We start from the raw sequence: 221401 nt of genomic DNA, 5'->3' as shown, positions 1-221401 counted from the left end.
CGCTCGCGCGACGGAGCGGTGATCGAAACCGAAGGCGCGCCGTTCGCCCAGGCAGACCCCGCCAGCTGGATGGGCCATGTCGCGTTCGCGACCCACGACCTAAAACGGCTCGTCGGGTTCTACGCCGCACTGCTCGGCGTCGAGCCACAGTTCAGCCCGCGTCTGCGCAGCAGCGAACGCTACGACCGGGTGACCGGCCTGACGGGAGTCGACGTGCTCGCGGCCTGGGTCCGCGGCAGCAATCTGGCGCTCGAGTTCTGGCAGTATCTCAGCCCGGAAACGGTCGCACGCTCCGATGACCGGCCGGTCTCGGACCTCGGCTATTCGCACGTGGCGTTCGAGGTCGATGATCTGGAGACCGCCTTCGCCCGGGCCGTGGAGCTGGGCGCCCGACCGCATGGGCCGCCGGAGGATCTGGGTCGCGCGCGGGCCGCCTATCTGCGCGATCCGGACGGCAACGTCCTTGAGCTGATTACCTGGGCGCCCGGGGCGGAAGCGCTGTCCGTCAGCGCGCTGTCTCACCCGCGTATGCTCGAGGCGGTCAGTCGCGACCACCAGACGCTCAACCAGAAACAGGAAATCTGACATGACCCATTCGGGACTGGAAGGGCGCGTCGCACTGGTCACGGGCGCGGCGAAGGGGATCGGTCTGGCTGCTTCAGATGCGCTCGCCCGGGCCGGTGCTGACGTGGCGCTGTTTGACCTTCCAGGCGCGGACATGACCGCTGCCATCGCTGCTGTCGCAGCCCATGGGAGGCGCTCCATTGCCGTCAGCGGCGACGTCTCGGTCGAGAGCGACTGGGCCAGCGCGCTCGGGGCCGCCCTGGAGGCGTTCGGGCGGCTGGATGTGCTCGTCAACAACGCTGGCATCACGGGTCCGGTCGGACCGCTCGTCGACTGCAGTGTTGAAGCGTTCGATCAGGTTCACGCGGTGAACACCCGTGGCGTCTTTCTTGGAATCCGCACCTGCGCCGAAGCGCTCGCCGCGACGCGAGGCGCCATCGTCAACGTGTCCTCGATCTCGGGGATCGGCGGCGGCCGCAACACCGTGGCCTACACCGCCAGCAAGCACGCGGTCATCGGCATGACCAAGCTCGCCGCAATGGAATTTTCGGACCGAGGCGTGCGGGTCAACGCCGTCTGCCCCGCTCCTATCGTAACCGACATGACCGCCGCCCTGGCCAATCAGTATCGCCCGGAAGACCCGGAGGGCTTCTCGCGGGATTTCGCCAAGGGCATTCCGCTCGGCCGCTACGGCCAGCCCGCCGAAGTCGCCGACGCCATCGTCTTCCTGGCCGGTGATACGGCCAGCTTCATCACTGGCGCGGCCCTGCCCGTCGACGGCGGCATACGCGCCCGATAGATCCGGAGAGACATCATGGACCTGAACCTCAAGGGCAAGCGCGCCCTCGTTACCGGCGGAAGCCGCGGCATCGGCCGCGAAATTGTCCGCGCCCTGTTGGCGGAAGGCTGCGCAGTCGCGACATGCGCACGCGGCGCGGACGGTCTTGCAGCGATCGAAGCTGAGGCCGCCGCGATGGGCGGCGAAGTTCATGGCGCGGCCCTCGACGTCCGGGACAAGTCGGCCTTTGAGGCCTGGTTCGCCGCAGCCGTCGAACAACTCGGCGGCCTGGATATTGTTGTCAGCAACGTCTCCACACGGGTGACGATCACTGGCGAGGAAATGTGGCGCGAGACGTTTGAAACGGACCTGCTACAGCATGTCCGCCTCGCCGAACTGGCCGTTCCCGCGCTGCTCAAGGGAGAGGCGCCGGCCCTGGTGTTCATCTCCTCGATCGCCGGGGTGCTGACGAACCTGCCGCCAGGCGAGGAGGCCTACGGCACGATGAAGGCCGCGCTGGTCAACTACGCCGGCCAGCTATCGGCCCGCTTCGGCGGCAAGGGCCTTCGGGTGAACACCGTCTCGCCCGGACCGATCTTCTTCGAAGGCGGCGTCTGGGATCAGATCCGCACGCACCAGCCGGCGCTGTTCGAGTCCGCGGCGCGGCTGTCAGTCCTCGGCCGGCATGGCACGGCGCGGGAAGTCGGCGACGCCGTCGCCTTCCTGGCCAGTCCGCTGGCAGGCTACATAACCGGCGCCAACCTTCGGGTGGATGGCGGGATGGTGAAGACGGCTAACTTCTAGACACCATTCTATGTTCCCGCCTCGACACAGTCCGGGGCGGGGGCAAACTGGAGACGGGTTGGCGTTAGACTGACAGCACCGCCACTCCCCTCGCCACAAATCTCTCTGTGGGCCGGGCGGTGCCAGAAAATCCCGTTGTATTACAGGGTTTCCCCGAACCGGCTCCGCACTGCGCTTGCCAGGAAACGGCCGCTTTTCTCTCCTAATGCCCGGATAGTCTCCAGACCTCCGCACCGTGGCGATTTGGTGCGGAGCCAAAAACTACAAGTCTTTTCAGTTAGATAAAAGGCTGCCGAGCTGAGTGGTCTTTTGGGGCACCTCGGCAACCGGGGCCAACCCATAGCGAACTGGCGACCGGCAACACCCAGTCAGCCTAACGGTCCTGACCGGTCAGGACATCAACCTGCCGCAACTTGGCGACGATCTCTTCGGGCTTGTGGCGCTTCCTTGCCATCGTTCCACCCATCCAAAATGGTCCTGCGACCAACATAAGGGGTGGACCACTTCAAGGGGGTCAGAACACCCGGACGTTGGCGCGCAGCCAGCCTGCGCCGGAAAGCTACTCTACGGGCTGCTCGTTAGCGTCGGCAGCTACTCTGCCGCCGCAAACTAACTGCGTCAGTCAAGGTGCAGCAACACCTGCCGCCTTTTGCACAGCATTCACCAGCCTACGATAGGCGTCCTGGTTGTTGGTGACGCCGGCGACCGCAATCCCGGTGTCAGGCACGTAATAGGCGACGGTGCCCCAATAGCCGCTGTGCCAATAGTAATCGCGGCCGTTTGCCCGCCCGACGAAGACGCCAAGGCGATAGCCGTCAGCGCCCTTATGCGGACCCTGCCACAACATCTCCTGCAAGGTCCCGGGGCGCTCGAACAGGCGCCCCTCGAACAGCGCTGCCGTCAGTATCGCGAGATCCTTGGCAGACATAACGAGGCCACCTCCGCCATGCAGGTCGACACTGGCGTCAAGGTCCGTGACCTCTGCATCACCGATGAACTGGCGAGCGCGCCACGGCGCACGGCGGGGCTTGTCCTCCAATACCTCCCACCAGGTCGACTGCAAGTTCAGGCGATCCAGTTGCAGTTGCGTGCGCACCGCCTTGCCCAGAGACTGGCCTGTGATCCGCTCGATGATGTCGCCAACAAGGATGTAGCCCGTGTCGGAATAGTGGAAAACCGTGCCAGGCGGACCCAGCGGCTTGCCCCACGTCACCGCCAGGCGAACCTGGTCCTCACGGGTCCAGCGCTTGGCCGGCTGCGAGAGCACCAATGTCAGATAACGCTCGTCCTGGGCATGATCATAGATCCCGGCACTGTGACTGAGCAGGTGCCGCAACGTAATCCGGGCGGTGTCATAGCCGCCGCTCCGCATCAGCTCGTCCAGTCTTGGCGACATGAGCGGCCCGATCGCAGCGTCGAGATCGATGCGACCCTGTTCCCAGAGCCGCAAGACTGTCGCAGCCACGAACGTCTTCGTATTGCTGGCAACACGCACTGGCGTGTCGGGTCCAAGGGCTGGAGTAGCAGCCACGCCGTCCTTCCCGGCTATCGACACGGCGAACGGCGAAGCCACCCCCCTGCCCGTCACGAACAGGGCCATGGGCCGCGGGTCGGACGCAACCTCTGCCTGCAACGCGGCTCGACTAATGACTTGCGCAAACGCTGGCGCAATCAGCTGCATCGACACGCACAGGGTGATTGGGATGGCCAAAAAAAGCCGACCGATCGAGGCGCTGAACATCTTTGCCGTCAGGTGCATAGCGCCGTCATAGGCGTCGCAGGACACCACTGTCACTAGAGGACCCTTCTGCTCTCGGCGCTTTGGCGGTTTTTTCCTGGTCTGCCCATTCGGCCCACAATCTGCCGTTCAAGGATCCCAAACAGGACGCCTCATGAATGAGGAGATGAAACAAACGCCAGAGACGGCGCGCATTTGGCCTGCCCCGATGGGCAACGCAGTTTCGATGTTAGCGCACGGCGGACTCTGATGCAGAGGTTGGCGCACGCTCGCCCATGGCACCATGCCACGCCCACAGCGCTACCTACTGCTCGGCCAAAACGACCGGCGACGGAAATCGCCGACGGTTCGGTTTGAATGTAGCCTGATCAACTATCCCGAGGTCCAGTCTGATGAACCGACGAAGCCACCTTATGGGCTTGGGCGTCTCACTCGTTGGCCTTGCCGCAGGGAGCGCCGCACAGGGAAGACCGGCTCAATCGCCCGGACGGATGCCTCCCCTAACACCGCTTGAGTGGGTGACGCCGAGGGTCGAAGGTCCCGGCCTGTCCTTCCACACATTCCAGAGCCAGGCTGCGGGCACCGTGGTCAGCTTTCACGTATATGCGCCTCCAGCCTATGTCGCCGATCCGGACCGCCGGTTCCCCGTAGTCTACTGGCTGCACGGCTCCGGAGGCGGAGCCTCCGGCATCTCCCGCCTGTCTTCACTGGTTGACGAGGCCGTCGCGACCGGCCGGGTGCAGCCCTTCCTCCTCGTGTTCGTCAACGGCCTGCGGATGGGGATGTACGTTGACTGGGCCAATGGTCGGGCACCCCTTGAGACCGTCATCGTCCAGGAACTCCGTCCCCACGTCGATGCAAACTGGCGCACGATAGCAACCCGCGATGGACGATTGCTCGATGGCTTCAGCATGGGCGGCTACGGGGCCGGGCGCTTCGGGTTCCGTTACCCCGAACTGTTCCGCAGTGTGTCCATGATGGGCGCCGGGCCTATGCAGGAGACGCTGGAAAGGACGCCACGCGCCAGTAGGGTTCAGGCGGAAGACCTCCTCAGGGACGTCTATGGCGGCGGCCAGGAACGCTTTCGGGCGGTAAGCCCGCGCCGGTATGCGGAACAGAACGCAGCCACCCTTGCCCGGGACTCTCGCCTGCGTCTGGTCATTGGAGACCGGGACGAAACCCTGGAGAATAACCGGGACTTCCACGAGCAACTGACCCGGCTAGGCATCCCCCACGACTGGATCGTCCTGCCCGGCGTCGGTCACGACCCGATGGGCGTTTTGACCGCCCTCGGCGACCGGCATTGGGCCTTCTACCGGGACGCCTTTGCAGCGGCGGGCGGCTGACGCAAGCTCAGCTCCAAGTCTGATCAGACGCCCGCATCCCTTCGATCCGCAACAAACCCATAGTCCCCGTCCAGCAAGGAATCTGACATGCTTCTCGCTCGCGCTCTGTTGCTGCTGTGGGCGTTCGTATTGCTGAGCCCTTCCGCCCGGGCCCAGGACGCGCGGGATATTCAGATAGTCGTCGACGGGACCCCTCGACGCGCGTTGCTGGTCAACGACTTTGGGCCAGGTCAGGCGGTGCCGGTCGTCATCGTCCTGCATGGCGGTATGGGCAGTGCAGAGGCTCAACGAGAGAGAACGGGTTTTGATAGGCTCGCCGTCACTGAGGGCTTCACCGTGGTTTACGCGGAAGGCACCGAAATTGTGCCGGGCCGACACGCTTGGAACACCGGCTTCCTCATGCGCCGACAGGTCGGACTGGCGAACGACATTGCCTACCTGGACACACTGATTGACCTCCTGATCCGCGATCACAGCGCCGACCCCCGCAGGATTTTCATGACCGGGGGTTCCAACGGGGCCATGATGACCCTCGTCTATGCAACCCAGCGCGCCGAGCGCCTCGCAGCTATCGCGCCCGTAGTCGGCGCCATGTTCAGTTTCGAGATGAAACCCAGCGGACCGCTTCCGATCATGCTCATCAATGGTGCGCAGGACAATGAGGTGCCGATCGAAGGCGGTTTCAGCAGAAACCCTCTGGTGTCCCGCGCACAGTCAGCGCCTTACATGCCGCTGGAAGATACCGTCGAGTTTTGGGTCGAGGCCAATCGTTCACAAACGCCGCCGTTCATTACGACAACAGGAACCGTGACAACCTCCGTCTACGCCCCGACGCCCAATGGCGCCGTCACGATCTCTGTGGTTGACCAGATTGGCGGACACGGCTGGCCAGGCACGAGCCCAGTGCGCGGGACCAGCAACCCCATCCAGTCCTTTGACGGCGCAGAGCGTGTCTGGGAGTTTTTCAAAACACAGTCTCGGGCCCCCTGATCGACGGTGACGACAGGTTGACCGGACCAGGTCGTTTGCCGCGCCGGACTTACGAAATCAGTCAACCGCCGCCTCCCAAACGGAAGGCGCGTCGGCTCGGAAGCGCCGAATTGTAGATCCGTCGCTGACCGACGCGAACCCTACGCCCCCAGCACGGCCCGCTGCTCGGCCCACACCACCGGGAACCCCGTAAGCAGCCCGGCCATCGTCATGCCGGCCGGCTGCCGCCTCTCCATGATCGCAGGCACCAGCCGGCGCTGCTCGAGTCCGCGGCGCGGCTGTCAGTCCTCGGCCGGCATGGCACGGCGCGGGAAGTCGGCGATGCCGTCGCCTTCCTGGCCAGTCCGCTGGCAGGCTACATAACCGGCGCCAACCTTCGGGTGGATGGCGGGATGGTGAAGACGGCTCACTTCTAGACACCATTCTATGTTCCCGCCTCGACACAGTCCGGGGCGGGGGCAAGCTGGAGACGGGTTGGCGTTAGACTGACAGCACCGCCACCGACCCGCGCCCTGGTCTCCGGCCTGCGCCGGCGCCCACATCCCTCGCTGAAGTCCCGGCTATAGCGGAGGCTGACGCGCGTCATTCGCGCGAAGCTCCCTTGTCGGAAATCGCACCGCACCTTCGCTGACGGCCTCCACCCCTTAGCCAGCCTGTCGCCGCAGCGCCTGGGAGACACCGACATTTCGCCGACTGTGAGCGGCCGACAGCAAAGAAAAGGCCGCCGAGCAGCACGGCGTGATGGACGCCAGTGTTGCTCGACGGCTGATCCCGGTGACCGGGAGCGCGGCGGCGCGGAGGAGGAGCCGCGCCGCCGGTCTCGACGTCTGGATCTAGAAGGTCACCCGCAGGCCGGTGCGAATGGTGCGGCCGAGCGGGTCGGAGGTCATCGCGTCATAGCCTTCGGCGAGACGGGCCAGGGGCGGTTCCTCGTCGAACACGTTGGACACGGCGAGCGAGAAGGTCACGTTCCGCGGCAGGTCGAGGACCAGGGCGAAGTCGTGCAGCACAGTGGCGTCGATGGTGCGGCCGATCGCCGTCGTCGCCTGTCGCTGATCGATGTACTCGGAGTTGTAGCGGACAGACCAGCGCAGGTTCAGGGGGCCGCGGTCGTAGTTCATGAACCCCTGCCATTTCCATTCCGGCAGGGTGTGCGCGAGCGTGCCGGCATTCAGCTTCCCGACGGCGTCGAAGCCCGCGACCTTCAGGCCGGCGACGGTAAACGGCGCGAACTCGTAGCTTACCGTGCGGTTGCCGACGCCCCCGATCGTCAGGGATCCGCCGAGAACATCGTCGAAGCGGTAACTGGCGCGGAAGTCGACGCCGCTGAAGGTAGCCTCCGGACCGTTGATCCGCAGCAGCTGCACCTTGGCCAGATTGGCCGCGCTGCAGGCGCCATTGAACACGAAGTGGTCGGCCAGGAACGTCGGATCGACCGTGGCGCAGTTGTTCGCTCCGCCCGCGCCATTCGGGAAGACGGCGTTGACGATGGCGTTCTGCGGCTCGGACGTCAGAATGTTTGCGACGTCGTAGGTGTAGTAGTCGAGGCTGGCGTCCAGCCCGCCGGACTGCAGGATCAGGCCGAAGCTGTAGGTGGTGGCCGTTTCGGGCTCGAGGTCGGGGTTGCCGATCAGGTCGAGCGCCGTGGGACGGCCCAGGATGGTCGGAATGGACGCCAGCGGATTGGGCGTCAGCGCGGTCTGCGGCGGCGCCCTGAAGGTGGTGCTGGCCGAGCCGCGGAGCGCCAGCCAGTCGGTCAGCTGGAACTTGGCCCGGATCTGCGGATCGAAGGTCGAGCCGCCGTCGGACCCGTAGTCCTCGTAGCGGGCGCCGAGCGTGATGTCGCTGCGGTCCGACAGCGGCAGCACGACTTCGCCGAAGGCGGCGAGGATGTCGGTGGTGATGTCGGTCGGCGCAAAGGCGGCGGCCAGGCCCAGCGGCGTGTAAGGCGTCGGCGTGCAGACGTCCGCGCCGGGGATATCCAGCGGCGAGTTCAGGCACGGCACCCGGGTGCGGTCGGCATACTCGGAGTCATGCTCGTTGAAGGAAATCCGGCGCCACTGGACTCCGGCGGCCCAGCGGACTTCACCGCCGCCCAAAGACAAGCCTCCAAGCCCGCCATCCATGCCGAAGTTGGCCTCTGACGTCTCGCTGGTCAGGTAGCGGATCTGCGGGATCATCAGCCAGTCGGCCAGCTCGCGGGTGTTGGCCACGGCGGCGTTGTAGCCGGGGTTGGTGGCGACGCCGTTGATCGGGGCGCCGGCGATAGCGTTGGACATCGGGTTCAGCCAAAGGCAGCCGGGGCTGCCCGGCGCGGCCGTCTGCCAGTTGCAGCTCGGGCCGCCCAGGCCGCGGAGCGCCAGCTCGATCATCACGCCGCTCGAGTCGAAGCCCTTCAGCTCATGCTCGTTGCGGCCGAAGGTGAAGTCGGCGTTCCAGTTGAGCGTGTCGCCGACCGATCCGGTCAGGCCGGCAGACAGGCGGAACTGCTGCTGGTCGCGGGTCTGGTAGGCCGAGTTCGCCGGATTGGCGCCGAAGAACGGGTTGCCGCCGACGAGGTAGGGTCGCCACTGGCCGATGGGGATGAAGATGCCGGTCGTGCCGGCGGGAAACTGGGCCGGGTTGGTCGCGGCATAGGCGGCCAGACCCGGGTTGGTCATCGGCACGAACCAGTTGTTGAACAGCCGCGGCGTTGTTCCGGCGATCCAGCTGGCCGGGTTGATGTTGGACGGCAGGACCGTCTCGGTGATCGGCTTGGGCTGGTTGAACGATGGCGGATAGTGAACCAGCGCCTCGGACTCCGCATAGAGCGCCTCGAGATGCAGGGTCGTGGTGTCCGACAGGTCGTAGTTGAACTCGGCGTACAGTTGCCAGGTGGTCGCCGGCGCGACCAGGTCCTGCCACTTCTGGACGTTGTTGACGCAGAAGCCGGCGAAGGGCTGGATGCCGCCCAGCACCGAACAGCCGACGTCGACCTGGCGCGCGCCGTTCGTGGCCAGAGAGCCGCCCGGGCCGGTATTGGCGACCGGCGTGAACTGCGCGGGATTGCTGGAGAAGTTCCAGCCGGCGTCCGGATTGATCGTGTAGTCCGGCGTGGACCACGGGCGATCCAGCACCTTCAGCCGCGCACGCGACTGGTAGCCGCCCGACACCAGCAGGTTCCAGCCCTCGCCGACCTTGCCCCAGGTCCCGTCCAGGCCGTAGTCGCCATCGGTGTCGGCGATCCAGGTGTAGGCGCCGCCGAGTTCCAGACCCTCGAAATCGCGCCGGGTGATGAAGTTGACCACGCCGGTCATGGCGTCCGAGCCATAGGTGGTCGAGGCCGCGTCCTTGAGGATCTCGATACGGGCGACCGCGGACATCGGAATGTTGCGGGTGTTGACGAAGAAGCCTGACACCAGCGGCAGCCGGCGGCCGTTCAACAGCACCAGGTTCCGGTCGGGGCCAAGACCCCGCAGGTTGACGCTCTCCGCCGCCTCGAAGCCCTGCCCCTTGCCGGCCTGGGAGGAGTTGGAGTTGCCGATCGAACCGGCCGTCTCCGGCATCGCGCGGATGATGTCGAGCAGGTTTGGCGAGCCCTGTTTCTCGAGGTCCTCGGCCGTCACGATCCGCAGCGGCAGCGCCTCGGCCTGCTCGCTGGTCAACAGGCGCGAGCCCGTGACCACGAACTCCTGGACCTCCGCCGCCGGCGGCGCATCGGCTCTCGCAAGGGCCGGACCGGCCCAGACGCTCGCCGCGATCACCGCGGCGATGGCCGTGGATCCGCTCAGATAGGACGCTCTCATCTTGGTTCCTCCCCCCGGCCTGATACGCAGTCTGTGCTGCTCGGCCACATCCTCATGCTTCGGTCGGCGCGCGGCGATGATCAAGCCACCCGACCAACGGGTCGAAATACCTTAATTCTTTGATTTATTTATATTTTTCAAAGTTTGATCAGGTCGTTTTCGGAATCGATTAGCCGTCGAATTTCCGCGCAGGCCGGCGTCTTGCCCGGGCTCGGCAACGCCTTCAGGACAGATGCAGACAGACGCTCGCGCGCATCACCCGGACGGTCGCACAGCGCGGTCCGCGCCGGGGGCCATCGCACCTTCGCCAGCCAGCCCGGACCCCGCCATGACACATGCTGAAGACAACTGGCCCGGAAAGATCGGCCGCACCTACGCGGACTCGGAAGCCTGGTTCGAGCCGGTGACCCTGCCAGCGCAGGGATCGCCCAATGTCGTGGTGATCGTTCTGGACGATGTCGGCTTCGCCCATCTCGGCTGCTACGGCTCGACCATCGAGACGCCGCACATCGACGCCCTGGCGGCCGGCGGCCGGCGCTACACGGGCTTCCACACCACCGCCATGTGCTCGCCGACGCGCGCCTCTCTCCTGACAGGCCGCAATCACCACGCCGTCGGCATGGGTATGATCGCCGACATGTGCACCGGCTTCCCCGGCTACCTCGGCCAGGTGACGCAGCACGCCGCGACGATCCCGGAGATGCTCAGGCCGTCGGGCTACAGCACCTTCGCCACCGGCAAATGGCACCTGACGCGCGCCCGCGAAATGACGGCGGCCGGCCCGTTCGGCCAGTGGCCGCTGGGTCGCGGCTTCGACCGCTTTCACGGCTTCCTCTATTCCCTGGTCGACCAGTGGCACCCCGAACTTGTCAGCGACAATCACTTCATCCCGGCGCCGAGCCGGCCCGGCTATCACCTGAGCGAGGATCTGGTCGACCAGACCATCGGGATGATCCGTGACCAGCAGGCCGGCGTTCCCGGCAGACCCTTCTTCGCCTACCTCGCCTTCGGGGCCTGCCACTCGCCGCACCAGGCTCCGAAGGACTACATCGAGAAGTATCGCGGCCGGTTCGACGCGGGTTGGGACGTGATGCGCGAGCGCTGGCATGCGCGGCAGATCGAACTCGGGATCATCCCGCCCGACACCGTGCTGACCGACATCAACGCCGGCGTGCGGCCGTGGGCCTCTATGACCGCGGACGAGCGCCGGCTGTGCGCGCGCCAGCAGGAGGTGTTCGCCGGGTTCCTCGACCACACGGACGCCCAGATCGGGCGGCTGACCGCCTGGCTGAAGGCGCGCGGGATGCTCGACAACACCCTGATCATGCTGTTGTCCGACAACGGCGCAAGCGCCGAGGGGGGCCATTTCGGCGACGTGAACCTGCGCCGCTATATCCAGTTCCAGGAGGAGACCTTCGCCGAGAAGCTGGCGGCGATCGATGAGCTGGGCAGCGACCGGCACTGGAACAACTATCCGGCCGGCTGGGGCCATGCCGGCAACACCCCGCTCAAATGGTTCAAGATGCAGACCCATGGCGGCGGCGTGCGCGACCCCCTGATCGTCCATTGGCCGGATCGCATTCCGAACGGCGGGGAGATCAGCCACCAGTTCTGTCACTGCGCCGACATCGCTCCGACCATCCTGGAGGCGTGCGGCGTGACGGCGCCGGAGGTGCTGAACGGCGTCGAGCAGATGCCGATCCATGGGACCAGCCTCGCCTACACCTTCGACCAGGCCGATGCGCCCGGCCGAAAGCGCGTCCAGTATTTCGAGCTGATGGGCAATCGCGGGATCTGGGCCGATGGCTGGAAGGCCGTCACCCGGCACTTTCAGGGCGACGACTACGAGACCGACCGCTGGGAGCTCTATCACCTCGACACGGACTTCTCGGAGTCGAAGGACCTGGCGGAGGTCTACCCCGACAAGGTGCGCGAGCTGGTGGCGTTGTGGTGGGAGGAGGCCGGACGGAACAAGGTCCTGCCGCTTGATGACCGCAACCGCGAGCGCGTGCTGCTGACCTACTGGGGCGCCGCCCGCAAACGCTGGCGATTCGAGCAGGGCATGAACCGGGTCTCGGGTTACGCCGCGCCGTCGGTGTCCAACCGGTCCTACCGCATCGCCGCGGACGTCGAGCTCGCGGCGGGCAGCGAAGGCGTGATCCTATCCGTCGGCGGCCAGGCCGGCGGCTATGTCCTGTTCATTCAGAACGGCAGGCTGGTTCACGAGTACGTCGGGCCGGACCGGCGCCAGGTGCTGGAATCAGACATCGTCCTGCCGACAGGGCGCCATCAGCTCGCATTCGAGTTCCGCAAGACAGCGCCCAGGACGGGCGTGGCGTCGCTGCTCTGCGACGGCGTGGTGATCGCCACGGGCTCGCTCGACCGCATGTGGCCGGGCAGTCCGACCGCCGGCGGCGTCTGCTGCGGCTTCAACGAGGCCAGCCCGGTGAGCGACCGCTACGTGCGTCCGTTCACCTTCACCGGCTTGATCCACGAGGTCGTGGTCGAGGCGTCCGATGACTATGTCGACGACCCAGGCCTGGCCATACACATCGCCCTGGCCGAAGACTGACCGACACCCGGCCTGGCGATCAGGTCCCGCCGGCCTCGTCCGGAACTTCAGCGTCGCCACTGCCGAGCGCGCGGGTGCGGAACTCGGTCGGCGTCAGGCCGGTCTCGCGCTTGAAGGCCCGATTGAACGGCGCCAGCGACTGAAAGCCGCTGTCGATGGCGATGGTCGAGATCGGCACCAGCAGCTGTTCAGGGTCGGCCAGCGCTGACCGCGCTTCATCGATGCGCCATTGCCCGATGAAGGCGTTGAAGTTGCGGAAACCCAGGCCCTGGTTCAGCAGGTGCCGCAACCGGTGCTCGGGCACGCGCAACTGTTGCGCCAGAGTCGAAATCCGCAGGTCCGGCGTCCGGTAGAGACGCTCCACCTTCATCAGGCGATCAAGTTCGGTCGCCAGCGTCTTTTCCGCGGCCGACAGCCGGATTGCCGGCTCACGGGCATGGGCGCCCGGCTCGACGGGCTTGTTCTGACGGAACAGCTCCGGACCCGCCTGGCCGAAGACGAAAGCGCCAAGGGCGCTGCTCGCCAGCAGGGTGAAGGCCGCGAATATCGACGGCTGGCGCGCTGCGAAGGTGAACAGCTCCATGGTCTGCACGAAGGCGACGCTGATCGAATACAGGCTGGTGAAGACATAGAGCGGCGTGACCACCAGCCGGCGGCGCTCGACCAGATCGCTGCTCCAGCTGCGAACGACGATGATCAGCACGTGGGACATCAGCCCGACCGTGATGAAGTTGTGCAGCAGCCAGAGGCCCCGGGCGACGTCCGGCGGCGACATCTTGGCGATGATCGCATTGACCAGCACGACGGCGAGCGGGATCAGCTTGCGGCGGTCGAACCGCTTCGATTCCTCGAAGAACTCGGTGACGAAGATCCATGCCAGGCTGGCGCCTACGACCGACGGCAGGTCGAGGAGCAGGTACAAGGCGCCGAGCGGAGCCATGGCGGGCGGGAACTGGGCCAGCACATGGGCCGCCTTGGAGACGTAGCTGAGCGAGCCCGACAGGCCGCTCGGCGTGCGCATGTAGCGGCCGATCACGATGGCGGTCGCCAGATACAGGCCCGCAGCAACGCCCCGCACGATGCCTTCGAAGAGAATGCCGTCGGTCATCGCGGTCGCCGTGCGGTGGACAAGTTCAACTCCTGAAACGGGCGACCCGGGCCATTGGCAGGCCCCCAGGACTGTCGCCGCGAGCGATCGCGAGCTGCAGAGACGGGGACCGTAGCCTGCTTGCATCGATGGCCCAAACATCCCCGGCAGGCCGGTTCGGAGCAAGGCGGAAGCGCCGCGGCGAATTGTCCCTACAATACTGTTTTCATTTCTGTTTTCCATTTCTGATCAGTCCGATTTGAACCTGATCAGCCCCGTCCGCAATCACCCCCGCTTTCGGCTTGCAACACCCCCGGCCGGCCAAGCATCTGAAAGAGCGGAAAGACCGGAGCAACCGTTCGGCGCCGCACTGGGGGAGTGAAACATGCGTCCCGAAGTCGCCTTGGCGAGCGCGACAGGGCTATGGGTGACGCCCGGGCCGGAGGGCTTCGGCGCCGGGATCGGCGGCGTCGACCTCGCAAAGGGCCTGTCGCCCGATGATCTCGCGGCGGTGCAGGCGGCGTTCGCCAGATACTCCGTCGTCTGGTTTCGCGACCAGCCCCTGAGCCACACGGCGCTGGAAGCCATCTCCCGGCAGCTCGGCGAGTTCGGCGATGAGCCGTATGCGGCGCCGCTTCCGGGCCATCCGCACATTCTTGAAGTGCGGCGCGAGCCGGAAGAAACCGTGGCGGTCTTCGGCGGCGGCTGGCACTCGGACTGGAGCTTCCTGGAAACCCCGCCGGCGGCGACCCTGCTGCACGCCAAGATCATTCCGCCGGTCGGGGGTGACACGCTCTTCGCTGACGGCAGCCGGGCCTATGAGGCCCTGGACGGCGCGACCAGGCAGGCCATCAGCGGTCTGCGCGGCTGGCATTCCGCGACAGGTCCGTATGGTCCGGAAGGGTACTTCGCCAAGGAGACCGGCCGGGTCGGCATGACGATTTATTCGAGCCCCGAGGCCGACAAGCGCTTCAGCCACCCCCTAGTCCGGACCCATCCCGTCACCGGCCGGCGGTCGCTCTTCATCAGCCCCGGGTACACGGTCGGGATCGAGGGCATGGACCCCGCCGAGAGCGGCCCCCTGCTGGCCCGCCTGTTCGCCCACATGACCGAGGACCGGTTCGTCATCCGCCACAGTTGGGCGCCGGACACCCTGACCCTCTGGGACAACCGCTGCGTCCTCCACCATGCGACAGGCGGCTACGACGGCCATCGCCGCGTGTTGCATCGCACGACCCTCGTCGGCGAACGCCCCGTCTGATCCCGCCCTCCAACCCTCACACCGCGGCCCCCGGCCGTTCCCCGATGCGCGAAGACCAAAGAGCCATGTCAGACGAATTCGATTTCATCATTGTCGGCGCCGGTTCAGCGGGATGCGTTCTGGCTGATCGCCTGACCGCCGACGGCAAGCATCGGGTGCTGCTGCTGGAGGCCGGCGGGTCGCACAAGCGGCTGATGGTCGACATGCCCGCCGGCCTTGGCCACGTCTTCTACGATCCGAAGGTCAACTGGTGCTACGTCGCCGAGCCGGATCAGCAGCTGGGCGGCCGGACCGACTTCTGGCCGCGCGGCCGGGTCCTCGGCGGCTCCAGCTCGATCAACGGCATGGTCTATATCCGGGGTCAAAAGGAAGACTTCGACGACTGGGCGAAGCTGGGCAACACCGGCTGGGGCTACGAGGACGTCCTGCCCTATTTCCGCAGGTCCGAGGACAACGACCTCGGCGAGTCCCGGGAGCACGCCGTCGGCGGCCCGTGGAAGATCTCGAGCATCAAGGGCCGGCAATCCCCGGTCGTGGATCTGGCGATGCAGAGCGCGCGGTCGCTCGGCTATCGCGACAACCCCGACTTCAACGGCCCCGAACAGGAGGGTGTCGGCCTCTACCAGTTCAGCATCCGCAACGGCCGCCGGACCAACACCGCCCGCGCCTTCCTCGACCCGGCGACGGGCCGTCGCAATCTGACCGTCGTCACCCACGCCCACGCCAACCGGATCCTGTTCGAAGGCAAGCGGGCGGTCGGGATCGAGTACCGTCGCAAGGGCAAGGTCGTGACCGCGCGTTGCCGCCGCGAGGTGCTGGTCGCGGCAGGGTCGGTGAACTCGCCGATGCTGCTGCAACACTCCGGCGTCGGCCCCGGCGCCCTGCTGCAGCTACACGGCATCGAGGTCGTGCACGACAGTCCCGCCGTCGGCGAGAACCTGCAGGACCACGTCTTCACCGGCTTCTCCTACAAGACCCGGCTGCCGACCCTGAACGACCGGTACAACACGCGCCTTCGCCAGATCATGGCCGGCATTCAGTGGGTGCTGACCAAGACGGGCCCGCTGGGACTGGGCATCAACCAGGGCGGCGCCTTCGTGCGGACCCGGCCCGAAGAGACCCGGCCCGACACCCAGCTCTACTTCTACCCGCTCAGCTTCGGCGCCTCTCCGGACGGAACGCCGCCCAAGTCGCTCCATCCCCACCCGTTCAGCGGCATGACCATGAACGCCAGCCCCTGCCGACCGGAAAGCCGCGGCCAGATCAAGATTCGCTCGGCCGACCCCGAGGCGCCGCCGGTGATCTACCGCAACTACCTGAGCACGCCCGGCGACGTACGGGTGATGGTCGACAGCCTGCGGATCATCGACACCATCGCCCGAACCGGGCCGCTGGCCGACGCCATCATCGCCCCGGTCTATGACGTCGGAAATCCGCCGACCGACGACCAGCTCGAAGCCTGGGCCCGCAACACCGGCCGCACGACCTACCACCCGACCAGCACCTGCATGATGGGCGTCGACCCGAAGACCTCGGTGGTCGATCCGACACTCAAGGTTCACGGCCTGCTCGGCCTGCGGGTGATCGACGCCTCGATCATGCCACTGATCGTCTCCGGCAACACCGCCGCCGCCGCCACCATGATCGGCGAAAAGGGCGCGGACCTCGTCCTCGCCGACTGCGCCTGACCCCTCAAGGAAACGCCATGCCCGCCAACCCGAAGATCACCAACATCGAGACCCTGGCCTGCGACGCAGGCTGGCGGAACTACACCTTCGTCAAGATCAGCACCGACGAAGGCGTCGTCGGCTGGTCCGAATACGACGAAGGATTCGGCAACCCGGGCATCGCCTCGATCATCGAACAGGTGAAGCCGCGCCTGATCGGCCTCGGCGTGATGGATCACGAGCGTATCTTCGCCCTGCTGCAGAGCGCCATGCGGCCCGCGCTCGGCGGCCTCATCGGCCAGGCGATGGGAGCGATCGAGAACGCCCTGCTCGACGCCAAGGGCAAGACGCTCGGCGTCTCCTGCGCGCAGCTTCTGGGCGGCAAGATCCGCGACCGGGTGCCCCTGTACTGGTCTCACTGCACGACCTGGCGGATCAGCCGCAAACCCTACTACCAGCCCGAAATCGAGACGATCGACGATGTCGTGTCGCTCGGCCGGGAAGTGCGTGACAGGGGCTTCAAGGCGCTGAAGACCAACGTCTACACCTACGTCGATCGCAAGCCGCGCGGCTGGGCGACCGGCTTCGGCGTGCCGTTCGAGCCGGGCCTCAATGTCGACCGCCGTCTGCTGCACGGCTTCCGCGAGCACCTCGAGGCGCTGCGCGACGGCGCGGGGCCCGACGTCGACATCCTGATCGACCTGAACTTCAACACCCGAACCGAGGGCTACCTCAGCCTGGTGCGGTCGCTGGCCGACATGGACCTGTTCTGGATCGAGCTGGACACGCTCAATCCAAAGGCGCTCGCCTACATCCGCGAGCAGAGCAAACACCCTATCGCCTCCTGCGAGACGCTGGTCGGGCCGGCGGCGTTCAACCCGTTCTTCGCCGAACAGGCGATGGACGTGGCCATCATCGACCTGCTGTGGAACGGCGCCTGGCAGTCGATGAAGATCGCCGCCATGGCCGACGCCCACGACGTCAACGTCGCGCCGCACAACTTCTATGGCCATCTGGCGACGATGATGAACGCGCAGTTCGCCGCCGCCACGCCCAACCTGCGGATCATGGAAACCGACATCGACCGGCTGGCCTGGGACGACGAGCTGTTCACCCACGCGCCGGACATCCAGGACGGCCACATCGTCATCTCCGACCGGCCCGGCTGGGGCACCGAGCCCAATGAAGAGGCGTTGCGGAAGTATCCGCCGAACACGCACCTCAACCCCGCCGGCCTGATCACCTACGGCCGCAAGGCGCCCTGACCCTCTCCACCAGCGTACGACGCCGCCTCCGGTCCGGTGAGGCGGCGTCGCCAGGAATGCCCATGTCCGACTCTGTCGCCGTCACCACCGCGCCGCCGCTCAAGCGCTCGACCCGTTACTTCTACGGTCTGGGCGGCGTCGCGCTTGGTCTGAAGGACAACGGCTTTTCGTATCTGCTGCTGATTTTCTACAATCAGGTGGTGGGACTGCCGGCCGCGACGGTCGGCCTGGCCGTCATGATCGCGCTGGTGATCGACGCGATGATCGACCCGATCATCGGGCAGATGTCGGACAACTTCCGCTCCCGCTGGGGACGGCGGCACCCGTTTATGTACGCCTCGGCCCTGCCGATCGCGCTCAGCTATCTGCTGATCTGGAATCCGCCGCTGGGCTGGTCGCACGAGGCCCTGTTCGTCTACCTCATCGTTGTGGCGGTGCTGATCCGGACGTTCCTGGCGCTGTTCGAGATCCCCAGCGCCGCGCTCGCCCCCGAGCTGACGACCGACTACCACGGCCGCACGAACCTGCTGGCGTTCCGGGCCCTGTTCATCTGGTACGGCGCGCTGATCATGACGCTGCTGACCTTCCGGGTGTTCCTGAAGGCCGACGAGACCCATCCGGTCGCACAGCTCAACCCGGCGGGCTATTCGACCTACGGGCTGGTTTCAGCCGTGGTCATGTTCGTGGTGATCCTCGCTTCGGCGATCGGCACCCACCGCCAGATCCCCTTCCTGCGCACGCCGGACGTCCGCAAGGTCAGTGTCTGGCAGACACTGAAGGAGATGGTCAGCTCGATCACCGACCTGACCTTCCTGCCTCTGCTGATGGCCGGGATCTTCAACGCCATGGGTTATGGTCTGTCGGTCGCGCTGAACCTCTACTTCAACACCTTCTTCTGGGGTCTGACGGCGACCCAGATCTCGTTCTTCGTCTTCGCCCAGTTTATTTCGTCCGCGGCGGCGGTGATGCTGGCGACGCCCATGTCACGTTGGCTGGGCAAGCGAAACGCGGCCATCCTGGCCAAGACCCTGGCCTTCACGATCGGCGTCGCCCCCATCGTCCTGCGCCTGCTGGGACTGTTCCCGGACAATGGACATCCGGCGCTGCTGCCGATCCTGTTCGTGCAGGCGATGATCTCGGTGACCTTCGCCAGCATCGCCGCCGTGCTGCATTCCTCGATGATCGCTGACGTGGTCGAGGAGACCGAACTGCGCAACGGACGCCGGTCGGAAGGCCTGTTCTTCGCCGCCAGCATCTTTGTCGCCAAAGCCGTCTCGGGCGTGGGGATCTTCGCCTCGAGCATGGTCCTGCTGGCGATCGGCTTCCCCGACCACGCCCAGCCCGGCGAAGTCAGCGAGCAGGTCGTCCGCAACCTCGGCCTCGTCTACATCCCGGCCCTGGCGCTCACCTACCTCGCGGCCATCGGCGCCATGGCGTTCTTCCGCATCACCCGTGAGCGGCACGAAGCGAATCTGGCGCGGCTCGCCGAGATTGCGGGGCGGTCGTCCTAGCAGCCTGGACCGCACACCAGCGGGCTGGCGCCTTTCAGAGAAACGGCGTGAGGCGATCATCCCGGTGCCGTCCCGACCGCGAAGTCCAACGCCGGGGATTGATCCGCCGTGCTATAGCCGCGTCGAAAGGGCGGCTCCGCCCCCCAACCCCGTATCAGGGAAGCTCCGTTGACCGCACCGACGCTGATCATGGGCGCCGTCGCCTACGCCCCCAAGGTGGTCACCATCTGGGAGGGTTTCAAAGCCTGGTTCGGCCAGCAGGGTTTCGCCTTCGACTACGTCCTCTACTCCAACTACGAGGCCCAGGTGGAGGCGCAGTTCGACGGGACTCTGCACCTGGCGTGGAACTCGCCGCTGGCGTGGGTGCGGGCGGACCGGATCGCGCGCAGCCGCGGTCAGTCGGTGCAGGCCGTGGCGATGCGCAACACCGACTGCAATCTGCGTTCGGTCATCGTTGTCCGCGCCGACGGCCCGCTGCAGTGCGCCGCCGACCTGCGCGGCCTGACGCTGGGCGTGGGTGCGATTGACTCGCCCCAGGCCACGCTCCTGCCCTTGCATCACCTGCGGCGGGCCGGGCTGGTCGGCGGGGAGGACTTCACCGTGCGCCGCTTCGACGTGCTGTCCGGCAAGCACGGCGACCACATCGGCGGGGAGCGCGACGCCGCGAAGGCCCTGATGGCCGGCGAGGTGGACGCCTGCTGCATGATCGACGGCAACCACCTGGGCTTTGGCCTGGACGGCACGCTGCCATCGGGCGCGACGCGCATCATTGAGCGCACCGAGCCCTATGATCACTGCAACTTCACGACCAGCCCGGACGCACCGCGGGACGCCATCGACCGGTTCGTCGCGCTGCTGCTGTCCATGCAGTGGGACGATCCACAGGTGCGCCCCCTGCTGGAGCTGGAAGGCCTGAAGAAGTGGAAGCCGGGGCGCACCGAGTTCTATCCGGCCCTGGCCGAGGCGGTGGACGAGCAGGGCTTCTACGGCCGCGATGGAAGCATTCTCCGTGCCGACTATCGATATTGAAGGGCTCGGCCTGGACGAAGGCGGCCTGCTGCTCGTCCGGCGCGCCCTGGCGGCGTTGTCCGCCGGAGAGAGTCTGCGTGTGCGCGGGGGACCGCCAGGGTGGGACCTGCACCTGACCGCCTGGTGCCGGCAGGAGGGTCATGACGTGGAAACCCGTCGCCTGGCGAGCGGCGATATCGAAGCGGTTCTGACGCGCAGCTCCTGGGCCGAGGGCCGCTGGCGAGACGCACTTGGCAGTGGCCATTCCCGGCTGGCGGACGATGAACTGCCGGCCGAGCACGCCGACCCGGCCTGGGGCCTGGCCGCCCGTGGCGCGACCGTGGAGGCGGGCGGGCCGTCCATCGGCTTTAGCCTGAGCCGGCGCGATGATCTCTGGGCCACGACGGCCGGGGAGCTCTACCGACAGGCCGCCGCCGGGCAGTGGGACCCGCAGACGGCAATAGACTGGGACGCGCCGTTCGACCTGCACCCCGCCATCGAGGCGGCAGTGGTTCAGGTCATGACCTACCTGGTCGAGAACGAGAACGCCGCGCTGGTGGTCCCGGCCCGGCATCTGGGCCAGGTCCATCCGCACTTCCGCGAAGTGCAGCAGTTTCTGGCCCTGCAGTGCGCCGACGAGGCGCGGCACATCGAGGTCTTCACCCGGCGTCTTGGCCTGCGGGGGCATGAGCCGATGCTGTCCACCGCCGGCGGACAGGCATCGCTGGACACCCTCTTGCGGGCGCCGGACTTCTCATCGGCGACCTTTCTGCTCTCGGTCCTCGGCGAAGGCAGCTTCATCACGCTGCTGAACTTCCTGCACGCCCATGCGCCTGACCCCGTGACGGGCCAGATCTGCAGACTCGCCGCCCGGGACGAAGCCCGACACGTCGCCTTCGCCATGGCCCATCTGGAACATCGGCTGGCTGCCCAGCCTGACTATCAGGCCCGCCTTCAGAATGCGGTCGAGCAGCGGCACGAGGAGCTGGCCCCTACGGCCGGGCTGAACGAAGAGGTGTTCGACTCCCTCGTTCTCCTGGCCGCCGGCGACCTGACCCCGAGCGCCGTGGCGCGGGGTCATGCGGCCGTGCAGCAGCTCAAGCTGGATATGGCCGCCGGGCGAAAGGCGCGCCTCTTGCGGCTGGGCTTCGGGCCGGTCGAGGCGCAGCGTCTCGCCGATATGCACACGCGCAACTTCATGTAGCCGCAGCGGTCAGGGTTTGGCGGTCACCGGCCAGTCCGCGAGTTCAGCCAGAACGTCGTCCGTATCCTGACCAATCCGGGGCGGATCGCGCAGGATGGCGGCCGGGGTCTTCGAGAACCGCAGACCGGGTTTCATCGCCCGATAGGTCCCCTCGCCCTCCAGCGTCCGGTTCTCGAACAGGGTCTGGCTGAGCTGGGCGTCCTCGAAGATCATCGTCGGCGTGTTCGCCCGCATGACCGGGATGGAATTGGCGGCGCCCAGCGCCATCCATTCGTCGGTCGTATGGCTGGCGGCCGCCTCGCCCATCATGGCGTAGTATTCCGCGACCTTTTCCTTGCCGCTGGTCTTTGAGGTGAAACGCTCACTCTCGTAGGCGCCTGGCAGGCCGCCCAGTTCCATGAACTTCGCTGACTGGCCGGCATTCGCCGGCATGACTGTCAGATAGCCGTCCTTCGTCTTCATCGGCTTGCGATGGGGCGTGACCGCGGTGGTGAAGCCAAAGCTGCTGGTCGGCGGGATGAAGGTCTCACCGTAGAGATGCTCGGCCATCAGGAAGCCCGTGAAGGTCTCCAGCATAGGCACCGCCACATACTGACCTTCGCCGGTCTGCTCCTTGTGGCGCAGGGCGGCCATCGTGGCGATCACGGCGAAGAGGCCACAGGTCTTGTCGGCCAGGAACGACGGCAGGGGCCGCAGCTCGGTCTCCGGATCCACCAGTTGCCCAAGACCACAGGCGCCGCTGGCCGACTGGATGAGGTCATCGAACGCCTGCAATCCGGCGTAGGGGCCCGCCTCGTCGTAGCCCATCGCCTCGACGTAGACGATGTCAGGCTTGATGGCCGCGACCTGCTCATAGGAAAAGCCCAGCCGGGCCACGGCGGCGGGGCGCATGTTGTGGATAAAGACGTCGCCCGTCGCCACCAGCTTGCGAAGGGTCTCGCGCCCCTCGTCCGTTTTCAGATCGAGGCCGACCGACCGCTTGTTGCGATTGAAGGCCACATAGCCCGGCCCCATCTCCTTCGAGTTCGGAGCCTTGCCAGAATTGCGCTGGCGATCGCCCGAGGGCTCCTCGACCTTGATGATGTCCGCGCCCAGATCGCCCAGGGTCTGCGTGGCGTAGGGGCCCAGGATGAACTGGGTCAGGTCGATAACCCGGACCCCCGCGAGCGGCCCGGGCCGGATGCCCGGGGGCGAGGCTTGATCGGTCATGGTCGTGTCCAGTCGCTCGTGTTGGCCCAAGGCTGACGCCTCGTCCACCACTCCTGCAATGCCCCTCGGGAGGCAAGACCTTCCGACATCTCGATCACCGCCGGGTCCGCAATGCAAAGCACGCACGCCGCGGCCGCCGACAGGCGTCGACGGCGAACAGGCGGGTGATCGGAGACCAGTTCAGAGGCGGCTCAGCCCTCCGCCACCCGGTCGCGCGCTGAATCCCCCTTCACGGAGACGGGCTAGCCTTCGCCTGACGGCGCCTGCTCCGCCCGTTTCGTCGACGCCGTGAGGTCAACGATCAGGATATCGATCATCTGCGATGCAAGCGTGGACGGCTCCGCGAAGTCCAGGCGGTCGAAATTGACCGGCAACGCCAGGCAACCATGGACGCCGGCCCAGGCCATCTGCGCCAGTTCCCCGGGAGCGCCGTCCCGCATGATCCCCCGGGCCTGGCCTTCCCGGATCGCCGAGGCCAGCAAGGCCGCGAACGGCGTGCCTTCCAGCGGTTCGCGCTCCGGCTTCGGCAGGGTTTCAGGACGAACGAAGAGAAACGCGCCGCGGAACAGTTCGGGCCGTTTCAGGGCCACCTCGACGTAGGCGTTCAGCAGGGCCCGCAGCCGACCGACAGGATCTTCGATCCCGGCGGCCAGCTCGGCCAGCTGTTGGTTGATGACCTCGACGGGCTCCCTCCACAGGGACTGCATCAGGCCCTGCAGGCTTCCGAAATAGGCGTAGATCGTTCCGACGCTGACCCCGGCCCGCTGGGCTATGGCGCGCGCCGAAACTCCTGCCGCTCCGGCTTCGGCGTAGAGGCCGGCCGCCGCCTTCTGAAGCGTGCGGCGCGCGGCCTGCCGTTGAGCATCGGTCGCGGGTTTCCGGGCCATGGCCTGCCTTAGGCGGCGAGGCTGCTCCGGTTCAAGTTCATTCGCGTCCGCAGGACGTCGAGCGGGGTGTCCAGCTCGTCTTCCCAGCGTTCGAAGTTGAGGTTGCGCGCGCTGCGCCCGTAGCTCCAGCCGTCGACGAAGGCGTCCATGGCGTCGACGATGAGCCCCGGCCTCACGAAGGCCATGTGCGCGGCGGTCACCGCCACCCGCATGGCGTGATAGGGAAAGCGGAGCTGCGCGAGATAGAAGGCCGCCAGGGCCAGCTCGCCCCAGTTGGTCGCCTCGTAGCCTGTCAGAACGTGCAGGAAGTCGTGGATCTGGAACCCGCGGACCATCATGTAGCTGAGGTCCGGCGGCAGGCGGTCCAGCTTGCCCGAACTCGTCAGTTCCTCGTTGAATTTCCGGTAGTTGCGGCCGAGGTTCTGTTCCAGCTTGTTGTCGAGGATGAAGCGCCTGTAGGCGTGCCCGAGGGTGCCCGGCGCGCAGTCCGCGAGGCGCTCCAGCGACAGCGGCTCGGAGATGAAGCGGCTGGCGAGCAGAGGCGCGGCCTCCGGAATCGACGCCAGCTCCCGGCTGTAGGCGTCGATCGCATTCTGCGGCGCTTCGGCCCACCATTCGTGGAAGAGCAGATAGACGCCGTAGTCGAGCGGGGCGTCTGCCGCGACAAGGAACTTCGCCGCGAACGCCCGATCGATAATCTCGCCGCCAGCCATGGTCTTCTCCCTGAGTTGGAGACCAAGGCTAACAGGATCCACATTAAATGAACAGGTTCATTTTATTGACTGCGCCCGGGCTGTTTCCGGGCGGCTGACAGGCGATCAATGCAGCGGTTGATCTCGCCGCTCAGCACCTCGATCTGCCGGTTGTCGAGCACCCCGGCGAGCGAGAGGCGTGTCATGTTCACAAGCGGCTCAAAGCAACGCGGCAGCCAGAGCGTGCTCAGGGAGACGGCGTCGGCGAGCTGGCAGATCTTCAGGAAGCACTCGGACAGTCCGGTCCGCTCCACCCCCGCGCAATAGCCCATACATTCGTCGGCGATGCCGTGGATCTGGTCGAGGCCGTCATCGGTCGGCCGGTCGCTGTAGGGCTCTACAAGCGCCACAAGCGCGTCGAGCCGCTCGGCCATCAGGGCAAGATGGGTATCGGCCAGGCCCGCGAGGTTCTCGCGGGCGTCGGTGACCGCGCTGGCGATGGACTTGCCGCCCGCCTTGCGGATCTTCGTCTCGAGCGACGTCTTCACCTTGTGAAACGTGACAGCCATCAGAGACTCACGCGCTGGGGTCGGAACACGGTGTCGATCTCCGATTGGGTCAGGTTTGATTCAGAGGCGTCGCCCAGCGCTTCAACCGCGTCAGACGCCCGGCGTCCGACACCGTTGGGCAGGCCTTCGTGTTTGAAGCGCCGGTCGGGACCGACGAAGTTGTCGGACTCCACAAACATCCGGCCGCCGCGCGCCACCCACTGAATCCGCTGCAGCAGGACGATCGGCGAGGTCGGCTTGGCGACAACGAAATTGGCGCCAGAGTCCCGGGCGTCCTGAATCTGGCTTTCCCGCGTATGACCCGTGACCAGGATCACCGGCACAAAGCGGTTCTGGTCGAACGAACTGCGACGCAGCCAGCGCAGAAGGTCGTAGCCGCTTTCGTCGCTCAGCCGAGCATCGGCCAGGACGATGTCGAAGCGCTCCTGACGAAGCGCCTTGCGCGCCTCTTCCGCCGTATGGGCCCTGACCAGCTTGTCGACCCCGAAGCCCGTGAGCGTCTGGGTCAGGATTTCGAGACCCTGGGAGTTGGAGTCCACGCACAGCGCCTTCACGGCGGTCAGGTTCAGGCGGCCTTCCGGCAAGGATTCGGCCATCACCAGAGCTCACAGTCGCCGGGGCGGGCCGCAGCGACGGCCTCCCCGCGAAGACGTTGGGCGAGGGCGTCCAGATTGAGCACCTGCGTCGCGGCGGCGACGCAGACGGTCCCCTCCGCCGCGTCGGACAGTCCGGCGACGTAGCGCTGCAACTGTTCCAGATGCTGACGCAGGGCGTCGATCTCCTGCAGGGCCGCCGGAGACGGCCGACCGCCGGTCAGGCCATCCTCGATGCGGCGGGCGGCCTGGGCCCAACGGCCGAGTTCGTCCGAAAGCGCCCCGAGCGCCGCCGGGAGCTGATGAACGTCCTTGCGGGCCATCAGCCGAACAGCTCCACGTCGCCGGGCACGACGGCCTGAACCGTGGCCTGCCGCTCGACTTCCTCCAGCCGGCTCGACGGCGCGACGAACTGTTGCTGCGCGCGTCCGAGCGCGGGCCAGTACTTGATCTTGCGGGCGCGGTCTCCGCCGACGCTCTCGCTGATTATCGGGATCTGTTCGTCAGCAAGGAAGCGGTGGGCGAACGCGATGTTCCGTGCGCCGATATCGGCGAGTCCCGCCGTCATGCGGGCGCCGCCGAAGATCTTGGCCTCGAGGCGATGGCGGCCGGCGCCCATCGCCAGCAGACGGTTGATGAGCAGCTCCATCGCCTGGACGCCGTAGCGCCGGTCCGCGGCGCCCGACCCGGGCGCTTCGGGCAGGAGGAAGTGGTTCATCCCGCCCACGCCGGTCGACGGGTCGCGCAGGCAGGCCGCCACGCAGCTGCCGAGGATAGTCGACAGAACGACGTTGCAGTCGTCCGTCGCCTCGAACGTTCCCTGAATGACGTGCCGGCGAACCAGGTCCGGCGCCAGGACAGCCGTCAATGCAGCGCTCCGTAGACGTCTTCGAGCTTCTGCCGCAGCGACGCGACCGTGAACGGCTTCACGAGATAGTTGTTCACGCCGAACTGCTGGGCGCGCTTGATGAGCTCTGCGTCTGACCGGCCGGTCAGCATGACAAACCCGATGCTGCGAAACTGCGGCGCGGCGCGCACGGCGCGCAGCAGGCCCAGGCCGTCCAGCCGCGGCATGTTGTAGTCGGAGATGATCAGGTTGAATCGCGCCTTGAGCAGGTGCTCCAGCGCATCCTCGCCATCAAAGGCGTCCTCGATGACCTGCACGCCGATCTCGCGCAGACCGGTGCGGACGAGACTGCGGATCGTCTGCTGATCGTCGACGATGAGGGCGCGGATATCGGCGGCGGCGGGCATCAGGCGGCTTCCATGGTCGGTCGGGAGGCGGCGCGCAGGATCGCGCCGCCCAGTTGTTCAAGCGGGAGCTGGTTTTCGATCGCCCCGATTTCGTACGCGGCCCGGGGCATGCCGTAGACGATGCAGCTGGCCTCATCCTGACCGAAGGTCCGGGCGCCGGCCTCGCGCAGCGCCAGCAGCCCTTGCGCGCCGTCGCGGCCCATCCCGGTCAGGATCGCCCCGACGGCCCGGCGGAAGCCGGCCCGGGCGATCGAGTAGAACAGGGCGTCCACGGACGGTCGGTGTCCGCTGACGGTGTCGCCCTCCTCAAGGCGGCAAATGAGCCGCCCGCCAAGGCGCACCAGGCGCAGATGCGTCAGGCCGCCGGGCGCCAGGTAGACCTGCCCGGTGCGGAGCTCTGCGCCGTCGAACGCCTCGCTCACGCCGGGGGCGCAGGAGCGGTCCAGGCGCGCGGCGAAGCTGGTGGTGAAATTGGCCGGCATGTGCTGGGTGACGACGGTCGGCGGACAGTTTGCCGGGAACGCCCCGAGCAGGGTCATCAGGGCCTCGACCCCGCCCGTCGAGGCGCCCAGGGCGACCACATCGGCGTCGGCGGCATAGTCGGGCGCGGCCCGGACCGCCGGCGTCCGCTCGGACGACCGCAACCGCGCACTCGCGGCGACACGAACTTTCTCGACGAGGGATCCGAAGTCTCCGGCGCGGCCGCCGGCCGGCTTGCCGACACAATCGACGGCGCCCAGTTCCAGCGCGGTCAGCGTGGCGTCCGCGCCCCTCTGGGTCAGGGTCGAGACCATCACCACCGGGGTTGGCCGCAAGCGCATCAGGCGCTCAAGGAAATCGAGGCCGTTCATGTTCGGCATCTCGATATCGAGCGTCACGACATCGGGGTTGAGCGCCTTGATCGCCTCACGGGCCTCGAGCGGGTCGCCCGCCTCGCCGACCACGACAATATCAGCGGCGCCGCCGAGCTCGCGCGCGATAAGGGCGCGCATGGTCGGCGAGTCATCAACCACCAGAACGCGGATGGGTCCGGCCATCAGCGGCCCTCCCGGCGATAGGCGGTCAGGCCGTCGGGCTTCAGTCCGGCGATGTCCGCGCGTTCGGAGTGGCCGATGTAGAGCCTGCCCCCGTCGTTGAGCGAGTCGCGGAACCGGCTGAACAGGGCCGCCTGCGTCGGCTCGTCGAAGTAGATGGCGACGTTGCGGCAGAAGATGACGTCGAAACGCCCCTTCATCGGCCAGTCGCCGAGCAGGTTCAGGGGCCGGAAGGCGATCAGCTCGCGCACCTCCCGCGCCACGGACCAGCCATCTTCGACGCGGTTCAGCCAGCGGCTCTTGAAGGCGGACGGGACGGGATCGACGTCGGCGTCGCTGTAGAGACCCTCGCTGGCCCTCTGGATCACCTGGGTGTCGATATCGGTGGCCAGGATCCGCACATCGTAGCGGGCGGCGTCCGGAAACACCGACAGCAACGCCATCGCCGCCGAATAGGGTTCGTGCCCCGCGGAGCAGCCGGCCGACCAGAGACGAACCCGTCCGCCGGACGTCGCGACCTGCCGCAGCTTCTCCGCCTCGCCGTCCGCGAGGTCCCTGAAGTGATGCGGCTCGCGGAAGAAGGCGGTGACATTGGTCGTCAGGGCATTGAGCAGTTCACGACGCTCATCGGCGCCGGCGCCGCCCAGAACGTGGTCGCAGTAGGCCGAAAAGTCGCTCAGCTGAAGCGCCCGGACGCGCTTGGCCAGCCGGGAATAGACCAGCGAGGCCTTCGCCTCCGTCAGGCGGATTCCGGACATCTCGAACAGAAGCTGCGCCACGGTGTTGAAGTCACGCCAGGTCAGCGCGAATTCACCGCCGACGGCGATTTCGTCAGCCCGGCCTCTGGCGAGTGCAGCGGCCATCAGGCTGCTTCCGCCGTCTGGGCTTCGGGCAGGATACCGTCCAGCGCGATCAGGCTGGTCATGCCGTCTTCCTCGGCGATGAGGCCGCAGACGAAGCCGCGGACAACGTCGCAGCCCACGTCGGGCGCCGGCTGGATGTCCTCTTCGTTCAGGTTGAGAATGTCGGAAACCGACTCCACCAGCAGGCCGACCGTCTTGCCGCCGATGCGGGCGACGATGATCACATGCCGCGGCGTGGCATCGGTCGCGCCCAGCCCGAGCCGGGCGCCGAGGTCGATGATCGGCAGGACCGCCCCGCGCAGGTTTATCACGCCCTGAACATAGGCCGGGGCCTGCGGCAGCGGGGTCGCCTGGGCCCACCCGCGGATCTCGCGCACCGAGCGGATGTCGACACAGAACCGCTGGCCGGCGATGCGGAAGGCGATCAGTTCGCGGCGATTGGTGGAAGGTGCGTTCATTGGATCAGCTTGCCAGCGCGAAGGGGGCGACACGGGCGGGAGCCCGGCGCCGCATGGAAATGAGGGCCTCGACATCGACAATGAGCGCCACGCGCCCGTCGCCCAGGATGGTTGCGGCGCCGATCCCCGGGACCTGCGCGTAGTTCTGCTCGAGGCTCTTGATGACCACCTGGCGCTGCCCCTGGATGCCGTCGACATTCAGGGCGGCCAGACCGCCGAACTCGCTCTCCACCAGCAGGGAAACACCCGGCTCCTCGGCGGGAGCCGCGGCGAAGCCGAGGGTGGTCGCCACATCGATGACGGGGACATGGCTGCCGCGGACCGCGAGCACGTGGCCGTGCGGGCCAAGGGGCCGGATGTCGCCCTCGCGCGGCCTCAGGGTCTCGACGATGACGCTAATCGGGACCACCAGCGTCTGGGCCCCGACCGTCACGACCATGCCGTCCAGAACAGCCAGCGTAAGCGGGAGGCTCAGGCTGAACTTCGATCCCCGCCCGGGGGTCGAGGTGATGGTGATGCGCCCGCCCAGGGCCTGGATGGAGCGCTTGACCACGTCCATGCCGACGCCGCGGCCCGAAATGTCCGACACGGTCGCGGCGGTCGAAAAGCCGGGCGCGAAAATCAGGTTGTCGGTCTCTTCCTCGGACAGGATGGCGTCCGCGTCGATCAGCCCGCGCGAGACGGCGATCTCGCGGACGCGACCCCGGTCGATACCCTTCCCGTCGTCGGAAATCTCGATGACGATCCGGCCGGAGCGATGCTGGGCCGACAGGCGGATCAGGCCCTCTTCCGGCTTGCCCGACGCCAGGCGAGTGGCCGGATCCTCGAGGCCATGATCGATGGCGTTGCGGATCATGTGGGTCAGGGGATCGGCCAGCCGCTCGATCACCGTCTTGTCGACCTCCGTGCCCTCCCCGTCCATGACCAGGCGGACCGACTTGCCGGTCATGGCCGCCACCTCGCGCACGAGGCGCGGCATGCGCTGGAAGACGGACTTCACCGGCTGGGCGCGGATGGCCATCACGCTGTCCTGGATATCCCGGGTCAGGAGCTCGAGATCGTCCAGGGCGAGGGAGACGGACTCGGTCTGCGACGCCCCGGCCTCCATAACCTTCTGGGCCAGCATCGCCTGGTTGATCACCAGTTCGCCGACCAGATCGATGAGCCGGTCGACGCGGTCGAGATCAACGCGGATGGTCGCCTTGGGTGGTGCGTCGGTCCGACCGGCGGCGGGTTCGACCTCAGCGGCCTTCGAGGGTTCCAGCGGGACCAGAGGTGCAGGATCGGGATCGGCCGCCGCGCGGAGCGGCGTGATCTCGTCGGCGGGCGCCCCGGCCAGGGCGAGCAGGTCCGCCAGCGAGGGCATGTCGCCCGGCTCACCGGGGGCTTCGTCCGCAATAGCCGACGGCCACGGATCGTTGCGTTCGATCACGAGCTCGCACTGACCCTCGACGAACTCGAAGGCCTCGCGGATGTCGGATTCGCTGCAGGCAGCCTCAAGCCCGATCGTCCAGGACAGGTACGAGGCCTCGACATCGAAGCTGTCGAAAGACGGAACCGCCGAACGGTCGACCTCGACCGAGAGGGTCCCAAGGCGCTCCAGCTCCCGCAACAGCAGGACGGGGTCGTTGCCGTTCCGGTACAGCACCGCCTGCGGCGTAAAGCGGATGGTCCAGGAAGTCGGGGCTTCCGCGGGCAGATCGAGCGTCAGGGCCAGCGGCGCGGCCATGGGCTCGTCACCGCCGAGCGAGAGAGTCAGCGGGGTGAAGACGACATCGGGTTCGGCGTCCTCATCCGGAAGCGGAGCCCCCAGCAGACCTTCCAGGGCTTCGACCAGCTCGCCGTCGTCGGCGACGCAGGAGTCGCCGGCCCGGGCCGCCGCCACATGGTCAGCCAGACGGTCCGCCGAGCGCAGCAGAACGGAAACGACGGCGGAATCGGGCGACAGCTCGCCCCGGCGGACCGCATCAAGCGTGGTCTCGAACACGTGGGCGAACCGGACGAGCGCCTCCATGCCGAAGGCCCCGGCGCCGCCCTTCACGGAGTGAACCGCGCGGAACACGGCGTTTACCGTCTCGGAGTCGGTCACGCCGCCCTGCATGGCGAGCAGGCCCGTCTCCAGGTCTGCGAGCAACTCCTCGCATTCCTGGAAGAACGTGACCTTGATTGACTCCATCGGATCCATCGACAGTCCTCAGGCGGCCACGCGCCGGACGGCGTCGACCAGCTTCACCGGGTCGAAGGGCTTGACGATCCAGCCGGAAGCGCCCGCGTCACGGGCGCGCTGCTTCTTCTCGGCGTCGCTCTCGGTGGTCAGGACCAGGATGGGCGTGGCGCGCCGCCGGGTGTCGCCGCGAACAGCCTCGATGAACCCGAAGCCGTCCAGGTTGGGCATGTTGATGTCGGTGATGATGACATCCGGCGCGTGCGACTCGAGGACCTCCAGACCATGCAGGCCATCGACCGCCTGGACGACCCGAAAGCCGGCGCCGTCGAGCGCCATCTTCAGCATGTCGCGCATGGTCCGGGAGTCGTCGACGGTCAGGACAAGCTTGCTCAAGCCGGTCGCTCCTGTTGGAAGGCAAGGATGTCGCCGAGCCCGAGCCGGGAGAGCCCCGCCTTCAGGCCTTCGGACGGATTGACGAGCGACAGGCGCAGGCCGTCATCGCTCCAGGTGCGCAGGGCGGAGACCAGCAGCTGGGCGCCCAGCCCTCCGATCCGGTCCGTCTGTGAAGCGTCGAGCTCCACATCCCGCCCCCGGGCCTGACGCAGCGCCCCGAACACCTCGCCGAGCGTGGAAAGGTCCAGACGCGGCGGCAGGACGAGCCGCTCCGGCATCAGAACTCCTCCCAGCCGTCATCCGCCTGCGACGGTCCGTTCACAACGCGCTTGGGCGCGGCATAGCGGTTGGCGAAATCGGCGATGCGCGAGTGCGCCTGGCGCACCATGTTGCCGGCAGGGGCTGAGGTTTGCCGATGGGCCGGCGCCGGGGCGGCGGTAGCCATCCTGGGGGCCACACCGGCGGTCTTGAAGCGGCCCACCAGATGCGTCAGCTCGATGGCCTCCTGCTTGAGGCTGTGGCTGGCGGCGGTCGACTGCTCGACCATGGCCGCGTTCTGTTGGGTGGTCTGGTCCATCTGGTGCACGGCCGTGTTGACCTGGCCCAGCGCCGTCGCCTGCTCCTGCGCGGAGGCGCTGATCTCGTGCATCAGGCTGTTGATCTCGGAAACGCTCTGGGCGATCGCCGACAGCGCCTCGCCGGTGCGGCCGACCAGATTGACGCCGTCCTTCACCTGACTGGTCGAGGCGCTGATCAGGGCCTTGATCTCCTTGGCGGCTCCCGCCGAACGCTGGGCGAGGGCGCGAACCTCGGAGGCCACGACGGCGAAGCCCTTGCCGGCGTCGCCCGCGCGCGCCGCCTCGACCCCGGCGTTGAGGGCCAGCAGGTTGGTCTGGAAGGCGATCTCGTCGATCACGCCGATGATCTGACTGATCTGGCTGGCGGACGACTCGATCTGGCCCATCGCGGAAACGGCCGACTGGACGATCTCGCCGCTGGCCTCCGCATCGCGCCGGGCTTCAGTCACCACGACGCTGGCGCGCTGGGCGCCGTCGGCGGTGCGCCGCACCGTGGCGGTAATCTGGTCCAGCGCCGCTGCGGTCTCTTCCAGGGTCGCGGCCTGCTGCTCGGTCCGCCGCGAGAGATCGTCAGCCGCCATGCTGATTTCGCCGGCGCCGGTCTGCATCGCCAGGGCGTTGGTGGCGATGACGCCCATGGCTTCTTCGAGCTTGTCCATGGCGACGTTGAAATCGGTCCGCAGCTTTGCGTACTCGTCCGGGAAGGCCGCCTCGATGCGGAAGGTCAGCCGCCCTTCGGACAGCGCCTCCAGGCCCCGGGCCGTCTCGGTCACGACCATCTGCTGGGTCGCCGCGCCGGCCGCCAGCCGCTCCTGGCCGATCAGCGTTTCGGCGGACGCTCTTTCGAGCGCGACAGCGTTTTCGCGGAAGGTCTCGAGCGCCCGGGCGAGGGCGCCGATCTCATCCTTGCGGTCGCGGTCGGGGACGACGATATCGAGCTTGCCACCGGCCAGCTGACCCATAGCCGCGGTGATTTCGCCCAGCGGCGAGAAGACCCGGCGCAGGATGAGCGCCGACGCGAGCGCCAGGAGAGCGACGATGATCAACCCGCCGAGGAGCGTGGCCATCATGGACGTGTCGCTGAGGCTGAGCGCCTGCCCCTCGAACTTCTCCTCGCGGGCCGACGCGATCTTGACGAGCTCAGCGACGGCGGCCTCGTGCTGCTGATAGAAGACATCGGCGCGGGCGAAGGCCGCCCTGGCTGCGGCTTCATCGCCCCGCGCGGCCGCCGGGATCACTTCGTTGTCGACAATATTGAAGAAGCTGTTCGCGCTCGACGCGATCGGACCTTCGATGATCTCGACCAGCGACCTGTCGAGGCCGGACGCCTTCCAATAGGCCTGGCGCTGGTTGAATTCGGCGTGGTGCCGCCGGATTTCGGGCAGCAGTTCCTGCACCTTCGACGGCTGTTCAGCGATGTGCAGGACATCGAGGTAGGCCTCCACGATATAGAGCGGAGGCGGCAGGATGTCGGCGATCAGCTCGTTGTCCTGCGCGATGTGTTCATAGCGCGGACCCCCGACGCGAACCTCGCGCATCGACAGCGCGGTCCCCGCGACCACGGCCACGACGAGAAGGGTGACAATGGTCGCCCCGGCGAGAAACAGTTTCTTGAGCATGGACATCCGCTTCGCTGCAGCGCCGACGACACGATCGCCTGCCTCTGATTGAGCGCCGTATGCGGAAAAGAAGGTTCGAAAAGAGTAAACCGACGAACGCCGTTTACTGTATCCCAGCCACAATTCTCAGTAGAAACACCCGCAGAATGATAAACCGGGACGGGAAAGTAGACTACCCCAATTTGGGTATAAATGTATATTGGTTCTGCAGTGGCGATTGCATCGGACCATTGACCAGCGGACTCGCAATTCCCCGTGAATTTGCACCATTATGTTGGTAAATTTGATAATAATGATAGAGAAAACGCGCGCACCTTATTGATAGGAAACTATGCTCAGACTGAGGAGGGGCCCTCCAATCTGAGAGCCTTCGCGCAGCGAACGGCGCGATTGCTCTTCGCCCCAGGGCGCCCAAATCGGGGGCGTCCGCCGTCGAGCACCAGAGTGAAACACCGGGCCCGCCTGCCATGCGCCCGTGCGGCCACTCCTCGACTGGAATGGTCATTGGCGTGGGATGGGCGACGGCGGGGTCCCTGACGGGCGGCGCCCGTTCAGGCGCTTCCGGCGCCCGGACCGGCCTCGACCTGACCGCCGCCGAGGTCCCTGCGGAGCTGGGCGATCAGCGCCTCTCGCGCCGCGTCGTCGGGGGCCCGTTCCAGGACTTCACCCAGCTTCAGAAGGAGCTGGGCGCGGGCGTTGTGCCAGTCGAGCTTCGCGGTCGCCTCAGGCGCCATTCGCGGCGTCGCGCCCGCCTGCGCCTCGGCGCGACCCTTGCGCAGGCGGAACGACTCATCGAGCCGCGGCGCAATCAGCTGATCGGCGGGGAAGCCCGCCGCCGCCAGCCGCTCGCGCAGGCCCTCCACGGCGCCGGGTTCGCCATGCGCCATGAACACCGAGCCAGCGATCGGCCTGCGCGCCAGGGCCCAGGCCTCAAGACCGGGGCCGTCGGCGTGGCCGGAATAGACGTCGAGCATCCGGATGCCGGCCCGGACCCGGATCTCCTCCCCCTGGATCGTGACCCGCTCCGCCCCCTCCGCCAGCAACCGTCCGAGGGTGCCGACGGCCTGGAACCCGGACAGCAGCACGGTCGTCTCCTTGCGCCACAGCAGACGCTTGAGGTGTTTGCGGATGCGGCCCGCGTCGCACATGCCGCTGGCGGCCAGGATGATGTGCCAGCCCTTGAGCCGGTCCAGGCCGTCGCTGTCCTGGGGCTTGTCGAGAAAGCGGAGGCGTTCGGATGGCCGAACCGTCTCGAACGGATTTCGTCCGGCTGACGGATTCCAGCCGCGTTGCTGGAACACTTCGGTCGCTTCGATCGCCATCGGCGAATCCAGGAAGATGTCGCCGGCCGGCGCCTCGCCGCTGTCCATAATGGCCAGCAGGTCAGCCAGCAGCTCCTGGGTGCGTTCCACGGCGAAGGCCGGGATCAGAAGCGGACCGCCGGCGGCGTGGGCGTCGTGCATCTCGCGCGCCAGCATCTTCCGGCGGGTGGCCGCGTCGACGACGATCCGCTCGCGGTCGCCGTAGGTCGATTCAATGATCAGGTGGTCGATGCCGGCTGGCCCTTGGGGATCGCCAACGAATTCGCTGCCGCCGGGTCCGATATCGCCGGAGAAGAACAGGCGCATCGGCCCGGCCTCGCCGGCCACGGTCACCTCGATCGACGCGGCGCCGAGGATGTGGCCGGCTTCCCAGTAGACGGCGCTGACCCCTGGCGCGACCTCGACCGTTTCGCCGAGCTTCACGCGCTCGAACTGGCGCATGACCTCTCTCGCATCGCGCTCGGTATAGATCGGTTCGATCGTCGGACGGCCGCGCTGCTCGTTGCGCCGGTTGAGGTGGCGCACCTCGCTCTCCTGGATGCCGCCGGCGTCGGCCAGCATTACGGCGCAGAGGTCACGAGTGGCCGCGGTGCTGAAGATCGGCCCCTGGAAGCCGGCCAGCATGAGCTTGGGCAGGAGGCCGGAGTGGTCGATATGGGCGTGGGTCAGCAGCACCGCGTCGATGCTCGCCGCATCGAAGGGAAAGTCCCCGTAGTTGAGGGCCTTCAGCGTCTTGGAACCCTGAAACATGCCGCAGTCGACGAGGATCCTCGCGCCCTCGAGCTGAAGCTCGGCGCAGAAGCCCGTGACGCAGCCAGCCGCGCCGTGAAAGGTGATGGAGGGGGTCACGCGGTGATCTCCTCGCGAAGAGCGGTGGCGAGAACGTCCGCCAGCTCCATCGCGTTGGTCGGATTGGGAACGGAATCGCTGGACAGGATCCGGCGGGCGCCGGCGGCGCGCAGGCGGGCCTCGACGTCGGAGTCGAACAGGGCGTGGGCGACCGCCACATCCACCGATGCTGCGCCGACCTGCCGCAGCAGGGTGATGGCCTGTTCCATCGTGCCGCCGCTCGAGCAGACGTCGTCCAGAAGAAGGACAGCGCGACCGGCCACCTTGTCCGGGGCCTTCAGCGAGAGACGCACCTGTCGATCACCCAGTCTCGTCTTGTCGAAGACGACCCAGTCCGTCCCGAGGCGGTTCGCCGCGTCTTCGGCCAGGGGCCAGGACTCGATGTCCGGTCCGACGATCAGCGGGCGGTCGCCGCCGGCGGCCAGGACCGCGAGATCGCCGGCGATGCTCAGGCTCTCGGAACGCGCGCCGAACACGTCCGTCAGATCGGCCGTGCGATGCAGGTGGGCCTGCACCGTGATGATGCGATCGAACGCCCCGCCCAGCCAGCGGCCCACCACGTCGCGGCTGAGCGGCTGGCCCGGCCGGAAGACCGCGTCCTGTCGCAGGTAGCAGAGGTAAGGCGCGACCAGCACAAGGCGCGCAACGCCGGCGCGGCGGTAGGCGTCTGCCGCCAACAGCAACGAAACGAGCCGGTCGTTGGCGTGATGCAGCGACCGGTAGAGGATCACCGTCGCGGCGCTGGTCAGCGGGACTGTCGGCAGGGTCTCCCCGTCCGGAAACGCATGCAGATCGACCAGGCCCTGGGGAACAGCGAGGCGACTGGCCAGTCGCCCGACCTCGGCGGCGTCCCCGGCGAAGCCATGAACCTCCGCGCGGGTCACGATCGGCCGATCCTGAAGCCGGCGTCCACGCCCGCCGCCTCGACGGCGAAGCCGAAGTCCGGGAGATCGGAGCCGTAGATCCGGTAGAGCGGATCTCCACGCTCGACCCTGTCGCCGATGCGGTGGAGGATCTCGATCCCGGCGCCCGCGTCGGTGGGCGCCCCTGCCAGCCTGGCGATGCCGGCGATGCGCAGGCAGTCGACCGCCGTGACATGACCGGCCGCCTCCGCCACGACCTCATGCTGCAGCGCGCCCAGAACGCCGCTCAGCGGAGAGGGACCCTGGGCCTCGATGATGGCGTCCATGGTCCGGCGGGCGGCGCCCGACTCCAGCAGGTCCCGGGCGCGAGCCTCGGCCTTGCCGCCGGGCAAATCTGGATCGGCGTCCAGCACCCGGGCCGCCAGTCGGAGGGCCTTTTCCCTGAGATCCTCCGGTGCGCCGGGCGCGTTTGCGAGGACCGCCATGACGTCCCGGGCTTCCAGGACCGGCCCCACGCCGCGCCCGATCGGCTGGGCGCCGTCAGTGAAAACCACCTCGATCTCGAGGCCCAGATTGGTGGCGACGAACTCGAACAGCTTCTTCAGGCGCAGCGCGGCCCGGCTGTCGCGCAGCTTGGCCGACGGTCCGACGGGCAGGTCGAGCACCAGTCGGCCGACCCCCGCGGCGATCTTCTTCGACAGGATCGAGGCGACCATCTGTTCTGGCGTGTCGATGGAAAGCGGGCGTTCCACGGAAATCAGCACGTCATCCGCCGGCGACAGGTTCACCCGCCCGCCCCAGATGATGCAGCCGCCGCAGGTTTCGACGACCTTCCGCATTTCCTCTTCGGACAGATCCACGCGGGCGAGGACCTCCATCGTATCGGCCGTTCCCGCCGGCGAGGTGATCGCCCGCGACGAGGTCTTTGGAATGGTCAGCCCGTGGGCGGCGACGATCGGCGCGACGATCAACGAGGTTCTGTTTCCGGGAATGCCGCCGATGCAATGCTTGTCCACCACAAGATGGCCGCCCCAGTCGAGCCTCGAGCCCGCCGCGATCATCCCGCGCGTGAGGCCGAGCGTCTCCTCCGGAGACATGAAACGGGCGCAGGCGACAAGGAAGGCCGTAACCTCCATATCGGTCCATCGATGAGCGGCCAGATCGCGGGCGACGGCCGCGAAGGAGTCGTCGTCGAGCGCCAGGCCGTCGACCTTGGCCCGAATGGCCGCGAGGCTGGCCGGCGGACGCGCGGGCGCCACCTGGACAAGGTCGCCGGCCTGGACGCCGAGGCGGCGGAAGAGCGGCTGGGGCAGTCCGATCTCGTCCGGAAGGAGCAGGTCGGGGTCACCGATCATCGTCGAGGCCAGCAGCGTTCGATCTCCGGCCCGCAGCTCGACCTTGCGCGAACCGCGGAGGCGCTCGGGACGCAGCACCTGGCTGCAGCGGGCCAGGACGACGACGTTCTCGCGAAAGCTGTCCAGACCGAGCGGCCGGGCCTTCAGGAACTCCGCCTGGCCGGACCCGGCCGCCGACTCCGCTTCGCTGTCGCTCCTGATCAAGGCTCCCAGGCTCCATCTCCAAGTCCTGCAGCATGGGCCCTCGCCGCAGGGCGGCCTTGAGCGAAATCAAGGCGCCGGTCTCCCGGGTCAGACGATCATGCGGGCAATTGGGCCGGCCCTTCCCGGCGGCGCCAGGGATTCGACCGCCATGACGAGACTCACAGGCGAGGTCGCCGCCGTCTCCGCAGCCGCCAATGCCCCTGCCGCGCGCGTCATCGACGCCGCCGACGGGGCGCGGTGACCTGATGGCGCCCGCAAAACGCATCCTGGTGATCAACGGCCATCCGGACCCGTCATCGGAGCACCTGTGCGCCGCGCTGGCGCAGGCCTACGTCTGCGGCGCGACGGCCGCGGGCTACGAGGTCGCGACGCTCGACGTCGGCGCGCTCGATTTTCCGCTGATCCGGTCGCTGAAGGACTACAAGTCCGGCGAGGTGACCGAGGACATGGCTCGCGCCCAGGAAGCCGTAAAGCACGCCCGGCATCTGGTGTTCGTCTTCCCCATCTGGTTCGGCTCGCCGCCGGCGCTGCTGAAGGGCTTCTTCGAACAGCTTCTGCGCTATGGCTTCTCCTGGAGCTCGCCACAGGCCGCCCTGTCGAGCGTGCTGACCGGCAAGTCGGTCCGGCTAATCGTCACCATGGGGATGCCCACGCCGGTCTTCCGCTATCTCCTCGGCGGGCACGGTCTTGCGGGTCTCGAGAAGGGCCTGCTGCTGGTCGCCGGCGCCGGGCCGGTGCGCCGGACGCTGCTGGGCGGCTCCGAAGGGCATACGCCTAATCGCCGGGCGAAATGGCTGGCGCAGGTTGAGGACCTCGGCCGGCGCGGCGCGTGACCGGAGCGGGCTGACGGCCGCGAGCCCGACTCACGGCTGAACGGGATCAGACGGTCCGGAGATTCCGGCGCCGTTGGTCGCCAGGCCGGCGGCGCAAGGCATTCAGAAATCGACAGTTGAGCCACGGGCCGCGCCGCAGCAGGATCGTCGCCCGGAATGGAGGCGGTCGGCATGAGTCTGCGCGGCGCGATGCTTGGGCTGCTGATCGTCGTCGTCTGTCATGTCGGGCAGGACGTTCAGGCGCAACCGGCTCCGACCTCGGCTCAGACCGCCAGCCTCAGGGCCCAGGCCAACCAGGCGATCGCCGACTATGACGCGGGCCGGTACGAGCTCGCCGAGGCGGGCGTGCGCAAGGTCTGGCTCGAACTACGGCGCACGCTCGGCGACGAGCATCAGCAAACCCTGTCCGCCGCCGGCTACCTTGCCAACACCCTGGAGGCGCTCGGCCGGATCGCTGAAGCGGAAGCCCTGAACCGGCAGGTCTGGACCATTCGCAAGCGGGTGATGGGCGAGACCGATCCTCGCACGCTGACCTCGGCGAACAATCTGGCGTCCAACCTGCTGGCCCTCGGCAGGCCTGCGGAGGCCGAAGATCTGTATCGAAAGGTATGGACGGCCCGCCGCGTGACGCTGGGCGAAGAGCATCGCGACACGCTGCTCGCGGCCGGCAATCTCGCCTCCAGTCTCGGCGCCCTGGGCCGCCTCGGCGAGGCCGAAGTCCTGAAGCGGCAGGTCTGGGAAGCGCGCCGGCGTGCGCTGGGCGAGGCGCATCCCGACACATTGAGATCGGCGAGCAATCTCGCGTTCAGCCTCGGCGAACTGGGTCGGGCGGCGGAGGCCGAGCGCCTGAACCGCGAGGTCTGGACAATCAGCCGCCGGGTGCTCGGCGACGATCACCCCGACACCCTGGCGTCGGCCGGCAACCTGGCCTTCAGTCTGGGCGCGCTCGGCCGGACGGCGGAGGCCGAGGGCCTTGAGCGCGCGGTCTGGACGGCGCGTCGCCGCGTGCTGGGCGAGGAGCATCCCGATACGCTGACCGCGGCGAGCAATCTCGCCGGCACGCTCGGCGATCTGGGCCGAACGGCCGAGGCCATGACGCTGCATCAGCAGGTGTGGACCGTCCGCCGGAGGACGCTCGGCGAGGACCACCCGGCGACGCTCATCGCCGCCAACAACCTGGCTGAAAGTCTGCGCGAACTGGACCGTCTGGCGGAGGCCGAGGCCCTGCAGCGCCGAACCCTGACCGCCATGCGCAAGATCCTGGGCGAGGCGCATCCCAGCACCCTGGTCGCGGCCAACAACCTGGCCTTCATCCTCAAGGCCCTGGAGCGGACAGCCGAGGCGGAGCCCCTCTACCGCCAGGTCTGGACGACGAGCCGCCGGGTGCTTGGCGAGGACCACCCGACCACGCTGACGTCCGCGAACAATCTCGCCGAGACCCTGTTCGCCCTCGGTCGCCGGCAGGACGCCGAGGCGTTGCATCGGCAGGTCTGGGCGGCCCGCAGTCGTGGGCTGGGGCCCGACCATCCGGATACGCTCAGCTCGGCGAACAACCTCGCTGTGCTGCTGGGCGCCCTCGGCAGGCTTGAGGAGGAGGAGGCCCTGCTGGCCGCGATCACCGACACCGCGACGGTGCGGGAACAGACCCGGGGCTCACCGCAATGGATGATCACCGCCTACGCCAATCTCGGCGACGCCCGTTTCGCCCTGCGCCGCTACGAAGGCAGCTACGAAGCGTTCGCCCAGGCCGGCGGGGTGACGCGACGCCGCTACGCCGACCGCCGCATGAGCGGCGACAGCGATCAGGCGCGTCAGGAACTCGTGCGCGGCCGCGATGTCTTCTTCGGCCAGATCCGCGCCGGCTGGGCCTGGGCGAACGAGCCCTGATACAGGCCTCGCCCTAGAGCGCCGCCTCGATAAACCTCGGGCCCTTCGACGTCATCGCCCGCGCGATGGCTGCGTCGAACTCTTCCACCGTCGAGCAGCGCTCCGCCGGCAGGCCGAGGCCGCTCGCCAGGCTGACCCAGTCGATGCGCGGCGAGCCCAGATCCAGCAGCTTCTTCGCCGCCGGCCCGGGGTTGCCGGCGCCGGTGCGGCCCATCTCGATGTTGAGGATCCGGTAGGCGTGGTTGGCGAACACGACCACGGTCACGTCCAGCTGCTCGCGGGCGATCGTCCACAGGCCCTGCACCGTGTACATGGCCGCGCCGTCGCCGTTCAGGCTCAGCACCTTGCGATCGGGGCAGGCCACGGCCGCGCCGATGGCCAGCGGGATCCCCTGGCCGATGGCGCCGCCGGTCAGGCACAGCCAGTCGTGCGGACGGGCCGTCTTTGTTGACTGCCAGACCGGCAGGCCGGCGGTCACCGCGTCATCGCTGATGATCGCGTTGTCGGGCATGTGTCGGGCCAGCGAGGCGCCGATGGTGTAGGGGTTCTGCGCCCCGACGGGCATGTCCGGCAGCTTTAGCGGCTCGACCGGCGCCGCCTCGGGGGCGCCCAGCGCATCGGCCAGGGCCTGCAGGGCGGCGATGCCGTCCGCCTCGCGACCACACAGGCTGACCGGCTCGCAGCCCTCCGGCGTCAGCAGGCTCGGTCGGTCGGGATAGGCGAAGAAGGCCACCGGCTCGACGGTCTCGACCAGCACCATCAGGTCGACGCCCTCCAGATCGGCCAGCGCCATTTCGCCGAAATACATCATCTTGTCCGGGGCGAACCGCCCGGCGCCGCGGGCGATGCGGCTGACGAAGGTGTCGACCAGGGTCCGTACGCCGGTGGCGGTGATCCGCCCGGCCTGGCGCACCCCGCCCTCGAGGCAGGCCGTGCCGCCCATCAGGATCACGGGCTTCTTCGCCGCCTTGACCCGCGCGGCGATGGCGGCGACGTCGGCCGACGTCGGAACAGGCCGGGGCGCCGGCGTCAGCACCGGGCCGGTCACGGCCGTTTCGGTCCAGGCGCTGTCGGCCGGCAGGATCAGGCTGGCGCAGCCGCCCGGCGCGCCGAAGCTGGCCTGCACCGCCTCGGCGGCCAGCGGCCCGACTTCGTCCGCCGTCTCGGCCGACTTGACCCACAGCGAGTTGGGCGCGGCCCAGCCGGCGATGTCGGAATTCAGCGGCGCATCGTACTGGCGGTGATAGGTGGCGTGCTCGCCGATCACGTTGACCAGCGGCGTTCCCGCGCGCCGGGCGTTGTGCAGATTGGCCCCGCCGTTGGCGTAGCCGGCGCCCAGATGCAGCAGGGTGCAGGCCGGCTTGCCCGCCATACGGCCGTAGCCGTCCGCCGCCCCCGTCGCCACGCCCTCGAACAGGCACAGCACCGACCGCATGCGCGGCTCGCGGTCCAGCGCCGAGACGAACTGCATCTCGCTGGTGCCCGGATTGGCGAAACAGGCGGTCACGCCGTTGTCGGCGAGGGTGGTGATCAGGGCGTCGGCGCCGTTCATGGTCTTCTCCTGTCGCGACAGTCTCCCATCCAACATTTCGGGCGCCGCGCCAACCGCGCGTGCATCAGCGGGCCGGCGGCGCGAGGATTTTTCCGGGGTTGAGCACCCCCGCCGGATCGAGCGCCTGCTTCAGCCGGGCCATCAGCGCGATCTCCTCCGCCGATCGCGACAGCGGCAACCAGTCGCGCTTGGCGAGGCCGACTCCATGCTCGGCGGAGATCGAGCCGCCGATGGCCTGCAGCGGGCCGTAGACGATCTCCTCCAGCGCATGACGGTCCGCGAGGTCGGCGCCCGGCGCGATCCGCGCCAGGATGTGCAGGTTGCCGTCGCCGAGGTGGCCGAACACCCAGGGCGGGGTCAGGTCCGGCCAGCGAGCGACACAGGCGGCGCGAACCGTGTCGACATAGGCCTCCATCGTCGCGATCGGCAGGCTGACGTCGAAAGCGATGATCGGACCGTCGCGGCTCGTCTGGCCGACATCGTCGCGCAGGGCCCACAGCGCCGCGCGCTCGGCGCCGGACCGGGCGATGGCCGCGTCCTCGATGTCGCCGTCCTCGAGCGCCTCGGCCAGGGCGGCTTCGAAGCGCGCGGCGTCCGCCGCCTCGTCACCGCCGAGACTTTCGATCAGCACGTAGAAGGGATGGCGGCCGGCGAGCGGCGGCCGGCCCCGCGCGGGCGCGCTGGTCACCAGGTCGTGGAAATCAGACCACATCACCTCGAACGCCGACATCGCGCCGCCCAGCCGCCGTTCCAGCCGGCGCAGCAGCCGCGCCACACCGTCGAACGAGCCCACGCCGACGAAGGCGGTGTCCTGGCTGACAGGCGCGGGCCGCAGCCGCAGGATCGCCCGGGTGACGATGCCCAGCGTGCCCTCCGAGCCGATGAACAGCTGCCGCAGGTCGTAGCCGGTGTTGTTCTTCATCAGCGGCCGCATCGCCGAGATGACGGTCCCGTCCGCCAGAACCGCCTCGATCCCGATGACCAGATCGCGGGTCATGCCGTAGCGCAGGACCCGGTTGCCGCCGGCGTTGGTCGAGATGTTGCCGCCGATCGTCGCCGAACCCCGGGCGCCGAGGTCGAGCGGCAGGAACAACCCCGCCGCCTCTGCCGCCTCGCAGGCGGTCTGCAGGATGCAGCCGGCTTGCACGGTCATGGTCCCGGCGGTGGCGTCGATGCTCTCGATCGCCGCCATCCGCTCCAGCGACAGGGCCAGCGTTCCATCGGCCAGGCAGCCGTCGACCAGGCCCGTGCAGCCGCCCCAGGGCGTCACCGCCGCGCCGGCCGCGCTGACCAGCTTCAGGATCGTCGACACCTCCTGCGTCGAGACCGGCCGCAGGATCGCCAGCGGTTCGCCCAGCCGCGTCCAGGGGCCGCGCGGCCGTTCAGCCGCCGCGGCGCCGGTCAGCACGCCGCCGGGCGCCAACGCCGCCTGCAATTCGGCGATCAGGTCTTCCATGCCCGTTCCCCCAAAGGTTTGACCGAAAGGGTAGCGGTGACGGCGGCGCCCGGGATTGATCCAGACCAATTCACCCGCGACCCGCCGACCGGCCGGGCTTTTTTCGGCGCGGGAAACCGGGCATTCAGGGGCGGGGACGGGGGAGACGACCATGACACTTCGCGACAAGGCCGCCCGCTGGGCGCTGATCGCCTCGATCATCGGCGGCGTCAGCTATATCGCCAGCTGGCCGATGGACCTGTCGCAGGCGGCCAGCCTGGCCTGGAAGGGCTCGGGCGTCGGGCTGCTGGCCGTCTATGCGGCGCTCAAGGCGCGCGACCGCGACGGCTGGCTGCTGGCGGCGGTAATGGCGCTGGGGACGGCCGGCGACGTGCTGCTGGGGATCCAGTTCATCGTCGGCGCTGTGGCCTTCCTGCTCGGGCACGTCGTGGCGATAGGGCTCTATCTGCGCAATCGGCGGCCGGCCCTGAGCCGCAGCCAGCAGGCGCTTGCCCTGTTGCTGGTCCCGGCTGCCGTGTTCATCGCCTTCATGCTGCCCGCCGACCGCACCGGCGCGCCGGGCGTGGCGTTCTATAGCCTGGGTCTCTCGCTGATGGCGGCGACCGCGTGGACGAGCCGCTTCCCGCGCTTCACGGTCGGGATCGGCGCGCTGCTGTTCCTGATCAGCGACCTGGTGATCTTCGCCAAGATGGGCCCGCTGCTGGACAGCTTCCTCACCGGCCTGGCGGTGTGGGTTCCCTACTATGGCGGGCAGCTGCTGATCTGTGTGGGGGTGGTGCGGGCATTGAAGCCTGAGAAATGAGATCCTCCCCAGCTTGCTGGGGAGGGGGACCGCCGGAGGCGGTGGAGGGGAGTCAGTGCACCGACTCCCCTCAGTCACGCTCCGCGCGACAGCTCCCCACAAGGGTGGGGAGCAGTGAGGACGTTCAGAACACCATCACCCCGTCATCCGGCGTCTCGGCAAACAGCCGCGCCACCTCCGCCGGCCGCCGGTCGCGCGCCATGGCCTGGTTGATGTAGCCCTTGTCGGTCAGCTCGCCGCTGGCCGCGTCCGGGGCGCCGTCGAGGATCAGCGCACGCCAGATCCTGCCGCCGCCGCCCTTCGCCGCCGCGTTCATCTTCGCCAGCCCGCTTCGGATCGCCTCGCGCACCTGCGCCGGGTCCGGATGGCGGGCGTTGAAGGACGGGTCGAGGAACAGCATCAGGCCGACGCCCTCCTGCCCCTCGCCGCAGACCACCGCGTCCAGCGCCGCGCCGCCGATGGCCGAGACCGCCGCCACGCGCAGGGCGCCGGCCGCCACGAACGTGCCGCTGGCCAGCTTGAAGTTCTCCACCAGCCGGCCGTCGAACATCAGGCCCGCCTCGGGATCGGCCGGATCGATCGCCCGCGCCGCGTCGCCCAGGCGATAGAAGCCCTCGACGTCGAACGCCTCCGCCGACAGTTGCGGCTCGCCCAGGTAGCCCGGCGAGATCTGCGGGCCCTTCACGCGGATCTCGAACTTCTCGCCGGCCGGAACCAGCTTCACCGCCGTGCCCGGCACCGGCAGGCCGATCATGCCCGACCGCGCGTTCAGCCAGTGGATGTTGCAGGCCGTCGGCCCGGTCTCGGTCGAGCCGTAGCCGGTGGCGAACGTCACCCGCTCGCCGATGGTGCGGATCGCCACCGCCTGCACCCGGTCGAGGATGCTCTGGGCCATCGAGGCGCCGCCGTACTGCAGCACGCGCACCCGGGCGAAGAAGGTCCGCGCCAGAGCGTCGTCCTTCTCCAGCGCGCTGGCGAACAGCCCCCAGCCGGCCGGGACCATGTTGTGATAGGTCGGCGAAACCTCCGACAGGTTGCGGATCGTCTCGGCGAACCGCGCGGCCGTCGGCTGACCGGCGTCGATGTAAAGCGTCCCGCCCCGGTGCAGGACCATGTGCAGGATGGCGTTGGCGCCGAGGCTGTGGCTCCAGGGCGCGGCGTTGACCACCACCGGCGGGTCGGGGTCGTCGAAGCAGGCGGCGATCTGGGCGGCGTTGATGGCGATGTTGCGGTGCAGGCCGATGACCGCCTTGGGCCGGCCCGTCGAGCCGGAGGTCAGCAGCAGCTTGGCCGTGTCGTCCGGCCGCGCGACGAAGGCGGCCGGCGCCGAGGTCAGCAGGCTGTCGAGGGTGATGTCGGAGGCGCGGGGGTTGGCGCTGGCCACCACGGGCAGGCCCTTCAGAAACTCAGCCTCCAGCGCGCCCGCGAAGGCGGCGGCGTCATCGGCGTAGACCGCGTCCGGACTCAGTACGCCGCAGGCATAGGCCAGACGGGACAGGTCTGCGCCGGCCAGGCCGTATTGCGGCGACACCGGCGCCACCGCCACGCCCAGCGCCATGGCCGCGTAGCAGATCAGGGCATGGTCGACGGTGTTGCGCGCCAGGATCAGCAGGCAGTCGCCGCGCTTCAGGCCCAGCCCCTTGAGGCCGCCGGCCAGGGCCGAGACCTGGGTCAGCGCCGTGGCGTAGTCGACCGTCCGCCACCCCTCCCCGGCCCGCTCGGCCAGCCAGACCCGCTCCGGCGCCCGGGCCGCCCAGTGGACCAGCGCATCGAGCGTGGTGGTGAAGTCGGTCCCGAACGGCGTCGGATTGGCCAGCACGAGCGACCCGTCCTCGCGACGTTCGATCTCAAGCCGGCGCGGCGCATAGCGGGCGTCACGGAACGGTGCGGTGGCGAGTGAGGCGTCATCCATGGGCCGGTTATCGGGCGCCGAAGTCCTGCGTTCAATCCTCTCCGCGAAGCGGGGAGGCGGACCATGCGGAGCATGGTGGAGGGGTGGCTCAGGATCGTCCGGAAGCACCGGAATTCAGAATTGGGCCGCTCGCACTGGCGCCGCCCCTCCACCAGCCTTCGGCTGGTCCCCCTCCCCGCTTCGCGGAGAGGAATTTCCTAGCCCAGCCTCCGCCGCGCTCCCTCCAGGAACAGCCGCTCGGCCGGCGGGGGTGAGAGCGCCAGGGCGGCGTCGAGGGCGGCGAGGGCCGCCTCCGCGTCTCCCGCCTGCTCGCAGAGCCACGCCCGTGCGGCCTGCCAGGGCAGCCAGCCCTCCAGCCGCCGGTCGGCCGGCACGGCCGCCAGCGCGGCGAGGCCCGCCGCCGGCCCCTGGGCCGCGCCCACCGCCACCGCGCGGTTCACCGCCGTCACCGCGCCGGGCCGCATCGCCAGCAGGCCGTCATAGAGCGCAACGATCACGGCCCACGGCGTCTCGCCGGTCTCGCGCCGCGACAGATGCGCCCCGTGGATCGCCGCCAGCATTTGATACGGACCTGTCTTTTTCAGGTCCGCGGCGCGGTCGAGGAGGCCGGCGCCCTGCGCGATCATCGCGGCGTTCCATTGCCGCATGTCCTGTTCGCCGACCGGAACCATCGCGCCGCCGTCGTCGAGGCGCGCCGGCCGTCGCGCCTCGGCGAACCGCACCAGCGCGGCCAGGGCCAGCACCTCGGGATCGTCCGGAACCAGCTCGGCCAGCAGGCCCGACAGCCGCACCACCTCGTCCGCGAAGTCCGCCGCGTCTCCCGCCAGCGCCGCGTCCTCATAGGCCTGCGCATAGGCGATCTCGAGCGTCGCCAGCACGGCCCCCAGCCGCTCCGGCCAGGCCGCCCGGGCGGGGATCTCGAACGGCACGCCGGCGCCGGCGATCTTGGCCTTGGCCCGGGTGATCCGCTGCAGCAGGGCGGGCTCACTGACCAGAAACGCCCGCGCCAGCCGCGCGGTCGGCAGGCCGCAAACCACCTTCAGCGACAGCGCGGCCCGGCTCTCCGGCGCCAGCGCCGGATGGCAGCAGACGAAGATCAGCCGCAGGCGTTCGTCGGGAATCGGCGCCTCGGCCAGCATCGCGAGGTCCTCAGGGCTGGGCTCGGGCTCCGGGTCGTCATGCAGGGCGGACTCGCGGGTGCGCCGCCGGCGAAACGCGTCCAGCGCCTTGCGCAGCGCCGCGCGCCACAGCCAGGCGGCCGGGTCGCGCGGCGGATCGGCGGGCCACACCGCCAGCGCCGTCAGGCTGGCGTCGGAAAACGCGTCCTCTGCAAGGTCCAGGTCGCGAAACCGCGCGGCCAGCGCGGCGACAACCCGTCCCCGCGCCGCCTGGATGGCCGCGCCTGTGTCCGCGCGGCTCAGTAGATCATCACCGGCCGGACCTCGACCTTTCCGCCGGGAACGACGGGCACCTGTCGCGCCCAATGCAGGGCCGCGTCGAGATCGGCGACTTCAATCAGGTAGTAGCCGCCCAGCTGCTCCCGCGTTTCCGCGAACGGTCCGTCGTGCAGGCTCTGGGCGCCGTCGCCGCCGGTGACCACCGTGGTGGCGGTCTCGACACCCTGAAGGCCATCCCCGCTGACCAGCACCTGCTGCTCACGCATCGTCGCCGAGAGCGCCATGTGCTTGCCGACGATCTCCATCAGGGTCGCCTCCCCGGCGCCGGCATAGGCCGCCTCGGGTTCGTAGATCAGAAGCATGTACTGCATCGGTGTCTCCCTTCGGCGCGCCATTCGCGCCATCAGGTCAGAGACGGGCGGGGCGGAGGGAATTCGACAGGGGCCGAAGAAAAAAGTCGAGAGGCGACACGCATCCGATCCTCCCCAGCTTCGCTGGGGAGGGGGACCGCCGGAGGCGGTGGAGGGGGCTGCGCAGGACTGACCGGAAAGTCCGGAATTCTGGATGGGGCCGCTCCCGTTCGCGCCGGCCCCTCCACCATGCTCCGCATGGTCCCCCTCCCCGCTTCGCAGAGAGGACTAGTGAGAGAGCGTCTCCCCGAACCGCACCGGTTTGCCCTGGCCGTGGGTCACGATCTCGTCGTCGCGCATGACGGTGATCCCGCGGACGATGGTGGCGACGGGCCAGCCCTTCGCCTCGAAGCCGTCGAACGGGGTCCAGCCGACGCGGCTGGCCTGGTCAGCGTGGCGGATGGTGCGGCGGGCCTTCAGGTCGACGATGGTCAGGTCGGCGTCGAAGCCCTCGGCGATGCGGCCCTTTTCGGCCAGGCCGAAGATGCGGTTGGGGCCATGGCTGGTCAGGTCGACAAACCGTTCCAGCGTCAGCTTTCCGTCCGCCACATGGGTCAGCATGATCGGCACCAGGGTCTGGACCCCCGGCATGCCAGACGGCGAGGCCGGATAGGGCCGCGCCTTTTCTTCGGCTGTGTGCGGCGCGTGGTCCGAGCCCAGAACGTCGGCGACGCCGGTCGCCAGGCCCGCCCACAGGGCCGCGCGGTGGTGCGCGTCGCGGATCGGCGGGTTCATCTGGGCGTAGCCCTTCAGGCGCTCATAGGCCTCTGGTCCGGCCAGCGTCAGATGCTGCGGCGTCACCTCGACGCTGGCGACATCCTTGTTCAGCGCGAGGAATTCCATCTCCTCGGCGGTCGTCACATGCAGCACGTGGATACGCTTGCCGACCTTGCGCGCCAGGCCGACCAGCCGCCGCGTCGAGCGGATCGCGCTCTCGGCGTCGCGCACCTCGGGGTGGCTGGTCCAGTCGCCCGTGCGGGCCAGCGGCCGGCGGTCCTCGAGCCTGTACTCGTCCTCGGAGTGGAACGCGGCGCGGCGGTTGATGTGCTTGAGCACCTCCTCGACCCCGGCGTCGTCCTTGATCAGCAGGGTGCCGGTCGAGGCGCCCATGAACACCTTGATTCCGCAGCAACCGGGCAGCCGTTCCAGCTCGCCGAGGAACCGCGCGTTCTCGTGCGTGCCGCCGACATAGAAGGCGTGGTCGCAGCTCATCCGCCCGCTCGCCCGCGCCAGCTTGTCGGCCAGTGCGTCCGGGTCGGTGGTGGTCGGCTCGGTGTTGGGCATCTCGAACACGGCGGTGACCCCGCCCAGCACGGCGGCGTTGGCGCCCGTCTCGAGGTCTTCCTTCCACTCCAGCCCCGGCTCGCGGAAGTGCACCTGGCTGTCGATGACGCCCGGCAGCACGGTCAGGCCGGTCGCGTTGATGACTTCGCCGGCCGAGGCCTGCGACAGGTCGCCGACATGGGCGAACTTGCCGTTCCGGATGCCGATGTCGGCGATCCCGCGCCCGGCATGGCTGACGACCTCGCCGCCGCGGATGATCAGGTCATAGGTGTTGGTCATCTCGAAGTTCCGCTCATCCCGACGGGCGGGCCGCATCTGTTTCCGCAAGCAACGCCCGCGCCGCCTCGACCACCATGTCGACCGGCAGGTCCATCATGTGGCCGATGGTCTGGGTCAGGGTCGGGTCGACGTCCTTGAACTGCTCGAAGGTGCGCGGGCCGCGCACGACGCGGGCGTTCGGCCCCCAGGGCGCATAGAGCCGGTCGTCGGACGGGCCGAACAGGCCGATCGTCGGCGCGCCGGCGGCGGCGGCCAGGTGCATCAGGCCGGAGTCATTGCCGACGAACAGCCGCGCCTTTTTCAGCGCCGCATAGGCGGTCAGCAGGTCCACCTGCCCGGTCAGGTCGATCACGCGATCGCGCGGAAGGGTGCGGACAAGCGGCTCGACGTAGCGCGTGTCGCCGGGCCCGCCCAGCACCATCAGCCGCCCGCCGGCCATCGGCCCTTCGGCGTCGAGCAGCTCGATCGCCACCCGGGCGAAGCGCTCGATCGGCCAGGTCTTGCCCAGCCAGTTGGCGGCCGGCCCCATGGCCAGGATCGGACCGCCCTCGCCGACCAGCTCGGCGGCGCGGGTCTCGATCTCGTCCGACGTGAAGAGGAACGGCGCGGGCGGATCGTCCTCGAGCGTCAGCAGGCTCGCCGCCTCGACGACCTTGTGCACCGGTTCGCCGACGATCTTGCGGTGAACGGACCGCCGGTCGGTGCGAAGAAAGCGCGCCGTGGCCGAGCCGCGCATGTCGATCACCAGGCTCCAGCGCATGTGGCGAACCTGGTTCCACAGCGCGAACCAGTGGCCCGAGCGCTTCTTCTTCTCCATCACGATCAGGGCGTCGAGCCCCGGGACCTCGGCGAACAGCGGGGCGGCGTCGGGGCCGACCGCGATGGTGAACCGCGCGCCCGGCGCCTCGTCGGCGAGCTTCTTGATCAGCCCGGACGCCAGCACAGCGTCGCCGATACGGGTCGGACCAATGAAGAGAATCGGGAAGGGTTTTGCCGCCATTTCCGCACCTTAGACTGGCGAGCACTGGCATTACAGCGCGCGAAAGGCCACATCGGGTCCATGAGTGACGCACCGACCTACGCCCTGCTCCGCGACCGGGCCCTGATCGCGGTCACCGGCCCTGACTGGCGCAGCTTTCTCCAGGGCCAGCTGACACAGGATGTCGAAACGCTGGCGCCGGGCGAACTGCGCTTCGGCGCCCTGCTCTCGCCGCAGGGCCGGCTGCTGTTCGACCTGTTCATCCAGGACCGCGGCGACAGCGGCCTGCTCGATGTGCCTGCGGACGGGCGCGACGCCCTGATCGCGCGGCTGACCCTCTACCGGCTCCGGGCGAAGGTCGAGTTCACGCCGGCCAGCGAGCCGGTGGTCGCCCTCTGGGGCACGCGACAGGCCGAGGAGGGCTTTGCGGTCGATCCGCGCCTGCCCGCGCTCGGCTTCCGCGGCTACGGCGCCCAGCCGCCCGGCGTGCGCGGCGACGCCGCCGCCTACGACCTGCACCGCCTGACCCTCGGCATCCCCGCAACGGCCGACTTCGGCGACGACGCCACCTACCCCATCGAGGCCAACTTCGACCTGCTGAACGGGATCGATTTTCGCAAGGGCTGCTTCGTCGGCCAGGAGACGACCAGCCGGATGAAACGGCGGGGGCAGATCAAGAGCCGCATGCTGCCGATCACCTTCGACGGCCCGCCGCCGACCTACGGCGCGGAGGTGCTGGCCGGAGACCTGCGGGCCGGCCAGGTGAAGTCCGGCGCCGGCGGCCGGGCTATCGCGCTGCTGCGGCTGGACCGGATCGAGGGCGCCGACCTGACCGTCGACGGCCGCGCGGTCACCGTTGAACAGCCGTCCTGGCTCGAAGCCTGATCCCGACAGGAGAATCCCTTGGTCTGATCAGGACAACGGCGATATGGTTTCCAAGGGGGCGTGAAGATCATCGAGAGGTAGGCCATGCTATTGCTGTTGTTGGCCCTGCTGGCCGACGCACCGGCCGCCCCGGAAGCGCAGGCCACCCTGCAATCCTGCGAGATGACGCCCAACGGCTGGGTCTGCCACTACGCCATGCCGTCGGTGACCCTGCTTGTGTCGCCCGACAAGACGATCCCGATCTCTCCGACACCGCCGACCCTGGCTGTCCCGGCTCCGGCGAGCGAGGTCGACAAGGCCGAGGCCGCCCGTCAGGCGCGGCTGATCGCCCGCTGCGCGGAGGCGACCTGGAAGTCGTTGTGCCTGCCGGGGGATCGGCGCGAGGCCAAACGCCTGAAGGAAGAGGCGGCCAAACGCGACGCGCTGCGCGGTCAGGTCACCACCCTGCTCAGCGAGAAGAAGTGCGAGGAAGCGGTGAAGGTCGCGTTGGCCGCCGGCGACCTGCCCCTGGCCCGCGAAGCCCGGACCTTCTGCGCGAACTGAAACCGGGCCGCGTCAAAGCCTGAGCCACAGCCACAAACAAATTCGGCCGGGCGTGAGCCCGGCCGATCTGTAGTCGTATCGATCGCGAGTGAAGCGACGCGACGGCATGGCCGGCGCATCGCTCCTCCGTCGCTCCGGTCCCTTACGGACGCGGGGCGGGCTCGCAGCGCTCGCCTTCGGCGCAACCGGTGAAGTGGATTTCCGGCGGCGCGACCGTGACGGTCGAGGGACGGACGAACACTTCAGGACGGTGCAGATAGATCTGCGGCGCCTGGATGTGGATCGGGGGCGCGTCGACGTAGACGGGCGGGCCCTGGATGTCGATGCGGCCGGTCGGCACCACGACAGGCGTGCCATAGACGCGGACGCCCGGCGCGCGGACGCGGATGTTGCCCCAGGGCGCGGTCGGGCCGTAGAACACCACGGCGCGCGTGCAGAGGCAGTCGATCGAGGAACCGCCACCGTAGCCACCACCCGGAGGCGGCGGCGGCGGCGGGCCGTAGGGGTCGCGAGCGCTGGCAATACCGGCGGTCCCGACTGTGGCGATGAGTACGATCATGCCGGCGAGAAGATTGCGTTTCACTTCAGCTCCCCCAAAAAGGTCTTCGACCCTGGTGTCTAGCGTCGCCCAACAGAGAGACACGGACACAGGTCCGGCCCAATGCAACGAGTGTTAACCCTAATTCATAGGTTACACGGCGCGAAGGCGCTTTCAACCGTCGGGGGAATCTAGCGGAGCAGAAAGAACCTCGTTACGCGAATGACTCCCCAAAGTGGTGAGCGGCGAAGCAAAAGCCCCTGATCTGGGCGCCTTCCCGGGCCGACAACGGCCCCTTCGCGCGACCTGCGGGTCCGGGGCGCCGACCGCCGGGACGGCCATTCGAACGCTCCCCTTATACGCGACGGCGTTTGACAACCCCACGCTCTGGCCTGCGAATGCCGCATCAGGGGGTGGGATATCATGACGCTGGATCGCCGCAGGATACTGCAGGGCATGGGCGCCGCCGGTCTCCTGGCGGGCGCGGCCGCGCCGACCGTAGGGGCCGCCCAGACGATCCGGCTGCGCAAGCCGATCTCGACCCTCTCGACCAGCGATCCCGATGTCGAGGCGATGCGCCGGGCCATCCCGCTGATGCGCCAGTCGGGCGCCTGGGCGGACCAGGTCGCCCTGCACGCCGACATGCGCCACCGCCACCATTCCTCCTGGCGCTTCATGCCCTGGCACCGGCTGCAGCTGGTCTGGTTCGAGCGGCACGTCGCCCGCCTGAGCGGCAAGGCCGATTTCGCCATTCCCTACTGGGACTGGGACGATGACCGCATCCCGGACCTCTTTCTCTACGACGAGACCTTCTATGTCCCCGGCCGCGAGGCCCAGCAGTACGACACGATCAGCGACTTCCTGCGGCGCAACGGCCAGGTTCTGACCGGCCGGCTGACGGACGACTTCCCGACCTTCTTCGGCCGTCCGCGCGGAGGCAACGACCCGACCGACGGCGCGCTGGGTCGCCGTTACTACTCCGGCTCGGGCGAGTGGGGCGGCCACAACCTGATCCACGGCTTCGTCGGCGGCGACATGGGCGACCTCAGCCGGTCGCCGAACGACCCGCTGTTCTGGCTGCACCACGCCAACATCGACCGCATCTACGCGCTCTGGCGTGACCGACACTACAGCGTGGTCCCACCGAAGGCCTGGCGAAACGAGTCCCTCGGCGGGTTCATCGACCCCTGGGGCCGCACGGTTTCACCGGTTGCGGCGGCGACCACCCTCGACACCACGACTTTCGGCTATGCCTACCCGCAGGACCCGACGCCGCCGATCGTGTTCTTCGCCGCCGCCCCGCCGCCGCCGGTCAAGCGCCGCAAGTCCTACAGCTGGCGCATGCAGCGCATGGGCCCCGCGTCGGCCTTCATCGAGATCTCGCCGGCCCTGGCCAGCGCCACGGCGACGCAGGCGACCGGCTATCTGGAGATCCAGCCCGATCCGCACCGCCCCTCGATGGTCACCCTGACCGGTCGCGCGCTGAAGGGCGGCGCCGAGGTGTTCCGCGACGCCGTTTTCCTTGTCCCGATGGGCCATTCCATGGGGCCGCAGGGCTATCGCATTCCGATGCAGCGACTGTGGAGCCCGGCGAGCGCCGGCGGCGTGCGTCTGGAAATCGAGGCCGCGCCGCTGGCCGGCCGAAAGGCGAGCGCCATGCCGACCACCCTGGTGGATTTTGTGCTCGATGCGGACCTGGCCTTCCTGGCCTGAGGCTCTGCCGGATCAGGGAAGCTCGACGCCCAGCGCCTGCAGCGTGCCGACGGTCCAGCCGGCGGGCAGACGGCGGTCATGCTGGAAGCGCGCGAGGCTGTATTCGGTCTGTGACGTCAGCACCCCGTCGCACGGCCCGTCGTAATAGCCCCCACGTCCGAGCGCCGTCTGCACGGCCAGAACCACCTGCTCATTGGTGGCGACGCGCACCTCCGGCGACCGATAGGTCTCGGCGGGCGGCGCATAGGCCACGGGCTTTCGTGATGCTGCGGCCTCAAAGGCCGGGGTATCCCCGTAGCCGCAGGCCACGACCCGCCATTCGAACACCTGCGGGACCCGACGAGTCATCGTGCGGCCATAGCCGCCAGGCTCGACCGAGGTCTCGACATGCTCCGGGACCAGCACCTTCTCGTAGCACTTGCCGGGCTCGGGATTGGGCGGGCAGTCATCAGCGCTGTTGGCCAGGGCCACGCCAGCGCAGACCAGCGCGGTCAGAAGACCCGCCGCCGCACCAAATACCGGCCTGAACCCGCTCATCTGGACGCCCCGTCCCCAATCCGCGCTAAGCATAGTCGATTGAACACGGTTTTCGAGACGCTTTGTCTCCCATTCGGCTGGCAGGCGAAATCGGCGGCCGCGCCGCGCGGCGAATGCGCAGCCGGGCGTCCCGCGCTACAACCCTCACATGACCGATACGCCGACTCGCTGCGCCTGGCCCGGGACCACCGACGCCCTCTATCTCGCCTACCATGACGAGGAGTGGGGCGTGCCGGAGTACGACTCCCGCGCCCTGTGGGAAAAGCTGGTGCTGGACGGATTCCAGGCCGGGCTCGCCTGGATCACCATCCTGCGCAAGCGCGAAGCCTTCCGCGCGGCGTTCGACAATTTCGATCCGGAGAAGGTCGCCCTATACGGCGAGGCGGACCGGGCGCGGCTGATGGCCGACGCCGGCATCGTCCGCTCCAACGCCAAGATCGATGCGGCCATCGGCGGGGCGAAGATCTGGCTGGAGATGCGCGACAACGGCGAGGACTTCTCGCAATTCCTCTGGGACTTCGTCGGCGGCGAGCCGATCCAGAACCACTGGCCGGACATGAAGTCAGTGCCGGTGAAGACGCCCGAGGCCGAAGCCATGGCGAAGGCGCTCAAGAAGAAGGGCTTCAAGTTCGTCGGGCCGGTGATCGTCTACGCCTTCATGCAGGCGACCGGCATGGTCAACGACCACATCGGCGACTGCTTCCGGCGCGAGCCCGTGAGCCGTCTCACGCGGCCATGAGCGCCCTGCCCGACCTGAGGCTCGAACTGACCTGCCCCTCGCCCGTCTGCGGCGTGGACGAGGCCGGGCGCGGGCCGCTGGCCGGGCCGGTCTGCGCCGCGGCCGTGATCCTCGACCATGACCGGATCCCATCGGGGCTCAACGACTCCAAGAAGCTGACCGCGAAGGTTCGCGAGGCGCTGGACGCCGAGATCCGCCAGTCGGCGGTGGCCTTCTGCGTCGCCTTCGCCAGCGTGGAGGAGATCGCCGAGCTCAACATCCTGCACGCCACGGGCCTGGCCATGCGCCGGGCGGTCGAGGGCCTCGGCGTCGCGCCGGCCTTCGCCCTGATCGACGGCAACTACAAATTCAAGCTGCCCTGCGAGATCCGGGCCGTGGTCGGCGGCGACGGGCTCAGCCTGTCGATCGCCGCCGCCTCGATCCTCGCCAAGACGGCGCGGGACCGCCTGATGGTCGAGATGGACGCGGTCTATCCGGGCTACGGCTTTGCCGGCCACAAGGGCTATGGCGCGCCGACCCATATGGCGGCGCTGAAACGGCTGGGCCCCACGCCGATCCACCGCATGAGCTGGGGCGCCCTGAAGTCGATGTTCGAGGACGCGTAACGCGGGGGTGGCCAGCCTTCCCGGTTCCTCACGGCGGACTCGCCCTGATGTCCTGAGGGCCAAAGGGCAGGTGTCAGCGGAGCGGCGCGAGGGCAGGCGCTGAAGCGCGCGCCCACGCCGCCGCCCTAGATTCCCATCTGCCTTGCCGCGAGGTCCCGCATGATCTCCTCGCTGCCGCCGCCGATCGCGTTGACGCGCACCTCGCGATAGATCCGTTCCACGCGGCTGCCGCGCATGTAGCCCGCGCCGCCCATGATCTGCATCGCCTCGCGGGCGCAGTATTCCATGGTCTCTGTGGCCTGGACCTTGAGCAGGGCGATCTCGGCGATCGGCGACTCGCCGTTCTGGATCCGCCAGGCCAGGGTCTCGAGCCAGGCTTGGGTCGCGTTGATGCGCTTGTACATGTCGGCCAGCTTGTGGCGGATCACCTGGTGGTCGGCGAGCCGCTTGCCGAACGTCTTGCGCTCGCGGGCCCAGTCGATGGCGTCCTCAAGGCAGACCCGCGAGAAGCCGATCGCCCCGGCGGTCATGCCGATCCGCTCGCCGTTGAAGTTCTGCATGATGCCGGAGAAGCCCATGTTCTCCTGGCCGATCAGATTGTCCGCCGGAACGCGGACGTCGTCGAAAAACAGCTGCGCCGTATCGGACGCCCACCAGCCCTGCTTCTTCAGCGGCTGGCGGCTGAAGCCCTCCCGCTCGCGCTCGATCAGCAACAGGGAGACGCCGCCGGCGCCCTCCCCGCCGGTGCGGACGGCGACGGTGTAGAAGTCCGCCCGCATGCCGCTGGTGATGTACATCTTGCTGCCGTTGACGACGTACTCGTCGCCCTCGCGCCGGGCGGTGGTCTTCAGGTTGGCGACGTCCGAGCCGCCGGTCGGTTCGGTGATCGCCAGGGCCGAGATCTTCTCGCCGGAGAGGACCTGCGGGATGATCCGGTCCTTCATCTCCTGGCTGCCGAGACGCCGGATCGGCGGCAGGCCGATGCCGTGGCTCATCAGGCTGGCGTTGACCCCGCCGGCGCCGTGGCGGGACATCTCCTGGCTGGTGACGATGGACATGAAGGGATCGGTGGCCACCCCGCCGTACTCCTCCGGCCAGCCCAGCCGCAGCAGCCCGACATCGGAGGCCTTTTTGTACAGCTCGCGCGGAAACTCGCCGGCCTCGTCCCAGTCGTTGACGAACGGCATGATCTCCGCCTCGACCCAGCGCCGGAGCGTGTCGCGCCAGGCCTTGTGGTGCGGCTCGTAGAACGGGCTGGTGCGGCTGTCGTCGAGAGGGGCGAGCGGGCTGGGCATGGCGTCTCCGATCCTTGCGGCGCGTCTGCGGGCGCACCTTGCCGACAGGTTTCAGCCCTTCCGCAACGGTAGTCGAGACCCGGTCCTTCCCGTCACGCGTTAAGCGTCTATCTTCGGCCCCGACCGATCCCCTCCCGAGAGAGCGACCGCCATGTGTGACGACGACATCCACCCCGGCCTGATCGTGAACCCCGCCGTCTCCCGCCGGACCTTCGGCCTGATGACCGTGGCCGCCGCCGGCGCCGCCGGATCGGCCCGCGCCGGCGTCCCGGTGGTCGAGAAGGAGGTCGATGTGAAGACCGCCGACGGCGTCGCCGACGCGGCGCTCTACTATCCGCAGGGCAAGGGCAACTGGCCCGCCGTGCTGCTGTGGACCGACGTCGTCGGCCTGCGCCAGGCCTTCCGCGACATGGGCCGGCGGCTGGCCGGCGAAGGCTATGTCGTGCTGGTCCCGAACCCCTACTATCGGGTCAAGCGCTCGCCGGTGATCGAGGGCAGCTTCGACTTCAACAAGCCCGAGGACCGCGCCAAGCTCGGCCCGCTGCGCGCCAGCCTGACGCCCGATGGCATCGATCGGGACGCCGTCGCCTACGTCGGCTTCCTCGACGCCCAGCCGCAGACCAACCGCAAGAAGAAGGTCGGGGTGCAGGGCTATTGCATGGGTGGGCCGCTGTCGTTCCGCACGGCCGCGGCGGTCCCCGCCCGCATCGGCGGCGTGGCCAGCTTCCACGGCGGGGGCCTCTATACCGACCAGCCGACCAGCCCGCATCTGCTGCTGACGAAAACCACGGCCGAGTTCCTGGTCGCCGTGGCCGACAACGACGACAAGCAGGACCTGACGATCAAGGACAAGCTCAAGGTCGCCATGGACGCGGCCGGCCGCACCGCGAAGATCGAGGTCTACGTCGGCGCGAACCACGGCTGGTGCGTGCCCGGCAGCCCTGTCTACAACGAGCCCGCCGCCGAGAAGGCCTGGGCGGAATTGCTGGCGCTCTACAAGCGCGCGCTGTGAAGGCGTCCCTCTCCCTGCGGGAGGGGGCTTTCGCTACAACGCCATGAAGCTCTGGAACCCGCCGTAGATCATGCGCCGGCCGTCAAAGGGCATGTCGGACTGCCACTGTTGCAGCCGGGGGTCGGTCATGATTTTGGCGTTGATCTCGTCGCGCTTCTCGCGGGACTCGTAGGTGATCCAGGAGAAGACCACGACCTCGTCGTCGGTCGCCTGCACCGCGCGCGGGAAGGACGTCAGCTCGCCGTAGGGCACATCGTCAGCGAAGCACTCGACGTAGCTGAGCGCGCCGAACTCCATCCAGACCTCGCCGCCCAGCTTCGCCATCGCCCGGTAGGCGTCCAGCTTGTCCTTCGGAACCGCGAGCACAAATCCATCGACATAGGGCATCGGAGCCTCCTTTGCGCATGACCTGATCACAGGACGAACAAGCGCGGCAAGTTCCGACAGGGCTGCGTTTTAACGCCTCGCTAACCACGTCAGCGAACGCCCCCTTAACCGTAACGCCCCCAGATTCCTTGGACTCTCTCGGGTTCAGGGGCTTGTACGAAAAATGGCGTTCGGCGCGGAAACGATTATCCAGGGCGACTGCATCGAGCAGCTGCGCAAACTGCCCGACAAGTCGGTGGACCTGGTCTTCGCCGACCCGCCCTACAACCTCCAGCTCGGCGGCGACCTGCTGCGGCCGGACAATTCCAAGGTCGATGCGGTCGACGACCACTGGGACCAGTTCGCCAGCTTCAAGGCCTATGACGACTTCACCAAGGCCTGGATGGCCGAGTGCCAGCGCGTCCTGAAGGACGACGGCGCCCTGTGGGTCATCGGCAGCTATCACAACATCTTCCGCGTCGGCACGGTGCTGCAGGATCTCGGCTTCTGGATCCTCAACGACGTGGTCTGGCGCAAGTCCAACCCGATGCCGAACTTCAAGGGCACCCGCTTCGCCAACGCCCACGAGACGCTGATCTGGGCGGCCAAGAGCCGCGGCGCCAAGCGCTACACCTTCAACTATGACGCCATGAAGATGGCCAATGACGAAGTCCAGATGCGCTCCGACTGGACCCTGCCGCTGTGCACGGGCGAGGAGCGGATCAAGGGCAGCGACGGCCACAAGGCCCACCCGACCCAGAAGCCCGAAGCCCTGCTCTACCGCGTGATCCTGACCTCGACACGCCCCGGCGACGTGATCCTCGACCCGTTCTTCGGCGTCGGCACCACGGGCGCGGCGGCCAAGCGGCTGGGCCGCCGGTTCATCGGCATCGAGCGCGAGAGCGAGTACATCGCCCACGCCAAGGAGCGCATCCGCAAGGTCATCCCGATCGCGCCCGCCGATCTGGACGTCATGGGCAGCAAGAAGTCCGAGCCCCGCGTGCCGTTCGGCCAGATCGTCGAGGCCGGCCTGCTGCGCCCCGGCGACACCGTCTGGTGCCCGAAAGGCAAGAGCTCGGCCAAGGTCCGCGCCGACGGCTCGCTGGCCATCGGCGACCTGACCGGCTCGATCCACAAGGTCGGCGCGATGATCCAGTCCCAGCCCGCCTGCAACGGCTGGACCTACTGGCACTTCAAATCGGACAAGGGCCTGGCGCCCATCGACGTGCTGCGCAGCAAGGTGCGGGCGGAAATGGCGGCCTAGGTCGCAGGGGACATGTACCGCAGGTACGTTTCCCCCAATCGAGCGGACACGGTTTAGGGGACACGTACCTGCGGTACATGTCCCCTGGCTACGCCAACCCTTGCCGCGCCGCCTTCAGGAACACGCTCGGCAACGCGCCCAGGCCTTCGCGCGCGGTCCACTCCGCGTCCATCAAGCCCTCCGCGCGGAACACCCGCAGGGTCAGGGAGAAGTGCGTAAACACGTGCTCGATCTCGCCGACGTCATGCCAGGCCGCCGGTACTGGCGAGGCAACGACGGCTTCATCATCGCCCCACGGCGTTGAGCGCCAGTCGCTGGTCGGCAGGCTCAGCATCCCCCCGAGCAGCCCCTTCGGCGGCCGCCGCACCAGCGCCACCTCGCCTTCCCGCGTCAGCAGATACGCCACGCCGAACCGCCGCGGCCGGTCGGCCTTCTTCGTCTTGCGGGGGAAGGTCTCCTGGTCGCCTCGCGCGAACGCCGCGCAGAACCCCGACACCGGGCACTGGTCGCACAGCGGCGCCTTGGGCCGACAGACCGTCGCGCCGAGGTCCATCAGCGCCTGGGCCCAGTCGCCGGGGCGGTCATCCGTGACCAGCGAACCGGCCAGCCGTTTCAGCTCCGGCTTGCTGTTCGGCATCGGCGCCTCAACGGCGAACAGCCGGGCCATGACCCGCTCGACATTGCCGTCGACGACATTGGCCTCACCGTCAAAGGCGATCGCGGCCACGGCGGCGGCGGTATAGGCGCCCACCCCCGGCAAGGCGCGCAGGCCCTCCTCCGTATCGGGAAACACCCCGCCATGATCGGCCGCCACGGCCCGGGCGCAGGCCAGCAGGTTGCGGGCGCGGGCGTAGTAGCCGAGCCCCGCCCAGGCGGCCATCACCTCCCCGTCCGCCTCGGCCGCCAGGTCGCCGACCGTCGGCCAGCGCCGGGTGAAGCTGAGGAAGTAAGGCGTCGCATGCGGCACGGTGGTCTGCTGCAGCATCACCTCCGACAGCCAGACCCGATAGGGATCGGCGCGCGGCGTCCGCCCCGGCGCCACGCGCCACGGCAGATCACGGGCGCTGGCGTCGTACCAGGCCAGCAGCGCGGCGCGGAGTTTCGAGCGATCCATAGGCCCTACCTAACTGTCATCCCGGAAGCCGCGAAGCGGCTATCCGGGACCTGGATTGAATCCGGGCCGAATCCGGGTCCCGGCTCTGCGCTTCGCTCCGGCCGGGATGACAGTTAAGGTAGACCCATGCCGCCCCGCCGCCCGCTACCGACCGCACAAGAGACCGCCGAGATCCTCTCGCGCCGGCGGAGCAAGCCCATGCCGCGCCCTGCGCCGCCCGCCGGCCGGGCGCTCGGCCCGGTGCTCAAGGCGCTGGAAGAACGGTTCGGCCAGGGCCCCGGCCAGCTGCAGCTGAAGTGGAAGGAAATCGTCGGCGAGACGCTGGCGCGCCACACCGAGCCGGTGAAGCTGATCAAGGCGCGCGGCAACGCGCCCGGCACGCTCGAACTGCGCGTCGCCGGCCCCGCCGCCGCCATCGTCCAGCACCAGGCCCCGGAAATCCTGCAACGCGTCAGCCTGATCCTCGGCGAGGGCTCGGTGACGAAGCTGCGCATCATCCAGGGCGCCGTGCGCGCCCATGCCCGGCCGCAGGCGCCCCGGCGTCGGCCGAAAGGACCGCTCGACGCCGCCGCCGAACAGACGCTGTCCGAAGGCCTCGCCGACCAGCCGGAGGGCCCGCTGCGCGACGCCCTGATCCGCCTCGGCCGCGAAACCCTGCGCGGCCGGACCAGTTGACAACCGCCGGCCCGCCGGGCTGTTGCGCCAAACAAACGCCGCCTTCTTACAGCCTGTGGAATCGGGCTCTAATCACCGTTCGGACTCAAGGGGACATCCCGCCATGCGCAGCATCGCTCGCCGCTCCATCCTCGCCGCCGCCGCGGCCATCGCCACCCTGACGCTGGCCGCCTGTGGCGGCGCCGGCGGCGGTGGCGTCACCAGTGACGACATGAGCCTCGGCAAGGCCGACGCGCCGGTTACGGTCATCGAATACGCCTCGCTGGCCTGCAGCCACTGCGCCGTCTGGGAAAAGACCGTCTTCCCGGCGTTCAAGGCCAAGTACATCGACACCGGCAAGGTCCGGTACGTGTTCCGCGAGTTCGCGACCCCGCCGCAGGAACTGGCCGCCGCCGGCGCCCTGCTCGCCCGCTGCTCGGGCAAGGACAAGTACTTCACCACCGTCCAGGCGGTGTTCCATGCCCAGGAAGAGATCTTCACCACAGGCGACATCCGCGGCCCGCTCCTGCGCATCGCCGAGACGGCGGGCATGAACGAAGAGCAGTTCGTCAAATGCGTCAGCGACGAGAAGGCCCTCGCGGCCTTCAACGACCGTTGGCAGAAGTATGCCAAGGAAGCCAAGATCGAGGGCACCCCGACCTTCTTCTTCAACGGCGACAAGTACGACAAGGGCGAGATGACCCTGGCCGAAGTCGACGCGGCCTACGCCAAGGCCCTGGCCAAAGTGAAGAAGTAGGGAAGGTCCCACCGGCCCGTGCACTTCCAGCGGCTGCGCCTTTCCGGGTTCAAGTCCTTCGTCGATCCGACCGAGTTCCGGATCGAGCCCGGACTCACGGGCATCGTCGGGCCGAACGGATGCGGCAAGTCGAACCTGCTGGAAGCGCTGCGATGGGTGATGGGCGCCAACTCCGCCAAGGCCATGCGGGCCGGCGGCATGGACGAGGTGATCTTCAACGGCGCGGGGTCCCGCCCCGCCCGTAACCACGCCGAAGTCACCCTGACGATCGACAACAACGACCACACCGCCCCGGCGCAGTTCAACCAGCATGCCGTGATCGAGGTGGTCCGCCGCATCGACCGGGGCGAGGGCTCGACCTACCGGGTCAACGGCCGCGAGGTCCGCGCCCGCGACGTCCAGTTGCTGTTCGCCGACGCCTCGACGGGCGCCAACTCCCCGGCCCTGGTCCGTCAGGGCCAGATCAGCGAACTGATCGCCGCCAAGCCGCAGAACCGCCGCCGCATCCTCGAGGAAGCCGGCGGCGTCAGCGGTCTTCACACCCGTCGCCACGAAGCCGAGCTGCGCCTGCGCGCCGCGGAAACCAACCTCAACCGGCTCGACGACGTCATCCGCGAGCTGGACGCCTCACTGGCCCGCCTGCGCCGCGAGGCCCGTCAGGCCGAGCGCTACAAGAAGCTGTCGGCCGAGATCCGCGCGGTCCAGGGCGCCGTCATGTTCGCCCGCTGGACCGAGGCCCGCGACACCCTGCTGCGCGTCGAGGAGGAGTCGACCAACTCCGGCCGCCTCGTCGAGGACACCGCCCGCGCCGCCGCCATCGCCACGACCGAGGCCCAGAAGGCCGAGGAGGCGATCCGCCCCCTGCGCGAGGAGGAGACGGTCGCCGCCGCCATCCTCAACCGCCTGGCCATCGACAAGGACCGGCTGGAGCGCGAGCACGAAACCGCCGCCGCCGAGGTCGAGCGCCTGACCAACGAGCTGGCCCGCATCGACACCGACTCCGCCCGCGAGAGCCAGATCGTCGAGGACGCCGGCGTGGCGCTGGAACGGCTGGCCACCGAACTCATGGTCGTCGAGTCGGAAGTGAAGTCTGCCCCCTCCCGCCTGCCCGAACTGCAGGCGATCCTGAAGGCCGCCGAGGAGGCCCGCGCCACAGCCGACCGGGAGGTCGAGAACCTCGCCGCCGGGGTCGCCGCCGATGAAGCCCGCCGCAACGCCGCCCGCGCCAGGGTCGCCGACGCCGAGAGCCGCCTGAACCGCACGGTCCGCGCGCTCGACCAGGCCCGCGCCGACCGCGCCGCCATCGGCCCGACCACCGACCCGCGCGCCGCCGAGGCGACCGCCGCCTTCGACGCGGCCACCGCCGCCCTCGCCGCCGCCCGCGCGGCGCTGGAGACGGCCGAGGCCGAACGCTCCGACGCCGCCCGCGCCGAAGGCGCCGCCCGCGACGCCGCCCGTCAGCTGGAAGACAAGCTCGGCCGCCTCAAGACCGAGGCCCGGGGCCTGGCTCAGCTGTCCGCGCCCCGCGGCAAGTCAGGCTTCGCCCCGGCGCTCGACCGCGTCACGCCTGACCGCGGCTACGAGGCCGCCCTCGCCGCCGCCCTGGGCGATGATCTGGAAGCCGCGCTCGACGCCAAGGCCCCCTCCTACTGGGGCGGCCGGGACGCAGACGGCCCGAAATGGCCGGACGGCGCGACGCCGCTGGCCCCGCTGATCAAGGCCCCGCCGGAACTGGCAGCGCGCCTGGCCTTCACCGCCCTGGTCGAGCGCAAGGACGGCGAGCGCCTCAGCAAAGCCCTCCCCGCCGGAGCCCGTCTGGTGTCCCGCGAGGGCGACCTGTGGCGCTGGGACGGGTTCACCGCCCGCTCGGAGGCCCCGCGCCCGGCCGCGATCCGGCTGGAACAGCGCACCCGTATGGCCGAGGTCGAGGCCGAGATCGAGACCCTCACGCCCGCCGCTGAAGACGCCGCGGCGACGCTGAAGGCCGCCCAGCTCCGCTTCCGCGCCGCCGAGGACGCCCTGCGCGACAAACGCCGCGCGCCGCAGGACGCTGAACGCGCCCTCGCCACCGCCCGCGACACGGTCGAGAGGCTCACCAACGAAGCGACCCGCCGCGACGCGCGCGCCCAGTCGCTCGACGAGACCATCGCCCGCTTCGACGCCGAGCGGATCGAGGCCGAGACCGCGCTTGCCGCTGCGCGCGCTGACGCCTCCGAGGACGGCTCGGCCGAGAACCTGTCGCCGATGCTGGACGCCGCCCGCGCAGCCGCCGCCGTCGCGCGGGAGGCCGCGTCTCAGGCCCGCGCCGCCGTCGACATCGAGACCCGCGAACGCGACGGCCGCGCCCGCCGGCTGGAAACGTTGCAGCGCGACCGTGATGACTGGGCCCGCCGCCAGACGGCCGCCCGCAAGCGCACGGATGGCCTGATCGAGGCCCGGCAGCAGACCGACGCCGCCCTGCTGGCCGCCCGTGAAGCGCCGCGCACGCTGGAAGTCCGCACCACCCGCCTGCTTGACGAATACGCCGCCGCCGAGGCCCGCCGCGCCAAGTCCAGCGACGCGCTCGAACAGGGCGAGACCGCCCGCGCCGCCGCCGACCGCGCGGCCCGCGCCGCGGACGCCGCCGCCGCCGAGGCCCGTGAACAGCGCGCCGGCCTCGCCGCCCGCCTCGACGCCGCCCGCGAACGTTTCGGCGAGATCGCCGGCAACATCCGCGAGTCGGCGAAGGTGGAGCCCGAGGAGCTCGGGCGTCGCATCGCCGACGAAGCCATCGCCATCCCCGGCGACGCCGGCGGGGTCGAGGCCCACCTCTACGCCCTGGAGCGCGACCGTGACGCCATCGGCCTGGTCAACCTGCGCGCCGAGGAAGAGGCCAACGAGCAGGGCGCCCGCGTGCTGGTCCTCAAGACCGAGCGCGCCGACCTGACGGGCGCGGTGGCCAAGCTGCGCGAAGGCATCGAGGAACTGAACGCCGAGGGCCGCGCCCGCCTGCTGGCCGCGTTCGAGATCATCAACGGCCACTTCCAGGCGCTCTTCCAGGCCCTGTTCGGCGGCGGCGAGGCCGAGTTGCGCCTCATCGAGTCCGACGACCCGCTGGAGGCCGGCCTGGAGATCTTCGCCTGCCCGCCGGGCAAGCGGCTGTCGACCATGAGCCTGATGAGCGGCGGCGAGCAGGCCCTGACGGCCTCGGCGCTGATCTTCGGCGTGTTCCTGGCCAACCCCTCGCCGATCTGCGTGCTCGACGAAGTCGACGCCCCGCTCGACGACGCCAACGTCGACCGCTTCTGCTCGATGCTCGACGAAATGCGCAACCGCACCCAGACCCGCTTCATCTGCATCACCCACAACCCGGTGACCATGAGCCGCATGGAACGCCTGTTCGGGGTGACGATGGCCGAGCGGGGCGTGAGCCAGCTGGTGAGTGTGGACCTGCGGGAAGCGGAAGCGCTGGTGGCGTAGCCCTTCGCCTGCCGTTTGCATTGCTCCGGGGAGAACCCGGGACCCGCTAGTCCTGAATGATCACGGCGCCCGGCAGAAAGCGGATCTCCGCCTGGGTCCAGCAATCGCTCCACTGCGTGGCGACCCTCAGCCCGCAGACGCAGGCGCGGTTTGGACCATCCAGACCGTCGGAGCCGCAGCATCCGTTATCTATGCCCGCCGACCTGAGCGCCTCCGGAGCGAGATCGCCGGGATTGGTCGCGATGGACCCCGCCGGAGAATAGAGCTTTGTCCCGACGGCCCCGCCAGGACCGGTTACGACGACCCTGTCCTCGTCCTCGAGCCTGACCATCGCCCCGGGCGCAACCGCGGCGGCCTCGACCTCGGCCAATCGGTTGTAGTCCTCCTGCCCTGCCCAGCGGCAGTCGCGGGTCAGGGGCCGGCGGCAGCGCTTGCAGAGCAGGTGGGGCACGCTACCCGACCTTCGGAAACAGCCCCGCGCGCGACACGGACGACGCAGGGGCCTTGCCGATCAGGCCGCCGACCCACTGGGCCGTGTCGATCAGGGCGGGAATATCCAGCCCTGTATCAAATCCCGCGCGGTCCAGCATGTAGGCCAGGTCCTCGGTGCCGATGTTGCCGGTCGCCGCCGGCGCGAACGGGCAGCCGCCCAGCCCGCCGACCGAGGCGTCCAGGGTGGTCACGCCGGCCTCGACGCTGGCGAAGGCGTTGGCGATGCCGGTGTTGCGGGTGTCGTGGAAGTGCATCCGTAGCGGGATGTCGCCGATCACCGCCTGCACCGCTTCGACGCGCTTGCGCACGACCCAGGGGTCGGCGACCCCGATCGTGTCGGCCAGGGCGATCTCGTCCAGCCCGGCGGCGACCATCTCGCGCACGATGGCCACGACCTGGTCCTCGCTGATCTCGCCGTCAAACGGACAGCCGAAGGCGACCGAGACCGTGCCGGTGATCGGCGGGCCGCCCTCGGCGTGCTTGCGGGCGGCGATGGCGGCCATGGCGGCGATCTGTTCGCTCACCGAGGCGCCCTGGTTGCGGATGCCGAAGCCGTCGCTGGCGCAGACCACAACATTGGCCTCGTCGCAGGCGCCGGCCAGGCAGCGGTCCCAGCCGCGCATGTTCAGCACCAGCCCGATCCGCGAGCGAGCGTTGTCGTGCGGCAGGGCTGCCATCATCTCCTCGGCCCCGGCCATCTGCGGCACGCGGGCCGGGTTGACGAAGCTGACCACCTCCTGGCGGCGCACCCCGGCGGCTTCGAGCCGACGGATCAGCTCCAGCTTCTGGCCGACGTCCAGGACGGTCTTCTCGTTCTGCAGACCGTCGCGGGCGCCGACCTCGACGATGTCGATGAAACGGCTCATGGGGCCTCCTGGCTGATCGGCTGCCCGGCCTGCGGCTCGCCGCGATAGAGGGTCAGGGTCATGTCGTCGCCGTTGGAATAGTCGATACCGGAGATGGCCCCGGCGGGTCGCGGCGACAAGCCGGCGGCCTTCAGGGCGGCGAGGAAGGCGGCCTGCTCCCGCTTCTCCACGAGGGCCGGCCGGCCCTCGGCGATGGCCTTCGCCGCCTCGGCCGGTCCACCCAGCCCGGTGTCCGTGCCCAGCGCGAAGACCAGGCTGGGTTCGGCATAGCCGGCCACTTCCACCGGCCCCGGCACGACGCCGGCGCGGGGCGCCAGGCCCGTACTGTCCATCGCCATCGCCAGCCGCTGTGACAGCCACAGGGGCTCCAGGCGCGGGGCCAGCTGACCGAAGAAGGCCGCGTGGGCCAGGACGCCGAGCACGCCGGCCGCGGCCAGCGCCGTCCCTGCGGCCCGGCGGAAGACCAGCACCCCGCCGGTGATCGCCGTGGCGACGAACAGACCGATGGTGATCGCACCCCATGTCAGGTCGCTGTCGTCGCCGTACTCGGCCATGCCCGCGACGCAGACGGCCGCGAAGACCAGACTGGCGAAGCCCAGCGTGACCACGCCGGCGATCCGGCTGATCCGGCCCAGCGGCTCGCGCAGGGCGGCGGCCATCAGCATGAACAGCGCCCCGTGCGCCGGCAGGCTGTAGTGGGCCAGCTTGGTCGGCAGCAGTTCGAACATCAGCCAGGTCGGGATCAGCCAGCAAAGGGCGAACCGGACGGACGGCTCCTTGCGGGCCTGCCAGCCCAGCGCCAGCCCCGCCGGCAGCAGCAAACTGCCCGGGAAGGTCAGCATCGGCGCGAGGAAGGCGTGGTAGCCGAACAGTCCGCCATGGCGCTCATGGCCGCCGACCAGCTTGGGCGCCAGATCGCCGCCGATCGCGGCGCCCCAGAAGGCCCCGTCGCTGGCCACGGTGATCGCCCAGGCCCACGGCCCGACGATCGCCAGAACCAGCAGCGGTCCCCAGCTCCAGCCCAGCGACTTCGCCCAGTCGATCCTGCGCTCGGAGGCCCACAGCGCGAGCCCGGCCAGCAGGGCCACGAGCGGACCGACCGGTCCCTTGACCAGGGCCGCCACGCCGATGCCCAGCCAGAACAGCAGCCGCGTCTTCCAGCCGACGGGCGGTCCGCCCCTGTGCGACAGGTAGATACGCGCCATTGCCGCCAGCGCAAGGGTCGTGGCGCCGGCCTGCACGGCGTCGGTCTTGGCGATTCCCGCCTCGGTCGAGAGCAGGAAACTCGCGCCCATCATGGCCCCGGCCAGCAGCCCGGCCCGGGCGCCGAACAGCGCCGCCCCGCCCCAAGCGCAGGCCGCGGCGGCCAACATCGCGCCCAGCAGCGACGGGATCCGGTAGGGCCAGATATCGCGGTCGGAAGCATCCGACAGGGCGGCGACGCTGATCGCCTGCAGCCAGTGGATGCCGACCGGCTTCTTGTCGCGCGGCTGGTCCTGGTAGTTGATCGAGACGTAGTCGTCCGTCTCGAGCATCTGGGCCGTCGCCTGGGCGAACCGGGATTCATCCCGGTCCAGCGGCGGCACGGCGAACACACCGGGCAGGCCGGCGACAAGCGCGATCAGCGCGGCCAGAAGCGGACCGCGCCAGCCGCGGCTCCATTGGTCGAGACGGGATTCGAGCGTCATGGACCCTGTGATAGCACGATCCTCCCCTCCGCCGTCTTTTCGGCTATGAAAGGGCATGACCGAAAAGACTCCCGCCGCGCGCCGCAAGACCGCCGCCGCCCCGAAAGCCCCGGCGAAAGCCGTGGCGGCCCCAGCCTCCAGGGGCGTGTCGAAGGCCGCGTCCGCGACGCCCGACTTCTCCGTCGTCGTGCCTGTCTTCGACGAGGGCGGCGCCGCGCCCGCCCTGGCCCGCGAAATCGCCGGAGCCTTCAAGGGCACAAACTTCGAGATGGTGTTCGTCAACGACGCCAGCCGGGACAATACGCTTGCGCTGCTGACCGAGCTGAAGGGCGAACTGCCGATGTTGCGGGTGCTGTCGCACCGCAAGAATGCGGGGCAGAGCCGGTCGATCCGCACCGGCATCATGGCCGCGCGGGCGCCGATCGTGATCACGCTGGACGGCGACGGCCAGAACGACCCCGCGGACGCGCCGCGCCTCGCGCTCGCGCTGCAGGCCGGTCCGGACGATCTGGCGATGATCGGCGGCGAACGCGTCAAACGCCAGGACAGCGCGGCCAAGAAGATCGCCTCGCGGTTCGGCAATGGCGTGCGCAACTGGCTGCTTAAGGACGGAGCGACCGATACCGGCTGCGGCCTGAAGGCCTTCCGCCGCGAGGCCTTCCTGCGCCTGCCGTACTTCGATCACATCCACCGCTACCTGCCGGCGCTGATGATCCGCGAGGGCTACCGGATCGGCTTTGAGCCGGTGAACCACCGCCATCGCGAGACGGGCGTCTCGAAATACACCAACTTCGGCCGACTCAAGGCCTCGGTCAGCGACCTGCTAGGCGTGATGTGGCTCCAGTCCCGCGCCCGCAACCCGGGCGGCGCCGACGAGGTTTGACAACCATAACGCGTTCTGTTTGTGTTCCACCCAGAGGTGGAGCATGGTCTTCGCGGAACTGGATCGGCGAACGAGAGTCTACGGCGCCAAGCGAGTCAAACTTGCTGTTCAGATGCTGACGACGTTTGCCTACGGCGCCTTGGGGTTCGCCTTCGGCGAGCCGCTTGTTCAGCGGACGGTTGTTGGCCCCGGTCACGTGATCGCTATGGCGTTCGGGCTGGCCTGCCTGTTCGGCGCGCTCTATTTCGTGCCGGAAGGAGAGCGCTATGGTTGACCCTGTCGTAGTTGTCGCTCTTGTCCTGGTCTTCGCGGGACTGACGGCGTTTCTACAGTACCAGAAGGTGAAGATTCATCGCCTCGACCGGATCATCGCCGAGAAGGAAGCGGCCATGAACGCGCCCGAGCAACCCACCGCCACGCCCCAGTAAGGCGAGCCCGCTTCACCCCCGGGCCGAAAGGCGTTAACCCTTGCGAACCGGGTTATCCGGGTTGGGGGAGATCATGCCCATGTTCGCCGCGTTCCCGCTGCTGGCGCTGCCAGTCCTGGTCTACAATCTGGTCGCGCTGACCCTGCAGGGCGGCTTCGGCTCACAGGTCGCCAGCAGCAAGTTCACCGAACCGCTGTTCACCGTCGCCATGACCTCGGGCGCGCCATGGCCGGTCAGTCTGTCGGACCTGCTGCTCGCCGGCGCCCTTGTGGTGCTGTTCATCGAACTGCTGAAATCGACCACCAGCCGGCGGATCGCGATCATCAACCACTCGCTGTCGATGATCCTGTTCATCATCTGCCTGGTCGAGTTCCTGCTCGCCCCGGCCTTCGCCACCTCGACCTTTTTCCTGCTGACCGTGATGGTCCTGCTGGATGTGCTGGCCGGGTTCATCGTGACCATCGTCGCAGCCCGTCGCGATATCGATCTGGCGGGCGGCATCGACGGCGCTCACTGACCGTCAGGTCAGGACGGTGAAGATGATGGTCACGACGGCGACGTCCAGCAGGCGGATGGCGAAGAGGGTCACGGGCGACTCCGGGGTTCGATTCACCTCCGGTTAAGCAAGACCCGCGCCAGTTCGAGTCCGCATGGCCCTGTTCTTCGATCAGTCCTGGTTTGAGGCCCGTCTGGCCGAGCGGAACCTGTCGCGCGCCGTGCTCGCGGCCGTGGTGGGACTCACCGAGGCCGAACTGGCTCTCGTCTGGAAGGACCAGCGGGAGCTTTCTGCCGCACAGGTCGCGGCCTTTGCCGAGTTGCTGGGCGTCAGCGGCGCGGAGGTGGCGAACCGGGCGGGTGTTTCAACGCCGACGCCGGGCGCCGATCCGCTGTCCCGAATCGCGGCGCTGGAACGTCGGGTGGCGGCGCTGGAGGCGGAGATTGCGCGGCTGAAGGGCTAGCGCGGGGATCTCGGCGATCAGATCTCGGTCTTCTTCAACAGCCCCTTGGGCGGGCGGCGGTCGTCGGGGCCGGAGTACTCCGTCTCGAGATAGGCCGCGCGGGCCTGGTCGATGACGGGCTGGCCGCCACGCAGGCCGCGCTTCTGTCCGGTCTGGCCGTACATCTGGGCGGCGAAGGTAGAAAACCCTTCGGTCGGCGCGGGGTCGGCGATCTCCTCGGCGTGCTCGCCCTCGATGATCGCCGGCAGGTTGGCGCCGCCGTCAGACGCGTGCGCCGGTCCGGCGTCCGCCACCCGGCGGCGGGTCTGGCGGCGTTCAAACGGACGGACGGGATCGACGGAGCCGGTCATGGGCCCAGCCTAACCCCGGGATCGTAAACAAGTGGTCAGCCCTTGGAGGCGAGCTTTTCCAGCTGGGCCTGCATGGCGGCCATCTGCCGCTTCAGGTCGGTCAGGGCCTCGTCGCCGCTGGCGGCGGGCGTCTCGGCGGCCTTCGCCGCGGCCTCGCCCTCTTCGCTGCGATTGCCGTAGCCGCCGAAGGGCGAGAACATCTTCATCGCCCGGTCGAACAGGGCCATGTTCTGGCGCACCTGCTCCTCATAGGCGCCCAGACCGGATCCGGTCAGGCCGGCGCCCGGGGTCATCGCCCCGAACTGGCTGCGGAACTGTTCCTGCTGCTTGGCGAAGTTGGCCAGGCTCATCTCCAGGAAGCTCGGCACGAACGCCTGCATCTGGCCGCCGTAGAAGCCGATCAGCTGGCGCAGGAACTGGATCGGCAGCAGATTCTGGCCGCCGCCGCGGTTCTCTTCCTCGAAGATGATCTGGGTCAGGACGGGGCGGGTGATGTCCTCACCGGTCTTCGCGTCATAGACGACGAAGTCGACGCCCTCCTTCACCATGTCCGACAGGTGCTCGAGCGTGACGTACGAACTGGACGCCGTGTTGTAGAGGCGACGGTTCGCGTATTTCTTGATGACGACGCGATCGGCGCTGTTTTTCTCTCCGGCGGCATTTTCGCCGGACTGGGGCTTCTCGGACATTTCCATTCCCTGAAGAGCGCTTTCCCGCGCCTTTTCGCACCGCACTATCGCGGATGCAAAGGCATGACGGAAGGGCCGTTTTGCTGCGCAGCATATTGCACTGCAAAACGAACAGTCGACGAACTGCGTCTGTTTATGCAAGGTGCGGCCGCACAACGAAAAATGAGCGCTCCGGGCTCGTATCCGCCGGGACGCCGCGCAGGGAACGACGGAGAAACTTCCATGACCGACATCGTAATCGTTTCGGCTGCCCGCACGCCCGTCGGGTCGTTCAACGGGGCCCTTTCGAGTTTGCCCGCGCACGAGCTGGGCAAGATCGCCATCCAGGCCGCGGTTGAGCGCGCCGGCATCGCCGCTTCGGACGTCGATGAAGTGATCATGGGCCAGGTGCTGCAGGCCGGCGCCGGTCAGGGCCCCGCCCGTCAGGCCGCGATGAACGCCGGCATCCCCGCCGAAAGCCCGGCCTGGAGCCTGAACCAGCTGTGCGGCTCCGGCCTGCGCGCGGTGGCCCTGGGCGCCCAGCAGATCGCCGACGGATCGGTCAGCATCGTGGTCGTCGGCGGCCAGGAGAGCATGAGCCAGTCGCCGCACGCGGCCAACATCCGCAACGGGCAGAAGATGGGCGACCTGGGCTTCGTCGACACCATGATCAAGGACGGCCTGTGGGACGCGTTCCACGGCTACCACATGGGTCAGACAGCCGAGAACATCGCCGTCCGCTGGCAGATCACCCGCGAAGACCAGGACCGCTTCGCCGTCGCCTCGCAGAACAAGGCCGAAGCGGCGCAGAAGGCCGGCAAGTTCGCCGGCGAGATCGCGCCGGTGACCATCAAGGGCCGCAAGGGCGACACGGTCGTCGACCAGGACGAATACATCCGCCACGGCGCGACCTACGAAAGCATGTCCGGCCTGCGCCCGGCCTTCACCAAGGACGGCACGGTCACCGCCGCCAACGCCTCGGGCCTCAACGACGGCGCCGCCGCCCTTGTGCTGATGAGCGCCGATGAGGCGAAGAAGCGCGGCCTGACCCCGCTCGCCCGCATCGCCAGCTGGGCCAGCGCCGGCGTCGAGCCGGAAATCATGGGCACGGGTCCGATCCCGGCGATGAAGAAGGCCCTCGACAAGGCCGGCTGGTCGGTCAGCGACCTCGACCTCGTCGAATCCAACGAAGCCTTCGCCGCACAGTCGCTGTCGGTGGTGCGCGAGCTGGGCCTCGACCCGGCGAAGACCAACGTCAACGGCGGCGCGATCGCCATCGGCCACCCCATCGGCGCCTCGGGCGCGCGCATCCTCACCACCCTGCTCCACGAAATGAAGCGGTCCGGCGCGAAGAAGGGCGCCGCGACCCTCTGCGTCGGCGGCGGCATGGGCGTGGCGATGTGCGTCGAGGCTGTCTAAAAACACCTATAAAAACAAACACTTTCTGCAGGGAAGAAGCGCATGAGCAGGGTTGCATTCGTCACGGGCGGGACCCGCGGCATCGGCAAGGCGATCGTCGAGCGGCTGAAGGCCGACGGCATGAAGGTCGCCGCCGGCTATTCGGGCAATGACAAGGCCGCCGCCGAGACCGCCGAGGAACTCGGCGTCCAGGTGGTCAAGGGCAACGTCGGCAACTTCGAGGACTGCGCCCGCGCGGTGAAGGCAGTCGAGGACGCGCTCGGCCCGATCGAGGTGCTGGTCAACAACGCCGGCATCACCCGCGACGGCTTCTTCCACAAGATGACCTACGAGCAGTGGAGCGAGGTCATCCGCGTGAACATGGACAGCGCCTTCAACATGACCCGTCCGGTCATCGAGGGCATGCGCGAGCGCAACTGGGGCCGGGTCATCAACATCAGCTCGATCAACGGCCAGAAGGGCCAGGTCGGCCAGACCAACTACTCAGCCGCCAAGGCCGGCCTGATCGGCTTCACCAAGGCGCTGGCGCTCGAGAACGCCAAGAAGGGCATCACCGTCAACGTGATCTGCCCGGGCTACATCGACACCGACATGGTCGCCGGCGTGCCTGAGAACGTCCTGGCCGGTATCGTCGCGGGCATCCCCGTCGGCCGCCTCGGCAAGGGCGAAGAGATCGCCGACATGGTCTCCTACCTCGCCGGCGAACGCGCGGGCTTCGTGACGGGCGCGACCTTCACGCTCAACGGCGGCCAGTACCTGGCGAGCTGATGTTCTGCGGGGACATGCACTGAAGTGCATGTCCCCGATCTTGCCCCGCGTTCCGAACCCGTCCAAGAATCGCCCCAGTCACGGTGCAGAACCGAGGGGATGGCGCGTACCGAAATCCGGTTTCCTGCGGTCGCGGCGACTGTCGCGGCGACGCTGACCCTGCTGTGCTTCGGCGCGGCGGCGCCGGCGGCGGCGCAGGACTCGCTCAAGGACTTCCTGTTCCCCGAGCGCCCGGCCGAAGGCCAGCGTCAGGCGCCGCCGGTGGCCCGCTATGTCGCCGAGACCGGCGAAGGCTTCATCCTGGATCGCTCGAACGAACGCACCCTGCTGCGGTTCGAGAACAGCCCCGAGATCTGGGTGTTGCAGCCGCAGATCGGGCCGCGCGGCGACGTCATCTACAAGAACGACATCGGCCAGGTGCTGTTGCGGGCCACCCGCGTCGGCGGCCTGACGCTGTTCACCGGCAAGCAGCCGGCCGGCGCCTCGGCGTCGCTGGCCGGCGCCTCGCCGCCGATCCGGCTGAAGGCGATCGGCCCGGTCGATCTGTTGCGCGTGCTGCTCGCCGCCAGCACCCGGGCCAGCCGGCTGGCCCGCCACCGGATCAGTTTCGAGTCCGAGGCCACGCCCGTCTCCTCGACGCTGATCGCGGACGCCGCGATCCTGACGGTCATGGCCATCGAGCGGGTCTCACGCCGGCCTGACGGCGCGGCCCTGATGTCGAGGATTCAGCGGGTGATCATCGTCGAGGGGCGCCGCCCCGAAGTCGCCCTGCGCGCCGGCACCCTGCTGGTGGTGGTCAGCCCGGCGCTCGGCGTGGCCGGACGCCCGTCCTCCGAACGGATCGCGTTCGTCACGACGAAGTAGGCGGCTCCCAGCCCTCCGGCGCCATCTCGAAGCCGGCGAAGTCGAAGCCCGGCGCGACGGTGCAGCCCACCAGCGTCCAGTCCCCCAGCGAGCGCGCCTTTTGCCAGACGCCGGTCGGCACGACAGCCTGAGGCCGTTCGCCGGCGGCCAGATCCGCTCCCAGCCGGTGCTCCGCGGCCCCGATCGTCAGCAGCAGCGGCGCCCCGGCGTGAAAATGCCAGACCTCGGCCGCGTCCACGCGGTGCCAGCGGCTCTCCTGACCGGCCTCCAGCAGGAAGTAGATCGCCGTCGAGGCCCCGCGCCCTTCGGGTCCAGCCGTGTCGCGGAAGGTCTGGCGGTACCAGCCGCCTTCGGGATGCGGTGCGAGTTCGAGCAGGGCGATAACCTCGGCGGCCGTCATCCCTTGAAGCTGTCCTTGGCCGCCCGCACCGCCCCGAACGCCTCCGCCGGATCGGCGATGTCGGGCCGCAGCAACGGCGCGCGCAGGAAGGGGTTGGTCGCCTTCTCCAGGCCGATGCTGGTCGGCACCGTCCATTCGCCCTTCTCGCGGGCGGCAAAGATCGCGTCCGCCCGGGCCTTCAGCGCCGGATCCGCGTCCACCGACAGGGCGAAGCGGGCGTTCGAGGCGGTGTATTCGTGCGCGCAGTAGACGGCCGTGGCGTCCGGCAACGCCGTGAGCTTTGCGAGACTGGTCCACATCTGCTGCGGCGTGCCCTCGAACAGCCGGCCGCAGCCCAGCGCGAACAGGGTGTCGCCGACGAAGGCGATCTGGTCGGCCGCATCGTGAAAGGTGATGTGTCCGAGCGTATGGCCGCCCGTGTTGATCACCTCGAAGCAGGTTTCGCCGAGCATCACCACGTCACCGTCATCGACGACCCGGTCCGGCGCGGTCCCGAGCCGCTCGACTTCGGCCGGGCCGACCACCTGGCAGCCGGTGGCCGCCTTGATCTCCGCGTTGCCGCCGGCGTGGTCCGGGTGCCAGTGGGTGTTGAGGATATGGGTCAGCCTCCAGCCCAGCGCCTTCAGCTCGCGCAGGATGGCGGCGGCGTCCGGCGTATCGATACAGGCCGCCTGGCCGGTCGCGTCGTCCCGGATCAGGAAGCCGTAGTTGTCGGACAGGCAGGGAAACTGGTGGACGGTGAGAGTCATGACGGCCTCGGGCAGTGACGGCGGGGACATCGCCACCCTACATTGACAGCGACTCGAAACGGGAGCGCGAATGCGCCGCGACGTTCTGGAACTGAGGGCTTTCTACGCCTCCGCCCGTGGCCGGGCGGCGCGGGAGATGGTCGGCCGCAAGGTGGCCGAGGCCTGGGGCGATCCGCGCGGGCTCGATATCCTCGGCGTCGGCTATCCCACGCCCTACCTCGAACAGTTCCGCGACCGCGCCCGCCGCACGGTGGCGATGATGCCGGCGACCCAGGGGGTCGAGGTCTGGCCGGCCGTCGGCCGCAACCTCGCCTGCATCGGTCACGAGACGGCCCTGCCCCTGACCAACGCCCTGTTTGATCGCGTGCTCTGCGTGCATGCGCTGGAAGAGGCCGATGACGCGGTGGGACTGATGACCGAGGTCTGTCGCGTGCTGGCGCCGTCCGGCCGGGTGATCGTCGCGGTCGCGGCCCGCAACGGCCTTTGGTCCAACGCCGAGGGCACCCCCTTCGGCCACGGCCGGCCGTGGAGCCGCGCCCAGCTGGAGCGGGTGCTGCGCGATGCTGACCTGGAGCCGTCCGGCTGGACCCGCGCCCTCTATGCGCCGCCGTTCACCTGGACCGCGCGCTGGGCCGAAGGGTTCGAGCAGATCGGCGCCTGGCTCTGGCCGCCGCTGGGCGGGGTGATCCTGATGGAGGCGGTCAAGCAGACGTTCGCGGTGAAACCCAAGGGCGTGCGCGCCAGGGCCAGGGTTTTTGCGCCGGGAACGCTGGTTCCCGTCCCTCCGGCGCCCGCCGGGCGGTCACCGGATGCCGCAATGCAGCAAGACCCCTTGGCGGCCGGACCAGTTTCGCCCTAGCTTGGCCTTTCGCCACGCCGACGCCCGACCGGAGCCGCCGCCATGAAAATGATCGTCGCCATCATCAAGCCCAGCCGACTGGACGCCGTGCTCGACGGGGTGACGGAGGCCGGCGCCTCGGGTCTGACCGTCACCGAGGTGCGCGGCTACGGCCGGCAGAAGGGCAAGACCGAGGTCTATCGCGGCGCCGAATACGAGGTGAAGCTGCTGCCCAAGGTGAAGCTCGAGATCGCCGCGCCGGACGATGTGGTCCAGGCGATCCTCGACGCCATTGTCCGTACGGCGAACACCGGCAAGATCGGCGACGGCAAGGTGTTCGTCATGGACCTCGACCAGGTCCTGCGCATCCGCACCGGCGAAACCGGCGCCGCGGCGATCGCCGGCTAGGGAGCCGCCCGAAAGTCTGCGCGTTGATGCCCTGAACGGCACCCGGGGCGGCATGACGGACATTCTTCGTGACGGCGATACCTGCTGGCGGACGGCAAAGGCCGATGCGCTGGCGTTCCTCGTGGACGGCGCGGACTATTTCACCGCCGTGAAAGCCGCCATGAAGCAGGCGCGGCGGTCGATCTGGCTGCTGGCCTGGGTGTTTGACCCGCTCACTCGCCTGCAGCCCGATCAGGTCGCCCGCAGTGGCGATCCGGCGACCGCTGACCGGCTGGGCCTGTTGCTTCGGCGCATGGCGGCCCTCCATCCGGGCCTCGATGTGCGGGTTCTGGCCTGGGACATGCCCTTTCCGATCAACGCCTCGCAGGGCTTTGCGCCGCAGCGGGCGCTGGCCGAATTTGTCGGTTCGAAGGTCAAGTTCCGGCTCGATTCCACCCTGCCCGCCAGCGCCTGCCATCACCAGAAGGCGCTGATCATCGACGGGCGGGTGGCCTTCGTCAGCGGCGGGGACCTCGGCGCTGACCGCTGGGACACCTGCGACCACAACGACCGCGACCCACACCGCCGCCTGCCGAACCTGCACCGCTATCCGGCCCGCCACGATGTCTCGGTGATGATCGAAGGACCCGCGGCGCAGGACTGCGCCCGGCTGTTCGCGGACCGCTGGTCCGGCGCCGGCGGCGGTCGGCTGGAGCTGCCCGAAACGGATGTCTCCACGGAGTCGCCCTGGCCGGTCTCGGTGACGCCGGACCTGATCGGCCATGACGTCAGCCTCGTGCGGACCATGCCCGGCTGGAAGGGCCAGCCGGAGATCATGGAAGGCCTGCGCCTGCACCTCGCCTCGATCGCGGCGGCCCGGCGGACGATCTACATCGAGAACCAGTATCTGACATCGCCGACGGTGGTGGAGGCGCTGTCGCGACGACTGGCCGAGACGGACGGGCCGGAGGTGCTGGTCATCGGCCCGGCCTCCAGCCCCAGCTTCTTCGACCGGCTGGCCATGGACAGCGCCCGGATCTCGGCCATCGACAGATTGACGGCGGCAGACGTCCACGGCCGCTTCCGCGCCCTGACGGCCCGCACCCGGGCAGGCAAACAGATCATCGTCCATTCCAAGGTGACGATCATCGACGACCGCTTCCTGCGGATCGGTTCGGCCAATCTCAACAACCGTTCAAACGGCCTGGACAGCGAGCTGGACCTCGCCTTCGAGGTCCGGGACGGCCAGGCGGGCGAGATGGCGCGCGAGACCATCGAGACCTTCCGCAACCTGCTGATCGGCCACTATCTCGGGCGTAGCCTGCCGGAGACCGAGGCGGCGATCCGTCAGACGGGCAGCCTGGCCGCCGCCATCGACCGGCTGGACGGCGCGCCTCGCCGGCTGAAGCCCATGGAGCCCCGGCCGCTGGGCCCGATCGAGCGCTTCATCACCGCCTGGTGTCTCGGCGACCCGATCGCGCCGTCAGACGCCTGGCGACCGTGGATCCGCCGCAAGCGGCTCGAGGCCCAGAAGGCCATGATCACGGCGACGGCGCCGCAACCTCCAGCTCCACAATCAGCGGCAGATGATCCGACGCCGCCCGCGACCGCGGATCAAACGGCGACTCCACGCCGGTGACGGTGATGTCGCCGGCCAGGAAGACATGGTCGATGCGCAGGATCGGAAAGCCGGAGGGAAAGGTCGCCGTCGTCGCCTTGCCCCGCCCCTCCTGCGCGTCGCGCAGCACGGCGGTCAGCATCCGGTAGGTCTGCGACACCGGCAGGGCATTGAAGTCGCCGAGCAGCACCGCCGGCGGCGTGAAGCCCTCCGCCCCCAGCCAGCGCTCGCCCAACAGTTCAGCGACCTGAACCTGCTGCTCGCGGGGAACCAGTCCCAGATGGGTGTTGATCACCTGCAGCTCGACGCCGCCGATATCCACCGCGACCCACAATGCGCCGCGCGGCTCCAGCGCCTTGATCTTCGGCAGGCCCGGCAAGGCGCCTGTCTTCACCAGCCGCTCCGGCAACGCGGTCAGGATGGCGTCGCCATAGCGCTCGCCCTCCACCGTGATCGCCGGGTGAAAGTGCGAGCGCATCTTCAGCAGCTCGGCCAGCCGGTGCGCCTGGTCGACGCTGCGGGTGCGCATCCGACCGACGTCCAGCTCCTGCAGCGCGACGATGTCGGCCCGGCAGCTCGCGATGACGTCGGCCACCCGTTCCACATCGAGTTTTCGGTCCACGCCCACGCAGCGGTGGACGTTCCATGTCATCAGGCGAAGCTTCATCCACCAAAGAGATCGCGGGACGGGGCTTCCGGTTCCACAGGGTCGGCGTTTCGCCGCGCCAGCAGGAACAGCGCGGCTTCGGCCCGCCAGTTCTCGATCACGCTGTCCGGGTTCATCGGCCGGGCCGGGTGACCCTCCGACAGCGCCGCGCAGGCCTCGATCCGCACATCCAGATCGGCCACCAGCGCGTTGAAGTCGGCCAGGGTGCAGAGGTGGATATTGGGCGTCGACCACCAAGGCTCCGGCAGCGACCGCGTCTCCGGCATACGGCCCCGGCTCAGCAGCGACCAGCGCACCCGCCAGTGGCCGAAGTTCGGGAAGCTGACGACGGCCCGGTCGGCGATCCGCAGCAATTCGCTGAGCACCTGTCTCGGGTTGCGCGTCGCCTGCAGCGTCTGGGACAGCACGGCGTAGTCGAACGCGCCGGTAGGAAACTGGTCGAGGTCGCGGTCCGCGTCCCCCTGCATCACGGCCAGGCCCCGCGCCAGGCAGGCGGAGACACCCTGCGGGCTGATCTCGACGCCACGGCCGTCGGCCTGTTTCTCCCGCGCCAGCAGCTCGAGCAGCTCGCCGCCGCCACAGCCGACGTCGAGCACCCGCGCGCCGGGCCGCACCAGCCGCAGGATCTCGCGGAAGTCCTCGCGGATGCCGGTCATTTCAGCCCCCGCGCCGAGTCGACGGAATCGAGGAACCCGGCCAGGGCCGAGTCCATCACCGGTTCGTCCAGCAGGAACGCGTCATGGCCCTTGTCGCTCTCGATCTCGACGAAGCTGGCCCGCGCGCCGGCGGCGTTCAGGGCCCGCACGATGTGCCGGCTCTCGGCCGTCGGGTAGAGCCAGTCGGAGGTGAAGGACAGCACGCAGAACCGGATGTGCTTGGCCCTGCCGAACGCCTCGGCCAGCACGCCGCCGTGCGATGCGGCCAGGTCGAAATAGTCCATCGCCCGGGTGATGTAGAGGTAGCTGTTGGCGTCGAAACGGTCGACGAACGCGGCCCCCTGGTGGCGCAGATAGCTCTCCACCTGGAAGTCGGCGTCGAAACCCCAGCTCAGGCCGTCGCGTTGCAACTCGCGGCCGAACTTCCGCTGCAGGGCCGTCTCGGACAGATAGGTGATGTGCGCGGCCATCCGCGCGACGGCCAGCCCCTTCTCGGGCCGGGCGCCGTGGTGGGCATAGTCGCCGCCGCGCCATTCGGGATCAGCCATGATCGCCTGGCGGCCGACCTCGTGGAAGGCGATGTTCTGGGCGCTGTGCCGTGCGGCGGAGGCCACGCAGACGGCGCTGAACATCCGCTCGGGATAATCCGCCGCCCACTGCAGCACCTGCATGCCGCCCATCGATCCCCCGACGACGGCCAGCAGGGTCTCGATCCCCATGGCCTCGACCAGCATCGCCTGGGCCCGGACCATGTCGGCGATGGTGATGACCGGGAAGGTCAGACCCCAGGGCCTACCGGTCGCCGGATTGATCGAGCCCGGTCCCGTGGTGCCCTGGCAGCCGCCGACCACATTGGCGCAGACGATGAAGTGCCGCGCGGGATCCAGCGGCTTGCCCGGCCCCACCAGCCGCGTCCACCAGCCGGGCTTGCCGGTCACCGGATGGACCGCGGCGACATGCTGGTCGAGCGTCAGGGCGTGGCAGATCAGGACGGCGTTGGATTTGTCGGCGTTGAGCTTGCCATAGCTGGACCAGGCGACCTCCAGTCCGTCGATACGCGCGCCGGAATCGAGCAACAGCGGCTGGCCGGCGGGAAACCGCCAGATGCCGCCGTTTTGCTCAATGTCGCGCGTCGCCTCGAGGGTCATGCCGCGCGTTGGACCGCCACGGGCCGCGACTGTCAACCGGCGCCTTCCGGCGCAGGGTTCGCGCAGGTATGAGGGAGCCGATGAAACGCCTGATCCTCATGCGCCACGCCAAGGCAGAACGGTCCAGTCCCGCCGGCGACTTCTCGCGCGCCCTGGCCGAGCGCGGCCTCACCGACGCCGCCCTGATGGGCCGCCTGCTGGCCGATGAAGGCCTGGTTCCCGACATCGGCGTGGTCTCCACCGCGCGGCGCACCCAGGAGACCTGGCGCGAGGTCTCGGCGGCGTTCCCGAACGCGCAGACGCGCGCCCTGGCCGGTCTCTACAACGCCGAGGCCGGGCGCATCCTGTTCGAGGCCGAGGCCGCCGGCGAGGAGCACGACACGGTGATGGTCGTAGGGCACAATCCCGGCATGCACGCCCTGACCATCGGGTTGCTGCGCGAAGGCGGCGCGGGTTCGGCGCTGATCGCGCGCGCCGAAAGCCGCTTCCCCACCGCCACGGTCGCAGCCTTCACCTTCGATGCCGCCGGCCGGCCCTCCTACGATGGTCTGTTTTACGCCGCCGATCACGGCGGGGGCGGCGGCGAGTGACGCGGATCTACAAGCTGCTGACCCGCCCCGAGTGGCTGGCGGCGTCGGATGCGGGCGTGTTCCACGGCTCGCCCGTCGATATCGCCGACGGCTTCATCCACTTCTCCACCGCCGCCCAGGCGCAGGAGACCGGCCGCAAATACTTCGCCGGCGTCGAGGGCCTGGTGGCGGTCGCGTTCGAGGCCGAAGCGCTGGGCGCCGGGCTGAAGTGGGAGCCCTCCCGCGGCGGCGACCTGTTTCCCCACCTGTATGGCCCGCTGCCGACGGCCCTGGCCGTGGAAGCCATGCCTGTGGAACTGGATGAGGGCGGGGTTCCGTTGCTGACGGGGTTGAAGGCGTGACCCTTCACGACTCCCTCGCCCGCGCCCTCCACGTCCTCGACCCCGAAGACGCCCACACCGCCACCCTGCTCGGCCTGAAGCTCGGTCTCGGCCCTGTCGACAGCACGCCCGACGACCCCATTCTCACCACCAGCCTGGCCGGCATTCCGCTGGCTTCGCCGATCGGGCTGGCGGCGGGCTTCGACAAGAACGCCGAGGCGTCGGCCGCCATGCTGCGGGCCGGGTTCGGTTTCGTGGAATGCGGCACGGTCACGCCGCTGCCCCAGGCCGGCAATCCGCGCCCGCGGCTGTTTCGTCTCAGCGAGGATCGCGCGGTCATCAACCGGATGGGGTTCAACAACGCGGGTCTGGGCGCCTTCGCGACCAACCTGGCCCGTCGGCGCAAGGCCGGACCTGTCGGCGCCAACATCGGCGCCAACAAGGAGTCCGCCGATCGCATCGGCGACTACGTGCAGGGCCTGCAACGGCTCTGGGGTCTGTCGGACTGGTTCACGGTCAACATCTCCTCGCCCAACACCCCCGGCCTGCGCGCGCTGCAGACGCGCGCGGCGCTGGAGGAGCTTCTGGGACGTCTGGCCGAGGCGCGGGCGGCGCTGGCCGGCGACTATCCGGTCTTTCTCAAGGTCGCCCCCGACCTCGAGGACGGCGAGGTCGAGACCATCGTCGAGACGGTCGCCGCCTTCGGCCTTCAGGGGATCATCGTTTCCAACACGACCATTTCGCGGCCGGACACCCTGCGTGACCCGCAGAAGGCCGAGACCGGCGGCCTGTCCGGCCCGCCGCTGATGACCCTGTCCACGGCCATGCTCGCCCGCTTCCATGCCGCCAACAGCCCGGGCCTCACCCTGATCGGCGCCGGCGGCGTCGCCTCTGGAGCCGATGCGCTGGCCAAGATCCGCGCCGGGGCCAGCGCGGTGCAACTCTATTCAGCGATGGTCTTCGAGGGTCCGGGCCTGGTCACCCGGGTGAAACAGGACCTGGCCGCCCGTCTGCGCGCCGAGGGCTTCGCGTCCGTTCACGAGGCGATCGGCGCGGGATGACCGCGACCGTCGCCCAATACGCCGGCGTCCACGCCCCGGGACCGTCACGCCGTCTTGCACTTTTCGCGCGTCGCGCGAACTGTCGCCGCGTTGCCCTGCTGTCGGACGTGAAGTAACCCATATCCATGGTCGACGCCCCGCCGCCCGAGACGGAGACGACCGGACCCCGGAACCAGCCATCGCGGCGCTGGCTTTGGCCCGGCGGCCTGTCCGCGCGCCTGCTGGTCCTCACCGCCCTGTTCGTCGCCGGCGCGGCGCTGTTCGTGTTTCCCGCCACCCTGGCCGCGTTCGAGGAGCAGTGGCTGCTCGACCGCATCCGCGCCGCGGAACTGGCCTCGACCATCGCCGAGGCCGACCCCGCCCGCCGCGTCACCGCCCCGGTCCGCCAGCAGCTGCTGGAACAGGCCGGCGTCGTCTCGGTGGCGATCCAGACAGACGGCATGCGACGGCTGATCCTCGCCGCCCCGCGCGACCTGCGCACGCCCTACCTCGTCGACATGCGCAACCAGAACCCGCTCAGCTGGATGTCGGCGCCGTTCCAGACCCTGTTCGGGGGCGAGGGCCGCATGGTCCGGGTGATCGCCGAACCGCGCTTCCGCTCCGGCGAGTTCGTCGAGATCGTCACCCCGGACGCGCCGCTGCGCGAGGCGCTGCTGGGCTATCTGGGCCAGCTGATGCTGGTGACGCTGTTCGTCGCCCTGCTGGCGGGCCTCGCCGTCTATCTGGCCCTGAACGCCTTCCTCGTGCAGCCGATGCAGCGGATCACCCGCGCGATGGAGCGGTTCCGCGCCGACCCGAACGACCCGGCCGCGCGTGTCACGCCGTCCCGCCGCCGCGACGAGATCGGCCGCGCCGAGGTCGAGCTGGAGCGGATGCAGATTGACCTGCTGGCCGCCCTCTCCTCCCGCGCCCGGCTGGCCCAGCTCGGCGAGGCCGTGGCCAAGATCAATCACGACCTGCGCAACATGCTGACCAGCGCCCAGATCGCCTCGGACCGGCTGGCGGAGATCGGCGACCCCAAGGTGGCCCAGGCCATGCCCCGGCTCGAGCGGGCGCTGGACCGGGCGGTGACCCTGGCCACGGACGTACTGGCCTACGGCAAGTCGGCCGAGGCCGCGCCGGAAGCCCGGCCCACGCTGCTGCTGGCGGCGCTGGACGCCGCCGCCGAGGACGCGGGCCTCAGCGAAAGCGGCGTGCGCCTCGAAACCGGGATCGACGCGGGCGATGCGGTGCTGGCCGACGCCGACCAGCTGCACCGGATCCTGGTCAACCTGCTGCGCAACGCCCGCGAGGCGATCCAGGACAAGGATCCCGCCCGCGCGGGCCGCGTCCAGGCCGCCCTGACCCGCGATGGCGGCGTCAGCACGCTGCGCCTGTCCGACGACGGCCCGGGCCTGCCGGAACGGGCGATGTCCAACCTGTTTCAGCCCTTCTCGGGTTCCGCGCGGCGCGGCGGCACGGGTCTGGGCCTCGCCATCTCCCGCGAACTGGCCCAGGCCCACGGCGGCGACCTGACGCTGGTCCGGTCCACGGCCGAGGGCACGGTCTTCGAACTGACCCTGCCCGGCGTCGTCGAGGATGCGCCGGCCAGACCCAAACGCGCGCGCCGGAAGAAGATGGACGCCTGAACCTTTCCGTCCGCGCCTAGAGCCCCTTCGCCACGCCCTCGCGGCGGGGATCGGCGGCGCCGACGAGGCCTTGCGGCGTGACGACGACGCCGTGGAGGCCGGAGTTCTCGCCGCCGGTGTTGCTGAAGGTCAGCCCCAACGCCTGTAGCCCGTCGACCACGCCGGGGGCGTACAGTGCCGGCTCGCTGGAGATACGATCGCCGCGCGCGATGAGGTTGGGCAGGTTGAACGCCTCCTGCAGCGTCAGGCGCCAGTCCAGGAGGCCCACCAGGGCCTTCAGGTTATAGGCGATGATCGACGGGCCGCCGGGCGAGCCGAGGGCCGCCACCAGCCGCCCCTGACGGTCCAGCACGATGACCGGCGACATCGACGAGCGCGGCCGCTTGCCCGGCCCCACCGCGTTGGCCGCCGGAGCCCCGTCGGGGTCCTTCGGCGAGAAGCTGAAATCGGTCAGCTGATTGTTCAGGAAGAAGCCGCCGACCATCCGGCCCGAGCCGAAGATGCTTTCGACGGTGGTGGTCATCGAGACGACGTTGCCCTTCGCATCGACGATGACGAAGTGCGAGGTGCCGCCCGGCTCAACCGTGCGATCCGGACCGCGCACGCCGGCGCCATCCGGATTGCCGGCCTTCGGCGCGGCGCCCAGCCGCTCACCGATCAGGGCGGCCCGGCTGTCGACGTAGGCGGGCTTCAGCAGCCCCTTCACGGGCACGTCGACGTCGCCGACGAACCGGTCGCGGTCGGCGTACATCAGCCGCTGAACCTGGGCGAACCGCAGCCAGCCGATCGGATCGGTCGGCCCCCGCGTGGCGATATCGGTCCGCTCCAGCAGCATCAGCCCCTGCAGCAGGCCCACGCCGCTCGACGGCGGGTTGGCGGTGCAGACGACATAGATCCGGTAGGGCCGGCACAGGGCCGCGTCCGAGGCCGGACGATATGCGCGGATGTCCGCGACCGTCATCGACCCGGGCAGGTCGCCCTCACCCAGACGGGCGACGATCGCCTCGGCGATGGGGCCTTCATACAGCGCGTCGGGCCCGTCGGCGGCCAGCCGGCGCAGGGTGGCGGCGTAATCGGGATTGCGCAGCAGGTCTCCGGCCACCATCCGGGCGCCGTCGGCCTTGCTGAAGTACTTGCGGCTGTCAGGCGTTGCGGCCTGCGGAAAGGGTCCGGCGATCATGCCGGCGAGGCGCGGGCTGATGATGAAGCCTTCGTCGGCCAGCCGCTCGCCGTCCGTGAACAGCGTCGACCAGGGCCTTACGCCGTGGTCCCTGTGCGCCAGCGCCAGCATGGCGACCACGCCCGGGACGCCCGTCGACCGGCCACTGAGCAGCGCCTTCACGAACGGCAGCGGCTTGCCGTCCGGGCCGAGGAACAGCGCGTCGGTCGCGGCCGCCGGCGCCGTCTCGCGACCGTCGTAGGCGGTGACCTTCTTCGCGGCGGCGTCGTAGTAGACCATGAAAGCGCCGCCGCCGATGCCCGAGCTCTGCGGCTCGACCAGGCTGAGCACCGCCTGTACGGCCACGGCCGCGTCAACGGCGCTCCCGCCCTCGCGCAGGACTCTCAGCCCCGCTTCCGTCGCCAGCGGATTGGCCGTGACCACCATGGCGGCCGAACCCGGGCGCGGCGGCGCGGCGGCCTCCTTCGGCAACAGCGAACACCCGCCCAGCAGAAGGGCGGCGAGAAGACTGACGAGGCGCATGCGAACTCCGGACAAGGCCGCGGCAGCATAGGGGCCGTACGCCGAAGGGAAACCCCCACGCATGGACAAGTTCCGGAGGTCGTGCCACTCGAACGGCATGGAAAAGGCGCGCCCCGGCCCCCGCAACCTGATCACCGACGTCCCCGGCCTGACGGTCGGCCAGGCGCAGGACGAGGTGGTCCGCACGGGCGTGACGGTCATCCTGCCGACCGAGCGGGCCGTCTGCGCCGTCGACGTGCGCGGCGGCGGCCCCGGCACCCGCGAGACCGACGCGCTGGATCCCGAAAACCTCGTGGGCGGTCGCGTGGACGCCGTCGTGCTGTCCGGCGGCTCGATGTATGGCCTGGCCGCCGGCGACGGCGTGGCCGCCTGGCTGGGCGCGCAGCGCCGCGGCTATCCTGTTTCCGTTCGGCCGGACGTCCCGGTCGCGCCGATCGTGCCGGCGGCGATCCTGTTCGACATGGCCAACGGCGGCGACAAGGCCTGGGGCCTCGAGCCGCCCTACCGCCGGCTCGGCATCGAGGCGGCAAAGGCGGCCGGACTGGACGTCGCCCTCGGCGTCGCCGGCTGCGGCTATGGCGCAAAGGCCGGCCAGCTGAAGGGCGGCACCGGCTCGGCCTCCATCGTCACCCCGGACGGCTACACCGTCGGCGCCATCGCCGGGGTCAACAGCTTCGGCTCCGTCGTCGGCGGCGACGGCCTGACCTTCTGGGCCTCGCTGTTCGAGATCGACGGCGAGTTCGGCGGCCGCTCGCCCGCCGGCCTGCCGATCGGCGCCGACGACTGGGGCCTGGCCAAGATGAACCCCGGCGTGCGCGAGAACACCACCATCGCCTGCGTCGCGACGGACGCGATCCTGACCCCGGTCCAGGCCAAACGGGTGGCGATCATGGCCCAGGCCGGCATGGCGCAGGCGATCCGCCCGGTTCACACCCCGTTCGACGGCGACGTGGTCTTCGCCCTCTCCACGGGCCGCATTCCGCTGGGCGACGCCCCCGACCGGCAGGTCGCCCGCATCGGCGCCCTGGCCGCCGACTGCCTCGCGCGCGCCATCGCCCGCGGCGTCCACGAAGCCGTCGCCTGGCCCGGCTGCGACACCCCCGACTGGCGCTCTCTCGCGGCCCGCTGAAAAAGGTCAGCGGAGCGCTTGCCTTTCCCCCGGACCCCGACTAGGTTCCGCGCCCTTGCAGGAGGCCTAGACGCCCCCCGCGAAATGCGCGCCCGTAGCTCAGCTGGATAGAGCATCAGACTACGAATCTGAGGGTCGGACGTTCGAATCGTTCCGGGCGCGCCATTTCTTCCCCTGCCAGAGGGGAGCGATCTCCTAGAACCCTCGCGCCGCCAGCCAGTCGCCCACCGCCTTCACCGCCTCCGGCAGCAGGTCGTAGCGTTCGATGTAGTAGTGGTCGGCGTCCTTGACCTCGACGAAGGTCTTGTCGTCCGAGGCCAGGGCCTCAAAGAGCCGCGCGGCGTGGCTGGGGGTGCAGGCGAGGTCGGCGGTGTTGCTGATCACCAGGGTCGGACAGGTCACGTTGGCGGCGTTCTTCAGGCCGTGGGCGCGGCTCTCGTCGTAGCTCCACTGCGACAGCCACGAGCGCAGGGTGGTGAAGCGGCCGAGGCCCACCGGCCCGTCGTTCACGATCCGCGGGTCGCCGAGATAGCAGGTGTAGGGCTTGCGGTCGGAGGGATCCTGTGTCGGGTCGGTCCAGCGCACGTCGCTCATGGTGCCGTAGACGACGAACGGCCGCTCCATGTCCGGGTCGGTCTTCTTCAGCTCGGCCAGGGTCGCCTTCGCGCGGGCGGTGATGCGGCGGTTGCGGGCGATCTGGGCCTCGCGGAAGCGGGCGACGAAGGCGTCGCTGTAGGGCGGCTGGTCCGGGCAGGCCGGGTCGTAGATGTTCAGCGACGGATCACGCTCGAAGGGTCTGTCCTCATCGAGGATCGAGGGGTCGAGCCACTCGGTCATGGTCACCGAGCGGCTGATGTGCGCCGCCAGCAGCATGATGCCGTCGGCCGGCTGCAGGTTCGCGGCGGCGAGGTCGATCGGGTCGCCCGCGGGGGTCTGCGTGATCGTCGGATGGACCGCCTGCTCCTGGTAGAACAGCGACAGTGAGCCGCCCCCCGACCAGCCGCCGAGGACGACCTTCTCGTAGCCGAAGCGCTTCTTCAGGTCGGCGATGCAGGCGCCGAGATCCGTCACGCACTTCTCGAGGATCAGGGCCGTGTCGTTCCCGCGGTAGCGCGGGTTGCAGTAGATGACATGGTGGCCGGCGTGGGCCAGGGCGGTGACCAGCGGCAGGAAGGATCCCCCGCCGATCGGATGGCTGAACAGCAGCGCCGTCTTCGACTCGCCCGCCTCCGGCCGGATGCGCATGCATTCGATGAACACCCGCCCCTCGGGCCCGCCGTAGGTCTCCTTGAGCCGGCTCTTCTCGGCGTAGGCGAAGCCGTAGGGTTCGCGGACAATGCTCATGGGGTTCCCCTACGTCGCCTGTTCGCCCGCTTGCCGGGGGCTGTTGTTTCTGGTTTCTGAGTCCGGAATTCAGGACGCAGAGTCAAGGAAACGACCATGTCCCAGCAACCTTCCGGCATCCATCACCTGGCCTTCATGGCCGGGGACATCAAGAAACACATCGCCTTCTTCTCCGAGGTGATGGGCTGCCCGCTGGTGGCGCTGTTCGACATGCACGGCGTGCCGGGAGGGCTGCACGCCTTCCTGCGGATGAACGAGCACAGCTATTTCTCGATCGTCCAGCTGCCCGACGTCGACAAGATCCCGATCAAGCTGGGCGAGACCCATGCGGGCAACGGCGCCCTGCCCAGCGCGGCGGGGACGCTGCAGCACCTGGCCTTCCGGGCGGACACGCTGGAGGACCTGATCGCCATGCGCGACCGGATCCGCAGCCACGGCGTCAACGTCATCGGCCCGATCGACCACGGCATGTGCCAGTCGATCTATTTTGCCGGTCCCGACCATATGACGCTGGAAGTGGCCACGGCCACGGGCGGCATCGACCCGAAGCTGTGGATCGACCCGGCGGTGCTGGCCAAGGCCGGGATCGACGACGCCGAGGCCGAGCGGTTCAAGGCGCCGGCGCCCTACACCGGTCCCAGCCCCGTGCCGCAGCCGGCCTATGCCGAGGACAAGCCGCACATGGCCTATCCGAAGGAGGCCTACCTGAAGATGCTGGCCATTCCCGACGAGATGCTCACGGCCGGGGCCTCCTATTCGGAGCCCCCGGTCAAGGCGCACGCCTGAGCGCCATGAGCCTGCCGGAGCTCGCGCGGCGGATCGCGGACGGGGCTTCGCCCGGCGCGGTCCTGATCGTCGGCGTCACCGGCTCGGTGGCGGCCGGCAAGAGCACCCTCTGTGCGGCGTTGAAGGCGACGCTGGAGCCGGCCTTGCGGGTCGAGGTGGTCTCGACCGACGGCTTCCTGTTTCCCAACGCCGTGCTGACCGGGCGCGGGACGCTGATGCGCAAGGGATATCCCGAGACCTATGACGTCGAAGGCCTGGCCGCGGTGCTCGAGGGCGTGCGGGCGGGGCCGGTGACGGTCCCGGGCTACTCCCATGTCATCTATGACATCGACCCGGCCCTCAGCCGGGCGGTGAGCCGGCCGGACATCCTGATCGTCGAGGGGCTCGGCCTGACGCCGCGGCCGCGGGGCCTGGACCTGCTGGTCTACATCGACGCCGACGAGGCCCATCTCGAGGACTGGTTCGCCGCCCGGTTCATGGATTTCTGGCGGGCGGCGGAGTCCGACCCGACGTCGTTCTACGCACGGTTCCGATCCATGACGGCGCCGGAGGCCGAGGCCTTCGCCCGGTCAATGGTCTGGACGCAGATGAACCTGCCGAACCTGCGCGAACACATCATCAAGGCGCGGGACGAGGCGGACATCGTGGTGCGCAAGCAGGCGGACCACAGCCTGATGCTGGCGTAACGACTACTTCCCGCCGCCGCCGGTGATTTCCTTGATCATGGCCTGGACCTGGGCCTTGCCGCCGGCGGCCCAGATGACCTTCAGATGCGCGAGCGTGCGGGCCGCCGAGTCATCGAAGCGCCAGTCGCAGGCGTCGAAGCGGCAGTTGTCGAACACCGGCGGCTTGCCACCGCTGTAGACCATCCGGCATTCGCGGAACTCGCAATCGGCGAACACCTCGTCATCCAGCGGAACGGTCTCGAGATTGAAAATGGTGGCGGTCTGCATGGTCGTTACTCGTCTTCGTCCTCAGGCTCGGCCGGAGCTTCCGGCTGGCCCAGTTCACGCGCGCGGCGCTTGGCCTCGGCCTTCTCGGCGGCCTTCACGGCCTTGAGACGCTCGCGTTCGCTGCGTTCGAAATTATAGTTGGGCTTGCGGGCCATGGCGGCGATCTCCCGTCAGGGTCTGAAACTACTGCCGCGCCTTGCGGGCGGCGTACTTGGCGTCTCGGGCGGCCTTCTGCTCGGCCTTGGTCAGCGCCTTGCGTTCCTTGCGCTCGCCACGGCGGGCGTCGAGGTCGGCTTCGGCACGGGCCGCTTCAGCGAGGCGGGCGGCCTCCTCGGCGTCGGCCAGGGCCTGCTTCGCGGCGGCCTTGGCTTCAGCGCGTTCGAGACGGACCTTTTCCAGCTCGGCGGCCTTCATCGCCGCGCGCTCCGCATACAGCGGATCGGTGACGGTAGCCTTGGGCTTAATCTTGGCGAGCATCGCCTGTTTGGCGGCCGAGGCCGTCTTGAGCCGGTCAGCGAAACCGGTTTTCAGAATATCGTTCATGAATCTTTCGGGGTGCGGGCTGATGCGCCCGGATCATTCCGGCGGCGGAGTCGGCGTCGGAGTCTCGGGGGCCGCCTCGACGGGCGGCTTGAAGGTGGCGGCGCAGATCGCCTCAAGATGCTTGCGGATAGAGCGGGCCGCGAGCAGGGCGTCGACCGCGCGGCAGCCTTCCGCCTTCAGCCGGTCCTTGAGGACATCGACATCGCGGAACTGGCCGGACCGGGCCAGGGCATAGGCGCGTTGAACAGTGGACATGGTCTTGATCTGCTTGAGGACGCGCGGACCGGGTCAGGCGCCGCACGATCAAATTGTCGGAAAGGAACGCGGGAGGCCCGGCGCCCGATCCGAAGACCAAGCTGAGTGAGCAACCGAACCAGAACGATATTCGACTTTGGCATCATACGCCAAAGGGCCGTTCAGCGCCACAGAAATACAGGCGCGCAGTTTACACTGCACGCCTGTCGTTGCGGCAAGCACCGGATTTCCTCAATACGCGCGCGGCCCTGGGCTCCTCCCGGCCTCCCGGGTCCGCCGCCTTGTCGGCTCAGGCGCGGGACCAGCCGCTGCCCTCGAGATCGAGGCCCTTGGCGGCCTCCTGGACCTCGGCGGAGAAGTCTTCCATCTCCTGGATTCGGCGGATCTCGATCACCTCGTTCTCCTGGGCGGGGCATCGGGCGGCCCAGGCCGTGGCCTCTTCCAGCGAGCCGACCTCGATGATCCAGAAGCCGCCCAGCGCTTCCTTGGACTCCGCGAACGGGCCGTCGGTGATCAGGGGCTTGCCACCCTTGAACGACACGCGCTTGCCCACCGCCGGCGGGTGCAGACCCTCGGCGTTGCGCAGGATGCCGGCGTCCACCAGAGACTGGTTGTAGGCCATCATCTTCTCGACGTCGTCGACGGGCAGGTCGAGTTCAGGGCCGGCCGACTCGTAGCCGCCGGGGATCATCAGCATCATGAAACGCATGGTCGGGTCTCCTTGGAAGGGTGGGTCGTCAGGATGACGAACGACCGGCGCCCGCCCCGACAAAATTTCGCTCAGCGCAACCGGCGCCGGAACAGCGCCAGGATCCGCTCCCAGTGCCGCTCGGACGCCGCCTTGTCGTAGGCCGCGCGCTGGGGAAAGACGTAGCCGTGCTCGACGCCCGGGCAGAGCTCGACCTCCGCCTTGACCCCGTTGGCGGCCAGATCATCGCGCAGGGGCGCGATGCTCTCCTCCGGGAACCAGCGATCGATCTGGGCGCAGCCGAAATAGAGCTCGGCGTCCGTCTGGCGGGCCAGCAGATGCGGGCTGTCGGGTTGGTCGGTCATCAGCGAGACGCCGTGGATCGAGGCTGCGGCCTTGACCCTGTCACGGAAGCGGGCGGCCGCGGCGATCGCGTAGGGACCACTCATGCAGTAGCCGACCGTCCCGACGGTCCGGCTCCAGGCGGCGGGGTCCGCGTCGGCGAACGTCAGCAGCGCCTCGGCGTCGCTCATCACCAGCGGGATCGAAAGGCTGTTCATCAGCTCGAACATCCGCGCCCGCCCCGGATCGTTCGGGTCCGGCGACAGGGTCCCCAGCTCCATCACCCCGGCGCGATAGTAGAGGTTGGGCAGCATCACGTAGTAGCCGCTGGTCGCCAGCCGTCGGGCCATGTCGCGCAACTCTTCGCGGATGGCCGGAGCGTCCATGAAGAACAGGAGGACCGGATGGGGCCCTTCCCGCTCGGGATGGACGATGAAGGTAGTGGTCGCGCCATCCCGGGTCGGGATGTCGAGCTGGCGTTCAATCATGGAAGGCCCCCTGGCAATTCGTTGTGACGAATATCAGGGACCAGCGGTTCTGTCCGCTAGCGGCGGTTGAACCGCGCGCCGACGTCGGCAAGCGCGGCAGGGGCCAGGAACCAGGGCTCGACCAGGTAGCGGAAGGCCAGACGTTTGGGCTGGGAAAGCAGGCGGTAGAGCCACTCGATCCCCAGCCGGCCTGTCCAGCGCGGTGCAGCGCTCTGCACGCCCGCCTCGTAGTCGAAGGCGGCGCCAACGGGGAAGAACACGCCACGGCCGATCAGTTGCCGGTTGGCCGCGATCCAGTCCTCCTGGCGCGGCATGCCCATGCCGACGAGGATGATGTCGGGATCAAAGGCGGCGATGTCCCGGCGCAGGGCGATGCTGTCGGCGCTCTGCGGGGCGATGTCGAAGAAGCCGTCGTGGACGGCCAGGTTCACGCCCGGATGCCGCCGGCGGATTTCCGCCGCCGCCCGCTCGCCCACGTCCGGCGCGCCGCCGACATGGAACACGCGCCAGCCGCGCTCGCGGGCCAGGCTCCAGAAGTCCTCACGCCAGTCGAGATAGGTCGAGCGGTGCTCACGCCCGACCTTCAGCCCCATCAGGCGACCCCACAGGATCATCGGCAGGCTGTCGATCTGGGTCAGCTCAGCGTCCTCGAAGAAGGCGCGCAAGGCCGGGGTCCGCTGAAGCAGGAACAGGCTGTGACTGTTGTGGTTAGCGATCACCGCCGTGCCGCCGCCGGCGACGAACACCTCCGTGGCCGCCAGCATCTCGGCCGGCGTGACGGGGTCGACATCGCCTCCGAGGAGGCGCAGGCGCAGGGCGGGTGCGAACAGGTCCATGCCGCGACTATGCCGACGGCCGATGTAGGGACGGTTGAGAGGCGTGGTTAAGCCTCTCTGAATTTCCACTTCAGGCCGAGGATAACGCCGCTGGCGACCAGACAGACCGCGTTCGACACCGCCACCGGCCAGCTGCCCAGCATCACGCCGTAGGACGTCCACAGGATGAACCCTGCCACCGTCAGCAGCCACATCCGCAGCGACACCGAGGAGGCGTCGCGCTCGCGCCAGATTTTCAGGATCTGCGGCGTAAAGCTGGCCATCGAACAGAGGGCGGCGCCGGCGCCGACGGCATTGATCCAGACGGGGCTCACGCCGAGCGGGGCATGTCGTGCACGCCCCAGCGCTCGGCCCACGCCGGCGCCAGTTGCAGGCCGGCGGGCGGCATCCCGGGGGCCCGGCCCTCTCTGAGACAGGCGTCCAGATAGACCAGGGCCATCTTCACACCGTGCTCGGAATAGGGCTTGCCGATCACGCCACAGGCGCCGGCGAAGTCATCAGGCAGACGGCGGACGTTGGCGGTCATGAACAGGGCGACCCCGCCGCAGTCGTGCGCAATACAGCGCGCCACGTCGATACCCGTCGGGCCATCGCTCAGGTGCACATCGACAAGGGCCAGATCCGGGCGCAGTTCGCGGGCCATGGCGACCGCCTCCTGCGAGGTCATGGCGTGGCCGACCTCAACGCAGCCAACTTCGCCGATGAGAAAGCCCAGCTCGGCGGCCAGCAACACTTCGTCTTCAACAATCAGGACATTCAGGGGATTACAGGACGCCATCAACAAGCACTCAATGTCTCCCGTTCACCGGCAACCGGATCACGGTCCGCACGCCAGGTTTGGCGTCCATCGTTTCGCGCTTTGCCCCGAGTTGCCCGCTCAGTAACGTCACGATGGTCTCACCAAAACCCGGTGCGGCGGCGGGAGTTCCCATGCCGACGCCATTGTCGGCGATTTCGACGAAAAAGCCGTCGGTCTCGCGGCCGACCGAAATGGAGAGCAGCCCGGGCCGGCCGTCCGGAAACGCATGGCGCACGGCGTTGACCAGCAGCTCGCTGATCAGCAGCGCCAGCGGCGCGGCCTGGGCCGCGGGAAGGTCGACCGGCTCCAGCTGCAGTCGCACCTGGATATCGCGCCGACCGGAACCGCCGATGACGTCATCGACCAGGTCCTCGACGAAGGCCGCCACGTTGAACCGCTCGACCTCCTCGCCCCTGAACAGGCGCCGGTGGACCGTCGCCACCGCGCTCACCCGCACCTGGGCGCCGTTGAGGGCATGCTTGACGGCCGGATCGCTGGATCGCCGCGCCTGCAGCTTGAGCAGCGATGTAATGAGCTGGAGGTTGTTCTTGACCCGGTGATCGACCTCGTGGAGCAGCGCGAGCTTCTGCTCCAGCGCCCGGGCCAGATCGAGAGTCGGCGGCGCGCAGGAACCTTGGCCGTCGACCGCTCGATCGGTCTCGCGCCCGCTTGAATTGTTGTCCTGCATACGGCCTCAAGTCAGCCCCCCGGCGGGCTGCAAACGAAAGAAACGCCGCCCGGTTCCAGACCGGACGGCGTTTCCGTCAATGCAGCGATGCGGGAAGCCGGCTTTCGGCGGCCCGGAGGCTAGAACATCATCCGGCCGGCGATCTGCAGATTGTAGACGTCCTGACCGTCGGTGGCCTCGTACTCGCCCTCGATGGCGACGTAGGACATCGGCGTCCCGGCCTTGAGCGACAGGCCGATGATCGTCGCGCCGTCACCAAGTTCCGCCGGATCCAGCGCGACCAGCTGGCCGTTCTTGAAGCGGAAGACCGTCTGGCCCATCTCGCCGCCGAGTCGCGCCCGGTAGCCGAGGCGCAGTTCCGGACGCCACCAGAGTTCGCGGCCGAAGGTGGCGCCGAAGGCGATCTCGGCGGTGCCGGTCAGGCGGCTGCTGGTGCGGTCCTCGATGAACAGGTTGAAGGCGTCCTGGCCGCCTGTCTCCTGACGCGAGCCCTCGCTCAGATACAGGTAGTCGATGCTGATCAGCGGACGGATGTACATCACGCCGACGTTGGCTTCGTAGGCGGCGCTGAGGCTGGCCAGTCCGGTGAAGCCGTTCCAGCCGGAGTCGGCCTGACGGATCAGGCTGTCGGTCGGCGAGACGAACACGCGATCGCCGTCGAACCAGGCGTAGCCAGCGCTGCCGCGCGCGCTGAACAGCCAGTTCTTGACCGACCGACGCCAGTAGACCCCGGCCTCGAGCAGCGAGATGGTGGTTTCCTCGCCGATCTGGGCGATGTCGTCCTTTTCCTCGGCGCTGATGAAGGCCAGCGTAGCCCCCAGCGCGCCGCCGTCGGCGCCCATGCTCTCGTAGCCGCCGACAAAGCCGAAGGCCTGCGTGTCAGAGCCCAGACCGACGCCGGCCTCGCGCATCACGCCGACGTTGATCTCCTGCATCCAGAAGCTGTCGGGGCCGTAGCGGGCGCGCGGGTCGGGACGGGTGGCGGTCAGGCGCGAGATCGTGCTGGTGATCGCGTCGATGGACGAAAACAGGCCCTCGCCCTGGTCGGGCAGCATCTGGTCATAAAGGGCGAGGAACTCCGCGCGCGTGTCGGCGGCGAGGAAGGCCTGCAACACCGCGTCGTCGCTGCTGAGCGCGTCATAGACCGCGTTCAGTGCGAGCGTCTGGTTGACGCCAAGATCCATCTCCAGCGCCGTGCGACGGCGGATGTCGATATAGACCTCGCCGGTAGCGGCGTTCGCCGACGCGTCCGCGACAACGAGGAACGGCGAGTTGCCGAGCAGGCTGTCGTCGATCGTGCCGACCGTGAGCCCCGCCGGCGCATCTGTCCGGATGATGGTGTAGCGCTCGGTGGGCGTCGTGATCAGGCTGGTGAGCTGGAGACCCAGCTGGGCGCCCGAGGCGATGTTGGCGGTCGCCACGGTGATCTGGGTCGCCGTATTGGCGGCCGGGTCGGCCGTCACGATCAGCGTGCTGTCCGCCGAAACCGACAGGCTCGTCGCATCCAGCACGCCGGTGTTGTTCAGCTGGACCGTGCCGTTGACGATGTTGATGGTCAGCTGGCCATCGGTGTCGGTGACCTCGCCGAGGTAGCCGGCGACCCACGACGCCGTACCGACGTTGAACACGTCCGCGCCATTGCCGAACGAAATATCACCGGAGATGACGCCGTTCTGCAGGTCGACCAGGTCAGCCCCGGAGCCCAGCTTGATCGCACCGAAGATCGATGACTCCTGGGCGTCGGCCACGCCGTCGTCGTCGAGGTCCAGATTATTGATCGTGTCGTCGGTGTCGAGGATGCCGTCGTTGTCGTCGTCCGTGTCGCTGGCGTTGGCGACGCCGTCGCCGTCGACATCATTGTCGTTGATGTCCAGCACGCCGTCGCCGTCGGTATCGCCGACCGTCGAGTACTGCACGAGGGTGACGCCGGTGGTGTTGTAGCGAAGGTCGAGGGCGATCGCCTGGCCGGCAATGACCTCATCGACCGCGTCGGTGTTCGTGTCGTCCGTATCGTCCTGGTCGTCTGTCGGGTTGATCGTGGCCGAAATGCTGCCGGTATTGGTGATCGAGTTCAGCAGCCCGCTGCCGTCCCACACCGCAACCGAGTTGCTCCGCTCGCCGTTGACGAAGGAGGTGATCACGCCGGTGTTGTTGAGCGTCGTCATCGTCGCGCCCGGATCGATGCGCAGCGCGAAGACATTGAACGAATCCTCGGTGGCCAGCGGCGCGGAGGTCGTCGCCATGCCGGCGTAGAGCGTTCCGTCATTCACGAGCGTCCCGACGTTGGCGCCGGACGCGAGGTGAACCGTCTGGACGTTGCCGTTGTAGGCGACCGAAGAGATCGCGCCGCTGACATACATCCCGCCGGTCAGGACCGTGGCGAAGCCCGCCGAGCCGCCGATCTTCACGCCCGTAGCGTCCAGATCGTCATAGGTTGCGGTCGAGCTGATGGAACCCGACAGGATCAGACCGTAGTTCAGACTGCCGGGACCCACGGCGCCGAGCGTGATGGCGCGCGTGTCCGACCCGATCAGCAGCGCCGGGGCCGAGCCGGCGATCGAGATGTTGGAATTGCCTTCCGCGCTGTCGACGATGCCGTCGCCGTCCAGATCGTCGTCGATGATGCCGTCGCCGTTATCGTCGGCGTCGTCGACGTCGAGGGTTCCGTCACCGTCATCGTCGGTGTCGGTGGTGTTCAGCGTGCCGTCGCCGTCGAAGTCGTCGTCGTCGATGCCATCGCCGTTGGCGTCGGTATCGGTGGTGTCGAGGATGCCGTCGTTGTCGTCGTCGGTGTCGGAGTTGTCGACCCAGCCGTCGTTGTCGAGGTCGTTGTCAGCCACCGGCGCGACGCCCAGGTTGACGCCGCCGGTGACGTCGCCCGCGATGCGCACCGCCGGACCGCTTTGCAGCAGATCGTCGGCATCGAGGATCGCGCGCGAGGCGGCGAGGGACGGCCGGGAGGCGTAGCGGAACCCCGTAACGCTGACGCTGCCCTGCATGCTCACAGCGCCGTTCACGTCGGCGTCGAGCGCGATGCCCACCGCGTTCTGGCCCGTGGCCGAAATCAGGCCGTTCAGGGTCACGTCGCCGGTGATCGCAGCCGTCGAGCGGATGCCATAGATATTGTTGCCGGTGATCGTCACGCTGCCGAAGTTGGTCAGGTCGCCGATCAGGGCGCTTTCGATGCTGATGCCGAACGAGTTGTTGCCCTCGATCGTGATCGCGCCGCTCGAGCTGTTCAGAATGTCGCCGGTGATCGCGCCGACGCCGGACGCCCGGATGCCGTAGCGGCCGGTGCCGTTGGCGAACGGGCCGTCAAGGTCGCCGTCCTTGTCGGTGTCCGTGGCCGCCCCAGCCTGGTTCAGCGAGTCATTGAGCGTGATGACGGCGTTGTTCGTCACGGTGGTCGTCGTGCCGCCGTTGATCTGGATGCCGATCGAACCGTCGACGTCCTGCGACGTGATCTGGCCGCTGCTCTGGACGGTGTTGTTGCTGTTGACCGTCACAATCGGCCCGGCGGTGGTGACCACCACGCTGCCGGTGTTGCTGATGATGATGTTGTCGGCCGCACCGCCATTGATCGTGCCGGTCGCGACAGGCGCGGTCCGCTTGTCGGTGATGGTGACGTCGGCCAGGGCCTGGCTCGCGAAGAGCAGCAGGGGGGCGGCGGCGACAGTTGCGACCAGACGCTTGCGAAACATGTACAGAGAACCCCGGACCTTCAACGGCGACACGTCAGTCCCCTTACGATGCGGCGAAATTGCGTCAGCCGTCATGAACCATCCCCAGGAACCCCGCCTCGTCTATCGCAAGGCCTGCAAGGGCGCCATATCTCGGGGCACCATAGCCCGTTGAAAAAATTGAATCGAGGCTTTCGCGCCATGCCCTCGCAAAGTGAGGCCAGACTTGACCGCTACACGGTCCTGGCCGGGGTCGCGGGGGCCGCCGCGCCGCTCCTGCTGGCGGGCCTGGGCCAGGCGCAGACCTTGCCCGCGCTGATGGTTTCGGCAGGCGTTGCCGGCCTTGGTCTTGCGCTGGCCCGCCGTCAGCGGGCCGGGACGCCGCCCGTAGCGACGTACCCCTCCGCGCCGCCGCCGTCCGCTCCCCTGCCCTTTTCAGCCATTCTCGACGCCCTCGAGGATCCGGTGATGGTGATCGAGACCGGCGCACCGGGTGAACTCGCCGATCACCGGCTGATCTTCGCCAACACCGCCGCGCGGTCCCTGTTCCGTGTCCAGCGCCAGGAGGCGCGGTTGATCACGGTGATCCGCAACCCGCAGGTCATCGAACTGGTCGACGAGGCGCTGATCGGCGGAATCGCCGGCCATGTCGCCTTTGAACCGACCGGCGCGCACGACCGGGTCTGGACGGCGACCGCCCGGCCGCTGGCCCGGCAGGAGGCGCGGCCGGCGCTGGCCCTGCTGGTGCTGCGCGACCAGACAGACCTGCGCCGGGCCGAGCGGATGCGCGCGGACTTCCTGGCCAACGCCAGCCATGAGTTGCGCACGCCGCTCGCCTCGCTGACCGGCTTCATCGAGACCCTGCGCGGCCCCGCCCGCGACGACACCGAGGCGCGCGACCGCTTCCTCGGCATCATGCAGGTCCAGGCCGAGCGGATGGCCCGTCTGATCGACGACCTGATGAGCCTGTCGCGCATTGAACTGAACGAACACATCGCGCCGCAGGGCTGTGTCGATCTGGCCCTGGCCGTGACCGATGTCGCCGACGCCATGACGCCCGTGCTGCGCGACAAGGACGTGCGCATCGACTGGGTCGCCCCGACGCCGGGCGCCACGCTCGTCGAGGGCGACCGCGACCAGATCATCCAGGTCATCCAGAACCTGATCGACAACGGCGTGAAATACTCGCCACGCGGCGGCGTGATCCGGGTGGAATTTCTGGCGCCTGTGGCCGGCGACCCACCGCCGGTCCGAGACCCGGACGCGGCGGGGCTGGCGCTGCTCACCCCCGAGCATCGCCCCGGAGAGCTCTATGCGCTTTTGCGATTCAGCGACTCGGGACCGGGCATGCCGCGCGATGCGTTGCCGCGGCTGACCGAGCGATTCTACCGGGTCGAGGGCCAGAAGAGCGGCGACCGGTCCGGAACGGGTCTCGGCCTCGCCATCGTCAAGCACATCGTCAACCGCCACCGTGGCGGCGTTTCCGTCGAGAGCATCGAAGGCCGCGGCGCAACCTTCTCGATCTGGCTGCCGCTCGCCGCCGACGCCCGGCAGGCGCGGCCGGAGGGTGTCACGGAAGTGTCATAGGACTGTCGCATAGGGACAGCATCGGCGGGGCAGGTTCCGGCCGTTCCCGCCGACGCGTTTCCCGGACCCGCGATGACCATCCTGATCGCCCTGGCCTTGCTCGCCGCCTTCTCCGCCAGCGTCTTCATGCTGGGCCGGCGCCGTGCCGTGGCCTTGGCGGAGGGGCGTTCGGCGTCCCTGCATTCGCTGCCCGGCTATCACGGGATCTGGGTCGCGCTCTGGGCCGGGGTTCCCGCCGCCCTGATCGTCATCCTCTTCGCCGTCTTCGGCGCGCGGATCGAGGAAAGCGCCCTGCGGGCGCAGGTGCCCGCGGCCGTCGCCGAGCTGTCCGCAGAGCGCCAGGAAGTCTTCTGGAGCGACGCCTCGGCGGTCGCCCGCGGCCAGACGCCCAGTGAAATCAGCTATCAGGGCGCGATCGGCGAGGCCCTCACGGCGAAGGCCGCCGAAGCCCGCAGGCTTTCAGCGATCGGACTGGTTTCGGTGCTGGCCCTGTCCGGCGTCCTGGCCCTGTGCGGGGTCCTGCTGACCTATCCCCGGCTTTCGAAGGATTTCCGCGCCCGCAATCGCGTCGAAGGCTGGACCGGCGTTCTCCTGATCGCCTGCTCGACGCTCGCCGTTCTGACGACCGTCGGCATCCTCGGCTCGCTGATCTGGGAGAGCCTGCGGTTCTTCCAGTCGGTCTCGCCGACCGACTTCCTGTTCGGAACCAGCTGGGACCCGCAGATCGCCATGCGCAGCGACCAGGTCGCCGCCCAGGGCGCTTTCGGCGCCGTCCCGCTGTTCGCCGGCACCTTCCTGATCATGATCATCGCCATGACCGTGGCCGCGCCGGTCGGGTTGTTCTCGGCGATCTATCTGTCGGAGTACGCCGGACCGGCGATGCGGGCGACGATCAAGCCGCTGCTCGAGATTCTCGCCGGCGTGCCGACCGTGGTCTACGGCTTCTTCGCCGCCCTGACGGTGGGACCATCCTTCCGCGCCTTCTTCAACTGGATCGGCGCCATGCTGGTCGAAGGGCCGATGGACCCGCTGGGTCAGTATCTGATGACCGTGCAGAACCAGATGGCCCTGACCGCGGGGGTGGTGATGGGGATCATGCTGATCCCGTTCGTCTCATCGCTCTCGGACGACATCATCAACGCGGTGCCGCAGACCTTGCGGGACGGCAGCTACGCCATGGGCGCGACCAAGTCGGAAACGGTGAAGCGGGTGATCCTTCCCGCCGCCCTCCCCGGCGTGGCCGGCGCCCTGATGCTGGCGATCTCCCGGGCCATCGGCGAGACGATGATCGTGACCATGGCCGCCGGCCTGCAGGCGAAGCTGACCGCCAACCCGCTGGACACCGTGACCACGGTCACCGTCCAGATCGTCACCCTGCTCACGGGCGACCAGGAATTCGACAGCCCCAAGACACTGGCCGCATTCGGTCTGGGCCTCACCCTCTTCACCGTAACCCTGGCCCTGAACATCGTCGCCCTGGGCCTCGTGCGGAAGTATCGCGAACACTATGACTGACGCCGCCGCCATCCGCCTGAAGAAGCGTCACGCCGCCGAAACGCGGTTCCGGATGTATGGCCGCGTGGCCATCATCGTGGCCCTGTCGTTCCTGGTCCTGCTGCTGGGCCGGATCGGGATGCAGGGCTACTCGACCTTCACCACCCACACCATTTCCCTTCCGGTCTACCTCGATCCGGCGCGGATCGACCGCAGCTATCTGGAAGGCTCGAACTACGACACCCTTGTCGCCCAGTCGCTGCTGAAACAGCTGGGTGAAACGGACGACGAGTTCAACACCGTGTCCGACGACGCCATGGGCCTGGTCAGCCGGGATCTGGGCTTCCAGATCCTCGACAAGATCAAGGCCGACCCGACGCTGATCGGCAAGACGATCTCCGTCACCGGCCCGGTCAAGGCTGACGCCGACCTGTACTACAAGGGCGAGCTCAAGCGATCGACGGACCAGGCCGACCGCAAGCTGAACGACCGGCAACTGGCCTGGCTGGATCGCCTCAAGAAGAGCGGCGCCGTCACCGGCGGGTTCAACGTCGGCTTCTTCACCCATGCCGACTCCACCGAACCTGAACAGGCGGGGATTCTGGGGGCGATCATCGGCTCGGCCATGATGCTGCTGGTGACCGCGCTGATCGCCGTGCCGATGGGCGTGCTGGCCGCGGTCTGGCTCGAGGAATTCGCGCCGAAGAACCGCTGGACCGACGTCATCGAGGTCAACATCAACAACCTCGCCGCCGTGCCGTCGATCGTCTACGGCCTGCTTGGCCTGGCGGTGTTCATCAACTGGTTCGGCGCGCCACGCGGGGCGCCGCTCACGGGCGGGATGGTGCTGGCGCTGATGGCGCTTCCTACGGTGATTATCGCCACCCGCTCGGCGCTAAAGGCTGTCCCGCCGTCAATCCGGGAGGCCGCTCTTGGCGTCGGCGCCTCGCGCACCCAGACCGTTTTCCACCACGTCCTGCCCCAGGCCATGCCCGGGGTGATGACGGGGACGATCCTCTCGCTCGCCCACGCCCTGGGCGAGACGGCGCCCCTGCTGATGATCGGCATGATCGCCTTCAACCCCGGCCTTCCCGAAGGCTTCACCAGTTCCGCCAGCGTGCTGCCGGTGCAGGTGTTCATCTGGGAAAACGCCTCCGAACGCGCTTTCCACGAGCGCACCGCCGCAGCCATCATTGTGCTGCTGGTCTTCATGATCGCGATGAACGCGGCCGCGGTGATCCTGCGCCGCCGCTTCGAGCGCAGATGGTAACCGACATGACCGTTCAACCGCCTCTCATCCGCACCGCCGCGCCGCACAGCCACAATCCGGTTGCGCAGGAAGCGTCCAAGATCGTCATCCGTGACGTCAACGTCTTCTATGGCGCCAAGCAGGCGCTGGACTCGGTGTCGATCGACATCCCGGCCAAATCCGTGACCGCCTTCATCGGTCCGTCAGGCTGCGGCAAGTCGACCTTCCTGCGTTGCATCAACCGCATGAACGACACGATCCCCGGCTGCCGGGTCGAGGGCGCCATCGAGATCGACGGCGCGGACGTCAACGACAAGTCGGTCGACCCGGTCGTCCTGCGCGCCAAGGTCGGGATGGTCTTCCAGAAGCCGAACCCCTTCCCCAAGTCGATCTTCGAAAACGTCGCCTACGGCCCGCGCATCCACGGCATCGCCTCCAGCAAGAGCGAGCTGGAAGGCATCGTCGAGGCCTCGCTGAAGAAGGCCGGCCTCTGGGCCGAAGTCTCCGACCGCCTTCAGGCGCCGGGCACCAGCCTGTCGGGCGGCCAGCAGCAGCGCCTGGTCATCGCCCGGGCCATCGCGGTCAATCCCGAGATCATCCTGATGGACGAGCCCTGCTCGGCGCTCGACCCGATCGCCACCGCGCGCATCGAGGAGCTGATCGACGATCTGCGGCAGCAGTTCTGCATCGTCATCGTCACCCACTCGATGGCCCAGGCCGCGCGGGTGTCGCAACGCACGGCCTTCTTCCACATGGGCCGGCTGATCGAGGCCGGACCGACCGAAGAGATCTTCACCAATCCGCGCGAGTCGCGGACCCAGGACTACATCACCGGACGGATCGGCTGAGGCGCGTCATGAACGAACACATCGTCAGATCCTACGAAGATGAACTGAACCAGCTGGCCGCCGAGGTGGTCCGCATGGGCGGCCTCGCCGAGGCCCAGGTCGGCGACTCGATCCAGGCTTTCGCCCGGCGGGACGTGCCGCTGGCCCAGGCGCTGATCGGCCGGGACATCAAGCTCGACACGATGGAGGCTGACATCGAGCGGGCCGCCATCCGCATGATCGCTCTGCGCCAGCCGATGGCCAACGACCTGCGACGGACGATGTCGGCGATGAAGATCGCCATGAACCTCGAGCGCTGCGGCGATCTCGCCAAGAACATCGGCAAGCGCACCCTGATCCTGGCCGAGGCCGAGCCGGCGGGGCCGGTCACCCGCTCCATCGAGCGGATGGGCCGCCTGGTCGCCTCACGCCTGAAGGAAGTGATCGACGCCTACACCGCCTCCGAGGTCGAACGGGCCGTCTCTGTGTGGGTCCGGGACACCGAGGTCGACGAACACTACGAGAGCCTGTTCCGCGAACTGCTGACCTACATGATGGGCGATCCGCGCACGATCACCGCCGGGGCCCATCTGCTGTTCGTCGCCAAGAACCTCGAACGGATCGGCGACCACGCCACGAACATCGCCGAGATCGTCCACTTCGAGATCACCGGCCAGGAAATCGTCTCCGAACGGCCCAAGCTGGACACGCTCACGCCATGACCCCCACCGTGCTCGTGGTCGAGGACGAGGACGCCCTCGCCACCCTGCTCCAGTACAATCTCGAGAAGGAAGGCTATCGCGTCGTCCAGGCCGGAGACGGTGAAGAGGCGCTGATCCTGGTCCAGGAAGAACTGCCCGATCTGGTGGTGCTGGACTGGATGCTGCCGAAGGTGTCCGGCATCGAGGTCTGCCGCCGCCTGCGCCAGCGGCCGGAGAGCCGCAATCTGCCGATCCTGATGCTCACCGCGCGCGGCGAGGAGAGCGACCGGGTCCGGGGTCTCGATACCGGCGCCGATGACTATGTGGTCAAGCCGTTCGCCATGAGCGAGCTGACCGCCCGGATCCGCGCTGTGATGCGCCGCATCCGCCCGGGCCTGGCCGATGACCGGGTGACCTGCGGCGATATCGTCATGGACCGGGTCGCCCACCGGGTGAAGCGCGGGGGCCAGGAGGTCCACCTTGGCCCGACCGAATTCCGCCTGCTCGACCATCTGATGCAGCACCCCGGCCGCGTGTTCAGCCGCGAGCAACTGCTCGACGCAGTCTGGGGCTCGGACGTCTATGTCGAGGCCCGCACCGTCGATGTGCACATCGGCCGTCTGCGCAAGGCCCTCAACGGCAAGACCGACGCCGACCCGATCCGCACGGTGCGGTCGGCGGGATACTCGCTGGATCTGGACAACTAGGCCTCATCCCCTTGCGGGAGAAGGACTGTGGCGCTTGACCCTGTCAGCGGCTCGCGCATAACCCCCACCCCATGAACATCCTTCTCGTCGGATCGGGCGGGCGCGAACATGCGCTGGCCTGGAAGATCGCGCAGTCGCCGCTGCTGACGCGCCTTGTCGCCGCGCCGGGCAGCCCCGGCATCGCCGGGCTTTGCGAGACGCGGGCAGTGAAGGCCACTGACGTTCAGGGGCTCGTGGGCCTGGCGATGGAGATCGCGGCGGACCTGGTCGTGATCGGCCCCGAATCGGCGCTCGAGGTCGGCCTGGCGGACGCGCTGGCAGACGCCGGCATCGCCTGTTTCGGCCCGACGCAGGCCGCCGCGCAGATCGAGACCTCGAAAGCCTTCAGCAAGACCTTCCTCGCCCGGCACGCCATGCCGACGGCGGCGTTCGGCGTGTTCGAGACCGTGGAAAGCGCCGCGGCCTTCCTCGACACCCAGACCGCGCCGTTCGTGATCAAGGCCGACGGCCTGGCGGCAGGCAAGGGTGTCGTCATCTCCGCGACCCGCGCCGAGGCCGACGAAGCCGTCGCCGACATGCTGGGCGGTCGCTTCGGCCAGGCCGGCGCGCGTGTCGTCATCGAGGAATTCATGGCCGGCGAGGAGGTGTCCTTCTTCGCCCTCTGCGACGGCGAGACTGCCGTGCCGTTCGGCTTCGCCCAGGATCACAAACGCGCCTTCGACGGCGACATGGGCCCCAACACGGGCGGCATGGGCACCTATTCGCCGGCGCCGGTGTTTACGCCCGCGCTGGCCGAGCGAGCCTTTGCGGACTGCGTCCTGCCGGCGGTGAAGGGGCTGGCCGCCGAGGGCAGACCCTACAGGGGCGTGCTCTATGCCGGCCTGATGCTCACCGACACAGGCCCGCGGCTGGTCGAGTTCAACGCCCGCTTCGGGGATCCCGAATGCCAGGTGCTGATGCTGCGACTGGCCGATGACATCGTGCCGTACCTGAAGGCCTGCGCCGAAGGTGTGCTGGCGTCGATGCCCGCGCCGACCTGGCGGGACGAGGCGGCCATCTGCGTGGTGATCGCCGCAGACGGCTATCCCGCCAGCCCGGTCAGCGGCGCGATCATACGCGGGGCAGACGTCAAACGCGCCGACGCCGTGGTCTTTCACGCCGGCACCGCCCGCGATGCGGACGGCACGCTCCGCGCCGCCGGCGGCCGGGTGCTGAACGTCTGCGCTCTGGGCCAGACCCTGCAGGAGGCGCGGGACAGGGCCTACGCCGCCGTCGCGACCATCGATTTCCCCGGCGGCTTCAGCCGGTCGGATATCGGCTGGCGGGCGCTCTAAAGCCCCTTCTCCCAGCGGGAGAAGGTTCATCCACGCCTTGCACCCGTCGCCCCAGCCCCTAAACTCGGGCTCAAACAACTGTACGAAAAATTGGGGAGCCACTCATGGCCGAGGCCGCCGCGCCGACCGCGCAGGATCTGAACTCGGGGACCAAGCCGGTCGACCCGCGCCACGCCATCGACGAAGGCAAGCTGGCCGCCTGGCTTGAGGCCAATGTTGAAGGCTACGCCGGTCCGCTCGAGGTGCGCCAGTTCAAGGGCGGCCAGTCCAATCCGACCTATCAGCTGGTGACGCCGGCGAAGAAATACGTCCTGCGCCGCAAGCCGCCCGGCAAGCTGCTGCCCAGCGCCCACGCCGTCGATCGCGAGTTCAAGGTCATCGCCGCGCTGGGCACGACCGGCTTCCCGGTGGCCCGGGCCTACGCCCTGTGCACCGACGACGACGTCATCGGCACGATGTTCTACGTGATGGACAACGTCGAGGGCCGGATCCTCTGGGACCTGACCCTGCCCGACTATCAGCCGGCCGAGCGCAACGCGATCTACAAGGCCAAGATCGGCACCCTCGCCGCCCTGCACAACACCGACTACGAGGCCATCGGCCTGGGCGACTACGGCCGGCCGGGCAACTATTTCGCCCGCCAGATCGATCGCTGGATCAAGCAGTACAAGGCGTCCGAGACGCAGGTCATCCCGTCGATGAACCGGCTGATGGAGTTCCTGCCGACGACCACGCCGGGCGACGACCGGACCTCGATCGTCCATGGCGACTATCGCCTCGACAACATGGTGCTGCACCCGACCGAGCCGAAGGTGGCGGCGGTGCTCGACTGGGAACTGTCGACGCTCGGCGATCCGATGGCCGACTTCTCCTATCTGCTGATGCACTGGGTCATGCCGGGCGCGGAGCGCGCCTCGCTCTCCGGCATCGAGGACCTGAAGGCCTGGGGCATCCCCACGGTCGAAGAAGCCGTCGAACAGTACTGCGGCCTGACGGGCCGCAGCGGCGTGCCGAACCTCGACTGGTACTTCGCCTACAACCTGTTCCGCCTGGCCGGCATCTGCCAGGGCATCGTCGGCCGGGTCCGTGACGGCACCGCCGCCAGCGCCCATGCCCAGACGATGGAAGCCCGGGTCCCGGCCCTGGCCGACGCGGCCCTCACCTTCGCCATCAAGGCCGGAGCCTGACATGACCCTGCCGATCAAGCGCCTCGCCGCCCTCGCCGCCGGCGCCCTCCTGGCGATCGGCGCGGGCCTCGGCCTCGCCCAGGCCCGAAGCACGCCCGCCGAAGCGCCGCTGACCTATGTTCAGGCCGGCCGTCTCCTGGCCGATCCGGCCACCGGGACCGTCGAAACCCAGAAGACCCTGGTCATCCAGGGCGGCAAGGTGCTGCGGGTCGAAGCCGGCTACACCTCCGCGCCCGGCGCGAAGATCATCGACCTGCATGACAGCTTCGTGCTGCCCGGACTGATCGACAGCCACGTCCACCTGACCAGCGAACAGGGCCCTGCCGCCCAGCTGGAAGAGTTCACCAAGACGAAATCCGATCTCGCGCTCGACGGCGCGTGGAACGGCATGAAGACGCTGCGCGCGGGCTTCACCACGGTGGCGGATCTGGGCGCGCCCAATGAGTCCATCTTCGCCCTGCGCGACGCGATCCGCACGGGCCGGATCGCCGGTCCGCGGATCATCGCGTCGGGCGCCGCCATCTCGGTTCACGGCGGCCACGGCGATCCCGGCAACGGCATGCCCGAGGCGCTGGTGCCGGTCTATCGCGGCACGGCGGTGTGCTCGGGCGCCGACGACTGCCGCCGCGCGGTGCGCGAACAGGTCCGCGCCGGCGCCGACATCATCAAGATCACGGCCACGGGCGGCGTCCTGTCCCAGACCGCCGCGGGTCTGGCCAAGCAGTTCACCGATGACGAAATCCGCGCCATCGTGGAGACTGCCCATTCCATGGGCCGCAAGGTCACCGCCCACGCCCACGGCGCCGACGGGGTCACCGCCTTCCTCAAGGCCGGCGGCGACTCGATCGAGCACGGCACCTACCTCGACGCCGACTCGATCAAGGCGTTCAAGGCCGGCGGCGCCTATCTGGTCCCGACCCTCATGGCCGGCGACTTCGTGGCGCGCGAAGCCGCCAAACCCGACACCTTCTTCACCCCGGCCCAGCGCGACAAGGCCCTGCTGGCGGGCCCCAGAATGCTCGACATGGCGCGCCGCGCCCTGGCCGGCGGCGTGAAGATCGCCTTCGGCACCGACACGGGGGTTTCGGCCCACGGCGACAACGCCGGCGAGTTCGCCCTGCTGGTCAAGGCCGGCATGAGCCCGCTGGACGCCATCCGCGCGGCGACCATCTGGGCGGCGGACCACTTCGGCCTGCTCGACCAGATCGGCTCGCTGCTGCCCGGCAAACAGGCCGACCTGATCGCCGTCCGCGGCGACCCTCTGACCGACGTGACGGTGCTGACGCAGGTCAGCTTCGTGATGAAGGGCGGGGTGGTTTACCGCCAGGACTGATCCTCCCCGCATCGCGGGGAGGATTCTCAGGAGGTCGTAAGGAGCGTCAGCACCGCGGGCTCGTCCTCGAACCGCGCCCGCACCGGCCACACGGTCGCCTTGTCGCGCCAGGCGGGCGGCAGGCGGACCCAGTCCTTTTCCGTCGTCACCAGTCCCGCGCCGTAGCGGCCGGCGACGTCCTCCAGCAACGCCAGATCGGCATCGCTGTAGGGATGGTGGTCGGGAAAGCGCACGAAGTCCTTCAGGTCGCAGCCCGCCGCCTCCAGCGCGCGTTCGACCTTCCACGGCTTGCCGATGCCGGCGAACCCGACCTGCGGTCCCGGCGGCGGCGCGGCGGCCGGTTCGAGCCGGGCCACAAGCACCGGCCCGCCCGCAAACAGCGCCAGCAGCTCCGGGTCCGGCGCGGCCATGTCGGCGGGCAGAAGCATCACCACAGCGTCGGTGCGCGCCAGACCGGCGGCCAGCGGCTCGCGCATCGGCCCGGCGGGAAACACCGCACCGTCTCCGAACGGCCACTCGCCCTTGCGCGTCTCGCCGTCGACCACGACCAGCGACAGGGCCTTTTTCAGGGACGGGTTCTGGTGGCCGTCATCCATCACCAGCACCTGGGCGCCGCCGTCCTTCGCGGCGCGGGCGCCGGCGGGCCGGTCCGATGAGATCCACAGGGGATAGTCGCGGGCCAGCATCAGCGGCTCGTCGCCGACATCCGCCGCCGTGTGAACCGCCGGATCGACCCGCAACGGCCCCTTGAGCCGACCGCCGTAGCCCCGCGACAGACCGTGCGCCGCCACGCCCTGCGCCGTCAGCAGCCGGAGCAGTTCGCGCACGACCGGCGTCTTGCCCGTGCCGCCGACGGTGAGATTGCCGACACAGATCACCGGCAGGCCGGCGTCCTGCGGGACCGTCCGGGCGATGCGGCGCGCCGTTACGCCCGCCCAGATCCAGGACAGCGGCCGCAGCAGCATCCGCGTCACCCGGCGCGGGGCGCCGTGACGCACGTACCACCAGCGGGGCGTCGAGAGTTTCATGGCAGCAGCGGCTCCAGCCGCGACCACAGCCGGTCCAGCACGCCGTCCTCCGCGTCCGCCGCCTGCTTCGCGGCCGTGGCGACCCGCGCGCGGTCGGCGTCATCGCTGAGCAGTCGGGTCAGGGCGGCGGTCAGGGCGGCCTCGTCCTCACACCGCACGCCGCCGGCGCCGAGCGCGCCATAGATGTCGATCCAGTTGGCGTAGTGGTCGCCGAACACGACGGGCCGGGTCAGACGCGCCGCCTCGAGCGGATTGTGGCCGCCGATGTCGGGCAGGAAGCTGCCGCCCATCACCGCGATGTCGCCCAACCGGAAGAACAGGCCCAGCTCGCCGAGCGTGTCGGCGATGTAGATGTCGGTCTCGGGCGTCAGGGGCTCGCCGGCCGACCGCAGGGCGATGGTCCGGTTGTGGGCCCTCAGGTCCGTAGCCAGCTTCGGTCCGCGCACCGGGTGCCGCGGAACCAGGACGAGCAGCGGGTACCGGCCGCTCCGCTCGACCGCAGAGGCGATCAGGGCGTCCTCGCCGGGATGGGTGCTGGCGGCGGTGACGATCAGCCGGTCCCCGGCGGCGGCCTTCAGGCGGGCCAGTTCGGCGGCGTCGGCCGACAGGGCGTCTCCGACCAGCTTCAGGTTGGCGTAGCCGTCGACGAGGGCGCCCAGATCCTTCAGCCGCACGCCTGTCCGGACATCCTGCGGCAGGACGAGGTCGAAGGCGCGGAGGATCGTCCGGGCCGCCGCGGGAAACCGCCGCCAGCCCTTCGCGCTCTCTTCGGTCATGCGAGCGGAGACCAGCGCCAGCTTCATGCCCCGCTCCCGCGCGCCCAGGAGCAGGTTCGGCCACAGCTCGCTTTCCACGAACACCGCCAGATCGGGCTTCCAGTGATCGAGGAAGCGCGCGGCCGCGCCGGGCGTATCGACCGGGATGTACTGGTGGAACGCGCCCTCGGGCAGGCGTCGCGCCAGCAGCTCCGCCGAGGTGGTGGTCCCGGAGGTCACCAGCACCGAAACGTCAGGCCGCGCCACCCGCAGGCGCTCGACCAGCGGCAACAGCGACACCGTCTCCCCGACGCTGGCGCCGTGCAGCCAGACCAGCCGCCCGGCCGGTCGCGGGCGGGCCGCGTGCCCCAGCCGCTCTCCCAGACGGGAGGCATCTTCCTTGCCGGCCTTGACCCGCCCCCGCAGGATGCCGGGCACGACAAGGCCCAGCATCCTCGTGGCGCCGCGATACAGGCTGAGGGAAAACGGAAGCCCCACGCCGGCTCAGACCACGTCCGCAGGCGCGAGCCGGCAGGTCTGCCCGTCGGCGCCCGTTTCCAGCTGCAGGGTCGGATGGCCGATCCGGAACCGTTCCGACAGGGCTTGCGCGGTCTCGCGCAGGAACCGGTCGCCATCGATGTTGTCGGGGCGCGTCAGGTGGGCGGTCAGGGCCGTCTCGGTCGTGCTCATCGCCCAGATGTGCAGGTCGTGGACCTCGGTCACCCCGGGACGCGCCGCCAGCCAGGCGCGGACGGCGTCCGGATCGATCCCCCGGGGCGCGGCGTCCAGCGCCAGGTCGAGCGAGTCGCGCAACAGGCCCCAGGTCCCGGCGACGATCACCGCGGCGATGGCGAGGCTGACCACCGGGTCGATCCAGGTCCAGCCGGGAACCAGCAGCAGCACGATCGCCGCCAGCACCACGCCCAGCGACACGGCCGCATCGGCGGCCATGTGCAGGAAGGCGCCGCGAACGTTGAGGTCGCCGTGCCCCCGCATGAACATCAGCGCCGTCGCCGTGTTGATCGCCACGCCGATGAGGGCCACGACAATGACCGGACCGGGCGCCACCGGCTCGGGCGCGCCGAAGCGGCGGACCGCCTCCCAGACGATCGCGCCCACGGCCAGCAGCAGCAGGCCGGCGTTGGCCAGCGAGGCCAGGATCGTGCCCTTGCGCAGGCCATAGGTGCGGCGCGCCGTCGGCAGCTGTCTGGCCATTGCCGCCGCCGCCCAGGCCATCAGCAGGCCCAGCACGTCCGACAGATTGTGACCGGCGTCCGCCAGCAGTGCCAGCGAGCCGGTGACCAGCCCGGCCGCGGCTTCAACGACGACAAAGGCGATGTTCAGGGCCGCGCCGATGGCGAAGGCGCGGCCGAAATCCGCCGGCGCATGGTGATGGCCATGCCCGTGCGAATGGCCGTGTCCATGACCGTGTCCATGACCGTGGTCATGCCCGTGGTGATCGTGATGATGGCCGTGGTCGTCGTGCGGCATGGCGGTCAGACTCTCACTCCCCGCCCGTCGCGTCCAGAATGGCTTCGGCGCGGCGCGTGACGGCGCTGAGCCGCGCGCCCCAGTCGCGCGCCAGCGCCTCCAGATCGTCGTCGCGGTCGGCATAGTGCGGGCCGTCCCAGACCATGGCGGCCCGCGCGAACGGCAGCGGGATGATGGTCCGGTCCCAGCTGCCGACACGGATCTGCGGCTTGCTGGAGAGGCCGCACAGGATGACCGGTGCGCCCGTCACCCGGGCCAGGGTCGGCGCGCCCGGCTGCATGACCTCGACGGGGCCGCGCGGGCCGTCCGGCGTGATGGAAACCGCCCCGCCGTCCCTCACCCATCGGACCATGTCGCGGAAGGCGCGCTCGCCGGACTTGTGCTTGGTCTTGTCGCTCGGCTTTTGCGACGAGCCGCGGATCGCCGGGTAGCCGATCTTGTTCATCGTCAGGGCCATGAACTCGCCGTCGGAGGATCGCGAGATCAGGCAGCGCATTTCCTGCCGCCCCGGGCCTTGCGGCCAGCATGCCGGGCCGAGCGGACCGGTCGCATGCCAGACGCAGAAGATCGCGCCGCTGTCGGAGTCCCACACCGCCTGCGCCTGCGCCTCGCCCTCGACGGTCCAGCGCAGGGTGTCGCGACAGAGCTTGAGCCAACTCGCGATCAGGATCGCCATCAGGTGCTGAACGGGCCGGGACCGCAGGAACGCCTTCACGCCTCGGTCTCCTCCGGCGCGGTGTCGAGGTCCTGGGCGCGGGCCAGCCGGGCATAGAGGCCGCGCTTGCGCACCAGGGTCGCATGGCTCCCGGTCTCCACGATCCGCCCGCGGTCAACCACGTAGATGCGGTCAGCGTGCCGAACGGTCGACAGGCGGTGGGCGATGACGATCGTCGTCCGGCCGGCCATCAGGCGATCGAGCGCCGCCTGAACCTGGGCCTCGCTCTCGGTGTCGAGCGCGCTGGTGGCCTCGTCGAGCAGCAGGATCGGCGCGTTCTTCAGGAAGGCGCGGGCGATGGCGATACGCTGGCGCTGGCCGCCCGACAGGCGGGTCGCGGCCTCGCCGACGATGGTGTCATAGCCGTCCGGCTGTTCGAGGATGAAGTCATGGGCTGCGGCGCGGCGCGCGGCCTCCTCGATCTCGGCGTCGGTCGCCTCGGGCCGGGCGTAGGCGATGTTGGCGCGGATCGTGTCGTCGAACAGGAACGGCTCCTGGGTCACGAAGCCGATCCGGGCGCGCAGGGAGGCGATGGTGACGTCCCGCACGTCGACGCCGTCGACGGTGACCCGCCCGCCTGTCGCGTCGTAAAAGCGCGGGATCAGCGACAGCACGGTGCTCTTGCCGCCGCCCGAGGGGCCGACCAGGGCGACCATCTCGCCGCGCCGCGCCTCAAGGGTCACCGACTCGAGGATCGCGCCGCCGTCGTCGTAGGCGAAGCTGACGTCCTGCAGCCGAACCTCGCCGTCGCCGGCGGCCAGCACCTTGGCGCTCTCGGTTTCGCGGACCTCGGGCTGCACATCCAGCGCGCTGAACAGGCGCCGCGCGGCGGTGGTGCCTTCGGCGAACACGGTCTGCAGATTGGCCAGCTGGCGCAGCGACTGCCCGGCCATGCCGAGCAGGGCGAAGAAGGCCATGAAGTCGCCGGGGTTCATGTTCCGACGCCAGCCGACGTAGACAAAGATCGCGGCGGTGACGAACACCGTCAGCAGCTCGGTCACCGGCGCCGCCTGGGCCCGGGCGTTGGCGCCCTTGATGATGAACCGCTGCCGCTCGCCGATCACGGCCGCGACGCGCGCCTCTTCGTAGTCCTCACGGTTCTCCATCTTGACCACGCGGACGCCGTCGAGGCTCTCCATCAGGGCCGTCGACAGGTCGCTGGTCGCGGCCATGGCGCCCTTGGCCGCCTTCTTCGACCGCCGGGAGAAGCGCCGCATCAGACGGCCCGCGAACGGCCCCACCAGCGCGACGCCGGCGGCCAGAACCGGGTCACGCTCGATCATCGCGATCAGGCAGCCGCTGACGATCAGGATATTCTGGGTCCAGTTGACGACGCCGCTGGTGGCCGCCTCGCGGATCAGGGCCGCATCGTAGAGCACCTGGGAGACGAAGCTGCCGGAGTGGGTCGCGCGCAGGCGGGCGAGGTCGGCGCGCACCATGCGGCCAAACAGCTCCTGCTGGATGTCGCCGACGAGCCCGTGGCCGATCCGGTTGACCAGCATCGCCTGGATGATCTGCGACGCCGCCCGGCCGAGGCCATAGGCGACGATGGTCAGGGGAATGATGATGATCGCGTCGGGCTTTGGCTTGCGCGACAGCAGGTCGTTGACCGCCGGCTCGATCATCTGCGCCAGCAGGGTGCTGAAGATGGCGACCGAGATCGCGCACAGCAGGGCGACCACCACGCCCTTCCAGCGGCGCTTCAGGTAGCTGCCCCAGACGCGTCCCACCAGCTGGCGGTCGGTCAGTTCGGCTGGCGCATCGGCGGTCATGGAGTTGGGAATCGGCCCTGAAGACATTTGCGTTCGGCGCGGAGAGCCCTACTTAGGACGCTCTTGCAGGGAGCGCCACTTGTCGACGCGTTTCGACCTTTCAACCGGCTGGGGCCGATTCAAGGCCTACTGGCATTCCATCTGGGGTGACCACGCCTTCCTGCGCGTCGGATTCTCCAACGCCCACTGGATCGGACCGGACATGGTCCGCGCCGCGCAGCCCTGGCCGTACCAGCTCGGCTACTGGAAGCGCGACGGCATCAAGACCATCATCAACCTGCGCGGCGGGTTCGACACCGGCTTCTATGTGCTGGAGCGCGACGCCTGCCAGCGGCTGGGTCTCAAGATGGTCGACTTCACCATCACCTCCCGCGAGGTGCCGCGCCGCGAGACGGTTCTGGGCGCCCGCGACCTGTTCCAGAGCATCGAGTATCCGGCCCTGATGCACTGCAAGTCCGGCGCGGACCGGGCCGGCATCATGAGCGTCTTCTACCGCCACTTTCACCTCGGCCATCCGATCCGCGAGGCGATGACCGAGCTGGGCCTGCGCACCCTGCACATGAAGCAGGGCAAGACCGGCGTGCTGGACTACGTGTTCGAGCGCTATCTCGAAGAGGCCGAGCCGAAGGGCATCAGCTTCGTCGACTGGGTGCAGAGCGACGCCTACGACCGGGTGAAGATCAAGAACGACTTCACCGCCAGCTGGTGGGGCACCCTGCTCACGGACAAGCTGCTGCGGCGGGAGTAAATGGGGACATGTACCGCAGGTACGTGTCCCCGAATCGAGCGGCCGGGTTTAGGGGACACGTACCTGCGGTACATGTCCCCGTCGCCCTCAATGCGCGTGGTCGTCGTCTTCCGGATCCAGCAGCTTGTGGGCGTGGATGATGAAGTAGCGGGCGTGGGCGTTGTCGACGGTGGCCTGGGCCTTGCCCTTCCAGGCCTTCCAGGCTTCGGCGTAGTTGGGATAGGCGCCGACGAACTCGACCTTGCTGAGGTCGCGGAATTCGACGTCCTGGACGTCCTTCAGTTCACCGCCGATGACGATGTGCAGCAGCTGTTTGTCCGGCATGTGCGGGGGCCCTTCCGCGTGAGTCAGTTCGGCAGGTCGATATGCCGGACGCGCTCCAGGATCAACGGGTGCAGCGACGGCGCGGCGGACACCAGGCTCGGGAGACGGGTGTTCGTCTGATTATAGGCGTAGGCGCGGCCCTTGTGGTCGGTGCAGACCGCCTTCGCCTCGGCGCAGATCAGGTCCGCGGCGGCGAGGTCCCACTCGCTCTTGCCGTTGAGCGCCAGGGCGGCGTCGAACCGGCCGTCGGCGACAAGGCACATCCGGTAGGCGATCGAGTTGCGGGTCTCGATATGCATCGGCGGCCAGGGCTCGCGCCACGCCGGATGCTTGAACATCGGCGCGTCGCCGAGCATGCGGCAGTCCTCGACCCGGTCCTGGGCGCTGGCCGTGATCACGGCGCTGTTCAGGAAGGCGCCGCCGCCGGCCGTGGCGGTGAAGGTCTCGTCCAGCTCCGGCGCGAACACCACGCCGGCGACGGGCTTGCCGTTCTCGACCACCGCCACCGACACCGCCCACCAGGGCTTGCCCTTCAGAAACGCGACGGTGCCGTCGATCGGATCGACGACGAACAGCCGGGACTTGTCCAGCCGCGCCGGGTCATCGGCCGTCTCCTCCGACAGCCAGCCGTAGTCCGGACGGGCCTCGCCGAGGCGGGTCCGCAGCAGGGTGTCGACGGCGATATCGGCGTTGGTCACCGGCGAGCCACCGGTCTTGGACCAGGTCTCCAGCCCCTCGCCCTTCAGGCGCCGGGCCAGCTCTCCGGCCTCGCGCGCCGTGTCCAGGATGAGGGCCAGATCGTCGATCATCGGCCGGCGATCGGCATGGCGTCGACCAGCAGCGACGGCGCGTTGGCGGCGCCGCGGAACTCCAGGTCCGAGCCGGGGATCAGCCGGCCCCAGATGTCGATCAGGTTGCCGGCGACGGTGATCTCGGTGACCGGATAGGCGATTTCGCCCGCCTCGAACCAGAAGCCCGAGCAGCCGACCGACCAGTCGCCGGTGTTGGAGTTCAGCGACGGGCCGAACATCGAGGTGATCAGCAGGCCGTCGCCGGCGTCGGCCATCAGCCCGGCCAGATCGCGCGCGCCCGGCTCAAGCGTCAGGTTGCTCGTCGAGACGCCCGGCGGGCCGGCGAGACCGCGCGAGGCATGACCGGTCGTTTCCAGCCCCAGCTGCTTCGCCGAAGAGGTGTTGAGCAGCCACGTCGTCAGGACACCGTCCTCGATCAGCGCCATCCGCCGGTTCGCCACGCCTTCGTCGTCGAACGGCGAGGATCCCAGACCGCGCACCTTGTGCGGGTCGTCGATCAGGTTGACGCCCTGGCTGAACAGCGGCTGCCCCAGCCGGTCCTTCAGGAAGCTGACGCCGCGCGCGACGGCGGGACCGGAGATGGCGCCGATCAGCGGGCCGATCAGCGACATCGCCAGGCGGTTCTCGAAGATCACCGGCGCGGTGGTCGAGTCGATCTTGCGCGCGCCCAGGCGCTGCACGGCGCGCTTGCCGGCTTCGGCGCCGATCACGGTGGCCGAAGGCAGGTCCGCGCGGTGGCGAACGGTGCGCCCCTCCCCGCCGCGCTCCATGGCCGAGCCCTCGCCGGCGACCGCCGAGGCCGACAGCGAGAAACCGGAGGCCTTGTGCAGTCCGGAGAAGCCGGCGCTGGTCACCAGCCGCCACTGCGCGGCTGACCAGGCGGCCGATCCGCCGTCGGAGTTGGTCACGCCCTCGACCGCGCGCACCGCCGTCTCGGCCTCGCGCGACATGTCTTCCAGCGCTTCGGGCGAGGGTTCGGCCGTGTCGAACAGGTCGAGGTCGGGGAACGGGCCGGTCGCCAGGCGGTCGGCGGACGCGAAGCCGGCGTAGGGATCTTCCGGGGCGAGACGGGCCATGGCCACGACCCGCTCGATCAGCTTGCGGCGACCTTCGGCGGAGACGTCCGATCCGGACACCACGGCCTGGCGCTTGCCGACGAACACCCGGATGCCGAGGTCGCGGGCTTCCTCGCGCTCGACCTCCTCCAGATCGCCCATCCGGACATTGACCGACAGCGACTGGCGCTCGGCGAAAACGGCCTCGGCCGCGTCGGCGCCGGCCTTCAGGGCGGCGGCGACCGTCTCATGCAACAGGGTTTCGTCCATGTCCGGGTTATGGGCACGACGGGGCGCCGGGGCAACCCGCGCGGACCTACCAGACCGCTGAAATCAGGGTCGCCGCCACGAGGAAGACATAGGCGCACCAGGTCATTGTCATGCCCAGCGCCCGCGGGATCGAGGTGGCGACGCTGTTGTAGAGACCGGCCGCGTGCACCACCCGGCCGACCAGCAACAGAAAGCCCGCGACATGGATCAGCAGCGGCGTCGCGCCGGACAGGTCGAGCACGATCAGGCCAGCCAGGCCCGTCGGCACATATTCGGCGGCATTGCCGAAGGCGCGGATCGCCTGGGCGAGCTCGGGGATGCCCTCGTCGCCGAGAAACACCTTGTGCTTGTTGCGCAGCCGCACGACCAGCAGCGAGAGCACCAGCATCAGCAGGACGTGCAACCCCACCCACAGGGCCGAGGCATGCCCCGGATTGACGACATCCATCCAGAGTCCTTCCCGGAAAAGCGCGACTTCAGCGGCGCCGGATTAACCTTGCTTTCGCCCCGCAGGGCAAGACCGCTCAACCGGCCGGTTCGCGACCCACCGGATACAACAGATAGCGGTCGTCGAAATAGGGCGTCCGCTCGTAGAACCAGCCCAGGCGCGCGTCAGGACTGGCGGCGAAGGCGGGATCGGCGGCCAGCTTCGCCTCGAAAGCGGCCTTCAGCGCCGGGTCGGCCGCCAGCATGCGGTCGGCCAGCGGTGCGACGGCGTAGCCCTCGATATACTCCACCCTGTTCAGCACTTCGGGGATCATGCCCCAGGCAAAAAAGCTCTCCGACGATTGCGGCTCCAGCAGCAGCACGATCACGTCGCCCAACGGCTGGTCGGTGGAAATCCGCACCGAGCCCGGGCTCCAGGTCCAGTCGCGCCGCTCGGGCGTGACCGTCTCCACGGTGATCTGGACGTGCCCTTCATTGGTGCGAGGCGCGACCTTCGGACCCTTGAGGCGCAGCATCTCGACCGACACGGTGCGCGGTGCGGTCACGGTCTCCATGGCGACCCCGTGAATTTTCAGCCGCTCGATCAGATCCTTGCGGTAGCCCGGAATCCAGTAGGCCGCCGGACGCTTCAACGTCAGCGTCGGCCGGGACCCGTAAAACGGCATCAGCCAGGGTTCGGGGTCCGGCTTGCCCAGCCAGCGGATCTCGGACCCGCCCGAGGCGGCGCTGTCATAGCGTTCGAACAGGATGCCCTTGAACGTGCGGGTCGCGGTCGGCTGATCGACGGCGACGAAGTTGGCCGGGATGTCCGTCGGGCGAAGGGCGCGGTCGTTGCCGATGGCCGCGCGCAGATCGCCGCCCTGCTCGGCGAGCAGACGCAGCGCCGCCTCAAGGAAGACGTAGGTGCCCAGCACCCGCTGCTCATGAGGCTTCAGGCTGTGATTCTCGATCAGGATTGTCGGCACATGGGCCGCCGAGCCCCAGCCGTTGGAGAAGCGCTCGCCCAGACCGCCGTCCGACAGACCCTTCTTCGGATCCCGGTCGTCGATGGCGAACACCAGTTCGCCGGGGATATGCCCCTGCCCTTCCAGCGCCGCGTTGATCGCCGGCTTGAAGACGGCGTCCAGCCATCCGGCGATCGCGGGCGAGCGCGACCAGGCGCCGTCCTCGCCGTTGTAGCCGTAGGTCACGTCGTACTGGTAGTCGATGCCGTCGGTTACATGGACGTCGATGTAGAGATCGGGCCGGTACTTCACGATGAGCGCCCGCACCGCCTGCATCTCCGGCTGGTCGAGCTTCATGTAGTCGCGGTTGAGGTTCTGGTTGGTCGCCGTGTTGCGCCAGCCCTGGATGCGCGGCCCGCGCTGGTTGGGCCGCGAATAGAGACCGGACCGCTCGTGGCCGTCGACCGACAGGATCGGAATCAGGATCAGGTTCACCCGGTCGAGCAGCCCGTCCTTGCCGTAGAAGGCGATGTCGCGCAGCAGCATCATGCCCGCGTCCTTGCCGTCGATCTCGCCGGGGTGGATGCCGGCCTGGACCATCAGCACCGGCTTGGCCGGATCGAAGGCCTTGCCGTCCTTGCTGGCGATCACCGCATAGATCGGCCGGCCTTCCGGCGAGACGCCGAACGGCTCGAGGCGGATCAGCTTCGACGCCTTGTCCAGGCGGTCGAACCACGCGCGGGTGTCGGCATAGCTCGGGCTGAAGTCGTGCGCCGGGTCCTGTTCAAAGGCGCTGGCCCAGGGATCAGACGCGGGGCGCAGCAGCGCGCGACTGGCGCCGTCCCACGCCGGCGCCGGCGGCAGGAAGGGCTCGTCCCACGGGCGGGCGTTGGGGAGCACAGGAGGCGTTTGAGCCATGGCGGGGATTCCCGAAAACAGCAGGGCGATTGCGACAAGCAGCGTGCGCATGGAACCTCGAGATCAGACTGGCGCCAGACCTACGCCTGATCAGTCTTCCCGGAAATGGACTTCAGCGTGGCGCTGACGCCGGCGCCGGGCCCCGAACATTCACCCGTCCGTCTTCATCGACAGGCGCGGTCGGGGCGACCACCGAATAGACCGCGATGGCCAGATAGATCGCAGTATGCAGACCGATCATCGTCGCGAACAGACGGGGGCCTTTTGCAAAGGCCGCCGCGCCGACCAGGGCGAGATACAGCGCCATCGTCACCGCATAGGTCTTCATGATCGTCATCCCGCCGGGGCGGTCGAGGTTTACCGCCAGCAAGACGGCCACGTTCAGCAGGTTGGCCACGATCAGCAGCAACAGAACCGGCCGCTTGTTGGCCGCGAAGTGATCGTCGAGCGAAGCGCCGTCCTCAATGCGGTGGGGGAAGACCAGCGAGGCGGCGACGAAATAGACCAGGGCGATGACCAGGCCCGCAACCAGCAGGCCATAGCTGAACGGCAAAAGCCGGAAATTGGTCCAGGCCGAATCCCAGAAGCTGGCGATATCCAGGGCGACGAAGATCGCGAGCAGCGGCGCGCGCCAGCCGATGCGGACCGATTTGCGATGCTGGATCGCTGTCGCCAGCCCCGTGGCGATAGCCGCCAGCGAGAGACCGAGCAGCAGCCCGTAGAAGCTGAAAAAGAACTCAAACGCGCTCATCGCGCTGCTCCGCGGGTTGCGTCGACCATCATCCAGCCGCCGCCCTGAAACAGTCCCACAGCAGACCGGCCGACAGTGAAGGCGTGGTAGCTCACAAGGATGATCAGGGCCGCGAGCACGACGCGGCGGCGACGCGCCAGGGCGGCGACCAGGGTCCCGGTGGTGAAGATCGCCAGGCCGATCCAGAAGATCGGCGGCAGGTTCAACCGCGGTAGCTCGCCACTCAGGTTCGCGAAGACGAAGAAGCTGATCGCCATGATCCAGTTGGCCGACAGCACGCACAGCAGCACCAGCCGGCGATGCGCCCAGAAGTGCTCGTCCAGCGTCTGGCCGGGCTTGATCTCGCGCGGAAACACCGAAGTCGCGGCGACGTAGAAGGTGCTCGCCACGAACAGACCCAGCACCAGCAGGGACAGGTTGAACGGCGCGTTGCGGAAGATCAGCCAAGCCTGGTTCCAGAAGGTGGCGATGTCCACGGCGACGAACACGCCGAGCAACAGGGTCAGGGCGCCGATACGCACGGCCCGCCGTTCATGAACGACCCGGGCGAATCCGCCGACCAGCTCCGCCGCGGAGAAGCCCAGCAGCAGACCGTAGAAGCTGAAGAAGAACTCGAACGGACTCATGCGCCCCCCGGCGACGTCTGCGGCGCGAACAGGCTACTTCCAGATCGGCTTGCCGTCGCCCGGCAATCCGAGCTTGCCCCAGATCTCGCTGACCCTGTCGACGACGTCCTGGTCCATGCGGATCTGCTCGCCCCACTCGCGGTGCGTCTCGGGGGGCAGCTTGTTGGTAGCGTCGAGGCCGATCTTGCTGCCCAGCCCGCTCTCGGGGCTGGCGAAGTCGAGGTAGTCGATCGGGGTGTTCTCGATCACCGTGATGTCGCGCGCCGGGTCCATCCGTGTGGACAGAGCCCACATGACGTCCTTCCAGTCGCGGGCGTTGATGTCGTCGTCCACGATGATGACCCACTTGGTGTACATGAACTGGCGCAGGTAGCTCCAGACGCCGAGCATGATCCGCTTGGCGTGGCCGGGGTAGGCCTTCTTCATCGACACCACGGCGATGCGGTAGCTGCAGCCCTCAGGCGGCAGCCAGAAGTCGACCACCTCCGGGAACTGCTGCTGGAACAGCGGGATGAACACCTCGTTGAGCGCCTCGCCCAGCACCGACGGCTCGTCGGGCGGACGACCGGTGAAGGTGGTGTGGTAGATGGCGTCTTTGCGCATGGTGATCGCGCTGACCTTGAACACCGGGAACTTCTCGACGCTGTTGTAGTAGCCGGTGTGGTCGCCGTAGGGGCCCTCGTCCTCGAACTCGTCGAGCATCACGTGACCCTCGATGACGATCTCGGCCTGGGCCGGGACCATCAGCGGCACGGTCTTCGCCGGCACCAGATCGACCTTGCTACCGCGCAGCAGGCCGGCGAACTGATACTCCGACAGGGTGTCGGGCACCGGCGTCACGGCAGCCAGGATCACGCCCGGATCAGCCCCGATCACCGCGCAGGCAGGCAGCGGGTCGCGGCGGCCGGCCTTCTTGTGACGACCGTAGTGCTGCGCCCCGCCCCGGTGGGCCAGCCAGCGCATGATCGCCCGGTCCTTGCCCAGCACCTGCATGCGGTAAATGCCGAGATTGAAGTCGTCTTCCTTCGAGTCCGACGGCCCCTTGGTGACGATCAGCGGCCAGGTGATCAGCGGCGCGGGCTCGCCCGGCCAGCAGGTCTGGACCGGCAGCTTCGTCAGGTCGATCTGGTCGCCCTTCAGGACGACCTCCTGCACCGGCGCCTTTTTCACGGTCTTCGGCCGCATGGACATCACGGTCTGCGCCAGCGGCAGCAGCTCCATCGCGTCCTTGATGCCGCGCGGGGGTTCCGGCTGGCGCAGGAAGGCGAGCAGCTCGCCGACCTCGCGCAGTTCGCCGGCGGTGGTGCGGGGCTCGCCGCCGAGGGTCACGCCCAGCGCCACCCGCTTCACCGTGCCGAACAGGTTCGCCAGGCAGGGCATAGGCGAGATCGAGCCGTCTTCCATCACCGGCTTTTCGAACAGCACAGCCGGTCCGCCCGTGGCCAGCAGCCGCGTGCAGATCTCGGTCATCTCGAGCACGGTCGAGACCGGCTCGGTCACCCGCACCAGTTCGCCGTCCGCTTCCAGTTTGGCGATGAAGTCCCGCAGCGACCGATAGGCCAAGGTTCGATGCTCCCGTTACGCGCGGCGGAAGCTAGGGCGACGCCCCCGCCCTGTCACGCGGTCTGCGGTCGATTTCGCGCGAGCCGGCCGTCGATCGCCACCAGCAGCAGTCCCGGCAGGTAGAAGCCGAGCACCAGTCCGACCATGTTGGTGAGCACTCCGGGGTAGCCCAGCTTGGCCACGTCCATGAACGGATAGGGGTAGAAGCCGCTGACCGCGCCATGGACCAGGGTCCAGAGGCCATAGACCGCCGGGACGCTCAGCCAGACCGCCGCATCCCGCCAGCGCAGGCCGCCGCGCGGCGTGAAGAGCAGCCAGTCCACCAGCATGCCCAGGGGCATGACGTAGTGCAGCATGTAGTCGTTGATCAGCTGAAGCCCCTGCGGATGCCACAGGGACCGCAGCAGCAGGTGGTAGATGATCATCACCACCAGCGCGAAGGCCGTCACGGCGCCGCGCGGGCTGGCGGCCGACCACCAGCGGCCAGCCTTCGACGCCGGCGCGAACGCCGGCGCCGAGAAGGCCAGCGCGATCAGAAAATTGGTCACGATGGTGAAATAGCTGACGTATTCGACCGTCCGCTCGAGAATCGCGGCCAGTGTGAGCGCCTTGAGAAACAGGCCGTACTGAATGCCCAGCGTGACCCAGGCCAACGCAGCGAAAATCCGTCGATAGAGTGTCATGCGCCCCCCGGCGTCGTAACCGCCTCAGCCGGCGGCCTCCCTGGCCCTGACCATGGCCTTCGTCGCGGATTTTCGCCAGCGCCGTTCGAGGAAACCCTTCAGCTGATCGGGATCGAGCGTATCCAGCCGGGCCAGCACACAGGGGTAGTCCTTGTAGTGGGCCGTGAAGTGAAAGGTCTGCGGCTCCACCTCCATCAGCAGGTCGCGCTCATCGAACGGGACCTCCATGACCACCGCGCTCGCATCCTCCTTGCGGACCCGGGTGAAGAACTTGCCGTTCACCTTGTAGGCCGGCTGACCATAGCTCGGCCCTTCCTCGACACCAGGAAAGGCCATGACGATGGCGTGGAACTCGTCACGGGTCATCGGTCTCTCCGCTAGTAGGCCAGCGCGACGCCGTCCTTGCGCATCTCGGTGGCGGCGGCGTAGCGGCCGGGCCAGCGCTCGATCGCCTGGTAGCCGCCGAAGCCGCCGGGGTTGGGGCCCAGCTTCCAGCCGATCGCCTGCAACGCCGCCTGCGTCGCCGCCGGCACGCCGCTCTCCAGATGCAGCTCGCCGGGCTGGCCCAGGGGCACGCCGGTCGGCTCGGACCCGCCCTCGTGATGCCAGCGCGGGCTGTCGCCGGCCGCCTGCAGGTCGAGCCCGAAGTCGACCATGTTGCTGATGATCTGCGCCTGGCCCTGGGGCTGCATGTCGCCGCCCATGACGCCGAAGCTTAGCCAGGGCTGGCCGTCCTTCACCGCAAAGCCGGGGATGATCGTCTGGAACGGACGCTTGCCCGGCGCATAGAGGTTGGGGTGCCCGTCGGTCAGCGAGAACAGTTCGCCACGATCCTGGAACATGAAGCCCATGCCGTCGGGCGACAGGCCGCTGCCCATACCGCGATAGTTGGACTGGATGATCGAGACCATCATCCCGTCGGCGTCGGCGGTGGTGAAATAGGTGGTGTCGCCCTTCGATGGCGCCTGTCCCGGATAGATCGGGTTCAGGATGCTGTCCGGCCTGATCAGCTTCGCCCGCTCGGCGGCGTAGGCCTTGGAGTTCAGCCACTCGAGCGGGATCTTGGCGAAGTCGGGATCGGCGAAGTAGCGGGCGCGGTCCTCGTAGGCCAGCCGCTTGGCCTCGACCGCATGGTGGATCGCCGCGGCCGACTGGAAGCCCATCGTCTTGACGTCGAAGGTCTCAAGGATGTTCAGCAGCTGCAGGGTCGACAGGCCCTGGCTGTTGGGCGCCAGGCCGTAGACGTCGACGCCGCGATAACCGCTGACCAGCGGGGTGGTCCATTCGCTCCTGTGGGCGTTGAGGTCGGCGCGGGTCATCCAGCCGCCGATGCGCTTGAAATAGGCCTCGATGCCCTGGGCGATCTCGCCATTGTAGAAGGCGTCGCGGCCACCGGCGGCGATCTTGCGATAGGTCTCGGCGAGGCCCGGATTGCGGAACATCTCGCCCTCACGCGGCGCGCGGCCGCCGGGCATCCAGACCTTGCGGAAGTTCTCGACTTCCTCGATCCCCGAACTGGGACCGGTGAACCGGCGCACCGAGGCGGCGAGATAGAAGGCGACGTTCTGGCTGACCGGCGCGCCCTCTTCCGCCAGCGCGATGGCCGGTTCGAACAGGTCCTTCCACGGCAGCTTGCCGAACCGCTGATGCAGGTCCCACCAGGCCTGGACCGCGCCGGGTACGCTGACGGAGACCGCCCCGAAACTGGGGATGGCGCCGTTCTTCGCCCGCGACCGGACGGTCTCCAGCGACAGTCCCTTCGGCGAGCGGCCCGAGCCGTTCAGCCCGACGACCTTTTTCGTCTTCGGGTCCCACAGCATGACGAAACAGTCGCCGCCGATGCCGCAGGCGATCGGTTCCAGAAAGCCCAGGCAGGCGTTGGCGGCGATGGCGGCGTCGATGGCCGAGCCGCCCTTGCGCAGGGTGTCGATCGCGGCGAGCGAGGCCAGCGGGTGGGCGGTCGCCGCCGCGCCGTGGGCGCCCCAGGCCGCCGAGCGGCTGGCGAAGGTCGCGCCGTCGATCCGGTCGCCGCCATGGACGTCCGGCCGGTTCAGGTTGGGATTGCCCGGTCGGCTCTGGGCCAGCGCCTGACCGGCAAACGCGGCGGCCGGCAGGGCGGCGAGAAAGGTGCGGCGGCGCATGGGCGGAACTCCCCGGGGACTGTGTCGGGGGACTATAGGCCGGTGGGCGCGAGGGGATAGGGAGTAGGGAGTAGCGTTCAGGAAGCGGCGGGCTTGCGGCGCAGGTTCTGCTTCAGTGCGGTGAGCATTCTCCCGACTTCTTCGGCGTTCCGGAACACCGGAAGCGCCCTCTCCCTCTCGACCAAGCCTGAACGCACGGCCAGCATCAGCAGTGTCTCGGTTTCCGCCAGCGACCCGCTTGCGATACTGAGAAAATGCAAGAACTCGCGCTTGCCCGTTCGAGCACGACCTTCGGCGATATTGGCGGGAACAGATACCGCTGCGCGCAAGAGCTGGGCGGTTAGGCGAAATTGTTCAGCTTTGGGCATCAACTTTCCCAGAGCGTAGGTTCCTTCAGCAAGGTCCATGGCCTTCCGCCAGACCAGCAAGTCGCGATAGGACGCCATCAGCCCTACTCCCTACTCCCTACTCCTACTCCCTAGCCCTCCGACCAGACCCCCAGCTCATTCCCCGACGGATCGGTGAAATGGAACCGGCGGCCGCCCGGGAAGCTGAAGATCGGTTTGACGATCACCCCGCCGGCGGCCTCGACCTTCGCCAGCATGGCCTCGAGGTCGTGGGCATAGAGGATCACCAGCGGCTTGACCGCGCCCTCGGCGTCGAACCCGCCATCCAGGCCCTCGTTGAAGCCCGCGTAGTCGGGGCCGTAGTCGACGAAGCTCCAGCCGAAGGCCTGGGTGTAGAAGGATTTTACTTCGGGAACCCCCTTCGCGAGGAACTCCACATAGTCGATCTTGCCATCTTCGCGCATCGGGCGAGCTCCTTATGTTCTGTTTTTGTTCTATAGCGCGGCCGCGCCGTCAGGGGAAGCTCCAGACACGGGTGCGCTTGACCTCCATGTCCTCCAGCTCGCGGGTGGTGGCGACCTGGTATTCCGCCAGCAGGGTCAGACCGGTCTTCGGGAAATAGGTCCGGCCCGGGTCGCCGATCAGCACGGTCTTGCCCGCCGCCTTCGCCGCCGTCAGCCAGCCGATGACCCGCTCCGCCAGCGGTTTCTCGTAGCAGATGTCCCCGGCGAGGATCACATCGGCCCAGTCAGGCGCATGGGCGTCGAGCAGGTCCGCGCCGGTGAAGGCCACGGCCACACCGTTGGCCGCCGCGTTCAGCGAAACGGCCGCCTCGCAATAGGCGTCGATATCCGCCGCCAGGGCGTCCGCCGCGCCGGCCTTCATGGCGGCGATGGCGACCATCCCCGAGCCGGAGGCGAAGTCGATCACCCGCTTGCCGGCGACGATGTCCGGATTGTCGAGGACGTAGCGCGCCAGCGCCTGCCCCCCGGCCCAGGCGAACGCCCAGAACGGCGGCGGCAGCCCGATCTTCGCCAGGTCTTCCTCCGTCAGCTTCCAGATCGGGGTGATCTCGTCGGCCAGATGCAGCACCAGCTCCGGCGCATGCGGCGGCGACTGGAGGCGGGTGTTTTCGACGATGAAGGCCCGGCGGTCGGTGATCATGGGGCCTTGTGGACCGTATCGCCGCCAAGCTCCATGGCGGCGAGCGGGACTTGCAGTCCGATGGCGTCTGACATCTGTTTCACAGGATATCCGGAGCGCGCCATGAACCGTCGTCACATGAGTCTCATCGCCGGAGCCCTGCTTGTGCTCGGCCCGACGGGCGCCGCCGTCTCGCGCGACGGCCCGCCGACGGCGCCGGCCGCTGGCGTCCCGGCCGCGGACTGGCATGAACCCACCCTCTGCGCCCCGACCGAGAACGTCGTCTGGTCCTGCCGCGCGAAGAAGAAGACGATCAGCGTCTGCGCGTCGCGTAAGATCTCCGCGCGCGAAGGCTACATCCAGTACCGGATCGGCAAGCCGGGCGCGCTCGAGATGCGCTATCCGGAAACGCTGACGCACCCGCGCGGCCTGTTCCGCTACACCCTCTACATCCAGGGCAACCAGTCGCTGGAGTTCACGCGCGGCGGCTTCGACTATTCGGTTGTCGAGGATCTGCGGTCGCCGGAGGACGGGATCATCGTCACGAAGAACGACGCCGAGGTCGCCCGCATCACCTGCAACGGCGGCGGCGCCATCGAGATCCAGCGGCCCGACCTGCTCGGCATCGCCGATACGCCGTACGGGAACTGACGGGACTTAGGCGGCCGCTACGGCGGCCTTGCTGGACGCCTCCCGCAGCACCGTCAGATACCCCGGCGCGGTCAGCATCTTCTCCATCACGCCCTTCTGCTTCAGCAGTCGGTGCACCTTCGGCAGGTTCCAGCAGGGGACGTGCATGAACATGTGATGTTCGCAGTGATAGTTGACGTAGTAGGGCGCCATCAGCAGCCGCGCGATCGGGCCGGCAAGGGTCGTGCGGGCGTGGCGCAGGGGGTCGGGCTGGTCCTTTCCGACCAGGGCGTGCTCGGCGATGTTCCGCAGACGGGTGATCAGCGGATACCAGGTCGCCATCGGCAGCAGCCACAGCACCGGCCAGGCCCACCACAGGCCGACCGCTGACAGCAGCACGATCACCGGGATGTGGAAGATCAGGAACGGCGACCAGAATTTCAGGACGCCCTTCGCCGTCTTGCTCAACGGGACGCCCTTTCTCGCGCCGGTCCTGAAGGCGTCGATGCTCGGCTGGATACGCTGCTTGTAGAAGGTCTGGCCGGTCAGATCGCGGACCGCCTTGCGCCACAGCGACTGGCGCGTGATCGGGAACGGGGCGGAGAGGCCGAGGTCGGGGTCCTCTTCCTGCTGGGCGAACTTGTGGTGCTGCAGATGGTAGTCGCGGTAGCGCTGCAGATCGCCGTTGGTCGGGGCGCCGGCCAGCCAGTGGCCGATCCAGTCGTTGACCTTCTGGTTCGGGTGCAGGCAGCCGTGGGCCCCGTCATGCATCAGGATCGCCAGCCCCAGCTGGCGGCAGCCGATGATCATCACCGCCAGCACCAGCGTCAGCGGATTGGGCCAGATCACGAACAGCGCGCCCGCCGCGACGATGGTCAGCCAGGCGTGGGCGATCAGCCAGATCCCCTTCCACGACGAGCGGGCCGCCAGCGGCGCCCACTCTTCGTCGGTGAAGAAGTCCTTCGGTTTCACACGTGCTGCGACGGCCATGCGGGGATTATCTCATCTCCATGGCGGGATGGGTAGGCGGGCGGCGGGTCGCCGCTTCAGGCGTCAGAACGCCCCGCCCGGCTGCCAGACGCCGACGGCCAGCGCGACCACCAGGATCACGCCCGCCCAGGTGTTTGACTTGAACAGCGCCAGGGCGCCGGCCGGGTCGCCGACGTCGAGCTTCGCCGCCTGCCGCGACAGGTGCAGCGCGAACAGCGCCGCCGGCGGCAGGAACAGCGGTCCCAGCCCGCCGATCCAGGCGCCCGTCAGCACCAGACAGAAGCTGACAAGGTAGAAGGCCAGCACCGCCCGCGGCGCCTGGTCGCCCAGTCGCAAGGCGGACGACTTCACGCCGGCGAGGGCGTCGTCCTCAAGATCCTGCACCGCGTAGATGGTGTCGTAGCCGAGGGTCCAGAACACGAGCCCCGCGTAGAGCAGGATCGCCGGCCAGCCCGGCGCGCCGGCCGCCGCCGCGAACCCCATCAGGGCGCCCCAGTTGAATGTCAGGCCCAGCCAGGCCTGCGGCCACCAGGTGATCCGCTTCATGAACGGGTAGCCGGCCACCAGCGCCAGCGACGCGACGCCCAGGCCGATCGTCCACCCGTTCATCGACAGCAGGATGACCAGACTGACCAGGCAGCAGCCGATGACGAACGCCCAGGCCTGTTTGACGCTGATCTGGCCAGACGGGATCGGCCGGCCCGCCGTGCGGGCGACCTTGGCGTCGATGTCGCGGTCGACGATGTCGTTGTAGGCGCAGCCCGCCGCGCGCATCAGCGCCGCACCGACGAAGAACAGCAGCATCAGGACCGGGTCGGGCGCCCGCCCGCCCACGGCGGCGGCGAGGGCCAGTCCCATCCAGCCGGGCAGCATCAGCAGCCAGATCCCGGTCGGCCGGTCGAACCGGCCGAGCTTCAGCCAGGGCCGCAGGGCGACGGGCGCATGCCGGTCCACCCAGTTGGTCGGCGCGGCGTCGGGCAGGATCGAACTCATGGGCTGTTGGTGGCGGAAAGCGGCCGAACCCGCAATAGTGCCCGCCATGGAGACTCCGCCGCCGAACCGCCGCCGGTCGCCCGCCGCCCGCGCCGCGCTCGACGGCCTGGGCGCGGCGCTCGTGGCCGTGGGCGCCGTCGGCGTCGTGACGCCCGGCCTGCCGACGACCGTGTTCTGGATCGGGGCCGTGGTCTGCTTCCTCAAGACCCGGCCGCACGCGGTGCGGCCGCTCCTGAGGACGCCGGTCGTCGGCCCGGCGATCATCGGGTTCCTCAGGTGGCGACCGTTCGGGGGCGGGGGGACCCGCAGGCGCTGACCCTGCGTCCTTCGAGACGCGATCCTGAGGGATCGCTCCTCAGGATGACGCAGCGGGTTGGGCTGCAATCGTGTTCGTCATGGTGAGGAGCGAGGCATCAGCCGAGCGTCTCGAACCACACAGCCCTGCGACCCGCCCGCTTCTCCGGCGCCAAATCAGCGAACGCCCCTCCCACCGAACACCGTTCGGGATTACACACCCCGCAACAGGTCTTTCCATGAGCGAGCAATACGAAGACGAGGAGGTCACCCGGGGACGGGTGCTTTCCAACGGCCAGGTCATGGCCTTCATCGCCGGCTTCTGGCTGCGGCGGCGATGGCTGCTGCTCGGGTCGGCGGGCGGGATGCTGCTGGCCATGGGGTTCGAGCTCGCGCTGCCCTGGGCGGCGCGCGGCCTCGTCGATTCAGTGACCGGACCGGACAAGGCCGCCAGCGGCGCGTGGGTCGCCTGGGGCCTGTTCGTCGGCGCCTATCTGGCCTTCACGGTCACCCGCAACATCGCCTTCCGGTTCTGGAACCCGCTGGCCGCGCGGAACATGGAGGAGATGACCAACGAGGGCTTTCGCCGGGTCCAGTCGTTCTCCGCCGACTGGCACGCGGACACCTTCGCCGGCGCGACCGTACGACGCCTGTCGCGGGCCATGTGGGGCTATGACTCGGTGTCGGACGCGGTGGTGCTCTGGCTCGGCCCGGCGCTGCTGTTGCTGGTCGGCCAGTCGATCCTGATCGCCCTGCAGTGGCCGCTGGTCGGCGGCGTGGCGCTGTTCGTGGTGTTCGCCTTTCTGTGGGTGAACCTCTGGGTGGTGAAGGTCTATGTCCGGCCGGCCAACCTGCGCTCGAACGCGCTGGACTCGCGGATCGGCGGCGCGCTGGCCGACGCCCTGAGCGCCAACCCGACGGTCAAGAGCTTCGGCGCCGAGGCGCGCGAAGAGGCCCGGTTCGGCAGGCTGACGGCCGACTGGCGCACCGCGGTCCAGATCACCTGGGGCCGGTTCATGGACATCTGGCTGCTGCAGAACCTGCTGACCATGCTGCTGCAGGCGGTGATGACCGGCACGCTGGTCTGGCTGTGGACGAAGGGCCGGGCGAGCCCCGGCGACATCGCGTTCGGCATCACCACCTTCATGCAGATGAACGGCTATCTGCGGAACATCGGCGAGAACGTCCGCATGTTCCAGAAGGGCGTCGACGACGTCGAGGACGTGGCCAACTTCGCCGGCATGGCGCCGCAGGTCGCCGATCCGGCGACGCCTCAGCCGTTCCGCGCCGTTGAGGGCGAGATCGTCTTCGACGCCGTGACTTTCGCCTACAAGAGCGCCGACACGCCGCTGTATGACAGCTTCTCCCTGCGCATCGCGCCGGGCGAGCGGGTGGCGCTGGTCGGGGCGACCGGCGCGGGCAAGTCGACCTTCGTCAAGCTGGTGCAGCGGCTCTACGACCTGAACGCCGGCGCGATCCGCATCGACGGCCAGAACATCGCCGCCGTGGCCCAGGGCGAACTGCGCCGGGCCATCGCCGTGGTGCCGCAGGACCCGGCCCTGTTCCATCGGACCATCGCCGAGAACATTGGCTACGCCCGCCCCGGCGCGACCCTCGACGAGATCCGCCTGGCCGCCCGCCGCGCCCGCGCCGAGGAGTTCATCGACAGGCTACCCAAGGGCTACGACACCCTGGTCGGCGAGCGGGGGGTCAAGCTGTCGGGCGGCGAGCGCCAGCGCGTGGCCATCGCCCGGGCCTTCCTCGCCGACGCGCCGATCCTGGTGTTCGACGAGGCGACCAGCTCGCTCGACGTCGAGACCGAGCTGTCGGTCCAGGCGGCGATGGACGAGCTGATGGCCGGTCGCACGACCATCGTCATCGCCCACCGCCTGTCCACGATCCGCCACGCCGACCGCATCCTGGTGTTCGACAAGGGCCGCGTCGTCGAGGAAGGCGACCACGCCGAGTTGAAGGCGAAGGGCGGCGCCTATGCACGGCTGGCGGCCGTGGCCGAGGGGACGGCCTAGCCGAAAAACGACCGTCATGGCCCGGCTTGTCCGGGCCACCCAGGCACGCAGACTTCCGACAGTTCACACTGTCGATCCGGGACCTCTCCGTCCCGCACGGTGTTCATGGGTGGCCCGAACAGGTCGGGCCATGACGGCGATTGTGATTGATGGGGCTGTGGAGCTAGGGTCGCGCCGCATCACAGTGTCGGGGGAGTCACCATGCGCATACTGACGGTTCTTGGCCTTGCGGCCGCGATGGCGCTCGGGGGCCTCACCGCCGCTTCCGCCGCTGACAAGCCGGCCGACGCCGCGGCGGCCAAGCCGGCTGACAGCGACCTGCCGCCCTTCCCTGCCGACGCCACGGTCAAGCAGGTGACCCACGTCGCCGGCAAGACGCTGAACTACACCGTCACCGTCGGCTCGCTGCCGGTGCGCGACGACAAGGGCAAGATCACCGCCGAGGTGGTGTTCACGGCCTATGTGCTCGACGGCCCGCGCAATCCGAACCGTCCGGTGACCTTCGCCTTCAACGGCGGGCCGGGCGCGGCCAGCGTCTATCTGAACCTCGGCGCGATCGGGCCCAAGCGGGTGCAGTTCGGCGCCCAGGGCGACGCGCCCTCGGACTCTGCGGTGCTGCAGGACAACCCCTTCACCTGGCTGGACTTCACCGACCTGGTGTTCATCGACCCGGTCGGCACCGGCTTCTCCCGCTCGCGGGTCTCGCTCGAGGAGAGCAAGAAGGCCTTCTTCGGCGTCGACCAGGACATCGCCTACCTGTCGCGCATCGTCTACGACTGGCTGCTGAAGAACGGCCGGATGACCTCGCCGAAGTACATCACGGGCGAGAGCTACGGCGGCTTCCGCGGGCCGCGCCTGACCCACTACCTGCAGACCGAGCTGGGCGTCGGGATCAACGGCGTGATCCTGGTCTCGCCGTTCTTCGACGGGACCAGCTGGTCGGGCGGCGATTTCTCGCCGATGCCCTGGGCGGTCACCCTGCCCTCGATGGCGGCGGCCAACTACGAGCGCCAGGGCAAGACGCTGTCGCCGGAGCAGATGGCCGAGGTCGAGCAGTATGTCCGCACCGAATTCCTGACCGACTTCATGGCCGGCCGGACCAACCAGGCGGCGCTGGAGCGGATCATCAAGCGGGTCACCGCCTACACCGGCCTGGACGAGGCCGTCGTGCGCCAGATGGGCGGGCGGATCGACAGCCGCGCCTACCTGCGCGAGCTCTATCGCCGCGAGGGCCGGATCGGCAGCTGGTACGACTCCAACGTCACGGCCTGGGACCCCTACCCCTTCGCGCCCAGCCAGCGCAGCGGCGACCCGATCCTCGACGCCCTGATCGCGCCGACGACCAGCGCCATGGTCGACTTCGTCACCCGCATCGTCGGCTGGAAGGTCGAAGCCCGCTACAACGCGCTCAGCGACGCGGTGAACAACGCCTGGGAAGACGAGCTGCCGACGATCGAGGCGGTGTCGGCCTTCCGCAAGTCACTGGCCAACGATCCGAAGATGAAGGTGCTGATCGTCCACGGCTACGACGACCTCAGCTGCCCCTACTTCGCCTCGCGCATCGTCATCGACCAGCTTCCGCCGATGGGCAATCCGGGCCGGGTGCAGCTGAAGGTCTATCCGGGCGGGCACATGTTCTACAGCCGCCCCGACAGCGGCGCGACCATGCGGCGCGACGTGATGGCGCTGTACGGGGCGGGCTGAGGGAAAAGAGGGGGACATGCACTCAAGTGCATGTCCCTGACAGTCGCTAGACCCCGGCGAACAGCAGGCGGCCGCCGTCCATGTCGGGGCGGAGCTGGCCGAGGTCCGCGCGGCTCAGGCTGAAGCAGCCGTAGGACCTGCCGAGCTTGCCGTTGGCGGCGAGGTAGCCGGGCTCGCAGTAGTCAGCGGCATGGACGATGATCGCCCGGTCGCGCGCCTCGGAATTGCTCGGCTCCAGCCCGTCCAGCAGGACGTTGGGGCCGTGCTTGGCGCCCATGCCGGGACCCGCCGTCCGATAGGCGCCGACCGACGAGGCATAGGAGCTGGGCGTGTTCGAGAACCGCTGGGCGAAGCCGGTGTGGGCCGGGTCGGAGCCCCTGCCGTGGGCGGTGTGGAACGCCTTCACCTGGCCGCTCTCAAGATCCAGCCGGAACAGGCGCGGCTTGCCCGAGTGGACCTGGAAATCGACGATGTAGATGCGGTCTTCGTGGTCCACCCGGTCGCGATGGCGCTTAAGGGCGTCGAGCGCCGCGTGCATCAGCGGCCGGCGGATCAGCCCCTGCGGATCGAGTTCGGGACCCAGCACCTGGATCGGGGCGGCGGCCAGCACGGGCGGCGGCGGAAGGGGCGCGGGCGGGACGGTCAGGGTCGAAGCGACCAGCGAGGGCTTCGGGGTCGAGGCGGCGCACGAGGCCGTCAACGCCGCCAGGCCAACGATAAGTCCGCGCCGCGACAGGCGCTCTTCCACGTTACGCAAGATCGGATACTCCGCTAGGCGCCCCCGCGCGGTCTGAGGGGGCTCGATAGCCCACCTCTCCCGGCGCTTGAACCCGGTTTGATGTCGCACCCGCTCACTTTCCCGATAGTGGTCAGTTCGCGGGCGCCTGCAACGCCGACTGCAAACGCACCGCCAGATCGCCCTTTCCGGCGACCTCGACGCGCTCGAGACCCAGCCAGCCGGCCATCCGGTTCAGCTCGGCGGCGAGGGCCGCAGGGGTTTCCGCGCCGGCTTCGGGCTCGGCGTGGGCGGCCTGGACCCGCAGCACCTTCGCCTGCCGGTCGGCTTTCAGGTCGACCCGGGCGGTGATCGCCTCGCCCTCCAGGAACGGCAGCACATAGTAGCCGTGCAGGCGCTTCTCGGCCGGGGTGTAGATCTCCAGCCGGATCTGGATGCCGAACAGGCGCTCGGCCCGGTCGCGGAACCAGATCAGGTTGTCGAACGGCGAAAGCAGGGCGTGGGCGCTGATCCGCTTCGGCTTTGCATCGGCGTGGAGATAGGCGGGTTTGCTCCAGCCCTGCACGGTCACCGGCGTCAGCTCGCCGGCCTCGACCAGTTCGCGCACCGCCCGCCGCGCGCCATCGAGCGGCAGGCGGTAGTAATCCCGCAGGTCCGCCTCGGTCGCGACGCCCATGGCCTTGGCCGAGCGCCGCACGAGTTCGCGGATCGCGTCCTCTTCAGACGGCGTCGGCAGTCCGATGACGGTCGCCGGCAAGGCGCGCTCGGTGATGTCGTAGACCCGCTCGAAGCCTCGCCGCGTGGCGGTGGTCAGGTAGCCGGTCCAGAACAGCCATTCGAGCGCCCGCTTGCCCTCTGACCAGGACCACCAGCCCGGCTGGCCGCGCGGGCCGGTGGCGAAGTCGCCGCCGGTCACCGGTCCCCGCTGCTCGATCTCGGCGAGGATGTTGTCGATGTAGTCGCGGCGCTCGCGACCGAACCGCGCCAGCCCGCCCCAGGTCTCCCCGGCCTCCGCCCGCGCCATGCGCCAGCGGAACAGCGGCTGCATCTCCAGCGGCAGCAGCGAGGCCTCGTGGCCCCAGTACTCGAACAGCGTCCGCTTCCTGCCCCAGGCCTCGGCCTCCAGCACGCCCTGCGGATAGTCCCCCAGCCGCGAGAAGGCCGGCAGGTAGTGGGTTCGGGTCAGAACGTTGACGCTGTCGATCTGGATCACGCCCAGTCGCCCGGCGACCTTGCCGAAGTGACTGCGCCCCGGCGCGACGTGGCGGCGCGACTCGGCGAACCCCTGCGCCGTCAGGGCGATGCGGCGGGCCTGTTTGAGAGAGAGGTCGTAGGGCTTCACGCGTGATCCAGCACGGGCTTGGGCCGGTAGGGCGTCTCCAGCGCCGCGACCTCGTCGTCGCCGAGGGCGACATCCAGCGCCGACAGGGCGTCGGTCAGGTGGTGCAGCTTGCTGGCGCCGATGATCGGCGCGGTGATCCCCGGATTGCGCAGCACCCAGGCCAGGGCGACCTGCATGTTCGACAGGCCGCGCGCGCCGGCGATGGCTTCAACCGCATCGACCACGGCGAAATCGGCGTCGCGGTAGTAGAGGCGCGGCGCGAACTCGTCGGTGCGGGCCCGTTCGGTATTGCCCTCGCCGACCTTGGCCCGGCCGCCAGCCAGGAAGCCGCGCGCGAGCGGCGACCAGGGGATCACTCCGATGCCCTGGTCCTTGCAGAGGGGCAGCATCTCCCGCTCCTCCTCGCGGTAGACGAGATTGTACTGCGGCTGCATCGAGACGAACTTCGTCCAGCCGTTCTGCTCGCTGACGGCCAGCATCCTGGCGAACTGCCACGCGTACATCGACGAGGCGCCGATGTAGCGGGCCTTGCCCGCCTTCACGACGTCATGCAGCGCCTCGAGCGTCTCCTCGATCGGCGTGTCGTAGTCGAAGCGATGGATCTGGAAGAGGTCGACGTAATCCACCCCGAGCCGCTTCAGGCTGGCGTCGATCGAACTCATGATGTGCTTGCGCGACAGGCCCCTGTCGTTCGGCGCCGCGCTCATCGGCAGGTGCACCTTGGTGGCGATGACCACCTCGTCCCGGCTGGCGAACTCCTTCAGCAGCTTGCCGGTGACCACCTCGCTCTGGCCGATCGAATAGACGTTGGCCGTGTCGAAGAAATTGATCCCGCCCTCGATGGCCGCCCGGAAGAACGGCCGACTCTCCTCCTCCTCGAGAATCCATGGCCGCCAGGTCTTGCTGCCGTAGGTCATGCAGCCGAGGCAGAGGCGCGAGACCTTCAGGCCGGTCTGGCCCAGACGAACGTATTCCATGACGTCTCTCCCGCGGCTGTCGTGACACGCCGCCGCAACCTGTCGCATATAGGGTCCGGACCGGCCCGGCCGGACGAGGGGGAGAGTGACGACCTTGACGGCTTTGACAAGCAGCGACGTGCCTGAAACCCAGCGGGGCGGCGCCGCGGCCGACCGGGCGTTCCGCCTGCACTGCCTGGACCGCGACAACACCAACCTGAACCTGTTCAAGCATCGCGACTGGCAGGGATTCATGGTCACCGGCCAGCATTCCGGCACCCACTGGATCAAGTGGATGCTCAGCCTGGCGCTCGCCCACCAGTACGGGCTCGAGCCGCCGCGCTACATGAACAATCCGTCGTCGAACGACTTCATCGGGCATCCGAAACACAAGCGGAAACATCCCGATCTGCCGCGCGTGGCGAGCACCCATTCGATCCCGCCCAATGCCGCGCATTGGGGCTGGCTGCGCGCGCTGGCGCCCCTGCCGCCCTACGCCGTGGTCGTGCGCGACATCCCCGACGTGCTGATCTCGAACTACGAGAAATGGCGCGAACGCTACGGCGTGTCCTTCTCGCGCTACGTCGCCGGCGACCCGTGGCAGAAGGTCTATATCTGCGATGTGTGGTGGTACATCCGCTACCTCAACCAGTGGGGCGAGGTCGCGTCGCGCTATCCGCAGGACACCATGGTCATGACCTATGAGTCGTTCCGCGACGATCCGCGGACGGCGCTGGAGCGGATCGCCCGGCAACTGCGGCTGGACCTGAGCCCCGCGGCGCTCGACGCAGGCGTGGCGGGCGGGACCAAGGAGGCCATGGCCAGGGCCCAGGACCCGGATATCCAGGATTTCCCCGTCCGCGCGGACGGCGCCGGCCGGGCGGCGTTCTCCGAAGAGGACCGGGCGCTGATGCTGGCCATCCTCGACCGACACCTGCGCCACGATTTCGGCTATGGCTATTTCGACAAGCCGCGCGGCTTTCAGATCTGAGCGCGAAGTAACAGGGTCCCATGAGCAGCATCCGCGTCCTCAGCCACGCTTTCCGCGCGTGGCGTCGAAACCTCCGCTCGGCCAAGCATGAGCCGGAAACCCCCTATCTCGCGGACCTTCTGTCCGGCGCGCCCGTCTGCCTGCACGTCGGCGCCAGCGATGGCCGGCACACCTATGTGATGACGCAGGTCGCGCCCGACGCCCGCATCGTCGCGTTCGAGCCGTCAGCGTTCAGCTTCGAGGTGCTGGGTCACTGCCTCGCCTGGCACGGCATCGCCAGCCAGGTGACGAAGGTGCATGCGGCGGTGTCGGATGCGCCGGGCGAGATGCTGCTGGTGACGCCGAAGAAGGGCTCCGGCCGGATGGGTCGGGCCTATGCCTTCATCGCCGAGCGCGCGCCCGAGGGTCAGGTCCGGCCGGATCTGGAAGACATCGGCGTGGCCACGCAACCGACGCCTGTCGTCACCCTGGACGGCTGGTGCGCCGCCAACGGGGTCGACCATGTCGACTTCATCCGCATGGACATCGAGGGCGCCGAGCAGCTGGCCCTGACCGGCGCGACGACGATCCTTGACCGCGACAGCCCGCACGTCCTGCTGGAGATCCATCCAGTGATGCTGAAGGCGCAGTTCGGCGGCTCGGCCGAGGCGGTGATCGACCTGTTCCTGTCGCGCGGCTACCGCATGTTCGCGCTCAATGAGGACTCCCTGGAAGAGCGGACGACCGCCGTTCCGGATCTGCCGTGGAAGGACTACTTCTTCATCCACCCGTCAAAGGCCGCCACCCTGCCGCGGGGCGCCTTCAGGACGCTGATGGCCGCCTGACCTAGCGGTGCAGCCGGCCGTCGGTCAGCGCGGCCGGGTCAAACCGGAAGATCACCTCCGGATCAGGCTTGGCCACGCCCTTGCGCACCTTGTCCGGGGCGGTCGTGTGCAGCCACCAGCGCAGGATGTTGAGCCGGGCCGGCTTCTTGTGATCGGCCCGCACGCAGATCCACGGCGCCTCGTCGCAGTCGGTGCGGCGGAGCATCTCGTCGCGCGCGGCGGTGTAGTCGTCCCACTTGGCCTCGGCGACATCGTCCAGCGGGCTGGTCTTGAACACCTTGAGCGGATCGGTGCGGCGGGCCTTGAGGCGTTTGGCCTGCTCCTCGGCCGAGATGTCGAGCCAGAACTTCACCAGCTTCACGCCGCTGGCCACCAGCATCGTCTCGAAATGGGTGACGACACGCAGGAACTCCTCGTGCTGCTCCGGCGTGCAGAAGCCCATCACCGGCTCGACCCCGGCCCGGTTGTACCAGGAGCGGTTGAACAGCACGTACTCCCCGCCCGCCGGCAGGTGGGCGACATAGCGCTGGAAGTACCACTGCGTCCGCTCGCGGTCGGAGGGTTTGGGCAGGGCGACGACGCGGGTCTCGCGGCGCGCCAGCGGCGTGGTGACGCGCTCGATCGCGCCGTCCTTGCCGGCCGCGTCACGCCCCTCGAAGATGATGAGGACCTTCCAGCCCTCCTTGATCGCGAGCTGCTGGGTGCGGATCATCGCGATCTGGAGTTCGCGAAGCTCGGCGTCGTAGGCGTCGTTGTCCATGCAGAGACCCTACCGCCCTATGCCGCATGACCGCTAGAAGAGTCCGATGATCCGCCTTCATGTTCCTGACGACCTCGCCGCCGGCGCCGATATCGCCCCCTCGCCTGAGCAGGGTCGCTATCTGGTGACCGTCATGCGGCTGGCCATCGGCGGGGAGGTGCTGCTGTTCAACGGCCGCGACGGCGAATGGCGCGCGACGCTGGTCGAGGCGGGCAAGCGGGTCTGCCGGCTGGCGGTCGGGGCGCGGATGCGGACCCAGACGGAGGGGCCGGACCTCGACCTTGTCATCGCGCTGGTGAAGCGCGCCCGGCTCGAGACGATTATCGAGAAGGCCGCCGAACTGGGCGCCCGGCGCGTGCGGCTGGCCAAAACCCGCCGGACCAATGCCGACCATACCAACGTCGCGCGTCTGCAGGCGATCGCCGTCGAGGCCGCCGAACAGACCGGGCGCCTGGACGTTCCCGAGATCGTCGCCCCGGAGAAGCTGGACCGGATGCTCGACGCCTGGGACCCGGCCCGCCGGCTGGTGTTCTGCGATGAAGGCGGCGGCGTGCCGCCGATGCTGGATGCGCTGCGCTTGGCGCCGGACGGCCCGGGCGCGATCCTGATTGGCCCCGAGGGCGGGTTCGCGCCGGAAGAAGGCGAGCGCCTGCGCGCACTGCCGTTCGTCACCGCCGTCTCCCTGGGCCCGAGAATCCTGCGCGCCGACACCGCGGCGATCAGCGCCCTGACCCTCTGGCAGGCGGCGCTGGGGGACTGGCGGGTTTAGCCCTCTCATCGTCCGTGATGGCCCGGCTTGTCCGGGCCACCCAAGAACACAGTCGTCATCGCATGTCCTCCTTCGGTTGTTTCCCCTGACTTCGCCGGTGCGCCTGGGTGGCCCGGACAGGCCGGGCCATGACGGCGAACGGGTGGGAGATGGTGGCGCGTGTCAGCTGTCACACTCGCGCTCGTCACGAACCCTTGCATCGAGTGTGATTGTCTCCCACCTCGAGATGGGCGTATTGATCGCGCCCGGTCGGGGAAGGGCCTCCCTAGCCACTCAAGATGACGCCTGGGGAGGCATTTACTATGGCCACGACCGTCCGTGACGACAGGCCCCTGACACTCGATGACCTGACCGGCTGGTTCGCCTCCGGCAGCAAGCCGGCGAGCGAATGGCGCGTCGGCGCCGAACACGAGAAGTTCGGCTTTCACCTGAAGGACCACAGCCCCGTCCAGTACGGCGGCCCCGACGGCATCGAGGCGATGCTCAAGGGCCTGATGCGGTTCGGCTGGGAAGGCGTCTACGAGGACCGCGCCGACGGCGGCAGGACGCTGATCGCGCTGGAACGCAACGGCGCCAGCGTCAGCCTGGAGCCCGGCGGCCAGTTCGAGCTCTCCGGGGCGCCGCTGAACTCGATGCACGAGATCTGCGAGGAGACCGGCAGCCATCTGCAGGAAGTGAAGCAGGTCGCCGACGAACTGGGGCTCGGTTTCCTCGGCCTGGGCTTCCACCCGACGCTGAAGCGCGAAGACGCCGCGATCATGCCCAAGGGCCGCTATGTGATCATGCGGCGCTACATGCCGCTGGTCGGGTCGATGGGCCTGGACATGATGTTCCGCACCTGCACGGTGCAGGCGAACCTCGACTTCAGCTCCGAAGCCGACATGGTCGCCAAGTTCCGCACCAGCCTGGCGCTCCAGCCGATCGCCACCGCCCTGTTCGCCAATTCGCCGTTCACCGAAGGCAAGCCGAACGGCTTCCTGTCGGCCCGCGCCAACGTCTGGACCGATACCGACGCCGACCGCACGGGGATGCTGAACTTCGTCTTCGAGGACGGCTTCGGTTTTGAACGCTACGCCCGCTACGCGCTGGACGTGCCGATGTATTTCGCCAAGCGGAAGGGTCTCTACGTCGACGTGGCCGGCAAGTCGTTCCGCGACTTCATCGACGGCAAGCTGGACGAGTTGCCCGGCGACCGCGCGACGATGAAGGACTGGGTCGACCACACCAGCACCATCTTCCCGGAAGTGCGACTGAAGACGTACCTGGAAATGCGCGGCGCCGACGGCGGCCCGTGGAGCCGGCTGTGCGCCCTGCCCGCGCTCTGGACCGGCATCTTCTATGACAGCGCGGCCCTCGCGGCGGCCTGGGACCTCTGCAAGCACTGGACGCCGGAAGACCGGGAAACCGTCCGGCGCGACGTGAACCGGCTGGGCCTGAAGGCCGTCGTCGCCGGCCGCACCGTGCAGGACGTGGCGAAGGACATGATCGCCATCAGCCGCGAAGGCCTCAAGCGCCGCGCCCGGCTGGACGGCGGCTTCATCGACGAGACGACCTACCTCGGCGAACTCGAAGCCATCGCCGACAGCGGCCTGACCCCGGCCGAGCGCCTGCTTGAGAAGTTCCACGGCGACTGGAACGGCGACATCAGCCGCATTTTTGAAGACTGCGCGTACTAGGACTGACCTCTCCCACTTGGGAGAGGGGGACCACCCGCAGGGTGGTGGTGAGGGACGCGCCGCTGGCGGCAGGGACATCCGGATTGACCGTGCTTGGCCGTCGACACCACGCCTCCCTCTCCACCATGCTTCGCATGGTCCCCCTCCCCCTACTGGGGGAGGTTAGAGATAAGGCGGATCGTGCGGCGGCACGCGCTGGACGGGCGCCGGATCATCCACCTCCAGCGTGATGTGCCCGGGATCAAAGGCGATGTAGCCGGCAATGACGGCGGCTTCGTCGTACGGATCGGCGTAGGACCAGGCGACGTTCTCGACGACCTTCGCGTCCCGGGAGATCGTGTACCAGGTGGTCACGCCGCCCCAGGGACTGGTGGTGACATGGTCGTTCCGGCGCAGCACCTCGGTGCGAACATCTTCGACCGGAAAATAGCACACCACAGGTCTGCCCGGCTCTCTCAGGAACAGGGCGCGCTCGCTGTCGGCCACTTCGTGACCCTCAAACAGCGCGCGGGCGCCGGCGCCGACGGCCGTGATCGAGACGATGGGTTCATGAACAACGTTCACCATGGCGGCGTTCCTCCTCGATGGATAACGCCGCCGGCCACAGGTCGGCTCCCCATTTACGCGAACGGAAAGCCGTTGCTTGTGAATCCGGCCAACGCGTGATTTTCTCGCGCTCAAATCGCGGCGGTTCGGGGGAATCTTGCCGTTATCCCGACCGCGCGGGCCATAGAGTCACAGGGTAGGCAGTATGAATATCGTTATCGCGCTGGGGATCCTCGTGACCCTGGCCACAGGCATCCCGGTGCTTCTGCAGATGCGGAACCACCCGAAAGGCCTCTTCATTCTCTTCTTCGCCGAGATGTGGGAGCGCTTTTCCTACTACGGGATGCGCGGCATCCTGATCTTCTATCTGACGCAGCATTTCCTGTTCAAAGACGACTACGCGAGCGGCCTGTACGGCTCCTACACCTCGCTGGTCTATCTGCTGCCGCTGCTCGGCGGCATCCTGGCGGACCGCTACATCGGCACCCGCAAGGCGATCGCTTTCGGCGCGCTGTTGCTGGTCGCTGGTCACGGCATGATGGCCATCGAGGGCCAGCCGGCGAAGCAAACCCTGAATTATCAAGGCGCTGCCTACGAAATGCAGGTCCAGGGCCGTGGCTCCGACCGCAAGGTCTGCATCCAGGTCGGCGAGGGCTGCTACGCCTTCGGCGCCGGCGAGAAGGGCGTTCTCGAGATCAAGGACATGCCGGCCGCTTCGCCGCTTCCGGCCAGCCTTGCGCCGGGCGCCTACGAGATGAAGGAGACGCGTAATTCGACCTACGTGAACATCTTCTTCCTGGCGATTTCGCTGATCATCATGGGCGTCGGCTTCCTGAAGCCGAACATCTCCACGATCGTCGGCCAACTCTATCCGGAAGGCGATCCGCGCCGCGACCCGGGCTTCACGCTCTACTACTACGGCATCAACCTCGGCGCCTTCTGGGCCTCTGTGCTGTGCGGCTATCTGGGCCAGACCTTCGGCTGGGGCTGGGGCTTCGGCCTCGCGGGCGCCGGCATGCTGCTCGGCTACATCGTGTTCGTGCTCGGCAAGCCGCTGCTCGAGGGCAAGGGCGAGCCGCCCAACCCCGAGCTTCTGGCCAAGCCCTTCGTCGGGCCGCTGAACCGTGAAGGCCTGATCTATCTGGCGGGCATCCTGGGCGTCGGCCTGATCTGGATGCTGGTCCAGTCCAACGCCATCGTCGGCCTGGTGCTGAGCCTCAGCATCATCGCCTCGCTGGCCGCGATCGTCTTCATCATCGCCGTCATCTGCAAGACCTGGGTCCAGCGGCAGCGAATGATGCTGGCGATGATCCTGATTTTCGGCGCGGTGGTGTTCTTCACCCTGTTCGAGCAGGCGGGCACCTCGCTCAACCTGTTCGCCGACCGCAACGTCGACCTGGCGCTGATCAGTTCACCCATCACGATGGACCTGTTCGGCCAGAGCTTCTTCTTCGGCACCCGTGACATGGTCATGGCGGCCAACGTGCCTGCAAACGTGCGCTGGATCGACATGGGCATCACCGCCGCCCAGACCCAGTCCTTCAACGCCGGCTTCATCCTGATCTTCGCGCCGATCTTCGCCGCGCTGTGGCTGTTCCTCGGCAAGCACAAGCGCGACCCGAACCCGGTGATGAAATTCGGCCTCGGCCTGCTCCAGGTCGGTCTCGGCTTCATGGTCGTGGTCTGGGCGGCGAAGTCCGGAATGGTCAACTCGGCCTTCCAGATGCCGCTGATGATCCTCGGCTTCCTCTATCTGCTGCACACCACCGGCGAGCTGTTCCTGTCGCCCGTGGGCCTGTCGGAGATCACCAAGCTGTCGATGCCCTCGGTGGTGTCGTTCATGATGGCGGTCTGGTTCCTGTCCAGCTCCATCGCCCAGTACGTCGGCGGCATCATCGCCGGCGCCATGGGCGCCGAGACTGTCGGCGGCCAGGTCCTCGACCCGCAGGGTGCGCTGGCCACGTCGCTCGACGGCTTCGGCAAACTTGGCTGGGCCGGGATCGGCGTCGGCGTGTTCTTCATCCTCATCAGCTTCCTGGTGAAGACCTGGGGCCATGTGGGCGTTGATGGCGCGCAGTCGGCCGACGAAGCCAAGCCGCACTGATCGCCTGATCAGTCCTGAAACGGCGAAGGGCCCCGGGAGCGATCCCGGGGCCCTTCTTCTTTGGCCGCGTGCGAGGGGTCAGGGGCCCGCGGCCGAAGCGGCTGTTGCGTCAGCCGAACGTGCGGCGGATGCGGATGTAGGCGAACGGGTCGAAGTCCAGCGGCCGCTTGTCGATGAAATCGATCCCCGAGGTGTTGCGCGGCCCGCTGTAGACCTCGCGGGTGCGGGTGAAATCGCGGCCCAGCAGGTTCTGCAGCTCGACGCGGATGCTCAGGTTCGGCTGCGGCTTGTACTCGGCGTAGAGCTGGAGCCAGGTGCCCAGTTCCACCGTCTCGATCTGGTCGAAGCGATAGTAGCGCTCCTCGAAGCCGAGGCCGGTGTTGATGCCCCACTGGGTCCGGTATTTCGGCAGGTCCTGGGAGAAGTTGATTTCGCCCTCGAACGGGGCCTGGCCGCTGATGCGCCGCGCTTCGCCGGTGACCGGGTCGGTGACCTCGGACTTGCTCCACTGGCCGTCGGCGCGGAGCAGACCGCCGGGGATGCCGAACCTGACCAGCGGCAGGTTTAGCGAAACCCGGAAGCTGTCGCTGGTCCCGTCGCCGATGTTGCCCGGGGCGTCGAACGCATACCCCGGTCCGATGATCGGCACCCGGTCGGTGGCGTCAGTGATCTCGCGGTGGATGGCGGTGAAGACGACCGCGCCATCCTTCCAGAACTTGCGCTCATAGGCCGCCTCGGCGACCCAGGTCTTGGCCGGCTCAAGGTCGGCGTTGCCCGCGGTTCCCAGCCCGGTCGCAAAGGCCACCGATGATACGAAGTCGCCGAAATCCAGCTGGCCGACCTCGCGTTCGACCCGCAGGCGGAACTGGTCCGCCGGCGTGGGGGACCAGGTCACGGCCAGGCGCGGCTTGGTGTAGGTCAGCGATTTCTCGAGATTGGTGTCGCCGCTCTGGGAAATGGTCGAGACCTCGATCCGCAGACCCGCCTCGACAGACAGCTTGGGCGACAGCCGCAAGGTCGACGACCCGAACACCTCGCCCCGCCGCTCCTCGACGCGGACGTTCGCCGCCGGCAGGACCACCGGCACGCCGTTCTCGACATACTCCTGGGCGCTGTCGAGGAAGTTGAACGCCACCTCGCCGCCGCCCTCGACCGACCAGGTCGGGCTCATCGTGTAGCGCAGCACGCCCCGCGCGATGCTCTCGCCGGATTCGTTTTGCTGCAGGAACACCGCGTCGTCGGCTCCCTCCACGTAGGTCGAGGAAAAGTCGGTGTAGCGACGCTGCACCAGGCCGGTGAACTCGAACCGCGTATTGGGACCCAGCGCCCGTTCCCAGTTCGTCCCGACCTCGCCCTCGTCCCGGATGAAGTCGTCGTTGACGGACAGCGCGCCCGGAGCCGGGAAGCTGAAAGCCTCGTTGAGCGACCACTCGAAGTGCTCGCGGTCCAGCTTGGCGTTGATCGACACCTTGCCGTCGAGGAACGGGCTCTTGATCCCGCTCTTGAAGGTGTAGCCGCGGCCGCCGCCGGTTTCATCGAGCTGGCTCTGGTTCAGCAGCGCGCCCGTCGGACCGACGACCGTGCGCGGGCCCTCGCCGGCGCCGTCGTCGACAAAGGTGAAGCCCAGGATCGACCAGTCGAAGGTCTGTTCGCCGAACTTCTGCGTGCCCTCGAAGCGCACGGCCGGCGCGGAGCGGCCGTCCTGGTAGAAGATGTCGGCCACTCCGATCAGCCACTGGCCGGTCTTGTCCTTGCGCAGGACGACGTTGGCGATGACCGTCTTGCCCTGCATGTCGATGCCGGGCGCACCGCCGCGGATGACGTCGATGCGCTCGACCTGGCTGGCCTGGATCCGGCGCAGGGCGTCCTCGAGCGATTCGCTCTTGGTCGCCGGCCGCTGGCCGTCGATCAGCACATTGCCGGCCGCGCCGCCGTAGCCGCGCACATTGTCGCCGCCGTCAAACGAGAAGCCCGGGATCCGGCCGATCATGTCCATGGCGGAGTTGGGCTGGGACGCGACGAAGAAGGCCGCGACATAAGGCGTCACACCAGTAGCCTCGACCGGCTGGATGACAGCCGCCTCCGGGGCCGCTGCGGCAAACATGGCGACGAGCAACTGGCTCATGAAAAGGACGTCCCCCGTGAGCCCCCCGGCCCGTGCTGGCGCGAAGGTGACGGGGACGCGCCGTCAGGGCACGTTACAAGCCTGAAATGTGCATTAAATCTCGGACAGGTTTGTTGATCGCTCAGATCACGGGCGTCAGACAGCCGTTCCGCCAACCGTCAGTCCGGTGATCTTCAGCGACGGTTGCGCCACGCCGACCGGCACGCCCTGGCCGCCCTTGCCGCAGACGCCGATGCCGGGGTCCATGGCGAAGTCGTCGCCGATCATGGTGATGCGGGTCAGGGCGCTGGGGCCGTCGCCGATCAGGCTGGCGCCCTTGACCGGCGTGGTCAGCTTGCCGTTCTCGATCAGCCACGCCTCGGTGCACTGGAAGACGAACTTGCCGTTGGTGATGTCGACCTGGCCGCCGCCGAGGTGGGCGCAGAAGATGCCGCGCCGGGTCGAGGCGATCATCTCGGCCTGGGTGTCCTTGCCGCCGAGCATGCCGGTGTTGGTCATGCGCGGCATCGGCATGTGGGCGTAGGACTCGCGGCGGGCGTTGCCCGTGGGGGTCAGGCCCATCAGCCGTGCGCTCATCCGGTCGTGCATGTAGCCCACGAGGATGCCGTCCTCGATCAGGATGGTCCGCTCGGTGGGCGTGCCCTCGTCGTCGACGGTCAGGGAGCCGCGGCGGCCGGGGATCGTGCCGTCGTCGAACACGGTGACGCCCGGCGCGGCCACGCGCTCGCCGATCCGGCCGGAGAAGGCGCTCAGACCCTTGCGGTTGAAGTCGCCCTCCAGCCCGTGGCCGACGGCCTCGTGCAGCAGCACGCCGTTCCAGCCCGGGCCGAGCACCACATCCATCTCGCCCGCCGGGCAGTCGACGGCGTCGAGGTTGGTCAGGGCCTGGGCCAGGGCGAATTCGACCTGGTCCTGCCACTTGTCGGGCGAGATCCACGCCTCGAAGCCGGCGCGCCCGCCGGCGCCGGAGGTTCCGGTTTCCCGCCGGCCGTCGCGCTCGACGGTCACCTGGACGTTCACCCGCACCAGCGGCCGGACATCGCGAATCAGCCGGCCGTCGGCGCGCAGGATCTCCACCGTGCGGCGCTCGCCGGCCATCGAGGCCATCACTTGGACCACGCGGGGGTCGCGGCCGCGGGCGAAGGCGTCGATCTCCTGCAGCAGGGCGACCTTGTCGGAGAAGCCGGGCGAGGCGACCGGGTCGTCCTCGCCATAGAGTTTCGTATTGGTCGATCGCGGCGCCTCGGCCGCGACGCCGGCGTAGCCGCGACGGGCCAGTCTCGCCGAATCGCCGGCGCGCCGGATGGCGGCCTCGGAAATCTCGCTGGCGTGGGCGTAGCCGGCCGTCTCGCCGGCGACGACCCGAAGGCCGAAGCCCTCGCTGGTGTCGTAGGAGGCGGTCTTCAGCCGGCCGTCGTCGAAGACGAAGGCCTCGCTCTCGCTGCGCTCCAGGAACAGCTCCCCGTCGTCGGCCCCGGCAAGGGCGTCGCCAAGGATGGCGCGGGCGCGGTCAGGATCGACTCCGGCGGAGTCGAGCAGCGAGGGGGCGAGAACTGATGCGGTCATGGCCTACAGGTAGGCGCTTCGACCGCATCCGTCATCATTCCGGCAGGTGAAGATCGCCCGAACCGTCGATATTGCTGCTCAGGCTGGCCGGCTTGGTCGTCAGGGTGACGTCGCCGCTGCCGGCGATGCTCACCTGGGCGGCGCCCGAGACCGACGCTTCAGCCTCGCCGCTGCCCGCCACGCTGATGCTGCCGTCACGGGCCTTGAGCTCGGCCAGACGCGCCTCACCCGACCCGGCGATCGCCAGCGACAGGCTCTGGGTCACGCCTGTGACCGCGACTTCGCCGGAGCCGTTGACCGCGATGGCCAGGTCCGGCTGGTCGTAGTCGGCGATGATCAGGTCGCCGGAACCATTGACCACGAAGCGCTTCACCGCCGGCGCCACGATGGTGACCCGCAGACTGTCGCGCACGTAGCGCAGATGCAGACCGCCCTTGGTTTCGCTGTCCCGGAAGCGGAGACGACCGTCCTCGAGCACAACGCGATCAACCAGCGCCTTGGGACCGGTCAGGGTCACGCTGGCGACGGCGCCCTGGGTGTAGGACACCTCGGCGGGCACATCGATCTGCAGCTCCGGTCCGCCGGCCCAGGCGAGCGTCTGGGTCACGTCCGGGCCATGGCGGCTGTCGCGGCCGATCTGGACGGACACGTCGCCGTTCTCGTCGAACTGCTGCAGGAAAGCCGGCGAGAAGGCCCAGCCCTCCTGGAACAGCTGGCGTCCGCCCGTCGCCGCGGCGCCGGAGAAGCAGACCACGGCCAGCACGAAGCTCGCCACAGCAATGATGATCAGGGTTCGGATCATGACCGGGCTCCTCAGCCTTGCGGATCGATGGCCGGCTTGAGCAGCCGGTAGTGGAGACGGGCGTACCAGACCAGGGCGTTGACCAGTCCGACGGTGACCAGGGTCAGCACGGCGCCGGCCGAGGTCGAGATGGCCATGATGCCGATGCCGCCGAGGATGGCGGTGGCCGGCCCGCCCGGCGGATTGGCGAACGGACCCGCCGCGAACACGACGCCGCCCGCGACGACGCCGACGATGACGGCGATGAAGAAGCCGAACAACGCGCCCACGACGCCCATCAGGATGGGCAGCAGCACGATGATGTCGATCGCGCCCAGGCCGAGCACGGCGAAGACGGCCGCGGCGGCGGCTGAGGGGTTCTTCTGCTCCTCCCACTTCTTCATGCCCGCCTCGGCGCGCAGCTCGCGCGCCAGCCGGCCGGGATTGCCGAGCGCGTCGGCGACCTCCTGCTCGCTGCGGCCGGCGGCCAGGGCGTCCGTAAAGTGGGTGTCGTAGTCGGCGGCGATGTCCTCGATCGAGGCGGCCGGCATGCCGACGAGGCCGCGACGGAGCTTCGTCATGAAGTCAGCGCGGGTCATGCGGCCGCTCCCAGGATGTCGTCGACGGCGCGGGTGAACGCGGCCCATTCCGACTTCTGTTGCGTGAAACTGCCGCGACCGGCGTCGGTCAGACGGTAGTATTTGCGCGGCGGGCCGCTCGGCGACTCCACCAGATAGGTCTCGACCAGCCCGTCCGCCTGCATGCGGCGCATGAGCGGGTAGATGGTGCCTTCCCCCATGTCGATGTCCTTCGCGAGCCGGCTGGCGATCTCGTAGGCGTAGCTGTCGGCGCGCGACAGCAAGGCCAGAACGCAGAGCGCCAACACCCCTTTTTTCAGTTGGATTTCGATAGCTTCGGTCACGTTTTCCATTCCCAAATCTGACACCCTTCTATCGCATGATACTGACTAACGCAAGGTAGCTGTCGAAACATGATAGCGGGTTGGATCAATGACAGGCGCCGGCCCATGGCGGGTCAGGCCTTGAGCCGCTTGGCAAGGCGGGTTCCAGCGCGTATGCACCGGGCCTGAAAGGGCGAAAGGGACGGGTGGGATTCCGGCATGCGCAAGCGGCTGGTCCATTCGCCGAGTAACTCCTGACTGCCGGCGGACTTCAGAGACCGGCGAAACGGACGTGAGGCGCATGAACGCGAAGGTGAAGGGGATGCGGGGGCTGTTTGCAGCTTTCGCCGCCGTCGTAATGACGGCGATGATGACGGGGACGGCCTACGCCGACGATTTGGTCGGCCAGCCCACGCCCGGGGGAATGGGACTGCAGCCGGCGGCCTCGCCGCTGAAACACCAGGTGCATTTCTTCCACGATGCGATCCTGCTGCCGATCATCACGATCATCAGCCTGTTCGTGCTGCTGCTGCTCCTGTGGATCGTGGTTCGCTACAACAAGAAGGCCAACCCGATCCCGGCCAAATGGAGCCACAACACCACCATCGAGGTCATCTGGACCCTGGTGCCGGTGCTGATCCTGATGGTCATCTCGATCTTCTCGTTCCGGCTGCTGTTCGACTATCACAACATGCCCAAGCCGGACGTGACGGTTAAGGTGGTCGGCTACCAGTGGAACTGGGGCTACGAGTACCCCGACCAGAAGATCCCCGAGTTCATCTCGGCCATGCTGCCGGAAGAGGAAGTCGCCAAGCGCGGCCTGCCCCACAGCGTCTTCCGTCTGGCCGCCAGCGAGCCGATGGTCGTGCCGGTCGGCAAGGTCGTGCGGGTCCAGGTGACAGCCGCCGACGTGATCCACTCCTTCGCCCTTCCCGCGTTCGGCCTCAAGACCGACGCCATCCCGGGGCGTCTGAACGAGACCTGGTTCACTGCGGAGAAGGTCGGCACCTACTACGGCCAGTGCTCGGAGCTGTGCGGCGTCGACCACGCCTTCATGCCTATCGAGATCAAGGTCGTGAGCCAGGCGGACTTCGACGCCTGGGTCGCCACCAAGGCTCCCGCCGCGGCCCCCGCGCCCGTCTCCGCTCCGGCGGCCGACGCGGCCGCGCCGGCTCCGACCCCCACGGCGGCTCCCGCCGCGCCCGCCGCCGGCCCCGCGCCGGCGGTCGCGAACTGATTTCAGGATAAAGACCGATGGCTTACGCCGCCGCTCACGACGACAAAGAAGCCGAGCACATCCCCGGCTTCTTCACCCGCTGGTTCCTGTCGACGAACCACAAGGATATCGGCACGCTCTACCTGCTCTTCGCCATCATGGCGGGACTGGTGGGCGGCGCCCTGTCCGGCCTGATCCGCTGGGAACTGGCCGCGCCAGGCATCCAGATCTTCGGCCCGAACTCCTCGGTCAGCCTCCTGGGCCTGATCGAGCAGAGCAACCACGGCTACAACGCCGTGGTGACCGCCCACGCCCTGATCATGATCTTCTTCATGGTCATGCCGGCGATGATCGGCGGGTTCGGCAACTGGTTCGTGCCGATCATGATCGGCGCGCCGGACATGGCCTTCCCGCGGATGAACAACATCTCCTTCTGGCTGCTGGTCGCGGCCTGGGTGCTGCTGCTCACCTCGATGTTCGCCGATGGCGGCCCGGGCAAGGGCTTCGGCGGGGGCTGGACGATCTATCCGCCGCTCTCGACATCCGGCCACACCGGTCCGTCGATGGACCTGGCGATCTTCTCGCTCCACCTCGCGGGCGCCAGTTCGATCCTCGGCGCGATCAACTTCATCACCACCATCTTCAACATGCGCGCGCCGGGCATGACCCTGCACCGCATGCCGCTGTTCGTGTGGTCGATCCTGGTCACCGTGTTCCTGCTGCTGCTGTCGCTGCCCGTCCTGGCCGGCGCCATCACCATGCTGCTGACGGACCGCAACTTCGGCACCAGCTTCTTCGACCCGGCCGGCGGCGGCGATCCGGTGATGTTCCAGCACCTGTTCTGGTTCTTCGGTCACCCGGAAGTGTACATCCTGATCCTGCCGGGCTTCGGCATCATCAGCCACATCGTCTCGACCTTCTCGAAGAAGCCGGTCTTCGGCTACCTCGCCATGGCCTACGCCATGGTCGCGATCGGCTTCGTCGGCTTCATCGTCTGGGCCCACCACATGTACACCGTGGGCATGGGCATCAACCTGCGGGCCTATTTCGTGGCCGCCACGATGGTCATCGCGGTTCCGACGGGTGTGAAGATCTTCAGCTGGATCGCCACCATGTGGGGCGGCTCGGTCAGCTTCAAGACGCCGATGCTGTGGGCGATGGGCTTCATCTTCCTGTTCACCGTCGGCGGCGTGACCGGCGTGGTGCTCGCCAACGCCGGCATCGACTACAGCCTGCACGACACCTACTACGTGGTCGCCCACTTCCACTACGTGCTCAGCCTGGGCGCGGTGTTCGCGATCTTCGCCGGCTTCTTCTACTGGTTCGAGAAGATGTGGGGCGTGAAGTACAACGAGTTCCTCGGCGCGCTGCAGTTCTGGGTCATGTTCGTCGGCGTGAACCTCGTGTTCTTCCCGCAGCACTTCCTGGGACTCCAGGGCATGCCGCGTCGCTACGTCGACTATCCCGACGCGTTCACGATGTGGAACCAGGTCTCCTCCTACGGCTACCTGATCACGATGGTCGGCGTGGGAATCTTCCTGGTCGTTCTGCTCGAGGCCGCCATCCGTCGTCGCAAGGGCGAGGCCAATCCCTGGGGCGAAGGCGCCACGACGCTGGAGTGGACCCTGTCCTCGCCGCCGCCGTTCCACCAGTTCAACGAACCGCCGGTTATCGAGGACGACCACCACTAGGTCGCCTTCCAGCGGAAACACTTTCAGGGCGCGTCAGGGTTGGACCCGGACGCGCCCTTCCCTTATGAAGCCCTCACCCATGACCGAGCCCGCCGCCATCAACACCCGCCCCGCCATTCCGGCGCAGTGGTCGGACTACCTGCAGCTTCTCAAGCCGCGGGTGATGTCGCTGGTCGTGTTCACGGCCCTGACCGGCTTCGTCTGCGCCGGGGCGCCGTCCAATCCGCTGCTGACGGCCGTCGCCATCCTGTGCATCGCCGTCGGCGCCGGCGCCTCGGGCGCGCTGAACATGTGGTTCGACGCCGACATCGACGCCCGGATGCGCCGCACGCGCGGACGTCCCGTGCCGATGGGCAAGGTCCTCGGCGCCGAGGCCGCGACCATGGGCGTGGTGCTGTCGCTGTTCGCGGTCATGCTGCTGGGCATGACAACCAACTGGCTGGCGGCCGGCATGCTGGCCTTCACCATCTTCTTCTACGTCGTGGTCTACACGATGTGGCTCAAGCGCTGGACGCCGCAGAACATCGTCATCGGCGGGCTGGCCGGCGCCCTGCCCCCGGCCATCGGCTGGGCGGCCGCCACCGGCGAGGCGCCGCTGAACGCCTGGCTGATGGTGCTGATCATCTTCATGTGGACGCCGCCGCACGCCTGGGCCCTGGCCCTCTATACGTCCGAGGACTACGCCAAGGTCGGGGTGCCGATGATGCCGGTGGCCAGGGGCGCGGCCTCGACCCGCAAGCAGATCTTCCTCTATTCGCTGCTGTTCACGCCGATCTGTCTGGCGCCGGCTTTCACGGGACTCGGCGGCCCGTCCTACCTGGCCGTCGCCGCCGCGGGTGGTCTGGTCTTCCTGCTGCTGGCCTGGCGGGTGTTCCGCTCGAAGGCCGGCGATGCGCCGGACGAGCGCCTCGACGGCGATGACCGGCTCTATGCCGTCCGCGCCGGGGCCAAGGACGCGCGCAACCTGTTCGCCTTCTCGATCCTGTATCTGACCCTGCTGTTCGCCGCCCTGCTGGGCGAGCATCTGCTCGGGGTCGCGCCGCTGGAGTTATTGAAATGACCCCTGAGACCCTTGAGCGGCCCAAGTATGACGCCGAGGCCTTCCGCAAGGCCCGGTCGGGGCGGAATATCGCGCTGGGCCTCGGCCTGGTGGCGTTCGTGGTCGTCGTCTTCCTCGTCACCGTCATCCGGATGGGAGCCAATGCAACGCCCCACTTCTGATACCGGCCGCAAGGCTGGCGGCCGCAACGCGCGGCTGGCCATCATCTGCACGGTGGTGTTCGCCGGCATGGTGGGCATGGCCTACGCCTCGGTGCCGCTGTATCGCGCCTTCTGCCAGCTCACCGGCTTCGACGGCACGGTCCGCAAGGCCGAGAAGGCGCCGGACAAGGTGCTGGACCGCAAGCTGACCATCCGCTTCGACGCCAACGTGCGCGAACTGCCCTGGAGCTTCACGGCCAGCCAGGTCAGCCAGGAGCTCAAGATCGGCGACACCGGCCTGGCCTTCTACAAGGTGACCAACAACGGCAAGACGCCGATGACCGGTCGCGCCAGCTACAACGTGATCCCCGAATCAGCCGGTCTCTACTTCCAGAAGCTCGAATGCTTCTGTTTCACGGACCAGACGATCCAGCCCGGCCAGACGGTCGAGTTCCCCGTTGTCTACTTCGTGGACCCGCAATTCGCCTCGGATTTCGAGACCCGCGGGGCCCAGGAGGTCACACTTTCCTACACCTTCTTCCCTTCTACGGAGAAGAAGACCCAAGCGGCTCTTGGCGGAACGGCCGGGGCGAGGCTATAGCACCCCATAAAGTCGGAACGGCTGGCCCGTTCCGGGGGACAAAGAGGTTCAGGCACGATCATGGCCCACGGCGCCGTCAAGCACGACTACCATCTGGTCAATCCCAGCCCCTGGCCGCTGGTCGGATCCATCGCCGCGACGGTGATGATGTTCGGCGCGGTCGTCTGGATGAAGGGTCTGTTCGGCCTTGAGAAAGGCACGTCCTGGATCTTCTTCGCCGGCCTCGGCCTGGTGCTCTTCACCATGCTCGGCTGGTGGATGGATGTGACCCGCGAGGCCAACGCCGGGGATCACACCCCGGTCGTCGGAATCGGCCTGCGCTACGGCATGATCCTGTTCATCGCGTCCGAAGTGATGTTCTTCGTCGCCTGGTTCTGGATCTTCTTCGAGATGGTCCTGTTCCAGGGCAATCGCACCCTGACGCCGGAAGTCGGCAACTTCGAGGGCGTGGCCGAGGCCTGGAAGGCCTGGCCGCCGGCGGGCGTGGAACTGGTTCCGGCCTTCCACCTGCCGCTGGTCAACACCCTGACCCTGCTGCTCTCGGGCACGACTGTCACCTGGGCGCACCACGCGCTGCAGGTCGGCGACCGCAAGGCCGCCAAGATCGGTCTGGGCCTGACCATCATCCTCGGCGCGCTGTTCACCGCGATCCAGGTCTATGAGTACAACCACATCCTGCACGAGAACCTGTTCTTCTCGGAGGAAGCCGGCAAGGCGGGCCTCTACGGTTCGTCCTTCTTCATGGCCACGGGCTTCCACGGCTTCCACGTCCTGATCGGCACCATCTTCCTGGCGGTCTGCTTCTTCCGCCTGCTGGGCGGCGGCTTCAGCCCCAAGCAGCACTTCGGGTTCGAGGCGGCGGCCTGGTACTGGCACTTCGTCGACGTGGTCTGGCTGTTCCTGTTCGCCTTCATCTACGTCGTCTTCGGGACGGCCTGACGTGGTCAATCCCTACGCGGCCGGGGCGGCGGGTCGCTGCCCCAGCTGCGGCGAGGGACGCCTGTTCGAGGGCTTTCTGAGGATCGCTCCCGTCTGTGAAGCCTGCGGCTTTGATCTGAAGACGGCCGACACCGGAGACGGTCCGGCCGTCTTCGTCATTCTGATCGGCGGCTTCCTGGTCGCATTCGGCGCGGTGTTCACCGAGATCGCCTTCAGCCCGCCGATCTGGCTCCAGCTGCTGGTCTGGCTGCCACTGACCGCAATCGTCTGCGGCGCGTTGCTGCGGCCCTTCAAGGGCCTGCTGGTCGCGGCGCAATTCACCAATAACGCCCGGGAGGCGGGACGGGATGGCCGCTAGACGGTTCCCCATCGGCCTGACCATCGCCACGGCGATCAGCCTGGCGATCCTCATCGGTCTGGGCGCCTGGCAGCTCAAACGGCTGTCCTGGAAGACGGAGCTGCTGGCCAGCATCGCCGCCGCGCAATCCACGCCGGTGAAGCCGATCGGCCAGGTGCCGCTGACACCCGCCTATCAGTTCCGCCGCGTGTCGCTCGACTGCCCGGGCCTGGCCACCGCCCCGTTCGTCGAGCTCTACGCGATCCGCGACGGCAAGGCCGGACACCGGCTGGTGTCGCTCTGCAGCCCGGTCGGCGGTCGCGTGCCGATCCTGGTCGATCGCGGCTTCGTCGCCGATACCGTCAGCGCCCGCCCGGCCATCGCGGCCTCGACCGACGTCGTCCGCCTCACCGGCGTGCTGCGCGAAGGCGAGGTGGCGGGTCGCTTCACCCCGCCGACCCTGAAGAACCTGTTCTACGTGCGGGACCTCGACCAGATGGCCTACGCCCTGGGCGCCCGGCGGCACCCGGACGTGATGATCCTGGCGGAGACCTCCAGCAATCCGGACTGGCCGGCGCTGATCCCCGCGCCCCTGCCGACCGACATCGCCAACCGGCATCTGGAGTACGCCCTGACCTGGTTCGGCCTTGCCGGGGCGCTGGTCGCCGTTTATGCGGCGCTCGTCCGGCGCAGGATGAAGGGCTAGATGAAATACGTCTCCACACGGACCGGGTCCGGTCCCGACGCGCCGGCGGTCGGCTTTCTCGACGCGATCCTGTCGGGCCTGGCGCCCGACGGCGGCCTCTATGTGCCGGAAGTCTGGCCTGAACTGACCCATGCCGAGATCGCCGCCTTCGCCGGCCAGCCCTATCACCGGGTCGCCGCCGAGGTGCTGAGTCGCTTCACGGGCGGCGAGATCCCCGCCGACGTCCTCGATGAGATGTGCGAGGAGGCCTATTCGACCTTCACCCACACGGCCACCTGTCCGGTGAAGCAACTGTCGCCAGGCCTGTTCATGGTCGAGCTGTTCCACGGTCCGTCACTGGCCTTCAAGGACGTGGCGATGCAGCTGCTCGGGCGGCTGTACGACTACGCCCTGTCGCGCCATGGCCGGACCATGACCGTCGTCTGCGCCACGTCCGGCGACACCGGCGGCGCGGCCGTCGAGGCGTTCCGCGGCCGCTCCAACGCCCGCATCGTCGCGCTCTTCCCGGAAGGCCGCATCAGCGAGGTCCAGCGCCGGTTCATGACCACGGCCGGCGAGAGCAACGTCGCCTGCGTTTCGGTCGACGGCACGTTCGATGACTGCCAGGCCATCGTGAAGGCGATGTTCGGCGACGACCAGTTCCGCAACGCCGTGGACCTGTCGGGCGTCAACTCGATCAACTTCGCCCGCATCGCCGCCCAGGCCGTCTACTACTTCACCGCCGCCGTCGCCCTGGGCGCACCACACCGGCCGGTGGCCTTCGCGGTGCCGACCGGCAACTTCGGCGACGCCTTCGCCGGCTGGGTCGCCCAGCGCATGGGCCTGCCGATCGCCCACATCCTGGTGGCGACCAACAGCAACGACATCGTCGCGCGCGCCTTCGAGACCGGCCGCTATGCGCGCGGCGTGGTCGCCGCGACCCAGTCTCCGGCGATGGACATCCAGGTCGCCTCCAACTTCGAGCGGCTTTACTACGAGAGCGTCCGCCGCGACGGCGTCGAGACCGGCCGCGCCTTCCGGGCGTTCAACGAGACCGGCATTATCGACCTGCCGCCGCAGGCCCTGGCCGCCATGCGCGAGACCTTCTCCGGCGCCTCGGTGACCGAGGACGACACGGCCCGGACCATGCTCTCGACGCTGAACGAGACCGGCGAGCTGATCGACCCGCACACCGCCGTGGCCGTATCGGCCGCCCGCCGCGCCAGCCTGCCCGACGCGACCACGCCGATCGCCATTCTCTCCACCGCCCACGCCGCGAAGTTCCCGGATGCGGTCAGCGCCGCCACCGGCGTGACGCCGGACGTTCCGGCCTCGGCCCAGGGGATCACCGGCAAGCCGGAGCGCTACGACCACCTGCCCGCCGACGCGGACGCCATCATGGCCTACGTCCGCGCGTTCGCGTCGAAGTGACGGCGCGCCTCCACACCCTCGCCAACGGCGTACGGGTGGTGTTCGACCCCATGCCGGGCCTCGAGACCCTCGCCCTGACGGTCGTCGCCGGCCGCGGCGCCCGCTACGAGGATGAGGCCCGCAACGGCTGGTCGCACCTGCTCGAGCACATGGTGTTCAAGGGCGCGGGCGAGCGTTCGGCGCGCGCCATCGTCGAGGACATCGAGGCCGCCGGCGGCAATCTGAACGCCGCTACCGGCTATGAGCGGACCAGCTTCCAGACCCGCACCCTGGCCGGCGGCCTGCCGCTGGCGATGCAGATCACCGCCGATCTGGTCCTGCGCCCGACGATGAACGCCGCAGACCTCGTCCGCGAGAAGAAGGTCGTCGGCCAGGAGATCGCCGAGGCCCTCGATACCCCGGACGACCTGGTGTTCGAACTGGCCCAGGAACAGGCGTTCGCCGGCCAGGCGCTCGGCCGGTCCATCCTCGGGGCGGTGAAGTCGCTCAAGCCGGCCACGCCGGAGGCATTGTCCGACTGGCGCGCGGCGCTCTATGCCGCCGACCGGCTGGTGGTCAGCGCCGCCGGCCGGGTCGACGAGGATCATCTGCTGGCGCTGGCCGAAGACGCGTTCGGCCACCTCCCGCCGACCGCCGGAGCGGCCCTGCCCACGCCCCCGGCCTTCACCGGCGGGACGGCGACGAAGCTGCGCAAGCTGGAGCAGGCGCATCTGGTGCTGCTGTTGCCGGCTGTCGGCGCGTCCGATCCCGACTATTTCGTCCTGCGCCTGTTCGCCGAGGCGCTCGGCGGCGGGATGTCGTCGCGGCTGTTCCAGGAAGCCCGCGAGAAGCGCGGCCTCGCCTACGCCATCGACGCCTATGCCGACACCTACGCCGACGTCGGCATGCTCGGCGTCTATGCCGGCTGCGCGGCGGGCGACGCTTCCGAACTGGCGCGGATCGCGGCCGGCGAGATCCGCGGCCTCGCCGCCTCGGTCAGCGAGACCGAACTGGCCCGCGCCAAGGCCCAGCTCAAGGCCAGCCTGTTCATGGGCCGCGAGCAACCGCTGAACCGCGCCGAACAGGCCGCCGGCCAGGCCTTGATGTTCGGCCACCTCTACACGCCCGCCGGCATCGCCGAAGCCATCGACCTGGTGACGGCGGCCGACTTCGCCCGGCTGGGCGAGCGCCTGCTGGCGGACCGCAAGTGCGCGGTGTCAGTGCTTGGCTCGAAGGCGGCGCTGGGAGCGGGCGAGGCGTTCGAGCGGGCGGCGTTCGGTTAGGCCACGCCGAGCTTGCCGCGTTCCCCGTTACGGGAGGTTGCGAGTTCCTCGGGCGTAACGAATTCGCCCAGATCCTCGGCTTCGTAGAAGGCCCGGATTTCCATCTCGCCCTTCTGGCCCGGGATGACGGGTGCACGCTCCGCCCAGGCCATGGCCTCGTCCATGTCCTTCACCTCCCAGATCGAGAAGCCGACCACCACCTCGCCGGTCTCGGCAAACGGTCCGTCGATGATCGTGCGGCCGGCGCCGTCGAACAGAATCCGCCGGGCCTGCGCGTCATTCTTCAGACCGGCTGCGGCCACGAAGACGCCGGCCGCGACCAGCGTCTCGGTGAACTGGTCCATTGCGGCGAAGGCCGCCAGCATCTCGGGCGTGGGCGGGGCGCTCATGTCCACGTCCCCGGCGGCCTTGCTGAACACCATAACCCGCATCGTCTGTCTCCCTGCCAGAGCCGGCCTCATTCGACCGCTCATCGGCACGACGAACAAGCCCGTCGGAATTCGACGTCGTTCCGGAACTTTTCGCCATTGGCCGGGCGGAAGAGGACGCTTGCCCGCATCCGCGACCCGCGCCACCCTTCGCCCATGTCGCTCCTTGAATGGATCTCGCCGGAGACCGGCCCCAGCTTGCAGGGGCAGGGTGTGGTGCTGCGTCCGCCGCGGCGGCGCGACTATCCGCAGTGGGAGACGCTGCGGCAGGGTTCACGCAGCTTCCTGCAGCCCTGGGAGCCGGTCTGGTCGCCGGACGAGCTGAGCCCGGCGGCCTACGCCCGGCGGCTGTCCGCCTGGCGCAATGGTCGCGAGAGCGACCAGATGTACGCCTTCTTCGTCTTCCGGGAATCCGATGACGCGCTGGTCGGCGGCATCACGCTCAACAACGTCCGGCGCGGCGTCGCCCAGATGGGCACGGTCGGCTACTGGTCGGGCCAGCCCTATGCGCGTCAGGGGCATACGCTGGCGGCCCTGCGGACGCTGATCGGGTTCGCCTTCGGTCCACTCGGCCTGCACCGCCTCGAAGCCGCCTGCCTGCCGACCAACGACGCCTCGGCGGCGCTGCTGCTGAAAGCCGGCTTCACCGAGGAAGGCTACGCGAAGGCTTATCTGAAAATTAACGGCGATTGGCGAGATCATCGTCTGTTCGGGCTGGTCTCACGCGAAGGCGCGTACAGCCGTCCGTAAGGAGAAGCCGGCGTGAACCGGTCATGAGGCTGCAGGCTCAGGATCGACGTGTGTGGGACGCAGCCGCTACGCTGGAGGCGCTCGGCGGCGCCCATGTAGCCCTGTGGGTCTGGGAGCCGGCGGAAGACCGCTTCCGCGTCTATGGCGCCGCGCGCCAGCTGGGCCTCGGACCGCTGGCGCCCGAATGCTCCTCCGCCGCCTTCCGCGCGCTGGCCCTGCCGCAGGACCGCGCCTCCGCCGAAGAGCTGCTTCGCGTCCAGAGTCCCGGGTCGGAGATCGCCCTGCGGATCCGCATGCGCGGCGGCGAGACCTGCCTGTGGCGCGGCGTCTGGCTTGAGGAAGGCGTTCGCGCTTCCGGCGTGTGCGCCCCTGAAACCCGCTTCGCCGCCTCCGAATTCGACAGCCTGACCGGCCTGCTGGACCGCAAGAGCTTCGTCGCCCGCGCCCGCGAGCGCCTGACCCAGCCCCTGCGGCAGACGCTGGTGGTCGCAGACCTCGACCGCCTGCGCCGGCTCAATGAGGCCCTGGGCCACGACCGGGCCGATCTGGTGCTGGCGGCGCTCGGCTCACGGTTGGCGGCCGCCTTCGGCGCGGACGCGATCATGGCGCGCGTCGGCGAGGACGAATTCGCCATTATGGTCTCCGGCATCGCCGACCCGGCCGAGAAGCTGCGCAAGGCGCTGGAACAGCCTCTGCGGATCGCCGGCTTCGACATTCTGCCGACCCTGGCCATCGGCGCTGTCGAGGCCGACGGCGGTGAAGACGCCCCTGACGCCGCCGAGCTTCTGCGTCGCGCCGAGCTGGCCGTGGAAGCCGCCAAGGGCGCCGGGCGCGGCGGCGGCGCGGCCTATGGCCGTTCGATGGAAAGCGACGGCCTCTCGCAACTGGCGCTGGAGTCGGATCTGCGCGGCGCGATCGCCCGGGGCGAAGTCGTTCCCTACTACCAGCCGGTCGTGCGTCTGTCGGACGGCGCCCTGTCCGGCTTCGAAGCGCTGTGCCGCTGGCGGCACCCGCGCCGCGGCCTCATCCCGCCCGACGACTTCCTGCCCCTGGTCGAGGAACTGGGCATGATGGTCGAGCTGGGCGCTCACATGCTCAAGACATCGGCCCGCCAGCTGGCGGCCTGGCGCCAGAGCCACCCGGCGGCCGGCAACCTGACGGTCAGCGTGAACCTGTCCACCGGCGAGATCGACCGTCCTGGCCTGATCGACGACGTCACCGGCCTGATCCAGAAGCATCGCCTGCCGCCCGGGTCGCTGAAGCTGGAGATCACCGAAAGCGACATCATGCGCGACCCGGACGGCGCGGCGAAGATCCTGCGCGCCCTGCGGGCCGGCGGCGCGGGCCTGGCGCTCGACGACTTCGGCACCGGCTTCTCGTCGCTGAGCTATCTGACCCGTCTGCCGTTCGACACCCTGAAAATCGACCGCTACTTCGTGCGCACCATGGGCGCCAACGAGGGTTCGGCCAAGATCGTCCGGTCGGTGATCAAGCTGGGCCAGGACCTCAACCTCGAGGTCGTCGCGGAGGGGGTCGAGAATTCGATCATGGCCCGGCAGCTGATGGAACAGGGCTGCGACTACGGCCAGGGCTTCGGCTACGCGCCCGCCCTCTCGCCCCAGGAGGCGGAGGTCTACCTCAACGAAAGCTACGTCGACGGCGCCGCGCCGGTGCGGCGGCAGGGCTAGGCCCGCCCCCCTACATCCGACAGCATCGCCGCCGAGACGCCCAGCTTTTCGAGGGCGCGCGACCACTTGTGGTCGTGATCGTCGCCGAACAGCAGCGCTTCGTCGGGGTCACAGACCAGCCAGACGTTCTCGCGCACCTCCCGCTCGAGCTGACCCGCGCCCCAGCCGGCGTATCCGAGGGCGAGGATCGCCTTGCGCGGGGCGGTGTCGCCGCCCATCGCCTGAAGCACGTCCCGCGTGGTCGTCAGCGCCAGCCCGGGCGTCACCGGCAGGCTGACGTCATCGAGCAGATAGTCGTCGGTGTGCAGGACGAAGCCGCGCTCGCGCTCCACCGGCCCGCCCATCAGCACCGCCTCGTCGGCCAGTCGCCGCAGCGGCGGATCGACGCCGATCCGCTCGAACAGCGAGGTCAGGGTCAGGCCGTCGACAGGCCGGTTCACGGCCAGGCCGATCGCGTGCTCCGCATCATGGGCGCAGAGGAACACCACCGCCCGCTCGAACCGCGGATCACCGATGCCGGGCATGGCGATCAGCAGGCGTCCGGAAAGAAAGTCTGCGTCCGATGGCTCGGTCATGCGTTGATGATCAGCATTCATGGCGGCGGATTCAAGGTCGCGTCCTTGGCGAACCGCTTCGCCGCCTCTATTTGCACCAGCGAGCGCCGTTCGGCGACAAGGGAGAGATCACATGACCATCAAAGCCGGCGACACCCTGCCTGACGCCACCTTCATGACGTCCGGCCCCGAAGGCCCCCGTCCGATCACCTCGGACGAGCTGTTCAAGGGCAAGACCGTCGCCGTCCTGGCGCTGCCGGGCGCCTTCACCCCGACCTGCTCGGCCAAGCACCTGCCGGGCTTCAAGGAGCACGCCGCCGAGTTCAAGGCCAAGGGCGTGGACGCCATCGCCTGCATCTCGGTCAACGACGTGTTCGTGATGAAGGCCTGGGGCCTCGACCAGGGCGTGGGCGACGACATCATCATGCTGGCCGACGGCAACGGCGACTTCACCAAGGCCATCGGCCTGGAGATGGACGGCAGCAAGTTCGGCATGGGCCTGCGCTCGCAGCGCTACTCGATGATCGTCAAGAACGGCGTCGTCGACACCCTGAACGTCGAAGCCGGCGGCGAATTCAAGGTCTCGTCGGCGGACTACATGCTGGCGCAGCTTTAAGGACAACGGGGACATGTACCGAAGGTACGTGTCCCCTAAACCCTGCGGCCACTCGTTTGGGGGACACGTACCGCAGGTACATGTCCCCTATTCTGTTTCCAGCACCGCCGCGCCCTGCGTCACGCCGGCCGCCTGGCCCGGCGCGGTCGCCAGCACCTGTTCAGCGTAGAACCGCCAGACCTTGGCGTAGTCCGCGTCAGCCGCGGCCATCCGGGCGAGCATCCAGCCGCCGACCACGTCTCCCGCCAGCTTGAGGAACGCCGTGGCGCCGGCCAGCGCGTCCGGCGTGTTGCGGCGCGCGGCCAGCCAGTCGGCGGCCGCCTCCAGCGCGTCGGCGCCTTCCGCCAGGCGGGGCTCGTTCGCCGCCGTCTCGCGGATCTCGGCCAACAGGAATGACAGGGCCTCGCCGCCGCCCAGCGTCAGCTTGCGACCCACCAGATCGATGGCCTGGATGCCGTTGGTCCCCTCGTAGATCGGCAGGATGCGGGCGTCGCGGTAATGCTGGGCCGCGCCGGTCTCCTCGATGAAGCCCATGCCGCCATGGATCTGGACCCCCAGACTGGCGGCCTCGACGCCGAGGTCGGTGGACCAGGCCTTGGCGATCGGCGTCAGCAGTTCCTCGCGCAGCTTGGCCGCCGTACGCGCGGCGTCCGTAGCCGCATGACGCGACAGGTCGGCGGCGACGGCGGTCGACAGACAGATCGCCCGCGCCGCCAGGATCTTCGCCCGCATCAGCATCAGCATGCGACGCACGTCCGGATGGTCGTGGATCACGGCGTTGTTCTCGCCGGTCCAGACGGAGCGGCCCTGTTTGCGGTCCAGCGCGAAGGTCAGCGCCTGCTGGTAGGCGCGTTCGGCGATGCCGACGCCCTGGGCACCGACCTGCAGCCGCGCGGCGTTCATCATCGTGAACATGGCCGCCAGGCCCTGGTGCTCGACCCCGACCAGTTCGGCCTTCGCACCCTCGAACGCCATCACGCAGGTGGGCGAGCCGTGGATGCCGAGCTTGTGCTCGATGCTGACCGGCCGCACGTCGTTCAGGCCGCCGGCGGTCCCGTCGGCGTTCAACAGCCGCTTGGGACAGACGAACAGCGAGATGCCGCGGCTGCCCTCCGGCGCGCCGGGCAGACGGGCCAGCACCAGATGGACGATGTTGTCGGCGACGTCGTGGTCGCCCCAGGTGATGAAGATCTTCTGGCCGGTCAGCCGGTACCCGCCCTCCCCGTCCGGCTCGGCGCGGGTGGTCAGGGCCGCCAGGTCGGAACCGGCCTGCGGCTCGGTCAGGTTCATGGTGCCGGTCCATTCGCCGCTGACCAGTTTCGGCAGGAACCGCGCCTTCTGGCTGTCGGTCCCATGGGCGGCCAGCGCCTCGATGGCGCCCTGGGTCAGCATCGGACAGAGACCGAACGCCAGGCTGGCGGCCTGGATCATCTCGAAGACCGCGATCTCCAGCGTCTTGGGCAGACCCTGCCCGCCGAAGTCCGGATCCGCCGACAGGCTGTTCCAGCCGCTTTCGGCGAAATGGCGATAGGCGTCGGCGAATCCGGGCGCGGCGGTCACCTTGCCGTTGGCGTATTGCGCGCCGACCCGGTCGCCCGGCCCGTTCAGCGGCGCGATGACGCCGGAGGCGAACTCCCCGGCGGCTTCCAGCACCGCCCAGACGGTTTCCGCATCCGCCTCCGGAAAGGCCTCGCCCAGCCGGTCGAATCCGGCGGCCTTCAGCGCAGCGGTCATGTCCCGAAGCGGCGGACGATAGGTCATGGAGCGTCTCCCTGGAGGCTGGCGTTTTAGGCCGGACCGCGCCGGTTCGTGAAGCCTTGGCCTTTCGGGCGCCACACAGACGGCCTATCTTGATCCGCAACTGAATCAGTCACAGTCGAGGCCGCCATGTTCCGCTCCGCCATCGCAGCTTTTGCGCTCGTGCTGATGTCCGCCCCGATGGCGTCCGCCGCCCCGTCGACCAATCCGGCGGACATGCCGGCCGGGACCTGGGTCGTCGACAAGACCCACGCCAGCCTGATCGCCCGCGTGCGTCACATGGGCCTGTCCGCCTACACCGTGCGCTTCACCGATTTCGACGCGGCCTACGTCTACGATCCCAAGGTCCCGACTGCGTCGAAGGTCACCGCGACCTTCCAGGCCGCTTCCCTCGACACCGGCAACACGAAATTCAACGGCGAGTTCGCCGACAAATTCCTCGACGCCGCCGCCAACCCCACGATCACCTTCGTCTCGACCGCGATCACGCCGGGCGAAGGCAACAGCGGGACGATGACCGGCGACCTGACGTTCCGGGGCGTGACCAGGCCCGTGACGCTGGACGTCACCTTCGAGGGCTATGCCTCCGGCCTCGGCGGGCAACGTTCGGGCTTCTCGGCCCGGGGCGTGATCAAGCGGTCGGACTTCGGGTCGACCTTCCTGCTCAGGCCACCGCTGGCCATGGTCGGCGACGAGGTGGAGTTGATCCTCGAACTCGAGTTTGTGAAGAAGTAGCCTGCGCCGAAATCAGGAGCCGCCATGACCCGGACCCGCTACTCGACTGTCGCCATCCTCCTGCACTGGGCCATCGCCGCCCTGCTGGTCTGGAACGTGCTGCTTGGCTGGCAGGCCGAGGAGCTCAAGGGCGCGGCGAAGGTCGCCGTCATGCAACTGCACAAGCCGCTCGGCATCACCATCATGCTGCTGACCCTGATCCGGGTCGCCTGGCGGTTCGTCAGTCCGCCGCCGGCCCTGTCCGGACATCTCAAGCCCTGGGAGCAGCGCCTCGCGAAGGTCGTGCATGTGCTCTTCTACGTCCTGCTGATCGCGATCCCGTTCACCGGCTGGGCCGCCGTCTCGGCGAGCGCCCTGATCAAGGTCTACCCGATCAACATGTTCGGCCTGTTCGACTGGCCGATCATCCAGCCGCTCTACGATCTGCCGGCCGAGGCGCGGCACGCCCGTCACGAGCTCATCGAGGACATCCACAAGCTGCTGGCCAAGGTCATCATCTACGGCCTGATTCCGCTGCACGTGCTCGGCGCGCTGAAGCACCAGTTCCTCGACAAGGACAACGAGCTGGCGAAGATGATCCCGTTCCTCGCCCGCAAGGACACCGCCGCGTGAAGCTGTTCGCCACGATCCTCATCGCCGCCACCGTCTTCGCGGGGCAGGCCCTGGCGGCGCCGGCGCCGGTGTGGACCGTGGACAAGGGCGCCTCGAAGGTCGCCTTCAGCTCGAGCTTCGACGGCGGCGCCTTCAGCGGGTCGTTCCGCCGCTGGGACGCCGCCATTCGCTTCGACCCGGCCAATCTGTCCGGCTCGTCGGTCACCGCCACCTTCGACATGACCTCGGCCGCCACGGGCGACACGGGCCGCGACGAGGCCCTGCCGCTGGACGACTGGTTCGCCGCGAAGCGCTTCCCGAAGGCGACCTTCACGGCGTCGTCCTTCAAGGCCCTGGGCGGCAATCGCTACCAGGCGGTCGGCAATCTGACGATCCGGGGTGTCACGAAGCCGTTGACCCTGCCCTTCACCCTCGTCATCACCGGCGGTGTTGCGAAGATGAACGCCAGCGTCGGTCTGAACCGTCTGGCCTTCGGCGTAGGACAGGGCGATTGGAAGACGACCGAGGTCGTGCCGGGAACGGTGACGGTCAACATCAGCCTGACGGCGAAGCGCGCGCCCTAGAGCGTGCGGTCGCGGCCCTGCGCGCGGGCCGGCTGGTCATTCTGCCGACCGAGACGGTCTATGGTCTGGCCGCCGACGCCGCCAACCCGCTCGCCGTGGCCGCCGTCTACGCCGCCAAGGGCCGACCGAGCTTCAACCCCCTGATCGCCCATGTGGCCGACCTCGCGGCGGCGCGGACCATCGCGGTCCTGGATGATCGCGCCGAGGTGCTCGCGGCGGCCTTCTGGCCGGGCCCCCTGACCCTCGTCGCGCCGGTGCGGGACGCGGCGGCGGTCTGCGACCTGGCCCGGGCAGGGCTCGACACCGTCGCCGTGCGCGTGCCGGGCCATCCGCTGTCCCGTGCGCTGTTGCAGGCGTTCGGCGGGCCGCTTGTGGCGCCCTCGGCCAACCGCTCCGGGCGCCCGAGCCCGACGACCCACGCCGATGCGGTCGAGGAGACCGGCCTCGCCGCCGCCGAGGCGCTCGACGGCGGGCCCTGCGACGTGGGCCTGGAATCGACCGTCGTCGCGCTGCTGCCTGGCGCCCCGGCGCGGCTGCTGCGGCCCGGCGCGGTGACCCGCGCGCAGATCGAGGCGATCATCGGTCCCCTGGCCGAGGCCGAGTCCGACGCCAAACGCTCCCCCGGCCGGATGGCCCTGCACTACGCCCCTGACGCGCCGGTGCGGATCAATGTGGACGCGCCGCAACCCGGTGAGGCCTTCCTCGCCTTTGGGCCCGGCGACAGCCCGTTCAACCTCAGCCCGAGCAGCGATCTGGCCGAGGCGGCCGCGAACCTGTTCGCCATGCTCCGCGCCGCTGACCGGACGAAACCGACCGCCATCGCCGTCGCGCCGATCCCCGCCGGCGGGCTGGGCGAGGCGATCAACGACCGGCTGAAACGCGCCGCCGGCTTCATCGGCTGACGACAGCGCGACGGCGGCGTATGCTGCGCCCATGACCATCTCAGTCCCCGCAGACGTCATCTCCCGCCTGAAGGCCGTCCTCGGCGAGGGCGGATGGAGCCAGGACCGCGACCGCATCGCGCCCAAGCTCGTCGAGTGGCGCGGTCGCTGGGAGGGGACGACGCCCCTGCTGGTCCTGCCGAAGACGACCGCCGAGGTTGCCGCCGTCGTCGGCATCTGCGCCGAGTCCGGAACCGCGATTACACCCCAGGGCGGCAACACCGGTCTGGTCTCGGGGCAGATCCCGCAGGGCGAGGTGCTGCTGAGCACCGAACGGCTGAACCGCATCCGCGACATCGACGGCTTCGACGACGTGATCGTGGCCGAGGCCGGCGTGACCCTGGCGGCGGTGCATGAGGCGGCGGCGGCGCTGTCGCGGCGCTTCCCGCTGGGCCTGGCGTCGGAAGGCTCGGCGACGGTCGGCGGAGTCATCTCGACCAACGCCGGCGGCACGCAGGTGCTGCGCTACGGCACGACGCGCAACCTGGTGCTCGGCCTCGAGGCCGTGCTGCCCAACGGCGAGATCTGGAACGGCCTCAAGCGCCTGCGCAAGGACAACACCGGCTACGACCTCAAGCAGCTGCTGATCGGCGCCGAGGGCACCCTCGGCGTGATCACCGCCGCCAGCCTGAAGCTGTTCCCGGTGCTGAACTCCCGCGCCACGGCCGTGGTCGGCCTGGCCTCCCCCGCCGACGCCATCCGGCTGCTGGCCCGCGCCAAGGAAGAGACCGGCGGCGCCGTCGAGGCCTTCGAATTGATGAGTCGGCTGGGCGTGCGGTTCGCCGTCGACCACATCCCCGGCATCCGCGAGCCGCTGGACGCCATCCACCCCTGGTACGTGCTGGTCGAGACCGCCAGCGGCGAGCCCGGCGCCGCCGAGGGGGCCATGGAGCGCCTGCTGGGCCGCGCGCTCGAGGACGGCCTGATCACCGACGCCGCGATCGCCCAGACCCAGGCCCAGGCGAAGGCCTTCTGGGCCGTCCGCGAGAACCAGTCCGGCGCCCAGAAGCCCGAAGGCGCGGCCTGGAAACACGACGTCTCCGTCCCTGTCTCGCGCATCGCCGACTTCATCGAACAGGCCTCGGCCGCCGTGCTGAAGCATGATCCGGCCGTCCGTATCGTGGCCTTCGGCCATGTCGGCGACGGCAACGTCCACTACGACGTGCTCCGACCGGCCGGCGGCTCTGACGAAGCCCACAACGAAGGCCGCGACGCCGGCTCGCTGATCGTCCACGACATCGTCGATTCCATGGAGGGCTCGATCAGCGCCGAACACGGCCTGGGCGCCGCCAAGACGGCCGACGCCCTGCGCTACAAGTCGGCGGTCGAGGTCGAGACCCTGCGCGCGATCCGCAGCGTGCTCGACCCCAAGCGGATCATGAACCCGCGGGTCCTGTTCTGATCTTCGGGCCTAGGTGATCTCGGAGGGCTTGGCCGGCCTGGCGGGTCCGCCTGTGCCGGGCCTGTCTGACGGCCTGTCGAAGGTCAAATGGAAGCCGTTCACCTGCCAGGCCCCGTCCTTCTCCCGGGTCAGCACCGTTTGAACCAGAACGGTCTGGCCCGGGTAGCTGTAGGCATGCACCAGGACCGCCCTGGAGCCGCCCATACCGGCCTTCAGCGACCAGCTGCGCGTGGCCACAGCGGAAGGGGGCCCGGGCGGCAGCGCCGCCTTCAGGGCGGACAGTTGCTCCATCGCCGCCGGGGTGCGGAGATTGCTGGCCAGGTCGGTGTTCCGGCTCAGATCGGCGCCGGTGCTGATCTGGGCATAGAGCGCCCTGGCCTTGGCGTCCGCGACCTTGTCGGGCGTCAGCAGACTGCAGGCAGCCAGGGCGAGACAGGCCATCAACGCCGCCAGAACCGGTCTTGGCATCACTCGCATTCCACCCACTCCGCTCATCGCCGGAGCATGATCATCCCGGCGCGACGCAGGCAACCTCGCGTCACGACGGAACGACTCGCCTTCCCGTCCGGGCCGCTCTATCTCCCGCGCCATGCTGATGGTGATCTCGCCGGCCAAGGCCATGAACTTCGAGGCGCCCGCGCGCGCCCTGCCGCTGACGACGCCGGCGCTGAAGGACGACATCGCGGTGCTGGACACCGTGACGCGCAAGCTGCGCCCGCGCGACCTGCGCCAGTTGATGGACATCTCGGAGAAGCTGGCGGACCTCAACTACCAGCGGTTCCAGGCCTTTGACCCGGCGGTCGAGGACGGTCTCCAGGCGGCGATCGCCTTCAACGGCGATGTCTATGCGGGTCTCGAGGCGCGCAGCCTGGATGCGAAGGGCTTCGCCTGGGCCCAGGACCACCTGCGCATCCTGTCTGGCCTCTACGGCCTGCTGCGACCGGCCGACGCCATCCAGCCCTACCGGCTGGAGATGGGCGTCCAGTTGAAGACCAAACGCGGCAAGAGCCTCTACCAGTTCTGGGGCGACCGGCTTTCGCGCACGCTCAACGAGGCGGCCGAGGGCCAGAAGGACAAGACCCTGGTGAACCTCGCCAGCCAGGAATATTTCGGCGCGGTCGATCGCAAGGCCCTGACCCTGCCAGTCGTCACCTGCCGGTTCTTCGAGGACCGCGGCGAGGTGACCAAACAGATCAGCTTCATGGCCAAGAAGGCGCGTGGCATGATGGCGCGCTTCGCCATCGACGGCCGGATCGACCGGGTCGAGGGGCTGAAGGACTTCGACCGCGAGGGCTACGCCTTCCAGCCCGCGATGTCGTCCGACGACGACTGGGTGTTCCTCAGAAAATCCGGCTGATTTCGCGCTCGCTCCGAAGGCTGCGAGTCTCTATGCTGCACCGCAACAAAAACTAGGCGGGAGCTTTCGCCCATGACCTCCGAACTCCGGGGACAGGTCGCCATCGTCACGGGTTCGACCAGCGGCATCGGCCTGGGCCTCGCTGAAGCCCTCGCCGCCGCCGGGGTCAACATCGTCCTGAACGGCCTGGGTGACGCCGCCGCCATCGAGGCGACCCGTGCGGGCCTTGCGGCGAAGTATGGCGTCGAGGTCCGCTATCACGGCGCCGACATGACCCGGCCGGCCGAGATCGCCGATCTGGTGACCTCGACCACCGCCGCCTTCGGCCGGCTGGACATCCTGGTCAACAATGCGGGCATCCAGCATGTATCGCCGGTGGAGGACTTTCCCCTCGACGCCTGGGACCGGATCATCGCCATCAACCTGTCGAGCGTGTTCCACGCCTCCCGGGCGGCGATCCCGGCCATGAAGGCCGCCGGCCGCGGCCGGATCGTCAACATCGCCTCGGCCCACGCCCTGGTCGCCTCTCCGTTCAAGAGCGCCTATGTCGCCGCGAAGCACGGGGTCGCAGGCTTCACCAAGTCGGCCGCCCTGGAGCTCGCGACCAGCGGCGTGACCGTCAACGCCATCTGCCCGGGCTATGTGAAGACCCCGCTGGTCGAGGCCCAGATCGCCGACCAGGCCAGGACGCGCGGCATCAGCGAGGAGGCCGTCATGCGTGACGTCATCCTGGCCGCCCAGCCGACCAAGCAGTTCGTCACCGTCGAGCAGCTGGCGGGCCTGCTGCTGTATCTCTGCGCCGGCGCCGGCGCCTCGGTGAACGGGGCGATCCTGTCCGTGGACGGCGGCTGGACCGCGGCGTGACCGACTATCCGCGCCCGACGGCGGGCGTCGTCTGCCTGCGCGGGAACGAGGTCCTGCTGATCAAGCGCGGCAATCCCCCGCGCCAGGGCCAGTGGAGCCTGCCCGGCGGCCGTATCGAATGGGGCGAGACCAGCGAGGCCGCGGCGATGCGGGAACTGGTCGAGGAAACCGGCGTCCAGGCCCGGTTGCTGGGTCTGATCGATGTCGTCGACGGGATCATGACCTCCCGCGAGACGGGCGAGATCACCCGCCACTACATCATGGTCGACTACGCCGCCCTTTGGCTGGCAGGGGAGCCGGTGGCCGGAGACGACGCCGCCGAGGCCCGCTTCTTTGACCGCGAAGAGGCCCTGGCGGTGGTCGAATGGGACGTGACCCGCAGGGTCATCCGCGACGCCTTCGACCGTTTCGGCGCTTGACCGCCGCCGCGTCACCCGCCTTTTGTGAACTCAAACAGATGTTCACGGGGAGTGACGCACCATGGCCTACAAGCCCTTTGATCTGACCGGCAAGGTCGCGCTCGTCACCGGCGGCAACGGCGGCATCGGCCTGGGCATGGCCGAGGCCATGGCCCAGTCGGGCGCTGACATCGTGATCTGGGGCTCCAACCCCGAAAAGACCCAGGCCGCCGAAAGCCGCCTGCTGAGCCACGGCGTGCGGGTGAAGGCCCAGATCGTCGACTGCTCGGATGAAGCCCAGGTCGTCGCCGGCATGGCCGAGGCCGCCGTCGCCATGGGTCGCCTCGACACCGTGATCGCCAACGCCGGACGCGGGCGCGGCGCCGCCTCGTTCGCCGAGATGTCCACCGACACCTGGCGCTACAACATGGCCCTCAACCTCGACGGCGTGTTCTGGACCCTGCGCGAAGCCGCCAAGCACATGATCGAGCGGGCCAAGGCCGGCGATCCCGGCGGGTCGCTGATCGGCGTGGCCTCGCTGGCCGCGGTCGAGGGCGCCGCGCGCAACGAGGCCTATGCCGCCACCAAGGGCGGGGTCATCTCGATGATGAAGTCGATCGCCGTCGAGCACGCCCGCTATGGCGTTCGCGCCAACTCCATCCTGCCGGGCTGGATCGCCACCGACATGACCGCCGGCGCCCAGGGCAACGACACCTTCACCTCCAAGGTCATCAGCCGGGTGCCGATGCGCCGCTGGGGCGAGCCCGAGGACTTCGGCGGCATGGCCGTCTACCTGGCGTCCGACGCTTCCCGCTTCCACACCGGCGACACCTTCATGATCGACGGCGGCTACGCGATCTTCTGAGAAAGACCACACCGATGTCCCTCCGTACCCCCCTCTGCGACCTGCTCGGCATCGAGCATCCGATCATGCTGGCCGGCATGGGCGGCGTGTCCTACGCCGAACTGGCGGCGGCCGTCAGCAACGCGGGCGGCTACGGCGTGCTCGGCATGGCCGGCACCCAGCCCGACTTCATCCGCGAACAGATGCGCAAGGTCCGGACGCTGACCGACAAGCCGTTCGGCGTCGACCTTCTGGCGGCCTCCCCCGAAAGCCTGACGGCGGCGGTTGAGATCATCATCGAGGAGGGCGCGAGCTCCTTCATCGCCGGTCTCGGCGTGCCGATGCCGATCATGGAGAAGCTCAAGAAGGCCGGCCTCAAGGTCATGGTCGTCTGCGGGGCGGTGAAGCACGCGGTCAAGGCCGAGCAGGCCGGCTGTGACGCGGTCATCTGCCAGGGCGGCGAAGGCGGCGGCCACACGGGCCTCGTCGGCACCCTGCCGCTGCTGGCCCAGGCGGTCGAGGCGGTGAAGATCCCCGTGGTCGGCGCCGGCGGCCTCTACGACGGGCGCGGCCTCGCCGCCTGCCTGGCGCTGGGCGCCCAGGGCGTCTGGATGGGCACCCGCTTCATCGCCAGCCAGGAAGCTCACGCCGGCGACCTCTATCGCGAGACCATCCTCAACGCGTCGGACGAGGATACCGTCCGCACCCGTTGCTACAGCGGCAAGCCGATGCGGGTGCAGAAGAACCCCTACGTCGCCGACTGGGAAAGCCGCCCGCAGGACATTCAGGCCTTCCCGATGCAGGCGGGCATCAGCATCCGCAACAACGCCATGGGCGGCATCGGCGGCCAGATCGAGAACCTCGATCCGGACAAGTCCTGCTTCGCCATGGGCCAGAGCGCGGGCGGCGTGCACGACGTCCTGCCGGCCGGCGAGATCGTCCGCCGGCTGATGGCCGAGGCCCACGCCGCGATCGGCAAACTGACCGCCCTGAACGCGGCCAGCCCGGCGACTGCGCGCGAAACGGCGGCCTAGTCGCTATGGCGGTCTACGGCGTCGCGCAGATCACGATCACCGACCGGACGGCTTATGACCGCTATTCGGCGGCGTTCATGGAGGTGTTCAGCCGGTTCAAGGGAACACTGCTGGCCGTCGATGAAACGCCCGAGGTGATCGAGGGCGAATGGACCGCGACCAGGCTCGTTCTGATGAGCTTCCCGGACGCCGAGGCGTTCCATGCCTGGTTCGATTCACCCGCCTATCAGGCGATCGCGCAGCATCGTCACGCCGGCTCGACGGGCGTCGTGATGCTGGCGAAAGGGCTCGGCGGCCAGGCAGGCGCTGCCGGGACCTAGACGCCCTCGACGATCAGCACGCGGTATTCCGCCCCGGCCAGGCGGTGCTTGAGCGCCTCCTGATAGGCCGGGCTGCGGTACCAGGCCTGGGCTTCGGCGAAGCTCGGGAATTTCAGGATAACCGCGCCCTCGACCTCCGGTCCCTCAAGGACTTCGTGCTTGCCGTAGAAGGCCAGCGGCGTGACCGCATGGCCTTCGCGCGCGCCACGGGCCTTCTGGCCATAGGTGGCGAATTCATCCGCATCGACCATCCGGTCGCGGACGAGGATCACATAGGCGGGCTTGGCGGCGTCGGTCATGGCGAATCCCTTCGACTCTGAGGCGTCCCGTCCCTCTACCCCCGTCGGCGGACCAGGGGAATCAAGGCGAAGCCGATCTGGCCCGCCAGACCGAACTGCCCCGCCAGTGTCGTGAAGGCGGCGAGATAGACCGTCGGGCTCCGGCCAAAGACGAAGATCGCCAGAAGCGCTTCCGCCGCCTGCAGGACGACAAAGGCGACGCCGCCCATCATCATCCGGTCGCCGGGGCGCGGCGATACCGTCAGACGCGCCACAAGGGCCCCACAGCAGGCCCAGGACGCTCCGAGCACCACCGGCAGCTCCAGCAGCACCGCGAGGGTCTCACCGAGCCTGGGCGCCACCAGCAGCACCCGCACGGTCCCGATGGCGAAGGCGAACGCGAACACCACGGCGAAATAGAGAATCCCGGCGACGACGGCCTTGCGCATGGCGCTCCCTCGCAACCGGACCATCCGAAGGACTGAACCCGGCAGAGCGTCACCCTAGGCCGTTCCGCCTCCAGCCGCTTGATTCAGGTCACGGCGAGGCGGGGACACGCTGGCCAGTCTGGCGTTCCCCACCGGAGACACGACGCATGACCGACCTGCCTGCCGACCTCGGCGCCATCCAGCGTCTCGGCGACATCACCCAGGTGACCCTGACGCGGGAGCTGGAGCATCCGGCGGCGGCGGTCTGGGCATTGCTGACCGATCCGGCGCGCCTTCCGGAATGGCTGGCTCCCGGGACCATCGATCTGCAGGAGGGCGGCCGGGCGGTCCTCGACTTCGCCGACTCCGGCACGGTGATCGACAGCCTCGTCACGGCCTGCGAGCCCGGCGCGCTGCTCGAATACAGCTGGAGCGGACCCGGCGAGCCACTGCGGCCGGTGCGATGGGCGCTGCGGCCGACCGGTCCGGACGCCTGCCATCTGACCCTGACGCTCTCCAGCCCGGCCGGCGAGGACGCCGGCCGGTCCGCCGCGGGCTGGGAGGCGCACCTCGAGATGCTCGCCGCCGCGTTGGAGGGCGTCCCGATCCGCTTTCCGTTCGAGCGGTTCAAGGCGGCCCGGGAAGCCTATCGCTACCTGATGGCCTGACCCGCGATCAGGATCCACAAGCCGATGCCCGCGAAAGCCGCCGCGGCGGTCCAGCGGATGTATTTCAGCGGCAGACGGGTCGCCATGGTCTCGCCCAGCCAGACCGCCGGACCGTTGGCGAGCATCATGCCGACCGTCGTGCCGGCGGCGACCAGCATGACCGACTGGAACTGCGCGGCCAGCGCCACGGTGGCCACCTGTGTCTTGTCGCCCATCTCGACGAAGAAGAAGGCGATCGCGGTGGTCAGGAACACCGACCCGGCCTTCACGGTCGACGGCGCCTCGTCGTCCTCGAACTTGTCCGGAACCAGCGCCCAGACGCCGAACGCGATGAACAGGGCGCCCAGCACCCAGCGGACCCACGGACCGCTCAGGGCGTGACCGGCGACAGCGCCGACCGTGGCGGCCAGACCATGGTTGGCGAGGGTCGCGACGAGTATCCCGGCGAGGATCGGCCAGGGTTTGCGGAACCGCGCCGCCAGCACGATGGCCAGCAGCATGGTCTTGTCGCCGATTTCAGCGATGGCCACGAGGCCGGTGGAGACGAGGAAGGCTTCCATGAACTTGTCCTGGCGGGACCGGTAAGACAGACCATTGGCGTTCCGCGCTCCGGTCCCGCTCGACCGCACGCGAAAGCCAAAGGTCTCGCCAGGTCCTTTCGGACTGGATGCGCCATGGAACCGCGGCTCCAAGTTTGTTGACGCACCCGCTGCTGGATTCGCAGCCGGCTACTCCCCAGTGACGGGGCGCAGATACGACCCGTGCACATCAAACGCAAGGCTAGAGGCTGCCGTCGGCCTTCGCCGCAGCGGTCAGCTCATCGCGGAATTTCGGATGCGCCAGGCCGATCAGGGCCTTGGCCCGCTCGGACGTCGACAGGCCCTTCAGATCGGCGTGCCCGTACTCCGTGACGACGATGTGGGTGTCGTTGCGCGGCGTGGTCACCGGACCGTCCAGCCGAGTGGTGATCCGCGACAGGGCCCCCTCCTTCGCCGTCGAGTGGCAGGCGATGATCGACCGGCCGCCCTTCGAGGCGTAGGCGCCGCGCACGAAATCCAGCTGCCCGCCCGCCGCACTGAACTGACGGCCCGACAGGTGCTCGGAATTGCAGGCGCCGGACAGGTCGATCTGCAGGGTGGCGTTCACCGACACGACCCGGTCATTGCGCGCGATCACCGCCGGGTCGTTGACGTAGGCCACCGGCCGGCTCTCGACCGCGGCGTTGTCGTCGATGAAATCGTAGAGCGCCTTGTTGCCCAGGGCGAAGGTGAAGATCGACAGGCCCGGGTCGGTGGTCTTGCGGCTGTTGTCGACCGCCCCGGCCTTCATCAGCGCGACCAGCCCCGGCGTCAGCAGCTCGGTGTGGACGCCCAGGCTCCGGTGCTTGTCGAGCGCGGCGCAGACCGCGTCCGGCAGGGCGCCGATGCCCATCTGCAGGCAGGAGCCGTCCTCGACCAGACCGGCGATGATCCGGCCGATGGCGTCATCCTCCGGCGCCGGCGCGCGGTTGGGGTTTTCGAACAGCGGCAGATCGTTCTCGACGATGCCGTCGATCTCGCTGATGTGGATCATGCCGCCCCGGACCCGGGGCATGTGCTTGTTGACCTCGACAATGACCTTGCGCGCGGACCGGGCGACGGCCGAGCCATAGTCGTTGCTGGTTCCCAGACTGAAGTAGCCGTGCCGGTCCATCGGCGAGACCGTGGCGATGAAGGCGTCGATCGGCGCCCGCTCGGTCATCAGCCGCGGCGCCTGGCTGAAGGCGCCGGGCACAAAGGCGATCGTCCGCTTGCCCTCGGCCTCGCCGCGCTCGAGCAGCATCCGCTCTATAGGCCCCAGGAAGAAGCAGTGCGGCCGGATGCGATCCATCAGCTCGTAGCGCAGGACCGTCGCTCCAGCATGCGGCGTCGAGTGGAAATAGAAGAGTTTGACCTCGTCGATCTCGTCCGCTTCGGCCCGCGCGGCGATGGCCGCCAGGATCGCCGGCGGCTCGGCCAGCGCCATGCCGACGGCCACCCGCTGTCCGGACTCTATGCGCGCGGCTGCTTCGGCCGCCGTCAAGCGCCTTTCGGCGTATAAATCCTGCCACGTCATTGTGTTGACCTTGCCATGCGGAGAGCCCCGCGACGAGGGGTCGCGGCAGGTGTCTGAAAAGGTTGTCAAACCCTTGCGGAACGGCGGTCCACGGAGGGCTTCTCAACAGTTTGTTAACGAAAAAATCCCGCCTGAGGCGTTTCTCCCCGTTGACGAGTCATTAGCCCTCGTGGCCCCATATAGTGGGTTCAGGGGGCGCGTCGCCCACAAGATGTAGCGTCTATCGGACGGTGCGTTCGTTCGGGAAACCGCTGTTGATTACGGGTTTAAGGTCATGATGGGCGAAGCGGCACGGCAGATTCCCCTCGGCGAGGCGGCGGGCGATACGGCCTGGCTCGGCGGCGAAAAGCCCCAACTGGCGCTGGTCAGGAAGGTCGAGGTCGACCGCAGTCGCGACGCCCTGCTGACCGATTTCGGCCGCACCACCCTCGAGGACCGTTACCTGCTGGCCGGCGAGTCCTACCAGGACATGTTCGCCCGCGTCGCCACGGCCTTCGCTGACGACGCCGACCACGCCCAGCGCGTCTACGACTACATGAGCAAGCTCTGGTTCATGCCGTCGACGCCGGTCCTGAGCAACGGCGGGGCCAATCGCGGCCTGCCGATCAGCTGCTTCCTCAACGCCGTCGGCGACAGCCTCGACGGCATCGTCGGCACCTGGAACGAGAACGTCTGGCTGGCCGCCAACGGCGGCGGCATCGGCACCTATTGGGGCGGCGTCCGGTCGATCGGCGAGAAGGTCAAGGGCGCCGGCCAGACCAGCGGCATCATCCCCTTCATCCGCGTGATGGACTCCCTGACCCTCGCGATCAGCCAGGGCAGCCTGCGCCGCGGGTCGGCGGCGGTCTATCTGGACATCCACCATCCGGAGATCGACGAGTTCCTCGAGATCCGCAAACCCTCGGGCGACTTCAATCGCAAGTCGCTGAACCTGCACCACGGCATCTCGATCAGCGACGAGTTCATGCACGCCGTGCGGGACGGCACGAAGTTCGGCCTGCGCTCGCCCAAGACCGGCGAAGTGCTGCGCGAGGTCGACGCCCGCGCCCTGTGGCAGAAGGTGCTGGAGCTGCGCCTGCAGACCGGCGAGCCCTACCTGATCTTCTCCGACGCGGTGAACCGCGCCATGCCGAAGCACCAGCAGGAGCTGGGCTTCAAGGTCCGCCAGTCGAACCTCTGCAGCGAGATCATGCTGCACACCGGCAAGGATCATCTGGGCGTCGAGCGGACCGCGGTCTGCTGCCTCTCCAGCGTCAACGCCGAGTCCTTCATGGAATGGCGCGACGAGCCGATGTTCATCGAGGACGTCATGCGCTTCCTCGACAACGTGCTCGAGGACTTCATCAAGCGCGCGCCTGAAGACGCCAAGCACGCCGTCTACGCCGCCATGCGTGAGCGGTCGGTGGGTCTGGGCCTCATGGGCTTCCACAGCTTCCTGCAGGCCCAGAACGTGCCCTTCGAGAGCGCCCTGGCCAAGTCGTGGAACATGCGGCTGTTCAAGCACCTGCGCCGCGAGGCCGACAAGGCCAGCGTCAAGCTGGCCGAGGAAAAGGGCCCCTGCCCCGACGCGGCCGAGCGCGGCGTGATGGAGCGCTTCTCGCACAAGCTGGCCATCGCCCCGACCGCCAGCATCAGCATCATCTGCGGCGGCACCAGCGCCGGCATCGAGCCGATCCCGGCCAACATCTACAGCCACAAGACCCTGTCGGGCACCTTCGCGGTCAAGAACCCCTATCTGGAGCGCCTGCTCGAGACCAAGGGTCAGAACACCGCCGCCACCTGGGACAGCATCCTGGCCAACGAGGGCTCGGTCCAGCACCTGGACTGCCTCAGCCAGGACGAGAAGGACGTCTACAAGACGGCCTTCGAGCTCGACCAGCGCTGGATCGTCGAACTGGCCGCTGACCGTACGCCGGACATCTGCCAGAGCCAGTCGGTGAACCTCTTCATCCCCGGCGACGTCGACAAGTGGGATCTGCACATGCTGCACTGGCAGGCGTGGGAGCGGGGCATGAAGAGTCTCTACTACCTGCGCTCCAAGTCCGTGCAGCGCGCCAGCCACGCCGGCGCCGAAACGCTCGACACCTTCAACCTCGAAGTCGGCGAAAAGACCGACTACGACGAGTGTCTCGCCTGCCAATAGGCTTGCCGGCCGGCGGCGACACGCCGCCGCAACCGACCCGAGGGAAGACTACAGCCTCGCCGCCGCTGTTTCAGCGGCGCCCACCCGCATCTCCCGGGCGCGGGCGTTGAACGCCTGGATGACGGCGAGCACGTGCGGCGGCGCCGTCTCCGGACGCCCCGAATTGAACGGCGGCGCGGGCGCGTACTCCAGCGCCAACTGCAGCCCCTGGGCGAAGTCGTCGCCGGCGATCTCGGCCGCGAGCGTCAGGGCGAAGTCGATCCCGGCCGTGACGCCGCCGCCGGTGACATAGCGGCCGTCCCGAACGACCCTTGCGGGGTCGGGGATCGCCCCGAACAGCGCCAGCTGGTCGCGCCAGGCCCAGTGACAGGCCGCGCGCTTCCCCTTCAGCAGCCCCGCCGCCGCCAGGATCAGCGAGCCGGTGCAGACCGAAGTCACCCAGGTCGCCCCCTCGGCCAGCCGCCGGATCTGCGCCATGAAGGGCTCATGAAGCATGGCCTCGGTCGTGCCGAACCCGCCGGGAATGCAGAGCAGGTCGCAGGCTTCGATGTCCTCGAACTTCGTCAGGCCGGCGAAGGTCAGGCCGTCGGCCTCCATCTGCCCGCCGTCGAGGCAGGCGACCGTCGTCTGCGCGCCGGGCAGGCGGGAGAGGAACTGATGCGGCCCGGTGAAGTCGAGGTGGGTGACTCCGGGATACAGGGCGAAGACAATGCGCAGCGGCTTGTCGGACATGGGCGTGGCTCCGGTTGACGCGACCATACTGCACAGCCTAGCGTCTGGCGGAAATGACATTTATCCCTCGATTTCCGCCATGCGCACGATAGGCGTCCTGATCTTCCCCGATTTCCAGCTGCTCGACGCGGCCGGCCCGATCGGCGCGTTCGAGATCGCCGGACGCTATGTCCCCGGCGCCTATGACATCCGCCTGATCTCGCGGGACGGCGGGCCGGTGGCCAGTTCGTCGGGCGTGACGCTGGACAGCGTGGCCTTCAAGGACGCGGGACGGCTCGATACCCTGCTGGTCTCAGGCGGCGAGGGCACGCGCGGGCCGTCGATCTGCGCCGGCACCCTGACCTTCGTGCAGGCCGCGTCCCGCACCGCCCGCCGCACAACCAGCGTCTGCTCCGGCGCCTATATCCTGGCCCAGGCCGGCCTGCTCGACGGCAAGCGGGCGACGACCCACTGGAACCGCACCGCCGACTTCGCGCGGCGCTATCCGAAGGTGAAGCTGGAGCCGGACCGCATCTGGATCCGCGACGGTGCGATCTGGACCAGCGCCGGGATCACTGCGGGCATCGACCTGGCCCTGGCCCTGATCGCCGAGGATCTGGGCGAGGACATCGCCCGCAAGACCGCCCAGCAGCTGGTCGTCTACCACCGCCGGCCCGGCGGCCAGTCGCAGTTCTCGGCCCTGCTGGAGCTGGAGGCGGGCGGTCGGTTCGACGCCCTGATGACCTGGGCGCGCGAGAACCTGCGCAACCCTCTGACCGTCGAGGAACTGGCCCGCGAGGCCGGCATGAGCGAGCGCAACTTCGCGAGAGCCTTCAGCGCCGCCACCGGCTTCACCCCCGCCAAGGCCATCGAACGCCTGCGCGTCGAAGCGGCCCGGACCCTGCTGGATTCGCAGCCGCTGCAGGTCGACGACGTGGCGCTGGAAACCGGCTTCGGCGACGCGGAGCGGATGCGCCGCGCCTTCATCCGCGCCTTCGGCCAGCCGCCCCAGGCCCTGCGGCGGGCGCGGGCGGCCTAAAAGGGGACATGCACCGAAGGTACGTGTCCCCCAAACCTTGAGCGCCGGTCTGGAGTGTCCCTTCAGGAAGTAGTGGGGACACCTGGCGGCAATCGGCGCCGCTTGTTCGCCCTTCAGCGAAGCGTGCAGGGAGGAACCCGGTCAGAAGAGCCCCGTCTGCCGCCCGGTCGATTCCGGCGACAGGGTCGGAATCGCCTCCCGTTCTCCCGGGGCCAGCTGGAGAGCGTCCCAGCATCCATGAGCCCGAAGGGTCGCCTCCAGGCCGTCAGCGCCGGACGCCAGGGCTTCCGCCAGGGCCAGTTTCAGCCACCCGAGGCAGTTTGCCCGGTAGGCGTTCGCCCGCGACGCCATCGGCAAGCCGCGAAGTTCTATCGACAGGGCCGGCTGTCCCGCGGCGACGGCGGCGGCGTTCGCCGCCATGAACGGCAGGAAGACCTCGCCGATCAGGACCAGCAGGCGCTCTACGCCGGGCCCGACCGGCGTCGCTGGATCACGCCACGCGCCTTCGATCCCTGACGCATCGTCGAGGTCCTGCACCCACTGAAAAGCTCGCACGGCGTCACGGCGCATGATGGCCGACGCGCTGGGATCGATGGCGCATTGGGACAATTGGCCGAAAAGACCGATGTCGCCGATCGAGGGCCGTCCACCGAACAGGAACCGGCTGACCTCCAGTTGCGCCTCGATGGCGGCAAGCACCTCGGGATAGGTCGAGCGCAAAAGGGGCCGGTTGGTCTCGCGGTCTCCCAGCCGGGCCAGGACGCCGGTCTGGCGGGTTCTGAACCGCTCGATCGTCTCGTTGAATTGCACGGCCGGCATCGCGCCGATCCACCCCGCCATCTGACGGCGTGCGCAGAAAGCCTGGTCCACTTCCGCGTCCCAGCGGAAATCGAACATGGGTTGCACCAGCCATTCGTCCGCGAAATCCTCAATCAGCAAGGCCAGAAAGCGGTCGCCCGGATCATCCGGCAGCAGGCTTCTCTGGCCTGCAAGCGACGCCTCAAGGGCGAGGATAACGGGTGTCGAATCCGCCCAGTAACGTCCGTCAGGCAGTTGCAGAACCGGGATCATGCCCTTGCCCGCCGCCTTGAGTTCCCCGCCTTCCCCGAGATACCCGGGGGGAACGATCCAGTCGTGCGCGATACGCCGGTATCGAAGCGCTGCGCGCAGCTTGAGTGAATAGGGTGAGCCAGGGCCGCCCAGGAGCCGAAAGCGGCCCCCGCGACCGTCCACCATGCCCTGCTGCTGTGCGCTCACCATCGCGAGTGCGATCCTTCCCGTTGCGGTGTGACTCGTCTGCTGAGGCCAAGAGAAACCTCATGTGACGATGCTTGTCCAAGATTTGGCGCCACCCCCCGGGACCGGGCGCGCAAGGGTCGTCGCCGGCGGAGCTCGGGCACATGTACCCGCTTGGCTACGTCTCCCCCAATCGGTTCTGCTCGAATAGGGAACACGTACCTGCGGTACATGTCCCCGCTAGTAGTCCGGCCCGCCCGGGAACATGTGCATGTACGGCTGCGCCTCCGCGATCACCCGCTGGAACGACGGCCGCGTCTCCAGCCTGTCGTAGTAGGCCTGCAGCGCCGGACGGTCGCCCCAGGGGTGACAGCGCTGGGCGTAGAACAGCGACGGGCTGGCGCTGACGTCGGCCAGGGAATAGGCCTCGCCGGCCGCCCAGGTGCGGCCGTCGGACAGCGTCGCCTCCAGCCAGCCGTAGGCCTTGTCGAGCAGGGCCCGCGCTTCAGCGACGCCGAACGGGTCCCTGGCGCCTTCCGGACGGATCACCTCGAACACCAGCCGGCCCTGGGGCGTCATGACGTAGTTGTCGAAAAACCGGTCGAGGAAGCGCGCCGTCAGCGCCGCGTCGGGATCGGCCGGGATCAGGCCGGCGCCCGGATAGTGGCGGTCGAGGTATTCGATGATGATGCTCGACTCGACGACCGTCTCGTTCCGCGCCTCGTCGCGCAGCAGCGGCATCTTGCCGATCGGCCAGCGCTGCATGAACTCGACCACCGGCCCGTCCTCTGCGCCGAACTGGATCATCTCGAAGGTGAACGGCGTCCTGAGCTCATAGAGCGGGATCAGCGCCTTCCAGCAGTAGGACGACAGCGGGTGGGCGAAGAGGCGCAGGGTCATGGGCGGGGCCTGGCTAATTTACTAAAGTGATCTCTTTAGTATTAATGGGGCAGCCGGTCAAGGCAAGGGAGTAGGGAGTAGGGAGTAGGGAGTAGGGAGTAGGGAGATGCGGGGCGCTCCACCGCTGTGCAAGGCCACCCCCTTGCTACTCCCTACGCCCTACGCCCTACTCCCTGGCGTCATTCGCAACACTGGCCGCGCCCCACCCCATGCCCCTCCCCTCCGCCTACGCCGCCCTCCGCCTCGTCCCGGCCAAGACGTTCGACGATCTCAAGGTCGGCGACCGCTACCCCCTGCCCTCGCGCACCCTCGGCGACGGCAACTTCGCGGCCTTCCAGGCGGTCAGCCTCGACAACCACCCGATCCACTACGACGCCGAATACTGCCAGGCGCTGGGCCACCCGGGTCCGCTGGCGCACGGGTTGCAGGTGCTGTGCTTCACCGCGGCCGGCGCCGGCCTGTTTCCGCACGAGATCGGCGACGCCCTGCTGGGCATGATCGAGGTGCATGCGAAGGTCCTGAAGAGCGCCTATCCGGGCGACACCCTCTATCCGGCGCTCGAGATTACCGACCTGACGCGCCAGCGGACGACCGGCGTCGTCCGGATGCGGGCCACGGTGACCAACCAGAAGGGCGATCTCGTTCTGGACGGCGAACACGTCTATCTGCTGAGGCTCTAGATCACCCCAGCGCGACCGAGACGCCTCATGGCCGACCCCACGCCCCGTCCCCGCAAGCCCAGCCTGCTGGGCCGTCTCGGTCCGGGGCTGATCACCGGCGCGGCCGACGACGATCCCGGTGGCGTCGCCACCCACTCGCAGGCCGGCGCCGCCTTCGGCTTCAACATGCTCTGGAGCGTGGTGCTGGCCTATCCGCTGCTCGCGGCGATCCAGTCGATCGTCGCGCGGATCGGCCGGGTCACGGGCCATGGCCTGGCCGCCAATGTGAAGCGGGTGTTCCCGGCCTGGCTTCTGGCGATCCTGGTGCTGTCCCTGCTGGTCGCCAACACCATCAACATCGCGGCCGACATCGCCGCGATGGGCGAGGCGGCCGCGCTGGTGATCCCCGGCATGAGCAAGCTGGCCTTCGCCCTGGTGATCGGCATCGGCTGCGTGCTGCTCGAAGTGTTCATGAGCTACAAGCGCTACGTCGGGGTGCTCAAGTGGCTGACGCTGTCGCTGCTGGCCTATGTCGGCGTGGTCTTCACGGTGAAGATTCCGTGGGGCGAGGTGGCGCTGCGCTCGTTCGTGCCCGACATCAGCTTTACACCCGCCTTCCTGACCATGGTGGTGGCGGTCTTCGGCACCACCATCAGCCCGTACATGTTCTTCTGGCAAAGCTCGCAGGAGGTCGAGGACCTCGGGCCAGACCCCGACAAGCGCTCGCTGCTGAACACGCCGGAACTGGCCGATCAGGAGCTCCGTCGGATCCGGTTCGACACCTGGACCGGCATGGCCATGTGCAGCCTGATCGCCTTCTTCATCGTCCTGACCACGACCGTGACCCTGCACACCAACGGGGTGACTGAAATCGCCAGTGCGGCGCAGGCGGCGCAGGCGCTCCGCCCGATCGCCGGCGAGCTGGCCTTCTGGCTGTTCAGCCTCGGGATCATCGGCACGGGCCTGCTGGCCGTGCCCGTGCTGGCCGGCTCCGCCGCCTACGCCATCTCCGAGTCCTTCGGCTGGCCGATGGGCCTCGACCGCAAGCTGGGTCAGGCGCCGGGCTTCTACGGGATCATCGCGGCGGCCACGCTCGGCGGGATCGCCCTCACCTTCGCCGACATCAACCCGATCAAGGCGCTGTTCTGGAGCGCCGTGCTGAACGGTCTGGTCGCCGTGCCGATCATGGTCGTGGCGATGGTGCTGGCCTCGCGCAAATCCGTGATGGGGCCCTTCGTGATCGGCCGAACACTCAAGGTTCTCGGCTGGATCGCGACGGGCGTCATGGCGGCGGCCGGGATAGGCATGTTCCTGGCTTGACCACCGTTGGGGCAACGGGATTTGCTGCTCGCCAACGAGAAAACGGGAGACGGAACCATGGGCGCCGACGGTCGCAAGAGCATCTTCATCACCGGCGCCGCCAGCGGTATCGGTCTGGCCACGGCCAAGCGCTTCGCACGGGAAGGCTGGTTCGTCGGCCTGGCCGACATCGACGCCACGGGCCTGAAGCTGGCGCAGGGCGAAATCGGCGCCGGAAACTGCAGCACCCACAAGCTCGACGTCCGTGACCGCGCCGCCTGGCAGAAGGAAATCGCCGCCTTCGGCAAGGCGACCGGCGGACGGCTCGACGCCCTGCTGAACAACGCGGGCATCGCCAACTACGGCTTCTTCGAAGACCAGACGGACGACGAGATCGACCGCCAGATCGACATCAACATCAGGGGCGTCTCGAATGGAGCGCGCGCGGGTCTCGAACTGCTGAAGGCGACGCCGGGATCAACCCTGATCAACGTCGCCTCCTGCGCGGGCCTGTTCGGCGCGCCGAAGATGGCGATGTACTGCGCGACCAAGTTCGCCGTGCGGGGCCTGTCCGAAGCCCTCGACATCGAGTTCACGCGCCACGGCGTCGCCGTTCGCTGCATCATGCCCTGGTTCGTCGACACCCCGATCCTGCAGGCGGGCTCGGCGGGATCGAACGAGAACATCACCGACGCGATCCGCGCCGGCGGCTCGGAGGTCTACACCGTCGAGGAGGCCGCCGACGTGATCTGGCGCTCGCTGCAGTCCAGCGAGGTCCATTGCATCGTCGGCAAGGCGGGCAAGCAGATGCGCTTCGCCACCCGCTTCATGCCGGGTTCGCTCAGGAAGCGGATGAAGGCGTCGATGCCGGCTTGACGGAGGCCTCGGTCGACGGGTCGTGGCGCGGCGCGGAGGCCGGCTCAGCCGGCTTGCCGGCCGGACCGCCGATGGCCCGGTCCTGAATCGTGACCTCGGTCGGCGCCTGGGCGGTGGCGGCGATGAACACAGCCTCGCTGGACGGCGCGAGCGTCGTGTACGGCACGGGACCGGCCGGGCCGGCGCCCATGCTGGCGTAGACCGGACGATCCCCGGACTCCGGACCTGACCGGTCCGGCGCGCGATCAAAGGCGCCCGGCGCGCCGCCGCGACCGCCGAAGCGGTAGAAGATGTGCAGACCGACCTGCCCGACGCGGATCAGACGCGGACCCCAGCCCGGCGAGACGTTGATGGTGTGGAAGTGGGTCGCGTTGCCGACCTCGGTCATCACCCCGCCCGACAGGGCGCGCGCGGCGACCCGCTCGGCGCGGGTCCAGGCGCCGGGTTCGCGGCGCTTCCGCATCGAGCCGTCGCAGGCGAAGCTGAACTGGCAGGTCCCGCCGCCGTAGGCGCCCTGGAACACCACGCCGCAGACCGTCTTGGGGAAGGCCGGGTGCCGCGCGCGGTTCAGAACCACCTGGGCCACGGCCGCCTGGCCGGCCGGCGTCTCGCCGCGGGCTTCGAAATAGACCGCCTGGGTCAGGCACTCGAGATCACGGGAATCGTCCAGCGCGCCATTGAGGCGGAACGGCTCGGCCGCGGGATTGAACGGTCCGCCGAAGCTGGCGCGCAGCAGCAGGCCTTCGGGCGCGGGGCGCGTCGGCGCGCGGCGCTCGAGACGGGCGGCGAACAGGGCCGCCTGGCGGTCCCGCTGGGCGCCGCCGGCGCTGGTGAAGGGATCGTGGCGCTGGGCCACAGCCATGGCCGCAGGATCCATCCCGTCGACCATGCGTTCCAGAGAGGCGTCGGAGTAGCTGCCCGAGACAACGTCCGCGATCTGCGAGACGCGCTGGTGCTGGTCGGCGGCCTGGGCCATGCCGCCAAGAAGGTACGCACCGCCGACGATGGCGCCGCAGGCCGAGCCCACGAGCGTTCCAGTCAAAGCGACGCTCATCAGCGCGCGCACGGGTGCCCGCGTCTGGGAATTGAATGACAAGAGTTTCGTGTCCTGTGCGACGAGGGCGGATCGCCCCCCGACAATCTCACCTTGTCAGCCCGGTTTTCTGTCCGGAGCGGCCTGACAAAGTGGGGATTCGACCGGTTCACGAAATGGCCGAAATCCGACTTGTGGACGGCCTTATGACCCAAAGCGCCACGATTCGCAAGAGAATGCTGCAATGCAGCATTATTCTCCTGGAAGGTGATCCGGGACCTGCTTGAGGTTCTCTTGAGATTCAACAGGTTGTGCAGAGTCGTGCCGACCGTTGCGATGCGACGAATTCTCGCGGTGCGGACGGTGCGGAACCGCCTCTTCCTGCGTTCGTTGAACGGCTACAGGCCCGATGCCGGGCGTTCTGACGAGGCTGCTGCCATGCGTATCCGTTCCACCGCCACCCTGGCCCTGATCGCCTTCGCCGGCGCCGGTCTCGCCGCCTGCGGACACAACATGGAACAGCGCGTCGCGACCGGTGCGATCGCCGGCGCCGTGGTCGCCGGTCCCCCGGGCGCGGTCGTCGGCGCAGCCACCGGCGCGGTCATCAACGAGGCCGACAAGCCCAAGCGCTGATCGACGGCGTTGCCAGCCGGGCGATCCGGAGTCACCCTCCCCGTCAATCCGCTTCAAAGGGGAGACGAGGATGAGAAACCCGGTCCGACTCCTGATCGCCGCCGGCCTGTCGCTCGGGCTCTCGGCGCCCGCCCTCGCCGGCGACCTGCTCTATCCGGGCGGGCCCTTGCTGACCGAGGGCGTGGCCGGGAAGCCCTACTGGGCGATCCAGGCCCGCTGCGCCGGCCTCTACGGCGCCACCAGCAACTACTACGCCGGGAAGGGTGACGCCGACGAAGCCGAGGCCGCCAAGGCCCTCGGGGTCACCTTCTTCCGCCAGGCCATCGATCGCGTAATGCAGGACCGGGGCGTTGCGCGCGCCGCCGCGATCGAGGCGTTGAGCCCGGCGGTCGTCGCCGGGCGCAGTGAGGCCCTCTCCGCGCTCGCGTCCGGAGGCGATGGACCCCAGTCGTCGTGGAACTTCGCCCGCAGCGTCTGCCTGGATGTCCGCGACGCCTACGCCGGCCTGTAGTCGCGCCTTGACGACGGCGCGCGCAGGGGCCTGACTGCCCGCTCGGTCGCCTTCGGGGTTCAGCATGCGTATTCGTCCGGTTCTGGTCGCCCTGTCGCTTCTGGGGGGCGCCGTGATCGCGGGCCCGGCCTCGTCCCAGTCTATCGGGCGGCAAATGGACCTGCTGCGCCTGGAGCAGGAGGCGGGCGACGCGGTCTCGGCCCTCGTCGACAGCGACTTCAAGACTTGCGAGGCGAAGCTCCCGGCCCTGCGCACGCTGATGGCCGACCCCCGGTTCGACCGGATGCGCGCCGAGATCCGCCGCCCGTTCCTGTTCTCGGTGATCATCTGCAGCGAGATCAAGGACAAGCCTCTGGGCCTCGCCGCCGCGGCGAAGCTGGAGCCGATCGCTGTCGAGCCGATGGAGGTCGGCGCGGTCCTGACGATCCAGATTTCCGACGCCCTCGAGCGCGACGCCATGGCCGAGGCCACACGACGCTTCCTCAAGATGCTGGACGCCCAGCCGGACGTGGTCGCCGGCTGGCGACCGGGCATGATCTCGGCCTTCACCGACTATCTGGACGACGATCCGGCTTTGGCGCTCACCGCGCTCCAGCGGATCACCGGCTTCGCCTGGAAGAACCCGGACACGGCCCGCGCCGCAAAGAACGAGTGGGGTCTGGCCTACGGCTGGCAACTGGGCGACGCGGGCCGCCCGGCCGATGCGGCGAAAGCGGTGGCCGAGGCCGAAGATACCCGCGTGCTGATGTATGTCGCCGGCGACCGCCGCTTCAGCGAAGCCTGGACGAACGCCGGCCGCTTCGACTGGATCGCGCTGGAAGAGGCGAGCCTGGCCCGCGCCAGGGCCGAGATCGCCGCCGAGCCTGAAAAGCTCTCCCCCGTGCGCGACGCGCTCCGCGCCCTGCGCGCGCTCGGCCGCTATGACGAGGCGATCCAGACCGGCCAGGCCTATCGCGCGCGCCTGCAGGACGGCGAGGAATTCAGCGACCGCCAGGAGCAGGGCGAATGGATCCTGATCCTGCTGGCCCAGAGCCTGCTCGACACCGGCGATGTGAAGGAAGGCGAAGCGGTCTTCAACGAGGCCATCGGTCCCGAGGACGGCGGCGAGCCGGCCACCGACGCGCGGATGAACTGGGCCGGCCGACTGCTGGACCTGTCCCGCCCGCGCGACGTGCTGAAGGTGCTGGACGGCCTCGACCTCGACTACGTCACGGACTACGGCGAAGCCTGGATCGACTCCCAGCGCGCCTGCGCCCTGAACGACATCGACCAGAAGGCGGCGGCCGCCATGCTGGAAGCGCTCCGGGCCCGCAAAGAAGAGAACCCGGGCGCCCTCAGCCAGGCGCTGCTCTGCATGAACCGGATCGACGAGGCCGCCGCCCTGCTGATCTGGCGGCTGCAGTCGCCGGAGCACCGCAGCGGCGGCCTGGATCCTTTCTGGGTCGCCAAGGCCCCGCCGGCCATCCCGCCCTGGCTGGCGACCTTCGAAGCCCGCCGCCAGGCCCTGATCGCCCGCCCCGACGTCCGCGCCGCCCTCGACAAGGTCGGCCGCCCGGTCACCACCCCGCTGGCCGGCGACTACTGGGGCGGCTTCTAGACGAAAACCTCGTCGAACAGGTCGATCATTGCGGCCCAGGACCGGCGGTCGCTGGGCGCGTGATAGTCGAAGCCCGGGCGGCCGAGGCGGCCCACGTCTGGGTTGGTGAAGCTGTGGCCGGCGCGGCCATAGACATGCATCCGCCAGTCGACGCCCGCTGCGGTCATCTCCTCCTCGAAGGCGACGCGCTGGGCGACGGGAATGATCGGATCGTCGGCGCCGATGGCGGCCAGGATCACGCCCTTGATGTTGGCGGCGTCCTGCGGCCTTGCCGTGCCGAGACCCGAGTGGAAGCCGATTGCGGCCTTGAGGTCCGCCCCGCTGCGGGCCAGTTCGAGCGCCGTCGTGCCGCCGAAGCAGTAGCCGATGGCCGCCAGCCGCCCGGCATCCGTTTCCGGCTGCGCCTTCAGCACCTCCAGCGCCGCGGTCGCCCGGGCGCGGATACCCGTCGCGTCGGCCATCCAGGCGCCGATGCGGGTCATCGCCTGACTCATGTCCGTCAGCGGCTTGCCGTCGCCGTAGTAGTCCATCGCGAAGGCCACGTAGCCGAGCCCCGCCAGGCGTTCAGCGATGTTCCGCGCGTGACTGCCCAGCCCGCCGCCCTCGTGACAGACCAGGATGCCAGGCCGCGCCCCGCTCAGCCCATCGTCGACCGCCAGCGTCCCGACCAGCCGCGCGCCGTCGGCGTGATACTCGATGTCCTGGATCTTCATGTCCGCCTCCCCTGTTATTTGGAAGGATACAGCGTCCCGTCCCTGTGCCGGTAGCCTTCGTCGCCCGGACGGATGATCAGGTCGACGTCGGGATAGTCGACATGCTCGGTCGCGGGGTTGGTCGGATTGCCCACCTGCAACAGCACGGCGTCGGCGCCGGACCGGTTCTGGAGATGGTGGCCGTCCTCGACCCCGGCCTTCCAGGCCGCGCAGTCGCCGGCGCGCAGCACCGTCTCGCCGGCATTCTCGACCAGCACGACCTCGCCCGAGACCACCCAGACAAACTCGTCCTCATCGAGATGCCAGTGCCGCTGGCTGCTCCACTGCCCGGCCGGCAGGGTCAGCAGGTTGACGCCGACCAGATCGAGCCCCGCCGCCTTCGCCAGTTCCAGCCAGGAGCGTTGCAGGCAAGGCTCGTCGAGCGGTCGCGGATAGCCGGACCCGCCCCGACGCGGCGCTGTGGCGAGATCGATCTTGGGCATGACTGTATCTCCCGGACGGCGATGATTTTCCGCCTCCCCGGCGAAGGCCGGGGTCCAGATTCAGCTGCGGTGTGGGCAGCACTGCCCCTTCGAGCACGACGATCTGGGCCCCGGCCTTCGCCGGGGAAACGGGGATTGGAGGAACAGTAGATAACTTCACGCCGCTGAAAACCGCCACAGCCCAGACTGCTGACAGCGGGCTGTCATCAGGGCGACAACCGTCGGGCGGCGTGTAGTGTGAGGCTATGGCCGGCCAGACCCTCAACCTGCGCATCACCCTCGTCGCCCCGCCGGCAGGCGTTCTCTATTCGCTGCAGGAAGGTGACGACCTGCCGGTCGGCCAGGTGCTGTCGGACGGCGGCGACCTGTCGCTGGACGTCAGCGTCCGGTTTGTCGAGGACGACAAGGGCGTGCGCTACCTCGGGCCGTTCGTGAAGAACCAGGGCGGCCGGCGGTTCATCTATTTCCGCATCGGGGCCAGCGCCGGTCAGCATCTCTCGCCCTGGAGCCGGCGCGGCAAGGTCTGGTTCGAGGACCTGCCGGTCGGCCTCGCCCGTGAAGCGGTCCGCACCGGCGCGCGGCTTGAAGCGCGCTTCCCCGGCCAGGCGAAGGACGGCACGCCGGCCTGCGCCACGGTCCGGCCGCTCGACGGCTGGCGGATGCCGGACGGTCCGGCATGAGCGGGGCGCCGGCGCCGGTCGATCCCGCGGACCGGATCGCCTCGATCGACGCCCTGCGCGGGGTGGCCCTGATCGGCATCCTGCTGATGAACATCGTCGGCTTCGGCGGCCCGCTCGACCCCAGCCGGCCGCTCGGCGCGCCGTCGCTCGCAAATCCCGACTGGCAGGTCTGGATCGTCGCCACGACCCTGGTCGAGGGGACCATGCGCGGCCTGTTCTCGATGCTGTTCGGCGCCGGGATGCTGCTGTTCCTGCGCGAGACCCGCGCGGGCGATCCAGCGGGCAGACGCGGGCCCTTTCTGCGTCGCGCCGGCTGGCTGGTGCTGTTCGGCGTCATCAACGGCACCCTGCTGCTCTGGCCCGGCGACATCCTGCTGATCTACGGCCTGGCCGCCTTCGCCCTGTTACCGTTCGCACAGGTGACGCCGAGGACGCTGCTGAGACTGGCGGTCGGCGGCCTCGTGGTGGTGTCGATCTGGTCGCTGCTGACCAACATGCCGGCGATGCCGGGCGAATTGCTGTCCCGGACCTCCGAAGCCTGGATCGGGGAGCAGGCCATCCGCCTGGGCGACTACCCCACGGTGCTAGCCTGGATGTCGGCGACGACGCTGGACTGGACGCTCGACCCGTCCTTCGTCTGGTGGATCCTCGAGGCCTGGACCTTCATGCTGGTCGGCATGGCGCTGCTCAGGACCGGCGTGCTGGACGGCAGGGCCGAGCCCTGGATCTATCGACAACTGGCGCTCGTCGGCCTCGGCGTCGGGCTGCTGCTCAACGCCGCCGAGACCTGGGCGATCTGGGGCAACAACGGTGGCGAGCTGCCCTGGACGGCCCTGACTGATCAGGTCGGGCGCCTGGCCCTGACGCTGGGCTGGATCGGTCTGTTCCACCTCGCGTGGCGCGGCGGTCGGCCCCGGCGGCTGTTCAACCCGCTATCGGCGCTCGGCCGCATGGCCCTGACCGGCTACCTGGCCCAGAGCGTGATCTGCGCGCTGATCTTCTCGGGCTTCGGCCTCGGCCTGTGGGGCCGGCTCAGCTGGCCGCAGATGTGGCTGCTGGTGGTGGTGATCATGGCGGGCGAGGCCCTGTTCGCCATGGCCTGGCTGCGGGTCTTTCGCTTCGGCCCGATGGAATGGCTCTGGCGCAGCCTGACCTGGGGCCGCTGGCAGCCGATGCGGGTCTAGCACCCAAATCCCGCCCTCGCCTCTTGTCAAAACCTGCCCCGATGTCGAAGGTCCGGGGACGCGTTTGAGTTGCCGCCGCGGCGGCCGGGGGGAAGTCCATGCACATCCGGATCAAGGCCGCTCTGGCCCTGCTGGCCGCTGTTCTGCTCGGCGGCGCCTGGACCCTGGCCGGGGCGAATGAGCCGGTGGCGCCGCTGCCCTCGCTGGCCGAGCCCGCGCTGTCGCCGGACGGCTCCGAGATCGCCTTCGCCTCGGGCGGCGACATCTGGACCGTGCCGAGCAAGGGCGGCCAGGCCCGCCTGCTGGTCACCGACCGGGCGACGGAATCCCGCCCGCTCTACTCGCCGGACGGATCACGGCTGGCCTTCGTCTCGACCCGCAGCGGGGCTGCCAATCTCTACGTCCTCACCCTGGCGACCGGGAAGATCACCCGGCTGACCTATGCCGACGCCAACGAGGCGCTCGACGGCTGGTCGCGGGACGGCAAGTGGATCTACTTCACCTCGGGCGTGAACGACGTCCAGCGGCAGGGCGACATCTTCCGCGTCAGCGCCGCCGGCGGCGTGCCGCTGGAGGTCAGCAACGAGCGCTACCTCAACGAATTCCAGAGCGCCCCCTCGCCGGACGGCAAGTCCATCGCCCTGATGGCCAAGGGGATCAGCAACGGCCAGTGGTGGCGTCACGGCAGCAGCCATATCGACCAGACCGAGCTTTGGCTGAAGCCGATCGCGGCCGGCGCGCCCTACCAGCAGCTGCTCCCGTCGGGCGCCCGCCATGCCTGGCCGATGTGGCGTCCGGACGGCGGCGCGCTCTGGTACATGAGCGACGAAGGCGGCGCCGAAAACCTCTGGAAGCTGACGCTCGGCGGCAAGCCCGAGCAGGTGACCCGCTTCACCGACGGCCGGCTGCTGTGGCCGACGGTCGGCTATGACGGCAAGACCATCGTCTTCGAGCGCGGCTTCGCGATCTGGTCGCTGGACACGGCCACGGGCAAGACGACCCAGGTGCCGGTCACGCTGCAGGGCGCCCCCGCCGCGTCCGGCGAGACCCGCCTGACCCTGAGCGACTTCAACGACATGGTCCTGTCGCCGGACGGCAAGAAGATCGCCGTGGTCGCTCACGGCGAACTGTTCGCCACCACGGCCAAGGACGGCGGCGTTGCCCAGCGGGTCACGCGCACGGTGGGCCTTGAGCGCGATCCGGTCTGGTCGCGGGACTCCAAACGCCTGCTCTACGTCTCCGAGCGCGGCCAGTCGGCCAACCTCTATCAGTACGATTTCGCGACCGGCGCCCAGCGGGCCCTGACGACCGGGACCGCCCGCAACACGGTTCCGGCGTATTCGCCGGACGGCAAGATGATCGCCTATGTCCGCGGCGGCCAGGAGTTGCACGTCATCACCCTGTCCGGCGACGGCGCGGTCGTGAAGGACGTGGCGATCTACACCGGCGCGCTGGGCGGCTTCGAGGACGGCACGCCGGTCTGGTCGCCCGACAGCCGCTGGCTGGCCTTCACGGTCACCGACCGCAAGGCGTTCGACAACATCCATGTGATCCCCGCGGCCGGCGGTCAGGCCCGGCCGATCAGCTTCCTCGCCAACGGCCAGACGGGCGGTCGCATCGCCTGGTCGCCGGACGGGACCTACATCCTCACCGACACCAGCCAGCGCAGCGAGGAAGCGCGGATCCTGCGCATCGACCTGCTGCCGAACACGCCGAAGTACCGCGAGGACGCGTTCCGCGAACTGTTCCGCCCGACCCCGAGCAGCCCTGAACCGACGCCGCCGGCCTCCGACACCCCGCCGGCCGAGGAGCCCGCGCCCTCACCGGCCCCGGCCGCGGCCAAGCCCGGCAAGGCCGCCGCAGCGCCGGCCAAGCCTGCGACCAAGCCGGTTCCGCCGGTGAAGATCGTCTTCGAGGGCATCCGTGAGCGCGCCTCGTTCCTGCCGCTGGGCATGGACGTCGGCGGGCCGATCATCAGCCCGGACGGCAAGACCCTGCTGTTCCCCGGCTTCCAGGCCGGGGCGGTCAACTACTACACCTGGAACCTCGACGAACTGGCCAAGGAGCCGCCGGTTGCGGTCCAGCTGACCTCCAGCCGCAAGTCCAAGGGCGCGGCGGTGTTCACCCCCGACTCGAAGTCGATCTTCTATCTCGACGACGGGGCGGTCATCTCGACGCCGGTCGAGAGCCCCAAGCCCAAGGCCCTGCCGGTCACCGCCGAGATGGAGGTCGATTTCGACGCCGAGAAGACCGTCGTCTTCGACCAGGTCTGGGGCATCCTCGACCGCGGCTTCTATGATCCGAAGTTCCACGGCGCCGACTGGAAGGCGCTGCGGGCGACCTTCGCCCCCTACATCGCCGGCGCCCGCACGGGAGACGAACTCCGCCGCATCCTCAACCTGATGATCGGCGAGCTGAACGCGTCCCACACGGGCATGCGCGGCCCCGACACCAGCACGGCGCCGGGCCGGGTCGGCGACCTCGGCCTGCGGTTCGACCGCGAGGCCTACGAGGCCGGCAAGGGCCTGCTGATCAAGGAGGTCATCACCCTCGGCCCGGCCTCGATCGAAGGCAGCATCAAGCCGGGCGAGACCCTGGTCGCCGTCAACGGCGAGACGCTCGCCGCGGGCGTCAGTCTCGACCGCGTCCTGCGCGGCCAGACCGGCAAGCGGGTGGTTCTGACCATCGGCGCGGCCGGCGATCCGTCGAAGACCCGCGAGGCCGTGGTGCGCCCCGTCTCGGTCGGCGTCGCGTCGGGCCTGATCTACCGCCAGTGGGTCGCCGACCGCCGCGCCTATGTCGAACGCGTCAGCGGCGGCAAGCTCGGCTACGTCCACATCGCCGACATGGGCGACGCCTCGCTGGAGCAGCTCTACATCGACCTCGACGCCCAGAACCAGAGCCGCGAGGGCGTGGTCATCGACCTGCGCAACAACAACGGCGGCTACGTCAACGGCCACGCGCTCGATGTCTTCACCCGCCGCAACTACCTGATGATGACGGCCCGCGACCGCTTCCCGGTGCCCAGCCGCCAGAACCTCGGCCAGCGGGCCCTCGGCCTGCCGACGGTGCTGGTGATCAACGAGAGCTCGCTGTCCGACGCCGAGGACTTCACCGAGGGCTACCGCTCGCTCGGGCTGGGCAAGGTGGTCGGCAAGCCGACGGCCGGCTGGATCATCTACACCGGCTCGCGCGGCCTGATCGACGGCTCCTCGGTGCGCCTGCCGTTCATCCGCGTCGAGGACCTGCGCGGCCAGAACATGGAGGGCAACCCCCGCCCCGTCGACATCGACGTCGCCCGCCCGCTCGGCGAAACCTGGACCGGCAAGGACGCGCAACTGGACGCGGCGGTGAAGGCGCTGCTGGGCCGCTGATCCTCCCCGCTTCGCGGAGAGGACAGGTGACATTCTGCTGACACCCCCCTGTCAGCAGCCGCCCCTAGCCATGCCGCCCCCGCCGCCCTACCTTCCCGTTCATGGCCCGTTCCCCGCAGAGTCCGGCAGGCGTCGAGGACGTCTCCGCCGCCTTCATCCATGATCTGGCCAACGCCGCCACGCCGCCGATGTGGGCGCCGCACCGGCCGCAGCGTCCGGCCAAGTCCGAGGGCGGCCGCCGGTTCAACCTGGTCAGCGAGTACAGCCCCGCCGGCGACCAGCCGACGGCCATCGCCGACCTCGTCGCCGGCATCAACGAGCGCGAGCACGACCAGGTGCTGCTGGGCGTCACCGGCTCGGGCAAGACCTTCACCATGGCCAGCATCATCGCCGCGACCCAGCGTCCGGCCCTGATCCTCGCCCCGAACAAGACCCTCGCGGCCCAGCTCTACAGCGAGTTCAAGAGCTACTTTCCGGACAACGCGGTCGAGTATTTCGTCAGCTACTACGACTACTACCAGCCGGAGGCCTACGTCCCGCGCACGGATACCTTCATCGAGAAGGACTCCAGCCGCAACGAGCAGATCGACCGCATGCGCCACGCCGCCACCCGCGCGGTGCTGGAGCGGGACGACGTGATCATCGTCGCCTCGGTCAGCTGCATTTACGGCATCGGCTCGGTCGAGACCTACACGGCCATGACCTTCGAGCTGGCGGTCGGCCAGAAGCTCGACGACCGCCAGCTGGTCGCCGACCTGGTCGCCCAGCAGTACAAGCGCAACGACGCCAGCTTCGAGCGCGGCACGTTCCGCAAGCGCGGCGACACGATCGAGATCTTCCCCGCCCACTACGAGGACCGCGCCTGGCGCATCGGCCTGTTCGGCGACGAGATCGAGACGATCCAGGAGTTCGACCCGCTGACCGGCAAAAAGACCGCCGACCTGCCCAGCGTGAAGATCTACGCCAACAGCCACTACGTGACGCCGCGCCCGACGCTCAACCAGGCGATCACCCACGTCAAGGCCGAGCTCAAGGAGCGCCTCGACTGGATGATCGCCAACGGCAAGCTGCTGGAGGCCCAGCGCCTCGAACAGCGCACCCGCTTCGACATCGAGATGATCGAGACCACCGGCAGCTGCGCCGGCATCGAGAACTACAGCCGCTACCTCACCGGCCGTCGGCCGGGCGAGCCGCCGCCGACCTTCTTCGAATACATCCCCGACAACGCCCTCTTGTTCACCGACGAGAGCCACCAGACGGTGCCGCAGATCGGCGCCATGTACCGCGGCGACTACCGCCGCAAATGGACCCTGGCCGAGTACGGCTTCCGCCTGCCCAGCGCGCTCGACAACCGCCCGCTCAAGTTCGAGGAGTGGGAGGCGATGCGGCCGCAGACGGTCCACGTCAGCGCCACCCCCGGTCCGTGGGAGATGGACAAGGCCGGCGGCGTCTTCGCCGAACAGGTCATCCGCCCGACCGGCCTGATCGACCCGCCGGTCGAGGTCCGCCCGGTCAACAAGGACGGCGCCAGCCAGGTCGACGACGTCATCGCCGAGGCCCGCGACTGCGCGGCGAAGGGCTACCGCACCCTGGTCACGGTCCTCACGAAAAAGATGGCCGAGGACCTCACCGAATACATGCACGAGCAGGGCCTGCGCGTGCGCTACATGCACAGCGACGTGGACACGCTCGAGCGCATCGAGATCATCCGCGACCTGCGCCTGGGCGCCTTCGACATCCTGGTCGGCATCAACCTCCTCCGGGAAGGCCTCGACATCCCCGAGTGCGGCCTGGTCGCGATCCTCGACGCCGACAAGGAGGGCTTCCTCCGCTCGGAAACCTCCCTGATCCAGACCATCGGCCGCGCCGCCCGCAACGTTGACGGCAAGGTGATCCTCTACGCCGACCGCATCACCGGCAGCATGGAACGCGCGATGGGCGAGACCAGCCGCCGCCGCGAGAAGCAGCACGCCTGGAACCTGCGGCAGGGCATCACGCCCGAGAGCATCAAGAGCCGCATCAAGGACATCCTCGCCTCGCCGTATGAGCGCGGAGACCGCGTCAACGTCGACGTCGGCGTGGCCGAGGACGCCCGGCCGTTCCTGGGCAGCAACTTCCAGGCGACGCTACGCGACCTGGAAACGAAGATGCGCGAGGCGGCCGGCAACCTGGAGTTCGAGACCGCGGCGAGACTGCGCGACGAGATCAAGCGCCTGAAGATGATGGACCTGGAGTTTGCCAACGACCTGATGACCGCGCCGGGCGAGACGGCGGACAAGGCCGCGCCGATGCGCGAGCGGAAGGCGGCGCGGGCGGAGGCGCAGGAGCGGTTTCGGAAGGGGCGGTTGTAGGGGGCGGGGGGCGCATTCTCAGCTCGACAATCACACTATGTTCTGTTTTTGTTCGCTTCGATTTTATGGGTCCGGGAATCGGCAAGAGGCTGAACTTGTTGAAATCTAGGACCTGCTGGAGAGGTTCTGTCGCTTGCGGCTTGGCTGCAATCAGCCTACCCCGCCGACAGGGGTGAATGGACCATGAGTAAGCCACCATACGATCCACGTGCCGTGGCCAATCTCCTGCTGGACTTGGCCGCCAATGAGGATGGCGGGCCGATCCCAATCAGCAATCTCGCCCTCCAGAAATTGCTGTATTTCGCTCACGGTCATTTTCTCATCAGAACCGGCACACCGCTCGTGCAAGGAGCTTTTGAGGCGTGGACCTATGGGCCGGTGCATCCGGCCGTCTATCAGGCGTTTAAGGGCGAAGCTGGAAGGGCGATCCAGGTCCGGGCTGTCGCTAGAAACGTCATGACGGGATCCACCCAAGCCATTGAGCTGCCCGATGACCTAGAGGTTCGCCAACAGCTGCGCGATGTCTTGAGGTCCTACGGACACCTGAGCCCTGGACGACTTGTGGACATAACCCACGCGCCAAAAGGGCCCTGGGCGACCGTTGTGAACAAAGCGAAAACATCCGTTGCGCTCGGCCTGAGAATCTCCGACACTGTGACCTTGGAATGTTTCAAGCACCAAAAGGTGTCGGTCGGCGCGCAAGCGCGCTCCGGGGAGCCCAATGAAGACACGCCGCTTATCGGAAATTGACCTCGCTAGGCTTGCAGCGTTGACTGACCAGCCGATGCTGGAACAGGCATTGCGTGGCTATAATGCCGGCGGGGGCGCGTGGTCATATGATCCTGTTCGCGGGTCGACTTCAGACATTCTGGGCGCGGAAACCCCGCTGTTGGGAGCTCTCGCGCCTCTCCCGTGGCGGAAGATTGAAACTCAGATCAGAGCGGCCTCGAAGCGTGGCGAAATCCAAGCATCGGCGAACGTTTTGGTGGGCAAGGTCCTGTTTGATGCCGCTGGGGAATACGGCTGGACAGCGGCGAAATTCCCGATGGGCCGTCTTCCGATCGGGATTGGAGAGACGGTTCGCTACTGGAGTGACGTGGTAATAGAGGATGGCAATGGGCTCCTCGTTCCCTACTTTGATCACCGTCGAGAACACGGCATCTCTAATCAGTCGGTCCGAAAGATCGTCTATTCAATGCAGCATCTCTGGATCCGCGAACGACATCCAGATCTAGCGACCGCCCGCCTGGCAATCATCCAATTTCCGAGTACCGGAATGACGCGAGGTATTCGCGTTGAGTTTCATAGCGAAGCTGATCTCCTGCCCTATGAAGTGCTCGATGCTCGCGTTCGGAATGTCTATGTAACCTGGGCTCGGGTGTCTGCCGAAAGGGCGCGCGACGACCGAAAAACAGGTACGGGCACCGGTGGACTCTTCGGTTAGCGCCTATGATCCGAGTTCGACAATCTAGTTTGCCTCACTGTTGATCGACTTGAATACAGTTGGTTTTAGCCAACTTTGACTGTGGGCAAATAGATCACTGAAGCGGCGGTAAGTGCTATCGGAACCAAAATCAGAACCGCCGGAATTAAATATATATCCCCCAACACCCTGAAATCATGAAAAAGAAGCGCCCACCATCGGCTACACGTCTCTGGTTTAGCTTCGATTAGAACGCGATCATGGTCGATCGGATCATGATTAAAGGGGCACTTGTCCACCATTTCTTGGTATCGGCAACGGAATGACTCATGGTCGGGCTCCGCTCCGCCAAGCCCGTGCTGGATAATTGCGCCATCATAATCTTGGTAGATCTGATTAATCTGCCGCGCATTGTCATGCATATAGTGGGACCTAACGTAATTCTCCCGCGCATTGTCCCGGACTGAGAGTATCAGTATAAAGATGGATGCTAGCGCGCTTATAAGTCCGAAGGAGTCTGTTTTCGCGCCCTCCCACAGATCACCAAGAAACTTTGGTGCTATCGATAGCGCCACTACATACAGTGACATTAGAGCAATTGCGAACGACCCTGCCTCGGCCTTTCTGCGCAAACGATCGGAAGCTGCGAAGCGCGCACGTTTAGTCTTCCAAATTCGAGTGATCTGCGGAAATTCGTCCCAGCGGCTAAGAGGTTCGTCTGCCATGCGTGCGCCTTTCCCAACTCAGTTAGTCTACTTATAGTTACGGAAGCGGTAGGTGCATACTTTCCTCACCAACCCACCCCTTAATCTCATGCCGAGATGATCGCCGGGCGGACCAGGTTGCTCAAGGGCGCTGCGCGTCGCGGAGCGACAGGCCCGCAGGGCCTGCCCTTGACCAACCTGGACCGTCCGGCACGCTGGCCTGCATGAGATCAAGGGCGCGATCCCTTCTCCCCTTGCGGGAGAAGGTGGCCCTGCGGAGCAGGGTCGGATGAGGGGTCGATGACCGGCGCCGCTGTCCCACACCACTGACCGGCCGGGGAAGACCCCTCATCCGGCCGCTACGCGGCCACCTTCTCCCGCAAGGGGAGAAGGAGAACAGCCCCCTACCCCGTCTTCCCCTTCAGCAGCGCCACGATCGCCATGGCGTGGCCGTGCCCAAGGTCGAAGTCGTCCTTGAGCCATTGGACGATCTGGCCGGCCTTGACGCCGGGGCGCAGGCCGGCGGCGTCGGCGAAGTCCTTGTCGGCGGCCATCGCCCTGAAGTCGGCCGGGGTCTTGCCGGTCTTCGCCTGGATGTTGTCGAGGTAGGCCTGAAAGCTCATCGCTTGCTCCGTCCGAAACGCCTACGTCGCCGCCCGCCGCGCCCGCGCCGCGCGGACCATCCGCCAGATGGCCGCCAGCAGCAGGATCAGTCCCAGCGGCACGAGGATCGGGGCGGCCAGGGCGATGATCACCATGGCGACGGCCAGCGCGTCCTCGACCACCGAGACGATCGGGTTGGCGAGGCCCCCGGTGGTCGCGGTGCTGGCCAGCCGCGTGCCTGTCTGGGCGGTGTGGAAGGCGAGCGCCGTGGGCAGGCCGATGATCAGCCCGGCGATGGCCGCGACCGCCGGGTCGACCCCGACGAACACCGACCCCGCCGCGAGGATCCCCGCCGCCGGCCGGGTGACCGTGCCCAGCAGGCTCAGGCCATGGTCGAGGATCGGCACCTTGTCGGCGACCAGTTCGATCACCGTCGCCGCGGCCAGGGCGATCAGCGCGGGCGTGCCCTCCAGCCAGGCGACCTTCTCATGCAGATCGAGCCCGAACACATCGAACCGCGCCGCCGCGCTGACCAGCAGCAGCGGCAAAAAGGTCCGCAGTCCCGTGGCGGCGGCCAGCCCCAGCCCCAGCAGGGCCGGCAGGATCCAGGTCTGGAGAAGCTCCGGCGTCGGCATGCGGCGAGGAGAGCATGCGGGAGCGGCGGCGTCATCTCCCACCTTCCTCTCTCTCGCGGGAGCGGATTGCGCCCAAATCTCCCGCCACACCCCTCGCCCCGATTGACTCCCCCCGCGGCCATACCCCAATTTCGAATCCGCTCAGCGGCGCCAAGACCGCGGCCATCAGGGAGACGAATGGATGACCGGGATCGTGTCGCCGTCAGGCGGGGGTATGGGGACGCACGTCGCCGGCGAGGGCCCAAGGCCCAAGGTGGGCGTGGCGGTCCGGGCGATCTACGGCTTCGGATCTATCGCCTACGGCATCAAGGACAACGGGTTCCGCGTCTTCCTGCTGCTGTTCTACAACCAGGTGGTCGGCCTGCCGGCGGCGCTCGTCGCCTCAGCGGTGATGACCGCCATGCTGATCGACTGCCTGATCGACCCGGTCATCGGCCACATCAGCGACAACTTCAAATCCCGGTGGGGCCGGCGGCACCCGTTCATGTACGCCTCGGCCCTGCCGGTGGCGCTGTCGTTCCTGCTGCTGTGGAACCCGCCGTTCCACTGGGAGCAGGCGCACCTGTTCTGGTACCTGGTGGTGGTCGCCGTGATCGTGCGGACCTTCATCACCCTCTACGAGATCCCCTCTTCGGCCATGTCCGCCGAGCTGACCAACGACTACACCGAGCGGTCGAAGATCGTCGGCTGGCGCTATTTCTTCGGCTGGTGGGGTGGCCTGACCCTCACCATCGCGATGTTCTGGTTCCTGATGAAGGCGACGCCGGAGTATCCGGTCGGCCAGCTGAACCCCGCCGCCTACGTCGAGTATGGCTACATCGGCGCGGTGCTGATGTTCCTGTCGATCCTGATCTCGGCGGCCGGCACGCACCGGTTCATCCCCTGGATGCCGCAAGCGCCCGTACGCGAGAAGCGCCCCCTGCTGGCCGTCGGCAAGGAGGTGTTCCAGACCCTCAACATCCGCCCCTTCCTGACCATCACCGCCGTCGGCCTGGTCGCCTCCGTCGCCACCGGCGTGGGCTTCTCGCTGGCCTTCTACATCTCGACCTATGTCTGGGAGCTGACGCCCTTCTGGACCGGCGTGCTGCAGATCGACGCCTATTTCGCCTCGGCCGCGGCCCTGGCGGCGGCGCCGATGCTGACCAAACGCTCCGGCAAGAAGAAGGCCGGCGGCCTGCTGCTGCTGTTCAGCGTGTTCATCGGCTTCCTGCCGCTGGTCCTGCGGCTGCTGGGGGTCTTCCCCGACAACGGCGACATGATCGGCGGGACGCAGATCCCGGTCATCGTGCCCTGGCTGTTCCTCGACGGCCTGGTGCGCGGCGTGTTCGGCATCACCGCCTCGATCCTGATCACCGCCATGCTGACCGACGTGGTCGAGTACAGCGAGCAGCGCACCGGCCGCCGGTCGGAGGGCCTGTTCTTCGCCTTCACCAGCCTGATCCAGAAGGCGGTCAGCGGCGTGGGCGTGATGGTCGCCGGCTGGATCCTGTCGGTCGTCGCCTTCCCGGTCGGCTCAAAGCCGTCCGAGGTGCCGCCGGAGATCATCGCCAAGCTGCTGATGGTCTACATGCCGGTCGTCGGCGGGCTCTACCTGCTCTCGGTGATCATCCTGCAGGCCTACAACATCACCAGGGAAAGCCACGAGGCGACCGTGAGGGATATCGAGGCCCGCGCCCAGGCCGCCGAAGACGGGGCTACGAACCCGTCTCCGTAAGGGCCGCGTAGACCAGCGTGCGAAGCTCTCGTCGGACCGGATACGCCGACGAGGGCAGCAGCTGGGTCAGGAACACCACGGCCAGGTCCTCGACCGGATCGACCCAGAAGAAGGTGCTGGCCGCGCCGCCCCAGAAGAAGTCGCCCTTGCTGCCTGCCAGCATGGTCGCGGCGGGATCGACGGTCACGCCGAAGCCAAGGCCGAAGCCGACGCCGGCATAGGTCGCCTCGCTGAACAGCGACTTCGACATCTGGGTCAGGTCCTTGCCGCCGGGCAGATGGTTGGACGCCATCAGCTGGATCGTCTTGGGGCCCAGCAGCCGCTGGCCGTCCAGCTCGCCGCCGTTCAGCAGCATGCGGGCGAACCTCATGTAGTCGTCGGCGGTGCTGACCAGCCCGCCGCCGCCGGAGTGGAAGCCGGTCTCGCGCAGGTAGGGGCTGGTGGTCGGGTCGTCCTGCAGCGCCGGCGCGCCCGGCTTGACCGCCTTGGACCCCAGCACCCCGGCCGCGTAGCAGGCCGTCAGCCGTGCGGCCTTTTCGGCCGGCACGGTGAAGCTGGTGTCGGCCATCCCCAGCGGGCCGAAGATGCGGTCCTGCAGGAACTGCTCGAACGGCACGCCGCTGATCTTGCCCACGAGGTAGCCCAGCACGTCGGTGCTGACCGAGTAGTTCCAGGCGTCGCCCGGCGAGAACTGCAGCGGGATCGTCGCCAGCTTGGCGATGAACTCGTCGAGGGTCCCGAACCGCAGGTCCTCGGCCACCTTCAGCTTGCGGTAGGCGGCGTCGATGTTGCCCTGCATCTGGAAGCCGTAGGTGAGGCCGCTGGTGTGGCGCAGCAGGTCGATGATCATCATCGGCCGGCTCGGCGGCGTGGTCGCCCAGCCCGCGTCGGTGCCCGCGGCGAACACGCCGAGGTTCGACCATTCCGGAACGTATTTCGCCACCGGCTCGTCGAGCGCGACCTTGCCCTCCTCGACCAGCATCATGAAGGCGACCGAGGTGACCGGCTTGGTCATCGAGTAGATGCGGAACAGCGAGTCCGCCGACAGCGGCTTGCCCCGCTCGCGATCGGCCTGGCCCAGCACCGTGTCGTAGGCCAGTTTTCCGCGCCGCCAGACCTGCACCTGCGCGCACGGCAGCTTGCCCGTGTCGATGTAGCGCTCCGTCAGGAACGGCGCGATCCGGGCCAGACGTTCGGACGAGAAGCCCAGGCTTTCGGGTTTGGTCACAGCATCATCTCCTGGTAGCGCTTCATTCGAACTATCGAACCGTCGGTATGTCGCAACCCAAACTTTACCAAACCTGCCGCAAGGTCAGGCAAAACAAGGGTAGGAAAATGACCGGGCCAGCCGGAACCAACGCTCCGACCGAGCTGGATATCGAGGCCGCGCGCTGGTTCTTCCAGAACTCGGTCGACATTTTCGTGCTCATTCGCGGCGGCTCGATCTCGCGCATCAATCCCGCGTGGACCGAGCTGTCGGGCTGGTCGGTTGAAGAGACCGTCGGCCGGCCGATCGAGAACTTCATCCACCCGGGCGACGGACAGATCGTACGCGACCTGATCACCACGCTGATCTCCGACGGGCAGGCCCGCGCCGAACACCGCCTCCTGCGCCGGGACGGCGAGATCCTGTGGGTTCGCTCCCGGGTGAAACGCGGGGCGGGTGATGCGACCATCGTGGTGCTCGAAGACGTCACCGACGAACACCGCCGGATCGCCGACAGCGCCGACGCGGCGCGCACCAACGACCTGCTGCGTGAGGCGGCCGGCATCTTCGTCTGGCGCTTCGATCCCGAGACCGGGCTCTACGACATCGACACAGACCTCTCGCGGCCGGGCGCCCCGGGCGCGTCCGGCAGCCGGACGATCACCGCCGACGAGATGACCTCCGAGATCCACCCCGACGACCAGCGACGCGTCGGCGAGGCCTTCTTCCACACCCTGGCTACGGGCGAACCGCGCGTGGTCGAGTACCGGCACTTCCGCGCCGGCGACAGCGGATGGGCCAGCCTGCGAGCGGCCTGGCGCGGCCTGCGTCAGAGAGCCTCGGGTCGCTGGGATGTGCTGGGCCTGACCCAGGACGTCAGCGAAGTGGCCAGGGCCCGCGATGCGGCGCTTGCCGCCGCGGAGTCCAAGGCGCAGTTCCTCGCCAACATCAGTCACGAGATCCGCACCCCGATGAACGGCGTGCTCGGCGTCCTGCATCTGCTGAGGGGCGAGAACCTGACGGCGGACGGGCGGCAACTGCTTGAGGAAGCCGTCGGCTGCGGCCAGATGCTGGCCGAGCTGCTGAACGACGTGATCGATTTCTCGAAGATCGAGGCCGGCCGACTGGAGTTCTCCCCCGAGCCGACCGACCCCGTCGCCCTGATGGACAGCGTCGCCGGCCTGTTGCGTCCCCAGGCCGCCGCACGCGGCCTGTGGCTGAGCACCCACGCCGACACCGAACTGGGCTGGGCGTCGGTCGATCCGGTGCGTCTGCGCCAGATCCTGTTCAACCTGATCGGCAACGCCGTGAAGTTCACGCTCCAGGGCGGCGTCGATGCGCACCTGAGCCGGGTCGGCAGCCGCCTGCGCATCGAAATCACCGACACGGGGGTCGGCATCGACCCCGGCGCGCGGTCCGACCTGTTCCAGCGCTTCCACCAGGCGGACGGCTCCACGACACGCCGGTTCGGCGGCTCTGGCCTCGGCCTGGCGATCAGCCAGCGGCTGGCGGAACTGATGGGCGGCGAGATCGGCTTCGACAGCGAGCTCGGCAGGGGGTCGACCTTCTGGATCGAGATCGAGGCGCCGCCGGTGCAGGCCGCCGTAGCATCCGCCGGTCACGCAGACAGCCTGCTCGACGGTCTGAGGGTCCTGGTGGTCGAGGACAATCCGACCAATCGCCTGATCGCCACCCGGATGCTTGAACAGCTGGGCGCGAGCGTCGAGACCGCCGACGATGGACAGCAGGGCGTAGAGGCCGCCTCGCGGGCGGCCTTCGACCTGATCTTCATGGACATCCAGATGCCCGTGATGGACGGCGTGGAAGCGACCCGCCGCATCCGGGAGCTGCCTGAACCCGCCCGGCTGACGCCTATCCTGGCGATGACCGCCAACGCCATGTCGCATCAGGCCGATTCCTACCGGGCCGCCGGCATGAACGGCATCGTCGCCAAGCCTCTGTCGCCGGCGGCGCTGATCGCCCAGATCGCGGCTATCGTCGCGCAGTCGGAGCAGGAAGCGGCGGCCTGAGGGGCCAGAATCGGTCCCGTTGTCGCCGCAACGGCCGGAACGGCCTTTCCCCGCCCATACCGGGTATTCTAGATTGGCGTCCCAACAGGAGCCTTCGAGGACGCCCATGGTCTGGCCCGCCCGCAGCATCGCAGAATGCCACGCCATCCTGACAGCGCCGGGCTCTCGTTTCGAGACCGAAACGGTGCTGATCGACGGTGTCCTGACGACGGTCTGGAAGAACTGCCCGGCGACCCTGCGCGATCTTGTGACCAACGGACGGGCGTTCGCGACGCGGGACTTCCTTGTCTATGACGGCGATCGGGCGACCTTCGAGGGCTTCCATCGCGCCGTTGCGACCCTGGCCGCGCAACTGGCCGCGGATGGCGTCGGCAAGGGCGACCGCGTCGCGCTGGTCATGCGCAACCTGCCGGAATGGCCGGTGGCCTTCTTCGCCGCCGCCAGCCTCGGCGCCATCGTCACGCCCCTGAACGCATGGTGGACGGGCGCGGAGTTGCAGTATGGACTTGCGGATTCCGGAGCCCGGGTCGCCATCGTCGATCCCGAACGGCTGGACCGGATCCTCGAGCACCTGCCTGACTGCCCGGCCGTCGAGACCGTCTATGTGTGCAGGCAGGAGGGACCGCTCGCAGATGCGCGCGTCCGTCACCTCGAATCCGTGATCGGACCGGTGAACGGTTGGGCGGATCTGCCTGACCTGGCGTTGCCGACGACGCCGATCCTGCCGGATGACCCGGCGACCATCTTCTACACCTCCGGCACCACCGGAAAGCCCAAGGGCGCCCTTGGCACGCACCGGACCATGACGACCAATGTCATGACCACCGGCGCCGCGCTGGCGCGGGCCTTCCTGCGTCGCGGCGAGACGCCGCCCGCGCCTGACCCGAACGCGCCGCAGCGGGTGACCCTGCTGGTCGTGCCGATGTTCCACGTCACCGGCTGCTCGGCGACGCTGTGCGGCGCGCTGAATAACGGCGGACGCCTGGTGCTGATGCGCAAATGGGACCCGCTTGAGGGGATGACCCTGATCGAGCGCGAAAGGGTCACCGCGACGGGCGGGGTGCCGACCATCGCCTGGCAGTTGATCGAACATCCGCGACGCGCGGACTTCGACCTGTCGACGATCGAGAGCATTTCCTACGGCGGAGCGCCGTCAGCGCCGGAACTGGTGCGGCGGATCAAGGAAGTCTGGCCGAACGCCTCGGCCGGCAACGGCTGGGGGATGACCGAGACCAGCGCGACGTTCACCAACAACAATTCCCAGGACTATGAACACCGTCCGGACAGCTGCGGCGTCGCGCCCGCTGTCGGCGAAATGAAGATCATGACGGTCGACGAACCGTTCCGGCAGCTGGGTCCCAACGAGGTTGGAGAGCTGTGGTGCAAGGGTCCGATGGTCCTGCGCAGCTACTGGAACAAGCCCGAGGCGACGGCCCAGACCTTCGTCGACGGCTGGGTTCGCACGGGCGATCTGGCGCGCCTGGATGAAGAAGGCTTCTGCTTCATCATCGACCGGGCCAAGGACATGCTGATCCGCGGCGGCGAGAACATCTACTGCATCGAGGTCGAGAACGTCCTGTACGACCATCCCGCCGTCATGGATGCGGCGCTGATCGGCATTCCGCACCGGACTCTGGGCGAGGAGCCAGGCGCGGTCGTCACGCTGAAGCCCGGGGCCCAGGCCACGGAACAGGAATTGCGCGCCTTTGTCCTGGAGCGCCTCGCCGCCTTCAAGGCGCCCGTGCGGGTCGCCTTCTGGCCCGAAACCCTGCCGCGCAATGCAAACGGCAAGATCATGAAGTCCGACCTCAAGAAGGTCTTCGCGGAAGAGTCGGTCGCGTGACCGCATACGTCTCCAGGACCGGCAGCGCCGCCACCGCGCGCTATGCCGCCAAGAAGGAGGCCATTCTCGACGCCGCGACGACGATCCTGAATCGTCAGGGGGTCAAGGGCATGACCCTGGCCGACGTCGCGGCCGAGGTCGGCCTGATCACGACGTCGGTGACCTACTACTACCGTCGCAAGGAAGATCTGGCGGCGGCCTGCTTCATGCGGGGGATCGACACCTTCAACGGGCTGGCGGCGGAGGCCGCCGCGGTGTCCGGCGCCCGGGCCCGCCTGTCGCGGTTTCTCGAGCTCTATTTCGACCTGGTTCGCCGCATCCGGCTGAAGGAAGCCCCGGCGATCGTCGCCTTCAGCGAGATGCGGGCGCTCAGGGAGCCGCTGCGCACCGAAGTCGGCGACGCCTTCAACAACCTGTTCCGCAACATTCGCGGGTTCTTCGACGACCCCGAGTTCGCGGGCCTGGACCGCCGGGACATCACCGCGCGGACCCACCTGCTGCTGGAGCAGGCGTTCTGGACCGTGACCTGGCTGCGACGCTACGACGTGGAGGACTATCCGCGCCTGAAAGAGCGGATGTTCGACATCCTGTCCGGCGGGCTGGCCGTCGGCGCGCGGCCCTGGGATCCGCCGTCCCTCCCGACGCCGGCCGAAGCGCGAGGCGCAGACATTTCCCGCGACACCTTCCTCGTCGCCGCGACGCGGCTGATCAATCGCAAGGGATACCGGGGCGCGTCCGTGGAGGACATCTCGGCCGAGCTGAACGTCACCAAGGGCAGCTTCTACCACCACAACGACGCCAAGGATGATCTGGTCGCCGAATGCTTCGAGCGGACCTTCAGCGTGATGCGCGATATCCAGCTGGCCGCCCGCGACCTGCCCGGCGACCAGTGGACCCGGCTGGCGGCGGCGAGCGCGGCGCTGGTCGAGTTCCAGCTCTCGGATCAGGGGCCGCTGCTCCGCGCCTCGGCCATGACCGCCCTGCCGGCGGAACTCCGCCAGGAAACGGTGGAGCGCTACAACAGGGTCTCGGACCGCTTTGCCGGCATGATCTCCGACGGCATCGCGGAAGGCTCGGTCCGTCCCGTCGACCCGCTCGTTGCGGCCCACATGCTCAGCTCGATGCTCAACGCCGCGGCCTCACTCGGCGCATGGTCTCCGGGCATTGCGCCCGACGAGGCGGCGGCGCAGTTCGCCCGACCCCTGCTGCTGGGTGTGTTCACCCGCTGACGCGGGCCTTTCGCCGGCGACCCTGCGGACAAAAAGAAAGGGGCGGCCGAAGCCGCCCCTGAAGGTTGTCCCGTGACCGGGAAGGATCAGAACTTCTTGGTGAGGCTGACCTTCCAGGTGCGACCCAGGCCGCTGGCCGTGAACGGATCGTAGTTCAGGTCCAGACGGGCGAAGGGGGGATCTTCGTCGAACATATTGTCGACGGAGACCGTGGCGGTCGCATCCCACGGCAGGAAGACCCGGTAGGTCAGGTCGCTCGTGACGAAGGAGTCGATATTCCGGCCCTCCGTAACGGCCACGACTGCGCCCGTGGTGTCCTTGTACGACGCCGTGCACTGGCCCACCACCGGGACGGTATTGGGACAGAAGATGCCAGTTCCCGCTCCCGTGTAGCCGCCGCGCTGGTCCAGGTAGCCGTCGACGTAACGGATGGTCAGACGCAGGTTGTGCGGGCCGGTGTTGTACTCGAAGTAGATGTTGCCCTTCTTCTGGGGCAGCGGGTAGGCCGTGGTCTGGTAGTTGAGCAGACCGACCGCGTCGAAGGACGGCGCAACGGTGACGCCGGCGACGTCGGTGGCTTCGGTCACGTACTCGATCACGTACGTGGCGCTGCCGCCGATGGTCAGGCTGCCGCCCAGGAAGTCGTCGATCGTGTAGTCCGCCAGAACATCGATACCTGAGGTCTTCACGCCCGCGCCGTTGACCGTTTCGGTCCGCACGCGGGTGATCGCCCCGGACGCGGCGGCAGCGCCGCCGCCGCCGGCGATAAGGTCGTTACGCTGCGCACAGGTCAGCGGCACAGGGGTGCTGAAGGTGAAGCGGTCATAGATCGCGCTGCAATTCAGCAGGGCTCCGGTGGCGATCCCATTCTTGAACAGGTTGCTGACCATGGCGCCCACCGGATCGGTGGTGATCGGATCCTGGAAGTCGAAGTTCCAGTAGTCGACCGTCGCCTTGAAGGCTCCGACCTCGAAGATGCCGCCGATGCTGTAGGTCGTGGCGGTTTCCGGGGACAGGCCCGGGTTGCCGTAGATGTCGACGGCGCGGAACGTGCCGTTGACAGACTGCAGCGAGGTCACGAAGTCGCTGTTCAGCGAGACCGGCGGCGGCGCCCGGAAGGTGGTGCCGATCGAGCCGCGCAGGGCGAAGCTGTCAACGACCTGCCAGCGAACCGACAGTTTCGGATCGAAGGTCGAACCGACATCGCCTTCATAGCTTTCGTAGCGGGCCGCGATCGTCGCATTCAGGCTGTCGGTGATCGGCAGCATGATTTCGCCGAAGGCCGACTTCACTTCCTGCTTCAGGTCGGCTTCGCTGCCGACGCCGAGGAACGAGAACGGCCCTTGAGGAGCCGCACAGGTCGTCGAGCCGTTGATCGGCGTGTCGAGGCAGGGGTTCTTCGCCCGGTTCGAAAAGTCGTTGTACTGCGAGGTGAAGCTGGCGCGGCGGTACTGCATGCCGAACGCCCACTTGGACTCGCCACCGGCGAGTTCCCAGCCGAGATCGCCGCTGAAGAGGCCCTCGACGACAAACAGGCCGCTGGTCTGTTCCGTCTCGAGCTTCTGGAAGAACCAGCGGGTCAGCGCGGCGCTGTTGGCCAGCGCGGGGTTGAACGTGGCCCCGCCCTGGCCGGTCAGGGCGTTGCGCGGAATCGAGTTCGAGAAGGGGTTGGCCCACTCGCAGGTCGATCCGGCGTTGCCCGCCACGATGCCGTTACAGTTGGCGCCGCCGAGGCCGCGCAGGGCGAGCGCATAGCGGTTGACCACGATGTCGTAGCCGGTGCGGTTGCCGCGCTCTTCCCCGTAGGTGACGGAGAAGTCCCAGTTGATCCCGTTCTCCCATTCGCCCTTCAGGTCGGCCGAAACGCGATAGGCTTCGAAGTTCCGCGAGCCGAGCGAGGCCCCGTAGTCGAACATCGGGTTGCCGCCCATCGCATAGGGACGGTTGGCCACGATCAGGGCGCCGGCCGCGAAGGCCGCCGTCGGGATGTTCGTCGCGGCGCCGGTCGCCAGCGTGTAGCCGGGGATCGTACCGGGGTGAGCGGCGGCATAGGCCATCAGGCCGGGGTTGGTGCCGGGCACATAGTAACGGCCGTTCACCAGCGTCGACGGCGTCGTCGGCGTGGCGAGCAGGGCGTAGGACGGCGAGGTCTTCCATTCCGGCACGTCGGTGCTGGCGTAGAGGCCTTCGATGTGCAGCTTGGTCGTCGCCGTCAGGTCGGCGTTGAACTCGCCGTACAGCTGGAAGCGGTCTTCCTTTTCCACCAGGTTGTCGAACTGGTTGTACTGCCAGTAGCAGACCGGGGTGGTGCCGCTGAAGCCCGAGAAGCCGCCGAGCGGGGTGCACTGGTCATCGCGGAAGGCCGTCGTCGTCGCGCCCAGCGGGATGATCGTCGACGGGTTGCCCGCGGCCGACCAGCCGCCTTCAGGGTTCTCGAGATAGTCGAGGCTGGCCCAGTCGCGTTCGGTGACGCTCAGTTCCGAGCGGTGCTGCCAGCCGGCCGAAATCATGATGTTCGACCGGTCGCCCTGCCAGCCGTAGACGAAGCTGGCGGTGTAGTCGCCGTCCGAGCCGTCGATCGACTTGTAGCTGGCGCTGAGTTCCAGGCCCTCGAAGTTCGTCCGCGTGATGAAGTTCACCACGCCGGCGATGGCGTCCGAGCCGTAGGTGGCCGCGGCGCCGTCCTTCAGGACTTCGACCCGGCCGATGGCGGCGGAGGGGATGATGTTGGTGTCGACCGCGCCCGACCCGGCGAGGGCGAACGGGTTAACCGGCAGGCGCCGACCGTTCATCAGCACCAGGGTGCGCGTCGGGCCGAGACCCCGCAGGTTGACCGAGCCGGAGCCTTCCGAGCCCTGGGCGCGGGAGTCGAACTGGTTGGTGTCGCCGAGAACCCCGTTGGAGACCGACAGGCCCTTCAGCAGTTCAACGGTGGTCGGCGAGCCTTGCTTGGCCAGTTCTTCGGCGCCGATGACGTCGACCGGCAGCGCCGCGTCTTCCGGCGTGCCCGCGATCAGCGAGCCGGTGATGACGACGGCTTCAACTTCCGTCGGCTCTTGTGCAAAGGCGGACGAGGCCGCTCCCAACGACAAGGCCATGGCGAGAGCAGAGCCCCCGGCCAGATATCCGATTTTCCGCATTTAACCCTCCCTGTTATCTCCCAAGCCGTCCCGTCTTTGTTGTCTTGGTGTGACGGTTACGGCGTTATCGCCAGCGCTACGGACCCCCTGAGGATGACGTAGACACATGCGCTTCGTCCGACCGCGACACGGTCGGAAGATCCGGGTTCAGAGACATTGAGGGCGAGTCGCTCCGGCGGGCGTTGACCGCCCGGTCTGCAGACCCGCTCTTGGTGCACGCCAGATGCGTCAACCAGCCCCCTCAAAGGCTCATCCCGCCGGCGGGGCCCCTCGGGTTCACATTCAGGACGCGAACCACAAAGCCCAGCCAGCCAATATTCTTCGATGATGCGGTATGATCTGCCCGTGCGTCAACCGGACTCGCATAACACCGTCCAACTATTGCAGCCTTGCAACTCAAGGGTTTCAGAGACGCAAACAGCCTGATGCCGACGCGCGTCGGCGGGGCGACCGCCCCGCCGTCATTGCGGTTCGCCCCGTCGGATCCGCCGCTCGGGAGACCTGTTCGTCGCTGTCTTTCGCGATCGGCGTTGCGCGAACAGAGCCGTGACCGTTCGTCGCAGGCGACCCGCGACGAGCGCCTACCAGAGGGGCGAGGCCCCCTCATCCGCCGCCCCGACGGCCCGGCGGAAGACGCTGAACAGCTCCCGGCCATAGCCCTCTCCGCCGACCGGGGTCGGCGCCAGCGGGCGGCCCTGCAGATCGGCCTCGATCGCCAGGACGCCGGCGGCGGCGTCGAGGCGGATCATGTCGCCGTCGCGGACCTGCGCCAGCGCGCCCCCGGCCGCGGCCTCCGGGGTCACATGGATCGCCGCCGGCACCTTGCCCGAGGCGCCCGACATGCGCCCGTCGGTGACCAGGGCGACCTGGTGACCGCGGTCCTGCAGCACGGTGAGGATCGGCGTCAGACCATGCAGTTCGGGCATCCCGTTGGCGCGCGGCCCCTGGAACCGGACGACGGCGATGAAGTCCCGGTCGAGCTCGCCGCGCTTGAAGGCGTCCTGGAAGGCCGCCTGGGTCTCGAAGACCACCGCGGGCGCGCGGACGGTCCGATGCTCGGGCCGTACGGCTGACACCTTGATCACCGCCCTGCCGAGACCGCCGGCCAACTGGCGGATGCCGCCTTCCCGCTCGAACGGGTCGCCGGCGGGCCTCAGGATGGCCGTGTCGAGGCTCTCCGCAGCGCCGTCGCGCCAGACCAGCGCGCCGTCTTCCAGGTGCGGCTCCTGAAGATAGCGGCGCAGTCCCGGCCCCGCGACCGTCAGCACGTCGTCGTGGACAAGCCCTGCCCCGAGCAGTTCCCGCACGACGAAGGCCATGCCGCCGGCGGCGTGGAACTGGTTCACGTCGGCGGCGCCGTTCGGATAGACGCGCGCCAGCAGCGGCGTGACGCCGGACAGGGCGTCGAAGTCTTCGAGCCGCAGCAGGATGCCGGCTGCCCGGGCCATGGCGACCAGGTGCAGTACATGGTTGGTCGACCCGCCGGTCGCCATCAGCCCGACCAGGCCGTTGACCACCGCCTTCTCGTCCACGACATGACCCGCCGGAGTCCATTCGTCCGAGCGCGGGCCGATGGCGGCGCAGCGCTTCGCGGCGGCTCCGACGAGCGCGTCGCGCAGGTCCGTGCCCGGATGGATGAAGGCCGAACCGGGCAGGTGCAGGCCCATCATCTCCATCAGCATCTGGTTGGAGTTGGCTGTGCCGTAGAAGGTGCAGGTGCCCGGGCCGTGATAGCTGGCTTGTTCGGCGGCCAGCAGTTCGGCCCGGCTGGCCTTGCCTTCGGCGAACAGCGCGCGGACGAGAGCCTTCTCCGCGTTGGGCAGGCCCGACGCCATCGGCCCGGCCGGCACGAAGATCGCCGGCAGGTGCCCGAAGCTCAGCGCCGCGATGGTCAGGCCCGGCACGATCTTGTCGCAGACGCCGAGGAACAGGGCGCCGTCGAAGGCGTCGTGGCTGAGCGCGATGCCCGCGGCCATGGCGATCACGTCACGGCTGAACAGGCTCAGCTCCATGCCCGGCCGTCCCTGGGTGACGCCGTCGCACATGGCCGGCACCCCGCCGGCGAACTGGGCCGTGGCGCCGACCTCGCGGGCGGCGGCCTTGATCAGGGCCGGATAGCGCTCCAGCGGCTGGTGGGCGCTGAGCATGTCGTTGTAGGCGGACACAATGCCGAGGTTCGGCGCCTTCGGGTCGAGCGCCCTCATCCGGTCGCCGGGCTCGGAGGCGGCGAAGGCATGCGCCCAGTTGGCGCAGCTCAGCTTCGCGCGGCCGGGTTCGTCATCCCGCGCCGCGGCGATGCGGGCCAGATAGGCGGTGCGCGTGGGTCGGCTGCGCTCGACGATGCGGGCGGTGACCTCCAGAACGACGGGGTGCATGGGCTTGTCCATCGGCTAGGGCGACCAGATCACGCGGACCGGCATGTCCGACGCCCTGAACAACGCGTGGATCGGCAGGTCGTCGCGATCCTCGATGATCCGCCGCTTGGCCTCGCCGCGGATCAGCACCACGGTGAGGAATGACTGCTTCAGCGCATACAGCGTCAGGCTGACCCGCTCGTTCGGCGGCGCGGGATCGCCGGCGGGCACGGGGATGACCAGGCTGCCGCCGAAGGGGTCGAGCCCCTCCTCCAGCGCCGGGCTGCCGGGAAACAACGAGGCGATATGGCCGTCGGCGCCCATGCCCAGCAGCACCACGTCGACCGGAAACAGATCCTCGAGCGCGAACTCCGCCGCGTCGGCGGCGTCCTCCGCCGTGGGCGCGTCCGACCAGAGGGGAATGAAGCGGGCCGCAGCCGCCTCTCCCACCATCAGCCGCTCGCGCAGCTGGCGTTCGTTGGAGTCGGGCGAGGTCGGCGCGACCCACCGCTCGTCCGACAGGGTGACGCTGATCTGCGCCCACGGCAGCGGCAGGGTCGCGAGCAGGTCGTAGACCGGTCCGGGCGATGAGCCGCCCGTACCGACGAAGCTGGCCCGGTCGTTCTCCGACAGTCCGGCATGCAGCCAGTCGGCGATCGCCTCGGCCGCCGCCATCGCCGCCTCCTCGGCGGTGTCCCAGACCTCGATCTCGGGGCGGCTATTCATTCCACGACCGGCCGGAACGCTCGATCAGGGCGAAGGCCCCGCCGGGCCCCCACGATCCCGCCGGATAGGGCTTGGGCGTCATCCCGGCTTCCACCCAGGCGTCGGCCACACCGTCGACGAACCGCCAGGCCGCCTCGACCTCGTCATTGCGCACAAACAGCGTCTGGTCGCCGCGCATCGCGTCGAGCAGCAGCCGCTCATAGGCGATCCGCCGACGCCCGCCCTCCTCGCCCAGCGCGCGGGCGAGGCTGAGCGACAGCGGCAGCGGCTGCAGGCGCATGGAGTCCTGGGTCAGCCCCGGCCGCTTGTTCATGATGGTCAGGGAGATGTCCTCGGCCGGCTGCAGCTCGATCACCAGCCGGTTGGCCACCAGGTCGTCCGCGCCCGCCCCGCCGAAAATCGAGTGGGGCACCGGCTTGAACTGGATGACGATCTGAGTGCAGCGCTCGGCCATCCGCTTGCCGGTGCGCAGGAAGAACGGCACCCCGGCCCAGCGCCAGTTGTCGATCCAGGCGGTCAGGGCGACGAAGGTCTCGGTTGAGGACGGCCGGCCGACCTCGCTCTCATAGCTCTTCACCGACTGACCATCGACGACGCCGTCGCCGTACTGGCCGCGCACACTGTCGCTGGCGGCCGAGGCGCGAGTGAAGGGCCGCAGCGAGCGCAGCACCTTGACCTTCTCGTTGCGCACCGCGTCCGGCTCCAGATCCGACGGCGGCTCCATGGCCACCAGGCAGAGCAGCTGCAGCATGTGGTTCTGCAGCATGTCGCGGATCGCGCCGTAGTCGTCGTAGTAGGGCCAGCGGTCGCCGACGCCGTGCGTCTCGGCCACGGTGATCTGCACATGGTCGATGCTGCGGCTGGTCCATAGCGGTTCGAACAGGGTGTTGGCGAAGCGCAGGGCGATCAGGTTCTGGACCGTCTCCTTGCCCAGATAGTGGTCGATGCGGAACACCCGATTCTCGGGCACCGCAGCGGCGATTGCGGCGTTGATCTCCCGCGAGCTCTTCAGATCCCGGCCGATCGGCTTTTCCAGCACCAGCCGCGTGCGCTCGCCGGTCAGGCCGGCGCACTGCAGGGCCTCGGTCACCGGCGCGAACAGGCTGGGCGACAGGGCGTAGAAGAACACCAGGTCGCCGTGCGGACCGATCCGTTCGGCCAGCAGCGCCGCGCCCTCGGACTTGCCGGCGTCGGCGGAGCAGTAGTCGAGCCGGGCCGACATGCGGGCCCAGCTGTCGTCCTCGAGAATGTCGCGGGCGACCAGATCGGCGCGGACCTCGGCGCGATAGCTGTCGGCGTCCCCGGCGGCGCGGCCCACAGCGATGATCCGCAGCCCCTCCGGCAGCAGCCCGTCCAGTTCCAGGTGATAGAGCGACGGCAGCAGCATCCGCATCGCCAGATCGCCCGCGCCGCCGAGAAGGACAAGGACGGGGGCGGATGCGGGCATGACGGCTCCTTTGCGGGCGAGGTCCTGTCTTAACCGGCGCGCGACGCTACGTCAGCGTTTGAACGGCGGGAGGGGTTCACGTTTTCACCGGTTGGCGTGACAACAGGCGATCGGCGAAGGTCAGCCTGCCCGATGGCCGCCGCCAGACGGTCCGACGCATGCGCCCCGGCGGCGCGCCTCGAGAGGGTCGTTAGTGAAGACGCGCAACGGATTGCTCATCGCCTTCGGCCTGCTGTCCCTGACTCTCGTCGTCGCAGGCGTCTTCGTCAGCGTCGAAAGCGGGGCTCCCGCCAGCGCGGGCGCGCGAAACGCTGGCGCATGGATCGCAGGCGCGCTCGCAGCCGCCGGCCTGTCCGCCCTGAAGCGGCGCGACGTCCTGCAGGTGGCCCTCTGGGCCGCGCCGGCAGGGCTGGCGGCGTCCCTGCTGGGGCCCGGCGTCCAGGACGTGCATCGATGGGTGACTCTCGGGCCGCTTCATCTGAACGTCGCGATGCTGCTGCTGCCGGCCGCGGTGGTCGCTCTGGCGGTTCTGTGCACGACAAGCGCGTCCGCGTGGGTGGCGGGCCTCGCCGCCCTGGTGCTGCTCGTGGTTCAGCCGGATGCATCCCAGGCGACCACGCTGGCGGCCGTCTCCGTGCTTGTCGCGTTCGCGGCCTTTCGTCGGGCTCCCGTCCGCATGGCCCTGGTGGTGGGGATTGCCGCCGCGCTTGCCGGCATGGCCTGGTTCCGCCCCGATCCGCTGGAGCCCATCGCCGAGGTGGAGGGCATCCTTGGCCTGGCCCTCGGTCTGTCCCCATGGCTCGCCGCGGCGGCGGGCCTGTTGCTCGCCGGCGTTGCCGCTTTGCCCGTCCTGTGGGGTTTGCGCGGGTCTCCAACCGAGCGACTGGCGGGCGCCGCGCTGGGACTGTGCTTTCTGCTCTGGGCGGCGACGCCGTTCCTCGGCGCCTTTCCGGTCCCGCTGATGGGACTCGGCATGAGCCCGATCATCGGCGCCTGGCTGGGGGTCGGCCTCCTGGCGGGCCTTCGCGAGCCCGCGCCCCCGTCCGCATAGAAAAAGCCCCCCGGCGTTTCCACCGGGGGGCTCGATCTTGTGGTTCAGCGTGCGCTGAGGCCGGCGAGTAAA

Annotated in this window: 216 protein-coding genes, 1 tRNA gene and 1 riboswitch (1 of these 218 cut by a window edge); of the genes, 108 read left to right on the top strand and 109 right to left on the bottom strand. The window is 68.5% G+C overall.

Annotated elements, in window-relative coordinates; genetic code table 11:
• The 3 genes in view from AC3WJT_RS08075 to AC3WJT_RS08065 are tightly spaced (at most 15 nt apart) and all read left to right on the top strand, a layout consistent with a single transcriptional unit that may run on beyond the window.
• A protein-coding gene (locus tag AC3WJT_RS08075; RefSeq protein WP_492342594.1) for a VOC family protein crosses the window boundary here: on the top strand, positions 1-585 show its 3' portion. It extends 384 nt beyond the left edge of the window; 585 of the gene's 969 nt are visible here — the last part of the coding sequence; its start codon lies beyond the left edge, outside the window; its stop codon occupies positions 583-585.
• 1 nt (position 586) lies between these two features.
• Positions 587-1363, top strand: a complete 777-nt coding sequence (locus AC3WJT_RS08070; protein WP_492342593.1) for an SDR family NAD(P)-dependent oxidoreductase — start codon at positions 587-589, stop codon at positions 1361-1363.
• A gap of 15 nt (positions 1364-1378) precedes the next feature.
• A complete protein-coding gene (locus AC3WJT_RS08065; RefSeq protein ID WP_492342592.1) occupies positions 1379-2146 on the top strand; it encodes an SDR family NAD(P)-dependent oxidoreductase in 768 nt (255 codons plus the stop codon).
• Between the two features lie 622 nt (positions 2147-2768).
• On the opposite strand, the gene AC3WJT_RS08060 is transcribed toward AC3WJT_RS08065, so the two are convergent.
• Entirely contained in the window at positions 2769-3905 is a 1137-nt protein-coding gene (locus AC3WJT_RS08060; RefSeq protein ID WP_492342591.1) for a serine hydrolase domain-containing protein, read from the bottom strand.
• A 371-nt stretch (positions 3906-4276) separates the two neighbouring features.
• On the opposite strand from AC3WJT_RS08060, the gene AC3WJT_RS08055 reads away from it, so the two are divergent.
• The 3 genes from AC3WJT_RS08055 to AC3WJT_RS08045 all read left to right on the top strand — a co-directional run bounded on the left by AC3WJT_RS08055 (position 4277) and on the right by AC3WJT_RS08045 (position 6636).
• On the top strand, positions 4277-5230 hold the full coding sequence (locus AC3WJT_RS08055) for an alpha/beta hydrolase (RefSeq protein ID WP_492342590.1): 954 nt from the start codon (positions 4277-4279) through the stop codon (positions 5228-5230).
• 87 nt (positions 5231-5317) lie between these two features.
• Entirely contained in the window at positions 5318-6220 is a 903-nt protein-coding gene (locus AC3WJT_RS08050; protein WP_492342589.1) for a CE1 family esterase, read from the top strand.
• 161 nt (positions 6221-6381) lie between these two features.
• Positions 6382-6636 carry an SDR family oxidoreductase gene (locus AC3WJT_RS08045; protein WP_492343335.1) on the top strand — a complete coding sequence of 85 codons (255 nt, stop codon included), beginning with the start codon at positions 6382-6384 and terminating at the stop codon, positions 6634-6636.
• Positions 6637-7053: 417 nt separating this feature from the next.
• Here the strand turns inward: AC3WJT_RS08045 and AC3WJT_RS08040 are convergent, their stop codons facing one another.
• Positions 7054-10005 (bottom strand): TonB-dependent receptor domain-containing protein, encoded by a 2952-nt coding sequence (locus AC3WJT_RS08040; protein WP_492342588.1) that lies wholly within the window; start codon positions 10003-10005, stop codon positions 7054-7056.
• A gap of 328 nt (positions 10006-10333) precedes the next feature.
• Between AC3WJT_RS08040 and AC3WJT_RS08035 the strand changes: the two genes are divergently transcribed.
• Positions 10334-12577, top strand: coding sequence for an arylsulfatase (locus tag AC3WJT_RS08035; RefSeq protein WP_492342587.1), 2244 nt, complete (start codon positions 10334-10336; stop codon positions 12575-12577).
• A 19-nt stretch (positions 12578-12596) separates the two neighbouring features.
• Here the strand turns inward: AC3WJT_RS08035 and AC3WJT_RS08030 are convergent, their stop codons facing one another.
• The gene (locus AC3WJT_RS08030; protein ID WP_492342586.1) at positions 12597-13685 is read right to left on the bottom strand and encodes a helix-turn-helix domain-containing protein; all 1089 of its coding nucleotides are present in this window, start codon (positions 13683-13685) and stop codon (positions 12597-12599) included.
• A gap of 364 nt (positions 13686-14049) precedes the next feature.
• Between AC3WJT_RS08030 and AC3WJT_RS08025 the strand changes: the two genes are divergently transcribed.
• The 6 genes from AC3WJT_RS08025 to AC3WJT_RS08000 all read left to right on the top strand — a co-directional run bounded on the left by AC3WJT_RS08025 (position 14050) and on the right by AC3WJT_RS08000 (position 21580).
• Complete coding sequence (locus AC3WJT_RS08025; protein WP_492342585.1) at positions 14050-14925, top strand: TauD/TfdA dioxygenase family protein; 876 nt, start codon at positions 14050-14052, stop codon at positions 14923-14925.
• 65 nt (positions 14926-14990) lie between these two features.
• Complete coding sequence (locus tag AC3WJT_RS08020; RefSeq protein ID WP_492342584.1) at positions 14991-16613, top strand: GMC family oxidoreductase; 1623 nt, start codon at positions 14991-14993, stop codon at positions 16611-16613.
• A 17-nt stretch (positions 16614-16630) separates the two neighbouring features.
• Complete coding sequence (locus AC3WJT_RS08015) at positions 16631-17857, top strand: mandelate racemase/muconate lactonizing enzyme family protein (RefSeq protein ID WP_492342583.1); 1227 nt, start codon at positions 16631-16633, stop codon at positions 17855-17857.
• Between the two features lie 62 nt (positions 17858-17919).
• Positions 17920-19368: an MFS transporter gene (locus AC3WJT_RS08010; protein WP_492342582.1), complete on the top strand. Its 1449-nt coding sequence runs from the start codon at positions 17920-17922 to the stop codon at positions 19366-19368.
• Positions 19369-19536: 168 nt separating this feature from the next.
• A complete protein-coding gene (locus tag AC3WJT_RS08005; RefSeq protein WP_492342581.1) occupies positions 19537-20397 on the top strand; it encodes a phosphate/phosphite/phosphonate ABC transporter substrate-binding protein in 861 nt (286 codons plus the stop codon).
• Complete coding sequence (locus tag AC3WJT_RS08000; RefSeq protein ID WP_492342580.1) at positions 20378-21580, top strand: hypothetical protein; 1203 nt, start codon at positions 20378-20380, stop codon at positions 21578-21580. The genes AC3WJT_RS08005 and AC3WJT_RS08000 overlap by 20 nt, the downstream gene beginning before the upstream one ends.
• Before the next feature lie 9 nt (positions 21581-21589).
• Here AC3WJT_RS08000 and AC3WJT_RS07995 read toward each other — a convergent pair whose 3' ends face one another.
• From AC3WJT_RS07995 to AC3WJT_RS07910, 18 genes are all read right to left on the bottom strand, one after another.
• Entirely contained in the window at positions 21590-22789 is a 1200-nt protein-coding gene (locus AC3WJT_RS07995) for a CaiB/BaiF CoA transferase family protein (protein WP_492342579.1), read from the bottom strand.
• Positions 22790-23031: 242 nt separating this feature from the next.
• Entirely contained in the window at positions 23032-23676 is a 645-nt protein-coding gene (locus AC3WJT_RS07990; protein WP_492342578.1) for a TetR/AcrR family transcriptional regulator, read from the bottom strand.
• Between the two features lie 8 nt (positions 23677-23684).
• Entirely contained in the window at positions 23685-24389 is a 705-nt protein-coding gene (locus AC3WJT_RS07985; RefSeq protein ID WP_492342577.1) for a Coq4 family protein, read from the bottom strand.
• A 62-nt stretch (positions 24390-24451) separates the two neighbouring features.
• The gene (locus AC3WJT_RS07980) at positions 24452-24937 is read right to left on the bottom strand and encodes a hypothetical protein (RefSeq protein ID WP_492342576.1); all 486 of its coding nucleotides are present in this window, start codon (positions 24935-24937) and stop codon (positions 24452-24454) included.
• Entirely contained in the window at positions 24937-25533 is a 597-nt protein-coding gene (locus AC3WJT_RS07975; protein ID WP_492342575.1) for a response regulator, read from the bottom strand. Before AC3WJT_RS07975 ends, AC3WJT_RS07980 begins: the two co-directional genes overlap by 1 nt.
• Positions 25533-25853, bottom strand: coding sequence for a DUF8776 family protein (locus tag AC3WJT_RS07970; RefSeq protein ID WP_492342574.1), 321 nt, complete (start codon positions 25851-25853; stop codon positions 25533-25535). Before AC3WJT_RS07970 ends, AC3WJT_RS07975 begins: the two co-directional genes overlap by 1 nt.
• Complete coding sequence (locus AC3WJT_RS07965) at positions 25853-26398, bottom strand: chemotaxis protein CheD (RefSeq protein ID WP_492342573.1); 546 nt, start codon at positions 26396-26398, stop codon at positions 25853-25855. The genes AC3WJT_RS07970 and AC3WJT_RS07965 overlap by 1 nt, the downstream gene beginning before the upstream one ends.
• Positions 26395-26784 (bottom strand): response regulator, encoded by a 390-nt coding sequence (locus tag AC3WJT_RS07960; RefSeq protein ID WP_492342572.1) that lies wholly within the window; start codon positions 26782-26784, stop codon positions 26395-26397. The genes AC3WJT_RS07965 and AC3WJT_RS07960 overlap by 4 nt, the downstream gene beginning before the upstream one ends.
• Positions 26784-27821 carry a protein-glutamate methylesterase/protein-glutamine glutaminase gene (locus AC3WJT_RS07955; RefSeq protein WP_492342571.1) on the bottom strand — a complete coding sequence of 346 codons (1038 nt, stop codon included), beginning with the start codon at positions 27819-27821 and terminating at the stop codon, positions 26784-26786. The genes AC3WJT_RS07960 and AC3WJT_RS07955 overlap by 1 nt, the downstream gene beginning before the upstream one ends.
• Complete coding sequence (locus AC3WJT_RS07950) at positions 27821-28681, bottom strand: CheR family methyltransferase (protein WP_492342570.1); 861 nt, start codon at positions 28679-28681, stop codon at positions 27821-27823. The genes AC3WJT_RS07955 and AC3WJT_RS07950 overlap by 1 nt, the downstream gene beginning before the upstream one ends.
• Entirely contained in the window at positions 28681-29139 is a 459-nt protein-coding gene (locus tag AC3WJT_RS07945; RefSeq protein ID WP_492342569.1) for a chemotaxis protein CheW, read from the bottom strand. The genes AC3WJT_RS07950 and AC3WJT_RS07945 overlap by 1 nt, the downstream gene beginning before the upstream one ends.
• Before the next feature lie 4 nt (positions 29140-29143).
• Positions 29144-31324 carry a chemotaxis protein CheA gene (locus AC3WJT_RS07940; RefSeq protein ID WP_492342568.1) on the bottom strand — a complete coding sequence of 727 codons (2181 nt, stop codon included), beginning with the start codon at positions 31322-31324 and terminating at the stop codon, positions 29144-29146.
• 9 nt (positions 31325-31333) lie between these two features.
• Entirely contained in the window at positions 31334-31699 is a 366-nt protein-coding gene (locus tag AC3WJT_RS07935; protein WP_492342567.1) for a response regulator, read from the bottom strand.
• Positions 31696-31977, bottom strand: a complete 282-nt coding sequence (locus AC3WJT_RS07930; RefSeq protein WP_492342566.1) for an STAS domain-containing protein — start codon at positions 31975-31977, stop codon at positions 31696-31698. The genes AC3WJT_RS07935 and AC3WJT_RS07930 overlap by 4 nt, the downstream gene beginning before the upstream one ends.
• Positions 31977-33896, bottom strand: a complete 1920-nt coding sequence (locus tag AC3WJT_RS07925) for a methyl-accepting chemotaxis protein (RefSeq protein ID WP_492342565.1) — start codon at positions 33894-33896, stop codon at positions 31977-31979. The genes AC3WJT_RS07930 and AC3WJT_RS07925 overlap by 1 nt, the downstream gene beginning before the upstream one ends.
• A gap of 551 nt (positions 33897-34447) precedes the next feature.
• Positions 34448-36067 (bottom strand): MBL fold metallo-hydrolase, encoded by a 1620-nt coding sequence (locus AC3WJT_RS07920; protein WP_492342564.1) that lies wholly within the window; start codon positions 36065-36067, stop codon positions 34448-34450.
• Complete coding sequence (gene prs, locus AC3WJT_RS07915) at positions 36064-36951, bottom strand: ribose-phosphate diphosphokinase (RefSeq protein ID WP_492342563.1); 888 nt, start codon at positions 36949-36951, stop codon at positions 36064-36066. The genes AC3WJT_RS07920 and prs overlap by 4 nt, the downstream gene beginning before the upstream one ends.
• Complete coding sequence (locus tag AC3WJT_RS07910) at positions 36948-38489, bottom strand: thymidine phosphorylase family protein (RefSeq protein ID WP_492342562.1); 1542 nt, start codon at positions 38487-38489, stop codon at positions 36948-36950. Before AC3WJT_RS07910 ends, prs begins: the two co-directional genes overlap by 4 nt.
• Positions 38490-38734: 245 nt before the next feature.
• On the opposite strand from AC3WJT_RS07910, the gene AC3WJT_RS07905 reads away from it, so the two are divergent.
• On the top strand, positions 38735-39322 hold the full coding sequence (locus tag AC3WJT_RS07905) for an NAD(P)H-dependent oxidoreductase (protein WP_492342561.1): 588 nt from the start codon (positions 38735-38737) through the stop codon (positions 39320-39322).
• A gap of 171 nt (positions 39323-39493) precedes the next feature.
• Positions 39494-41209 carry a tetratricopeptide repeat protein gene (locus AC3WJT_RS07900; RefSeq protein ID WP_492342560.1) on the top strand — a complete coding sequence of 572 codons (1716 nt, stop codon included), beginning with the start codon at positions 39494-39496 and terminating at the stop codon, positions 41207-41209.
• A gap of 13 nt (positions 41210-41222) precedes the next feature.
• Here AC3WJT_RS07900 and AC3WJT_RS07895 read toward each other — a convergent pair whose 3' ends face one another.
• Both AC3WJT_RS07895 and AC3WJT_RS07890 read right to left on the bottom strand, forming a co-directional pair.
• On the bottom strand, positions 41223-42761 hold the full coding sequence (locus tag AC3WJT_RS07895) for an acetolactate synthase large subunit (protein ID WP_492342559.1): 1539 nt from the start codon (positions 42759-42761) through the stop codon (positions 41223-41225).
• Between the two features lie 64 nt (positions 42762-42825).
• Complete coding sequence (locus AC3WJT_RS07890) at positions 42826-44217, bottom strand: FAD-binding oxidoreductase (RefSeq protein WP_492342558.1); 1392 nt, start codon at positions 44215-44217, stop codon at positions 42826-42828.
• Positions 44218-44368: 151 nt separating this feature from the next.
• Here AC3WJT_RS07890 and AC3WJT_RS07885 point away from each other — a divergent pair, with 151 nt between their 5' ends.
• Positions 44369-45019, top strand: coding sequence for a lysoplasmalogenase (locus AC3WJT_RS07885; protein WP_492342557.1), 651 nt, complete (start codon positions 44369-44371; stop codon positions 45017-45019).
• Positions 45020-45143: 124 nt separating this feature from the next.
• Here the strand turns inward: AC3WJT_RS07885 and AC3WJT_RS07880 are convergent, their stop codons facing one another.
• The 5 genes from AC3WJT_RS07880 to AC3WJT_RS07860 all read right to left on the bottom strand — a co-directional run bounded on the left by AC3WJT_RS07880 (position 45144) and on the right by AC3WJT_RS07860 (position 51301).
• Complete coding sequence (locus tag AC3WJT_RS07880; protein WP_492342556.1) at positions 45144-46931, bottom strand: AMP-binding protein; 1788 nt, start codon at positions 46929-46931, stop codon at positions 45144-45146.
• Positions 46932-47128: 197 nt separating this feature from the next.
• Complete coding sequence (locus AC3WJT_RS07875) at positions 47129-48220, bottom strand: RNA polymerase sigma factor (RefSeq protein WP_492342555.1); 1092 nt, start codon at positions 48218-48220, stop codon at positions 47129-47131.
• A 128-nt stretch (positions 48221-48348) separates the two neighbouring features.
• Positions 48349-48699 carry a YciI family protein gene (locus tag AC3WJT_RS07870; protein WP_492342554.1) on the bottom strand — a complete coding sequence of 117 codons (351 nt, stop codon included), beginning with the start codon at positions 48697-48699 and terminating at the stop codon, positions 48349-48351.
• Between the two features lie 267 nt (positions 48700-48966).
• Entirely contained in the window at positions 48967-50301 is a 1335-nt protein-coding gene (locus tag AC3WJT_RS07865; protein WP_492342553.1) for a dihydroorotase, read from the bottom strand.
• A 13-nt stretch (positions 50302-50314) separates the two neighbouring features.
• On the bottom strand, positions 50315-51301 hold the full coding sequence (locus tag AC3WJT_RS07860; RefSeq protein ID WP_492342552.1) for a glycosyltransferase family 9 protein: 987 nt from the start codon (positions 51299-51301) through the stop codon (positions 50315-50317).
• Between the two features lie 60 nt (positions 51302-51361).
• On the opposite strand from AC3WJT_RS07860, the gene ygfZ reads away from it, so the two are divergent.
• Entirely contained in the window at positions 51362-52165 is an 804-nt protein-coding gene (ygfZ, locus tag AC3WJT_RS07855) for a CAF17-like 4Fe-4S cluster assembly/insertion protein YgfZ (protein WP_492342551.1), read from the top strand.
• Between the two features lie 84 nt (positions 52166-52249).
• Entirely contained in the window at positions 52250-52708 is a 459-nt protein-coding gene (locus AC3WJT_RS07850; RefSeq protein ID WP_492342550.1) for a hypothetical protein, read from the top strand.
• A gap of 142 nt (positions 52709-52850) precedes the next feature.
• On the opposite strand, the gene AC3WJT_RS07845 is transcribed toward AC3WJT_RS07850, so the two are convergent.
• The gene (locus AC3WJT_RS07845; protein ID WP_492342549.1) at positions 52851-53291 is read right to left on the bottom strand and encodes a hypothetical protein; all 441 of its coding nucleotides are present in this window, start codon (positions 53289-53291) and stop codon (positions 52851-52853) included.
• Between the two features lie 378 nt (positions 53292-53669).
• Here AC3WJT_RS07845 and AC3WJT_RS07840 point away from each other — a divergent pair, with 378 nt between their 5' ends.
• Positions 53670-54959 (top strand): tyrosinase family protein, encoded by a 1290-nt coding sequence (locus AC3WJT_RS07840; RefSeq protein ID WP_492342548.1) that lies wholly within the window; start codon positions 53670-53672, stop codon positions 54957-54959.
• A gap of 12 nt (positions 54960-54971) precedes the next feature.
• On the opposite strand, the gene AC3WJT_RS07835 is transcribed toward AC3WJT_RS07840, so the two are convergent.
• The gene (locus tag AC3WJT_RS07835; protein WP_492342547.1) at positions 54972-55496 is read right to left on the bottom strand and encodes a peptidoglycan-binding domain-containing protein; all 525 of its coding nucleotides are present in this window, start codon (positions 55494-55496) and stop codon (positions 54972-54974) included.
• Between the two features lie 148 nt (positions 55497-55644).
• Between AC3WJT_RS07835 and AC3WJT_RS07830 the strand changes: the two genes are divergently transcribed.
• Together AC3WJT_RS07830 and rnhB are read left to right on the top strand one after the other, a co-directional pair.
• Positions 55645-56235, top strand: a complete 591-nt coding sequence (locus AC3WJT_RS07830) for a DNA-3-methyladenine glycosylase I (RefSeq protein ID WP_492342546.1) — start codon at positions 55645-55647, stop codon at positions 56233-56235.
• Positions 56232-56840: a ribonuclease HII gene (rnhB, locus tag AC3WJT_RS07825; RefSeq protein ID WP_492342545.1), complete on the top strand. Its 609-nt coding sequence runs from the start codon at positions 56232-56234 to the stop codon at positions 56838-56840. Before AC3WJT_RS07830 ends, rnhB begins: the two co-directional genes overlap by 4 nt.
• Positions 56841-56965: 125 nt before the next feature.
• Here rnhB and AC3WJT_RS07820 read toward each other — a convergent pair whose 3' ends face one another.
• Positions 56966-58135 (bottom strand): acyl-CoA dehydrogenase family protein, encoded by a 1170-nt coding sequence (locus AC3WJT_RS07820; protein WP_492342544.1) that lies wholly within the window; start codon positions 58133-58135, stop codon positions 56966-56968.
• 151 nt (positions 58136-58286) lie between these two features.
• On the opposite strand from AC3WJT_RS07820, the gene AC3WJT_RS07815 reads away from it, so the two are divergent.
• Positions 58287-59147 (top strand): dienelactone hydrolase family protein, encoded by an 861-nt coding sequence (locus AC3WJT_RS07815; RefSeq protein ID WP_492342543.1) that lies wholly within the window; start codon positions 58287-58289, stop codon positions 59145-59147.
• A gap of 33 nt (positions 59148-59180) precedes the next feature.
• On the opposite strand, the gene AC3WJT_RS07810 is transcribed toward AC3WJT_RS07815, so the two are convergent.
• Positions 59181-59534: a DUF1428 domain-containing protein gene (locus AC3WJT_RS07810; RefSeq protein ID WP_492342542.1), complete on the bottom strand. Its 354-nt coding sequence runs from the start codon at positions 59532-59534 to the stop codon at positions 59181-59183.
• A gap of 163 nt (positions 59535-59697) precedes the next feature.
• Here AC3WJT_RS07810 and AC3WJT_RS07805 point away from each other — a divergent pair, with 163 nt between their 5' ends.
• Positions 59698-60777 carry a site-specific DNA-methyltransferase gene (locus tag AC3WJT_RS07805; protein ID WP_492342541.1) on the top strand — a complete coding sequence of 360 codons (1080 nt, stop codon included), beginning with the start codon at positions 59698-59700 and terminating at the stop codon, positions 60775-60777.
• A gap of 88 nt (positions 60778-60865) precedes the next feature.
• Here the strand turns inward: AC3WJT_RS07805 and mutY are convergent, their stop codons facing one another.
• Positions 60866-61891: an A/G-specific adenine glycosylase gene (gene mutY / locus AC3WJT_RS07800; protein WP_492342540.1), complete on the bottom strand. Its 1026-nt coding sequence runs from the start codon at positions 61889-61891 to the stop codon at positions 60866-60868.
• Positions 61892-62089: 198 nt separating this feature from the next.
• Between mutY and AC3WJT_RS07795 the strand changes: the two genes are divergently transcribed.
• From AC3WJT_RS07795 to smc, 3 genes are all read left to right on the top strand, one after another.
• Positions 62090-62566 (top strand): DUF721 domain-containing protein, encoded by a 477-nt coding sequence (locus tag AC3WJT_RS07795; RefSeq protein ID WP_492342539.1) that lies wholly within the window; start codon positions 62090-62092, stop codon positions 62564-62566.
• Between the two features lie 103 nt (positions 62567-62669).
• Entirely contained in the window at positions 62670-63302 is a 633-nt protein-coding gene (locus AC3WJT_RS07790; protein ID WP_492342538.1) for a thioredoxin domain-containing protein, read from the top strand.
• Positions 63303-63320: 18 nt separating this feature from the next.
• Complete coding sequence (smc, locus tag AC3WJT_RS07785; RefSeq protein ID WP_492342537.1) at positions 63321-66761, top strand: chromosome segregation protein SMC; 3441 nt, start codon at positions 63321-63323, stop codon at positions 66759-66761.
• Positions 66762-66807: 46 nt separating this feature from the next.
• Here smc and AC3WJT_RS07780 read toward each other — a convergent pair whose 3' ends face one another.
• The 3 genes from AC3WJT_RS07780 to AC3WJT_RS07770 are packed head-to-tail and all read right to left on the bottom strand — an operon-like array spanning position 66808 to position 69807.
• Complete coding sequence (locus AC3WJT_RS07780; RefSeq protein ID WP_492342536.1) at positions 66808-67212, bottom strand: hypothetical protein; 405 nt, start codon at positions 67210-67212, stop codon at positions 66808-66810.
• Between the two features lies 1 nt (position 67213).
• On the bottom strand, positions 67214-68119 hold the full coding sequence (locus AC3WJT_RS07775; RefSeq protein WP_492342535.1) for a hydroxymethylglutaryl-CoA lyase: 906 nt from the start codon (positions 68117-68119) through the stop codon (positions 67214-67216).
• Entirely contained in the window at positions 68116-69807 is a 1692-nt protein-coding gene (locus tag AC3WJT_RS07770; RefSeq protein WP_492342534.1) for an ArnT family glycosyltransferase, read from the bottom strand. Before AC3WJT_RS07770 ends, AC3WJT_RS07775 begins: the two co-directional genes overlap by 4 nt.
• Before the next feature lie 55 nt (positions 69808-69862).
• On the opposite strand from AC3WJT_RS07770, the gene AC3WJT_RS07765 reads away from it, so the two are divergent.
• From AC3WJT_RS07765 to AC3WJT_RS07745, 5 genes are all read left to right on the top strand, one after another.
• Positions 69863-70690: a glycosyltransferase family 2 protein gene (locus tag AC3WJT_RS07765; RefSeq protein ID WP_492342533.1), complete on the top strand. Its 828-nt coding sequence runs from the start codon at positions 69863-69865 to the stop codon at positions 70688-70690.
• Positions 70691-70733: 43 nt separating this feature from the next.
• Positions 70734-70964, top strand: coding sequence for a hypothetical protein (locus tag AC3WJT_RS07760; RefSeq protein ID WP_492342532.1), 231 nt, complete (start codon positions 70734-70736; stop codon positions 70962-70964).
• Positions 70957-71118, top strand: coding sequence for a hypothetical protein (locus AC3WJT_RS07755; protein ID WP_492342531.1), 162 nt, complete (start codon positions 70957-70959; stop codon positions 71116-71118). The genes AC3WJT_RS07760 and AC3WJT_RS07755 overlap by 8 nt, the downstream gene beginning before the upstream one ends.
• Positions 71119-71197: 79 nt before the next feature.
• Complete coding sequence (locus AC3WJT_RS07750; protein WP_492342530.1) at positions 71198-71635, top strand: hypothetical protein; 438 nt, start codon at positions 71198-71200, stop codon at positions 71633-71635.
• A 133-nt stretch (positions 71636-71768) separates the two neighbouring features.
• Positions 71769-72077 carry a DNA-binding protein gene (locus AC3WJT_RS07745; protein ID WP_492342529.1) on the top strand — a complete coding sequence of 103 codons (309 nt, stop codon included), beginning with the start codon at positions 71769-71771 and terminating at the stop codon, positions 72075-72077.
• 17 nt (positions 72078-72094) lie between these two features.
• On the opposite strand, the gene AC3WJT_RS07740 is transcribed toward AC3WJT_RS07745, so the two are convergent.
• Both AC3WJT_RS07740 and phaR read right to left on the bottom strand, forming a co-directional pair.
• On the bottom strand, positions 72095-72427 hold the full coding sequence (locus AC3WJT_RS07740; RefSeq protein ID WP_492342528.1) for a hypothetical protein: 333 nt from the start codon (positions 72425-72427) through the stop codon (positions 72095-72097).
• 35 nt (positions 72428-72462) lie between these two features.
• Positions 72463-73116, bottom strand: a complete 654-nt coding sequence (gene phaR / locus AC3WJT_RS07735; RefSeq protein WP_492342527.1) for a polyhydroxyalkanoate synthesis repressor PhaR — start codon at positions 73114-73116, stop codon at positions 72463-72465.
• Positions 73117-73338: 222 nt separating this feature from the next.
• Between phaR and AC3WJT_RS07730 the strand changes: the two genes are divergently transcribed.
• From AC3WJT_RS07730 to AC3WJT_RS07720, 3 genes are all read left to right on the top strand, one after another.
• A complete protein-coding gene (locus AC3WJT_RS07730; protein WP_492342526.1) occupies positions 73339-74514 on the top strand; it encodes an acetyl-CoA C-acetyltransferase in 1176 nt (391 codons plus the stop codon).
• Between the two features lie 42 nt (positions 74515-74556).
• Positions 74557-75282, top strand: coding sequence for an acetoacetyl-CoA reductase (phbB, locus tag AC3WJT_RS07725; protein WP_492342525.1), 726 nt, complete (start codon positions 74557-74559; stop codon positions 75280-75282).
• A 99-nt stretch (positions 75283-75381) separates the two neighbouring features.
• Complete coding sequence (locus AC3WJT_RS07720) at positions 75382-76146, top strand: DUF4908 domain-containing protein (protein WP_492342524.1); 765 nt, start codon at positions 75382-75384, stop codon at positions 76144-76146.
• Here the strand turns inward: AC3WJT_RS07720 and AC3WJT_RS07715 are convergent.
• Both AC3WJT_RS07715 and gloB read right to left on the bottom strand, forming a co-directional pair.
• On the bottom strand, positions 76133-76546 hold the full coding sequence (locus tag AC3WJT_RS07715; RefSeq protein ID WP_492342523.1) for a cupin domain-containing protein: 414 nt from the start codon (positions 76544-76546) through the stop codon (positions 76133-76135). The genes AC3WJT_RS07720 and AC3WJT_RS07715 overlap by 14 nt on opposite strands.
• The gene (gene gloB, locus AC3WJT_RS07710) at positions 76543-77295 is read right to left on the bottom strand and encodes a hydroxyacylglutathione hydrolase (RefSeq protein WP_492342522.1); all 753 of its coding nucleotides are present in this window, start codon (positions 77293-77295) and stop codon (positions 76543-76545) included. Before gloB ends, AC3WJT_RS07715 begins: the two co-directional genes overlap by 4 nt.
• A gap of 70 nt (positions 77296-77365) precedes the next feature.
• Between gloB and AC3WJT_RS07705 the strand changes: the two genes are divergently transcribed.
• The 3 genes from AC3WJT_RS07705 to AC3WJT_RS07695 are packed head-to-tail and all read left to right on the top strand — an operon-like array spanning position 77366 to position 80159.
• On the top strand, positions 77366-78154 hold the full coding sequence (locus AC3WJT_RS07705) for a class I SAM-dependent methyltransferase (protein ID WP_492342521.1): 789 nt from the start codon (positions 77366-77368) through the stop codon (positions 78152-78154).
• 42 nt (positions 78155-78196) lie between these two features.
• On the top strand, positions 78197-78541 hold the full coding sequence (locus AC3WJT_RS07700) for a P-II family nitrogen regulator (RefSeq protein ID WP_492342520.1): 345 nt from the start codon (positions 78197-78199) through the stop codon (positions 78539-78541).
• 52 nt (positions 78542-78593) lie between these two features.
• Positions 78594-80159, top strand: a complete 1566-nt coding sequence (locus tag AC3WJT_RS07695; RefSeq protein ID WP_492342519.1) for a phospholipase D-like domain-containing protein — start codon at positions 78594-78596, stop codon at positions 80157-80159.
• On the opposite strand, the gene AC3WJT_RS07690 is transcribed toward AC3WJT_RS07695, so the two are convergent.
• The 3 genes from AC3WJT_RS07690 to metX are packed head-to-tail and all read right to left on the bottom strand — an operon-like array spanning position 80062 to position 82609.
• Positions 80062-80790, bottom strand: a complete 729-nt coding sequence (locus tag AC3WJT_RS07690) for an endonuclease/exonuclease/phosphatase family protein (RefSeq protein ID WP_492342518.1) — start codon at positions 80788-80790, stop codon at positions 80062-80064. The two genes, AC3WJT_RS07695 and AC3WJT_RS07690, sit on opposite strands and share 98 nt — an antisense overlap.
• An 11-nt stretch (positions 80791-80801) precedes the next feature.
• Positions 80802-81461, bottom strand: coding sequence for a methionine biosynthesis protein MetW (metW, locus tag AC3WJT_RS07685; protein ID WP_492342517.1), 660 nt, complete (start codon positions 81459-81461; stop codon positions 80802-80804).
• A complete protein-coding gene (metX, locus tag AC3WJT_RS07680; protein WP_492342516.1) occupies positions 81458-82609 on the bottom strand; it encodes a homoserine O-acetyltransferase MetX in 1152 nt (383 codons plus the stop codon). Before metX ends, metW begins: the two co-directional genes overlap by 4 nt.
• Before the next feature lie 80 nt (positions 82610-82689).
• On the opposite strand from metX, the gene AC3WJT_RS07675 reads away from it, so the two are divergent.
• The 4 genes from AC3WJT_RS07675 (at position 82690) to AC3WJT_RS07660 (ending at position 86208) form a co-directional block, all read left to right on the top strand.
• On the top strand, positions 82690-83199 hold the full coding sequence (locus AC3WJT_RS07675; RefSeq protein WP_492342515.1) for a SixA phosphatase family protein: 510 nt from the start codon (positions 82690-82692) through the stop codon (positions 83197-83199).
• A complete protein-coding gene (locus AC3WJT_RS07670) occupies positions 83196-83540 on the top strand; it encodes a DUF952 domain-containing protein (RefSeq protein WP_492342514.1) in 345 nt (114 codons plus the stop codon). The genes AC3WJT_RS07675 and AC3WJT_RS07670 overlap by 4 nt, the downstream gene beginning before the upstream one ends.
• Positions 83537-84580, top strand: a complete 1044-nt coding sequence (locus AC3WJT_RS07665) for a quinone-dependent dihydroorotate dehydrogenase (RefSeq protein WP_492342513.1) — start codon at positions 83537-83539, stop codon at positions 84578-84580. Before AC3WJT_RS07670 ends, AC3WJT_RS07665 begins: the two co-directional genes overlap by 4 nt.
• Before the next feature lie 125 nt (positions 84581-84705).
• Entirely contained in the window at positions 84706-86208 is a 1503-nt protein-coding gene (locus tag AC3WJT_RS07660; RefSeq protein WP_492342512.1) for a sensor histidine kinase, read from the top strand.
• Between the two features lie 16 nt (positions 86209-86224).
• Here AC3WJT_RS07660 and AC3WJT_RS07655 read toward each other — a convergent pair whose 3' ends face one another.
• Positions 86225-87910: a gamma-glutamyltransferase family protein gene (locus tag AC3WJT_RS07655; RefSeq protein WP_492342511.1), complete on the bottom strand. Its 1686-nt coding sequence runs from the start codon at positions 87908-87910 to the stop codon at positions 86225-86227.
• A 61-nt stretch (positions 87911-87971) separates the two neighbouring features.
• Here AC3WJT_RS07655 and AC3WJT_RS07650 point away from each other — a divergent pair, with 61 nt between their 5' ends.
• Both AC3WJT_RS07650 and AC3WJT_RS07645 read left to right on the top strand, forming a co-directional pair.
• Positions 87972-89039, top strand: a complete 1068-nt coding sequence (locus AC3WJT_RS07650; protein ID WP_492342510.1) for a P1 family peptidase — start codon at positions 87972-87974, stop codon at positions 89037-89039.
• A gap of 88 nt (positions 89040-89127) precedes the next feature.
• A tRNA-Arg gene (locus AC3WJT_RS07645) sits at positions 89128-89204 on the top strand.
• Between the two features lie 30 nt (positions 89205-89234).
• Here AC3WJT_RS07645 and AC3WJT_RS07640 read toward each other — a convergent pair.
• On the bottom strand, positions 89235-90383 hold the full coding sequence (locus AC3WJT_RS07640) for an alpha/beta hydrolase family protein (RefSeq protein ID WP_492342509.1): 1149 nt from the start codon (positions 90381-90383) through the stop codon (positions 89235-89237).
• Positions 90384-90479: 96 nt separating this feature from the next.
• Here AC3WJT_RS07640 and AC3WJT_RS07635 point away from each other — a divergent pair, with 96 nt between their 5' ends.
• Together AC3WJT_RS07635 and AC3WJT_RS07630 are read left to right on the top strand one after the other, a co-directional pair.
• Positions 90480-91169: a VOC family protein gene (locus tag AC3WJT_RS07635; protein WP_492342508.1), complete on the top strand. Its 690-nt coding sequence runs from the start codon at positions 90480-90482 to the stop codon at positions 91167-91169.
• 5 nt (positions 91170-91174) lie between these two features.
• Positions 91175-91855 carry a type I pantothenate kinase gene (locus tag AC3WJT_RS07630; RefSeq protein ID WP_492342507.1) on the top strand — a complete coding sequence of 227 codons (681 nt, stop codon included), beginning with the start codon at positions 91175-91177 and terminating at the stop codon, positions 91853-91855.
• Between the two features lie 3 nt (positions 91856-91858).
• On the opposite strand, the gene AC3WJT_RS07625 is transcribed toward AC3WJT_RS07630, so the two are convergent.
• The 11 genes from AC3WJT_RS07625 to AC3WJT_RS07575 all read right to left on the bottom strand — a co-directional run bounded on the left by AC3WJT_RS07625 (position 91859) and on the right by AC3WJT_RS07575 (position 100462).
• Positions 91859-92122 carry a hypothetical protein gene (locus tag AC3WJT_RS07625; RefSeq protein WP_492342506.1) on the bottom strand — a complete coding sequence of 88 codons (264 nt, stop codon included), beginning with the start codon at positions 92120-92122 and terminating at the stop codon, positions 91859-91861.
• Between the two features lie 5 nt (positions 92123-92127).
• Positions 92128-92277, bottom strand: a complete 150-nt coding sequence (locus AC3WJT_RS07620) for a hypothetical protein (RefSeq protein WP_492342505.1) — start codon at positions 92275-92277, stop codon at positions 92128-92130.
• A gap of 28 nt (positions 92278-92305) precedes the next feature.
• Positions 92306-92665 (bottom strand): DUF6481 family protein, encoded by a 360-nt coding sequence (locus AC3WJT_RS07615; protein WP_492342504.1) that lies wholly within the window; start codon positions 92663-92665, stop codon positions 92306-92308.
• A 33-nt stretch (positions 92666-92698) separates the two neighbouring features.
• Positions 92699-92920: a hypothetical protein gene (locus AC3WJT_RS07610; RefSeq protein WP_492342503.1), complete on the bottom strand. Its 222-nt coding sequence runs from the start codon at positions 92918-92920 to the stop codon at positions 92699-92701.
• 289 nt (positions 92921-93209) lie between these two features.
• Positions 93210-93629, bottom strand: a complete 420-nt coding sequence (locus AC3WJT_RS07605) for a YciI family protein (protein WP_492342502.1) — start codon at positions 93627-93629, stop codon at positions 93210-93212.
• Positions 93630-93700: 71 nt separating this feature from the next.
• On the bottom strand, positions 93701-94438 hold the full coding sequence (locus AC3WJT_RS07600) for a dienelactone hydrolase family protein (RefSeq protein WP_492342501.1): 738 nt from the start codon (positions 94436-94438) through the stop codon (positions 93701-93703).
• A 56-nt stretch (positions 94439-94494) separates the two neighbouring features.
• Complete coding sequence (locus tag AC3WJT_RS07595; protein ID WP_492342500.1) at positions 94495-95274, bottom strand: WecB/TagA/CpsF family glycosyltransferase; 780 nt, start codon at positions 95272-95274, stop codon at positions 94495-94497.
• A gap of 47 nt (positions 95275-95321) precedes the next feature.
• On the bottom strand, positions 95322-95588 hold the full coding sequence (locus AC3WJT_RS07590) for a SemiSWEET family sugar transporter (RefSeq protein WP_492342499.1): 267 nt from the start codon (positions 95586-95588) through the stop codon (positions 95322-95324).
• Complete coding sequence (locus AC3WJT_RS07585) at positions 95585-96052, bottom strand: response regulator (protein ID WP_492342498.1); 468 nt, start codon at positions 96050-96052, stop codon at positions 95585-95587. The genes AC3WJT_RS07590 and AC3WJT_RS07585 overlap by 4 nt, the downstream gene beginning before the upstream one ends.
• Positions 96053-96062: 10 nt before the next feature.
• A complete protein-coding gene (locus tag AC3WJT_RS07580) occupies positions 96063-96761 on the bottom strand; it encodes a sensor histidine kinase (RefSeq protein ID WP_492342497.1) in 699 nt (232 codons plus the stop codon).
• A 119-nt stretch (positions 96762-96880) separates the two neighbouring features.
• Positions 96881-100462, bottom strand: coding sequence for an autotransporter domain-containing protein (locus tag AC3WJT_RS07575; RefSeq protein WP_492342496.1), 3582 nt, complete (start codon positions 100460-100462; stop codon positions 96881-96883).
• A 180-nt stretch (positions 100463-100642) separates the two neighbouring features.
• Here AC3WJT_RS07575 and AC3WJT_RS07570 point away from each other — a divergent pair, with 180 nt between their 5' ends.
• The 9 genes from AC3WJT_RS07570 to AC3WJT_RS07530 all read left to right on the top strand — a co-directional run bounded on the left by AC3WJT_RS07570 (position 100643) and on the right by AC3WJT_RS07530 (position 110860).
• Entirely contained in the window at positions 100643-102028 is a 1386-nt protein-coding gene (locus AC3WJT_RS07570) for a sensor histidine kinase (protein WP_492342495.1), read from the top strand.
• A gap of 72 nt (positions 102029-102100) precedes the next feature.
• Positions 102101-103543 carry a phosphate ABC transporter permease subunit PstC gene (pstC, locus tag AC3WJT_RS07565; protein ID WP_492342494.1) on the top strand — a complete coding sequence of 481 codons (1443 nt, stop codon included), beginning with the start codon at positions 102101-102103 and terminating at the stop codon, positions 103541-103543.
• On the top strand, positions 103536-104792 hold the full coding sequence (pstA, locus tag AC3WJT_RS07560) for a phosphate ABC transporter permease PstA (RefSeq protein ID WP_492342493.1): 1257 nt from the start codon (positions 103536-103538) through the stop codon (positions 104790-104792). Before pstC ends, pstA begins: the two co-directional genes overlap by 8 nt.
• Positions 104793-104797: 5 nt before the next feature.
• Entirely contained in the window at positions 104798-105619 is an 822-nt protein-coding gene (gene pstB, locus AC3WJT_RS07555) for a phosphate ABC transporter ATP-binding protein PstB (RefSeq protein ID WP_492342492.1), read from the top strand.
• Between the two features lie 8 nt (positions 105620-105627).
• Positions 105628-106320: a phosphate signaling complex protein PhoU gene (phoU, locus tag AC3WJT_RS07550; RefSeq protein WP_492342491.1), complete on the top strand. Its 693-nt coding sequence runs from the start codon at positions 105628-105630 to the stop codon at positions 106318-106320.
• Complete coding sequence (gene phoB, locus AC3WJT_RS07545) at positions 106317-107006, top strand: phosphate regulon transcriptional regulator PhoB (RefSeq protein ID WP_492342490.1); 690 nt, start codon at positions 106317-106319, stop codon at positions 107004-107006. Before phoU ends, phoB begins: the two co-directional genes overlap by 4 nt.
• 71 nt (positions 107007-107077) lie before the next feature.
• A complete protein-coding gene (purD, locus tag AC3WJT_RS07540; RefSeq protein ID WP_492342489.1) occupies positions 107078-108340 on the top strand; it encodes a phosphoribosylamine--glycine ligase in 1263 nt (420 codons plus the stop codon).
• Between the two features lie 104 nt (positions 108341-108444).
• Complete coding sequence (locus AC3WJT_RS07535) at positions 108445-109527, top strand: phosphotransferase (protein WP_492342488.1); 1083 nt, start codon at positions 108445-108447, stop codon at positions 109525-109527.
• A 1-nt stretch (position 109528) separates the two neighbouring features.
• On the top strand, positions 109529-110860 hold the full coding sequence (locus AC3WJT_RS07530) for a metal-dependent hydrolase family protein (RefSeq protein ID WP_492342487.1): 1332 nt from the start codon (positions 109529-109531) through the stop codon (positions 110858-110860).
• A gap of 26 nt (positions 110861-110886) precedes the next feature.
• Here the strand turns inward: AC3WJT_RS07530 and lpxK are convergent, their stop codons facing one another.
• From lpxK to AC3WJT_RS07505, 5 genes are read right to left on the bottom strand one after another with little or no spacing between them, the layout of a single operon-like run.
• Positions 110887-111888 carry a tetraacyldisaccharide 4'-kinase gene (lpxK, locus tag AC3WJT_RS07525; protein WP_492342486.1) on the bottom strand — a complete coding sequence of 334 codons (1002 nt, stop codon included), beginning with the start codon at positions 111886-111888 and terminating at the stop codon, positions 110887-110889.
• Complete coding sequence (locus tag AC3WJT_RS07520) at positions 111885-113096, bottom strand: 3-deoxy-D-manno-octulosonic acid transferase (RefSeq protein ID WP_492342485.1); 1212 nt, start codon at positions 113094-113096, stop codon at positions 111885-111887. The genes lpxK and AC3WJT_RS07520 overlap by 4 nt, the downstream gene beginning before the upstream one ends.
• Positions 113097-113147: 51 nt before the next feature.
• Complete coding sequence (locus AC3WJT_RS07515) at positions 113148-114134, bottom strand: cation diffusion facilitator family transporter (RefSeq protein WP_492342484.1); 987 nt, start codon at positions 114132-114134, stop codon at positions 113148-113150.
• Between the two features lie 13 nt (positions 114135-114147).
• Positions 114148-114849, bottom strand: coding sequence for a lysophospholipid acyltransferase family protein (locus tag AC3WJT_RS07510; protein ID WP_492342483.1), 702 nt, complete (start codon positions 114847-114849; stop codon positions 114148-114150).
• Positions 114846-116621 (bottom strand): ABC transporter ATP-binding protein, encoded by a 1776-nt coding sequence (locus AC3WJT_RS07505; protein WP_492342482.1) that lies wholly within the window; start codon positions 116619-116621, stop codon positions 114846-114848. The genes AC3WJT_RS07510 and AC3WJT_RS07505 overlap by 4 nt, the downstream gene beginning before the upstream one ends.
• Before the next feature lie 79 nt (positions 116622-116700).
• On the opposite strand from AC3WJT_RS07505, the gene AC3WJT_RS07500 reads away from it, so the two are divergent.
• Positions 116701-117369, top strand: coding sequence for a fused DSP-PTPase phosphatase/NAD kinase-like protein (locus AC3WJT_RS07500; RefSeq protein WP_492342481.1), 669 nt, complete (start codon positions 116701-116703; stop codon positions 117367-117369).
• A gap of 87 nt (positions 117370-117456) precedes the next feature.
• On the opposite strand, the gene AC3WJT_RS07495 is transcribed toward AC3WJT_RS07500, so the two are convergent.
• The 14 genes from AC3WJT_RS07495 to AC3WJT_RS07430 all read right to left on the bottom strand — a co-directional run bounded on the left by AC3WJT_RS07495 (position 117457) and on the right by AC3WJT_RS07430 (position 129414).
• The gene (locus tag AC3WJT_RS07495) at positions 117457-117693 is read right to left on the bottom strand and encodes a DUF4170 domain-containing protein (protein ID WP_492342480.1); all 237 of its coding nucleotides are present in this window, start codon (positions 117691-117693) and stop codon (positions 117457-117459) included.
• Positions 117694-117716: 23 nt separating this feature from the next.
• Complete coding sequence (locus AC3WJT_RS07490) at positions 117717-118499, bottom strand: 3'(2'),5'-bisphosphate nucleotidase CysQ (protein WP_492343334.1); 783 nt, start codon at positions 118497-118499, stop codon at positions 117717-117719.
• A complete protein-coding gene (locus AC3WJT_RS07485; protein WP_492342479.1) occupies positions 118499-119830 on the bottom strand; it encodes a TldD/PmbA family protein in 1332 nt (443 codons plus the stop codon). The genes AC3WJT_RS07490 and AC3WJT_RS07485 overlap by 1 nt, the downstream gene beginning before the upstream one ends.
• Positions 119831-119876: 46 nt before the next feature.
• Positions 119877-120278 carry an MAPEG family protein gene (locus AC3WJT_RS07480; protein ID WP_492342478.1) on the bottom strand — a complete coding sequence of 134 codons (402 nt, stop codon included), beginning with the start codon at positions 120276-120278 and terminating at the stop codon, positions 119877-119879.
• Positions 120279-120354: 76 nt separating this feature from the next.
• The gene (locus AC3WJT_RS07475) at positions 120355-122190 is read right to left on the bottom strand and encodes a M14 family metallopeptidase (protein WP_492342477.1); all 1836 of its coding nucleotides are present in this window, start codon (positions 122188-122190) and stop codon (positions 120355-120357) included.
• Positions 122191-122251: 61 nt separating this feature from the next.
• A complete protein-coding gene (locus AC3WJT_RS07470; RefSeq protein ID WP_492342476.1) occupies positions 122252-122890 on the bottom strand; it encodes a hypothetical protein in 639 nt (212 codons plus the stop codon).
• The gene (locus AC3WJT_RS07465; protein ID WP_492342475.1) at positions 122887-123516 is read right to left on the bottom strand and encodes a hypothetical protein; all 630 of its coding nucleotides are present in this window, start codon (positions 123514-123516) and stop codon (positions 122887-122889) included. Before AC3WJT_RS07465 ends, AC3WJT_RS07470 begins: the two co-directional genes overlap by 4 nt.
• Before the next feature lie 33 nt (positions 123517-123549).
• Entirely contained in the window at positions 123550-125079 is a 1530-nt protein-coding gene (locus AC3WJT_RS07460) for a UbiD family decarboxylase (protein WP_492342474.1), read from the bottom strand.
• A 53-nt stretch (positions 125080-125132) separates the two neighbouring features.
• Positions 125133-125762, bottom strand: a complete 630-nt coding sequence (locus AC3WJT_RS07455; protein WP_492342473.1) for a Pr6Pr family membrane protein — start codon at positions 125760-125762, stop codon at positions 125133-125135.
• A gap of 24 nt (positions 125763-125786) precedes the next feature.
• Positions 125787-126128, bottom strand: coding sequence for an MmcQ/YjbR family DNA-binding protein (locus tag AC3WJT_RS07450; RefSeq protein WP_492342472.1), 342 nt, complete (start codon positions 126126-126128; stop codon positions 125787-125789).
• Between the two features lie 11 nt (positions 126129-126139).
• The gene (ggt, locus tag AC3WJT_RS07445) at positions 126140-127903 is read right to left on the bottom strand and encodes a gamma-glutamyltransferase (RefSeq protein WP_492342471.1); all 1764 of its coding nucleotides are present in this window, start codon (positions 127901-127903) and stop codon (positions 126140-126142) included.
• 77 nt (positions 127904-127980) lie between these two features.
• Entirely contained in the window at positions 127981-128349 is a 369-nt protein-coding gene (locus tag AC3WJT_RS07440; RefSeq protein WP_492342470.1) for a four helix bundle protein, read from the bottom strand.
• 32 nt (positions 128350-128381) lie between these two features.
• On the bottom strand, positions 128382-128714 hold the full coding sequence (locus tag AC3WJT_RS07435) for a VOC family protein (RefSeq protein WP_492342469.1): 333 nt from the start codon (positions 128712-128714) through the stop codon (positions 128382-128384).
• Between the two features lie 49 nt (positions 128715-128763).
• Entirely contained in the window at positions 128764-129414 is a 651-nt protein-coding gene (locus AC3WJT_RS07430; protein ID WP_492342468.1) for a class I SAM-dependent methyltransferase, read from the bottom strand.
• A 102-nt stretch (positions 129415-129516) separates the two neighbouring features.
• Here AC3WJT_RS07430 and AC3WJT_RS07425 point away from each other — a divergent pair, with 102 nt between their 5' ends.
• Positions 129517-130044 (top strand): hypothetical protein, encoded by a 528-nt coding sequence (locus AC3WJT_RS07425; RefSeq protein ID WP_492342467.1) that lies wholly within the window; start codon positions 129517-129519, stop codon positions 130042-130044.
• Between the two features lie 6 nt (positions 130045-130050).
• On the opposite strand, the gene AC3WJT_RS07420 is transcribed toward AC3WJT_RS07425, so the two are convergent.
• Positions 130051-131013 carry a fatty acid desaturase family protein gene (locus AC3WJT_RS07420; RefSeq protein ID WP_492342466.1) on the bottom strand — a complete coding sequence of 321 codons (963 nt, stop codon included), beginning with the start codon at positions 131011-131013 and terminating at the stop codon, positions 130051-130053.
• Between the two features lie 63 nt (positions 131014-131076).
• Entirely contained in the window at positions 131077-132006 is a 930-nt protein-coding gene (ubiA, locus tag AC3WJT_RS07415; protein ID WP_492342465.1) for a 4-hydroxybenzoate octaprenyltransferase, read from the bottom strand.
• A 46-nt stretch (positions 132007-132052) separates the two neighbouring features.
• Between ubiA and AC3WJT_RS07410 the strand changes: the two genes are divergently transcribed.
• From AC3WJT_RS07410 to AC3WJT_RS07400, 3 genes are all read left to right on the top strand, one after another.
• A complete protein-coding gene (locus tag AC3WJT_RS07410) occupies positions 132053-132322 on the top strand; it encodes a DUF454 family protein (RefSeq protein WP_492342464.1) in 270 nt (89 codons plus the stop codon).
• 217 nt (positions 132323-132539) lie between these two features.
• On the top strand, positions 132540-134327 hold the full coding sequence (locus AC3WJT_RS07405; protein WP_492342463.1) for an ABC transporter ATP-binding protein: 1788 nt from the start codon (positions 132540-132542) through the stop codon (positions 134325-134327).
• A 201-nt stretch (positions 134328-134528) separates the two neighbouring features.
• Positions 134529-136031, top strand: coding sequence for a S10 family peptidase (locus AC3WJT_RS07400; RefSeq protein ID WP_492342462.1), 1503 nt, complete (start codon positions 134529-134531; stop codon positions 136029-136031).
• Positions 136032-136077: 46 nt separating this feature from the next.
• Here AC3WJT_RS07400 and AC3WJT_RS07395 read toward each other — a convergent pair whose 3' ends face one another.
• From AC3WJT_RS07395 to AC3WJT_RS07385, 3 genes are all read right to left on the bottom strand, one after another.
• Entirely contained in the window at positions 136078-136779 is a 702-nt protein-coding gene (locus AC3WJT_RS07395; RefSeq protein WP_492343333.1) for a murein L,D-transpeptidase catalytic domain-containing protein, read from the bottom strand.
• 121 nt (positions 136780-136900) lie between these two features.
• Complete coding sequence (locus AC3WJT_RS07390) at positions 136901-138109, bottom strand: winged helix-turn-helix domain-containing protein (RefSeq protein ID WP_492342461.1); 1209 nt, start codon at positions 138107-138109, stop codon at positions 136901-136903.
• Entirely contained in the window at positions 138106-139086 is a 981-nt protein-coding gene (locus tag AC3WJT_RS07385) for an aldo/keto reductase (protein ID WP_492342460.1), read from the bottom strand. The genes AC3WJT_RS07390 and AC3WJT_RS07385 overlap by 4 nt, the downstream gene beginning before the upstream one ends.
• A 94-nt stretch (positions 139087-139180) precedes the next feature.
• Here AC3WJT_RS07385 and AC3WJT_RS07380 point away from each other — a divergent pair, with 94 nt between their 5' ends.
• Both AC3WJT_RS07380 and AC3WJT_RS07375 read left to right on the top strand, forming a co-directional pair.
• Positions 139181-140056 carry a sulfotransferase domain-containing protein gene (locus AC3WJT_RS07380; RefSeq protein ID WP_492342459.1) on the top strand — a complete coding sequence of 292 codons (876 nt, stop codon included), beginning with the start codon at positions 139181-139183 and terminating at the stop codon, positions 140054-140056.
• A 20-nt stretch (positions 140057-140076) separates the two neighbouring features.
• Complete coding sequence (locus AC3WJT_RS07375; protein ID WP_492342458.1) at positions 140077-140880, top strand: FkbM family methyltransferase; 804 nt, start codon at positions 140077-140079, stop codon at positions 140878-140880.
• A 1-nt stretch (position 140881) separates the two neighbouring features.
• Here AC3WJT_RS07375 and ppk2 read toward each other — a convergent pair whose 3' ends face one another.
• Positions 140882-141640 carry a polyphosphate kinase 2 gene (gene ppk2, locus AC3WJT_RS07370; RefSeq protein ID WP_492342457.1) on the bottom strand — a complete coding sequence of 253 codons (759 nt, stop codon included), beginning with the start codon at positions 141638-141640 and terminating at the stop codon, positions 140882-140884.
• A 46-nt stretch (positions 141641-141686) separates the two neighbouring features.
• Between ppk2 and AC3WJT_RS07365 the strand changes: the two genes are divergently transcribed.
• Positions 141687-142409 (top strand): 16S rRNA (uracil(1498)-N(3))-methyltransferase, encoded by a 723-nt coding sequence (locus AC3WJT_RS07365; protein ID WP_492342456.1) that lies wholly within the window; start codon positions 141687-141689, stop codon positions 142407-142409.
• Between the two features lie 302 nt (positions 142410-142711).
• Positions 142712-144085 carry a glutamate--cysteine ligase gene (locus AC3WJT_RS07360; RefSeq protein WP_492342455.1) on the top strand — a complete coding sequence of 458 codons (1374 nt, stop codon included), beginning with the start codon at positions 142712-142714 and terminating at the stop codon, positions 144083-144085.
• 162 nt (positions 144086-144247) lie between these two features.
• On the opposite strand, the gene AC3WJT_RS07355 is transcribed toward AC3WJT_RS07360, so the two are convergent.
• Positions 144248-144652, bottom strand: a complete 405-nt coding sequence (locus AC3WJT_RS07355) for a DUF427 domain-containing protein (protein WP_492342454.1) — start codon at positions 144650-144652, stop codon at positions 144248-144250.
• A gap of 184 nt (positions 144653-144836) precedes the next feature.
• On the opposite strand from AC3WJT_RS07355, the gene AC3WJT_RS07350 reads away from it, so the two are divergent.
• A complete protein-coding gene (locus tag AC3WJT_RS07350; protein ID WP_492342453.1) occupies positions 144837-146735 on the top strand; it encodes a peptide MFS transporter in 1899 nt (632 codons plus the stop codon).
• Positions 146736-146844: 109 nt separating this feature from the next.
• On the opposite strand, the gene AC3WJT_RS07345 is transcribed toward AC3WJT_RS07350, so the two are convergent.
• The 5 genes from AC3WJT_RS07345 to AC3WJT_RS07325 form a co-directional block, all read right to left on the bottom strand.
• Positions 146845-148860: a TonB-dependent receptor plug domain-containing protein gene (locus tag AC3WJT_RS07345; RefSeq protein WP_492342452.1), complete on the bottom strand. Its 2016-nt coding sequence runs from the start codon at positions 148858-148860 to the stop codon at positions 146845-146847.
• A 135-nt stretch (positions 148861-148995) separates the two neighbouring features.
• A complete protein-coding gene (gene tldD, locus AC3WJT_RS07340; RefSeq protein ID WP_492342451.1) occupies positions 148996-150426 on the bottom strand; it encodes a metalloprotease TldD in 1431 nt (476 codons plus the stop codon).
• A 34-nt stretch (positions 150427-150460) separates the two neighbouring features.
• A complete protein-coding gene (locus tag AC3WJT_RS07335; protein ID WP_492342450.1) occupies positions 150461-151228 on the bottom strand; it encodes a GIN domain-containing protein in 768 nt (255 codons plus the stop codon).
• Between the two features lie 11 nt (positions 151229-151239).
• Positions 151240-151806 (bottom strand): DUF1700 domain-containing protein, encoded by a 567-nt coding sequence (locus AC3WJT_RS07330; protein WP_492342449.1) that lies wholly within the window; start codon positions 151804-151806, stop codon positions 151240-151242.
• Positions 151803-152129, bottom strand: coding sequence for a PadR family transcriptional regulator (locus AC3WJT_RS07325; RefSeq protein ID WP_492342448.1), 327 nt, complete (start codon positions 152127-152129; stop codon positions 151803-151805). The genes AC3WJT_RS07330 and AC3WJT_RS07325 overlap by 4 nt, the downstream gene beginning before the upstream one ends.
• Positions 152130-152409: 280 nt before the next feature.
• Between AC3WJT_RS07325 and coxB the strand changes: the two genes are divergently transcribed.
• The 10 genes from coxB to AC3WJT_RS07275 all read left to right on the top strand — a co-directional run bounded on the left by coxB (position 152410) and on the right by AC3WJT_RS07275 (position 161470).
• A complete protein-coding gene (coxB, locus tag AC3WJT_RS07320; protein ID WP_492342447.1) occupies positions 152410-153345 on the top strand; it encodes a cytochrome c oxidase subunit II in 936 nt (311 codons plus the stop codon).
• A gap of 17 nt (positions 153346-153362) precedes the next feature.
• Positions 153363-155015 (top strand): cytochrome c oxidase subunit I, encoded by a 1653-nt coding sequence (ctaD, locus tag AC3WJT_RS07315; RefSeq protein ID WP_492342446.1) that lies wholly within the window; start codon positions 153363-153365, stop codon positions 155013-155015.
• Between the two features lie 79 nt (positions 155016-155094).
• On the top strand, positions 155095-156075 hold the full coding sequence (gene cyoE, locus AC3WJT_RS07310; protein WP_492342445.1) for a heme o synthase: 981 nt from the start codon (positions 155095-155097) through the stop codon (positions 156073-156075).
• Entirely contained in the window at positions 156072-156236 is a 165-nt protein-coding gene (locus AC3WJT_RS07305) for a cytochrome c oxidase system small membrane protein (protein WP_492342444.1), read from the top strand. The genes cyoE and AC3WJT_RS07305 overlap by 4 nt, the downstream gene beginning before the upstream one ends.
• Positions 156217-156816, top strand: a complete 600-nt coding sequence (locus AC3WJT_RS07300) for a cytochrome c oxidase assembly protein (protein WP_492342443.1) — start codon at positions 156217-156219, stop codon at positions 156814-156816. Before AC3WJT_RS07305 ends, AC3WJT_RS07300 begins: the two co-directional genes overlap by 20 nt.
• A 60-nt stretch (positions 156817-156876) precedes the next feature.
• Positions 156877-157755 (top strand): cytochrome c oxidase subunit 3, encoded by an 879-nt coding sequence (locus AC3WJT_RS07295; RefSeq protein WP_492342442.1) that lies wholly within the window; start codon positions 156877-156879, stop codon positions 157753-157755.
• Position 157756: 1 nt separating this feature from the next.
• On the top strand, positions 157757-158113 hold the full coding sequence (locus AC3WJT_RS07290) for a DUF983 domain-containing protein (protein WP_492342441.1): 357 nt from the start codon (positions 157757-157759) through the stop codon (positions 158111-158113).
• Entirely contained in the window at positions 158103-158798 is a 696-nt protein-coding gene (locus tag AC3WJT_RS07285) for an SURF1 family protein (protein WP_492342440.1), read from the top strand. Before AC3WJT_RS07290 ends, AC3WJT_RS07285 begins: the two co-directional genes overlap by 11 nt.
• A complete protein-coding gene (thrC, locus tag AC3WJT_RS07280) occupies positions 158799-160208 on the top strand; it encodes a threonine synthase (protein WP_492342439.1) in 1410 nt (469 codons plus the stop codon).
• Positions 160205-161470, top strand: coding sequence for a M16 family metallopeptidase (locus tag AC3WJT_RS07275; RefSeq protein ID WP_492342438.1), 1266 nt, complete (start codon positions 160205-160207; stop codon positions 161468-161470). The genes thrC and AC3WJT_RS07275 overlap by 4 nt, the downstream gene beginning before the upstream one ends.
• On the opposite strand, the gene AC3WJT_RS07270 is transcribed toward AC3WJT_RS07275, so the two are convergent.
• Positions 161467-161901 (bottom strand): YciI family protein, encoded by a 435-nt coding sequence (locus AC3WJT_RS07270; RefSeq protein WP_492342437.1) that lies wholly within the window; start codon positions 161899-161901, stop codon positions 161467-161469. The two genes, AC3WJT_RS07275 and AC3WJT_RS07270, sit on opposite strands and share 4 nt — an antisense overlap.
• A gap of 153 nt (positions 161902-162054) precedes the next feature.
• Between AC3WJT_RS07270 and AC3WJT_RS07265 the strand changes: the two genes are divergently transcribed.
• Positions 162055-162648, top strand: a complete 594-nt coding sequence (locus tag AC3WJT_RS07265) for a GNAT family N-acetyltransferase (RefSeq protein ID WP_492342436.1) — start codon at positions 162055-162057, stop codon at positions 162646-162648.
• Positions 162649-162671: 23 nt separating this feature from the next.
• Positions 162672-164336: a putative bifunctional diguanylate cyclase/phosphodiesterase gene (locus AC3WJT_RS07260; RefSeq protein ID WP_492342435.1), complete on the top strand. Its 1665-nt coding sequence runs from the start codon at positions 162672-162674 to the stop codon at positions 164334-164336.
• Here AC3WJT_RS07260 and AC3WJT_RS07255 read toward each other — a convergent pair.
• Positions 164333-164911: a YqgE/AlgH family protein gene (locus AC3WJT_RS07255; protein ID WP_492342434.1), complete on the bottom strand. Its 579-nt coding sequence runs from the start codon at positions 164909-164911 to the stop codon at positions 164333-164335. The two genes, AC3WJT_RS07260 and AC3WJT_RS07255, sit on opposite strands and share 4 nt — an antisense overlap.
• A 112-nt stretch (positions 164912-165023) precedes the next feature.
• Between AC3WJT_RS07255 and AC3WJT_RS07250 the strand changes: the two genes are divergently transcribed.
• On the top strand, positions 165024-165506 hold the full coding sequence (locus AC3WJT_RS07250) for a peroxiredoxin (RefSeq protein ID WP_492342433.1): 483 nt from the start codon (positions 165024-165026) through the stop codon (positions 165504-165506).
• Positions 165507-165593: 87 nt separating this feature from the next.
• Here the strand turns inward: AC3WJT_RS07250 and AC3WJT_RS07245 are convergent, their stop codons facing one another.
• Complete coding sequence (locus tag AC3WJT_RS07245; protein ID WP_492342432.1) at positions 165594-167267, bottom strand: acyl-CoA dehydrogenase family protein; 1674 nt, start codon at positions 167265-167267, stop codon at positions 165594-165596.
• A gap of 126 nt (positions 167268-167393) precedes the next feature.
• Between AC3WJT_RS07245 and AC3WJT_RS07240 the strand changes: the two genes are divergently transcribed.
• From AC3WJT_RS07240 to AC3WJT_RS07220, 5 genes are read left to right on the top strand one after another with little or no spacing between them, the layout of a single operon-like run.
• A complete protein-coding gene (locus AC3WJT_RS07240) occupies positions 167394-167999 on the top strand; it encodes a YceI family protein (RefSeq protein WP_492342431.1) in 606 nt (201 codons plus the stop codon).
• Positions 168000-168023: 24 nt separating this feature from the next.
• Positions 168024-168611, top strand: coding sequence for a cytochrome b (locus AC3WJT_RS07235; RefSeq protein WP_492342430.1), 588 nt, complete (start codon positions 168024-168026; stop codon positions 168609-168611).
• A complete protein-coding gene (locus AC3WJT_RS07230) occupies positions 168608-169174 on the top strand; it encodes a YceI family protein (RefSeq protein WP_492342429.1) in 567 nt (188 codons plus the stop codon). Before AC3WJT_RS07235 ends, AC3WJT_RS07230 begins: the two co-directional genes overlap by 4 nt.
• Positions 169175-169191: 17 nt before the next feature.
• On the top strand, positions 169192-170076 hold the full coding sequence (locus AC3WJT_RS07225) for an L-threonylcarbamoyladenylate synthase (RefSeq protein ID WP_492343332.1): 885 nt from the start codon (positions 169192-169194) through the stop codon (positions 170074-170076).
• Positions 170077-170107: 31 nt separating this feature from the next.
• On the top strand, positions 170108-171517 hold the full coding sequence (locus AC3WJT_RS07220; RefSeq protein WP_492342428.1) for an FAD-binding oxidoreductase: 1410 nt from the start codon (positions 170108-170110) through the stop codon (positions 171515-171517).
• Between the two features lie 9 nt (positions 171518-171526).
• Here the strand turns inward: AC3WJT_RS07220 and AC3WJT_RS07215 are convergent, their stop codons facing one another.
• A complete protein-coding gene (locus tag AC3WJT_RS07215) occupies positions 171527-171985 on the bottom strand; it encodes a hypothetical protein (RefSeq protein WP_492342427.1) in 459 nt (152 codons plus the stop codon).
• Positions 171986-172106: 121 nt separating this feature from the next.
• Here AC3WJT_RS07215 and yaaA point away from each other — a divergent pair, with 121 nt between their 5' ends.
• The 6 genes from yaaA to AC3WJT_RS07185 all read left to right on the top strand — a co-directional run bounded on the left by yaaA (position 172107) and on the right by AC3WJT_RS07185 (position 176334).
• Positions 172107-172874 carry a peroxide stress protein YaaA gene (gene yaaA / locus AC3WJT_RS07210; protein ID WP_492342426.1) on the top strand — a complete coding sequence of 256 codons (768 nt, stop codon included), beginning with the start codon at positions 172107-172109 and terminating at the stop codon, positions 172872-172874.
• A gap of 72 nt (positions 172875-172946) precedes the next feature.
• Positions 172947-173738, top strand: a complete 792-nt coding sequence (locus AC3WJT_RS07205) for a 3-hydroxybutyrate dehydrogenase (RefSeq protein WP_492342425.1) — start codon at positions 172947-172949, stop codon at positions 173736-173738.
• Complete coding sequence (locus AC3WJT_RS07200; protein WP_492342424.1) at positions 173735-174157, top strand: NUDIX hydrolase; 423 nt, start codon at positions 173735-173737, stop codon at positions 174155-174157. The genes AC3WJT_RS07205 and AC3WJT_RS07200 overlap by 4 nt, the downstream gene beginning before the upstream one ends.
• A 61-nt stretch (positions 174158-174218) precedes the next feature.
• Positions 174219-175001, top strand: a complete 783-nt coding sequence (locus tag AC3WJT_RS07195) for an SDR family NAD(P)-dependent oxidoreductase (protein ID WP_492342423.1) — start codon at positions 174219-174221, stop codon at positions 174999-175001.
• A gap of 14 nt (positions 175002-175015) precedes the next feature.
• Positions 175016-176014: an NAD(P)H-dependent flavin oxidoreductase gene (locus AC3WJT_RS07190; RefSeq protein ID WP_492342422.1), complete on the top strand. Its 999-nt coding sequence runs from the start codon at positions 175016-175018 to the stop codon at positions 176012-176014.
• Positions 176015-176019: 5 nt separating this feature from the next.
• Positions 176020-176334 (top strand): DUF1330 domain-containing protein, encoded by a 315-nt coding sequence (locus AC3WJT_RS07185; protein ID WP_492342421.1) that lies wholly within the window; start codon positions 176020-176022, stop codon positions 176332-176334.
• Here AC3WJT_RS07185 and AC3WJT_RS07180 read toward each other — a convergent pair.
• The gene (locus tag AC3WJT_RS07180; protein ID WP_492342420.1) at positions 176331-176633 is read right to left on the bottom strand and encodes a DUF1330 domain-containing protein; all 303 of its coding nucleotides are present in this window, start codon (positions 176631-176633) and stop codon (positions 176331-176333) included. The two genes, AC3WJT_RS07185 and AC3WJT_RS07180, sit on opposite strands and share 4 nt — an antisense overlap.
• Positions 176634-176668: 35 nt before the next feature.
• Positions 176669-177061, bottom strand: a complete 393-nt coding sequence (locus tag AC3WJT_RS07175; RefSeq protein ID WP_492342419.1) for a hypothetical protein — start codon at positions 177059-177061, stop codon at positions 176669-176671.
• 146 nt (positions 177062-177207) lie between these two features.
• Between AC3WJT_RS07175 and AC3WJT_RS07170 the strand changes: the two genes are divergently transcribed.
• A complete protein-coding gene (locus AC3WJT_RS07170; protein WP_492342418.1) occupies positions 177208-177708 on the top strand; it encodes an SRPBCC family protein in 501 nt (166 codons plus the stop codon).
• Here AC3WJT_RS07170 and AC3WJT_RS07165 read toward each other — a convergent pair.
• Complete coding sequence (locus AC3WJT_RS07165) at positions 177693-178268, bottom strand: TMEM165/GDT1 family protein (RefSeq protein ID WP_492342417.1); 576 nt, start codon at positions 178266-178268, stop codon at positions 177693-177695. The genes AC3WJT_RS07170 and AC3WJT_RS07165 overlap by 16 nt on opposite strands.
• 61 nt (positions 178269-178329) lie before the next feature.
• Positions 178330-178457: riboswitch (yybP-ykoY riboswitch) on the bottom strand.
• A gap of 31 nt (positions 178458-178488) precedes the next feature.
• Positions 178489-179802, bottom strand: coding sequence for an acetyl-CoA hydrolase/transferase family protein (locus AC3WJT_RS07160; protein ID WP_492342416.1), 1314 nt, complete (start codon positions 179800-179802; stop codon positions 178489-178491).
• A gap of 274 nt (positions 179803-180076) precedes the next feature.
• Here AC3WJT_RS07160 and AC3WJT_RS07155 point away from each other — a divergent pair, with 274 nt between their 5' ends.
• Positions 180077-181945 (top strand): ribonucleoside-diphosphate reductase subunit alpha, encoded by a 1869-nt coding sequence (locus AC3WJT_RS07155; RefSeq protein WP_492342415.1) that lies wholly within the window; start codon positions 180077-180079, stop codon positions 181943-181945.
• Positions 181946-181993: 48 nt separating this feature from the next.
• Here AC3WJT_RS07155 and AC3WJT_RS07150 read toward each other — a convergent pair whose 3' ends face one another.
• Positions 181994-182677 carry a DJ-1/PfpI family protein gene (locus AC3WJT_RS07150; protein WP_492342414.1) on the bottom strand — a complete coding sequence of 228 codons (684 nt, stop codon included), beginning with the start codon at positions 182675-182677 and terminating at the stop codon, positions 181994-181996.
• Between the two features lie 79 nt (positions 182678-182756).
• On the opposite strand from AC3WJT_RS07150, the gene AC3WJT_RS07145 reads away from it, so the two are divergent.
• On the top strand, positions 182757-183695 hold the full coding sequence (locus AC3WJT_RS07145; protein WP_492342413.1) for a GlxA family transcriptional regulator: 939 nt from the start codon (positions 182757-182759) through the stop codon (positions 183693-183695).
• 141 nt (positions 183696-183836) lie between these two features.
• Here AC3WJT_RS07145 and AC3WJT_RS07140 read toward each other — a convergent pair whose 3' ends face one another.
• Together AC3WJT_RS07140 and AC3WJT_RS07135 are read right to left on the bottom strand one after the other, a co-directional pair.
• Positions 183837-184955, bottom strand: coding sequence for a glutathione S-transferase family protein (locus tag AC3WJT_RS07140; RefSeq protein WP_492342412.1), 1119 nt, complete (start codon positions 184953-184955; stop codon positions 183837-183839).
• Positions 184956-185171: 216 nt separating this feature from the next.
• Entirely contained in the window at positions 185172-185831 is a 660-nt protein-coding gene (locus AC3WJT_RS07135; RefSeq protein WP_492342411.1) for a glutathione S-transferase family protein, read from the bottom strand.
• 209 nt (positions 185832-186040) lie between these two features.
• On the opposite strand from AC3WJT_RS07135, the gene AC3WJT_RS07130 reads away from it, so the two are divergent.
• The 3 genes from AC3WJT_RS07130 to AC3WJT_RS07120 are packed head-to-tail and all read left to right on the top strand — an operon-like array spanning position 186041 to position 188665.
• Positions 186041-186511, top strand: a complete 471-nt coding sequence (locus AC3WJT_RS07130; RefSeq protein WP_492342410.1) for a MaoC family dehydratase — start codon at positions 186041-186043, stop codon at positions 186509-186511.
• A 27-nt stretch (positions 186512-186538) separates the two neighbouring features.
• On the top strand, positions 186539-187810 hold the full coding sequence (locus tag AC3WJT_RS07125) for an NRAMP family divalent metal transporter (protein WP_492342409.1): 1272 nt from the start codon (positions 186539-186541) through the stop codon (positions 187808-187810).
• Between the two features lie 57 nt (positions 187811-187867).
• The gene (locus tag AC3WJT_RS07120) at positions 187868-188665 is read left to right on the top strand and encodes an SDR family oxidoreductase (protein ID WP_492342408.1); all 798 of its coding nucleotides are present in this window, start codon (positions 187868-187870) and stop codon (positions 188663-188665) included.
• Here AC3WJT_RS07120 and AC3WJT_RS07115 read toward each other — a convergent pair.
• On the bottom strand, positions 188631-189719 hold the full coding sequence (locus tag AC3WJT_RS07115) for a cell wall hydrolase (RefSeq protein WP_492342407.1): 1089 nt from the start codon (positions 189717-189719) through the stop codon (positions 188631-188633). The genes AC3WJT_RS07120 and AC3WJT_RS07115 overlap by 35 nt on opposite strands.
• A 417-nt stretch (positions 189720-190136) precedes the next feature.
• Here AC3WJT_RS07115 and AC3WJT_RS07110 point away from each other — a divergent pair, with 417 nt between their 5' ends.
• From AC3WJT_RS07110 to AC3WJT_RS07100, 3 genes are all read left to right on the top strand, one after another.
• The gene (locus AC3WJT_RS07110; RefSeq protein WP_492342406.1) at positions 190137-190331 is read left to right on the top strand and encodes a hypothetical protein; all 195 of its coding nucleotides are present in this window, start codon (positions 190137-190139) and stop codon (positions 190329-190331) included.
• Positions 190332-190401: 70 nt separating this feature from the next.
• Positions 190402-190842, top strand: coding sequence for a hypothetical protein (locus tag AC3WJT_RS07105; RefSeq protein ID WP_492342405.1), 441 nt, complete (start codon positions 190402-190404; stop codon positions 190840-190842).
• A 64-nt stretch (positions 190843-190906) separates the two neighbouring features.
• Positions 190907-192439 carry a hypothetical protein gene (locus AC3WJT_RS07100; RefSeq protein ID WP_492342404.1) on the top strand — a complete coding sequence of 511 codons (1533 nt, stop codon included), beginning with the start codon at positions 190907-190909 and terminating at the stop codon, positions 192437-192439.
• Here the strand turns inward: AC3WJT_RS07100 and AC3WJT_RS07095 are convergent.
• A complete protein-coding gene (locus AC3WJT_RS07095) occupies positions 192436-193152 on the bottom strand; it encodes a dienelactone hydrolase family protein (RefSeq protein WP_492342403.1) in 717 nt (238 codons plus the stop codon). The two genes, AC3WJT_RS07100 and AC3WJT_RS07095, sit on opposite strands and share 4 nt — an antisense overlap.
• A gap of 14 nt (positions 193153-193166) precedes the next feature.
• Positions 193167-193634 (bottom strand): cupin domain-containing protein, encoded by a 468-nt coding sequence (locus AC3WJT_RS07090; RefSeq protein WP_492342402.1) that lies wholly within the window; start codon positions 193632-193634, stop codon positions 193167-193169.
• Between the two features lie 245 nt (positions 193635-193879).
• On the opposite strand from AC3WJT_RS07090, the gene AC3WJT_RS07085 reads away from it, so the two are divergent.
• The 6 genes from AC3WJT_RS07085 to socB all read left to right on the top strand — a co-directional run bounded on the left by AC3WJT_RS07085 (position 193880) and on the right by socB (position 202667).
• Entirely contained in the window at positions 193880-194314 is a 435-nt protein-coding gene (locus AC3WJT_RS07085) for a DUF5990 family protein (protein ID WP_492342401.1), read from the top strand.
• The gene (locus tag AC3WJT_RS07080) at positions 194311-195498 is read left to right on the top strand and encodes a DUF418 domain-containing protein (protein WP_492342400.1); all 1188 of its coding nucleotides are present in this window, start codon (positions 194311-194313) and stop codon (positions 195496-195498) included. The genes AC3WJT_RS07085 and AC3WJT_RS07080 overlap by 4 nt, the downstream gene beginning before the upstream one ends.
• 98 nt (positions 195499-195596) lie before the next feature.
• Complete coding sequence (locus AC3WJT_RS07075; protein ID WP_492342399.1) at positions 195597-198872, top strand: S41 family peptidase; 3276 nt, start codon at positions 195597-195599, stop codon at positions 198870-198872.
• Positions 198873-198973: 101 nt separating this feature from the next.
• Entirely contained in the window at positions 198974-201223 is a 2250-nt protein-coding gene (gene uvrB, locus AC3WJT_RS07070; RefSeq protein ID WP_492342398.1) for an excinuclease ABC subunit UvrB, read from the top strand.
• Positions 201224-201436: 213 nt separating this feature from the next.
• Positions 201437-201973 (top strand): type VI toxin-antitoxin system SocA family antitoxin, encoded by a 537-nt coding sequence (socA, locus tag AC3WJT_RS07065; RefSeq protein ID WP_492342397.1) that lies wholly within the window; start codon positions 201437-201439, stop codon positions 201971-201973.
• Positions 201945-202667 carry a type VI toxin-antitoxin system SocB family DNA replication inhibitor toxin gene (gene socB / locus AC3WJT_RS07060; protein ID WP_492342396.1) on the top strand — a complete coding sequence of 241 codons (723 nt, stop codon included), beginning with the start codon at positions 201945-201947 and terminating at the stop codon, positions 202665-202667. Before socA ends, socB begins: the two co-directional genes overlap by 29 nt.
• Positions 202668-202732: 65 nt before the next feature.
• Here the strand turns inward: socB and AC3WJT_RS07055 are convergent, their stop codons facing one another.
• The 3 genes from AC3WJT_RS07055 to AC3WJT_RS07045 all read right to left on the bottom strand — a co-directional run bounded on the left by AC3WJT_RS07055 (position 202733) and on the right by AC3WJT_RS07045 (position 204630).
• Positions 202733-203371, bottom strand: a complete 639-nt coding sequence (locus AC3WJT_RS07055) for an SLATT domain-containing protein (protein WP_492342395.1) — start codon at positions 203369-203371, stop codon at positions 202733-202735.
• Between the two features lie 383 nt (positions 203372-203754).
• A complete protein-coding gene (locus tag AC3WJT_RS07050; protein ID WP_492342394.1) occupies positions 203755-203973 on the bottom strand; it encodes a DUF4287 domain-containing protein in 219 nt (72 codons plus the stop codon).
• 21 nt (positions 203974-203994) lie between these two features.
• Entirely contained in the window at positions 203995-204630 is a 636-nt protein-coding gene (locus tag AC3WJT_RS07045) for a DUF4126 domain-containing protein (protein ID WP_492342393.1), read from the bottom strand.
• 139 nt (positions 204631-204769) lie between these two features.
• Between AC3WJT_RS07045 and AC3WJT_RS07040 the strand changes: the two genes are divergently transcribed.
• Positions 204770-206302, top strand: a complete 1533-nt coding sequence (locus AC3WJT_RS07040) for an MFS transporter (protein ID WP_492342392.1) — start codon at positions 204770-204772, stop codon at positions 206300-206302.
• Here AC3WJT_RS07040 and AC3WJT_RS07035 read toward each other — a convergent pair.
• Positions 206283-207530: a serine hydrolase domain-containing protein gene (locus AC3WJT_RS07035; protein WP_492342391.1), complete on the bottom strand. Its 1248-nt coding sequence runs from the start codon at positions 207528-207530 to the stop codon at positions 206283-206285. The two genes, AC3WJT_RS07040 and AC3WJT_RS07035, sit on opposite strands and share 20 nt — an antisense overlap.
• 107 nt (positions 207531-207637) lie before the next feature.
• Here AC3WJT_RS07035 and AC3WJT_RS07030 point away from each other — a divergent pair, with 107 nt between their 5' ends.
• The 3 genes from AC3WJT_RS07030 (at position 207638) to AC3WJT_RS07020 (ending at position 212611) form a co-directional block, all read left to right on the top strand.
• Positions 207638-209539 carry an ATP-binding protein gene (locus AC3WJT_RS07030; RefSeq protein ID WP_492342390.1) on the top strand — a complete coding sequence of 634 codons (1902 nt, stop codon included), beginning with the start codon at positions 207638-207640 and terminating at the stop codon, positions 209537-209539.
• Between the two features lie 106 nt (positions 209540-209645).
• Positions 209646-211382, top strand: a complete 1737-nt coding sequence (locus AC3WJT_RS07025; RefSeq protein ID WP_492342389.1) for a class I adenylate-forming enzyme family protein — start codon at positions 209646-209648, stop codon at positions 211380-211382.
• The gene (locus AC3WJT_RS07020; RefSeq protein WP_492342388.1) at positions 211379-212611 is read left to right on the top strand and encodes a TetR/AcrR family transcriptional regulator; all 1233 of its coding nucleotides are present in this window, start codon (positions 211379-211381) and stop codon (positions 212609-212611) included. The genes AC3WJT_RS07025 and AC3WJT_RS07020 overlap by 4 nt, the downstream gene beginning before the upstream one ends.
• A gap of 86 nt (positions 212612-212697) precedes the next feature.
• On the opposite strand, the gene AC3WJT_RS07015 is transcribed toward AC3WJT_RS07020, so the two are convergent.
• The 4 genes from AC3WJT_RS07015 to zwf form a co-directional block, all read right to left on the bottom strand.
• Positions 212698-215751: a TonB-dependent receptor domain-containing protein gene (locus AC3WJT_RS07015; protein ID WP_492342387.1), complete on the bottom strand. Its 3054-nt coding sequence runs from the start codon at positions 215749-215751 to the stop codon at positions 212698-212700.
• Positions 215752-216332: 581 nt separating this feature from the next.
• Positions 216333-218126, bottom strand: coding sequence for a phosphogluconate dehydratase (gene edd, locus AC3WJT_RS07010; RefSeq protein ID WP_492342386.1), 1794 nt, complete (start codon positions 218124-218126; stop codon positions 216333-216335).
• Positions 218127-218141: 15 nt separating this feature from the next.
• Positions 218142-218831, bottom strand: a complete 690-nt coding sequence (pgl, locus tag AC3WJT_RS07005) for a 6-phosphogluconolactonase (protein ID WP_492342385.1) — start codon at positions 218829-218831, stop codon at positions 218142-218144.
• Positions 218824-220278 (bottom strand): glucose-6-phosphate dehydrogenase, encoded by a 1455-nt coding sequence (zwf, locus tag AC3WJT_RS07000; protein ID WP_492342384.1) that lies wholly within the window; start codon positions 220276-220278, stop codon positions 218824-218826. Before zwf ends, pgl begins: the two co-directional genes overlap by 8 nt.
• 193 nt (positions 220279-220471) lie before the next feature.
• Between zwf and AC3WJT_RS06995 the strand changes: the two genes are divergently transcribed.
• Positions 220472-221329, top strand: a complete 858-nt coding sequence (locus AC3WJT_RS06995) for a hypothetical protein (protein WP_492342383.1) — start codon at positions 220472-220474, stop codon at positions 221327-221329.
• Positions 221330-221401 lie beyond the last annotated feature (72 nt).

The organism is Caulobacter sp. FW305-C-30-S16, assembly GCF_058783025.1.
Note: the sequence above shows the minus strand (reverse complement) of the source record. Positions and strands in the feature narration are given on the sequence as shown.

Coding starts and splice junctions, on each gene's coding strand:
- AC3WJT_RS08070 (WP_492342593.1), top strand. CDS start 587: ATGACCCATTCGGGACTGGAAGGGCGCGTCGCACTGGTCACGGGCGCG.
- AC3WJT_RS08065 (WP_492342592.1), top strand. CDS start 1,379: ATGGACCTGAACCTCAAGGGCAAGCGCGCCCTCGTTACCGGCGGAAGC.
- AC3WJT_RS08060 (WP_492342591.1), bottom strand. CDS start 3,905: ATGCACCTGACGGCAAAGATGTTCAGCGCCTCGATCGGTCGGCTTTTT.
- AC3WJT_RS08055 (WP_492342590.1), top strand. CDS start 4,277: ATGAACCGACGAAGCCACCTTATGGGCTTGGGCGTCTCACTCGTTGGC.
- AC3WJT_RS08050 (WP_492342589.1), top strand. CDS start 5,318: ATGCTTCTCGCTCGCGCTCTGTTGCTGCTGTGGGCGTTCGTATTGCTG.
- AC3WJT_RS08040 (WP_492342588.1), bottom strand. CDS start 10,005: ATGAGAGCGTCCTATCTGAGCGGATCCACGGCCATCGCCGCGGTGATC.
- AC3WJT_RS08035 (WP_492342587.1), top strand. CDS start 10,334: ATGACACATGCTGAAGACAACTGGCCCGGAAAGATCGGCCGCACCTAC.
- AC3WJT_RS08030 (WP_492342586.1), bottom strand. CDS start 13,685: ATGACCGACGGCATTCTCTTCGAAGGCATCGTGCGGGGCGTTGCTGCG.
- AC3WJT_RS08025 (WP_492342585.1), top strand. CDS start 14,050: ATGCGTCCCGAAGTCGCCTTGGCGAGCGCGACAGGGCTATGGGTGACG.
- AC3WJT_RS08020 (WP_492342584.1), top strand. CDS start 14,991: ATGTCAGACGAATTCGATTTCATCATTGTCGGCGCCGGTTCAGCGGGA.
- AC3WJT_RS08015 (WP_492342583.1), top strand. CDS start 16,631: ATGCCCGCCAACCCGAAGATCACCAACATCGAGACCCTGGCCTGCGAC.
- AC3WJT_RS08010 (WP_492342582.1), top strand. CDS start 17,920: ATGTCCGACTCTGTCGCCGTCACCACCGCGCCGCCGCTCAAGCGCTCG.
- AC3WJT_RS07995 (WP_492342579.1), bottom strand. CDS start 22,789: ATGACCGATCAAGCCTCGCCCCCGGGCATCCGGCCCGGGCCGCTCGCG.
- AC3WJT_RS07990 (WP_492342578.1), bottom strand. CDS start 23,676: ATGGCCCGGAAACCCGCGACCGATGCTCAACGGCAGGCCGCGCGCCGC.
- AC3WJT_RS07985 (WP_492342577.1), bottom strand. CDS start 24,389: ATGGCTGGCGGCGAGATTATCGATCGGGCGTTCGCGGCGAAGTTCCTT.
- AC3WJT_RS07980 (WP_492342576.1), bottom strand. CDS start 24,937: ATGGCTGTCACGTTTCACAAGGTGAAGACGTCGCTCGAGACGAAGATC.
- AC3WJT_RS07975 (WP_492342575.1), bottom strand. CDS start 25,533: ATGGCCGAATCCTTGCCGGAAGGCCGCCTGAACCTGACCGCCGTGAAG.
- AC3WJT_RS07970 (WP_492342574.1), bottom strand. CDS start 25,853: ATGGCCCGCAAGGACGTTCATCAGCTCCCGGCGGCGCTCGGGGCGCTT.
- AC3WJT_RS07960 (WP_492342572.1), bottom strand. CDS start 26,784: ATGCCCGCCGCCGCCGATATCCGCGCCCTCATCGTCGACGATCAGCAG.
- AC3WJT_RS07955 (WP_492342571.1), bottom strand. CDS start 27,821: ATGGCCGGACCCATCCGCGTTCTGGTGGTTGATGACTCGCCGACCATG.
- AC3WJT_RS07950 (WP_492342570.1), bottom strand. CDS start 28,681: ATGGCCGCTGCACTCGCCAGAGGCCGGGCTGACGAAATCGCCGTCGGC.
- AC3WJT_RS07945 (WP_492342569.1), bottom strand. CDS start 29,139: ATGAACGCACCTTCCACCAATCGCCGCGAACTGATCGCCTTCCGCATC.
- AC3WJT_RS07940 (WP_492342568.1), bottom strand. CDS start 31,324: ATGGATCCGATGGAGTCAATCAAGGTCACGTTCTTCCAGGAATGCGAG.
- AC3WJT_RS07930 (WP_492342566.1), bottom strand. CDS start 31,977: ATGCCGGAGCGGCTCGTCCTGCCGCCGCGTCTGGACCTTTCCACGCTC.
- AC3WJT_RS07925 (WP_492342565.1), bottom strand. CDS start 33,896: ATGCTCAAGAAACTGTTTCTCGCCGGGGCGACCATTGTCACCCTTCTC.
- AC3WJT_RS07905 (WP_492342561.1), top strand. CDS start 38,735: ATGGCGCCCGCAAAACGCATCCTGGTGATCAACGGCCATCCGGACCCG.
- AC3WJT_RS07900 (WP_492342560.1), top strand. CDS start 39,494: ATGAGTCTGCGCGGCGCGATGCTTGGGCTGCTGATCGTCGTCGTCTGT.
- AC3WJT_RS07895 (WP_492342559.1), bottom strand. CDS start 42,761: ATGAACGGCGCCGACGCCCTGATCACCACCCTCGCCGACAACGGCGTG.
- AC3WJT_RS07890 (WP_492342558.1), bottom strand. CDS start 44,217: ATGGAAGACCTGATCGCCGAATTGCAGGCGGCGTTGGCGCCCGGCGGC.
- AC3WJT_RS07885 (WP_492342557.1), top strand. CDS start 44,369: ATGACACTTCGCGACAAGGCCGCCCGCTGGGCGCTGATCGCCTCGATC.
- AC3WJT_RS07880 (WP_492342556.1), bottom strand. CDS start 46,931: ATGGATGACGCCTCACTCGCCACCGCACCGTTCCGTGACGCCCGCTAT.
- AC3WJT_RS07870 (WP_492342554.1), bottom strand. CDS start 48,699: ATGCAGTACATGCTTCTGATCTACGAACCCGAGGCGGCCTATGCCGGC.
- AC3WJT_RS07865 (WP_492342553.1), bottom strand. CDS start 50,301: ATGACCAACACCTATGACCTGATCATCCGCGGCGGCGAGGTCGTCAGC.
- AC3WJT_RS07860 (WP_492342552.1), bottom strand. CDS start 51,301: ATGGCGGCAAAACCCTTCCCGATTCTCTTCATTGGTCCGACCCGTATC.
- ygfZ (WP_492342551.1), top strand. CDS start 51,362: ATGAGTGACGCACCGACCTACGCCCTGCTCCGCGACCGGGCCCTGATC.
- AC3WJT_RS07850 (WP_492342550.1), top strand. CDS start 52,250: ATGCTATTGCTGTTGTTGGCCCTGCTGGCCGACGCACCGGCCGCCCCG.
- AC3WJT_RS07840 (WP_492342548.1), top strand. CDS start 53,670: ATGACGCTGGATCGCCGCAGGATACTGCAGGGCATGGGCGCCGCCGGT.
- AC3WJT_RS07835 (WP_492342547.1), bottom strand. CDS start 55,496: ATGAGCGGGTTCAGGCCGGTATTTGGTGCGGCGGCGGGTCTTCTGACC.
- AC3WJT_RS07830 (WP_492342546.1), top strand. CDS start 55,645: ATGACCGATACGCCGACTCGCTGCGCCTGGCCCGGGACCACCGACGCC.
- rnhB (WP_492342545.1), top strand. CDS start 56,232: ATGAGCGCCCTGCCCGACCTGAGGCTCGAACTGACCTGCCCCTCGCCC.
- AC3WJT_RS07820 (WP_492342544.1), bottom strand. CDS start 58,135: ATGCCCAGCCCGCTCGCCCCTCTCGACGACAGCCGCACCAGCCCGTTC.
- AC3WJT_RS07815 (WP_492342543.1), top strand. CDS start 58,287: ATGTGTGACGACGACATCCACCCCGGCCTGATCGTGAACCCCGCCGTC.
- AC3WJT_RS07810 (WP_492342542.1), bottom strand. CDS start 59,534: ATGCCCTATGTCGATGGATTTGTGCTCGCGGTTCCGAAGGACAAGCTG.
- AC3WJT_RS07805 (WP_492342541.1), top strand. CDS start 59,698: ATGGCGTTCGGCGCGGAAACGATTATCCAGGGCGACTGCATCGAGCAG.
- mutY (WP_492342540.1), bottom strand. CDS start 61,891: ATGGATCGCTCGAAACTCCGCGCCGCGCTGCTGGCCTGGTACGACGCC.
- AC3WJT_RS07795 (WP_492342539.1), top strand. CDS start 62,090: ATGCCGCGCCCTGCGCCGCCCGCCGGCCGGGCGCTCGGCCCGGTGCTC.
- AC3WJT_RS07790 (WP_492342538.1), top strand. CDS start 62,670: ATGCGCAGCATCGCTCGCCGCTCCATCCTCGCCGCCGCCGCGGCCATC.
- AC3WJT_RS07775 (WP_492342535.1), bottom strand. CDS start 68,119: ATGAGCCGTTTCATCGACATCGTCGAGGTCGGCGCCCGCGACGGTCTG.
- AC3WJT_RS07770 (WP_492342534.1), bottom strand. CDS start 69,807: ATGACGCTCGAATCCCGTCTCGACCAATGGAGCCGCGGCTGGCGCGGT.
- AC3WJT_RS07765 (WP_492342533.1), top strand. CDS start 69,863: ATGACCGAAAAGACTCCCGCCGCGCGCCGCAAGACCGCCGCCGCCCCG.
- AC3WJT_RS07760 (WP_492342532.1), top strand. CDS start 70,734: ATGGTCTTCGCGGAACTGGATCGGCGAACGAGAGTCTACGGCGCCAAG.
- AC3WJT_RS07755 (WP_492342531.1), top strand. CDS start 70,957: ATGGTTGACCCTGTCGTAGTTGTCGCTCTTGTCCTGGTCTTCGCGGGA.
- AC3WJT_RS07750 (WP_492342530.1), top strand. CDS start 71,198: ATGTTCGCCGCGTTCCCGCTGCTGGCGCTGCCAGTCCTGGTCTACAAT.
- AC3WJT_RS07745 (WP_492342529.1), top strand. CDS start 71,769: ATGGCCCTGTTCTTCGATCAGTCCTGGTTTGAGGCCCGTCTGGCCGAG.
- AC3WJT_RS07740 (WP_492342528.1), bottom strand. CDS start 72,427: ATGACCGGCTCCGTCGATCCCGTCCGTCCGTTTGAACGCCGCCAGACC.
- phaR (WP_492342527.1), bottom strand. CDS start 73,116: ATGTCCGAGAAGCCCCAGTCCGGCGAAAATGCCGCCGGAGAGAAAAAC.
- AC3WJT_RS07730 (WP_492342526.1), top strand. CDS start 73,339: ATGACCGACATCGTAATCGTTTCGGCTGCCCGCACGCCCGTCGGGTCG.
- phbB (WP_492342525.1), top strand. CDS start 74,557: ATGAGCAGGGTTGCATTCGTCACGGGCGGGACCCGCGGCATCGGCAAG.
- AC3WJT_RS07720 (WP_492342524.1), top strand. CDS start 75,382: ATGGCGCGTACCGAAATCCGGTTTCCTGCGGTCGCGGCGACTGTCGCG.
- AC3WJT_RS07715 (WP_492342523.1), bottom strand. CDS start 76,546: ATGACGGCCGCCGAGGTTATCGCCCTGCTCGAACTCGCACCGCATCCC.
- gloB (WP_492342522.1), bottom strand. CDS start 77,295: ATGACTCTCACCGTCCACCAGTTTCCCTGCCTGTCCGACAACTACGGC.
- AC3WJT_RS07705 (WP_492342521.1), top strand. CDS start 77,366: ATGCGCCGCGACGTTCTGGAACTGAGGGCTTTCTACGCCTCCGCCCGT.
- AC3WJT_RS07700 (WP_492342520.1), top strand. CDS start 78,197: ATGAAAATGATCGTCGCCATCATCAAGCCCAGCCGACTGGACGCCGTG.
- AC3WJT_RS07695 (WP_492342519.1), top strand. CDS start 78,594: ATGACGGACATTCTTCGTGACGGCGATACCTGCTGGCGGACGGCAAAG.
- AC3WJT_RS07690 (WP_492342518.1), bottom strand. CDS start 80,790: ATGACATGGAACGTCCACCGCTGCGTGGGCGTGGACCGAAAACTCGAT.
- metW (WP_492342517.1), bottom strand. CDS start 81,461: ATGACCGGCATCCGCGAGGACTTCCGCGAGATCCTGCGGCTGGTGCGG.
- metX (WP_492342516.1), bottom strand. CDS start 82,609: ATGACCCTCGAGGCGACGCGCGACATTGAGCAAAACGGCGGCATCTGG.
- AC3WJT_RS07675 (WP_492342515.1), top strand. CDS start 82,690: ATGAAACGCCTGATCCTCATGCGCCACGCCAAGGCAGAACGGTCCAGT.
- AC3WJT_RS07660 (WP_492342512.1), top strand. CDS start 84,706: ATGGTCGACGCCCCGCCGCCCGAGACGGAGACGACCGGACCCCGGAAC.
- AC3WJT_RS07655 (WP_492342511.1), bottom strand. CDS start 87,910: ATGCGCCTCGTCAGTCTTCTCGCCGCCCTTCTGCTGGGCGGGTGTTCG.
- AC3WJT_RS07650 (WP_492342510.1), top strand. CDS start 87,972: ATGGACAAGTTCCGGAGGTCGTGCCACTCGAACGGCATGGAAAAGGCG.
- AC3WJT_RS07640 (WP_492342509.1), bottom strand. CDS start 90,383: ATGAGCATTGTCCGCGAACCCTACGGCTTCGCCTACGCCGAGAAGAGC.
- AC3WJT_RS07635 (WP_492342508.1), top strand. CDS start 90,480: ATGTCCCAGCAACCTTCCGGCATCCATCACCTGGCCTTCATGGCCGGG.
- AC3WJT_RS07630 (WP_492342507.1), top strand. CDS start 91,175: ATGAGCCTGCCGGAGCTCGCGCGGCGGATCGCGGACGGGGCTTCGCCC.
- AC3WJT_RS07625 (WP_492342506.1), bottom strand. CDS start 92,122: ATGCAGACCGCCACCATTTTCAATCTCGAGACCGTTCCGCTGGATGAC.
- AC3WJT_RS07620 (WP_492342505.1), bottom strand. CDS start 92,277: ATGGCCCGCAAGCCCAACTATAATTTCGAACGCAGCGAACGCGAGCGT.
- AC3WJT_RS07615 (WP_492342504.1), bottom strand. CDS start 92,665: ATGAACGATATTCTGAAAACCGGTTTCGCTGACCGGCTCAAGACGGCC.
- AC3WJT_RS07610 (WP_492342503.1), bottom strand. CDS start 92,920: ATGTCCACTGTTCAACGCGCCTATGCCCTGGCCCGGTCCGGCCAGTTC.
- AC3WJT_RS07605 (WP_492342502.1), bottom strand. CDS start 93,629: ATGCGTTTCATGATGCTGATGATCCCCGGCGGCTACGAGTCGGCCGGC.
- AC3WJT_RS07600 (WP_492342501.1), bottom strand. CDS start 94,438: ATGATTGAACGCCAGCTCGACATCCCGACCCGGGATGGCGCGACCACT.
- AC3WJT_RS07595 (WP_492342500.1), bottom strand. CDS start 95,274: ATGGACCTGTTCGCACCCGCCCTGCGCCTGCGCCTCCTCGGAGGCGAT.
- AC3WJT_RS07585 (WP_492342498.1), bottom strand. CDS start 96,052: ATGGCGTCCTGTAATCCCCTGAATGTCCTGATTGTTGAAGACGAAGTG.
- AC3WJT_RS07580 (WP_492342497.1), bottom strand. CDS start 96,761: ATGCAGGACAACAATTCAAGCGGGCGCGAGACCGATCGAGCGGTCGAC.
- AC3WJT_RS07575 (WP_492342496.1), bottom strand. CDS start 100,462: ATGTTTCGCAAGCGTCTGGTCGCAACTGTCGCCGCCGCCCCCCTGCTG.
- AC3WJT_RS07570 (WP_492342495.1), top strand. CDS start 100,643: ATGCCCTCGCAAAGTGAGGCCAGACTTGACCGCTACACGGTCCTGGCC.
- pstC (WP_492342494.1), top strand. CDS start 102,101: ATGACCATCCTGATCGCCCTGGCCTTGCTCGCCGCCTTCTCCGCCAGC.
- pstA (WP_492342493.1), top strand. CDS start 103,536: ATGACTGACGCCGCCGCCATCCGCCTGAAGAAGCGTCACGCCGCCGAA.
- pstB (WP_492342492.1), top strand. CDS start 104,798: ATGACCGTTCAACCGCCTCTCATCCGCACCGCCGCGCCGCACAGCCAC.
- phoU (WP_492342491.1), top strand. CDS start 105,628: ATGAACGAACACATCGTCAGATCCTACGAAGATGAACTGAACCAGCTG.
- phoB (WP_492342490.1), top strand. CDS start 106,317: ATGACCCCCACCGTGCTCGTGGTCGAGGACGAGGACGCCCTCGCCACC.
- purD (WP_492342489.1), top strand. CDS start 107,078: ATGAACATCCTTCTCGTCGGATCGGGCGGGCGCGAACATGCGCTGGCC.
- AC3WJT_RS07535 (WP_492342488.1), top strand. CDS start 108,445: ATGGCCGAGGCCGCCGCGCCGACCGCGCAGGATCTGAACTCGGGGACC.
- AC3WJT_RS07530 (WP_492342487.1), top strand. CDS start 109,529: ATGACCCTGCCGATCAAGCGCCTCGCCGCCCTCGCCGCCGGCGCCCTC.
- lpxK (WP_492342486.1), bottom strand. CDS start 111,888: ATGAAACTCTCGACGCCCCGCTGGTGGTACGTGCGTCACGGCGCCCCG.
- AC3WJT_RS07520 (WP_492342485.1), bottom strand. CDS start 113,096: ATGCTGGGCCTTGTCGTGCCCGGCATCCTGCGGGGGCGGGTCAAGGCC.
- AC3WJT_RS07515 (WP_492342484.1), bottom strand. CDS start 114,134: ATGCCGCACGACGACCACGGCCATCATCACGATCACCACGGGCATGAC.
- AC3WJT_RS07505 (WP_492342482.1), bottom strand. CDS start 116,621: ATGACCGCCGATGCGCCAGCCGAACTGACCGACCGCCAGCTGGTGGGA.
- AC3WJT_RS07495 (WP_492342480.1), bottom strand. CDS start 117,693: ATGCCGGACAAACAGCTGCTGCACATCGTCATCGGCGGTGAACTGAAG.
- AC3WJT_RS07485 (WP_492342479.1), bottom strand. CDS start 119,830: ATGGACGAAACCCTGTTGCATGAGACGGTCGCCGCCGCCCTGAAGGCC.
- AC3WJT_RS07480 (WP_492342478.1), bottom strand. CDS start 120,278: ATGGATGTCGTCAATCCGGGGCATGCCTCGGCCCTGTGGGTGGGGTTG.
- AC3WJT_RS07475 (WP_492342477.1), bottom strand. CDS start 122,190: ATGCGCACGCTGCTTGTCGCAATCGCCCTGCTGTTTTCGGGAATCCCC.
- AC3WJT_RS07470 (WP_492342476.1), bottom strand. CDS start 122,890: ATGAGCGCGTTTGAGTTCTTTTTCAGCTTCTACGGGCTGCTGCTCGGT.
- AC3WJT_RS07465 (WP_492342475.1), bottom strand. CDS start 123,516: ATGAGTCCGTTCGAGTTCTTCTTCAGCTTCTACGGTCTGCTGCTGGGC.
- AC3WJT_RS07455 (WP_492342473.1), bottom strand. CDS start 125,762: ATGACACTCTATCGACGGATTTTCGCTGCGTTGGCCTGGGTCACGCTG.
- AC3WJT_RS07450 (WP_492342472.1), bottom strand. CDS start 126,128: ATGACCCGTGACGAGTTCCACGCCATCGTCATGGCCTTTCCTGGTGTC.
- ggt (WP_492342471.1), bottom strand. CDS start 127,903: ATGCGCCGCCGCACCTTTCTCGCCGCCCTGCCGGCCGCCGCGTTTGCC.
- AC3WJT_RS07440 (WP_492342470.1), bottom strand. CDS start 128,349: ATGGCGTCCTATCGCGACTTGCTGGTCTGGCGGAAGGCCATGGACCTT.
- AC3WJT_RS07435 (WP_492342469.1), bottom strand. CDS start 128,714: ATGCGCGAAGATGGCAAGATCGACTATGTGGAGTTCCTCGCGAAGGGG.
- AC3WJT_RS07430 (WP_492342468.1), bottom strand. CDS start 129,414: ATGATCACCGACCGCCGGGCCTTCATCGTCGAAAACACCCGCCTCCAG.
- AC3WJT_RS07425 (WP_492342467.1), top strand. CDS start 129,517: ATGAACCGTCGTCACATGAGTCTCATCGCCGGAGCCCTGCTTGTGCTC.
- AC3WJT_RS07420 (WP_492342466.1), bottom strand. CDS start 131,013: ATGGCCGTCGCAGCACGTGTGAAACCGAAGGACTTCTTCACCGACGAA.
- ubiA (WP_492342465.1), bottom strand. CDS start 132,006: ATGAGTTCGATCCTGCCCGACGCCGCGCCGACCAACTGGGTGGACCGG.
- AC3WJT_RS07410 (WP_492342464.1), top strand. CDS start 132,053: ATGGAGACTCCGCCGCCGAACCGCCGCCGGTCGCCCGCCGCCCGCGCC.
- AC3WJT_RS07405 (WP_492342463.1), top strand. CDS start 132,540: ATGAGCGAGCAATACGAAGACGAGGAGGTCACCCGGGGACGGGTGCTT.
- AC3WJT_RS07400 (WP_492342462.1), top strand. CDS start 134,529: ATGCGCATACTGACGGTTCTTGGCCTTGCGGCCGCGATGGCGCTCGGG.
- AC3WJT_RS07385 (WP_492342460.1), bottom strand. CDS start 139,086: ATGGAATACGTTCGTCTGGGCCAGACCGGCCTGAAGGTCTCGCGCCTC.
- AC3WJT_RS07375 (WP_492342458.1), top strand. CDS start 140,077: ATGAGCAGCATCCGCGTCCTCAGCCACGCTTTCCGCGCGTGGCGTCGA.
- ppk2 (WP_492342457.1), bottom strand. CDS start 141,640: ATGGACAACGACGCCTACGACGCCGAGCTTCGCGAACTCCAGATCGCG.
- AC3WJT_RS07365 (WP_492342456.1), top strand. CDS start 141,687: ATGATCCGCCTTCATGTTCCTGACGACCTCGCCGCCGGCGCCGATATC.
- AC3WJT_RS07360 (WP_492342455.1), top strand. CDS start 142,712: ATGGCCACGACCGTCCGTGACGACAGGCCCCTGACACTCGATGACCTG.
- AC3WJT_RS07355 (WP_492342454.1), bottom strand. CDS start 144,652: ATGGTGAACGTTGTTCATGAACCCATCGTCTCGATCACGGCCGTCGGC.
- AC3WJT_RS07350 (WP_492342453.1), top strand. CDS start 144,837: ATGAATATCGTTATCGCGCTGGGGATCCTCGTGACCCTGGCCACAGGC.
- AC3WJT_RS07345 (WP_492342452.1), bottom strand. CDS start 148,860: ATGAGCCAGTTGCTCGTCGCCATGTTTGCCGCAGCGGCCCCGGAGGCG.
- tldD (WP_492342451.1), bottom strand. CDS start 150,426: ATGACCGCATCAGTTCTCGCCCCCTCGCTGCTCGACTCCGCCGGAGTC.
- AC3WJT_RS07335 (WP_492342450.1), bottom strand. CDS start 151,228: ATGATCCGAACCCTGATCATCATTGCTGTGGCGAGCTTCGTGCTGGCC.
- AC3WJT_RS07330 (WP_492342449.1), bottom strand. CDS start 151,806: ATGACCCGCGCTGACTTCATGACGAAGCTCCGTCGCGGCCTCGTCGGC.
- coxB (WP_492342447.1), top strand. CDS start 152,410: ATGAACGCGAAGGTGAAGGGGATGCGGGGGCTGTTTGCAGCTTTCGCC.
- ctaD (WP_492342446.1), top strand. CDS start 153,363: ATGGCTTACGCCGCCGCTCACGACGACAAAGAAGCCGAGCACATCCCC.
- cyoE (WP_492342445.1), top strand. CDS start 155,095: ATGACCGAGCCCGCCGCCATCAACACCCGCCCCGCCATTCCGGCGCAG.
- AC3WJT_RS07305 (WP_492342444.1), top strand. CDS start 156,072: ATGACCCCTGAGACCCTTGAGCGGCCCAAGTATGACGCCGAGGCCTTC.
- AC3WJT_RS07300 (WP_492342443.1), top strand. CDS start 156,217: ATGCAACGCCCCACTTCTGATACCGGCCGCAAGGCTGGCGGCCGCAAC.
- AC3WJT_RS07295 (WP_492342442.1), top strand. CDS start 156,877: ATGGCCCACGGCGCCGTCAAGCACGACTACCATCTGGTCAATCCCAGC.
- AC3WJT_RS07285 (WP_492342440.1), top strand. CDS start 158,103: ATGGCCGCTAGACGGTTCCCCATCGGCCTGACCATCGCCACGGCGATC.
- thrC (WP_492342439.1), top strand. CDS start 158,799: ATGAAATACGTCTCCACACGGACCGGGTCCGGTCCCGACGCGCCGGCG.
- AC3WJT_RS07270 (WP_492342437.1), bottom strand. CDS start 161,901: ATGCGGGTTATGGTGTTCAGCAAGGCCGCCGGGGACGTGGACATGAGC.
- AC3WJT_RS07265 (WP_492342436.1), top strand. CDS start 162,055: ATGTCGCTCCTTGAATGGATCTCGCCGGAGACCGGCCCCAGCTTGCAG.
- AC3WJT_RS07260 (WP_492342435.1), top strand. CDS start 162,672: ATGAGGCTGCAGGCTCAGGATCGACGTGTGTGGGACGCAGCCGCTACG.
- AC3WJT_RS07255 (WP_492342434.1), bottom strand. CDS start 164,911: ATGACCGAGCCATCGGACGCAGACTTTCTTTCCGGACGCCTGCTGATC.
- AC3WJT_RS07250 (WP_492342433.1), top strand. CDS start 165,024: ATGACCATCAAAGCCGGCGACACCCTGCCTGACGCCACCTTCATGACG.
- AC3WJT_RS07245 (WP_492342432.1), bottom strand. CDS start 167,267: ATGACCTATCGTCCGCCGCTTCGGGACATGACCGCTGCGCTGAAGGCC.
- AC3WJT_RS07240 (WP_492342431.1), top strand. CDS start 167,394: ATGTTCCGCTCCGCCATCGCAGCTTTTGCGCTCGTGCTGATGTCCGCC.
- AC3WJT_RS07235 (WP_492342430.1), top strand. CDS start 168,024: ATGACCCGGACCCGCTACTCGACTGTCGCCATCCTCCTGCACTGGGCC.
- AC3WJT_RS07220 (WP_492342428.1), top strand. CDS start 170,108: ATGACCATCTCAGTCCCCGCAGACGTCATCTCCCGCCTGAAGGCCGTC.
- AC3WJT_RS07215 (WP_492342427.1), bottom strand. CDS start 171,985: ATGCCAAGACCGGTTCTGGCGGCGTTGATGGCCTGTCTCGCCCTGGCT.
- yaaA (WP_492342426.1), top strand. CDS start 172,107: ATGCTGATGGTGATCTCGCCGGCCAAGGCCATGAACTTCGAGGCGCCC.
- AC3WJT_RS07205 (WP_492342425.1), top strand. CDS start 172,947: ATGACCTCCGAACTCCGGGGACAGGTCGCCATCGTCACGGGTTCGACC.
- AC3WJT_RS07195 (WP_492342423.1), top strand. CDS start 174,219: ATGGCCTACAAGCCCTTTGATCTGACCGGCAAGGTCGCGCTCGTCACC.
- AC3WJT_RS07190 (WP_492342422.1), top strand. CDS start 175,016: ATGTCCCTCCGTACCCCCCTCTGCGACCTGCTCGGCATCGAGCATCCG.
- AC3WJT_RS07185 (WP_492342421.1), top strand. CDS start 176,020: ATGGCGGTCTACGGCGTCGCGCAGATCACGATCACCGACCGGACGGCT.
- AC3WJT_RS07180 (WP_492342420.1), bottom strand. CDS start 176,633: ATGACCGACGCCGCCAAGCCCGCCTATGTGATCCTCGTCCGCGACCGG.
- AC3WJT_RS07175 (WP_492342419.1), bottom strand. CDS start 177,061: ATGCGCAAGGCCGTCGTCGCCGGGATTCTCTATTTCGCCGTGGTGTTC.
- AC3WJT_RS07170 (WP_492342418.1), top strand. CDS start 177,208: ATGACCGACCTGCCTGCCGACCTCGGCGCCATCCAGCGTCTCGGCGAC.
- AC3WJT_RS07165 (WP_492342417.1), bottom strand. CDS start 178,268: ATGGAAGCCTTCCTCGTCTCCACCGGCCTCGTGGCCATCGCTGAAATC.
- AC3WJT_RS07160 (WP_492342416.1), bottom strand. CDS start 179,802: ATGACGTGGCAGGATTTATACGCCGAAAGGCGCTTGACGGCGGCCGAA.
- AC3WJT_RS07155 (WP_492342415.1), top strand. CDS start 180,077: ATGATGGGCGAAGCGGCACGGCAGATTCCCCTCGGCGAGGCGGCGGGC.
- AC3WJT_RS07150 (WP_492342414.1), bottom strand. CDS start 182,677: ATGTCCGACAAGCCGCTGCGCATTGTCTTCGCCCTGTATCCCGGAGTC.
- AC3WJT_RS07145 (WP_492342413.1), top strand. CDS start 182,757: ATGCGCACGATAGGCGTCCTGATCTTCCCCGATTTCCAGCTGCTCGAC.
- AC3WJT_RS07140 (WP_492342412.1), bottom strand. CDS start 184,955: ATGGTGAGCGCACAGCAGCAGGGCATGGTGGACGGTCGCGGGGGCCGC.
- AC3WJT_RS07135 (WP_492342411.1), bottom strand. CDS start 185,831: ATGACCCTGCGCCTCTTCGCCCACCCGCTGTCGTCCTACTGCTGGAAG.
- AC3WJT_RS07130 (WP_492342410.1), top strand. CDS start 186,041: ATGCCCCTCCCCTCCGCCTACGCCGCCCTCCGCCTCGTCCCGGCCAAG.
- AC3WJT_RS07125 (WP_492342409.1), top strand. CDS start 186,539: ATGGCCGACCCCACGCCCCGTCCCCGCAAGCCCAGCCTGCTGGGCCGT.
- AC3WJT_RS07120 (WP_492342408.1), top strand. CDS start 187,868: ATGGGCGCCGACGGTCGCAAGAGCATCTTCATCACCGGCGCCGCCAGC.
- AC3WJT_RS07115 (WP_492342407.1), bottom strand. CDS start 189,719: ATGAGCGTCGCTTTGACTGGAACGCTCGTGGGCTCGGCCTGCGGCGCC.
- AC3WJT_RS07110 (WP_492342406.1), top strand. CDS start 190,137: ATGCGTATCCGTTCCACCGCCACCCTGGCCCTGATCGCCTTCGCCGGC.
- AC3WJT_RS07105 (WP_492342405.1), top strand. CDS start 190,402: ATGAGAAACCCGGTCCGACTCCTGATCGCCGCCGGCCTGTCGCTCGGG.
- AC3WJT_RS07100 (WP_492342404.1), top strand. CDS start 190,907: ATGCGTATTCGTCCGGTTCTGGTCGCCCTGTCGCTTCTGGGGGGCGCC.
- AC3WJT_RS07095 (WP_492342403.1), bottom strand. CDS start 193,152: ATGAAGATCCAGGACATCGAGTATCACGCCGACGGCGCGCGGCTGGTC.
- AC3WJT_RS07090 (WP_492342402.1), bottom strand. CDS start 193,634: ATGCCCAAGATCGATCTCGCCACAGCGCCGCGTCGGGGCGGGTCCGGC.
- AC3WJT_RS07085 (WP_492342401.1), top strand. CDS start 193,880: ATGGCCGGCCAGACCCTCAACCTGCGCATCACCCTCGTCGCCCCGCCG.
- AC3WJT_RS07080 (WP_492342400.1), top strand. CDS start 194,311: ATGAGCGGGGCGCCGGCGCCGGTCGATCCCGCGGACCGGATCGCCTCG.
- AC3WJT_RS07075 (WP_492342399.1), top strand. CDS start 195,597: ATGCACATCCGGATCAAGGCCGCTCTGGCCCTGCTGGCCGCTGTTCTG.
- uvrB (WP_492342398.1), top strand. CDS start 198,974: ATGGCCCGTTCCCCGCAGAGTCCGGCAGGCGTCGAGGACGTCTCCGCC.
- socB (WP_492342396.1), top strand. CDS start 201,945: ATGAAGACACGCCGCTTATCGGAAATTGACCTCGCTAGGCTTGCAGCG.
- AC3WJT_RS07055 (WP_492342395.1), bottom strand. CDS start 203,371: ATGGCAGACGAACCTCTTAGCCGCTGGGACGAATTTCCGCAGATCACT.
- AC3WJT_RS07050 (WP_492342394.1), bottom strand. CDS start 203,973: ATGAGCTTTCAGGCCTACCTCGACAACATCCAGGCGAAGACCGGCAAG.
- AC3WJT_RS07040 (WP_492342392.1), top strand. CDS start 204,770: ATGACCGGGATCGTGTCGCCGTCAGGCGGGGGTATGGGGACGCACGTC.
- AC3WJT_RS07030 (WP_492342390.1), top strand. CDS start 207,638: ATGACCGGGCCAGCCGGAACCAACGCTCCGACCGAGCTGGATATCGAG.
- AC3WJT_RS07025 (WP_492342389.1), top strand. CDS start 209,646: ATGGTCTGGCCCGCCCGCAGCATCGCAGAATGCCACGCCATCCTGACA.
- AC3WJT_RS07015 (WP_492342387.1), bottom strand. CDS start 215,751: ATGCGGAAAATCGGATATCTGGCCGGGGGCTCTGCTCTCGCCATGGCC.
- edd (WP_492342386.1), bottom strand. CDS start 218,126: ATGCACCCCGTCGTTCTGGAGGTCACCGCCCGCATCGTCGAGCGCAGC.
- pgl (WP_492342385.1), bottom strand. CDS start 218,831: ATGAATAGCCGCCCCGAGATCGAGGTCTGGGACACCGCCGAGGAGGCG.
- zwf (WP_492342384.1), bottom strand. CDS start 220,278: ATGCCCGCATCCGCCCCCGTCCTTGTCCTTCTCGGCGGCGCGGGCGAT.